Genomic DNA, 193,050 nt, shown 5'->3' on the forward strand with positions numbered 1-193,050 from the left:
ATGACAGCAACGAGTTGGGTGCAAATAATTAAAGCCGTCCTCCTGATGGTAGCAACACTAGTGATTTCAGTGATGGTTCTCTTTAAATTCAACTTTAATATTTTAGGCATGTTCAATGAAATGAAAACGGTTACAGATAATGGTGCTGATTTTCTAAATCCAGGTTTACAGGGGAGAGCACCACTTGATTCGATTTCTTTAATGCTTGCGCTTGTGCTCGGAACAGCAGGTTTACCACATATTCTCATGCGATTCTTTACCGTTCGAGATGCAAAAACAGCTCGTAGTTCTGTTGTAACAGCTACGTGGATTGTTGGTATCTTTTACGTGCTTACTATCTTCTTAGGCTTCGGGGCCGCGGCATTTGTAGGAAGAGATGCTATTGTTGCAGCGAACAGCGCAGGAAACATGGCAGCTCCTCTTCTGGCAGAAGCATTAGGTGGAGAATTGTTTATGTCCTTTGTAGCAGCCGTCGCCTTTGCGACCATACTGGCAGTTGTGGCAGGTCTTGTTCTATCAGGAGCTTCTGCTTTCGCTCATGATATTTTTAATCAAATTATTCGAAAAGGAAAGGCAACGGAAAAGGAACAAGTAATCGCCGCACGATCTGCTTCTGTAGGGGTTGCTGTCTTTTCAATCATTCTTGCATTGTTTGCACAAAATATGAATGTGGCATTTCTCGTTGCATTAGCCTTCTGCGTAGCTGCCAGTGCTAATCTTCCAGTGATTGTTTATACGATTTACTGGAAACGATTCAACACAAGTGGCGCCATTTGGGCGATGGTTTCAGGACTTCTCACAGCCATCATTTTAGTGTCGATCAGCCCGAACGTGTTTGCTGCTGATGGCTCAGCTATAATTATAGGAACACCAATCTTTCCATTAACTAACCCAGCTATTATTTCAGTACCAGCTGGATTCCTTGGAGGCGTTATTGGAACTTTGTTATCAAAACAAAAAGAAGATGCAGGTAAGTACGCTGAAGTGAAGGTAAAAGCAAATACCGGATATCGGGATTCAGCTTCATAAATAAAAGGCCATTGATGAATTCATCAATGGTCTTTTTCTCTATTCCTTCCTCTGATCGCGTAGAAATTCTTTTATAGGGGATTTCCACTCAACCGTCGCTTCCGGATAGCGAGTCCGAATATCCTCTTCAATGTATTGAAAGTCTTCTTTCTTTAAACCTTGTAGAGCGTTAGATTCCTTTGTCCAAATATAGATCGTAATGATATCAAAGGAGGATTTTGTGGTTCCCATATATTTTTCGCCTTCAAACATGACACCTTTGTACGTTAGCGAAAAGTTTTTACGTACATCATTTTGATCATCTAGAAAGAAAAACTGCTGATGTCTATGTGCTTTCTCAAGCTTGCGTAATGGATGAAAAAAGTATTTTACAATACTGTATACGACAATTAAAATGGCTAGTAAAAACATGAGTCTAAAGATTATAACCATCATATGAACTGAGCCTCCTTGGCTTCATCTAAATTATGAATTTACGTTTGTCCTATGCTATGCTATACGAATGAAAGAGTAAAGGGTTGCATCTTTTTTTGAAAAAAATAAAATAAATTTTATAAAGAAGAGAAACCTACTTTTACACATGTATAAACAGTCTAAGGAGGCCATCGCATGCAAGAAGATCAACTGCTGAAAATGTTAAAAGATTTGACTGATGCAAAAGGAATTTCAGGATTTGAGGCAGAAGCACGAAAGGTTATGAATACATATATTGCCCCTTACGCAGATGAAGTGTACACGGACAGACTTGGAAGCTTAGTTGCTAAGAAAACTGGCTCACAAGAAGGACCAAAAATCATGGTAGCAGGTCACTTAGATGAAATTGGTTTTATGGTCACGTCCATTGATAAAAAAGGATTTCTTCGGTTTCAAACCGTTGGAGGCTGGTGGGGACAAGTCATGCTGGCTCAACGAGTGACCGTTGTAACGGAGAATGGTGAAGTACCGGGTATTATCGGTTCAAAACCACCACATATTTTAACACCAGAAGCGAGAAAGAAACCGGTTGAGATCAAGGATATGTTTATTGACATCGGAGCAGAGAGCAAAGAACAAGCCGAAGAATTTGGTGTACGTCCTGGAGACGCTATTGTACCAGTGTGCGAATTTACTGTGATGAAAAATGAAAAGCTTCTTATGGCTAAAGCATGGGATAATCGTATTGGCTGTGCTATTGCTATTGATGTATTGAGACTGTTAAAAGATGTGGATCATCCAAATACGGTTTATGGTGTAGGAACTGTTCAAGAAGAGGTTGGATTAAGAGGAGCCAAAACATCAGCAGCGCTCATTCAGCCTGATATTGGCTTTGGTGTAGACGTAGGTATTGCTGGGGATACGCCAGGGATTTCCGAAAACGAAGCCCTTGCAAAAATGGGTAATGGACCTCAAATTGTTTTATATGATGCATCAATGATTGCGCATAAGGGGTTACGTGACTTTGTTGTAAAAACAGCTGATGAGCACAACATTCCATATCAATTTGAATCCATGGCTGGAGGCGGAACGGACTCAGGTGCGATTCACCTAACAGCTAATGGTGTTCCTTCCCTATCAATTACAGTTGCAACACGTTACATTCATACACATGCAGCCATCTTGCACCGTGATGACTATGAAAATGCTGTAAAGTTGATTGTAGAAGTCATTAAAAAGCTTGATAAAGATACAGTGAGTACCATAACGTATTCGTAATACAAAAAGAAGATCGTTCCACATTACAGGAACGATCTTCATCTCTTTTACTTATTGCAAGCCTTTACTAATCATATCGCATAGTTCATTCTTCTGTTCTTCATTTGCTTCTTTCCAATATACCTCAAACATAACGCCTAGACCTGGTAGCATTTTCTCTTCACCATTTTGAATAGCATCTACAATTGTTGCTTCCACTTCTTGTTCACTGTGACCATGAATGTTGGCCATAATTGCGCCGCGTAGGTTAAAACCCATATAAATCTCTCCTTTTTAAATAAAAATCTGTATACAATGTAGTATGGCTTGTTTAAAGTATAATATGCTGAGGAAAGATGAAGATGGATGAAGTAGTAGAAAGGTGAATGAGATGAAACAAATTGAATCGAGTAAAAATGAACAAATCAAACAATGGAAAAAACTACATAAAAAAAGAGGGAGAGAAAAAGCCAATCAATTCCTAATTGAAGGCTTTCATTTAGTGGAGGAGGCCGTGCGTGCAGGAATCCAGATGATAGCTGTTATTGTAACGGATGAAGAGGTCATCCCGTCCAGTTGGAATATGGATGAGAGAAACATCATCCTGACAAATGACAGCGTCTTAAAGGAACTAAGTGAAACGGATTCCCCACAAGGAATAATTGCCGTCTGTAGGATACCTGTTGAGCAAAAGTTGTCTGCGGAACAAGGACGGTATTTATTAATTGATCGTGTGCAGGACCCTGGTAATATTGGCACATTAATTCGAACAGCCGACGCTGTAGGAGTTAATGGAGTGATTGTTGAGAAAGGATCTGTCGACTTATATAACTCTAAGGTCTTAAGGTCATCTCAAGGTTCTATTTTCCACGTCCCTGTTATTAAGGGTGAGCTTACAAATTGGGTTGATGAGTTAAAAACAGCAGGCGTCCCTGTATTTGGGACATCTCTTCAGAATGCTTCGGTTTATACGGCGATTCAACCATCGGAGAGCTTTGCGCTAATCTTAGGGAATGAAGGAGAAGGTGTTCAACCGGATCTGCTAGACAAAACTGATCAGAATTTGTACATCCCCATTCACGGAAAGGCGGAATCCTTAAATGTAGCGATCGCTGCAGGTATTTTGCTTTATCATTTAAGAACGTAATGCATTTTCTGAGTTGGTGTTGCGATTAAGGTGTGAATTCATTATAATGAATAACAGATTCATACATGAAAAATGCGAAGAAGGAACATAGTAGACCCCTTACCGCCTTTCAGAGAAAGATGTGTATGCTGTGAGCATCTTAAGGAAATGGAGAGGTTGAATTCACTCTGGAGCAGACATTTGCGCACAATTGTTGCGAGGATGTTTCCGGCTTTAAGCCGTTATCCGTTAGAGCGTTTAAAATAGATGGCGACATCTGTTTTTTAAAGTAGGGTGGTACCGCGAGTCTTTCGTCCCTTTTTGGGAGAGAGGCTCTTTTTTTATTTTATAAAGCAGGAGGAATGAACATGAAGGAAACATTAGAAGCGCTTCTTCAGGAGGCACTTGGAAAGATTGAAGCAGCAGAAGATGGTCGAGCACTACAAGAGGTTCGTGTTTCATATTTAGGGAAAAAAGGACCGATCACAGAAGTCTTACGTGGAATGGGCAAGCTTTCTGCTGAAGAACGGCCAAAAGTGGGACAAATGGCTAACGAAGTACGAGATGAAATTAAAACAAAGCTGGATGAAAAGGAACAGGCCCTCGAAGACATTCGGGTTGCAAAGCAATTGGAGGAACAAAAGCTAGATGTGACGATGCCTGGTCGACCAATTGAAAAGGGTACAAAACACCCGCTTCAGGCTGTTGTTGAAGAAGTAGAGGATATCTTTATTGGTCTTGGTTTCTCTGTTGCAGAAGGTCCAGAAGTGGAAACAGACTACTACAACTTTGAAGCATTAAACTTGCCAAAGGACCACCCAGCTCGTGATATGCAGGATTCCTTTTATTTCACAGAGGAGCTATTGCTTCGTACGCAAACCTCACCTGTACAAGCAAGAACGATGGAAGCACATAATGGTGTGGGCCCAGTGAAAGTTATTTGTCCAGGTCGTGTGTTCAGACGTGACAATGATGATGCGACACACTCCCACCAATTTATGCAAATTGAGGGGCTGTACATCGATCATAACGTACGTATGAGTGACCTAAGAGGTGTTCTTGACTCATTCGTAAAGCGTTTCTTTGGAGAGAATCGTGAAATTCGACTTCGTCCAAGCTTTTTCCCATTCACAGAACCTTCTGTTGAGGTTGATGTAACGTGTGCTTTATGTGGAGGAAAAGGATGTCGAGTATGTAAGCAGTCTGGCTGGATAGAAGTACTAGGTGCAGGAATGGTACATCCAAAGGTTTTGGAAATGAGTGGCTTTGATTCAAATGAGTACAGTGGGTTTGCTTTTGGAATGGGTGTAGAGAGACTTGCTATGCTTAAGTACGGTATTGATGATATTCGTCATTTCTATACAAACGACAAACGTTTTCTTGCGCAGTTCAAACGGGTTTAAGGAAGGGGAGAAAAAAATATGCTTGTTTCATATAACTGGTTAAAACAATACGTAGATATCAATGAAATCACTGCAGCAGATATTGCTGAAAAAATGACGCGCGGTGGAGTTGAAATTGATTTTGTTCATCACTTAAATCAAGGTGCATCCTCTGTAGTGGTAGGTTACGTGCAGTCATGTACGCAGCACCCGGATGCCGATAAATTATCCATTTGTCAGGTTGATATTGGAGAAGAAGAAACTGTTCAAATTATTTGTGGAGCTGCAAACATTGCTGAAGGCCAAACGGTTGTTGTAGCTAAGGTTGGAGCACGACTTCCTGGCGATTTGAAAATCAAAAAAGCAAAATTACGCGGAGAGTTATCACAAGGAATGATTTGTTCGCTTCAAGAGCTTGGAATTGATTCGAACGTCATTGCAAAGGATGTAGCAGAAGGCATTTATGTATTTTCTGAAGCGATTGCTCCTGGAACGGACGCTCTTGATGCGTTAAATCTGTCGGACGATGTTCTTGAATTAGACTTAACACCAAATCGTTCTGATTGCTTGCATATGCTTGGCGTAGCTTACGAAGTAGCAGCTCTTTACGGTAAAGAGGTGACTCTCCCTGAAGAGACTGTAGACGTAGATAGCGCGAGCGCAAGTGATCTCATTTCAGTTGAAGTAGAAAACAAAGAGGAAACAAGCTATTACGAAGCAGTTGTGATAAAAGATGTTAAGGTCGGAGCATCCCCCCAATGGCTACAAAATCGATTGATGGCAGCTGGCATTCGTCCGATTAATAACGTTGTAGATGTGACTAATTATGTTCTTTTGGAATATGGTCAACCATTACACGCATTTGATTACGATAAATTAAACTCAAATGAGATCCTGGTTCGCAGAGCAAAAGATGGCGAAGAGCTTGTTACTTTAGATGGACAAACACGTTCGTTAACAGGAGAAAACCTTGTCATCACAGACGGAGAAAAACCTGTAGCATTGGCAGGGGTGATGGGTGGTAAAAGCACTGAAGTGGATCACACGACGACAACCGTGTTACTTGAAGCGGCGGTTTTCCATTCTTCACTTATTCGTCAATCCTCGCGCACGGCAGGAGTTCGCAGTGATTCAAGTGCACGTTTTGAAAAGGGTGTGAATCCTGAGCGCACACCTCATGCTGCCAAACGAGCAGCAAAGCTCATTCATGAGCTTGCATCAGGTTCCATCCTTTCAGATGCAGCGGTTGTTGATACACGTACAATCACAGAACCTAAAATTGAGCTGAATCTGAAAAAAATGAATCAACGACTTGGAATGGATTTAACATGCGAGGAAACAGCAGCAATCTTCAAGCAGCTTTCCTTCCAATTTGAACAAACGAATGAAGGATTCATTCTGACAGCTCCTATGCGACGTCCTGACTTACAAATTCAAGAGGACTTGTACGAGGAAGTAGCTAGAATTTACGGCTACGATAACATTCCGGCCACTCTTCCTGAGGGGACCACTTCTCAAGGCTCGCTCACTCCTTTTCAAGCGAAAAGACGTCGGGTAGCTAGCTATTTTGAAGGTGTTGGACTGAGTCAAGTTTTAACTTACTCACTAACTAGCCCAGCTAAGGCGAATGCTTATAAGCGTGACGACCAGACTCTCATTCAATTATCAATGCCTATGAGTGAAGAGCGTAGCACGATGAGAACAAGCTTACTGCCTCATCTTTATGATGTGTTGTCTTATAACGTGAACCGTAAAAATGCAAACATGCATGTGTATGAAATTGGCTCTATCTTCCGTTCAAATGAAGAAACATTAACTACGCAGCCGTCTGAGCACGAGTACGTAGCTGGTGCCTTAACAGGTGTTTGGCAAGAAAACACATGGCAAGGGGAGAAAAAGGTTGTTGATTTCTTTGTAGTAAAGGGGATCATTGAAGGATTGGTAGCTGAGCTAGGTTTAGAAGAGATCATTAGCTATCAGCCTGCAACACGTCCACATCTGCATCCTGGTCGCACAGCAGAGGTGATCATGGAAGGGACGGTAGTTGGCTACTTAGGACAGCTTCACCCAACGGTACAACGCGATTCAGATTTACGTGAAACGTATGTATTTGAGTTAGATTTACAAGCGTTGCTTCAAACTGAAGTATCACTTATTCAATACAAGCCATTACCTAGATTCCCATCAATTGTGCGTGATATTGCCCTAGTCGTGAATCAAGATCAAACAGCAGCGGAGATTCAGCGTACAATTCAAGGTGCAGGTGGATCCTTACTTACGTCTGTTCAACTGTTTGATCATTACGAAGGTGAGCATTTAGAGGAAGGAAAGAAATCCCTTGCGTTCTCACTAACGTATCTTGATCCTGAGAAAACATTAACAGATGCAGAAGTAGAAGAAGTGCATCAGACCATTCTACAAAAACTTGAATCCGATGCAGGCGCGACACTGCGTCAATAACTAAAATAATTTAAGAAGCAAGGCAAATGATTTTAAGAAAGAATCATTTGCCTTTTCTTTTTTTGTCGAATGAGCGAGTGTTCTCCCGGAGCGGAACTAGTGCTCTTTTAATTTGGAAAAGAGTTTTGTTTGAAAGACTGGTGCAACGTGTTATCATATAAGCTAGGGGTTTTTCTTGACTCAAATTGAGCTGAAGTCGGTTTTTGCGTGATGACTAGGCACAATCAGGTGAACGAGGGGGCTTTTCGGGTGGCGGATCAAAATGACAAAAAACATCGAACAACAGTCTCGATCTATGGTCAACAATATACCATTGTTGGGCAAGAAGAGCCTGCACATGTTAAAGAGGTTGTTCGGTTTGTTGACAAACAAATGAGAGAAATGAAACGAAGAAATCCATATCTAGATACAACTCGCCTCGCCGTGCTCACCGCAGTTAATGCCGTTAGCGAATATAAAAAACTAGAAAAACAACTGTCTATGGAAGATGAAGATAAAAAAGAAAATTAGCAAGACAGGAGAGTCACAATTATGTTAAGTATCATTATTCTATTGATGCTAGTATTTAGCTTTTTTGTGGGAAGAAGAAGAGGATTTATTCTTCAGCTGATCCACTTAACCGGTTTTATTATATCGTTATATGTTGCGTATAGATATTCAGGTAATCTGGCAGACAACATTCAATTCAGGTTATTCATCCCTTTTCCAGAGTTTGATGGAGATGGAATTGGGGGAATGCTGATCCAAGCATTTAATACAGAAGATGTGTATTATCGTGCCATTGCTTTTGCGATTTTGTTCTTTGCAACTCGTCTCATTTTACACATTGTTGGAACAATGCTTGATTTTGTTGCTCACCTACCTATTTTACGTACAGTTAACAAGTTACTTGGAGGCATCCTCTGCATCGTTGAAACCTATTTGATTGTTTTTGTACTTTTATATGTAGCTGCAGTCCTGCAAATAGATGTAGTTCAAGGATTTATGCAAGATTCAATTGTTGCACAGTTTATGTTAAATCACACACCATTTTTATCTGATTGGATCAAGGACCTGTGGATCAGTCAAGATTTTTAGAAGGTTAAAAAAGGCTGGCTCAAGTGAGTCTGCCTTTTTTACCTTTAAATAAAAAGAACTCATTACAAGGATCGGAGTAGGGATATGGACAAAAAGAAAGTGATTCAAATACTGGAATCGATTGCTGTACATCTCGAGATCAAAGGCGAGAATTCCTTTAAGATTTCCGCCTACCGAAAAGCAGCGAAGGCACTAGAATCTGTTGCTTCTACATTAGAAGAAATTGAAAAGCCGGAGAAAATTGATGGTATCGGCAAAGGAACAGCATCTGTCATTGAAGAATTAAAGGAGACAGGCCATTCAAGCTTGCATGAAGAATTACAAGCTTCCATTCCAAGTGGTTTACTACCCATTTTAAAGTTACCTGGGGTAGGCGGGAAAAAGGTTGGTAAGCTTTATCAAGAATTAGGAATTACAGATATGGAATCTTTAAGACAAGCTTGTCTGGACGAAAAACTACGTGGAATGGCTGGGTTTGGTTCCAAAACAGAAGAGAAAATATTAAACGCAATTGAAGCGTTTCAAACTCGTCCTGAACGAGTAGGAATTGCAATCGCACTCAAAGCTGCGACTTTCTTGCTGGATAAACTGGAGCAGATGGATGGGATTATCCGTTATGAGCTGGCTGGTAGCTTAAGAAGAATGGAAGAGACTGTGAAGGATATTGACTTTATCCTGTCCACAGACAATCGTGAAAGAGTGATTGAACAATTACTCGCTATGGAAGGAACTCAGCAAGTGATTGGGGCTGGAGAAACAAAGGTTTCAATTGAAATAGCAATCGAGGAGTTCGTCATTGGCGTTGATTTTAGGTTAGTCGAAGACATTGAATTTGCTTCTGCCCTTCTACATTTTACCGGATCAAAAGAGCACAATGTGAAGCTTAGGCAACTAGCAAAGGAACGAGGAGAGCAAATAAGCGAGTATGGTGTGTTAGATAAAGAATCAGGTGAAACAAAAACCTTTAAGGATGAAGAGGCGTTTTATGCGCATTTCGGATTGGCCTACGTGCCACCTGAGGCGAGGTTAGGGCGGGATGAGCTCGTAAGCGAAGCTGATAAGCAGGAATACGTATCAGAGTCATCGATTATGTCCGATCTTCATATGCACACCGTATGGAGTGATGGCGCTCATTCAATTAGAGAAATGGTTCAAGGCTCAAAAGATCGTGGTTATACACATATTGCGATCACCGATCACTCTAAGTTTTTGCAGGTAGCGAACGGGTTAACGGTTGAAAGACTAAAGAAGCAGCATGAAGAAATCCGCTCTCTGCGTAAAGATGGTGATCTTCACATTTTTACAGGAATTGAGATGGACATTTTACCTGATGGCTCATTAGATTATGAGGATGAAGTTTTAGAAGAAGTTGATTTTGTCATCGCATCGATTCATTCTTCATTTTCGCAAAAAGAAGAAGTCATCATGGAACGATTAAAGAATGCTCTTTTTAACCCTCATGTTGATTTGATTGCACATCCAACTGGTCGAATTATTGAGAGAAGAGAAGGCTATGCTGTGGATGTACCTACGTTAATTAAGTGGGCTGCTGAAAGTGGCACGGCCTTGGAGCTTAATGCGAGTCCTGAACGACTTGATTTATTTGCGCATTGGGTCCGACTTGCTTATGAACAGGGTGTACCGATTTCGATCAATACAGACGCACACCATATGGATCGGTTATCATTTATGAAATACGGTGTTGGAGTAGCTAGAAAAGCTGGAATTCCAGCAGATGCCATTATAAATACATGGTCGTTTGATCGACTACAAACATATCTAAATACTGAGAAATCCAAACGATTGAAACGATAATAAAGGAGTTCAAATATGGAACATGTGATGCGTGTACTAGAATATTCAAAAATGAAAAAACAGCTCCTCGAGCATGTTTCTTGTTCATTAGGTAGAGAAAAAGTAGAAACATTAGTTCCTTCAACGGATTTAGAAGAAATTCAGAAATGGCAGGAAGAAACAGCTGAGGGAGTGGAAGTTCTTAGACTCAAAGGCCATATTCCACTTGGTGGAATAAAAGACGTCAAAGCTGAAGTAAAACGTGCTCAAATTGGTGGAGTGTTGAGTGCGACGGAGCTTGTAGGCATTAGCTCGACACTTTATGGTGGAAGACAAATGAAATCCTTCATTGAGGAAGTAGTGGAAGAAGAGAAAACACATATTCCATTACTCTCTGAATATGCAATCCAGCTTGAGTCTTTACGCGACTTAGAGCGTAGCATTAACCAATGTATTGATGATTATGGACAAGTAATGGATTCTGCAAGTTCAGAGCTTCGTACATTACGCCACCAAGTTCGTAGCTTTGAATCGAATGTACGTTCAAAGCTAGAATCACTGACAAAATCACAATCTACACAAAAGATGCTATCTGATTCAATCATTACGATTCGAAATGATCGATATGTAATCCCTGTGAAGCAGGAGTACCGTGGTTCCTTTGGAGGGATCGTACACGATCAATCCGCTTCAGGAGCAACATTGTTTATCGAGCCGCAAGCTGTAGTTATTTTAAACAACCAATTGCGTGAGGCTCGCGTAAAAGAAGCACAGGAGATTGAACGCATTTTACGAATGCTTTCAGACAGGGTCGCTGAGGATGGTGAAGCGATTTTACTTAACTTAACCATCCTTGCACAATTTGATTTTATTTTTGCCAAAGCGAATCATGCTAAAAAGCTAAAAGCGTCTAAGCCTAGGCTCAATCGTAAAGGCTATACACATTTAAAGGATGCCAGACATCCTTTACTTGATCCAGCTTCTGTAGTGCCGATTTCGCTACAGTTAGGTGGAGACTATCGTTCACTCATTATTACCGGGCCAAACACAGGGGGAAAAACCGTTACGTTAAAAACCGTTGGACTCCTAACCTTAATGGCTCAGTCAGGTTTACAAGTGCCTGCAGAGCATGACTCCGAGCTTGCAGTGTACACATCGATCTTTGCAGACATAGGGGATGAACAATCAATTGAACAAAGCTTAAGTACGTTCTCCTCTCATATGACAAACATCGTACGAATTTTGGATCAAATGAATGCAGACAGCCTCGTTTTAATTGATGAACTAGGGGCGGGAACTGATCCAACGGAAGGAGCAGCACTAGCAATATCCATTCTTGATACAATTTATCGCCGCGGGGCCTGTGTCATGGCAACAACCCACTATAGTGAGTTAAAAGGGTATGCATACAACCGTGAGGGAGCGATCAATGCAAGTGTGGAGTTTGATGTAGAAACACTTCGCCCTACATATCGATTACTCATTGGTGTTCCTGGTCGAAGTAATGCGTTTGCTATCTCCAGAAGACTCGGTTTGAGCGAAGAGATCATTGAAAAAGCAAAAGAACAGATTGATCTGGATTCAACTCAGATGGAAACCGTGATTGCCTCTCTTGAAGAAAGTCAAAAGCGTGTTCAAAAAGAATCAGACGAAGCAACTCAACTTCGAAAGGATTCAGCAAAGCTTCATGCAGAGCTTGAGGAAAAGCTTGCTGAGCTTGAATCGGAGAAAGAACATATTTTAAGGCTAGCTGAAGAGAAAGCTGAAAAAGCGGTGAAGGATGCGACGGAAGAGGCAGAAGTTATTATTGCTGAATTAAGAGACTTACAAAAACAAGGTCTTGCGGTGAAAGAACACCAAATCATTGAAGCAAAAAAACATCTTGATGAAGCGGCACCAAAGCTGACGAGTAAGCAAAAGCGGGTGAAGAAGCTCGCTCAACAAGCAAATCGTAAACCAATTCCTGGTGATGAAGTGAAGGTATTAAGCTTTGGTCAAAAGGGAACTGTTCTTGCTGATCTTGGGAGCGATGAGTATCAAGTTCAAATGGGAATCATGAAGATGAAGGTTGATCTAAAAGACATACTGATTACTGAAAAAGCAAAACCAGTGGAGACAAGACCAATGGCTACACTGAGGAGTACCGGGACCCATGTGAAACCAGAACTTGATTTACGAGGCGAACGGTTTGATGAAGCAATGCACCGGGTTGAAAAGTATATCGATGATGCTCTTCTTGCCGGTTATCATCAAGTATCAATTATTCACGGAAAAGGGACAGGTGCGCTTCGTAAAGGCGTAAAGCAGTTAGTTGATAAACACCCACGAGTGAAAACTGCCAGAGATGCTGATTCAAAAGATGGAGGGCTCGGAAATACCGTAATAGAACTTAAATAAAGAAAGGCTGAAACGATGGAACAGTTAATCATTGAGAACGAATATGTACGCACACTTGCCTTATATAGTGTGAGTATTTTAGCATTAGTTGTATTTTTAGCCATTTTTGAAACGGTTACGTCCTACCGGAACTGGGTAGAAATCAAAAAAGGGAATGTTGCTGTAGCCATGGCGACAAGTGGAAAGATCTTTGGAGTAGCAAACATATTTAGACACTCTATTCAAAACGCTGATTCCCTTTTAATTATGTTAATGTGGGGCGCCATTGGGTTTGTCTTATTATTGCTCAGCTATTTCATCTTTGAATTTTTAATGCCATCATTTAAAGTAGATGAGGAAATTAAAAACGATAACCGAGCGGTAGGCTTAATCTCAATGATTATCTCAATCGGCCTCTCCTACGTAATTGGAGCGGGCATTCATACACGTTAGGATAGGAGAGTGCTATGGAAAAGCTAGCTAAAGTCTTATACGCCTGTTGCGGAGTATTGCTAATCGCCGGGGTCATCTTTTTATGGTTGAATTAGATTCGAAGTTAGTAGGAACTAAAAAAATATAGATAAATAAACGAATGATTCTCATTGTGGAGTCATTCGTTTTTTTTTAGCTAATCAGTGGAAGGAGAACCGAAGACTCCTACGGGAAAGTACGCGGTGAAGACTCAGCAGCGGTGCCCTTCCGCGGAGGAGGCTGAGGCCGTACCCATGGAAAGCGAAGGTTTCTCCTGGAACGGATAGATTGCACTTAATCATAGTTATTAATATAAATCTAGGATCCTTAATTCCTCATCCAAATACTAGACTCAATTGGAAATTAGTTATCTAATTGTGAATCAATATGTGTAAAATCTATATTTTTCTAAAAATATATAGTCAGATAATTTGACCAATTAAATGTATTTAGAATTTAACTAGTATATAACTAACATAGTTACTTTATATGAATTGTTAGGGGGACTTGAGAAAAATGAAAAAGTGGATGGTAAATGGAATGGTCGTAACTAGTTTTGCTGCACTACTTGTCGCTTGTTCGGAGGAAACCGATACTTCACCTGAGGAAAATGGAGGTCAAGCATCAAACTCCGGTAACTCTATCTCTGCTATTCAAGATCGTGGAGAACTTATTATGGGAGCGAATGATCAGCTGCCTGGCTTTGGATACGTTGGTTCAGATGGAGCATATGAAGGTTTTGATATCGAGTTTGGAAAAGTAATGGCTGCTGCAATACTTGGGGATGCAGATGCTGTCGAATTTAGACCTTTGTCTGCTCAAGAGCGTTTCACTGCCTTACAAACAGGTGAAGTAGATATGCTCATTCGCAACACCACACTTACGTTAAACCGTGACGTTGAAATCGGTTTAAATTTCGGGCCAACGACTTTCTATGATGGTCAAGGCATGATGGCTCCTTCTGATAGTGGAATTGAATCACTAGAAGACTTAGCTGGAGCACGAATTGGAGTGGAGCAAGGAACCACAACAGAGCTGAATTTAGCTGACCAAATGAGTAAGCGAGGAATTGATTTTGAATCTGTTACCTTCTCTGATCAAGATAGCTTAATAGCAGCCTACGAATCAGGGACAATCGATGCTTGGACAACGGATCAATCCGGACTCGTTTCGAGACTAGAGACGCTTCAAGATCCATCAGGGCATGTCATTCTAAATGAAGTTCTTTCAAAAGAACCTCTTGGTCCAGCCGTTTTAGATGGAGATGATCAATTCCTAGAAATTATGTTCTGGGCAACAAACGCTACCATTCAAGCTGAAGAATTTGGCATTACATCTGAGAATGTGGACGATTTCTTAGATACAGAAGATCCGGACATTGCTCGTTTCCTAGGTGTTGAAGAAAATTTAGGAGAGCAGCTTGGATTAGAGAACGATTTTGCTTATCAAATTATTAAGCAAGTTGGAAACTATGCGGAAATTTACGATCGAAACTTAGGTGCAGACAGTCCATTTGAACTTGAAAGAGGTCTGAATGCTCTATACACCGATGGCGGGTTATTATACTCTCCACCATTTAGATAATACCCATTTATAGAAGTAGCCTGCTTCGATTGAGAGGCAGGCTATTTTCATCAATTAATAGGTAATCATGAGGAAAGGATGACATCCATTGGCACAGCCATCTACTCAAAAACGTCCACCTTTTTGGCGGAATCAAAAATACTTGAATCTTATATGGCAGCTTCTGTTCTTAGTGTTCATTATTGGAACTATTATCTTCTTAGCAACGAATGCAATGGCTGGCCTTAACCGGGCTGGACTTGGACTTAGCTTTCAATTCCTAACCAATCGCGCTTCTTTTCCGATTGGAGAAACAGTGGTCAGCTTTTCTCCGTCTGATACGTTTGTCCGAGCACTATACGTTGGGTTTCTAAATACATTAAAAGTCTCCATTGTAGGGATTGTACTAACCACGATTGTTGGAGTTCTAGTTGGTATTAGTCGATTATCTAGTAACTGGCTGCTCCGTACACTATCTACATGGTACATAGAGATTTTCAGAAACACACCTGTACTCGTACAAATCTTCTTTTGGTATTTTGCAGTTATGCTAGCCATGCCTAAAATCCAAGATGTGAATGCTAATTACGGCTTTATCATTAGTAACCGAGGATTTGTATTTCCATGGTTTGATGCAAATTCAAGCCTTTGGATTTGGATCGCTTTGCTTCTAGTTCTTCTGATTGCGGCTTTCTTAACATTTAAGTGGAAAAATAAACAACAAATTGAACAGGGAAAAAAGCTTTACCCAAGTATTTGGCTAGTAGGCGTGCTTCTAGTTGGAGTTACTATTGGTTATCTAGTACTTGGAGAGTTTCCTGCTTCATTAAGTTTACCTGAGCATACCGGTACAGGTTCGGTTGGAGGCTATCGTTTTTCTCCAGAATTTGCAGCCATTCTATTTGCTCTAGTCATGTACACGGCAACCTACATTGCTGAGATCGTTAGAGGAGGTATTCTTGCTGTACCTAAAGGTCAAATTGAGGCAGCGGAGGCGCTAGGGCTAAGCTCTTCTAAAATTTTGCGGTTTGTTACATTTCCACAGGCGATCCGCACAATTATCCCACCGGTCACAAGTCAATATCTCGGTTTAGCGAAAAACTCAAGTTTAGCGGTGGCAGTTGGATACCCGGATTTGTTCAGTGTAGGAAGTACTACATTAAATCAAACAGGTAGAGCGATTGAAGTCATAACCATTATGTTACTTGCTTACTTAACAATCAGTGTAGTGACATCTATTATTATGAATATTTATAACAAATACACCGCATTGGTAGAGAGGTGAATGGAATGAATACGGAAAAGCTTCAACAGATGAAGACACCACATACAGCGCCTATGCCTGCGGAAGTAAAACTTGGTCCAGGTGCTTGGCTTAAGAAGAATTTGTTTTATTCATGGTTTAGTTCCATTCTCACCATTACATTACTTGCTCTTGCGGTGTTACTCATAAAAAATATTGCAGGATGGACCTTTTTTACGGCGCGTTGGGAAGTGATCTCTGCTAATTTTAAGCTGTTTATGGTTGGGCAGTATCCAATAGATCAGCTTTGGAGAGTGTGGAGTGCGTTGCTACTCGTTAGCTTATTCATTGGTCTTACATATGGAGCCAGGAGAGGCATATCAACGATTATGTTTTTCTCAGTGACGACTGTTTATCTAGTTTCAATTGCTTTACCGTTTATTTCGGGTTCATCTCGTTTTTGGCTAGTTGGAGCCCTAGTCAGTTTAGGGGTTGGAGTTGGACTCGGAATGGCTGTTCCTACGCTCAAAAAGGTCGTCGGCTATGCCTGGATTTTATGTTTTATTCTGGTTCTATTTTTCATACAAGGCTTTGGCATTTTACCTGAGGTGCGAACAAATACATGGGGAGGCTTAATTCTTACCATGATGCTAGCTACCATTGCCATCGTTTTTTCCTTTCCTATAGGCGTGTTGTTTGCGTTAGGGAGAGCAAGTAAACTTCCCATTGTGCGTACGATTAGTGTCATTTATATCGAAATTATTCGTGGCGTTCCTTTAATCACTATTTTGTTTATGGCTCAAATCATGGTTCCCTTGTTTTTACCTGGGGGCGTAACTGTTGATAATGTGGTGCGGGCAATGGTTGGTCTAGTTATTTTTAACTCAGCCTACATTGCTGAGAATGTAAGAGGGGGTCTTCAATCTGTTCCAAACAGTCAAGTTGAAGCATCCCATGCTCTAGGGCTCAGCACATTTAAAACAACTGTTTTTATCGTTCTTCCACAAGCATTACGTGTGACCATTCCTTCTATGGTGGGGCAGTCAATTTCAATTCTTAAAGATACGACGCTTGTTGCAACAGTAGGCTTGTTAGACATACTTGGGATTGGACGAACGGTTACTTCCAATCCGGAATTTCTAGGAACACAAAAAGAAGTATTTGTCTTTGTTGCAATATTGTTCTGGGTCATTTGCTTCACGATGTCTGTCACTAGTCGCAAACTGGAACGGTCATTAAGTGTTGGGCATAACTAAGAATGGAGGCTAAAAGCATGAGCAAAGAAACGGAAGTATTAGTTGAATTTGATCCGAGTATTCCTTTACATGAAAGAGAAGATATTATTGTGTGTGAGGGTGTAAATAAATGGTATAGTAATGAGCTACATGTGTTAAAAGATGTAGATGTTTCCATCAAACAAGGAGAAATTGTTTGTATTCTTGGTCCGTCTGGTTCCGGTAAATCAACATTTATTCGCACCATTAATGCTCTTGAGAAGATTCAAAAGGGGAACATAACTGTTGATGGTACGGAGCTTTCTGAAGACAATGCAGCAGTAGACGCCATTCGCAAGGAAACAGGTATGGTGTTTCAATCCTTTAATTTGTTCCCTCATCTAACGATATTAAAGAATATTACGTTGTCACCGATTTGGGTTAAAAAGTGGCCAAAGGCAAAGGCAGAGAGTATAGCCCTTGAATTACTTGAGCGAGTTGGAATCCCGGAGCAAGCGAACAAATATCCAGGACAATTATCTGGTGGGCAACAACAACGTGTAGCCATTGCACGGGCACTTGCGATGCGTCCAAAAATTATGTTGTTTGATGAGCCTACGTCTGCGCTTGACCCTGAGATGGTTAAAGAGGTATTAGATGTAATGAAAGAGTTATGTACAACTGGTATGACCATGCTTGTGGTAACCCATGAGATGAGTTTTGCGAGAGAGGTGGCCGATCGAATTATTTTGTTTGATCAAGGTGAGTTAGTTGAGATGGGGACCCCTTCAGAGCTTTTTGACAATCCCAAGCATGAGAGAACAAAAGCCTTTTTATCAAAAATCTTGTAATCACTATTTGATTTTGTAAGCAATTCATTCGCATCCATCATATTTGAGTGCTATAATACATTTGAAACCTAAGTTATAGGATTTAAAGGAGGATTTATCATGGCAATTGTGAATGTAACAGACCAAACGTTTTCTTCTGAAACAAGTAGTGGTGTTGTTCTTGCTGATTTCTGGGCTCCATGGTGTGGACCTTGTAAAATGATTGCACCCGTTCTTGAAGAGCTTGATTCAGAAATGGGCGATAAGATTAAAATTGCAAAGCTGGATGTTGATGAGAATCAAGAAACAGCTGGGAAATACAGTGTAATGAGCATTCCAACACTTCTTGTGTTTAAAGACGGAGAAGTCGTGGACCAAGTGGTTGGTTTCCAACCTAAAGAAGCGCTAGCTGAGCTAGTTAACAAACATCTGTAAGTACCTGTTGCACATGCAGAACCGCTTTCTCTTGCAGAAAGCGGTTTTTCTATGTATTCTTGTAAAACCTATAGAAAAGGGGGGAGTCGAATGAGCCAGCTTAAAGAGAAGCTGACTATACTTCCTAATCAGCCAGGATGTTACTTGATGAAGGATCGACAAGGAACCATCATCTATGTTGGAAAAGCGAAGATACTCCGTAATCGGGTGCGTTCCTATTTTACAGGATCGCATGATGCGAAAACACAACGACTTGTTAGTGAAATTGTAGACTTTGAATATATTGTTACCAGTTCTAACATTGAAGCACTTATCCTTGAAATGAATCTCATTAAAAAACATGACCCAAAATACAATGTCATGCTCAAAGATGATAAAACGTATCCTTACTTAAAAATTACAAACGAAAAACACCCAAGATTACTCACCACTAGACAAGTGAAAAAGGATGGCGGGAAGTACTTTGGCCCTTATCCGAACGCTGGAGCAGCAAACGAAACGAAAAAACTACTCGATCGAATTTATCCACTACGCAAGTGTAGAAATATGCCCGATAGTGTTTGTTTGTACTATCACATTGGTCAATGTCTTGCCCCCTGTGTGTATGAAGTCACAGATGAGCAAAATCAAGAAATGATCCAGGGAATCAGTCGTTTCTTAAAACACGGGCATTCTGAAGTGAAAGAAACATTGACGGAACGAATGATGAAGGCGTCAGAAGAACTTGATTTTGAACGTGCGAAGGAAATCCGCGATACCATCTCACATATGGATGCCATTATTGAAAAGCAGAAGATGACGGTAAATGACCATGTGGATCGAGATGTCTTTGCATTCGCTTATGATAAAGGCTGGATGTGTGTTCAAGTTTTTTTTGTAAGGCAAGGAAAGCTGATTGAACGCGACGTTTCCCTTTTTCCGTTCTATAAGGAAGCCTCTGAAGACTTAATGACGTTTGTTGGTCAATTTTATTTACAGAAGCAGCATATCAAACCTCAAGAAATTCTTGTTCCAAATGAGGTTGATGCGGATCTTATGAATGAACTTCTTGAAGTCAAAGTTCTTGTACCGAAGAGAGGCCCTAAAAAAGACCTATTGGATCTTGCTTCAGAAAATGCACAAGTGGCTTTGAAAGAAAAGTTTTCGTTAATTGAGAAGGACGAAAATCGAACCATCCATGCGATTGAACGATTAGGGAAAGCCATGGATATCGCAACCCCATATCGAATTGAGGCTTTTGATAATTCGAATACACAGGGGACGGACCCTGTATCAACAATGATTACGTTTCTTGATGGAAAGCCTAGTCGGAAGGACTATCGAAAGTACAAAATTAAAACGGTTGAAGGACCGGATGACTATGCGTCCATGCGAGAGGTGGTTCGCAGACGCTATATTAGGCTCTTAAAAGAAGATTTACCACTCCCAGACCTAATTGTGATTGATGGGGGGAGAGGGCAAATCGGTGCAGCACAGGAAGTGATTGAGGACGAGCTTGGGCTCACCATCCCAGTGTGTGGTCTAGCCAAGGATGAAAAACACCGGACTTCACAATTACTCAAAGGTTCTCCACCTGTGGTCATTCCACTTGAGCGCGATAGCCAGGAATTCTATCTTTTACAACGGATTCAAGACGAAGTTCACCGTTTTGCGATTACGTTCCACCGGTCTGTTCGTTCAAAGACATTCTTCCAGTCTGTGTTGGATGATATTCCAGGTGTAGGATCCAAACGAAAACAAACGCTTTTAAAGCACTTTGGATCTGTGAAGAAAATGAAAGATGCAGAGGTTGAGGAGATTGTGAAACAAGGGATTCCTCAATCAGTTGCAGAAGCCATTTTAGGTAAGCTTAACGAAGACTCATAAAAAACGGCGAATGTTCCCACTAAGGGTACATCGCCGTTTTTTCATATGTAGCGTTGTTTTACTAGTCAAGTGGATCGTGGCGATCAATGGTTACTTGGATCTGAACAAGTTGACGTTTTTCTGATAGTACAGCAACAGCTGTTGCCTGCGTCTGTGTTTCAAACTGTTGAGCAAGAAAACCAGCTTCAAGCTGATAGCAACGTTGATCTTTTTTGCCCATCCAAGGTCCAGTTAATTCGAAAGTTTTTTCATATGGCTTTTCTTTTACCAGTGACAGCGTGCCCCACTCTGCCCTTTCAAAAAAGGAGATCAATTCATCAATGTTTTCCAGCGGATAAGATCTTGCTGTTGATTTACCGATCCAGTAAAGTAACGTCTCTTTTTCCGTTCCAAGTAATTCGTGTAATACGTCATTTCGAATAAGGTCATATCCGAAGTTAGACGTTTCTAATTCAACCTTTGGTTCCATATCAAGTTAACACCTCTCTAGATTCTAGTATAAAGCAACCCGGAAAAATTTCTATAGGTAGCAAGGTGAATTTTTTATGTTCATTATTATAACAATGAATCTATTTTTCTTACTTTTTTTATCAACAATTTTAACCTTTACATGTATAAAGGAAATGGTCTTAAGCCGTCAATAGAAGAATATGTTAGAATTTCTTAAGTGTAAATTGTATACGGTTTCTTGACGGGTTTATCTGATCGGAGTACAATTAATTTGTCGGATTTTATTACCTATTAACCTTTGATATTTCAGTAAGCGATGTCAGGAGGATTTGTTTATAAGAAAAATAGAAAAAGAGAACATACGCTGATCGGTAAAATTTTTAGTGGGGGGAACTAGCATGCCTGAAAATCGTGAATATCTGTTTCGAAGACTGCATTCTTTACTAGGTGTAATACCAATAGGAGTATTTTTGATTCAACACTTTGTTGTAAACCATTTTGCTACAAGAGGCGCCGAGTCATTTAACACGGCTGCGCATTTTATGGAAAGCCTTCCTTTCCGTTATGCTCTTGAAATTTTCATTATTTTCATTCCATTGCTTTATCATGCTATTTATGGCGTTTATATAGCGTTTCAAGCAAAAAATAATTCGTTCCAATATAGTTATTTTAGAAACTGGATGTTCCGTATTCAAAGAGTAACAGGAGTTATCCTAGTAATCTTTATTACATGGCACGTATGGGAAACTAGAATCGCAGCAGCACGAGGCGCGACAGTTGATTTTGATATGATGGCGAATATTTTCAGCAATCCATTTATGATTGCGTTTTATATTGTAGGAGTTGTAGCGGCTACATTCCACTTTGCAAATGGTCTTTGGTCATTTGCCGTATCTTGGGGTATTACAGTCACTCCAAAGTCACAGCAAATCTCAACATTTGTAACATTGGGTATCTTTATTGTGATGACAATTGTTGGTCTTCGTGCCATTTTCGCATTTGTCTAAAATGATTGTTTCGAGCGTATATTGAAGGAGTGAGTCAAGTATGAGCAAAGGCAAAATCGTTGTTGTTGGTGGTGGCTTAGCAGGCTTGATGGCCACAATTAAAGCAGCAGAAAAAGGCGTACCTGTAGATTTATTTTCCATTGTACCTGTAAAACGTTCACACTCTGTCTGTGCGCAGGGCGGTATTAATGGAGCTGTTAATACAAAAGGGGAAGGAGATTCTCCTTGGGAACACTTTGATGACTCTATTTATGGTGGAGATTTCTTAGCGAACCAACCGCCCGTTAAAGCGATGACAGAAGCAGCACCTGGAATCATCCACCTTCTTGACCGTATGGGCGTTATGTTTAACCGTACACCAGAAGGATTGCTTGATTTCCGTCGTTTCGGAGGAACTCAGCATCATCGTACAGCATTCGCAGGAGCCACTACTGGTCAGCAGCTTTTATATGCGTTGGACGAGCAGGTTCGTAGACATGAAACGAGTGGTCTCGTTACAAAGTACGAAGGCTGGGAATTCCTATCTGCAATCGTTGATGAAGAAGGCACATGTCGTGGAATTACAGCTCAGGAATTAAGCTCTTCACAGATTGAGAGTTTTCCTGCAGACGCTGTCATTATGGCAACTGGTGGTCCTGGAATTATCTTCGGTAAATCAACAAACTCGGTTATTAACACAGGGTTTGCAGCAGCTAAGCTTTACAAGCAAGGTGTTGACTATGCAAACGGTGAGTTTATTCAAATTCACCCGACAGCGATTCCAGGAGATGATAAGCTTCGCTTGATGAGTGAATCAGCTCGTGGTGAAGGTGGCCGTGTGTGGACATATAAAGATGGTAAGCCATGGTACTTCCTTGAAGAAAAATATCCGGCTTATGGAAACCTTGTTCCTCGTGATATTGCAACACGTGAGATCTTCTCGGTATGTGTGGACGATAAGCTAGGAATTAATGGTGAGAACATGGTTTACCTTGACCTTTCTCATAAAGATCCTAAAGAGCTTGATATCAAGCTTGGTGGAATCATGGAAATCTATGAAAAGTTCATGGGTGATGATCCAAGAAAAGTACCAATGAAAATCTTCCCTGCGGTTCACTATTCTATGGGTGGTATGTGGATCGATTATGACCAAATGACGAATATTCCTGGATTGTTTGCAGCGGGAGAATGTGATTACTCTCAGCATGGTGCAAACAGACTTGGTGCGAACTCGCTTCTATCTGCTATTTACGGAGGAATTGTTGCTGGTCCTAAGGCAGTTGAATATATCAATGGTCTTGAGAAATCAACAGATGCAATGTCTTCTTCGTTATTTAGTGAAGAAGTTCGTAAAGAGCAAGCAGCTTACGATAAGATTCTTACGCTTGATGGAAAAGAAAATGCGTATGTGCTTCATAAAGAGCTTGGAGAATGGATGACTGATAACGTAACCGTTGTTCGTTACAATGATGCGTTACTTAAAACAGACGAGAAAATCCAAGAGCTTATGGAACGCTTTAACAATATTAATATCAACGATACAGCGAAATGGAGCAACCAAGGAGCAGCATTTACAAGACAGCTTGGTTCGATGCTAGATCTCGCTCGAGTCATTACACTTGGAGCTTACAACCGTAATGAAAGCCGTGGAGCTCATTACAAGCCTGATTTCCCTGAACGTAATGATGAAGAGTTCTTGAAAACAACAAGAGCAAGCTATAACGCTGAGAAAAATGCACCTGACTTTGTTTATGAAGATGTAGATACGTCGCTCATTAAACCTCGTAAGCGTGATTACTCTCAGAAAAAACAAGGAGTGGCTAAATCATGAGTGAAAAACTAATTCATTTTAAAGTAACTCGCCAGGATGAGCCAAATGGAGATAGCTATGTAGAAGAATTTCATATTCCTTATCGTGCGAATATGAACGTTATTTCGGCTCTCATGGAGTTTAGAAGAAACCCAGTGAATGCGAAAGGTGAACAAACAACACCGATTGCTTGGGACATGAACTGTCTTGAGGAAGTATGTGGAGCTTGTTCAATGGTTATCAATGGTAAGCCTCGTCAATCATGTACAGCTTTAATTGATAAACTAGAACAGCCAATCCATCTTGAACCAATGAAAACCTTCCCGGTTGTCCGTGATTTAATGGTTGACCGTAGCAGAATGTTTGATTCATTGAAGAAAGTCAAAGCATGGATCCCGATTGATGGAACGTATGATTTAGGTCCAGGTCCAAGAATGGCTGAATCAAAACGTCAATGGGCATATGAATTATCTAAATGTATGACTTGTGGTGTTTGCTTAGAATCATGTCCAAACGTAAATAGTAAAACAGAGTTTATTGGACCAGCTGCTCTTTCACAAGTTCGTCTATTTAATGCTCATCCAACCGGTGAAATGAACAAAGCCGAACGCTTGAATGCACTTATGGGTGAAGGCGGTTTGATGAACTGCGGTAACTCACAAAACTGTGTTCAATCTTGTCCTAAAGGAATTCCTTTAACTACTTCCATTGCGGCCCTAAACCGCTCAACTGCCTTACAATCATTCAAAAACTTCTTTGGTGGTTGATTACAATGAAAAGACTGAAGTCAATGACTCCAGTCTTTTTTTTCGTGCAAGCATTATATTGTTAATTCACCTAATCTAATGAGTTCGATGACCGCTTGAGAGCGCCCCTTTACTCCAAGCTTTTGCATTGTATTAGAAATGTGATTTCGAACAGTTTTTTCACTGATGAATAGGTCTTGAGCAATATCCTTCGTCGTCTTATCTTGAACGAGTAGTTCGAATACCTCACGTTCCCTTTTTGTAAGTAAAGGTTTAGGTCCGAATTCTGCTCCTTTCAATGAGTTCACTCCTTCATGCTCGGGCTAGAGCTACCGGTATTCCGGTAAGGGTTAAGTCATGACAGTATATGAAAAAGGAAAACGATTGGTGCGACACTTTCTGCAAGCATTTTCAGAAAGAATTATGGGGATTTGTGTGTAATTTTATAAACTTTATAAAAATATTAGATTTATTTTACTGTTTTGATATTGCCTAATCTTGGATTCTCACTGATAATAAAACAAATGGAATAATTTTGAACATTTAAGGGGCGAAAGAATTGGGCAAACGAGCTTTGATTGTATCAGGTATTGTCTTAGCAAGTGTACTGGTTGTTGGAGGTACAGGATTTGGTGTTTGGCATTTTACAAATGCGAATGCAGCGAATGCAGAATATGGTGAAGGCGAAATTTTTCCAATGAGAGTTGGAGATTTAGGGATGGGTATGGAAGCCTATCCAATGCAAGCATTCACTGGAAAGATTGAAGCAGAAAAGCAAGAAAAAGTTTTTATGAATCCGGAACTTGGAAAAATTAAAGAAACGTTTGTACAAGAAGGGGACGAGATTCAAGAAGGAGATCCACTTTTTGAATATGAGCCTGTTGAAGTAGAGGATACAAGCCTGGAGATTGAGCAAACACAAATGGAACTGGAAATGGCCTATCTTCAAATCAATCAAACTCAAAAAAAGATTGATAAGTTAACCAAGTCAATCAAGAATGCTGAAAAAGAAGAAAAGGAAATGCTTCAGGAAGAACTTGATCAGGCAAACTATGATCTAAAAGTGATCAACCTAGAAACGGGTCAAACTCAAAAACGTTTAGATGCGCTTAAGAAAACAAGTGAAACAAACGCCAATGTCGTTGTTAGTAAAACAACTGGAATTGTTCAATCGATTAATGCAGATATTGCTGATGGAGCACAAAACGAAGCAGCCAATGCACCGTTTATTCAAATTATAACTAATGGGGATTACTTAATTAAAAGTCAAATTAATGAACTACTAATCGGTACACTAGAAGAAGGATCGGAAGTATTAGTAACGGCAAAAAATGGACAAGAAGGCGAATGGGTTGGAACGGTCACTGAAATCGGAAAACTGCCTGTTTCAAGTGAAGAAGACAGCTATGGTGGCTACTATGAAGAAAGTAATCCACAAACGTCCAAGTATCCGTTCACCGTTGTTTTACCCGAACATGAAGGTCTTGAAATTGGCTATCATGTTAATGTTGAACCAATGATGGGTGATTTCGAAGAAGAGGAAACGGATCAAATTGTTTTAGATTCATTTATTATTTTTGAAGAAGATGGACTTTCTTATGTATGGAAAGTTAGTGAAGAAATGACATGGATGAAGCAAGAGGTTGAAGTTGGCGAAACGAATGAAGAAATGTACACTACAGAAATTATTAGTGGTCTGACAGTTGATGATTACGTCGCTTACCCTGATCCAGCTCCAACTGAAGGAGACGAGGCTGTCTTGTTTGATGAGGAAATGTTCTATGATTAAGCTATCAAAAATCTTTAAGTCTTATAAACTAGGAAAAGACTCTGTTCCAATTTTAAAAGATATTAACTTAACGATTGAAAAAGGTGAGTTTGTAGCCATTATGGGACCATCGGGCTCGGGTAAATCTACGCTTATGAACATCCTTGGGTGCTTAGACAAGCCGACATCTGGTGAGTACAACTTAAACGAAGTGAATATGCTAGCCGGGAAAGATAATTATTTAGCAGAGATTCGAAACCGTTCGATCGGTTTTGTTTTTCAGACATTCCATTTAATGCCACGTCTCACTGCGCAGCAAAATGTTGAGATGCCATTAATTTATAGTGGGGTAAAGAAAAAAGTCCGCCGTGAAAAAGCACTCGATGTGTTGGCCAAAGTCGGATTGTCTGAACGTGCAAGCTTCAAACCTTCAAGTCTTTCCGGTGGACAGAAACAGCGTGTAGCCATTGCGCGTGCACTTGTTAACGAGCCTTCGTTTATTTTAGCGGATGAACCGACTGGAGCACTCGATACAAAAACGAGTGAACAAATTCTTGATCTTTTTACAGAATTGAATAATGAAGGTATTACGATTGTTATGATTACACACGACAAGGAAGTAGCAGATAAAGCCGATCGCACCATCTTTATACGAGATGGGCAGTTGTTTGTAGAAGAGAAAGGAGAGCCTGTTCATGCTTGAGAATATTAAGCTGTCCTTTCAGTCCATTTTTGCTCATAAGATGCGTTCGATTCTGACGATGCTTGGTGTCATCATTGGAATTGCAGCAATCATCGCAATTGTTTCAATGATTCAAGGGCAAAGTGAAATGTTAAAAAGCAGCATCATCGGGATGGGGAACAACACGATCCAAGTGACGTATGAGGATGCGATGATGGGTGGAGAAGAAGATTATTGGGGTGGTGACACCTATATCTCAGCGCCACCTGTCTCCGATGAAACATTAGAAATGATCACATCTGACCCACTTGTGGATACGATCGCCTTGTTTCATAGATCAGGAGTGCAGGCTTATCATCAAATGAATATGTCTTATCCTGAATCAATTGCTGTTGATTCCACGTACTTTGATCTGTTTCCTGTCGATATTCATGAGGGGAGAATGCTCTCAGAAGATGAGCTTAACTCATCCTCTCAACTGGTGATGATTAACGAAGACACTCGAACGGAACTGTTTGAGGGCGCGGAAGCAGTTGGCAAATCAATTGATATTAATGGAATGCCGTTTCGTGTCGTGGGAGTTTTCTCAGACCGAAAAACAGACAGTGATTATTATTACGGAGATTGGTCTGAACCTAAAATTTATCTTTCCAAAGGAATTTGGCCAGTTGTAGAAGGGTATGATGCTCCAACGCAAATTTTGGTTAAAGCGGTTGGACCAGATGCGATCGAAGAGGCAGGTCAATTAACAGCAGGAATGTTAAATGCGGATTTATCAGGAATGGAAACAGCTCAATACCGTATCCCTGATCTTCAAGCCATTACAGCTGACCTCGAAGCTGCAAACCAAGCGTTTGCGTTCCTACTTGGTGGAATTGCGAGTATTTCTTTGTTAGTTGGTGGCATTGGTGTAATGAACATTATGCTTGTTTCTGTCACTGAACGTACAAGAGAAATTGGGATTAAAAAAGCTCTCGGAGCAAAGCGTTACATGATCCTCCTTCAGTTTTTAACGGAGGCCATCGTGCTAACAAGTGTTGGTGGAGCTATTGGTGTGTTACTTGGAATAGGTGGAGCAAAGATTATCTCTAATATCATGGAGATGCCATTCTATATCTCAATCTCAGCCATTGTTGGCGCACTTGTTTTCTCTATGCTGGTAGGAATCATTTTTGGATTATTACCATCAATCAAAGCTTCTAAGCTTCAACCGGTGGATGCATTAAAATACGAATAGGTTTCACTTAACCCATTCCTAAGAAATAATTCAAAGGAATGGGTTTTCACGTATGTTCTTAAAAAAAGGCTGTACACTAAGGACTAAAGATTGATAATTAAATTTTGTGTATGATATACTATTCATGATCTACTGCTACACGTGGCTTCTGTTTTATTTAAATGAATCCTTCTCCTGCAGAAGAGAAGCGAAATACATGTACTTAGGTTATGAATGGGGTATAACTTTTTTTGATCAGACATAAAAGTCTGTTCTATTTTACGGTAATATGCTATTCTTTTTTTTGAACAAAAATAGGTGCTTCATCTGACATTCTGCATATAGTAGCTGAAAGTCTAGAAAGAACCTGCAATCTCAAATTATTTTTAAGAAAAGAGGCTGATTCATTATGGCAGAAAAAACGTATAAGATTACAGCAGAAACAGGAATTCACGCACGTCCAGCAACTCAACTTGTAAACAAAGCTGGTCAATTCTCTTCTGATATCACACTTGATTATAAAGGTAAGTCTGTAAATCTTAAATCCATCATGGGCGTTATGTCTCTTGGTGTAGGCCAAGGCGCAGAAGTAACAATTAAAGCTGAAGGATCTGATGCAGACGAAGCACTTGCTGCAATCGAAGAAATCATCAAAAACGAGTTAGGGGAATAATACATGCCACAAGTAATTTCTGGCATCGCAGCTTCCCATGGCATTGCTATTGCAAAGGCCTATGTGCATGAAGAGCCTGATTTCACAATCAGCTCTTCAGAAGCATCTAATCCGAGTGCTGAGATTGAGCGCTTTGAAAACGCTCTAAGCGTGTCAAAGGAAGAGCTGTCTGCCATTAAAGATAAAACTGAACAAAACCTCGGAGCAGATAAGGCTGAAATTTTTGCTGCCCATCTGTTGGTTCTAAGTGACCCTGAGCTTATTGATTCAGTTAAGGATAAGATTACGAATGAGAAACGTAACGCCGAATTTGCTCTAAATGAAGTAGCAGATCAATTTATTACGATCTTCGAAAATATGGATAATGAATACATGAAAGAACGTGCATCAGATATTCGCGACGTTTCTAGACGAGTGATTGGTCATCTTCTTGGAATTGAAGCTGGATCACTTGCTACAATTAGCGAAGAAACGATTGTTATTGCTGAAGATCTTACTCCTTCAGATACTGCTCAGTTAAACCCGCTATTTATTAAAGGGTTTGCAACAGATATCGGTGGTCGGACCTCGCATTCTGCAATCATGTCTCGTTCACTGGAAATTCCTGCGGTTGTTGGTACAAAGGAAGCCACGAAAACCATTCAAACCGGCGACATCGTAATTGTGGACGGAATTGATGGCGAGGTTGTGATTAACCCATCTGAAGACGTGTTAGCTTCGTTTGAACAAAAGAAAGCTGATTTCATTAAGCAAAAAGAAGAATGGGCTAAGCTTGTAAATGATCAAACAACTACATCAGATGGTGAGCACGTTGAGCTTGCTGCAAACATTGGTACACCTAAAGATCTAGATGGTGTTATTGCTAATGGAGCAGAAGGTATTGGTTTGTACCGTACTGAGTTTCTTTATATGGGTCGAGACAATCTTCCTTCTGAGGAAGAGCAATTCGAAGCGTATAAAGAAGTCGTGGAGCGTATGGAAGGGAAACCAGTAGTTATCCGTACTTTAGATATCGGTGGCGATAAAGAACTTCCATATTTAGATCTTCCAAAAGAAATGAACCCGTTCCTTGGATTCCGTGCGATTAGACTATGTCTAGAGCAACAGGATCTGTTCCGCGTTCAGCTTCGTGCACTTCTTCGTGCAAGTGCGTTTGGAAATCTTAAGATCATGTTCCCAATGATTGCTGTTCTTGAAGAATTACGCCAAGCGAAAGCTTTGCTTAATGAAGAAAAGGACAAGCTTATTGCAGAAGGAATTGACGTTTCTGATTCAATTGAGGTTGGTATTATGGTAGAGATTCCATCTACTGCAGTAGCAGCTCCTCAATTTGCGAAGGAAGTGGATTTCTTTAGTATCGGAACGAATGATTTAATTCAATATACATTCGCAGCTGACCGCATGAATGAACAGGTTTCATACTTGTATCAGCCTTACCATCCTGCGATTCTTCGTTTAGTTGAGATGGTTATTAAAGCCGCTCATAAAGAAGGAAAATGGGTAGGAATGTGTGGAGAAATGGCTGGAGATGAAGTAGCCATTCCACTTCTTCTAGGCTTAGGCTTAGATGAATTTAGCATGAGTGCTACATCGATTCTTCCTGCTAGAAGTCAACTTCTAAAGCTATCTAAAAAAGAATTAGCTGAGTTTGCACAGAAAGCTCTTGAGCTTGATACAGCAGACGAAGTGGCAAAGCTTGTTCGTGAGAATTATATTTCTGAGTAACAGGTTGATAAAACGGACTCCTTTTAGGTGTCCGTTTTATTTGTTTTAAGATCATGGACATTTCAAGTCATTTGTTCACAAGCACTTGAATTCCTATAGGAAAAAAGAGAAAATAAACTAAAGATAAAAGATGGAATGTATAGGAGGTGCGATGAATGACCCATGAGCAAATTGAAGATATTGAACGTTCCTTACGCAGGGTAGCAGACATGGTTAAACAAAAAGGTCGAGTCATTCTTTCACAGTTCCCGATCACTCCCCCCCAATTTGTAGCGCTTCAATGGCTAAAAGAAAAAGGGGATATGACCATTGGTGAGCTCTCTACCAGTATGTACTTAGCTTTCAGCACAACAACTGATCTGATTGATCGGATGGAAAAAAGTGAACTGGTTGCTCGAGTAAAAGATGCAAATGATCGTAGAGTCGTTCGAATTCACCTTCTTGAAAAGGGGAAAACGATTATACACGAGGTGATTGTTAAGCGTCAGGACTATCTGGAGGATATTCTAGCTGATTTCTCCCAGGAACAGGTGGATACGCTTGAGAAGAGCCTGAACTTACTCCAGGATCACATGAAAACAGTTAAAAATAAGAAATCAACCTAAAATGGTTTAGATATAGAAAGAAATTGAGGGAAACATCGTGGATAGACCGATTGGTGTCATTGATTCAGGACTTGGTGGATTAACGGTTGCAAAAGAACTCATGCGACAGTTACCTAAGGAAGAAATTGTGTATGTAGGAGATTCAAAGCGTTGTCCGTACGGTCCCCGTCCTAAGGAAGAAGTGCGTACATATACGTGGCAAATGATACGTTACTTACAAACAAAAAACATAAAGATGCTTGTAATTGCTTGTAACACGGCAGCGGCAGTCGTTTTAGAGGAAGTAAAGAAAACACTTAATATTCCTGTAGTAGGAGTGATCTACCCTGGTGCTTCAAGCGCACTTAAAGCGACTGTAAAGGAGCATGTCGCAGTCATCGGGACGACTGGGACGATTAAGAGTGGTGCCTATTCAAAAGCTCTGACATCCATTAATAGCTCGGTTCAAGTAGAGAGTCTAGCTTGTCCGCCTTTTGTTCCACTTGTTGAACAAGGTATTTTTGGAGGGGAAGAAGCCATTCAAATTGTTGCTGACACATTAGCTCCTTTAACGGGTAAAGGGTTTGATACGCTCATCTTAGGCTGCACTCATTACCCGCTTCTCGCACCACTTATTAAAAGGTGGGCTGGCTCTTCCATTACCTTAATCTCATCAGGTGAAGAGACAGCGAGAGAAGTCAGTGGCCTTCTGTTCCATGGCGACACTGCTTATACTGGAGAGAGAATACCAGCACACACGTTTTATACAACAGGGGAAGAAGCGCTTTTTAAACGATTGGCTAACCAGTGGTTAGAAATAGACGTAGGTAAGGTTGAAACGATTGTAATTGATCAATAAAAGATGCACGTGTTAACGAAGGTCCAATTTGGGTCTTCGTTTTTTTTTTGCCTTAAAAACAGTTTGTCTAAACTTTGCTGGTCTAAATTGAGGATAGGCTCGTATACATGAAAGTACAAACTATCTAGGGAGGGAAACAAATCATGCGAAAGTACTTAAGAACGGGTGCACCACTTATCTTAGCAGCTACACTTGTGACAACCGGGTGTTCAATAGGTTCAAAAGATGTTTCAACGAAAATGGATGAACCACAGGTTAACTACGTGGAAGATACGGACGAAATTGAACTAGATGAGGCAGGAACGGTTGATGAGGTAAGTGATGAAAACTCTCAAGAAGAAGACAACGAGCAAGCAACAGAGTCGGCAGAAACCGTACAGAGGGAATTGTACTTATTGGATGCAAATGGCCTGGTTGTTCCACAAACGTTAACGTTGCCAAAACAAGAGGGAGTGCTGAAGCAATCACTTGAATATTTAGTTGCTGACGGACCAGTTGCTGAGCTACTGCCTAGCGGCTTCCAAGCCGTTCTCCCAGCTGGAACAAGTGTGACCGTGAATTTAAACGAAGAGGACAAAACAGCCGTTGCTGACTTTTCGACAGAATTTGAGGAGTATGAGCCAGCTAAAGAACAACAGATTCTACAAGCAATCACGTGGACGCTCACTCAGTTCGATTCAGTTGATAAAGTGCAAATACGTATTAATGGGTATGACCAAGAAGTCATGCCACATAATAAAACGCCAATCGGGGACGGAGTAAGCCGTTCAGATGGAATTAACCTTGAATCAAATCAAGTGGTTGATCTGGTGAATAGTGAAGAGGTTGTCCTATATTTCATGGGGCATCAGGGAGATTCGCGGTATTATGTTCCTGTCACAAGAAGGGTTGAAGCAGGAGAGGACGCACTCACAACAGCTGTAAATGAGTTAATTGATGGACCGTCTATTGGAACACCACTCGTTTCAGGTATTCAATCAAAAGCGAATCTGTTAGCTGATCCTGAGGTAAAAGACGGTACACTAACGCTAGATTTTAATGAGCATATTTTAGAAAGTAGTGAGAATATGGCTGTTTCGCAAGACGTTTTAAATATGTTGGTTCTCACATTAACCGAACAAAACGGCGTTGATAAAGTGTCCATTGAAGTAAATGGAGAAGCCTCTGTATTAAATCAAGAAGGCGAGCCAGCTGAACCTGTTTCAAGACCAAAGCAAGTTAATGATCACAGTCTATAAAAAATGTTTGCTTTAACCTTTGCGTTTTTTTGGGGAGACTTTATAATAGATAGAGGTAGAGAAGGAGCGGATAGCCCTTCTCTTTTCATTTTTTAATTAGAAAAGGATCGATTCATATGGTACGAATAGATGGTAGACAAACAAATGACTTACGAAATGTAACACTGGACATGCATTTTACAAAACACCCAGAAGGCTCTGTGCTTATTTCAATGGGGGATACGAAGGTGATTTGTAATGCAAGCCTTGAAGACAGAGTTCCTCCATTTCTAAGAGGGAAAGGCAAGGGCTGGATTACAGCAGAGTATGCAATGCTTCCGAGAGCAACGGCAGAACGAACCATTCGTGAGTCCTCTAAAGGAAAAGTAACAGGCCGAACAATGGAAATTCAACGTCTGATTGGTCGCGCATTGCGAACGGTCGTTGACTTAAATAAAATGGGTGAGAAAACCATTTGGATTGACTGTGATGTCATTCAAGCAGATGGAGGCACACGAACAGCAGCCATCACTGGGGCCTTTGTTGCGATGTGTTTAGCCTTTGAAAAAGCGATGCGTGAAGAGCGGATGACCGAGTGGCCGGTGACTGACTTTTTGGCAGCGATCTCAGTCGGAATAGATGAGACCAAACAGGTCCTTTTAGACCTTTGTTATGCGGAGGATTCTACAGCTGATGTGGATATGAACGTTGTCATGACTGGAAGCGGAGCACTTGTTGAAGTTCAAGGTACTGGCGAAGAAGCCGTATTTTCAAGAGCTGAACTGAATGCAATGCTGGATGTAGCTGAAAAGGGAATTCAAGAGCTCGTTAATCTGCAAAAAGAAAAGCTTGGCCAAACGAGTGACCGTATCCAGGATACAAAAGGAGTGGGAGCAGATGGCAACTGAATTAATCATTGCAACAACAAATAAAGGAAAGATCAACGAGTTTAAGCAGCTGCTTGAAGGGGAAGGAACGATTGTAAAATCGTTGCTTGATTACCCAACCATTTCAGATATCCCTGAAACAGGCGTGACCTTTCATGAAAATGCAGCGATCAAAGCAGAAACACTTTGTAGGCTGTTGAATCGAACGGTCATTGCCGATGATTCAGGCTTAGAAATAGATGCAATAAACGGGGAGCCTGGTGTGTATTCTGCAAGATATGCAGGAGAGCAAAAGGACGATCAGGCAAATATCGATAAGGTGCTTCATGAATTACAAGACGTTCCCGAAGGTCAACGAACGGCACGGTTTGTATGTGTCATGGCTGTTGCTCAGCCAGACGAGGAAACGATTTTCTTTAAGGGACAATTTGAAGGAGCGATTGCGACAAGTCGCCAAGGAGAGAATGGCTTTGGATACGATCCGATCTTTTACGTTCCATCACTCGGAAAGACGGCGGCAGAGCTAACATCCGATGAAAAAAATGAACGTAGCCACAGAGGAAAAGCGATACAGGAGCTGCTTAAATACAAAAATTTATTTGACTTGTAAGGGAGTGGTCACACATGAAAGCTTTGATCATAAGTGATAGTCACGGTTGGACAAATGAACTTAAACAACTTCTTGACCGGAAACGACAAGATGTAGATAAGATCTTTCATTGCGGAGATTCGGAGCTTGAGCCAGACAAAGGACCACTTGCTGGAGTGATAGGTGTAAAAGGGAACTGCGATATGGGTCAGCCTTTTCCGGAAGAGTGGATGGAAGAAACAGAATATGGGCGAATGTACTTCACACACGGACACTTGTTTCAAGTAAAAAGTCATCTAAATACGCTTGTGCTCCGAGCAGAAGAAGTAGGAGCTAAAGTTGCCTGCTTCGGCCATACTCACGTAGCTACATGCTTCGAGGAGAAAGGAATTGTTTTTATCAACCCTGGCAGCATTCGCTTACCATCAGGAAGAAGAGACCAAACCTACTGCATCTGTGAATTAACAGAACAAGAAATTAAAGTCACTTACTACACGTACGACGATCAAGAAATGCCAGAGCTTGGTGGGACGTTTAAGCGGTAGTTGGAGAATGAAGAAGGTAGGTAAGAAGTATTAATTTTAGAGTATCGGAATAGCTTTACTCTAACTAGCGTAAGGAGAACCCGAGACTCCTACGGAACAGAACGCGGTGAAGACACTGTAGCGGCGCTTTTCCGCGAAAGGGGCTGAGGCCGTTCTTGTGGGTGCGAGGGTTCTCCTGGAGCGGAAATCTACCTCAAACCCTTCTTCCCTCCACTTTTCGAAATTAAATACTGTTTAATTTCGATGATCTGTTGACATCCATCTTAAAATACGGTATATTTATATTCGTCGCTGATATTACTTTTTAAAAAGCGATCTAAACCATGCGGGTGTAGTTTAGTGGTAAAACCTCAGCCTTCCAAGCTGATGATGTGAGTTCGATTCTCATCACCCGCTTTTCTTTTTTTTGTCCCAGTAGCTCAGCTGGATAGAGCAACGGCCTTCAAGAATATTAGGAGCCTTTACAGGGAAACAAGAACCTGTAAAGTGGACGACACTGTATCGGTGAAGCCTGACCAGCATGTGCTGTTGGTAATACCGAGGAAACTTGTAATCAGATTGATTATACTCAAGCAGAAAGGCTCGTATGAGAGGTATGCTGAGTAGTGTACATATGTGCAATGAGGATCCGTAGAGACTATACGTGTCGCACCTGAAATGGTGAAGATATAGTCCAGACCACAAACAGATCTCTGGTGGCGAAAGTCATAGTGGTAAGCTAAGCCGTCGGTCGGGAGTTCGAATCTCTCCTGGGACGTCAACGAAGATGTATACATAGTTTGTCAAAACGGTCTCAAGCATTTCGGTGCTTGAGGCTGTTTTTCGTTTTAGAAGAAATATAATAAAGTTGCCAATAGACCTTCTATCTCTGAAGCTTCCTCGTTGATTAGTATCTTAAGTTTCCGCGCAAAGTCATCAAGCTGATTCAACTCTGTCAGTGTATAAAAATGTGAATGAAGAGACTCAGGAACCTCTTGTTTATTATCAAGAATGATTTCAAGCGCCACATGACCTCTGTTTGTATGGTTAAAAAATCGAACAGACAGATAATGAGTCGAGTCGTCCGTGTTCGCACCTGATGTCCATCTAAATTCATTTGCTATGTCTGGGCTAAAATGAATGATTCCTTGTCTTAACTCTTGAAGGTCAGCATTTGTTGTATAAATATCTAAAGTCACTTTATTATGGATGGTCATAAACTCTAAAACGACATTCTAAAAGATGAATATCTTCCCAAATCTTTTTAATACGTATACTTGGATCGCTCAATGTTGAAACACCCCAAATTCTCTATTCTCTAGGCTCCTTAGTTTAACATATGGACAAATGAATCAAACAAAAAACGCCATCTGCCATTACGTTTGCAGATAGGCGTTTCTTGTTTGATTAGAGCCAGAAGTGATCGTTTGAAGCCAACTTGGATTTTCACTTGTCACGTTCTCCGGCGTGTAAAAGTATACCGTCCATCCTTTTTTACGAAGTACTCGGCGAATTCGCTCTTGCTTTGCTTCTGAACTCGCTTTGACAAATGCTAGCTTGTAAGGAATTAAAGCGACATTTGTGCGCACACCATAAATGATCTGGTTAGCCGTTGGATAAAAATTGCGTTGATGAAGAAGTTCACACAATTTCTTATCCATTGAATCAGGACACTGTTTCCAATGATCGGTTACGAGGACGAGATGAGTGAGTGGCTTTTTCTTGAACAGAAGAGAGAACAGCTTTAATTCGGACATTTTTTGGAACATGGTTTTCGTTCGTTTCATTTTCATCACCTAAGACTACTATCCCCGTTTTTACGAAAAGTATGACAATATTTTTAGAAATCTTGAAACTTTTTATTGGCAAGGATGTAACCGCATACAATAATTGAATCTATCTAAATTATCTAATTATTTTCATAAAAACGGTTGACCCTCGTTACTAAGAGGCGTATGATAAGTCTCAATAACAAAACACTTTTAACAAACAACGTAAGAAATGCTGACAACGTTTTTAAACTTTACTTTCTAAGTAGAGTTGACGGAAGATTCACACGTGTTTATGCCCATGACAATGTTATATGTGGCCAAATAAACAGATTACACTGATGTGGGAGCGGGTAGCAATGAGAAGTAATATGATCAAAAAAGGAATCGATCGTGCACCTCACAGAAGCTTACTTCGAGCAGCGGGTGTTAGAGAAGAGGATATGGACAAACCGTTTATCGGAGTCTGCAATTCATATATTGATATTATTCCAGGGCATATGCATTTAAACAAATTTGCAGAGGTTGCCAAGGAAGCTATTATTGAAGCGGGTGGAATTCCATTTGAATTTAATACAATTGGTGTAGATGATGGAATTGCCATGGGACATATTGGGATGAGATATTCCTTACCAAGTCGTGAGATTATCTGTGATGCGGCTGAAACGGTAATTAACGCTCACTGGTTTGACGGGGTGTTCTACATTCCAAACTGTGACAAAATTACTCCGGGAATGTTAATGGCTTCGGTTCGAACGAACGTACCGTCTGTCTTCGTATCAGGAGGACCGATGGAAGCCGGTCGTACGAAAGACGGTCAGAGTCTTTCACTCGTTTCAGTGTTTGAAGGAGTCGGCGCCTTTTCTTCTGGAAAAATGACGCGTGAAGAGTTACTTGAAATCGAACAGCAAGCCTGTCCAACATGTGGTTCCTGCTCAGGGATGTTCACAGCAAACTCTATGAACTCACTAATGGAAATGCTAGGACTTGCACTTCCTGGTAACGGAACAATCGTAGCAACGTCCGAAAAGCGTCATCAATTAATCAAGGATGCTGCTAAACATCTTATGAATCTAATTGAAAAAGATATTCGCCCTAGAGACATCGTTACTCAAGAAACGATTGATGATGCATTTGCACTTGATATGGCGATGGGCGGTTCAACAAACACTGTTCTTCATACATTAGCAATCGCACACGAGGCGGAAGTAGAATATGATCTAAACCGAATTAATGAAGTGGCTGAGCGCATTCCTTACTTAAGTAAGATCAGCCCGGCATCTGATTACTCAATGGATGATGTTCATCAAGCTGGTGGCGTGAGCGCCATCATCAAACAACTCTGCGAGATTGAAGGGGCCGTCCATCCGGATCGCATTACGATAACTGGTAAAAGCCTCTATGAAAATGTGAAACACGCAGAAGTAACAAATAAAGATGTCATAAGAGACAAAGATACTGCATATAGTCCAGTGGGTGGATTATCTATCTTGTTTGGTAACCTAGCACCAGACGGAGCTGTTATCAAAGTGGGTGCAGTTGACCCGTCCATTCAAGTGTTTGAAGGTGAAGCGATTGTCTTTGAATCTCAAGAAGAAGCACAAGAGAAAATTAACAAAGGTGAAGTAAAAGAAGGACATGTGGTTGTCATTCGAAGCGAAGGACCTAAGGGTGGACCGGGAATGCCGGAGATGCTCGCACCAACCTCTGCTATTCAAGGCCGAGGACTTGGTACAAAGGTTGCTTTAATTACAGACGGACGATTCTCTGGTGCATCACGAGGGATTTCCATTGGACATATTTCTCCTGAAGCTGCTGAGGGTGGACCGATTGCTTTTGTTGAAAATGGAGATACAATCAAGATCGATCTTCCAAATCGAGGAATTCATTTATTGGTTGATGAAGAAGAGCTAGCTCGCCGCAAGGTTGGCTGGACAGAACCTGAACCAAAAGTGAAAAAAGGCTATCTAGCCCGTTATTCAAAACTAGTAACCTCTGCAAATACTGGCGGAGTCATGAAAATATAATTGTTAAATTGTTGATGAGGAAAGTACGAATATTCTTTCTGCTAAAGAGAGCCGCGTTGCTGAGAAGCGGTGCAGAAGATATTCCGAAACTCACCTCTGAGAGTCTTACTGAACGATCGGCTAAGGGCTGATTTACTAGGTGGACCGGGTGTACCAGCACTCGTTATTAAAACGGACAGAACTCTTTGTCCATGAGACCAAATTGATTTTTGGTGAACTAGGGTGGTACCGTGAAAAGCTAATCTTTTCGCCCCTTCAGCTACAAACGTGGCTTGTTGGGCGCGGAAAGATTTTTTTTATATTCCCATACGCTTTGGACTAAAAAGGAGGAGCAAAGATGTCAACGAAAACAAAAAAACAGGAGCTTGTTGTGAACATTGAGAACAAAGAGGCACCAAAAGTATTATCAGGGTCAGGAATGCTGATCGAAGCACTAGCAAAAGAGAACGTTGAAGTCATCTTTGGCTATCCAGGAGGAGCGATTCTTCCAACCTATGATGAAATCTACAAAACAGGTATTCGTCATATTTTAGCAAGGCACGAACAAGGGGCCATTCATGCTGCAGAGGGATACGCTAGAGTTTCAGGAAAGCCGGGAGTATGTGTTGTAACCTCTGGGCCTGGAGCAACAAATGTCGTGACAGGTATTGCAGATGCCATGATTGATTCTCTTCCACTTATTGTTATAACGGGTCAAGTAGCAAAAACAGTGATTGGAACAGATGCTTTCCAGGAAGCGGATATGCTAGGAATTACGATGCCTATTACAAAGCATAATTTTCAAGTGAGATCCGTTGAAGAGTTTCCGAGAATCATCAAAGAAGCCTTCCATATTGCTACAACAGGACGACCTGGTCCAGTCCTAATTGACCTGCCAAAAGATGTGTCGCAAGATTCTGGGTTGTTTGACTATAGCGAAGATGTTCATCTTCCTGGCTACCAACCAACAATCATCCCAAATCGCCAACAAATCCGTAAGCTTGCGGAAGCTGTTACACAAGCTAAGAAGCCTGTTATCTTAGCTGGAGCAGGGATCCTTCACGCTAAAGCAAGTGAGCAGCTATACGAATACGTGGAACAACAGCAAATACCCGTTGTGAACACACTACTTGGTTTAGGGAACTTCCCGGGTAACCATGAATTGCACTTAGGTATGGCGGGGATGCACGGTACGTATGCTGCGAATATGGCGCTTCATGAAGCCGACTTGTTAATTAATATTGGTGCGCGATTTGATGATCGACTTACTGGAAAATTAGAATTCTTTGCTCCAAACGCGACGATTGCGCACATTGATGTGGATCCAGCAGAGATTGGGAAGAACATTGAAACACAGATTCCGGTTGTAGGAGATGCAAAAGAAGCACTCAAGATGCTAATCGCTGAGCAAGGCGAACAAGCAGATCACGCAGACTGGAAAGCGAGTCTTCAGATTAAGAAAACTGACTTCCCTCTTTGGTATAAGCAAGAGGATGAAACGATTAAACCACAGCATTTGATTGAAAAGATCTATCAAAAAACAAAAGGCGAAGCCATTGTTACAACGGATGTTGGCCAGCATCAAATGTGGTCAGCTCAGTTCTATAAATTTGATAAGCCCAACCGTTGGGTAACATCAGGTGGACTTGGAACAATGGGCTTTGGATTCCCAGCAGCGATTGGTGCACAAATTGCTGAACCGCAATCAACCGTTGTATCCATCATCGGCGACGCTGGATTCCAGATGACATTACAGGAAATGTCCATTTTACAGGAATTGAACCTGCCAGTGAAAATTGTCATTGTTAATAACGCATCGCTTGGGATGGTTCGCCAGTGGCAACAGCTTTTCCACGGAGAGCGTTATTCAAACTCACTTTTCCCGATCCAGCCTGATTTTGTGAAACTTGCTGAGGCATATTCTATTAAAGCGATGAAAGTCGAAGAGTTAAAGGATATGGAGTCAGCGATTGAAGAGATGCTTGCACACGATGGTCCGGTCTTGATGGACTGTAGAGTGGCTCAAGAAGAAAATGTCTATCCAATGATTTGTCCAGGGAAAGGACATCACGAAATGGAGGGGATTAGACCATGAAGCGAACCATTTCTACGCTTGTAAACAATAGCTCAGGTGTTTTAAATCGAATCACCGGATTGTTTGCAAGAAGACACTATAACATTGAGAGTATTACCGTTGGTGTAACGGAAAACCCTTCTGTATCAAGGATGACATTTGTTGTAGTGGTAGACACGATGAATAATATTGAACAGGTATTAAAACAGCTCCATAAACAGGTTGATGTCTTAAAGGTAAAGGACATTACCGATGAGTCAATAATCGCCAGGGAGCTTGCTCTCATTAAAATTGTTGCCTTTCCTGAACAGAGAGGTGAAATTGCTGCTTTGGTGAATACATTTCGTGCTCAGACCATTGATATCGGGCGTGAAAGCATGACGCTGCAAGTGGTTGGTGACCATGAAAAGGTCGAGGCGCTTATCGATCTCCTTCGTCCATATGGGATTAAGGAGCTTGCCAGAACAGGCGAAACGGCACTGAGTCGTAGCTCTAAAAAGGTAATAGCGGATCCAAACAGACTTAGTTTGATTAACTAACAGGAACACGTGACATTCCAAATATATTAAATTATCTATTTAAAAAAGAGGAGAGATTTCTAATGGCAAAAGTATATTACAACGGTGATGTAAATGAAGGACTACTACAAGGAAAAACAGTTGCAATCATTGGATATGGTTCACAAGGTCATGCACATGCATTAAACCTTCGCGAAAGCGGTGTTCAAGTTGTTGTAGGATTGCGCCAAGGTAAATCATGGGATAAAGCAGCAGAGGATGGATTTGATGTTCAAACGGTAAGAGATGCGTCAGCACAAGCTGATCTAATCATGATCCTTCTTCCGGATGAGCACCAACCAACAATCTACAAAAATGAAATCGAGCCAGAGCTAACAGAAGGAAAAGCACTTGTATTTGCTCATGGATTCAACATTCACTTTAACCAAATCGTTCCACCATCTAACGTGGATGTATTCTTAGTTGCTCCAAAGGGTCCAGGACATCTTGTTCGTCGTACATTTGAAGAAGGCGCAGGCGTACCAGGACTTATTGCAGTATTCCAAGATGCAACAGGCCAAGCTAAAGATACGGCACTTGCTTATGCAAAACAAATCGGAGCTGCTCGTGCAGGTGTGCTTGAAACAACATTTAAAGAAGAAACGGAAACGGATCTATTTGGAGAACAAGCCGTATTATGTGGTGGAACAGCTGCCCTTGTAAAAGCTGGTTTTGAAACATTAACAGAAGCTGGATATCAGCCAGAAGTTGCATACTTTGAATGTTTACATGAATTAAAGCTAATCGTTGATCTAATGTATGAAGGTGGACTTGAAACGATGCGCTATTCCATCTCTGACACAGCACAATGGGGAGATTTCCAAGCTGGTCCTCGTATCGTAACAGACGAAACGAAAAAAGCGATGAAAGGTATTCTGTCTGACATCCAAACAGGTAAGTTTGCAAAAGGCTGGATTCTTGAGAACCAAGCAAACCGTCCAGAGTATACAGCAATCAATGAAGCAGAGAAAAATCATCCAATTGAAGTAGTAGGTCGTGAGCTTCGTGAAATGATGCCATTTGTGAAAGGTAAATCAAAAGGAGTGGTGGGCAGTGCGAAAAATTAATGTCTTTGACACAACGTTGCGCGATGGAGAGCAGTCAGCTGGAGTCAGTTTGAATCTAGAAGAAAAGCTTGAAATTGCAAGACAGCTTGAACGCCTTGGAGTGGATATTATGGAGGCTGGATTCCCAGCCTCTTCAAAAGGAGACTTTCAATCCGTTCAACAAATTGCCCGTACCATCAAAAATAGCTCAATCACTGGCTTGGCTCGTGCCGTTCAATCAGATATTGATACTGCATGGGAAGCCTTAAAAGATAGTGCAGAGCCAAGACTTCACGTGTTTATTGCATCTTCTCCAATTCACATGCAATACAAGCTGAATATGACACCTGATCAGTTGGTAGAGCGAGCGGTTCAAAGTGTCAGACATGCCGCATCCAAGTTCCCTCATGTCCAGTTTTCAGCAGAAGATGCTAGTCGCGCGGAGCTTCCTTTCCTAGCTCGATTAGTAGAAGAAGCGATTCAAGCTGGAGCAACGGTTATTAATCTACCAGATACGGTTGGATTTACAACCCCGCATGAAATTGGAAAGATGTTTGCTTATATGAAAGAACATGTTCCAAGTATTGATAAAGTGGTGTTGTCTACACATAACCATAACGATTTAGGTATGGCTGTAGCAAATTCCTTGGCAGCTATTCAAAATGGCGCAGGTCAAGTGGAGTGTACAGTGAATGGAATTGGTGAACGTGCAGGAAATGCCGCACTTGAAGAAATTGCTGTTGCTCTAAATATCCGCAAAGACTACTACAAAGCAGACACTGGCTTAACGTTAAAAGAAATTAAACGCACAAGTTCCCTTGTGAGTAAGTTAGCAAATATGCCGGTTCCAGGAAATAAAGCGGTTGTTGGCGCCAATGCATTTGCTCATGAATCTGGTATCCACCAGGATGGCATGCTGAAAAACAAGGAAACCTACGAAATTATTACTCCAGAGCTAGTTGGTGTTCATGAGAGCTCTATGGTTCTTGGAAAACACTCAGGTAGACATGCATTTAAAGAAAAGCTGACGGAGCTAGGATTTGCAGGCGACGCAACGCAATTTCAACAAATCTTTGATGCATTCAAAGATCTTTGTGATAAGAAGAAAGAAGTAACGGAAGATGATTTGTTTGCATTAATGACTGAAACGATGACAGATGCGATTCAAGAGTCATATGAGCTTCAAACGGTTCAGGTCAATTATGGAACAAACAACATTCCAACAGCAGCCATTACAATGAAGCTACCATCAGGTGAAATGGCTCAAGAGGCTGCAACGGGATCAGGTAGCGTAGAAGCCATTTATAACACACTTGAACGGATTATTGAAGGACCTGTCAGTTTAGAAGACTATCGTATCCAGTCAGTAAATGGTGGCGGCGACGCACTAGCGGAAGTTTATGTACAAGTGAAATACGCAGGGTTTGAGTCATCTGGAAGAGGTACAGCACATGATGTACTGGAAGCTTCGGCTAAAGCTTATATCAATGCTGTAAACCGGACGTTGATCCGTAAAGCCTATGAACAGGAACAAACGAATAAGGTAAATATATAGGAGATTTAAACAATGAAAAAACAGATAACGCTTTTACCTGGAGACGGGATTGGACCTGAGGTTGTAACGGAAGCTGTACGAGTATTAGATAAGGTCGGAAACGTTTTTGGTCATGAATTTACTTATCAAACGGCAGCCATAGGTGGAACGGCAGTTGATCAATTTGAAGATCCCCTGCCACAGCAAACACTTCAGAGTTGTAGAGAAAGTGATGCCATTCTACTTGGTGCTGTTGGTGGACCAAAGTGGGATAGCTATCCAGCTCATCTTCGTCCAGAAAAAGGGCTCTTACGAATTCGCAAGGAGTTAGAGCTATTTTCAAATTTACGTCCAGTCTCGATTTATAATAGCTTGATTTCAGAGTCTACTATTAAAGAAGATGTAGTAAGAGGCATTGATTTACTCATTGTTAGAGAATTAACCGGGGGTCTTTATTTCGGCGAACCGAGCGAGCGCTTGGACGTAAATGGTGAGGAAGCGGCTGTTGACACATTATCTTACAAACGAAGTGAAATTGAACGAATTATCAGGATGGCCTTTGAATTAGCAGAGCTAAGAGGTAAAAAAGTAATGTCTGTAGACAAAGCAAATGTACTCGAATCAAGCCGCCTATGGAGACAAATCGCAAATGAGATCGCTGAAGATTTCCCTGAAGTGACGCTTGAACATATGCTTGTTGATAATGCAGCCATGCAGTTGATTCGTAATCCACGACAATTTGATGTTCTTGTAACGGAGAATTTATTTGGTGATATTCTTAGTGATGAAGCATCTATGATCTCAGGTTCACTTGGCTTACTTCCATCTGCTAGCTTAAGTGCAGAGGGGCCAGGAATTTACGAACCCATTCATGGATCAGCACCAGACATTGCTGGAAAAGGGTTGGCTAATCCATTAGCTACGATTGCATCTGTTGCGATGATGTTGAAATACGCGTTTAAAATGGAGAAAGAAGCAGAAGCAGTGATGTCTGCAATCAATGCAGCGCTTGATTCAGGCGTGCGCACAGCTGACCTAGTATACGGAAATCAAGGGTCTGTGACAACATCAGAGATGACGGATGCTGTTCTAGCTTATATAGGTACCGAACAAACGAACTAATGTCAGATAAAGGAGGAATCGCAGATGGCACCTAAAACAATCATTGAAAAAATCTGGAATGCCCATGAAGTAACCGCAGAAGAGGGGAAACCAAGTCTACTCTATATCGACTTACATCTTGTACATGAAGTAACGTCTCCACAAGCTTTTGAAGGCTTGCGCCTAGCTGGGAGAAAGGTAAGGCGTCCGGATCTCACATTTGCCACGATGGACCACAATGTCCCGACAGTGAACCGTTACGATATTACGGACATGATTGCAAGAAAGCAAATGGATACCCTTGCTGAGAACTGCAACGAATTTGGCATTGAGATTGCTGACTTAAAAAGCCCGGAAAATGGGATTGTCCATGTGATTGGGCCAGAGCTTGGGTTAACTCAGCCTGGGAAAACCATCGTTTGTGGTGATAGTCATACGTCTACACATGGTGCGTTTGGTGCGATTGCATTCGGGATCGGTACTAGTGAAGTCGAACATGTTCTGGCTACTCAATCATTATGGCAATCAAAGCCTAAAACTCTTGAAGTGCGTATAACAGGTCAATTGGGGACAGGAATTTCTGCAAAAGATGTTATTCTTGCGATCATTTCAAAATTTGGTGTGGATGTAGGAACGGGTTCTATTATTGAATTTACCGGAGACGCTATAAGAGGATTAACAATGGAAGAGCGAATGACGATCTGTAATATGTCGATTGAAGCCGGTGCAAAGGCAGGTCTTATTAGCCCGGATCAAGTTACTTTTGACTATCTGGAGGGACGTCAATTCGTTCCAAAAGGTGAGGATTTTGAACTTGTTAAGCATCAGTGGAGCGAGCTTGCCACTGATGAAGGGGCTGTTTATGATCGTACAGTGATTATTGATTCGTCTGAGATTGAACCGATGGTGACATGGGGAACAGATCCCTCGCAAGGCGTACGGATAACGGATGTGGTACCATCACCTGAACATGCTCAGTCTGATTCAGAAAGAAGAGGAATTGAGCAGGCGCTTGAATATATGGATTTAGCTCCTGGAACGCCAATTTCTTCTATTGAAGTACAACATGTGTTCATTGGGTCCTGTACGAATTCCCGCATAAGTGATTTACGAGCAGCAGCCGAGATCATTCAAGGAAGAAAAGTCGCTGAACATGTTCGTGCACTTGTTGTACCGGGATCCCAAAGGGTAAAAAAGCAAGCTGAGAAAGAAGGGCTTGATCAAGTGTTTGTCGAGGCAGGATTTGAATGGCGTGAATCTGGGTGTAGTATGTGCTTAAGTATGAATCCTGACGTCGTTCCAGAAGGCGAACGATGTGCATCGACTTCTAACCGTAACTTTGAAGGTAGACAAGGGAAGGGCTCTAGAACCCATCTGGTAAGTCCTGAAATGGCTGCAGCTACAGCAATTGCTGGTCATTTTGTAGATGTACGAACGTTTAAAACAGAAGAGGTGAAATAAATGGAGCCATTAACAATTCATACAGGTCAAACGGCAGCCCTAAATCGTGTGAATGTAGATACTGATCAAATCATTCCAAAACAGTTTCTGAAGCGGGTAGAACGAACAGGCTTCGGACAGTTTCTCTTTTTTGATTGGCGTTTTCTTTCTGATGGCTCAGATAACCCTGAGTTCGCTTTAAATAAACCAGAGGCAGCAGACGCATCCGTACTTATTGCGGGCAATAATTTTGGCTGTGGTTCCTCTAGAGAACACGCACCATGGGCATTAAATGATTATGGCTTCAAAATCATTATCGCACCTAGCTTTGCCGATATCTTCTATAACAACTGTGTGAAAAATGGAATGCTTCCTATTCGCCTAACTGAACAAGAAGTAAACGACCTTCTCGCTAAGGCAGAAAACGATCTTTATTCCTTGACAATTGACTTAGAAGAGCAAACCGTAAAAGGTGAAGGATTTGAAGCAAGCTTTCAAATAGATCCTTATTGGAAGAAGATGTTGCTAAACGGTTGGGATGAAATCGGATTAACCCTGCTTCATGAAGAGAAGATCAAAGCGTTTGAAGAAGCACGCTAAAGGGTACATTAATACAAGTCGGAGGTATCTTTGTCAAAAGGTATCTCCGTTTTTCTAAAGTGAGCAAGGGTTGCTTTTGCATTTGTAATAGGAAAGGTGAACTGGTACACTTTACCTAACTTTAGACATACGATGAGTCCAATTAGAGCGGGAGCAAAACGAATGACCGACAAATCTCACAAGAACGATCAGAACAATATTATTCTTTATCCTGGATTGGTGCGGAGGCTACTTGAACTAGGCATGGATGCTCTGAAAGCAAAGGATGGAAAGAGAGCACATGAGTATTTTGAACAGGCCGAATCCATTGAACCGGAAAACGCAAAAGTTCGGTTTGGAAAAATGCTCAGTTTAGTAGAGCTTGGTAAGCTAGAAGAAGCAGTAAACTTAACGGATAAGCTTCTTAGAGAGGACAGCGGAGACTATTTTGAAAACTTGCAGGTACATATTTCATTACTCGTTCAGCTTTCTAGATATGAAGAAGTGATTGAGCTGTTAGATGCTGTCTTAGCTGAAAACCGCTTCCCGCATCAACATGCCGAAAGCCTCTACAAGCTTCTCCATTTTAGTAGACAGATGACAGAAAGCTTACCGAGTGTCGAGCAGTCGCTGGTTGAAGAAGAACTAGATGATGAGGTTGAACAAGAAGAGCTAGATAAACTGCAATCGTCGAATCCGGAGCTTGAATGGCAAGCTATACAAAATCTAGGGAAGAAAAAGCAGCGCCAAGCAACAGAAGCTTTTATTACTTACATAGAAGATTCAACCAATGATTGGCTATTACAGAGCTATGCCTTGCAATTTTTAATGGATTGGAATGTTGTTGAAGAGATAACGATAACCAAACTTGGACAAACTCAAGTCGTTGTACCAGACACACTTAAAAATGAAGGAAAGCTGACTCATTTTATTTCAAAAATGAAACAGCTACTAGTAGAGTCTCTTGAGCATGAAGATCCCATTCTTATGGAGATGTCTACACAACTAATGGTCTTACACTCCTTAACTCTTTTTCCGTTTTTACCAGAGGAATCAGAGCAGAGAAGTTATGCGGCCGCGTTCACAATTATTGCCTGCGAGCGAATTGCAAGTGATTATAATGAAATCGAAATCGTGGAGACGTTTAAAACAAATCGTTCAGACGTGCTAAAGAAGATCGAGTTTATCGAAGAATTAGAGGGTCAAGTTTTCAGGCATGGTCTACCTCACTTTCATGAAACGGACAGATAATACATACATAATCAAAAAAAGTTTTTGAGAGCTTTTTGCTAATTCTAGTGCTTCCATTGAAAAGCAAGGGCTTTATGTTATAATAGTGTGGTTGTCAATCATGTATAACGGAAATCAATCGTTTTTAGAACGAAGATATAGTTGGAGGGAACACGAATGAGTGCAAAATGGGAAAAGCAAGAAGGAAATCAAGGAGTTTTAACAGTAGAAGTTGAAGCTGAGAAGGTAACAGAAGCTTTAGATGAAGCGTTTAAAAAAGTATCTAAAAAAGTAAATATCCCTGGATTCCGTAAAGGGAAAGTACCACGTAGTCTTTTTGAAAAGCAGTTTGGTGTAGAGTCTCTTTACCAAGATGCATTAGATCTTCTTCTTCCAGAAGCGTATGCAAGTGCAGTTGATGAAGCTGGAATTACTCCAGTTGATCGTCCTGACATCGACATCGAGAAAATGGAAAAAGGAAGCGAGCTTGTTTTTAAAGCAACAGTAACAGTTAAGCCTGAAGTTGAACTTGGTGACTATAAAGGTCTACAAGTAGAAGCTCAAGAAACAGATGTAACTGAAGAAGACATTGATGCTGAACTTAAACATCTTCAAGGTCATCAAGCTGAGCTTGTTGTAATCGAAGATGGAGCAATTGAAGATGGGGATACAGCTGTTATTGACTTTGAAGGTTTCGCTAATGGTGAAGCATTTGAAGGTGGAACGGCAGAGAACTACTCTCTAGAAGTTGGTTCAAACTCATTTATTCCAGGATTTGAAGAGCAGCTAGTAGGCTTGAAAACTGGAGATGAGAAAGATGTTGAAGTAACATTCCCTGATGAGTACCATGCAGAAGATCTAGCTGGACAACCTGCTACATTCAAAGTGAAAGTACACGAAATTAAGCGTAAAGAGCTTCCTGAGCTTAATGATGAGTTTGCTAAGGATGTAAACGAAAATGTTGAAACTCTAGATGAGCTTAAAAAAGAAGTAAAAGAAAAGCTTGAAAAGCAGAAAAAAGATACAGCAGAAAATGCTACACGTGAAGCTGTAATCGAACAGGCAACTGAAAATGCAACAATTGATATTCCAGAAGCAATGATCACAACTGAAACAGATCGTATGCTTCAAGAATTTGGTCAACGTCTACAAAGCCAAGGTATGGATCTTGAAACGTACTACCAGTTCTCTGGACAAAACGAAGAAGCAATGCGCGAGCAGTTTAAAGAAGATGCTGGTAAACGTGTAAAAGCAAATCTAGTACTTGAAGCGATCTCTATTAAAGAAGAAATTGAAGTATCTGATGAAGATGTTGATAATGAGCTAGAAAAAATGGCTGAAATGTATCAACGTCCTGTTGAAGAGATTCGTACAATTTTCACTGCTCAAGGTGGAGTTGAGAATCTTAAAGCAGATCTTAAGATCCAAAAGGCGATTGATCTTCTTGTAGAAGAAAGCAAAACGGCTTAATGAACACTAGGAAACAAGGTGCGGACTCGGACGCACCTTGTTTTTCTTCTAGGGATTTTAATGTATGATGAGGTCGATTTTTGAACATGCTTAGGAGACTGTAAGAAAAATCTTTTGAAAAAAAGGGTTTTCGAGCAATTATCTTGAATGTATACAGTGTCTTCACATAAACTAACCTATAACAGACATGTATGCATGATACCGTACATAGAAGAGCAAATGAATGTCGCACTACCTAAAGTATGCTACAATAGCTGAAACTCGTAGAAACAGATTGGAATTAGAAGGCTTTTTAGTTGAACTCGGAGGATGAATCGTTTACTTTATAGAGGTGATTTCTTTGGCTGATAAGAGTAGGGAACTTTCATGTTCGTTCTGTAGCAAGACGGAAGCGCAAGTAAGAAAGATAATCGCTGGACCAGGTGTTTACATTTGTGATGAATGTATTGAATTATGTACAGAAATTGTGGAAGAAGAGCTTGGAACAGAAGAAGAAGTAGAATTTCAAGAAATTCCAAAGCCATATGAAATCTGTGAAGTGCTAGATGATTATGTCATTGGTCAAGGGAATGCGAAAAAATCGCTTTCCGTAGCAGTGTACAATCATTATAAGCGTATTAACTCCTTAAGCCGCTCAGAGGAAGTTGAGCTTGCTAAGAGTAATATTTGTATGATTGGGCCTACAGGTAGTGGTAAAACGTTACTTGCTCAAACGTTAGCACGTATTCTAAATGTACCATTTGCAGTAGCTGATGCTACATCACTAACTGAAGCTGGTTATGTTGGGGAAGATGTAGAGAACATCTTACTTAAACTGATTCAAGCAGCAGACTATGATGTTGAAAAAGCGGAAAAAGGAATTATCTACATCGATGAAATTGACAAGGTAGCTCGTAAGTCTGAGAACCCGTCTATTACACGTGATGTATCTGGTGAGGGTGTACAGCAAGCCCTTCTTAAAATTCTTGAAGGAACAACAGCAAGCGTGCCACCTCAAGGCGGACGTAAGCATCCTCATCAAGAATTCATCCAAATTGATACGACAAATGTTTTATTTATTTGTGGTGGAGCATTTGACGGGATCGAGCAAATTATTAAACGCCGTCTTGGTAAAAAGATCATCGGATTTGGATCCGATACAAAACAAGAAGAACTAAAACCAGGTGAATACCTAGCAAAAGTTCTCCCAGAAGATTTATTACGTTTTGGACTTATTCCAGAATTTATCGGTCGCCTACCAGTCATTTCAAGTCTAGAGCCACTTGATTCAAAAGCGCTTGTTGAGATCCTAACTCAACCGAAGAACGCACTAGTGAAACAATACCAAAAGCTTTTAGAGCTTGATGATGTTGAACTTGAATTCACAGAGGCCGCTTTAACTGAGATCGCCAATAAAGCGATTGAACGTAAAACAGGTGCTCGTGGACTTCGTTCCATTATTGAAGGCATCATGCTAGATGTGATGTTTGACCTACCGTCACGTGAAGACATTGTGAAATGTATTATTCACGATAAATGTATAACGGAAGATGCCGCACCAATTCTTAAATCAGATGATGGTACGGAAATTACCATCGATGCGAGAAAACCAAAAGAAAGTGCATAACGTAAAGAGCAGCGAATAGTCGCTGCTCTTTTTTTGTTTGTACTCATTCTTCCAACATTTACTATGCGTTAGACAAATATGCCGTAATGAGTCTACGGCGGTTCGGTCATACTAAACACAGATTAGTGAGTGACAGGAGGAAATGGTGTGAACTGGACAGGTATTGTGTTAATTGTACAATTATTTTTTGGTGTAGTCATTGGCCTTTACTTTTGGAATTTGTTAAAGGGTCAACGCAGTCAGCGAGTCAGTATTGATAAAGAATCAAAAAAAGAGATGGAACAACTAAGAAAAATGCGAGCGATTACGTTAACAGAACCATTGTCTGAAAAAGTCCGTCCAAGCGGATTTGAAGACATTGTTGGTCAAAAAGAGGGAATTCGTGCATTAAAAGCAGCACTGTGTGGTCCAAACCCTCAGCACGTTATTATATATGGTCCACCAGGCGTTGGTAAAACAGCAGCAGCCCGATTGGTACTAAAGGAAGCCAAAACGCATGCAGGCTCTCCTTTTGCTAAGGAAGCTGTTTTTGTAGAACTAGACGGAACAACAGCCAGATTTGATGAACGGGGAATTGCTGATCCACTAATTGGTTCTGTTCACGATCCGATCTATCAAGGAGCCGGTGCTATGGGACAAGCAGGTATTCCGCAACCCAAGCAAGGAGCTGTATCAAAAGCACACGGAGGCGTATTATTTATTGATGAGATTGGGGAGCTTCACTCCATTCAACAAAATAAACTTCTGAAAGTGTTAGAAGATCGCAAGGTTTTTCTAGAAAGCGTCTACTACAATGAAGAGAATGCTAACATACCTAAGCACATCCATGAGATATTCCAAAAGGGATTGCCAGCTGATTTTCGCTTAATTGCAGCAACAACAAGGCAACCGGATGAAATTCCACCAGCTATTCGTTCTCGCTGTATGGAAGTGTTTTTCAGAGCGTTAAAGCCTGAGGAAATAATAAAGATCGCTCAAAATGCCGCGCAAAAAATACAATTTGAACTAGACGAACAAGCAGGGACGAAGATATCAAAATATGCAACAAATGGTCGTGAAACCGTCAATATTATTCAAATTGCCTCAGGACTGGCATTAGCAGAGGGGCGAAAACAAATTCAAGTGAACGACATCGAGTGGGTCCTTCATGCTGGACAAATTACACCGCGTCCAGAAAAACGAATTCACGATGAGCCAGCTATTGGACTTGTGAATGGATTAGCTGTATATGGTCCGAACTTAGGTGCACTCCTTGAAATTGAAGTCAATGTCATTCCTCACATGCAAAAAGGAACCATTAATATTACAGGCATTGCTGAGGAGGAGAGCACTGGAACCCAATCACGTTCAATCCGACGCAAAAGTATGGCCAAAGGTTCCGTTGAGAATGTAGTCACCGTACTACGACGAATGGGAACACCAACTGCTGATTACGATATTCATGTGAACTTTCCAGGTGGGGGTCCAGTGGATGGACCGTCAGCTGGGATTGCAATCGCTTGTGGGATCTATTCAGCGATTCATGAACAACCAATTAGGCATGATCTTGCCATGACAGGAGAGCTTAGCATTCGTGGTCAGGTTAAGCCCATTGGTGGTGTGGTAGCAAAGGTAGAAGCAGCTAAGTTAGCAGGAGCAACCAAAGTCATTATTCCGGTTGAGAATGCCGAGTCCATTCTTCAGGAAATTGATGGAGTAGAGGTCATACCGGTTTCCACATTGGATGATGTGCTTGAACTTGCATTATTACCATCCATTAAGGAAGAAACCATTCCGGCGCAGGCTGCTACTAAAGGATCAATTGCTACGTCTGTATAAATAGACAAAAAAACCTGGATAAGATAGAATTGAGAAAGTGCTTGACTATGCCTAGAAAGCGATTAGTTATGAAAAGAAATGTTGACATAATGTGCGCGTATAACAGCAAGAACGCATAGACTACGATAACAGAACGAGGATTAGGGTCTACTAAGAAACTAATCCTTGTCTGATTTGTCTGGAACAGGAATTCGGAGGTGTTCGCGGATGGTCGAAACAGAAAAGAAACGGCATATTCCGCTTCTGCCTTTACGTGGATTATTGGTTTTTCCAAAGATGGTGTTACATCTTGATGTAGGGAGAACAAAATCTGTAGAGGCTTTGCAGCAAGCGATGGAAGATGACCAGGAAATTTTTCTGTCTACTCAGAAAGAAATTAAGCTTGATCAACCAACAGAAGAAGATATCTACACGGTTGGTACGCTTGCTCGTGTAAACGAAATGACAAAGCTTTCAAATGGAACGGTTCGCATTCATGTAGAAGGTCTCAAGCGAGCGAAGATAGAGCGGTACATTACTAATGAGTCCTATTTACATGTTGAGATTTCAGCTATTCATGAAGAGGACACAGAAGTGACGTCAGAAGTACAAGCGATGATGCGGCACGTCATGTCCATGTTTGAGCAGTTCTCTAAGATTTCAAAGAAGGTGTCTGCTGAAACAGTAGCTACGGTTGCCGATATTACAGAAGCAAGTCGTTTAACGGATGTCATTGCAGCCAACTTGCCACTTAAGCTTCAACAGAAGCAGGAGTTACTTGAAACAAGCTCTATTCACGCACGTCTTGTTAAGCTAATTGACATTTTAAATAACGAGCAAGAGATTCTCGGTCTCGAGAAGAAAATTAGCCAACGTGTTAAGAAGTCGATGGAAAAAACGCAAAAGGAATATTATTTGCGTGAACAGATGAAGGCTATTCAGAAAGAGCTTGGAGACAAAGACGGACGCTCTGGTGAAGTAAGTAGCTTAAGAGAGCAGATTGAAGCTACGGAGATGCCAGCCTCAACAAAAGAGAAAGCATTAAAGGAACTAGATCGCTTTGAAAAGATGCCTGCAAGCTCAGCTGAGAGTTCTGTTTTACGGACCTATTTAGACTGGCTTATCCAACTACCGTGGGTCAATGAAACCGATGATCAGCTTGATGTAAATCATTCAGAACAAGTATTGAATGAGGATCATTATGGACTGGAAAAGGTAAAAGAACGTGTCTTAGAATATTTAGCGGTCAGACAGCTTACTCAAGAGCTGAAAGGTCCAATTCTTTGCTTAACAGGTCCTCCAGGAGTAGGGAAAACCTCTCTTGCTCGTTCCATTGCTCGTTCACTTAATCGAGAATTTGTTCGGATGTCGCTTGGAGGCGTTCGTGATGAAGCCGAAATTCGTGGGCATAGACGCACATATGTAGGGGCGATGCCTGGTCGATTAATTCAAGGGATGAAAAAAGCGGGCACCATCAATCCTGTCTTTTTACTTGATGAGATTGATAAGATGGCTCAAGATTTTAGAGGAGATCCATCTTCTGCGTTGCTTGAGGTCCTAGATCCTGAACAAAACAACACATTTAGTGATCATTACATTGAAGAGCCATATGATTTGTCTAAGGTCATGTTTGTAACAACGGCAAATAATTTAAACACCATTCCTGGACCTTTACTTGACCGGATGGAGATCATTTCAATTGCTGGATATACAGAGCTTGAAAAAATGGAGATTGCTAAAACATATCTGCTTCCAAAACAGATTAAAGAACACGGATTAAATGGTAATAAAATGCGTGTAACAAATGAAGCACTCCAAAAGGTTATCCGTTACTACACACGTGAAGCGGGTGTAAGAAACCTCGAGCGACAAATGGCAACTCTTTGTCGGAAGGCAGCTAAAGTTCTCGTTACCGGGGAAAAGAAACGTGTAAATGTAACCGACAAAGTTGTTGAAGAAATGCTTGGTAAGCCTCGTTTCCGTTATGGGCTTGCAGAAGAAGAAAATCAAATTGGTGCAGCTACTGGACTTGCTTATACATCAGCAGGTGGGGATACATTATCAATTGAGGTATCAGTTGTACCGGGTAAGGGTAAGCTGACGTTAACAGGAAAGCTTGGAGACGTTATGAAAGAGTCGGCTCAAGCGGCATTCAGCTACATTCGTTCTCGCTCTAATGAACTGAAGATTGACTCTTCCTTCCATGAAAATATGGATATCCACATTCACGTGCCAGAAGGAGCCACTCCTAAAGATGGTCCATCTGCTGGAATTACAATGGCTACAGCCTTAATTTCTGCGCTAACAGGTCGTTATGTTAAACGTGAAGTAGGAATGACAGGTGAGATTACGTTAAGAGGTAGAGTTCTGCCTATCGGTGGATTAAAAGAAAAATCAATGAGCGCGCATCGTGCAGGGTTAAAGACCATTATTATTCCGCAAGATAATGAAAAAGACCTGGATGATATTCCAAAGAGTGTACGCGATGAGCTTCAATTTATACTCGTGTCACACCTGGATCAGGTGTTGGAACACGCTTTAGGGGAATGACCATATGAAAATTACAAAGGTTGATCTTAAGTATATTGCTGTGAAACCTGAACAATATCCTAATACCTTTCTGCCGGAGATAGCCTTGGCAGGAAGGTCCAATGTGGGTAAATCATCATTTATTAATAAAATGATCAATCGGAAAAGCCTGGCGAGAACGTCTGGTCAGCCCGGTAAGACTCAAACTCTTAATTTCTATGAAATTAATGAAAAGATTCATTTTGTTGATGTACCAGGGTATGGGTTTGCTAAAGTAGCAAGATCAGTAAGAGATCAATGGGGAAAAATGATTGAGCAGTTTTTTATGGAACGCGAGCAGCTAAAAGCGGTTTTACTGCTTGTCGATTCGAGGCATAAGCCTTCAAAAGAGGACAAGCTCATGTATGATTGGTTGCATCATTTTGATATTCCGGTTATTGTTGTTGCAACAAAGGGTGACAAAATTCCTAAATCAAAATGGCAGAAGCATCTAAAAATTATTACAGACGAACTTGAAATGCGAGAAGAAGACCAACTTTTGCTTTTCTCATCTGAAACAGGGTACGGACGTGAACCTGTCTGGCGTGCCATTCAAAAAATGATTTAACATGTGAAAGAGGCAAATGATTCTTGGAATCATTTGCCTCTTTTTTATTTCTTCTTCTGATAAAGCATAATGAATCCAATGACAATAAGTACGATCGGCCAAAAATAGTCTCCAAATGGCAGAAAGGCTGGGTTTTGCAAATAGGGTTTCCATGGTGAGAGCATAAATAGTGCAAGCAAAAATAACAAAATGCCTGGGATAAGACCTTGATGTCTCGTCCGAGTATAAAGGAATAAAAAGGACATACTGATAATGAGCGGATACATACCCAAATGGCTGGGCCAAAATGAAATGAGCTGCAATCCGTGATAATGAATGGCTAGGCCAATTAAGAGCGCACCTGGAAACGACAAAAACCCGTCATATTTACTTTGAAACAAAAGAGCCAATCCAATGATTAGTAAGATAGAAGGCCAGGTTAGAAGTTGATTTCCTGCTAATTGCGGGAAGGCTTGTAATAAAAAGTAGCTACCAAGTCCGATGAGCAAGACACCGGGCATTATGGATACGGCTTTTCCTTTTCTCAGAATTCATACCTCCGATTTTGTGGTAAGCAGATCATTTGCCGAAATGAGTCAAAAGGCATACCATTAACAGGGTTAGTTTGTTAAACTTGAATTTATGGTAGCACAACATGAGAAAAAGTTCACATAAATTTACGATGAGAATGCTCATTTACATGTTATACTATTGAATGAATGAAACCGAGTACAATGTTAATGGGTAAGCACATAGACCGTAATATTTTTTTAAGGGGTGAGCGACACATGCACATAATACAAGTGGGATTAAATTATAAAACAGCCCCGGTTGAGATGAGAGAAAAAGTTGCATTTCAGGAAACGGAGCTCCCCGCTGCTTTAAAACAATTACGTGTGTCAAAGAGCATACTAGAATGTGTAATCATATCTACCTGTAATCGGACAGAAGTGTACGTCGTTGCCGATCAGCTTCATACGGGTCGTCATTTTACGAAAACATTTCTGTCGGATTGGTTTGATATTTCAAAAGATGAGATTACACCTTATCTTCATATAAAAGAAAACGATGTGGCCATTGAGCACTTAATGCGTGTAACAGCCGGACTTGATTCAATGATTCTAGGAGAAACACAAATTCTAGGACAGGTTAAGTCTCAGTTTCTGCTTGCACAAACCGAACAAGTGACAGGTACCATCTTTAATGAGTTGTTTAAACAAGCAGTGACATTTGCCAAAAAAGCTCATTCTCTAACGGACATTTCACAGCAGGCGGTTTCTGTCAGCTATGCAGGTGTTGAGCTAGGAAAACGTATTTTTGGAAGCTTTGCTAAGAAGAATGTACTTGTGCTAGGAGCGGGAAAAATGAGTGAGCTCACAGCCAAGCATTTGCATTCAAATGGAGCTGCAGAAATTACAGTGATCAACCGTACAGAAGAAAAAGCAAGAGAGCTTGCAAATCGCTTCTCAGGTAAAGCGAGAGCGTTTGATGAGCTTGAAGATGCTTTGATTGATGCGGATGTATTTATTAGTTCAACAGGTTCACGTGATTTTGTAGTAACAAAACAAAACGTAGCGGCCGCTTTGAAAAAAAGAAAAGGGCGCCCGTTATTTATCGTAGATATTGCGGTTCCTCGTGATATTGATCCAGCGATTGGTGAATTCGATGACGTCTATCTATATGATATTGATGATCTTCAAAACATCGTTGAGTCAAATCTAGCTGAAAGAGAAAAAGAAGCCGAAAAGATTGGACTTCTAATTGAAGCGGAGCTTGTTCAATTTAATCAATGGTTAAATACACTGGGTGTGGTTCCAGTGATAACAGCTCTACGTTCTAAGGCTTTAGCTGTACAAGCTGATACAATGGAGAGTATCGAACGTAAGCTTCCTCATCTCTCTGAGCGCGATCGTAAAGTCCTGCGTAAGCATACAAAAAGTATAGTGAATCAGCTGCTAAAGGATCCGATTACTCGTATTAAAGAGCTAGCGGGCGAAGAGGATCCAAACGAGTCACTTGATATGGTGACAAAGATGTTTGCTCTTGAGTTTGAGCTCGCAGAACAAGAGAAGCAGGCGTCCATGCGTGCAGCTGAAGATCAATGGGAACAAAGTAAGCACGTGTCGTTTGCGACGGTTCCTTCTGAAGATAAGGTGGCTGTCCGTTCTTAAGTGAGGAGTTCCTAATATGAATTGGATTTATCCTATTACTGTTATTTTATACAGCTTCAGTGTCCTCGGATACTTTATTGATTTTATTTTTAACAACCGGAAAGTCAACGTTGTGGCTTTCTGGTTGCTTTCAATTGTCTGGAGCTTACAGACAGTTTACTTTGTCCTGAGAGCACTGGAAGTGGGGAGATTTCCAATCGTTACCCCATTTGAAGGGCTCTTTTTTTATGCGTGGAGTGTTGTGACCATTTCATTAGTCATTAACCTACGCTTCAAAGTTGATTTTCTGATCTTTGTGATGAATGTTGTTGGCTTCAGTATGATGACGATGAGTCTGTTTAAGCCACATACGGAAGTTCCAACGTATTTAGCGAGTATGCTGCAATCGGAGCTGCTCGTACTACATATTAGTTTTATTCTGCTTTCATATACAGCCTTTACTTTAAGCTTCTCGTTTTCGATTCTTTATGTTCTTCAGCATCAAATGTTAAAAAAGAAAAAGTGGAGCAACCGTTTAGAGCGCTTTGGACCGTTTCCATTTTTAGAACGCTATTCGTTTTTAACAGCTTCCATCGGTTTTCCGCTTATGCTAATGGGAGTGATCTTTGGCTTTGTTTGGTCCTCCGTTGAATATGGGAGCCTGCCTTGGACGGATGTAAAGACCCTTACGTCCATGCTGACCTTAATCGTTTATGGGGTGTATCTTTACCAGCGTGTGGTAAACTATAGAAGAGGATACCAGACGATTCTGTTAAACATTAGTGCGTTTTTAGTTTTGTTAATCAATTACTTTTTATCAGGTCAATATTCTAATTTTCATATCTGGACTTGATGACAGCGAGAAGAAATGGAGGATGTTATGCGTACGATCGTTTTAGGAACAAGAAGAAGCAACCTAGCATTAACTCAAACAAAGTGGGTCATTGAGCAATTAAAGCAGCTTAACTTGCCTTATCACTTTGAAATAAAAGAAATCGTGACCAAAGGAGATCGGATTCTCGATGTCACCTTATCCAAGGTCGGTGGTAAAGGGTTATTTGTAAAAGAAATTGAACAAGCACTTGAACAGGGTGAAATTGATTTGGCTGTTCACAGTATGAAGGATGTTCCTTCCGTTTTACCTGATGGCTTTACGCTTGGAGCGATTACAACAAGAGAAGACCCACGAGATGCATTAATCTCAGAAGGTCATGTGAAGCTAGCAGACTTACCAAGTGGCTCCATTGTTGGGACAAGCAGCTTAAGACGATCCTCTCAAATTCTTGCGAAGCGACCTGACCTTGAGGTACAGTGGATTCGCGGTAATGTCGAGACTAGATTACGAAAGCTAAAAGAAGAATCATTTAGTGCCATTGTTCTTGCGGCAGCAGGTCTGAACCGACTTGGCTATACAAAAGATTTTGTCACTGAGTATCTAGAACCTGAGGTTTGTGTGCCAGCTGTTGGACAAGGGGCACTTGGGCTTGAGTGTCGTACAAACGATCAGGAGCTCATTGATCTACTTGATAAATTGAATTGTCCAACAACCTCTCAAACCGTCCGAGCGGAGCGTAGCTTTTTGCATACGCTTGAGGGAGGATGCCAGGTTCCAATAGCTGGATATGCTACATTAAAGGATGGCCAGCTTGAGTTAACAGGTTTAGTTGGTTCACCTGATGGTAAAGTCCTTTTACATGAAACAAAGTCCGGAGACTCTCCAGAAGAACTAGGAAAATCTGTTGCGGCTGCGTTATTGGATCAAGGGGCTGACGAAATTTTAGAAAAGGTTAAGCGTGACCTTGATTCCTAATTCATTAAAAGGAGCGCGGGTCCTCATTACTCGTGCTCCAGAGCAAGCAGAGCTTTTTGCTCGGCAAATTGAACAATTAGGTGCAAAAGCACATCAGGTGCCTCTCATTGATGTGCGTCCGTGTTTAGGTCATGAGCAACGCATGCAACTGATCAGTAAACTCCATTCGTTTCAATGGATTGTATTTACAAGTGTAAATGGTGTGAGGTTTTTCTTAGATTCTTTAACAAAGCAAGAACTCATGATCATCCGTCAATCAATGAAGGTGGCATCTGTTGGAACACAAACAACAAAAAAGCTCGAGGACTACGGGATTCATGTGAATCTTATGCCGGCACACTATGAAGCAGGGTCACTTGCAGAGGCACTACTCTCACAAACAAAAACAGGTGATCACATTTTGATACCGAGGGGAAACCTAGCGCGTCCACTTTTAGCGAACAAGCTGTTGGAATCAGCTCGTGTCGTATATGATCTACCGGTTTATGAGACGTTTCAACCAAGCGAAGCCGAGAAACAGCTTGAGGCAATCGCAGCAAACTCGGTTGTGCCTAATTACCTAACATTCACTAGTGCCTCAACCGTTAGGCACTATTGCACTATTAGTAGCCGGTTAGTCAGCGGGACAGGGCACTTATTCCCAGATGCAAAAATCATCTGTATTGGACCAATCACAGCGATTGAGGCGAAAAAGTGTGGGCTTACAGTCTCAGCTGTACCGAGTATTTACACAACAAAAGCCATGATTGAAGAAATGGTTCGTTTAAATAAGGAGTGAAGCAACATGTCAGAATTAACATTTGATCGGCATCGTCGGCTAAGACAATCTTCCTCTATACGGAGAATGATTAGAGAGACCACATTAAGCCACGATGATTTTATCTATCCAATCTTTGTGAAGGAATCAGGAAGTGAAGTAACTGAGGTCGCTTCGATGCCAGGAGTGTTTCAATGGCCACTTCATGAAGTCCTGAGTGAAGTAAAAGAAGTAGTTGAGCTTGGGATTCCGTCCATTATTCTTTTTGGTCTTCCGGCTGAGAAAGACGCTGAAGGAAGTCAGGCTTTTCATGATCATGGGATTGTGCAAGAAGCGACCCGAGTCATTAAAGAGGCGTATCCTGAGTTAACAGTCATTGCTGATACATGTCTGTGTCAATTTACAGATCATGGCCACTGTGGCGTCATCAAAGACGGCGAAATTGATAATGATCCGTCTCTTTCTATTCTTGTACAAACGGCTGTTTCACAAGCAAAAGCAGGAGCTGATATTATTGCTCCGTCTAATATGATGGATGGGTTTGTTACAGCGATTCGCCACGGTTTAGATGAGGCTGGATTTACTCATGTACCGATTATGGCTTATTCCGTAAAATATGCTTCTGCCTTTTATGGACCGTTCCGTGATGCGGCACATGGTGCCCCGTCCTTTGGTGATCGAAAAACGTATCAAATGGATCCTGCTAACCGAGAAGAAGCGATTCGTGAAGCTCAATCAGATTTAGAAGAGGGTGCCGACTTTTTAATTGTAAAGCCAGCTCTTTCTTATCTGGATATTATTCGTGAAGTAAAGGATTACTCTGGTGTTCCTCTTGTTGCGTACAATGTAAGTGGAGAGTATGCGATGGTAAAGGCAGCAGCACTCAACGGCTGGATTAATGAACGTGAAGTGGTGCTGGAGAAACTTCTAAGTATGAAGCGGGCTGGAGCGGATCTTATTTTAACGTATCATGCAAAAGATGCTGTGAAATGGATGAACGAGTCAAACAGATAAAGGAGCGGTCAGGTCATGAACTATTCTAAATCAGAAGCAGCCTTTGAACAGGCAAAGCCACTTATGCCAGGTGGGGTGAATAGCCCAGTGCGTGCGTTTAAGTCAGTGGATATGAGTCCTGTTTATATGGAAAGCGGTAGCGGTTCAAGAATTCGAGATATTGATGGGAATGAGTACATTGACTATGTGCTTTCCTGGGGACCGTTAATCTTAGGTCACGCTGATCCGCAAGTTGTTGAACAAATTAAAAAAACAACGGAAAAAGGGACAAGCTTTGGCGCACCAAATGAGCTAGAAACGAAGCTTGCTCAGCTTGTCATTGATCGTGTTCCATCGATTGAAGTAGTGCGCATGGTGAACTCTGGAACGGAAGCAACGATGAGTGCCCTGCGTTTGGCTAGAGGCTATACAGGACGTTCAAAGATCTTAAAGTTCACAGGCTGCTATCATGGACACGGTGATTCTCTATTAATCAAAGCCGGATCTGGAGTGGCTACATTAGGGCTACCTGATAGTCCTGGTGTTCCTGAATCAGTTGCTAAAAATACACTAACGGTTCCATACAATGATGTTCAAAGTGTTCGTTATGCCTTTAACGAATTTGGAGACGATTTAGCCGCAGTTATTGTAGAGCCTGTTGCTGGAAACATGGGAGTGGTACCTCCTGAACCAGGTTTTCTTGAGACATTACGTGAGTTAACAGAGAACAACGGCACACTGTTAATTTTTGATGAGGTTATGACAGGTTTCAGAGTTGGGTATCATTGTGCACAAGGTACGTTTGGTGTGACACCTGATCTAACGTGCTTAGGAAAGGTAATCGGTGGCGGTTTACCGGTTGGTGCTTTTGGAGGGAAACGTGAAATCATGGAGCAAATTGCTCCAAGCGGTCCCATCTATCAAGCAGGTACTCTTTCTGGAAACCCACTTGCTATGACTGCAGGATACGAAACATTATCCCAACTGTCAGAAGCCGATTACGAAGTGTTCTCAGCAAAAGCGAAACGATTAGAAGAAGGGTTGTCTGAAGCGGCTAAAAAGCACGACATTCCTCATCACATTAATCGTGCAGGTTCAATGATCGGTCTTTTCTTCACCAATGAAAAAGTAGATTGCTTTGAAAAGGCACAGACGTCCGATTTGTCGATCTTCTCTCAATACTTCAAAAACATGCTAGAAGAAGGGATCTCATTGCCTCCTTCTCAATTTGAGGGAATGTTCCTCTCTACAAAGCATACGAATGAAGATATTGAGGCGACTATAGCTGCAGCAGAACGTGCATTTGCAAAAATAACGAAATAAAGAATAGAACCAGATCTCTTTACATACGTGTAGAGAGATCTTTTTTTGTCATAAATCTAATGGTTGGCTCATAGTCTTTTCATGTACGGATTGTATAGTCATGATTGTTTGGAATTGATTTAATAAGGAGGAATTAGAATGACGCAGGAGCATCCCTCAAAATTAACTTTAACGGTAGAAGAATCGGTATGGCTGAATAAAGGACAGGAAATAGAAGAAATTCTCGGTATGTCACTATCACCTGAAATCACAATCAAAGAGAGTGGAAACCAGGTTAGTATTGTCGGTGGGTTACGACTAGTAGGAGAATATTTACTCGCTGATTCAGATCAAGCCACGGAACAAGAAATTGATGATGAGGATGGATATCGTGAGCAAGCCTCGTTTCGTTCAATCGAGGAAGTAAATGTGTCTGAGAATGGGAAGGGTGATTTAAAACACTTTTTTCCAATTGATGTAACCATTCCTTTAGATCGAATCCAGAATTTACAGGACATCTATGTTGAAGTCGAATCGTTTGATTATGATGTACCTGATAAGAGCTGCATTCAGTTAACAGCTGACATATCCATTAGTGGAATGACTACGCAAGACGAGCCTGCTAGACGTGTCGAAGCACAAGAGGCTGTTCAGGAGGATGCAGAAGTAGAACAAGAGGAGCAAGCAGTAGACACATCTTTTGCCTATGAAGCGTATCAATTGCCCACGCCTGCACCTGCGATATCAGAAGAAGAGGAAGTTGACGAAGAAGTCGTTCGTGCTGAGGTAGAAGAAGATATTGAAGTAGAAACAGAAGTGGTTTATGCAGATGACGACGCAACGGTTTCTGAACTCCAGAGAATTACACTTGCACCAAAGCAACCAGAGGTGTATGCGGAAGAAAACAATAGAAATGATGCCTATTATGAAGATCAACAAGACCCCCAATCAGAAGAAGAACAAGCTCAACAACCAGCATATCAAGCAACGGAAGAGCGCGAAGAAAACGCACTTTATCTAACAGGCATGATGGCTAAAAGTGAAGAGCAATTTACAAGAGTAAAAATGTGCATTATTCAAGAAGATGAATCACTTGATACGATTGCAAACCGTTATGATGTATCAACGAGTCAGCTCATTCGTACCAATCGATTGGAAGCGGATCACGTGGAAGCTGGTCAGATTCTCTACATTCCCGTCCAGTCTTAGTTTGAGGGGAGGCGCTTAGATGGATCTGGTCAAGGATCTTCAGAAGCAGTACGGATGGCAGCATGCAAAGATGATAGATGAGGACATTATTGAAACGGACTACGGTCTAAAACGAATGAGACATTGGGATGATCAGAGTCTCTTGAACTGGCATATCAATTGGCGCGATCATTGTTCCCGCGCGCCAATTGTTCTTACTGATCGAATGATTCGGACGAAAGAGAAAGACGCTTATTTTACTTTGGAATCCACTTGGGTTACCGTTCATGATGAAGTAACTGAACCATTTTCATATATAGAAAATGGACAGGTACTTGGCACTCTGATTGGATTGATGATTGATTACGGATTAAAAGCGGAAATGGAGATAAATCGGACAAAGCGGGAAGTGCCTGATCTTTTTACACTCGAGAAAAAGATCTGGCGCTTCCCAGAGTCATTTCAGCCCACCTTGAGAAACATGGTTCATGAAGGCAAGCGACGTCTAAAAAAAGCAAAAGCGATAGAGAACAAGCATTTAGAAGAAGCGCAACGGCCTCTGCTTGATCCTCTTTATCATGCAGGACAAGCGAGGAGCGTTCACGGGATGCTGCATTGGAATGGTAGCACTGAATATCCTGAGGAAGGCTATGCATCGCTTAGTCAATGGTTAAAGAAACAAACGACTGAGCTAGATTCAGAAGGGTTAGCAGGTGTACTGAATCAAATAACTGAAGTGTACCGAGCTTTTCCGGATCATCAAGCACACTTTTTATTAGCAGAGTGTCTAATTCCTTATGAATTAGAAGCGATTAGCCAAATTGATCCGCGAATGGTATCGGAAGAAACTCTCCAATCGATGTTTCTACAATGTAAGCTAGATTGGGATGAGTCAAAACATATCGTTGAAGGAATAGCAGATTGGCTGGATAGGAGGAATCAGTCAAAATGAACCAACAACAATCGTTTTTAGAAGCAATCTTATTCCATTATGATTTATACCCCGAACGCATTGAGTCAGCTTTTGGAAAGGTGAAAAAGCTGGAGTCACAAAGGGGCGTCTTTGCCCTAAAAGAAACCACCTTATCTCAGTCCCAGGCAGATGAACTAGTCCATGCTATGCATCGATTAACAAAGCTCGGCTACAAACAAGCGATCCCTCTCATCCCTACAAAATACGGGGAATATACAATCACAGTTGGAGAGGCCAGCTATTATTTGATGCCATGGGTAGAATCACCTGAGTATACAGCTAGAGAGTCGATGGAAGAAAAAATTATCGACCAAATGGGTGTCATTCATCGGATGACAGTTAAAACACAGGAGCTTTCACTTGAACAGCTTGAGCAATCCTACCAAGAGCTATTGAAACGATGGGAATCGCGACAATTAACCTTTATGCATTTTGCAGATCAAGCTGAGCAAAAAATATACATGTCACCTTTTGAATTAACCTTTCTGACTCATGTTCATCTTCTCGATCAAATGGCAGAAGTGGCTAAGTTTCAATTAAATAACTGGTATGAAGCAGCTAAGGAAAAAGGAAAGTATCGAAGCGTATTAAATCACGGCAGACTTTCTCGTAATCATGCTTTATTCACCCCAGATAACGAACCACTTCTTTTTAATTTTGAACGTGTGAGTCTTGATACACCTGCTAGAGACTTAGCAACGTTTTGCAGATATAGTTTTCCTTATGCGCAGTGGTCCGATGAAGAGGTTCTAAGATGGTTTGCAAGATACGAGCATCACTTGCCTTTATTGGATGAAGAAAAACAACTTTTATGTAGTTATCTTTGCTTTCCAGAACCGGTGGTGTACGCAGTGGATGCGTATCATCGAAAGGAATCAGACTGGAGCGAGCTAGCTCACGTTCAGCGATTAGAGAAGCGTTTACTGTCAATGAGAAAATCTCAGCGGTTAGCCTCTAGACTTTTACCAACGTCAACAGAATCTCACACATAGATCTCTTGCAGAAATAAACTCATTTCCTTATACTGTATTTATTATCATCGATTTGAGATACATTGAGTTGATCTGGTTGATTGGAGGTGCTGAAAATGGAAGATGGGCAGAATAAAGAACATATGCAAGATGCGTCGCTTCTCCACAATATGAAAGAGTATCTTCAATCAAAAGGGTTGTCTGCTAAAACGTGCGACCAGCTGCTTCTTACCTTTAAGGAGCAGCTGGCTTTAGATAAGGATGAAACTAAAATACACGGAGAGTACGATTCTCCAATGGATTTAGAACGCCAAATGGTGATGCTGCAACGTATGACCTGGCGTCACATATTATTGTCCATGGTTGGAAAAGGATTTTTGATTGTTAGTGTCTTTTTCTTATTGCAGGCAGCGGTTCATTTCATGAGCATGGCCAGTTACGGAAATAGTGGAGCCACCTTAACACATGCTTCCGTAGTACCACTTCTTATTTTTGCTGTATTTGGTTATGGCGGATTAGCCATCTTAACATACATTACAATCTATCGCCCCTCCATTGGACGCCCTCTACTTTGGACAATTGTTGGTTGGGTGAGTGTAGCTCTGGGTACAGGATTGTGTATGGCGAGTATGTCCTTGTGGGACGATATCTTAATGTTTCCGATTACAACAACAAATAGTTTAATCTTAGCTGTTGGTTGTTATGCCATGTATAGATGGACAGCTTTGCCTTCAAAAAAGCTTCAACGAAATCGAACAGTAGAATACAATTAGGACGATCAATAAAATAAAATCGATCGTAGTTGGAAAGAGAAGCAATCGTATGGCTTGAAAACAAATGATTGGCAGCAAACATTGATAGCAGATAGCCTTACAGTAAGACCATATGCCCCATTTTTTTGGCGGTGGACAATAGGGAGGTCTCTTATACCCACGACGTAGCAACCCAATCTCCCCTTTCGATAAAACGATTATGTTTACATACTATGCATCTCCATTCATTGTGCAATAACTCGTGATTAGAAGTGCAGAAATTAGGCTATGCTGATATTGACGAAAGACATAGAAACAGGATAGAATAGACTATATTCTAAAATAGACATGCAGAGATCGGGAAGAGTATACGTAACCCCTCACAGAAAGAGAAATCCTTAGGCTGGAAGATTTCTTAGGTAGGTTAAGTAGAAGGTCGCCCGTGAGCAGCCTTGCTGAACGTAAGTAGGTGAGGACGGGTGCTGGCCGTTAACAGATTGAGTGTGCATAAAGTAGAGAAGATCTGCCTTTGTGCAAACAAAGGTGGTACCGCGAACTCTTCGTCCTTTGAGATGAAGGGTTTTTTTGTATGAAAAAAAGGAGGCTTATCACGATGGCAGAACAAAAGAAGGAAATGCCAACAAAGTACAACCCAAAAGAAACCGAAGCAAAATGGTATGACTATTGGGTAAAAGGAAAGTTTTTCGAAGCAACTGGAGATGAAAGCAAGACGCCTTACTCAATCGTGATTCCACCTCCAAATGTAACTGGAAAACTTCACCTTGGTCATGCTTGGGATGCAACATTACAAGATATCCTTGCTCGTACAAAGCGAATGCAAGGCTTTGATACATTATGGTTGCCGGGAATGGACCATGCGGGAATTGCAACACAAGCAAAAGTAGAAGCGAAGCTAAAAGAAGAAGGACTTTCTCGGTATGATTTAGGTAGAGAAGCCTTTGTTGAAAAGTCTTGGGAATGGAAAGAGGAATATGCTCAGTTTATCCGTGATCAGTGGTCGAAAATTGGGATTTCCGTTGACTACTCCCGTGAACGCTTTACGTTGGATGAAGGGTTATCCAAAGCCGTTAACGAGGTATTTGTTAAGCTTTACAATAAAGGTTTAATCTATCGTGGAGAATACATTATTAACTGGGATCCTGCTACAAAAACGGCTTTATCTGATATTGAGGTAATCCACGAAGATGTTACAGGTGCGTTCTATCATATGAATTACCCGTTAACAGATGGCAGTGGATCAATTGAGGTCGCAACAACTAGACCGGAAACGATGCTTGGAGATACGGCCGTAGCTGTTCACCCTAAAGATGAGCGCTATGCACACCTTATTGGCAAGACCGTTACATTACCAATCGTTGGACGCGAGATTCCAATCGTTGCCGATGACTATGTAGATATGGAATTTGGTTCAGGTGCCGTTAAGATTACCCCAGCACATGATCCGAATGACTTCGAGATCGGGAATCGCCATAATCTTGAACGTATCCTTGTGATGAATGAAGACGGATCAATGAACGAAAATGCAGCAACGTATCAAGGGTTAGATCGCTTTGATTGCCGTAAACAAATTGTCTCTGATCTACAAGAACAAGGGATTCTCTTTAAAATTGAAGAACATGTACATTCTGTTGGTCACTCAGAACGAAGCGGTGCCGTTGTAGAGCCTTATTTATCTACTCAATGGTTCGTAAACATGCAACCATTAGCGGATGCAGCAGTTGCTCTTCAGAAGACGGATGACAAAGTAAACTTTGTTCCAGATCGTTTTGAAAAAACCTATCTTCGTTGGATGGATAATATTCGTGACTGGTGTATTTCTCGTCAGCTTTGGTGGGGTCACCGGATTCCAGCTTGGTATCATAATGAAACGGGGGAAATCTATGTTGGCCACGAAGCGCCTGAAGATGCTGAGAATTGGACTCAAGATGAGGATGTTCTTGATACGTGGTTTAGTTCTGCACTATGGCCGTTTTCTACAATGGGCTGGCCTGATGAGGAAGCGATTGACTTTAAACGTTTCTACCCAACCAGTGCGCTCGTAACAGGATACGATATTATCTTTTTCTGGGTCGCTCGTATGATCTTCCAAGGAATTGAATTTACTGGTGAGCGTCCATTTAACGATGTGTTAATCCACGGGTTGATTCGTGCAGAGGATGGCCGTAAGATGAGTAAATCACTTGGTAATGGAGTCGATCCTCATGATGTTATTGACAAATATGGTGCAGATGCCCTGCGTTTCTTCTTAACAACCGGAAGTTCCCCGGGAAATGATTTGCGCTTTTACTGGGAAAAAGTCGAAGCAACATGGAATTTTGGTAATAAGATCTGGAATGCCTCCCGTTTCGCGTTAATGAATATGGAAGATATGGGATATGATGACATCGATCTGAGCGGAGAGAAAACGGTTGCTGATAAATGGATCCTTACTCGACTTCAAGATACGATTAAGGAAGTTACTCGTCTAATTGATAAATATGAGTTTGGTGAAGTAGGAAGATTGTTATACAACTTCATCTGGGATGATCTGTGTGATTGGTACATTGAAATGGCTAAGCTTTCTCTATACGGAGAAGACGAAGCAGCGAAGCAAACCACTCGTTCCGTTCTTGCTTATGTATTAGATCAAACAATGAGAATGTTGCACCCAATTATGCCGTTTATCACGGAAGAAATTTGGCAGCACCTTCCGCACAAAGGTGAATCCATTACGGTTGCTGACTGGCCAATTGTTCATTCGGAATTTATTTATGAGGAATCACTTGAAGATATGAATCAGCTAAAAGAAGTGATTCGTTCGGTTCGTACGATTCGTTCTGAACTAAATGTTCCTATGAGCAAACAAATCGAGTTATTGGTTCGCCCGGCTAACGAGAAGAGTTTGGCTCAATTAGAAAGAGGTCAGGCGTTTATTGAAAAGTTCTGTAACCCAAGTAAGCTTGAGATTTCAACAAGCATTGAAGCACCAGAAAAATCAATGTCACAAGTGTTAAGTGGGGTTGAGCTTTTCTTACCACTTGCTGGTTTATTGAATATTGAAGAAGAAGTAGCTCGTCTTGAAAAAGAGCTAACTCGTTTAACAAAAGAAGTTGAACGTGTAGACAAAAAGCTAAGCAATGAAGGCTTTGTAGCGAAAGCACCAGCAAAAGTAATTGAAGAAGAAAAGAAAAAACAAGCTGACTACTCTGAACAACGTAAAACAGTAGAAGCTCGTATTGCAGAGTTAAAAGCATAAGAGCTTGAGAGGCTGAGACAAACTAAAAAATCAATTAAAAAATGGCGAATGATTCTACGATTGAATCATTCGCCATTCATGTTTTTTGGATTATTTAGTAAGACGAGCGGAAGGAGAACCCGAGACTCCAACGGAACAGAACGCGGTAAAGACACTGTAGCGGCGCTTTTACCGCGGAAGGGGCTGAGGCCGTTCCCGTGGAAAGCGAGGGATTCTCCTGTAGCGGATGAAATGCTGTGTTCGTGTTTTGCCATTCGCATTAATGTTATATCCCAGCCTCTTTCCTACGTTTAGTCAATAGGTTTTAAGAAAATATGTTGAAGATGTTACTGTAAATGTAGGCATAGAAAATAAACCTCATTCTTGTCTATTTTTAAATGAGGTTCCTATGATATACTCTAGTTATTGGTCCATTGAGACCGCGTGCGAGTAATCGTACTTTGTATGGTTCCAGGCCATGGAATACATACACTTTATGAGCTTGTTCATACAAGCGACAACGGCAACCTTGTCCTTCTTGGGGGTAGGTTGCTTTTTTAGTTTGTAATAATAATCGACAATATGGTTAGGAGCTGCTTTCTGTTGGCGAATCATATTCCGAATGATGATGTATAAAATCTTCCTCCCTTTAGGGTTTCCGCGTTCATTGATATGATCCTGTCCATGATATTTACCAGATTGATACCTCCGTATATCAATTCCCACAAAAGCGTTCACTTTTTTGTGATTGGAGAAGCGGGACAGATCACCAAGTTCCCCCATCACAAGAGCTGCACTAATCTCTCCAATACCAGGTACGCTAAGAAATAATTCAAACTCAGGAAGATTTTTGGCTTCCTCGATCAGTTCTTTAGCTACGCGCTCTTTTTCTTCTAAAAGATGAAGAAGCTGACGCGCATAGTACCGTACCTTTTGAGTTTGAACACTTTCTGGAGGGACAGATGGGTAAGAAGAGTGAGCGTAGCTCATAATCTCTACCGCTTTCTGTTTTGCGCGATTCTGTGAAATGTTCTTTGACGTATGAAGGATCAGCTGATTTTTGATTTTGGTTATACTCGAGTCCAAAACAAGATCTGGATGAGGAAAAAGTTCCATCAAACTTAATGCGTAGGGAGTGACTCTACTTGAGAAAAACTGTTCAAGCTCTGGGAAACTCAACTGGAGCGCATTGTGGAGATACATACGCATCCGTTTAATTTCCTCTTCAATCTCTTGATAAAAACGTGAGAAGTCTCTAAGGTTTTGATAGATGGCGGATTGCGTTCGCTTCTCCTCTCTTCTGTGAAGGGAATGAGACTGAGCTAATAAGTGGGCATCGTGTTTGTCGGTTTTCCAACTTCTAAGTGTCCCTAGCTCAAGTTGTTTTTTCGCTTCTAACGGATTCAAGATACAGTAACGTAAGGCATTCCTTTGGCAAAACGACTCCACTGGTTTAGAATAAATCCCTGTGGCTTCAAAGACAACCGTCACACTCCCTGGAAGGGTCTGAATGTGATCGAATAGCTGTTGAAAACCTAGTTGATTATGAGAAATTTCTTCTTCGTACAAACATCTTTGGTCTTGATAAATGACCGAGTAACTTTTCCCCATTGATACATCTAAAGCGACTACAAACTCCATCATTTTTCCTCTTTTCATTTAACATTGAGAGGTCTTCACTTATTCATTCCGATTCTAATTTCCTCTACACGAGCTCAGTGGCCCCAACATACTTAAACCTGATTCAGCAATGAAAGTGAAGAAGCTCGGTTTTTTATACGGATTCTAGATCCCTGAGACTTTGGTCGAGCTTTCTTTCACCTCTCACTATACGCCTAAACGAAAAATAGTGGGTAAGATTCATCCGTCGATGATCTTACCCACTAATCTTAGTATGTTTTTATTTTAGAGGTATGTAGTCCTCCTATGAGGAATAGTCTTCATTAAATACAGAACATGGAGGAGCGTTATGCGTACCATCATTGCTTGGTTGACTCTACTATTGATTGGAACCACTATATTTGTTTATCTTTTAACATCAGTAACAGGAGATATCACAACTTCCTTGCTTATTGGAGTCCTTGTCCATACGTCCATCTTACTGGCCATCAAAGTGGATAAAAGACAAAAAGGTTGATCATCCTAACAAAATGATTATCGAACAATATGTTTCTACCTCTTTAGACATATTGAATTTCGCATCGGTTCCTCGCTATAATATAGACAGTAGACAGGGATACAGAGTGGGAGAGTGAACATGAATACAAGAGAAGAGACCATTAATTGGATTCACAGTCTGTTACCTTTTGGAATTAAACCAGGATTAAAACGAATGGACTGGATGCTGGAGCGATTAGGAAATCCAGAATCTAAATTAAATATGATTCATGTAGCCGGAACAAATGGAAAAGGGTCCACGGTTAGTTTTATGCGTCATATGCTTGAAGCAAACGGGTACCAGGTTGGAACATTTACATCCCCATATATGGAATGCTTTGAAGAACGCATATCGATGAATGGGAATCCAATATCTGAAGATGATTTGATCGCTGCTGCGAATAAAGTTCGACCACTTGTCGAAGAATTGGCGCAAACAGAGCTTGAATCACCAACAGAATTTGAGGTCATCACAGCTATCATGTTTGAGCATTTTGCCAATGAAGCAAAGCCGGACATTGTACTTGTTGAAGTGGGCCTCGGGGGAAGACTTGATTCAACGAATGTGATTAAACCTCTTTTATCAATCATTACATCTATTGGTCATGACCATATGCACATCCTTGGGTCAACGATAGAAGAAATTGCTGCTGAAAAAGCCGGTATCATTAAGAAAGGCATTCCCGTGCTTTCAGCGGTCTCAAACCTAGACGCACTAGCTGTTTTAAAAGAAACGGCCATTGAGCGAGATACATCATTTTTTCAGCTTGGTGAAGACTTTTACAAGATGGAAATCAAGGTTAATCAGAATGGACAAAGCTTTACATTCGATTCACCCCTTGGTAGACTGACTCATTTAAAAACAACAATGAGGGGCGAACATCAGCTTGAAAACGCGAGTGTGGCCCTAATGGCCATGTTTTATCTTAGAGAGCACACCCATTATCACATCTCAGATGAAGCGTGCAAAAAAGGATTAGCTGATACCAATTGGCCAGGCAGATTTGAACAGCTTTCAGACCAACCACTTGTGATCGCCGATGGCGCACATAACGAAGAAGGCATGAAGGCATTAGCCACAACACTAGCAAACCATTATCCAACCTATAACATTCACATGCTAGCAGGAATGACAAAAGAGAAAGACGTCAAAAAACTGCTCGCACCATTTAATCATACGAATATACACATTACATGGACAAGCTTCGACTTCTTTAGAGCAGCCGAACCAAAAGAGTTACTTGAACAGACGCCAGAGGGGATACCGGCTTCGGTGAACGAGGACTGGAAGGATGCGCTGGAAGAGTTGATGAGTAACTGGAGTAAGGATGAGATTATATTACTTACGGGTTCTCTGTATTTTATTTCGGAGGTACGGGGGTATTTGAAGAGTGGAAGTAATATGGGCTTAATAGTTAACCAGTAATATAAAACGCCAAAGACTTTTAGTCTTGGCGTTTTATATTTATTAAGAATACTAATATGATGGAAACGAAGGAAAAGTAATCTTGCTAACTATGTTAGAATCTGTGGCTAGTAGTATATTTCTATCATTGTTATGACCATCAATTCTTGATCCATTTAAATTTCCTGTGTATGTAAGAGTTTGATTTGTCTTGAAGTATCCTCCTTCAATATTCCACTTACTTTCTGGGAAATAAATTGAACCTTGTATAAAGGAGTTTTCATGGATATCTATTTTTACTGCTGAATTGATATGAATATTGTTCTCTACATAAAAATTTTTGCTAGCTATTATAGTATCATTCCTATCTGTTTGAATGGTACCCTTCACATAAATTGAGCTTTTACTTGTTAACTTAGTTGATTGCCCATTTTTAATATTACCTTTCACTACAATATCACCATTACTTGAAATCACTGTATCTTTTTGAACGTTTAGATCTTTGCCTACGTAAAATAGTCCTGCAACATTGTGTTTATAGCTCTGCCCAAAATCTGCATTTCCTTTAATGATAAAATCTTTTTTTATATCTATAGTAGTACCTCCACTGTAAGAAAATGAAATATTTCCATCTACAATTAAGTCTCCTAAAACTTCCATTTTTATTTTTTGAAACAACAATGCATTTCCTTTTATTAATACATCACCTTCTGTTGATAAAATATTATTAGTTGATAAGATCTCCAAGTTGTTCTCTAACTCAATATTACCATTGACATTTAAAATATTGTCATTCTTTAATTTAGCTTCTCCTCCTGATAAATTTCTTCCAACATTAATTGTACTATTATTACTAGAGGTAACATCTAAAGATTTAAAATCTGTTAAGTTATGTGCAACCTTTAAAGAACTACTATTACCTATATTAATATTCTCTTTAATATTGAGGGAACCATTTTTAATAATAAGTTCTCCATGATTAAGTACGTTTAAATTTTTTGTTTTAGGTAATGAAAGGTTTCCATTATTTAGTGTTAGCGTTGCTCTATACTCGAAATTAATAGTTATTGTATAGATTCTAAGGTTACCACCTGTTAAATCAACGCTCTTTTGGTTTTTAAAAGTTAGAACTCCAGTTGAGGTATTACATGACAAATTTCCTGCTTTTTCTGCTTCGCCAATTTGAGGATAACTATCATAAGTGAAAGGTTGACCTGGTAAACATATCACGTCGTAATATAAATCTTCTGTGGGTGCATTTAGTTCTGTTTTGATTTCTGTTCCTCTAGTCGCAAGCACCACAGGCTCCTCTAAATCCTCAATTTCTAACGTAATTCCTTTTCCCTCTTGAATAGTCATTTTCTGAATTCCTTCTATTTGTGTCTGACCATCATTAGAATCAGAATTCAGGAGACCATTTGCTAACTGATATTTACTTGTACGATTATCTGCATCAACAATCTCGAAATTGTTGTTATCTGCACCTTTTTTTATATCTGTCGCCGATTGCACAGCCTTTGTGAGCTCCAACAACCCTACCTGCATATCTTGTCGATCCTGAGATTCTCCTTGGACTTTGCTAGTTAATACGGAGCTTTGCATGAGGGCTGCCATACCAATTCCAAGAACAATAAGGAGTATCGCAACACTAGCTAAAACTTCTATGAGTGTAAGACCTTTTTCATTTTTTAACCGATCTTTTATTCCCATGAGCTCACCTTCAATTCAAGAGGGGATGTTTTTGTCACGTCTAAAGTGACAGTTGTTGTATGTGATTGTTCACCGCTTGCCGTGCTAGTTAATGTGATGTTTTTTTCGGTCATTGAACACTTGAGCACTAGATCATAGCCATTCATCTTTTTAGAAGAAACCTTCTCAGCTGAACAGCTTTTCTTCTGGATATCAATAAGCTCCGCCGGTTTGTGTTCGATCACACTGAGTAATGTTTCAGCACCCGCTTCTGCTGCATACTTCGCCTGGATCGATTCAGTTACCGTTTGGCTTTTGCTAATTTCATTAAAAAGAAAGCCGAGCAAGCCAAGTCCGACTAATGTTCCAACAACGATAATCCCAAGAACCACGGGAAGTGCTGCTCCTTTTTGGTTTTGAATGAAAGGTCTCATCGTGCACTTACCGCCTTTGGAATGTTTAGTTCGGTTTCCAGTAGAACCGGTTCTGGAAGTAGATTTGAGTAATCAACCTTAACCGTTACATGACATAACTGATTCTCTGCTCGGATCGAACGAGTTATGGTGAATCCGTCTTTTGAACTAGTATTCTTCTTGCAGAAATCTGGTGCTTTATTCAAACGCATACCTTCTATTTCAGACTGCGCGACGAGTGTAGCCTCCATCACAATCTGGTTTCGTTCATTTGCTTTTAATCCGTTCATTAGCATCGTTGCAAAACCAATGGCAAAGATTGATAGGATGACCATTGAAGCAAGCAACTCTATTAAAGTTAAACCCTTTTCATTTCGACTCATATCACCGACTCCTGTCGTGAAAAAATATTCCTAATCATATGTATCCAAAACTTTTACTTTATTATACAATAAGTCTGATCTACCTGTATCTAAATAATTATGAAGATCAATAGATAATCTTATTTTATAGTCTAAAAAGGCTGGTGAATGTGTATGGTTTATACACTCTCTTTTTTTATGGGAGCAATTCTTGTTATTAGTTTAGTATTTTTACTTTTAAAAACGCTTCAACTTTCAATGAAATTAAAATTCATGATGATTGGAGCTTCTGTAGGGATCGCTTTGGCGGCATCCGCATCCTATCTATTGTTTCCCTTATCCTTAACGCTGCTTCTATCAATCGTTATGCTGGTTCTGGCTAGTTTGATACTTGCGGCACGTCTTGAGCGAGAACAAGATCAGCCAACGTTCGAATGGGTGTTTCCTCAAAGTGAATCTGCTTTTGCAGAAATAGCGGTAACAGAAGAACTGAACGATGTAGTAACTAAGTCCATTGTTCCAGTTGCAAACGAAGAGGAGTCTGAGCCTGTTCTTATACGAAAACAAGCGTTAACAGAAGTAGAAGTAGATGAATCTGAAGAATTAATGACGGGTCGCCGCAGACGAATTCAAATAGAGGAGTAATGAATAACAGATGAAATCATTTTTAAAAATGGGCCTAGTCGTGTCGCTTATGACTTGTTTGTTCGTAGCAAGCTTGTTTGTTGGTCGGTTTATAGATATGAGAGCTTTGGCAAATGAATATCAAGCGGGAACGAGGATTGCAGGAGTGGAGGTAGGTGGTCTCTCACCAGATGAGGCACAAGTCGAGCTTCTTAAACAAATGGATGAGAGAAGAGCTAGTCAGACGATCTCGTTACATTTGTATGATTCAAAGGTTGTACTCCCTGTTGAAGCACTACAATTACCTGTGTCTGATTTAGCAATAGACATGCCTGAAACTGTGGAAGAGGATGCTACCATTGACATTACGATGTTAACAGAGGCAATTGGCCAGATTGAATCTGCTGAATTACAGGGCTTGGTGGAAATTCCTATGTTAAAGGAAGAGATTGAGCGTCAAGTAAACGAGCAGCAGAATACACCAGTATCTATTCATCTCGCTCCATACATTGATGGGGTAGCGGAAGAGCAAACGGTACTTGCTAATGTGTACAAGCCATATTTGGAATCAACTCTCTTACAGCAATGGGCTAATGCATTAGATGGCTATGTTCTTGAACCAAGACAAACTTTTTCCTTAAAAGACGCACTTTCTGAGATGAACCAGGTAGTGGTTGGCGGAGAAAGCCTTGATTTGTTTGCGTCAGCTGTGTATCAAGTGATGGCAAAATCTAATCTTGAACTAATTGAGCATCACAGTCCAAGCAAGTTGCCCTATGCTACGGATATTGGATTTAGTGCGTCGGTAAATGAAGATCATCGTGATTTGATTTTTTATAATCCAAATTACGCACCATTAGAACTACATACCATCTTCTCAAATGACGGGCTCATTGTTGAGCTTCTAGGAACACCCTATCTACATGAATATGAGCTCGTTATTGAAGATCAAGAAACGATTCAACCTCGGCTTGAGATTCAATACTCAAAGAAGCGTCGAGCTGGAGATTCACAGCTTATTGAAAACGGGAAACAAGGCTTTGCAGCAACATTATATCGCAAGGAAGTTGGAGCCAATCAAGTAGAAGTAGAAACGCTTCTCCTCGCTAGAGACTATGTAGCGGCTAGGCCCGATATCGAAGAGCGAAGTGTGTACGCTGTACCAGAACCTGAACCAGAGCCACTTATAGATCAGGATCTACAACCTGTCATTATTGATTTACCAGAAGGACAAGTCACACCTAATGTGATAGAGAACCCTCAGGAAAGTTCTCCTGATGCGAATAACGCTTTACAGACTCAACCGTCACAAGCAGAAGAACCACAGGAAGATGAGGCTGTAAAAGGTGAATCTGAACCAACTGATGAGGAGCAGAAAGATGAGAGTTAAAAAGAAAATTGGTGACTTATTAGTTGAGGCTGGTTACTTAAGCAGCGATCAGGTTCAATTGGCCCTACAGGAAAAACGCTCAGGCCAACGTCTGGGTGATGCGCTTCTTGAGAGAGATTTAATAACGGAGCATGAACTCATTAAAGCGTTGGAGACTCAGCTAGGAATCAAGCATGTGAACTTATATCGTACAGCCGTCGATACACAAGTGTTAAAACTAATTCCAGAAGAGTTAGCCCGAAAATATACGTTAATTCCAATTGAAAAGCAAGAGGACCTTCTGCAGGTAGCAATGGCTGATCCCCTTGATTATTTCGCCATTGATGACTTGCAAATGATCACTGGGTTCCAAGTGGAGCCTCAGATTGCCGTTCGAGCTGAAGTAATGGAAGCGATCGAACGCTACTATCAAATCAATGATTCGTTAATTGAAGACGCGACAGCAAAAACAGAAACGGTATCTAAAGAAGAGCCTGTTATAGAGGATACGGATGCTCCGATTATCAAATTAGTGGATCAGTTGCTGCAGCATGGATTAAACCAACGTGCCAGTGATATACATATTGACCCGCTAGAAAAAACATTTATGGTGCGTTACCGGATAGATGGCATGCTAAGAACAGAGCGTACGTACTCATCTTCCATTTTAAGTGCGCTAACCGCTCGGATTAAGATTATGGGTGAATTAAATATTACGGAAAACCGGTTGCCACAGGATGGTCGAATTAAAGTGTTAGTTGGCTCAGAGCATGTGGACATGAGAATTTCTACATTACCGACAATCTTTGGTGAAAAAATTGTGATCCGGTTGCTAGCTGGCTTAAGTGAACGCACGGATTTAAGTTCTCTAGGGTTGAATCAAGTTCATGAGAAAATGTTTCGGTTAATGCTCGAGAACCCATCTGGTCTAATTTTATTAACGGGGCCAACGGGTTCTGGAAAAACATCTACGTTATATGCGGGCTTGCATCATTTAAATACGGATCAAGTAAATATTGTGACGGTAGAAGATCCGGTGGAGTACCATATTAACGGCATTAATCAGGTGCAGGTGAACAGCCAGGTTGGACTTACCTTTGCAAAAGGGCTTCGAGCCATTCTACGACAAGATCCAAATATCGTCATGATTGGTGAAATTCGTGATACTGAAACAGCAGAAATTGCAGTTCGTGCTTCTCTGACAGGACATTTGGTTTTAAGTACACTTCATACAAATAGTGCCATTGCAGCGATTCCGCGGTTAACAGAAATGGGGATTGAGCCTTATTTAGTCGCTTCGGGTTTATCAGGTGTAGTTGGTCAACGTCTTGTACGCAGAATTTGTCCTACTTGCAGACAAGCCCATACCCCAAATGAATTGGAACGTGAACAATTTGAGAAGCGTGGTATGACTGTCACTCAGCTTCACCGAGGTGAGGGCTGTAGTCATTGCGGTGACACAGGCTATTCAGGAAGGATCGCTATTCATGAAATGCTAATCATCGATGAAACAATCAGGCAGCTTTTAATGAACAAGGAAACCATTCAAAACATTCACGACTACGCGACAAGTAACGGAATGATTTTCTTATTAGACGATGGGTTATTAAAGGTGAAACAAGGCTTAACAACCTTAGAAGAAGTGCTTCACGTAACACTACATCATTAAGAGGAGGGTAACGAAGTGAAAGAAAAACTTGAAACGTTACTTTCAACTGCTTTTACGAAAGGCGCTTCTGATATTCATTTAACCGTCGGTACAGCACCTATTTTTCGGATAAATGGAGAGCTTGCTCCAGATGGTGAGGAAAAGCTCACTCCAGATGATACGAGACAAATGGCTGAAGCAATCATCCCTCAAGATTTGATGAGTGAATTTGAGAAAAAGGGAGAGCTGGATTTCTCCTTTGGTATTCCTAGAGTGTCTCGGTTTCGAATTAACGCTTATTTTCAACGTTCTTGTATAGGTATGGCTATACGAGTGATTCCAACTACAATTCCTAAGCTGGACGAGCTGAACATGCCGCCAATTTTAAAAGAAATTGTGCAGCAACCTCAAGGGTTAGTTTTAGTGACAGGTCCAACAGGAAGTGGGAAATCAACTACACTTGCAGCCATGATTGATCAAGTGAATCGAACCGAAGCCAAGCACATCATTACACTTGAGGACCCGATTGAATATTTGCATCGTCATCAGATGTCTGTTGTGAATCAACGTGAGGTGGGGTTTGATACAAAGAACTTTGCGAATGGATTAAAGGGATGTTTGAGGCAAGATCCTGATATCATTCTTGTAGGTGAAATGCGCGATCTTGAAACGATTTCAACGGCGATTACTGCTGCAGAGACCGGGCATCTTGTCCTTGGGACATTGCATACAACAGATGCTCCTTCAACCATTGACCGGATCATTGATGTGTTCCCACCAGCGCAGCAGGCTCAGGTTCGTATTCAGCTTGCTTCAGTGTTGCATGCGGTTATATCCCAGCGTTTATTTAGAACAGCAGATCATAAAGGGCGCCGAGCAGCCACTGAGATTTTGATTAATAATTCAGCAGTGAAAAATCTTATTCGAAATGAAAAGATTCATCAGATCCAAAATGTGATTCAAACAAGCAGGGCTGAAGGAATGATGACGATGGATACGTCAATGACAGAGCTTGTAAAGCAAGAAGTGCTAAGCCCTGAGGTTCTATCAATTTATTCAAAGGGGAATGTAAGTTAATGGCGACCTTTTCGTACACTGGAAGAGACCCTTTTGGAAAGCCGGTAAAAGGCAAAACACAAGCAAATGATGAAGCTGCGGCGATCGAGCTTCTTAAAGAAAAACGAATTTCAGTCACAGCCATTGAAGAACTACAGCAAGGCTTGTACCAAGATATTCAAATTCTGAAACCAAAAGTGAAATCAAAGGATTTTGTCTTGTTTCTTAGGCAGTTCTCAACTTTACTTAAAGCGGGTGTCCCCGTTATTGAAACGATACATGTATTAAAAAAGCAAACATCAAGTAAGCCACTACAAGCCGCACTAACACTCGTGGAAGAAGATGTAAGGGCGGGTAAATCATTATCAACAGCTTCAGCCAAACAAGGAGACCTTTTCCCTCCTTTATTTGTGAATATGGTAAAGGCCGGTGAAGCAGGCGGACGATTAGACGATATCCTTGATCGACTAGCAAGCTACTATGAGAAGCAACATCGCTTAAGACAAAAGGTGTTAGCTACATTAACATATCCACTTTTTGTAGGTGTTGTAGCGATAGCTATTATTATCTTTTTACTCGTCTTTGTTGTCCCAACCTTTGCTAGTATGTTTGCAAGCTTTGGCGGTGATCTGCCTGCGATTACTAAATTTGTGATGGCCGCTGGTGACTTTGCGCTCATCTTTTGGTGGACCGTTCCGTTACTTGCAGTACTAGCCGTTTTAGGCTGGAAGGCAGGACGTAGGAATCCAAAAACTCGTATGCTACTTGATACAGTGTTATTGCGCTTACCTGTGTTTGGCGGGTTGCTACAAAAGTCAGAGCTTGCGCGAGTCACACAAACACTCGGCGCCTTATTTCAAAGCTCTGTTCCCGTACTTCAAGCATTAACGATTGTTGAGAAGGTGGCAGAGAACCAAGTTATTGCACAAGTGATAAAGGAAGCAAGAAAATCGCTACAGGCAGGTAATACACTTTCTGCACCACTGGAAGCTCATTGGGCCTTCCCACCTCTTGTGACACAAATGATTAGCGTAGGTGAAAAATCAGGGTCACTTGACGCCATGCTTGAAAAAGCAGCTGAATTCTATGAAGCAGAGGTAGAAGCAGCAACCGATCAAATTAAAGCTTTAATAGAACCAACCATGATCATCCTATTGGCAGGGATAGTAGGAACGATTGTCCTAGCCATTATGGTTCCTATGTTTAAAATATTTACAACTATAGGGTAAAAAAGTACTAGACAAATAGATTGAGATAGGATAATCTAGGATTATCAAATAAACAACAAATACCAACACTTACATACAACTCGGAAAGCGTTGAAAATCTATCTGTATCTGGGCACTTGGATAGATTGGAGCTACTAGTGCAACCGGCCGGCATCGTCTTATTGGACATGCAAGGTCGGTTTTTTGTTGTTTATAAAACAAAACCTAACTAAAGTGGAGGCGGACAAAAATGAAAGCATTACTACAAAAGCATTTGAAAAACCAGAAAGGCCTAACTCTTATTGAGTTACTAGCAGTAGTCGTTATCCTAGGGATCATTGCTGCGATTGCGATTCCGAGTATTGGTGGAATTATCGATAACACAAGAAAAGACGCGCATATTGCGAATGCAGAGCAAATGGTGAATGCAGTGAAAACAGCTAAGGCATCGAACCTTGGAGGTAATTCAAAGACAGAATTTACTTTGAAAGAATTAGTAGACGATAATTTGATTGAAAATCCAGATGCGCCAGGAACAGATGGAAAATACAACGGAACCGCAAGTAAAGTTGTTATTAATGGGTCCAATTATAATGTGACATTAGTATCAGACAAAACAAATATTAACAACAAAACTATTGCAGAATTAAGAGACAAGGGAAGATCATTAGTAAACCTACCAGAAGGACAGTAAATTTTAAGTTTTTATTTAATCTGACGAACGATCCCCGGATCGTTCGTCGTTTACGTTCCGCGTCATCTAGCGTAAGGAGGACCGTAGACTCCTGCGGAAAAACTCGTGTCTGAAGACTCAGGAGTGGTGAACTTCCACGGATGAGGCTGAGGCCGTGTGCGCAGGTGCGGAGAATCCTCCTGGAGCGGCGATATAGCTCAAATTAAATTTCTCTTACCCAATTGAACTTCCAATAAAAAACAGATATTCTTATAGGTACAAGGTTTCATGAAATTAAGACTAATTCTATCAATTGAGGTGAATGCATGATCGATGGCATCGTTGTGGCGTATTTAGCGCTTGTTGGCTTAGTGTTTGGGTCTTTTTATAATGTGGTAGGGCTCCGGGTGCCTGTTGGAGAGTCGGTGGTTACGCCTCGCTCTCATTGCACAAAGTGTGATCGGACGCTTGAAGCGCGTGAGCTGATTCCAGTGCTATCGTTCCTGATACAACGTGGGTCATGCCGGACATGCGATACAAAAATCTCATTTCTATATCCAACTACTGAATTGATTACTGGCTTTTTATTTGCTTTTTCCTTCTATTGGTTTGGTTGGACGGCAGAAACGATTGTGGCTTTGTTTTTTGTTTCAATGCTTGCGATTATCTTTGTTAGTGATATGCGTTATATGTTGATTCCAGATAAGATCTTGCTCTTTTTTGCAGTTCCGCTTGTTGTTGTGCGTTTATTTTTTGCACCGCTTTCGGTGTGGTGGGATCCGTTTGCTGGTGCCGCCATAGGCTTTTCGCTTCTTCTTTTAATAGCAGTTGTCAGTCGAGGTGGAATGGGTGGTGGCGACATTAAATTATTCGCGGTACTTGGGCTTGTTCTTGGCTGGAAGCTGGTTCTTCTTACGTTATTTTTAGCTTCAACGTATGGAGCCATTGTAGGACTTGTTGCAAAACGAATGAACAAGGTTACACGCGGTCAACCCATTCCATTTGGACCGTTTATAGCAGCAGGCGCCATAACGGCTTACTTCTTTGGAATCGACTTAATCCAGTGGTATACCGAACGATTTATGATGTGGTAATCGATTTTGATATTAAATAGATATAGGAGAATCGGGTATGGGGATATTTAGTGGTAGAAAACAACAGAGGCATGCACTTGTGTTTAAGGACCATGTGATTCGTTACGTCGGAAGTAAACGGGCCGATTTAAAAACAATTCAAACGTTTGGAGAGGTATACCTTCCCCCAGGTCTTATTCACCGTGGCAAGATGGTTGATAAAGAAGGCGTTAAACGCATTTTAGAGTCACAGCTGGGTGAGTGGGAATGTAAGAAAAATAGTCTCGTTCAATTGTGTGTTCCTGATAGTCAACTTCTTATCCGCCGCCATGAAGTAGCGGCAACCGTACCCGATGAGGAAATCAAAGGACAGCTATACATAGATGCAGGTGATACGCTTGTTCTGCCTTTTGAAGATCCTTTATTTGATTATCAAAAACTGAGTGAAAATGACGAAACAAAAGAACTGCTTTTATATGTCTCAAAAGAAAAAGTGATGAATGAGTATGTTCAGTTAATCGAGCAAATGGGATGGCAGCCGAATGCTGCAGATTTAACAACAGCCTGTAGCTACCGACTGTTCACTGAACAAGGTCTTTTAGATGATCATCCTGTAACAATTTCGGTTCAATTTGACGTATCTCTTGTAAATATTACGATCCTAGCTAGTGGCAAACCGCTTTTCTCTCGTACTTGGCCTCTATCATACGACGAGGAACGATGGGAGATTCGGAATAATGAGCTTCGATGGATGCTTGATGCGGAAGCTCTTAAAGCAGAGATCCAGACCGTTTTAATAGAGGTGGAAAAGGTCATTAGTTTCTATCAATACTCTGTGTTAAAAGGTGAGATAACGATTGAAAAGATGTTAGTTAGCGGTGACATGGTTGCTATGAATGTGATTGTTGAGGAATGTGCATTGTTCTTTCAGTCCATGAAGGTGATCTCACAGCTTGAATTTACTGACACCTATGTACCAGCAAGGTATTATGATGCACTTGGTTTAATGCTTAGAAAAGAGGTCCGCTAATGCAACAGCCTCAAGAAATTAATCTTTTACCAGAGCGATATAAACGAGATGTGACGCCTATCGTGATGGGGATTGGCACAATCATTCTTATCCTTATTGCCGTGTTTGCTTTTCTTTTCTACTACAGTAAACTCGAACGCGAACGAACAGATGCGGTTAACGAAGTTGCAGAACTTCAACTGCAGAAAGTAGAACTAGAGGCTGAGGCTGGAACGCTTGCGACTGATCTGTCACCTGAACAAGAACTACAGGATGCGATTTCTCAACTTGAAACCTATCGTGTAGAGACCTCTGCTTTTACTGAGGAACTTATTCGACTCCTGCCTGAGCGCGGTTTTTTTGTTCGCTACTTTTACCAACGAGACGGTTTGCTAGAACTTTCGGTCAGCTTTGATCAAATGCAGGAAGCGGCCCAATATTATCACGAACTATCTCAAAGTCCGTACGTTGACGCGGTTCGAATGGGTGAGATTGGTACGGAGGCAGTTGCAGAGCAAACTGGCGAGGAAGAAGAGGCTGGTAGCGACAATGCCCGCATCCTACCTCGTTACGAGGCGACCTACGAGTTAGCCTTAAATTTGCAAGAAGTCAATGAGGGTGAGGAGGTGGAGCAACCGTGAGAATCTATATGACAAAAAGAAGGTGGGTCGTCCTTTCAATCATTATAGGACTCGTTTTTATTGGTTGCTTCTTCAGCTATTGGCAGTTTTTAAAACCAGCCCAAGCGAACCTACTACAAGCTCAAAATGATGTAGCAGTTGCTCAAATCGAGCTTGAAGCAGCTCAAAATCAAGAACTTATCAAAGCAGATGACGTCCCTGTTTTGCCAAGTGCCGTCTTACAACAGAAACTGCCGGTTGTCCCTCTTGAAGACGATGTGATTTTTGCTCTCTCTCAAGCAGAAGCGATTGCTGACGTCCAGATTGAGCAAGTAAGCTATCAAGGAAATCAGAGCTTCCCACAATCCAACAGAGTCATTACGTTTAATGAGGTAGAGGAGTCAACGGACGAAGAAATGACTATTGAGCTTGAACCTGGAGAAGAGGAAGTGGAACCTGAGGTAGCAGAGCCTGTAGTAGACCCTGACCTCATGATAGATTGGACCATTCCTAATGTAGAACCCATTCAAGCATTGGTTCAAGTGCGTACAACGGAATACGAAGGAATTGCTACATTTGTTCAAGAATTAGAACACTATTCACGGATCTTATCTGTTGATTCCATTTCATATGATAGTTTTAAAGAAATGCAGGATGCGGGGATAGAAGAAGAGGTGGAAACGGAGAGTTTTGATTTTTATCTGATGGTGTCTTCCTTTTATTATCCGAGCTTAGAGGAGTCTATGGGACAAACGGCTCCCTACCGTACGTATCCTGATCGTTCTGAGAAAATCAATCCACTATATCCAAGATAATAGGAAAAAGAAGCTTCCAGCTGGAACGCTTCTTTTTTTGGTTCTATGAATCTACTTCCTGTCATATCTATTAGGTAAAGAAAGCAGAAGGAGTTGCTGTGATGGAAGAGAAGAAGAAGTCCATTTCCTTTCAGTTTTCAAAAGACGGGACAAGGACAGATTTAGCGGACAAGCATAAACCCCAACAAAAAAAGAAAAAGCCTGAAACAGAGTGGGTGTTTCCAGAACCAGATCACGTAATGGAAAAGAATCAACTCGCTCCTCCTCCTAAAGAAGAGAACCGTGAGATTTTTCTTTGGGACGAAACGAAGACAGCTGAATCGACAAAAAAGAAACCTACGATAAAAAAACAAAGCTTTACTTCGATTTATCAAAAAGGCAAGGCGCTTCCTTGGGCACTTGTAGCGGCTGTCGCTTCAGCCATACTGATCGGAATAAGCTTAGGGTTTGTAACGCTCACCTTTACAAATGGGGATACCACTAATCATACAGCTGGCGAAGCAGTAGAAGTGTCAACGACTCCAGCTGCACCGGAGAGCGCGTCAGATACTCAACCATCTGAAACGGAATTATATGTGATTCAGGGTGGTGCTTTTTCAACTAGTGAGGCAAGTAAACAAGTATCAGAAACGTTTAAACAGGATGGATACCCGGTAACAATCGAATCTGGAGGAGATACAGAGCTTTTATACATTGCTGCGGCTGGCACAAAGGAAGAAGCCATTCAATTAGTTGATTTGTATAAAGAAGCAGGGCATGATGCATTTGTTAAGAAATATGAAGTTCCCACACCGTCGGGCGAGCAAACAGAGGTCATGAAATGGTTTGATCAAGCGGGAGCCTATTTAGCTGAAGTCGCGGAGGCATCTGCTAAGAATTTAGGAGAAACGCCATTTGAAGAAGCGGAAATGGCAACATTAACACAGCACTTAACACAGCTTGAGAATCAACGTGATGCGATGATGGAATCAGCACCGGATGAAGTAAAGGCTTCTGCACAAACTGTAATGGCCAAGCTTGCTGAATCAAGTCAACTTCTCCAAGCTGAAACAAAAGATAATTGGAAGGTTCAACAGCTCATTTTAGAAGCGATGCCAATTTATAAAAAAAGTTTGGAAGATTTACGTGCAAACGAGTAATTGATTTTTGTCGAAAGAGAAAGAACCTGTTATTCTAGTAGTGTGAACATTTTGAGAAAAAGGACGTGTTGGAATGAGTAAACGAGTCATCACACCTGAAGATCTTCTTCAACTGCGCAGTGTGACGTCACCTGCGCTTTCTTCTAATGGTGAGCAATTGGTCTATGTAGAAACGACCTTACATAATGAGAAAAATTCTTATGCAGCAGAGCTAATGAAAACATCTCTAACTGATCCGCATTCGACTGTACAATTAACGCAAGGTGAACATGTGAATCGGTTGCCGCAATGGTCACCGAAGGAAGAGATTCTTGCATTTATTTCTAACCGTACAGGCACACCACAGTTATTCTTACTAAGTGGCTGGGGCGAGCCAAAGCAGCTCACTGAAGAGAAAAAGGGAGTAACTGATTTTAAGTGGTCTCCTGATGGAACACAGATTGCGTATACGAGTGTTCAGCTTCCGGAAGACGAGAAGGAAGACAAAGAGGACAAGCAGCTTGAACCGTTAGTTGTGAATAAAATGAAATATAAATCGGATGCAAGTGGATTTTGGCAAGGTGAATACACGCATGTGTTTACGGTTGATATTCACTCACATAAGCATTCCCAGTTAACAAGTGGCGAGATGTCCTACACTCTACTTGATTGGATGAGTGATAGCCAGCAAGTTTTGGTTACGACTGTAAATCAAAAGGATACAGACTTTGTTTTTACAAATGACTTACTGATTCTTTCGGTTGAAACAAAGGAACAGGTTCAATTAACAGATCAAACACATGTCATTAGTGAAGCGAGTGTTTCTCCTGATGGAGCTTACATTGCCATGCGTGCTCACGAACGAGCGTATGAGAATGCGACTCACTTTGAGATTTATTTGTTGGAACTTGCAACAACGACATGGACCAAGCTAACAGCAGATTGGGATGTTCAACTAGGACCCGTTGTAGCCGCAGATTTCTTGCAGAACACAGTGGATCCTGGTCTCGTTTGGAGTCAAGATAGCAAGTCAATCTCATTACTTGTTTCTTCAAATGGGAATGTCGACGTGTATCAAGTAAGTGTAGATGGTACAAGAGAAGCTCTTTTAACGGGAGATCAGCATGTGTATGGCTTCGCACTACATCCAGATGGGCAAACGCTGGTAGCAGGAATCAGTACATCTGGTCATCCTGGAGACTTATACCTTACGAAGGTGAAAACAAATGAGGTCACAAGACTTACAACAAGTAATGATTCAGTGCTTGATGAGCTCGAAGTGGTACAAGCAGAGGAAATTCGTTTTGCACATGAGGAAGGTCATGAGCTTCAAGGGTGGTTAATGAAACCAGCTGGCTTTAGTGAAGGGGAATCCTACCCATTAATCGTTGAAATTCATGGAGGTCCACATGCGATGTATGCAAACAGCTACATGCATGAATTTCAAACGTTAACATCCCGCGGATTTGCCGTATTGTATATCAATCCAAGAGGAAGCTTAGGCTATGGTCAGGAATTTGTGAATGCTGTACGCGGAGATTATGGCGGTGGAGATTATCGCGATATTATGGCAGCTGTTGATTACACACTTGAACAGAATCCTTGGATTGATGAGACGCGTCTTGGTGTTACAGGTGGAAGCTATGGTGGCTTTATGACAAACTGGATTGTCGGTCACACGAATCGGTTTAAAGCCGCTGTAACTCAGCGTTCGATCTGTAACTGGACAAGTTTTTACGGTGTAAGTGACATCGGTTATTACTTTACAGAGTGGCAAATCCAAGCGGACTTAAATGAGACTGATAAGCTTTGGAAGCACTCTCCACTGGCTTATGTTAATCAAATTGAGACGCCATTACTCATTTTACATGGTGAAAAAGATTACCGTTGTCCTATTGAGCAAGCTGAGCAACTATACATCGCTCTTAAGCGTCGTGAGAAAACAACAACATTTATTCGCTTTCCGGAGGCCAACCATGAGCTTTCAAGAAGTGGAAAACCTAGTTTACGCTTAAGACGACTAGAAGCCATTGGGCAGTGGTTTGATCAGTATTTATAAGAAAAAAAGGGGAGTCCACAGTGACTCTCTTTTTTCTTTTTGTTTCATTTTTCTGAATATAGATTGTTCATTCAATAAGAGTTTGGTATTCTAATAAGAAGCCTGTACAATATAGGAAAAAAGATTGTAGAGGTGTTCCCTTCATGAAACCACTTATTTTAGCCTCAAGCTCCCCAAGACGTAAAGAATTACTTCAGCAAATAGGTTTTCAATTTAGTATTCGAACAAGTGAAACGGACGAACGACTTGAGCCAGACTGGACGCCACAAGACGCGGTCTTACATCTGTCTAAAAAGAAAGCAGAAGCTGTATTCTCGTTGCATCCAGATGCAGTCGTTATTGGTGCGGATACCATCGTTGTGATTGATGATGTCATCCTTGGAAAGCCCTCAAATCGTCAATCAGCGAAACGCATGCTTTCTCAGTTATCTGGAACCAATCATCAAGTATTAACAGGTGTTACCATTATTTCCGACACACATAACACATCCTTTTTTACTCAAACCGATGTCTATATGTATGATCTAACGGATCAAGAGATTGAACAATACATCGATTCTGGAGAACCTTTTGACAAAGCGGGCTCATACGGAATTCAAGGGCTAGGAGCAATATTAATAAAAGAAATTAAAGGTGATTATTACTCCGTTATGGGACTACCCATTGCCGAAACAGCAAGAAGACTTCAACCTTTCTCCATTTACCCAAAGCTTTAAAGAACGTGAAATGAACACATGTTTCCCCTCAAATCCGTGCATGTTAGAAAGGAGAACGTTAATTGACACTCCTCATTCGAGATGTCCCCGTAACAGAAAGACCCCGTGAACGTTTGCTTCAAGTAGGAGCTAGTGTATTAACAAATCAAGAAATCATCGCCATTTTGCTGCGCACAGGCTCTAAAAAGGATTCTGTCATAGACCTTGCAGGTAAGGTATTGTCAACCTTTGACGGGCTCGATTTATTAAAAGAAGCGACCATCGAGGAGCTTTGTTCAATTGATGGAATTGGATTGGCTAAGGCTGTAGAACTGAGTGCAGCCATGGAGCTTGGTAGACGGATCCATACCTTGCAAACGAAGGAGCGGTATGTGATCCGCTCACCAGAAGATGTCTCTTCTCTTGTGATGGAGGATATGCGCTTTTTAAAGCAGGAGCATTTTGTCTGCTTGTATTTAAATACAAAAAACCAGGTCATTTTTCGCCATACGGTTTTCATAGGTAGCTTAAACGCAAGTATTGTTCATCCAAGAGAGGTATTTAAAGAAGCACTTAGGCGTTCCTCAGCCTCTATCATATGTCTGCATAATCATCCGAGTGGTGATCCAAGCCCTAGCCGGGAAGATATTGATGTGACAAAACGGCTCTACGAAGCTGGGCGCGTATTAGGCATTGAATTACTTGACCACATTATTATAGGAGATCGCACATTTATCAGTTTAAAGGAGCAAGGCCATGTAGGATAAGGGCCGATTGTGTAAAGAGTACAGTAAACAAGTGGGTTGATCCGAGTATAAAGGCTTATATTCTTTCTTGGGGTAAGATTAGGCTATTTTTTTCCTTTGTTATTCGATATAATAAAGGTTATGATTTCGGATCTGTCATGAAGGGAGATACATAGATGTTTGGTGGGTTTTCAAGAGATATTGGAATTGACTTAGGAACAGCGAATACGCTTGTATATACAAAAGGAAAAGGGATCGTTTTGCGAGAGCCATCGGTTGTTGCATTGCGTACAGATACAAATTCAATCGAAGCGGTTGGAAATGATGCAAAGAATATGATTGGACGCACACCAGGAAATATTGTTGCGATTCGTCCGATGAGGGATGGCGTCATTGCTGACTTTGATACAACAGCTACCATGCTTAAATATTTCATTCGTCAAGCACAGAAAAATCGTTCTGTGTTTACTCGTAAGCCATCGGTTATGGTATGTGTACCGAGTGGAATTACTGCAGTTGAAAAGCGTGCAGTGGAAGATGCGACAAAACAAGCTGGTGCAAAGGAAGCTTATACATTAGAAGAGCCGTTTGCTGCTGCAATCGGTGCGGACCTGCCTGTATGGGAACCAACCGGAAGTATGGTGGTTGATATTGGTGGTGGAACAACCGAGGTAGCGATTATTTCCCTTGGTGGAATTGTGACAAGTCAATCCATTCGTGTAGCTGGTGACGAAATGGACGATGCCATCATTCAATACGTGAAAAAAACGTATAGTCTGATGATTGGAGAGCGGACAGCAGAGACCTTAAAGCTTGAGATTGGTTCTGCTAATTCTCCTGAAGAAGCGATTGATATGGACATTCGTGGTCGTGATCTTGTATCAGGCTTACCGAAAACCATTACAGTGACTGGTGAAGAGATTTCAAAAGCATTAGCAGATACGGTTTCAACCATTGTTGAATCTGTGAAAAATACGTTAGAACAATCACCACCAGAGCTTGCGGCAGACATTATGGACCGCGGCATTGTGATGACCGGTGGTGGAGCATTGCTACGTAATTTGGATCGCGTATTAAGCGATGAAACGAATATGCCAGTGATCGTTGCAGAAGATCCACTTGATTGTGTAGCAATTGGAACAGGGCGCGCTTTAGAGAATTTACATTTGTTTCGTTCAAAAGCGGGTATAACGTCTCGTTCTGATCGGAAATCGTAAGTGGGTGATCTAAGTGCCATCTTTTTTTTCAAATAAGAAATTAATTATTTTACTTGTAAGTTTAATTATACTGGTTGCCTTAATTGGCTACTCAACAAGTGGAAGAGAAAATCCAACAGGTCCTGAGCAGCTTGTTCGGGACTCCGTTGGATGGGTTCAAAATCTCTTTTCCACACCAGCACACGCCATTGGTGGATTTATTGAAAATGTTCGTGATATTAAAGATATCTACGAAGAAAATCAATTACTTAAATCAAGGCTAGATGAGTACGCCCAAATTTCTGTTGAGCGTAATCAGCTAGCAAATGAAAACGAAACCTTGCAGGACATGCTTGATTTGCAGGATACGTTAAATGATTATGTGAAACGACCGGCAACGGTTATTCATCGGAATCCGGATCGTTGGACACAATATGTAGGAATTAACTTAGGCTCAGACCATAATATTGCTGCTGACATGGCGGTCGTAGATTCAAACGGAGGACTGGTTGGAAAGGTGAAACAAACATCTAAATTCACCTCCTATGTCCAGCTTCTATCAGATAACGACCCATCTAACCAAGTATCAGCGCAAATTATGGATGGAGAAGACATCCCTGGATATGGCTTTATTGAAGGGTATGATGAAGATCGTAACCTATTAATCTTACGTAAAATTGATGTGGAAGCAGATATCGAACCAGAACAAATTGTCACAACTTCCGGACTTGGGGATGTGTATCCTGCTGGATTGATTCTTGGAGAGATTGAAGAAGTAGAACTTGATGAGTATGGACTTTCTCAAACAGCTTATGTGAAGCCTGAAGCAGACTTCTCTGCGTTTAGTTACTTATATGTAGTAGAACGTGGAACGGAAGCTATGGATCCTTCTTTACTTGAAGAGGAGGAATAAGTGTGAGCCGTTACTACCCTGCAGCCTTATTACTGTTCTTACTTGTTATTGAAGGAACCATCGTACCGAACGCAGTCGCTAATTTCCTGCAGATGGATGCGGTCATGGTTCCCCGCTTTCTAATCGTAGTGATCGTATTTGTAGGTATTTTTATCGGACGTAAAGAAAGTCTGATTCTAGGTTTAATATTCGGGTGTATCTATGATATTGTGTACACAGAATTTTTAGGTATCTATGCATTTGGGCTAGGTTTCATTGGCTATCTCTTTGCATTTTCAACAAAAAGGATTCAAGACAGCATCATTGTTCCGATCGTATTATCATGTGTGGCTATACTCTTTTTTGAATACTATCAATATAGTATTATTCAAATGCTTGGCGTATCAGAATGGTCAGCCGGTCAATTTGCAAAGGATCGCTTGCTGCCAACGCTTCTTTTTAACCTAGCTTTTGCGATCGTAGCCATTATTCCAGTTCGTAAGCTTTGCATGCATGTGAATCACCAAGCAGACCTTCGTCAACGTTAATTCTTATGCCTGAAAAAGAGGACTATTCAGAGACGATGGCGAATGTAGTGAGGGGTTCTAAGCACAATTCGATTAAAACAGTCAAAATCTGAACATCGTTTGCAACGAGAGTGTCTGAGGTGAATAGAAGGTGACGCAAAAAAAACAATTCGTAACGATAAAAGGAACAAAGGATGGTCTTGTCTTTTTATTCGACGAGCATTGTTCCTATGATCGTTTACTTGAAGAATTGAAGGAAAAGCTCAACTCGAATTATTATCAACAAAAAGAAGGTCCAGGTGTCAGTGTACGAGTAGATGTCGGGCGTAGATATTTATCCGACGAGTCAGAAGCAGAACTAAGAAGTGTTATTACGGAAGACCGTGGCTTGACAATTGAAGCCATTGAATCAACCGTCATTTCCATTGAAGAAGCAGAAAGACGGCAACAAGAGAGTCAGTTTTTAACGTTGACGCGTATTGTTCGTTCAGGGCAAGTATTAAAGGTGCGTGGAGATGTGCTTCTCGTTGGTGATATTAATCCAGGTGGAACATTGATGGCAACTGGCAGTATTCATGTTCTCGGAGCGTTAAAGGGCATTGCTCATGCAGGATATGAAGGGAATCGTCAGGCGGTTATTACTGCATCGTTAATGGCACCTGTTCAATTACGGATTGCTTCTGAAATCTACAGCTTTGCTGATATTGACCATGAAGATACATTTATGGAAACCGCGTTTTTAAAGGATGCTACCTCCGAGTTTGTACTTGAACGTGTACAGAGGTTAGCACACATTCGACCAGAGCTTACATCAAATACAAGTCAACTGATCGAGGAGTAAAGGGATCTATAGAGAAAGGGGAATACATGTGGGAGAAGCGATTGTAATTACAAGCGGAAAAGGCGGAGTAGGAAAAACAACCACATCCGCAAACGTTGGGACCGCATTGGCTTTGCAAAATAAAAAAGTCTGTCTGGTGGATACAGATATCGGCTTGCGTAATCTCGATGTTGTAATGGGCCTTGAGAATCGGATTATTTATGATTTAGTTGACGTGGTTGAAGGCCGTTGTCGCTTAAAGCAAGCGTTAATAAAGGATAAACGGTTTGAGTGCTTATTTTTATTACCTGCTGCTCAAACAAAAGATAAAACATCTGTGGATCCAACGCAAATGCAAACGATTATTGAAGAGCTAAAGCAAGAATACGATTATGTCATTATTGATTGTCCTGCAGGGATTGAACAAGGCTTCAAAAATGCAATCTCTGGTGCCGATCGTGCCATTGTTGTTACCACACCTGAACGATCTGCAGTACGTGACGCGGACCGTATTATTGGTTTGCTAGAAAAAGAGGACATTGAGGCGCCTAGACTCGTTGTTAACCGTATTCGTGGGCACATGATGCAAAATGGAGAAATGATGGATGTCGATGAAATTGCAGCGATTCTTGCAATTGAGCTAATTGGCATTGTTGTTGATGACGATGAAGTCATTAAGTACTCGAACAAAGGCGAACCGATTGCATTACATAATGGAAGTAAGGCATCTATTGCTTATCGCAACATTGCTAGACGGATTTTAGGGGAGAATGTTCCACTTCAATCGTTTGATGAGCAAAAAGGGATGCTAGCGAAAATCAAGAACTTCTTTAGAGTTCGATAAAATGATAGGAGGCAAACCCTGCAGTTAATGCAGAGTTTGCCTTTTTTATTGATTGTAAAAGTATCAGTTAATTAGGAATATTTATTATGAATGATTCTTACGTTTAGCTCTATGTCCACCGGGTACACTTCTAGTAACAACAGATATAGGAGTGATAGAGAATGGGTAAAAACATAGCAGTTCTAATTACAGATTATTTTGAGGATGTTGAGTATACAGATCCGGTTAAAGCATATAAAGAAGCTGGTCATTCCATCACAACGATTGAGAACGAGAGTGGTAAGACCGTTACTGGGAAACAAGGAGATGAAAAGGTAACGATCGATAAGGCAATCACTGAAGTAAGTCCTCAAGATTTTGATGCTCTTCTTCTACCAGGAGGCTTCTCACCTGATATCTTACGTGCCGATGAACGGTTTGTTGCTTTTACAAAAGAGTTTGCAGACGCAGGTAAGCCGATCTTCGCCATTTGTCATGGTCCACAATTATTAGTGAATGCAGATGTTCTTAAAGGACGCACGGTGACTGGGTTCACTTCTATTTTAAAAGACCTTGAAAATGCCGGGGCCACTGTTAAAGACGAAGAAGTGGTTGTATGTGGTGGCAATCTCGTAACAAGCCGCACACCTGATGATATTCCAGCGTTCAATCGTGAATCTTTAAAAATCTTAGATGCTTAAATGGCAAATGAAAAGCCAGCAGTTAGGACTGCTGGCTTTTTGTATGTATTTATTTAGAGTCATCGCTTTTACGAGATAAATAAGTAGGACCAATTACCATGCCCTTATCATACTCCTTGCACACATCAAAGATGGTAAGAGCCGCAGTAGAAACGGCAATCATAGCAAGGGTATCAAGAGAGGTTGATGTTTTCGCTTGAACGAAGGATTGTATCGATAATGTATGATTATCCCACGTAAACTCAATTCGAAGAGTATCTGCCGTTTGTGAGTGACAATACGGAATAAATTGTCCTGCATTTTTGGCAGCTAGTGTACCAGCAACCCTGGCAGAATGACAAAGCTCTTCCTCTTGAATTTTTCCTTCCTGGATAAGCGAGTAGATGTGTTTACTACATTCGATGGTAGTATTTGCTATAGCTGTTCGTTCGCTGGCTGATGAGAAGGAACGGGCTAATGAAAAGAAATTTGGTTTGGACGATCGCTTTTGCCTGTTCATTCATTCTCCTCCATTTCAGCTTGTATCCGAACAAACTATACACTGTGTAATCATAATAGAAAACTAGACAAACTGTCAATTAAAGGAGGTCACTTCATCGAAATTCAATCGAACTTTGTAGGTAGATGTATGATCTTGACGGTTTCTTAAACAAGAACCTATGAAACCGATTTAAATAGGAAAGAGACGGAGCTTGAGACATAACTAATAATTCATGAAAAAATGGCGAATGATTCAACTTCGAATCATTCGCCATTCCTGATTTTATTTGAACGAGAGGGAGAACCCGAGACTCCTGCGGAACAAAACGTGGTGAAGACACTGTAGCGGCGCTTTTCCCGCGGAGGGGGCTGAGGCCGTTCTTGTGGGTGCGAGGGATTCTCCTGCAGCGGCTATTGTGCAACGTTTGTGTTTTGCAATCCACATTCATATTATGTCCCAGGCTCGTTCGTATTTTTTAACGATGCTGCTCATACAAATCGGTTTTTGTAACGGACTTAAGCCATGTAATTTCTTCTACCGTCAGCCCAGCCGTTTGCACCGCTTGGATTTGATCGCGTACTTGTTCTGAACTACTTGCTCCTGCAATCACAGAAGCAACCGGTGTGTGTGCTAAGTTATAATGGAAGGCCACATCTATTAGTGAGCGATCGCTTCCAAAGCGCTCCTTAAGCTCATTCTGTAGTGTTTCAAGCTCACTGGTTGTGTAGCTTAAGTATCCCTTATCTGATAAAGACTTGTTTTCATGTAATGGTCGATTACTTAAGATCCCCTTGGCAATGGAACCTCTTGTCACTACACTTACTTGATGCTTAGAGAGCAGATCAAACCACTCTTCAGGTCGACGATCAAGTAAGCTATACTGCATCATGACACTCACTATAGAAGATTTTTTAAGATATTCACGAATGACATTTGGACGAATGGATGAAATTCCGTATTCACGAATAACTCCCTCTTGTTTTAATTCTTCAAACGCTTCAATCGTTTCGTCGATGGGATCATCGATTGTGCCACCATGGAGCTGATACAGATCAATGTAGTCCGTTTGTAGCCGGCTTAAACTATCCTTTACGGCTTGTTGAATATGTTTTTTGGAAGGATCCCACTCCCAACCTTCTTTTCCTTTTTCAAAACGATTTCCACCCTTTGTGGCTAGGATTAAGTCTTTTCGACGAGACTTAATGGCTTTTCCAATGATCTCTTCATTCTCTCCTTGATCATATAGATCAGCGGTATCAATATAATTTACACCCTGGTCAATTGCCTCATCGACAATAGACGTGGCTTTCGCTACATCTGTTCCTAATGACATTCCTCCAAGACCTAGTTCACTTATCGTCAAGTCAGAAGAACCAAGCTGTCTTTTATTCATTGAACTCACTCCTTTTTTAGTATCATCCTCATTCTTTTCCCGATCTTTCTTTTAATCAACCGTCTTCATCTAGAGCGAATGGACATACTCCTGTATCTACAGTCATAAAGTAGAGAACAAGCATATTTGCTAGGATAAGGAGCGTGGCATGGTGTCAAAAGAGCTACAGCACATTCGCAAACGTATGGAGGCAAAACGCAAAGCAAATCGGAACAATCAAAAGGGACCAACCTCTTTTACAAGAATACGACCAAGCGAATCAAAAGTAAAAGAAAGCTTCCCTGTTAAAGCAGAGAATGAACCACCACCACAAAACTCGTTCACGTCAGGTACCTTTGTTTTACGCACCTTTTTTTGTACCTTGGTCTTTGTTGGATTACTCATTATTTATCAGAACGAACAAGCCAGCTTAAACCCAATTAAAAAGGCAGTTAGTCACACATTCGAGCAGGAGTTTCAGTTTGCGGCCATTAGCAATTGGTACGAATCAAATTTTGGACGACCTATTGCACTTTTACCTTCCACTGAACAAGAGCCAACTCAAGTGAAAGAACCACCAGTAAAGGTCACGCCCTATGCAGTACCTGCATCTGGAACTGTTCGTGAAAACTTTGATCAAAACGGTCGTGGGGTAATGATTGAAACGGGAGAGGGGATTGAGGTGCATGCAGCAACAGGAGGCTATGTTACGGATGTCACTGATAAAGAGGACACAGGTAAAACAGTCATACTTCAACATTATGATGGAACCGAATCAACCTATGGAATGTTAAATGAAATTACAGTGAATATTTATGATCACATTCAAGCGGGTAGTCAGTTAGGTACAGTGTCAAACAGTGAAGGAGATAAAGGGATTTATTATTTCGCTCTTAAGAAGGGCGAAGAATATATTAATCCAAACGAAGTGATTTCGTTTGATTAACGTTTGGAGCCTTCTATCGATTGTTCGAATTAACCCTTTTTTTTGGATTGTACTCGCAATCGGGCTTCTTACGGGGTATTTTAGAGAAGCGATCTTACTATTTTTTATCGTCTTTATTCACGAGCTAGGACACGCAGCAGCGGCGGTCCATTTTAAGTGGAAGCTACGCAAGATTGAGCTCCTTCCATTTGGAGGAGTTGCGGAGGTAGAAGAGAGTGGCAACAAACCGATTAAAGAGGAATTGATTGTAATTCTGGCAGGGCCCATTCAGCATCTCTGGATGATTGCCCTCTCCTTTTTACTCGTTCAAACAGGAGGTTGGTCTGCTTACTGGCACGAATTGTTTGTATGGCACAATCTGGTGATACTCTGTTTTAATCTTCTCCCTATCCTTCCTTTGGATGGCGGGAAGCTGGTCCAGCTATGGTTTATGGAACGATGGTCTTACAAAAAAGCACATCTTGCATCAATCATTAGCTCGGTGTCCGTTTTATTCATTGTGGCGATATGCACATTCATTCTTCCATTTCATTTAAACATGGTTCTTGTTTTACTATTTTTGATTATTAACAACTATCTTGAATGGAAACAACGGCATTACCGCTTTATGCGTTTTTTAACAGAGAGAAATCATCTGCCGAATGTTGAGGCCAAACCACTGGGTGTAGCCGTTTCACCAAATCTTTCAGTTCGTGAAGCCGTGCGATTATTAAGACGAGGCTATCGACATGAATTCATTTTTGAAAATCAGAAGCAGCAAGTGTCAGAGTCTCTCGTTTTGCAAGCACTATTTGATCGAAAGCTGACGGAGCCACTACACTCGTTAACGACAGTCCCTCCACGTATAAATTCCATTGAAGTTAAGGTACAATAGGTTTAGATAGGGAATAGAGGGAGTGTCTTCTTAGTGGGTAAGCTAGTCATTAATGCAGCGACACGTGAAAAAAGAGCTGCTGTTATAGAAAATGAGCAAGTTGTCGATTTGATGATCGAGCAGCCACATCAACACCGAATAGTGGGTGCGATCTATAAGGGAAGAGTGGAGAAGGTTCTTCCGGGAATGCAAGCAGCATTTGTGAATATCGGTCGTGAGAAAAATGCGTTCCTATATAGAGATGATCTACTCTCCTTTTATTGTAGTCAGGAGAGTAGTGAAAAAAAGAAGGATAAAAGCATTTCTCATTATGTTCATCAAGGAGAAGAACTAATCGTTCAGGTGACAAAAGAAGAGATTGGGACTAAAGGGTGTCGGGTAACAAATGTCGTAACTGTACCAGGCCACCACTTGGTGTATCTGCCTCATAGTGAGTATATTGCAGTGTCTAAGAAATTTAAGACATCTGAGAGTAGAGAGCAATGGAGATTAAAGGCTGAACAGTGGGTGAGTCATCCAGAGGGTTTAATTCTTCGTACAGCAGCTGAAGCCCAAACGGAATCAGCTCTCGTTGCAGAATTAGAGGAATTACGAAAAGAGTGGCAGCAAGCTGTGCAGAACGCTAAGTCAAAGCGAGTACCTGCACTGATTTTGCCTGCCCCAGGTTTTATAGATCAAACGATAAAGGACTATGCATCAAGCGGTCTGACCGAAATCGTTGTGGATGATGTGGCTGGAAAAAAACGAATTGATCAGTTTTTAGCGTTTATGCAGCTCTCTGTAAAAACAACCTTATATCGTGATCGGCAAAATATCTTTTCTGCATTTGGAATTGATCGGCAGCTCGACCTTGCTACTAGGCGACAAATTTGGTTGAAAAGTGGAGCGTTTTTGGTGTTTGATCAAACAGAAGCAATGACGGTAGTGGATGTGAATACAGGCAAATTCACTGGGAAAACCAAGCTCGAGGATACTGTATTAAAGGTGAATTTGGAAGCAGTAGATGAGATTTGCAGACAAATGCGTCTTCGCGATCTTGGGGGAATCATCCTAATTGATTTTATTGATCTGCGAAACGAGGCACATAAAGCTAAGCTTACCAAGGCACTTGAGGCAACACTAAGAAAAGACCGGACACAAACAAGTGTACGAGGTTTAACAAAGCTGGGTCTTATGGAGGTTACGCGGAAGAGAGTAAAAGAGAGTCTGCAAAAAAGTTTACAAACAGAATGCCCGGTTTGCAGAGGGACAGGCTATCTTCTTTCAATGGAATCATTAGCCTTTAAAATTGAAAGAGAGCTTTGGGAGTATCGTGATCAGGCAGAGGCTGTTGTGATTGAACTTCCGAGGCAGGTTCAACCGATTCTTTTTGGGGAAGGAGACGAACATAAAAACCGTCTTGAGCAAACGCTTGGATTTGAGCTTTTTACTGTGCACCCAAACAATTCTCATTCCCACTCGTATGCGATTCAATATGTAGGAGAAAAAGCTGAAGCAGAGCGCCTCATAAGCACGCATTAAACCTGTTCGGACGTGCGAAATTATATTGACTTCATATTTTTGTTTGTGATATGATGGAACATGTTAGTGATTTGGTTGCACCCAAAGAACTACAACCGCTCGGAACAGGTTTTTAAAAGGGACTTTGTTTCCTTACCTGAAATGGCGAGTCTGAGTATATAAGGAGGTGCAGATATGTACGCAATTATTGAAACAGGTGGAAAACAGTTAAAGGTTCAAGCTGGAGACACAATCTACATCGAAAAGCTTTTTGCTGATGTTGATGAAGTGGTAACGTTTGATAAAGTTCTTTTCGTTAGTGGAGATGAAACAAAAGTTGGAGCTCCATTAGTAGAAGGTGCTACTGTTACTGGTAAAGTTGAAAAACACGGCCGTGACAAAAAAATCATCGTTTACAAAATGAAAGCTAAGAAAAACTACCGTCGTAAGCAAGGTCATCGTCAGCCATACACTAAAGTAGTGATCGACGCTATCAACGTGTAAGGTTTGATATGATTAAAGTTCGTATAAATCGACTTGCAACAGGTCGCATTGCATCTTTTTCAATGTCGGGACATGCTGAATCAGGTCCTTATGGTCATGATTTGGTATGTGCCGGAGCTTCTGCCGTTTCCATTGGCGCAGTAAACGCTGTTCAGGTCTTATGCCAAACAGAGCTTATTGTTGAAATGGAAGACGATGGAGGGTATTTAAGCTGTACAGTGCCAGACTCTTTAACGGAAGCGCAGCATAGAGATGTGCAGCTTCTTCTTGAAGGAATGGTTTTGTCACTTAAATCAATGGAAGAAGAATATGAAGCATTCATATCCATAACAGACAGGAGGTGAATTTTCATGTTGAAAATGAATCTACAATTTTTCGCATCCAAAAAAGGGGTAGGTAGTACAAAGAACGGTCGTGACTCTGAGTCTAAACGTCTTGGTACGAAGCGTGCAGATGGTCAATCTGTAACGGGCGGAAGCATCCTTGTTCGCCAGCGTGGTACTCGTATCTATCCTGGAACGAATGTTGGAAAAGGTGGAGATGACACTCTTTTTGCGAAAGTGGACGGCGTTGTGAAATTCGAACGTGTTGGTCGTGATCGTAAGCAAGTTAGTGTATATCCAGCATCTTAATGATTAAAGCTCTCTCACTCAGGTGATAGAGCTTTTTTTGTTGTGCTTGGGGTATGTACATCACGCTATGTCAAAAGTCTGATAACTTAACATTTTATCGTTACAATTTAGAAATCTATTTTATGAATATGAAAAAAATGGAATTAACCTATTACCATTCGAGTGTTAAAAGAGTATTTTACCAATTTCTCTGTTAAAAGACTTTGATGTGATATAAAATAAAAGGGCATACAATGAGTTGTCAGTCACTTCCGTTTTTCTGGAATCGTCCCTCAATTGTAGCAACAAAGAATGCGGAAAAAGATTGAATAGAAGGAGTCGTGATTTAACATGAAATCAACAGGTATTGTTCGTAAGCTTGACCAACTTGGAAGAATTGTTATACCAAAAGAATTAAGAAATATGCTTGAAATTGAAATCAAGACGCCTCTAGCGATCTTAGTTGATGGGGAGCAAATCATTCTTGAGAAGTATCAGCCGTACCGTGCATGCATGGTGACTGGAGAAAGCTCAGATGACAACATTTCTCTAGCAGATGGCCACATTATTCTTAGTCCAGAAGGCGCTGAGAAAGTGATGAACGAACTACAAAAATATATGGATCAAAAGTAAATCTAGTAGACTGACTTTCAAAAGAAAGTCAGTCTAAAATTAACCTTATCCTTCGTAACACGAAGTAAAGAATGAAATAGAGAGGTGTGGCAGAATGAAAGCCTATATTAACGCAACGGTATGGACAGGATTTGAATACATAGAAGAAGCACAGCTTGTTATAAATGGAGGAAAAATTGAGGCCATTGGTCGTGATGTAACGATACCCTCTGAAGCTGAAATCATTGATCTTTCAGGTAAATATGTAACACCTGGTTTAATAGATGTACATACCCACTTAGGTGTGCATCCTGAAGGACTTGGGATTGAGGGACATGATTTTAATGAAACCTCAGATGCATCTACACCATATGTCCGTTCATTAGACGGAATTAGCCCACAAGATAAAAGTTTTATAGAAGCAAGGAAAAATGGTGTCACAACGGTTCAAATTTTACCTGGTAGCGCAAATGTCATTGGTGGCGAAATCGTTGCCGTTAAAACGATTGGGCATGTGGTAGATGAAATGGTTATAAAGAGTCCATCGGGTATGAAAGCTGCGTTAGGTGAAAACCCTAAAAAAGTTCATGGGTCAAAAGGAAAGTCTGCAGTTACACGTATGGGTGTAGCAGGTCTATTACGAAAAGAATTAATGCGAGCAGAGGATTACCAGAAGTCACTTGAAAATGGTACGGTGACATCACGTGATCTTGGCTTAGAACAACTTGCAAAAGTGATTCGTCGTGAGATTCCACTTAGAGTTCATGCGCACCGTGCGGATGATATTGCAACGGTGCTTCGTATAAAAAATGAATTTAATATAGATGTCACGATTGAGCATTGCACAGAGGGTCATTTAATCGTAGATCACCTTGCAAACAACCCTGTTCCCATTGCAGTAGGACCAACCATGTCAGCAAAATCAAAACAAGAGCTTGCAAACAAAGCGTGGGATACGATGGTTCTGTTTGAAGAACGTAATATTCCGTTTGCTATGACTACTGACCATCCAGTTGTTACGATTGATCATTTATTAACAACAGTAAAAACGGCTGTAAATCATGGATTATCTGAAGAAACGGCCTTAAAGGCAATCACTAGCCAAGCAGCTGTTCACATAGGACTAGCTGATCAGGTCGGTTCACTAAAAGAAGGACTAGATGCTGATCTGGTCATTTGGAACGATTCCCCGTTTCAGCTTATGGCTAAGGTAGAACAAACGTTGATCAATGGAGAAACGGTCTATAATCGCGAAAAGCAATAGGTTTATAATGGATAGTTGAAGGCTATACTAGTAAGGAAAGTTCTTTTGTTTTAACTAGACAAATTGCTTTCCTTTCTTTTTTTTAGTCTCACAATCGGTTATACTAGAATAGAATAAATGGAAAGTTATAAGCAGGGAGGAGCTTACAGGTGGGACACCTGGATTTTTTAAATGATGCTGAAACTGCTGATGTTAAGCGCTTACAAAAAAGAGTGATTGAGGCGAATGATGAGCGATTACGCAAGCGCTCCATTACTCAAATTATTTTAATTATTGAACGAGCTAGGCTTCGAGAACAACATGATCATTGTAAGATATAAGTAAGATATACGAACAATTTAGATAGAACAATGTGCCACCTTTGTTAGGTGGTATTTGTTTTTTTAGGAGGGGAGAACAATCAGTACAAAAAGAAAGCTAACAAACGAATTGATTCAAATATGTAAAAAACGGATGGAACCATACGCGTGTACTGGATTCCTAATGGGAGCAGGTAAAAAAGACGCAGAGATTATGCTTATAGGGGAAGCACCAGGTCGACAAGAAGTTATTGAGAATAGACCCTTTATCGGCAAAGCGGGCCAAGTTATGGATGACTATTTTACCTGGCTAGGTTTAACAAGAGCGGATGTGTACATAACGAGTGTGATACGTAGCCGTCCCTATCAAAAATCAAAACCGGGTTACGATAAACCAATCGAACAGCGTGGGAATCGTACACCGAATCAAGCAGAAATTTTGGCACATGCACCGTTGCTCGACGCACAAATAGAGGATGTAGCTCCTAAGGTGATTGTCACATTAGGAGGAGTCGCTTTTAGAAGGGTGACAGGTATGAAGGAGCGCTTAACGGATATTCATGGAACCCCCTTTCAATCAAAAATCCTTAAGCTAGAATCACTGAACAGCAATCGATACATTCCATCCGATCAAACCTACACCATTTTCCCAACTTTTCACCCAGCCTCTATCTTCTACAATCAAAAGCTAAAGGCTGCAATAGAAGACGATATGCGAAAGTTAAAAGACTACTTAACTATGAGTAAAGTTAAATGAATAAATAAAGGCAAAGGATTCTGTCACAGAATCCTTTGCCTTATGTTCTCTTCTAACAAGTTTAATCATGTCGATAATAAGATAAATCCTCTTGTAGCTGTTGGTTTAATCCAGTTAAACTTTCAGCGGCTTTTGCTACATTTTGAATGGCATTTCCTTGTTCTTCTAACGATGCAGACATTTCCTCAACAGAAGCGGCTGTTTCCTCAGACACACTTGAAGCGTGTTCAATCGCTTCTTGAATCGTATCAGTAGATGTTGTTACATGGGTTAATTCAGATTCTAGTTGTTTTATCGTCGTAGCGATATTAGATATAGCTGTATCAATTTCTATAAATTCATCGGAAGTCTGTTTAACAGCCTTACTAAGCTCAGTAGAATACGTACTTGTTTCTCCCATTAATAATACGGTTTTTTCTGTTTCTTTCTCGATGCTGTCAATCATTTGTTTGATTTCATTCGTACGAATATTTGCTTGTTCCGCGAGCTTTCTCACTTCACTTGCTACAACGGCAAAGCCTCGACCGTGTTCTCCCGCACGAGCAGCTTCAATGCTTGCATTTAAAGCTAATAGATTCGTTTGCTCAGAAATACTTGTGATAACAGCTGTAATACTCGAGATATCTTGTATTTTTAAGTAGAGATTCGTAATGCCGACACTTATACGGTCTGAAGCATCTAAAGAAGCCTGATTCGATGTCTCAAGCGTTGAAATGATTTCTTTCCCTTTTGCTACAGCATGACCTGAACGGTTTGCTGCCTCATTCATTACTTCCTTCTGCTCATTCATGGCAGACACAGACTGAAGCAAGCCGCTAGTTTGTGTTGTTGTTTGCTCTAAGTGTGTTGCTTGTTCTTGAGTTCCTGAGCGGATCTCATCAATTGCTCGTACAATTTCTTCACTACTAGCTGATGTTTCTTCAGAGATGGCAGAAAGATCTGTTGCTTGATCAAGTACACTTGAACCTTTTTCCTGTAAGCTTGAAAGTAAGGTTTTTAATTGCTTAGACATTGAATTAAAGGCGTGGCCTAGCTGACCAATTTCATCAGGTCCTGTAGGTAATTCACTTACTTGAAGATTGCCATCAGAAATCTGATTAGCTACATTGGCTACTTGACCCAATGTACGAACTTTCTTACGTATAACAAAGTAGGTTAGAACAAAAACAACCACTGATATAATGCTGATTACCCAAATCATGAAGACACCAAATGCGTCTACCTCTTCATAAAATTCGCTCGTAGTAGCTGTCATTCCGATGTGCCAATTCCACGGTTCAAAATATGTCATATACGCAATTTTATCAACAATTTCTCCATTTTCCTGAGTCCGTTCATATTCTGTATAACGGTTTTCTGCAGCTTCTTGCGTAGCAGAAGCCACCAGCATTTCTTGAACTTTTGTATCGTTCGGAATTTCTCCGATCGTAGAAGTAGGATGAAGCTGTACAGTGTAATCTTCTAAATAAGCCACCATGTAGCCATCAACCTTGTACGAAACGTTTGCTTGGCTGATATCATAACCAGAATCTGTTTTTGGCCCGGAAATGAGGACTCGAGCACGTTCCTGTGCTTCGTCGAGTGTTAATGTACCCGCTTCCACATCCATTTGTAATGATTCAAGCAATGATAGGGCAGCATCAACTGAATGCTGAATATCTAGCTTGCCTGAGTTTGTTAACTGCTCTTTGGCAAATAAATAACCCATGCCTGCTGTTAATGCAGTAGAAACAATTAAAGAAGCTACAATAAATAGAGTAAGTTTAACTGAGATGCGCTGTAACAATCTTTTTTTCTTTTTCAAGTGTGTATCCCTCCATACTCCATCTATCGTCAGAAAATCTGTCGTTATGAATAGGGTGTGAAATTATATTTTTGAAGCATGGAGGGTGAAAAAAAAAGAAAATCGTCTGGTTAATTAAACGATTTCCTTTTTAATCGCATTTGATAAATCATAGTGTGATAAGTCAATCGAGGACTCTTCATCCATAGCTAATTTAGCTAATTCTGCTCCAACGTACGGTCCCATTGTTAATCCAGATGCACCTAATCCATTCGCTACAAGAACAGAAGGAAGGTTTGGGACTCGTCCGATGACCGGAAGAAAATTAGGGGTGAAAGGCCTAAAGCCAACTTTGACGGTTTGAACAGTTGCGTCTGCAAGACCCGGTGCATTGTGAAGGGCTTTAGTTAATAATTCTGAGACGCCAGCTGCTGTCACACGTGGATCAAATCCAACTTCGTCTTCATGAGTCGCACCAGCAACCACTCGACCATTTGGAAAAGCTAGAAGGTATTGATCTCCTTGTGGCATGATGACAGGCCAATCTTCTGTTGCTTTAGACTCCATATCAAGGTGAAGAATCTGCGCCTTTTGAGCCTTGACCTCAAAGTTTATTCCGAGCGGAGCTAGTAGTTCATCTGCCCAAGCGCCAGCTGTTACGATAAGATGATCGGAATCATAATCTACATCATCAACTTGTACAATAGCCTGATTTTCATGCTTCTGTAAAACGGCATCTCCAAAGACGTATTTTGCTCCGTGTCCTACAGCAGCTCGCACTAATGCATCCTTTAGAGCGCCGCCGTCTACTCGTGCTGCTCCACTTACATGCACACCTTCAACACCCTCTGCTATAGGAGGAAATAGTGCTTGAACCTCTTCAGCTGATAGGCGTGTAATCTCACCTATTTCCGGTGCATCAACCTTTCGCTTTTCAGCTCGCTTAATCAGATCGTCAAGCTTTTTAGAATCGGCGTGTAAGCTAATCGCTCCGACCTCTGCATAACCAGTATTCGATTCTCCGTCTGCTTCTAATTTACGAATCAGAGAAGGGTAGTAGGCGGCTCCTGCCTTCACTAATGAATACCAGGCTTTGTTTCGCCTCTGAGAGATCCACGGGCAAATGATTCCAGCGGCTGCCTGCGTTGCTTGGCCAGGTTCTTCGCGATCGATTATTGTCACATCTGCTCCAAGCCTTGCAAGATGATAGGCTGTCGATGCTCCGAGAATGCCTGCCCCGATAATGACATGTTTTTTCATACAATGTACCCCATTTCTAATCAAACATAAAAAAGGTGAGACTGGCTCACCCTTATTGTTCGCGTAATTCATGTAATTGATCTGCTTTGAAAATTCCTTTCTCTGTTACGATTGCTGTAATTAAGGAATGATCGGTTACATCAAAAGCAGGGTTATAGGTTTTAACATTCTTAGGTGCCATAGGTTCAGTATACCACTTTGATGTAATTTCTTCAGCCGAGCGTTCTTCAATGACAATTTCTTGTCCCGTTTGACACTCAAAATCAATCGTCGAAGTAGGGGCACATACATAAAAAGGAATGCCGTAATGCTTTGCAAGAATGGCAACACCTGATGTTCCAATTTTGTTCGCAGTATCTCCGTTTGCAGCGACTCGGTCGCACCCAACAAGTACAGCTTGAATTTTACCCTCACTCATAACAATTGAAGCCATGTTGTCACAAATAAGCGTGACATCAACATTTGCTTCAGAAAGCTCCCAAGCGGTTAATCTTGCACCTTGAAGCAAAGGACGAGTTTCATCAGCAAATACGTTAAAATCATAACCTTTTTGCTGCCCGAGATAGATCGGAGCCAGTGCGGTACCGTATTTAGCTGTTGCGATTGTTCCAGCATTACAATGAGTTAAAATGCCGAAGCCAGGTTCAAGAAGAGTGAGGGCATATTCACCGATCGCTTCACATACTTGTTCATCCTCTAATTGAATCGCTTTTGCTTCTTCTCGTAATCCGGTAATAACTACTTCAATTCCATTTGAATGATTGAGTAATTGTTCAAATCGAGCTTCCATTCGGTTGAGTGCCCAGAATAAATTCACGGCAGTAGGGCGGGACGAGGTAAGGTACGCTTTACTTTTAAGAAACGTATGTCTTAGCTCATCCATTGTATTTGCGGAACTATGCTTTACTGCTAAGTACACTCCGTATGCGGCTGCAATTCCAATGGCAGGTGCGCCGCGTACTTTTAGTTGAACAATGGCATCCCAAACGTCCTCCGGTTTTCTTAATTCCTCGTATACCTTTTGGCCAGGAAGAAGGGTTTGATCTAATATCACCAAAGCCTCTCCATCATCAGATAGACGAACGGATTGAATGACATCAATAAGCTGTTTCATTTACTATCTCTCCTTACGCATATTCACTAATGACACGAGTGAAATCTTCTCCATGAAAGAAATCCTGTCTATTTAAAATAAACACCTTTGCCGCCTTCAAGCACGCTATCTCAGCAGCTGCTCGTTTGGTCGGATTCGTTATACTTGTAAGGTCTTCAACAGGTGCGAGACCAATGACTCTGCGTGCAAGCTCAAGACCTACAACAGCAGCCGTGTCTGTAAGTAATTCCTCCAAATAATATTCTAAGAACCCAGGGTATTCGGCGACTCGTTCTGTGACTTGATCATAAAAGGCATATGTGAACTTTTCCTTAAATTGATCAATAATTTCTCGAATCGTTGTAAGTACATACGATGTATACGATTCACGTTCAACCGGATCATCAATCGTTTGTTCACCATTAACATAAGCAAAGATTAAATTAGCAATGATATTACCGACGTCGTAGCCAGCTGGTCCATAAAAAGCAAATTCTGCGTCAATCACTTTTGTTTGGTTTTCTGTTACAAAAATCGATCCAGTGTGGAAATCACCATGAATGAGTGACTGAGCTTTCGTTAAAAATTGAAACTTGAGTTTAGCCGTCTCTAACGCTAATTGTTCATCTCCCCAAAATTCTTCTTGAACATAAGGAAGAGTCTCGCTAAATACTTCATTTCGTGGGCAGTCGTAAAATGGTTCTGTATACACTAAATCTTCTGTTATCTCACAGAGCTCAGGGTTAATAAAGGCTTTTACTTGCTCCTTCTTATCTTTATGATTAAGTACAAGATCGGACGTTAAGAGCAATGTTTGAACGAGAAATGTGGAAAGATGATCGCTAAGCAACGGAAACGTTTGTTTATGCAAAAATGCTTTTCTGAGAATGGTGTAATCCGAAAGGTCCTCCATCACGGTACAATTCATAACGGGATCATAATGATAGACCTCTGGTACATATTCGGGAACTAGTTCTCCTTGTATTTTTAGGATATCATGTTCAATTCGATTCCGATCGGGTGACACTTTAAACTCGTCGGAAATTCTGGCAACAGGACCAGCTTGCTTAATGATAACTGATTGAGAGGTTTGTGGATCGACTAATCGAAAGACATAATTTAAGTTCCCGTCACCAATCTCTTCACATGTGATAGTAGAGTCTTCGGGAAAGATTGATAAGGTTTTGGCGTATTCAATGGCTTCTGTTTCTGTCATTGTGAAGTAACGATCAGTAAAGGTTGTCACAGGAATTCCTCCATTTACTTTAATTTATAATAGGTAATGGCAAGGGCGAAAGCGAGTACGGAGCCTTTTACAATGTCCATCGCATAATAAGGAACACTCAACATCACAAGCCCGTTTGCTAACACACCGATTAGAATAGCTCCAATAAAGGTACCTATGGCATTCGGTTTGCCAGCACCAAAGACAGCAAAGCCTATAAAGGCCGCAGCCACAGCGTCCATTAAATACGAGCCACCGGCATTAATTTCTGCGGTCATGACCCTGGAAGCTAAGACGATTCCACCGAGAGCGGCAAAAAAAGCAGAAAGAAGGTAAGCTAACACTTTATATTTATTAACGGCAATTCCTGATAGCCTTGCTGCTTCTTCGTTTCCGCCGATTATATAAAGGCTTCGGCCATGTTTTGTATAAGTTAAAAACAGATGAACAAAAACAACGCAGATTAACATGATGATAATAATGTAGGGTACCTGCCCAATATTTGAAAAGAATGAAGGGATGGAACCTTCTGCGTAACTTCCATCTGACATGATCATGTTTTCAGAGATAGTGGCCCCCCTGGTGTAGGTAAGAGCAACACCTTGAATAATAAACATCGTCGCTAACGTCATGAGCAAGTCCGGAATTTTAATTTTGACAATCATAAATGCATTAAATAATCCAACTACTAAACAAGCAATGATAGCAATACTTACACTTACAAGAGTTGCTTGTGAATACCAAACAAACATAGACATGACAACAGCGTTGGACAATGAAGCGGTGGAACCAACGGATAAATCAAATCCTCCCACTGCCAATGAGATCGTTATACCAATTGCAATGATTGTGACAATGGAGATCGACCTCAGAATGGTGATGACATTACTCGTCTGCAAAAAAGAAGAATTTGCTAGCGAGAAGCCGACAATTAATAAAAGGATAAGGATGATCGTTCCATAGCGATACAAAAATTGAAAGATAGTGAAAGATGAAGAATGGTTCACATCGGGTTCAGACATCTTGATTTCCTCCAGTAGAAAGGTAGAGAAGCTCTTCTTCGCTTGTCTCTGCCGTTCGTAATTCCTTAACAATTTGTCCATCATAGAGAACGTAGATCCGATCTGTCATACCAATCACATCTGCTAATTCACATGAGGCATAGATGACCCCTTTTCCACGCGCAGCAAGCTCATGAATAATAGTAAAAATATCTTTTCTGGCTCCTACATCTACCCCTTTGGTTGGTTCATCAAAGATATACACATCTGCATCAGTGGCTAACCACTTTCCAATTGCGACCTTTTGTTGATTACCACCTGATAAATGCTGGACTAGGGTATCGGCGGTTGGGGTTTTAATACTTAGATCTGAAATGATTTTGGTTGCACTCTTTTTCTGTGTTGATCGATTGAGCCATCCAAGCAGACTACTATGTTTTTTTAGTGTAGAGGCTGTTACATTTGTTTGAATGGATTCTTGAACCATTACACCTTCTTTTCGACGCTCCTCTGGTATAAGTGCCAAGCCAGATTTGACGGCCTGATAAGGAGAATAAAAGGTCACAGTATGGCCTTTAAATGTAAGGGATCCAGACTTGGTCGGGCTTGCCCCAAACAACAGTTTACAAAGCTCTGTTTTGCCTGCACCAACCAATCCCGCAAGGCCAATAATCTCCCCACCTCGAACATGAAGAGAAGCCTGTTGGACCTTGTGGCCATCTGAAAGTGAATCTGCAATGAGTAATGACTCTCCGATTGTGGAAGAACGATCGGGATATTGTTGTCTTAATGGTTCTCCCAACATATCTTCAACTACTTGATTGATGGAAGTGTTTGAAGACAGGTTAGTAGATACATGGCGTCCGTTTTTCATGACTGTAATCGTGTCACATATCTCAAAAAGCTCTGGAAGACGATGAGAGATAAATACAACAGCAACTTGTTTCGCAAGTAATTCGCGTACTATTGTGAAGAGGCGATTTGTCTCAGTTAAACTGAGTGGTGCTGTCGGTTCATCCAAAATGAGCAAGCGACATTCTGACATAACGGCTGCTGCGATTAAAACCATTTGCTTCTCTGCAAGCGAAAGCTCACTTACTAGCTTTTTTGACGAAATGTTAATCCCTAAAGAACGCAAAGAAGTTGACGCTTTTTCGTGGAGTGATTTCCACCGTATGAATGTACGGCTTTTCTTTTTACCATACTCACGCATCAGGATGGTTTCTCCAACCGTCGCATAGGGGACTAAAGCTGTATCCACTTCTTGATGAACAATTTGAATGCCTTGCTGCTGCGCTTCTTTTACTGACCGAATGGAAATATGTTCACCGTCTACTAAAATGGTTCCTGTGTAATGGGGAACGCCACCTGATAAGACATTCATTAACGTTGACTTTCCCGCGCCATTTGCACCAATTAATGCATGCGCAGATCCGCTTTTAATTGTAAATGATGCCGCGTCAAGTGCCCGAACTCCTGGATACGTAACTGAAATGTTGTTCATTTGTAATTCCATAACATCACCTACTGCTTGTTATGTTCTTTTAATGTTTTCATCCAGTCTTCCTCAAAGGCCTCTGATTGACCCCATCCTGGGATGACCTCAGATAAAGAAACCATATTCACACCTGATGCCTCATTTAGCTGATCGCTTGAAATTAGGGAAGCTTCTAAATCATAGAATTGAGGCGTCTCTTCATCAGCCAACTTCTTTGCAAGAAGTCGTAAGTTAATCGTTCCAATTAATTTTGGATCAACAGCAGCCGTGTATTGCCATGTCGTTTGATCCTCTTGCATAATCTGAAGGTCAGCGTTTGATACATCAATACCATAAATGTTAATTTCATCACGACCAGCTTCTTCAAGTGCGCGAGCTGCACCGATAGCAAATGCATCCCATGTTGCAAAAATGGCATCAATTTCACCTTCAGGGTATTTGTTTAAAAGGGCGGCTACAGCATTTTGAGTTTGGGTAGAAGTATCTTCAGAGGCTACGCCAAACCGTTCTAATTCATTGATACCTGGATTCTCAGCAAGCACTTCTTGATAAACCGCATCGCGTCGAACCATTGGTGGGAACCCGTCAACCCATAAATAAAGGATGTTAGCTTCTTCGTTGTAATCCTCCACTAACTGATTTAATGCTAGAGTAGCAAGCTCCTCATCATCCTGAGAAGTAAGTGTGACACCTTCAATAGACTCAAGTTCAGGATTGGAATCAAACGTAACGACTTCAATTCCTTTATCTACTGCTCGTTTTACCGCATCCACTGTTGCAGCATCATCACCGTGGGAGAGAATGAGTCCATCATAATTGGCATCAATGGCTTGCGATATGGCATCATGGTAACTTGCTGTATCACCGTTTGCCATAAATGTATCTACTTCAAAGCCTAAAGCTTTACCTTCTTCTTGAACGCCGGCGAGATATTGTGCCGTATGATCATCGCCTCCAATCTTACGAATGACCTTAACTTTAGCCCCTTTACCTTCAGCGAAACGCTCTGGTACACCTTCCAATTGAACATCAGCTTGAGCTTCTTGGGCAGAGTCATCTCCACACCCAGTTAGTAAAAATAAAGCGGCAGTTGTTGCTCCAATTGTTGTGAATCCAAATGATTTTCTCATCTTCTCATCTCTCCATTTATAAAAAATAAATTAAAAAAGCCTCTTTCATGAAAGAAAGAGGCTTGATCACTAGGATTCAACCTCTTATCTTTCAGACTCAGCATGAGTCTGTTGGATGTAGCACCGTGCCTTAAAACCTTAAAGGTTTTCATTCTCATAAGTGAGAATGAGTAGGTCGGTTGCCGGGCTTCACAGGGCCAATTCCCTCAGCCAGCTCTCGATAAGAGTTACATATTCAATTAATGAAGAAGTTACCTTCATTTTCCCAATCAGAGTAATTGGTTTAAATATTACGAGGAAAGAATTCAGTTGTCAATAGATTCTGATAAAATGATTTTTGCTAATTGACAGAATAGATGTACACTGTCATAATCCTTAGTAGATTTATCAACATTACAAAACAAATAATGATTTTACTCTTATGAAGAGCTGGTGGAGGGAAGATCCCGATGATACCCGGCAACCTGTTTTGACGATTATGTCCATTCAAGGTGCTAATTCTCACAAGATCACTTGGTAGATAAGAGGACAAGATAAACAATGACTACCGTCCTCTTTTTCATTTAAGAGGACGGTTTTGTTTGTATGGAGAGGAGACGATTTATGAGTTTTATAACTGTTACTTACCGAGTATTTGATCAAAAACATGATCTCCATAAAAAGGCAGAGTCCATTGCACTTGGTTTAACGATTGGTTCATGGACGCATTTACCAGCACTTGAAAAAAAGCAGCTACAGGCTCATAAGGGCGAGGTGGTAGAAGTCGTTGAAGAAGAATCAGCCGAACAAACCACTAGATACTTTAAGGATTCACGCACCACGGGGCGCATCAAAATCGCGTATCCATTGGCCAATTTTTCAAACGATCTTCCTGCTATCCTAACAACTGTTTTTGGAAAGCTATCACTTGATGGAGAAATAAAGTTAATTGATATAGAATTTCCGCCAGAGCTAGAGCAATCTTTCCCTGGTCCTGCATTTGGAATTGATGGCGTCAGGGAATTAGTTCGTGTATATGACCGTCCTCTTGTTATGAGTATTTTCAAAGGGATGATCGGCAAGGGTACGCAAGAATTTAGTCAGCAATTATCGGATCAACTTCTAGGTGGGGTTGATTTAGTAAAGGATGATGAGATTTTATTTGAAAATCCATTAACGCCTTTTCATCAAAGAGTGGAGATCGGAAGCAAGATTATACGTCAAATTCATGAAGAGACCGGAGAGAAAAAGCTCTATGCAGTCAATCTAACTGGTCGAACATTTGAACTAAAGGAGAAGGCAAAACAAGCAGTAGAGAATGGAGCTACAGCACTATTATTTAATGTGTTTGCCTACGGGTTAGATGTCTTACAGGCATTAGCAGAAGACGCTGACATACATATCCCAATCATGGCACATCCAGCGGTGTCCGGGGCATATACGGCTTCACCGTTTCATGGCATATCAAACCGTGTGTTGCTAGGAAAGCTATTGCGATTGGCAGGAGCCGATCTAGTGTTGTTCCCATCTCCTTACGGTAGTGTTGCCCTTGATAAGTCAGAAACAGATGCGATTGCACATGCATTGACAGAAGACGGTCAACTTAAAAAGGCATTTCCTGTGCCATCTGCCGGTATCCATCCAGGACTAACTCCAAAGCTGATTCATGACTTTGGTCGTGATTGTGTGATTAATGCGGGGGGCGGAATTCATGGGCACCCAAGTGGCGCGCGATCCGGCGCGAAGGCATTTAGAGATGCGATTGATGGCGTGATTCATACGTCCTTAGCGAATGCAGCAAAGGAATCATCTGAGCTTAACGCAGCGCTTGAATTATGGGGGAGTTAGAAATGAGTGAGGAAATGAGAAAGACACCTATTATTTTTTGTGATTTTGATGGCACAATTACAACAAAAGATAATATTATCGCCATCATGCAATACGTCAATCCTCCTGGGTGGGAGGAAATAAAGGATGACATTCTAGCTGAGCGTGTCTCTATTCGTTCAGGAGTGGGCAAGCTCTTTCAATTGATTCCATCGAGTAAAAAAGAAGAGATTATTGAATTTGTGTTAGAGCAGGCAAATGTACGTGAAGGATTTCAAGAGTTTCTTCAATTTGTAAGAGAGCATCACATTCCGCTGAAAATCGTAAGTGGGGGAATTGACTTTTTTGTAGAGCCTGTTCTTAAGCCTTTTGGAATCACTCATAGCCTGTACTGCAATGGAAGTCGTTTTGATCAACCGACCATTCACATTACGTGGCCTCATCGTTGCGACTCGCTTTGTTCCAATGACTGTGGATGCTGTAAACCAACAATCCTAAGACATTACCCAAGTGAGACATACTACAAAATTGTGATTGGAGATTCCATTACAGATTTGCAGGCAGCAAAAGAAGCGGATGAAGTCTTTGCATGTGGATCATTTTTGTTAGAGAAATGTCGTGAGCTATCTTTAAAGCATTCAGCGTTTACAAGCTTTCATGAAGTGATTCATCATCTCGAAGCAAGGCGGGAGGAGGTCATACGTTGAAAGGAATACAGCTTTCATATGAGTCACAATGGAAAGAGTTAGCGGATATTAAGGATGAATTGGCTGCGCGTGATTGGTTTCCTGGCACCAGTGGAAATCTTTCAATTAAAGTGACAGATTCTCCGCTACAGTTTCTTGTAACAGCTAGTGGTCGAGATAAACGAAAGAGAACCCCAGAGGACTTTTTGCTAGTTGATGAGTTCAGCCAGCCCATAGAGGATCATCAATTAAAACCCTCAGCGGAAACGATTCTTCATCAACGAATCTATGAAAAAACAGATGCAGGATGCTCTCTCCATGTACATACGGTTGCTAATAATGTGGTTTCAGAGCTGTATGCAGATGAGGGAGAAATGACCTTTCGTCAGCAAGAACTAATTAAAGCTTTTAACCTTTGGGAAGAAGATGCAGCTATAACCATTCCAATTGTACCAAATTATGCGGATCTTCCGAGGCTTGCAGAAGCTGTTGCAAATGAAATCAAACCAGGTGTGTTTGGTGTTCTTATCCGAAATCACGGCATTACTGTATGGGGCAAAAATGGTTTTGAAGCCAAGAAGCACCTCGAGGCATTTGAATTTTTGTTTGAGTACCATTTAAGACTAAAACAATTAACCAAATAGGAGGAAGATAACATGGCTGTTATTCATATTCGTCAAACAGGGCAAACGATCAAAGAGGATTCTGAGGTACGTGCTTTCTTAGAAAGCCAGGAAGTGCTATATGAGTATTGGGATCCAACCAAACTTCCTGAACGGTTACAAAATGAATGTCATCTAACAGATACAGATAAGGAAGAAGTACTTTCCACATTTAATGAAGATATTCGTTCGCTTGCAGAGCGTCGTGGGTACAAAAAATGGGATGTGATTGCTTTAAATGAACAAACACCAGATTTGGATGTACTCTTGAAGAAGTTTGAGCAGGTGCATACACATACAGAAGACGAGGTACGCGCAATTACCGCAGGCTCTGGTACATTTGTGATAAAAGGTGCCGAAACAGGTTACTTTGATGTCAATCTTTCACCTGGTGATGTGATTTCTGTTCCTGTAAATATTCCGCACTTCTTTACATTATCAGAGGAACGTCAAGTTGTTGCTGTTCGTTTATTTATCGATCCAGAAGGTTGGGTTGCCCATACATTTGATGATCCAGATTTCAAGAAAGCTCAATAATTAAAGGCTCTTTCCTTTTCACTCATCATCATTCTGGCTATACTAGACGAGTACATGGAATGTATGTTTGAAGATAAGGAGAGATCGTATGTTTAGAACAAAAGCAGATTTTTTAGAAGAATGGACTCGTGAAAAGCAATTAACACTTCAAGTATTAGAATCAGTTACGGATGAGAAATTAGATCAAGCCATTGTTGAGGGTCATAGCTCGCTAGGCTGGCTAGGCTGGCACCTAACAACAACAATTCCGTTTTTTGCTTCCATTGCAGATGTTGCGAATGTAGGAAAACCTTCATCCACAGTTCCAGATGATGCAAAAACAATTGTAAATACGTACAAGGAATATAGTCAAAACCTTTTAGAACAAGTGGAACATACGTGGACAGATGATAGCTTCACTGACATGGTTGATTTCTTTGGATCCGAAAGCCCTAAAGGTGCGGTACTGCGTATGCTTGTAAGCCACCAAGGCCACCACCGCGGACAAATGACGGTTCTATTACGTCAAGCTGGACTAAACGTACCTGGAGTATACGGACCGACGATTGAGCAACAATCTTAATAGCTATACCACAGAAACAAATCCTTTTTAGGGTTTGTTTCTTTTTTATGTTGGTATTGTAAACGCTTATAAATGATTGCGCTTTCTTTCTCTTTACATAATCTTTACATTCAGATCATAACTCCTTAATAGAACAAGCTTATACTTCAGTTGAAAGAGAGGCTAACGCCTAGTAAAACATTTGGAGAGAAAATAGGGAGGTTGTTACATTGAAATTGAAAAAGCTTCTTTTATTCATGATGTTATCTGCACTACTTGTAATTGCTGTTGCATGTGGAAGTGGAGACGATAGCAATGACACAGGAACTGATTCCACAGGTGGATCGGATTCAGAAACTGAAGAAGATGCAGCGGGTGGCGATGCTGAAGGACAATTAGTACTATCAGGTTCAAGTGCTATCCAACCATTAATGGCTGCTGGAGCTGAAGAGTTTATGGGTCTTAACGCTGGTGCTGACATTCAAGTACAGGCTGGTGGATCTGGTCAAGGTCTTAGCCAAGTTGCAGATGGTTCTGTAGACATCGGAAACTCTGATGTATTTGCTGAAGAGAAAGAAGAAATTCCTGCTGATGAATTAGTAGACCACCGTGTCGCTGTAGTAGGAATGGGACCTGCTGTTCACCCTGGAGTAGGCGTTGAAGATGTAACATCTGAAGAGTTGATCGACATTTTTACTGGTGAAGTAACAAACTGGTCTGAGCTTGGTGGAGAAGATGTTGATATTACTCTAGTTAACCGTCCAGATTCTTCTGGTACACGTGCTACATTTGTAAATTACGCTTTAGGTGGTGCTGAGCCAGCTGAAGGAATTACAGAGGATTCTTCTAACACTGTTAAACAAATCATCTCTGAAACAGAAGGTGCAATTGGATACCTTGCCTTCTCTTACTACAACGATGACACTGTTCTTCCATTAAAATTAGATGGCGTAGAGCAAACGGATGAAAATGTAACAACTGGTGAATACCCAGTTTGGGCTTATATGCACTCTTATACAAATGGTGAGCCTGAAGGTCTTGCTAAAACATTCCTTGATTACATGATGAGCGATGATGTTCAACAAGTAATCGTTCCAGAGCTTGGATATATTCCATCTACGGATATGCAAGTTGAGCGTGACGCCGAAGGAAACCAAACAGACGTACAATAAACAACGTAATAGGCTGAGAGAAGACCGAACGTAGGTGTTCTCCAGCCTTTATCTTCTATATCTATCGCAAGGGGGCCATTGTTATGGCGGCACAGCAACAAACTGTCCATGACCGTTTACTAAAGAAAAATAATCGTAACGCTGAAAAAATTGAGCGCAAAGGGAAAATCATTGTTTATGGGTGCGCGACAATTATTATTTTAGCAACTATATCTATTACACTCTTCCTGATGACTAAGGGGCTTCAGGCATTTGTGGTGAATGGAGTAAACCCAATCAGCTTTTTAACGGGCCTTGATTGGAACCCAACCCGAAGTGAAGCAAATGGTGGGCCAGTATATGGTGCACTCCCGTTTATTTTTGGATCATTTGCAGTAACCATCTTATCTGCTTTAGTAGCTGCTCCGCTTGGGGTTGGGGCTGCTATCTACATGATTGAAATTGCACCTTCTTGGGGCAAACGAATTTTACAACCTGTTATTGAATTACTTGTTGGAATACCATCAGTTGTTTATGGATTCATTGGTTTAAGTGTAATTGTACCGTTTGTTAGACAATATGTCGGTGGACAAGGTTTTGGTCTACTTGCCGGTACAATTGTTCTTTCCGTCATGATTCTACCAACTGTAACGAGTATTGCGACTGACGCGCTACGTACCTTACCTAATGGGTTAAGGGAATCATCTCTTGCTCTTGGTGCAACGCGTTGGCAAACCATTCGCAGAGTCCTGTTACCTGCAGCGTGGCCAATGTTACTGACAGCTATCGTTTTAGGTATGGCAAGAGCATTTGGGGAAGCTCTAGCGGTTCAAATGGTGATCGGAAATGCTCGTACCATTGCAGAATCATTAACAGATCCTACAGGTACACTAACAACGATTATTACGTTAAATATGGGACACACAGTTCAAGGAAGTGTTGATAACAATGTCTTGTGGTCACTTGGCTTAATCCTACTTGTGATGTCGTATATCTTTATCATTATTATTCGATTCTTATCATCTAGGAGGTCATTTTAATGAATACAAAAATGACTGATAAGCTTGCGACAGGGTTATTTACAGCGATCGCAGGAATTATTATTGCTATCCTTGCTGGACTATTAGGCTATATCTTTTATAAAGGCTTTGGCGTCATTTCATTTGATTTCTTAACAAATCCACCGAGCTCGTTTCGTGCGGGTGGAGGAATTGGACCACAGCTCTTTAATTCATTTTATATTTTGTTCTTAACAATGGTTTTCACTGTTCCTCTTGGAATTGGTGGAGGAATTTATATGGCTGAGTATGCAAAGCCGGGAAAAATCACAAACTTTATTCGTACATGTATCGAAGTACTTGCATCGTTACCATCTATCGTTGTTGGGATGTTTGGATTATTACTTTTCGTTTCCATCACAGGATGGGGTTATACAATTATCGGTGGAGCTCTTGCTCTAACCGTATTTAACCTTCCTGTCATGGTTCGTGTATGTGAGGATGCGATCACAGGTGTACCACGTGATCAAAAGGAAGCAAGCTTTGCACTAGGAATTACACATTGGGATACAATTCGTACGGTGATTCTACCTGCTGCATTCCCGTCAATCTTAACAGGAGTGATTTTAGCATCAGGTCGTGTGTTCGGTGAAGCAGCTGCATTATTATTTACAGCTGGACTAACAACACCACGGTTAGAGTGGTTAAACCTTAATCCATTTAGTGAAACATCACCATTAAATATTTTTAGACCGGCAGAAACATTAGCAGTTCATATTTGGAAGGTAAATACACAAGGGCTTGTACCAGACATTCGTGAAATTGCAGACGGAGCATCAGCGGTTCTTGTTATCGCCGTTCTTCTGTTTAACCTATTTGCTAGATGGTTTGGTAAAAGACTTCATAAGAAACTAACGGCTTCAAAATAATAAGCTTTAAACTAATAAGGGGAGGCGTTCACATGTCCATTGTAACGGCTGAAAGACAAGAGATGGCGAGTGGAGAAAGCGCTGTGGATACAAATCAAATTTTAACGGTAAAAGATCTGAACATTTATTATGGAAAAAATCATGCGGTTCAACATTTAAATTTAGATATAGACAAACAAGCAGTTACGGCATTAATTGGACCATCTGGATGTGGGAAATCAACGTTTTTACGTAGCATCAACCGCATGAACGACTTGATTCCTATCTCACATAATACGGGAGAAATTGAGTACCAAGGGTTAAATCTTCTTTCTAAAGAAGTGAATGTGGTAGCACTTCGTAAAGAAATTGGCATGGTGTTTCAACGTCCAAATCCGTTTCCAAAGTCCATTCAAGAGAACCTAACGCACGGTTTGCGTTTTCATAATGTACCTCGGAAAGAATGGAAAGAACGAGTAGAGGATTCGTTGAAAAAAGCTGCATTATGGGATGAAGTGAAGGATCGTCTTAAAGAATCAGCTCTTTCATTATCAGGTGGACAGCAACAACGTCTATGTATTGCTCGTACGCTAATGATGAAACCAAACGTATTACTTTTAGATGAACCGGCCTCAGCACTAGATCCGATTGCAACGGCAAAAATTGAAGAATTAATTCTTGAGTTAAAGAAAGATTATACGATCGTTATCGTAACGCACAATATGCAACAGGCATCTCGTATTTCTGATAAAACAGCCTTTTTCTTTAATGGAAAATTAATTGAGTATAACCGTACAGACAAACTATTCTCTAATCCAGATGAGAAGCAGACGGAAGATTATATCTCTGGACGATTTGGATAAGGGGGACGAAATCATGACAATGACAATGGAGAAACAAGCACAGGCATTACAAACGGTGTACAATGTCAAAGATTTTAATTTGTGGTACGGAACAAATCATGCATTAAAAAACGTTTCATTTGATATTAATGAATCAGAGGTTACAGCGATTATTGGACCATCTGGTTGCGGAAAATCAACGTTTATTAAAACGTTAAACCTAATGATCAATATGAATCCGAGTGTAAAGATGTCAGGCGATATCGTATATAAAGGAGATAGCTTGCTGTCCGGAAAACCAGATTTAGTGGATTTACGTAAAAAAGTCGGAATGGTTTTCCAAAAGCCAAATCCATTTCCTAAATCGATCTACGAAAATGTTGCCTATGGACCGCGAGTTCACGGCATTAAGAAAAAACAGGTTCTTGATGAACTCGTTGAACAAAGCTTGAAGGATGCCTTTTTGTGGGATGAAGTAAAGGACCGTCTTCACACAAATGGAATGGGATTATCAGGTGGACAACAACAACGTCTGTGTATCGCACGGGCACTTGCGACAAAACCATCTGTATTATTAATGGATGAGCCAACTTCTGCCCTGGATCCAATTAGTACATCAAAAGTAGAAGAATTAATTGATGAATTACGTAAGAGCTACACGATTGTCATTGTGACACACAATATGCAGCAAGCCGCACGGATATCGGATAAGACAGCCTTTTTCTACATGGGTGAACTAATGGAAATTGGTGATACCAATAAAATCTTTACAAACCCGGATAACAAAAAAACAGAACAGTACATTTCTGGACAGTTCGGATAATTTCAAGCACGTGCCATTGTTTAAGGAGGATGATTATGCTGCGTAGTTCGTTCCATCAGCATTTAGAAAATGTAAAAGATCAGATTTCACATTTAGGCAATGAAGTCTTGACCCAATTTGATCAAGCCATTCATGCATTTGAACATTCAGACCTCGATGTAATAAAGAAGGTTATATCATACGATGAACAAATTAATAAGTACGAGTTAGAAATCAATAATGAAGTCTTTCAATTGATTGCGCGTCAGCAACCCGTCGCAACTGATTTGAGAAGTTTAATCGTCGCTATGAAAATTGCAGGCGACCTTGAACGAGTGGGTGATCTGACAGTGGATATGGCTAAAGTCTCAAAACGAATTGATGCAGAAAGTTATCTGGAGAAAAAGCATGAACTTCTTACAATGGCATTCGATGCAAGAAAAATGCTGGAAGAATCATTGGTTTCATTCCAGACAAAAAATCTAATTGTTGCTCAAAAAATGGCTGCATTTGATGACAAAGTGGACGCCCAGTTTGGCCAGTTTATAAAAGGACTCTTCCAAAATGAAACGAGTGAACACGGGGCTGAACAACTAACACAGCTTGCTTTTATCGCCCGTTACATTGAGCGTATTGCAGATTATGCAACCAATGTTGCAGAGTGGGTTATCTACGAATCAAACGGTGAGCACTTTGATCTGAATTAAGTAGATTCTTATCAAATCATCGAGGCTGGAACAAAACTAAAAATCACTAGAAAATGGCGAATGATTCTACACTCGAATCATTCGCTATTCGTGTTTTTGAAAAAACGAGCGGAAGGAGAACCCGAGACTCCTGCGGAAAAACACGTGTCTGAAGACTCAGCAGTGGTGGTCTTCCACGGATGAGGCTGAAGCCGTGTTTGCGGGTGCGAGGGTTTCTCCTGCAGCGGATTTTTTGCTATATTTTTGTTTTACTCGCTACTTTAATGTTTTGTCCTAGCTTCTTTATATATTTACTTAATCAAGCGAAGTTTCAACTCTAGGTTCTTGGCGCGAAAAGGTATTTTCACTTGTTTTCCAGTCCACATTTTTGCATTAGCTGATCGTTCCCATAATATGTTACACTTTTAACATAATCGCTAACCAACAATCGACGCCAATGTCGATCAATATGCAGGAGGGCACCTTGGACGCGCAAACATTTTTAATCTACTACAAGGTTCATATTGGTAGCTGGATTCTGCTACTGATCTTATTTGGAGTCCTATTTGTTTTATATAAATGGAAGCTTCCATTTGCTAACCGCATTTTACGGTTCATGATTTGGCTTCTATACATCGGTCAGGTGACATCAGGAATTGCCATGATCTATGCGTATCAATTTCCGATACCATATGTCATAAAAGGATTGATCTCACTGATATTAATTTATGCGATGGAAGTGATTCTAAGAAAAACAAAGCGTAATCGAAGCGGAACATCTGCTTATTGGTTTATATGGTTTGTTGCACTTGCAATCGTCTTATTACTTGGATTTAATGTAGGAATGAATACATAATGGAACAGTTAGAGAAGAGGGATTGAATGAACTGGAAAATTAAATCGTTTGAAGAGCTTTCAACTAGTGAGCTATACACCATTCTTCAAGCAAGAGTGGATGTATTTGTCCTTGAGCAGAATTGTGCTTATGAAGAAGTGGACGGGAATGATATGGAAGCGATCCATGTCGCAGGATATGTTGGTGACAAGCTTGCTGCTTATTGTAGACTCTTTATGCCTTCTGCTAAAAGAGAACATGCTTCAATCGGTCGAGTGCTTGTCACAAAAGAGTTCCGTGGTACTTCATGTGGAAAAGAACTGATGACACAAGCAATTCACACACTTGAGGTTGAATACAAACAAAAAAGTATACAGATTCAAGCGCAGTACTATTTAGATCGTTTCTATCGGTCGTTTGGCTTCGAGCCAATCTCAGAGGTGTACCTCTTAGATGAAATTGATCATGTTGATATGGTACGTGTGAAAGGAGAGTAGCTAGATGTCACAAAAAAAAGTATACGGAACAAGCCTAGCTGCAATCGGAAGTGAACAAAGAATCAAACAATACGCCGAGCGAATGAAAAAAGATCGCTCAACGGTTTTATATTTAATGCCCTCTAGTACGTGGCTAAATAAAGCACGGTCTACACATTATCCGTTATCATTTGGCACGTTTGATGATTTGGCGAGTACGATACTTGATTTTCATAACATGGCGTTTCTTTCTTTAACAGAACAAGAAAGAACGCTTTTTTTTCAACGGATTTTAGAGGCGGCTCGTCAGGAGGATGCCAGGTCTCCAAGAGAAAAAGCGCGTGCGTATGCCGATACCTATGGGCAGATTAAAAGACTGGGTCTGTCAATTGATGCATTTAAAGAATCATTTGCTGCATGTATGCCTACGTTTGTATCCTATGAAGCGATGTTAGAAGAATACCATATGATTGATCCGGAACAAAAATTACTATTGGCTTCTCGCTTATTAACGTCAGGGAAGGACATGCCTTTTGAGGTAGTTGTTGAAGGTTTTTATGACTTCTCCCCATTGCAATTTAAACTTCTTGAAGGGTTGTTTCATGCAAATATCCCTGTTTCCATTTATCTACCTAATTTTAAAAAACTTGATATGGTTGAAGAGACGTTAGCTGACCTGCAAACGATTGGTTACGACATCCAATCCTTTAAAGTAGAGGCGATACCGAAAGTGACTTCAACCATTTCGGTCATTAAAGCAACGAGTAATAAGGAACAATGGACAGGATTGACTCAACAGATTCAACAAAGCGCTAGTCAAGCGGGTGTCGTTGTTCGTGCAGAGGAAAGAGATGAGTGGATAAGGGAGGCGAATGAACAACGCTTACCAATTACACAATCAACCATGATTCAGCTCGAACAAACACCTAGCTTTAAGCTGATTCGATATCTATTAGTCCCACCTCAAAACATGACTGAACACGTTGCCCTTTTTACAGAAATCCTTTCCTTTTATCAAATCAAGGGAATTCGATATGTAAAAGCCTTATATAACGTACGGCGTAAGGGGAAAACAGAGATTGATAGAGTTGACAAACTACACGAGCAGATCAATCAACGAAGCTGGAAAGGGAAACAAAGCTTTACAGACTATTTGCAGACCCTTCTTCAAGAAATAGAGACATTTGAACTGACTGGGTGGTTAGAAGAACAGATCCTTTACGAAACAGATGTCACTACACTTACTCAATTAAATAGTGAAAAACAAGCCATCCGAATCATACAAGAAACAGTAGAATGGAAAATTAAAGAGTATCAACAGTACCAACTAGAAGAGATGATTGTTTCATTCGAGTTTTTTCAAGCGTGGATTATTGAAACGTTAGCTACTAAAGAACTCTTCGTACAGGCAGGTCTTAGAAATGGGGTTGAATCCTATACATGGCAGCACCTTTCCCATTTTGAAGGGGAAAGGTTGTTCGTCCCATCTATGGGTGCGGACCATTTTCCAGGTCGGCCACAACTCGCAGGATATCTCCAAGATGCAGACCTGTATACATTAGATATTCCATACGGTAAGCCGACTCAAGCACATTTTAGAAAAAAGCAAGAAGCGTATTTTGAGCAGCTCTTTTATGTCGCAAAGGAGATTGTATTTAGTTATGTTGAAGGAGTTGACCCACATTCCCCACTCTTGCCATCATCCTTTGTGGAACGTTTTGAAATCATAGATTCGTGGTCCTTTGAAAAACGAATGACAAAAAAGGTTGCGAATCATCAGGAAGAACAGAAGGAAATTCAAGCGTATTGGAAAGGTAAACAGTTTGAACTAGCGGATCTACCAGAAGACTTAACTAAGACGAATGAATCGATTCAACGATTAGAATCTGGACTTGAACCAATCTCTATTGAAGCAACCAACCGTTTATCTAAACATTCTACGGTTGGAATTACCGCATTAGAGAGTTATGCACGATGTCCAATCCGATATTCCTTTGAACGACTCCTCGACGTGAATGAACCGAAAACAAAAGCAGTTGGCGTATCCCACATCCTGATCGGTCAGCTTGTTCATTCCATCATTGAATGGTTGTACAAGGAGTTAGATGTAATAGGAATGCCATTTTCTCATTTAAGTGATGAGAAAAAAGAAATGGTCCCGAGCCTATTAAAACAAAAGCTAGAGGAAGACTGGGAAGAAGTTGAACGTGAGAGTCCACATGTTTCAAAGCTAGAGTTAAATCTTTTAAAACAACAATGGTTGGTTAGGTTGCTTGACTGGTGGAAAGCAGAACGAAAACACTTCTGGGATAACGCCAAGCTTGCTAATATGCGGATTACCTCTCTAGAAAAGTCATTACAGCTAGATATGCTAGTAGGGGATCATGAGACGATTCGGTTAAAAGGAAAAATAGATCGAGTGGATCAGCTTGATCAGGAATTTATTATTTATGATTATAAAACAGGTCATGCAAATCTCAAGATGGAGGAGGAAGTAAGAACGGGTCTTAAGCTACAACTTCCTCTATACAGTTTTAGTTTAAGAGAGCAGCTAGAGCGACAATCAACTGAGCGGTATGAAGCGATTGGTGCATCCTATATAAGCTTACGCTCACCCGCCAAACGGGCAAATAATGGGATTTGGAAAGAAAGTGAAGTTGGTAAGGGATCTAGATTTAATGTGAGTGGGCAGTGTAAAAACAAAGAAGAGGAGCTTGGAACATCTCGCTTCCTTGATAAATATGAGTTAGAAAATAAGGTAAAAACACTTTGGCTGGGAATGACGCATGAATTTCCTGTTAAGCCACTTGACTGCAGAGATAGCTGTCCGTACGGGCCAATTTGTCGAGTGACAGATGAACAAAAGGAGGCCCAAATAGAAGGATGAGTATGACATTTAATGACCAGCAATCAGAAGCGATTTTTTCAACAGAACCACTAATCGTCATAGCTGCGGGAGCGGGCTCAGGAAAAACGCGTGTGCTAACAGAGCGGATCATGCATTTATGTGACGTGGGTCACAACGACTCAGATTCACCAATGGGAACCGAGATTGATCAGATCGCGGCCATAACCTTTACAGAAAAAGCAGCACGGGAAATGAAACAGAGGATCCGAGCGAGCTTAGAGCAAAAGGCAATGGAATCTACTAATCCTTCCGAGGAAGAGTATTGGGATCGGCAAAAGATTAAGCTTGAAGGAGCAACCATTTCCACCTTTCATAGCTTCTGTCAAAGATTATTAAAGCAGTATGCGTATCAGGCGGGACTACCAGCTTCATTTCAAGTGCTAGACGAAGTTTCGTCGAGTTTGTTAAAGCAGGAAATTCTAGAGGAATTGTTTGAGACTGTCGAGTTTTTTCAAGAGGCAGAGACTCTTATCCATTTGTTAAGTAAGGATCAATTAAGTGCTTATCTTTTATCAGTTTACGATCAAATTAGAGAACTTGTTCCAGGAGAAAATGTTGTTCAAACATTTGACAGCTCGAGTATCTGGGATAATCAATGGACGGCAGTGAGCAAGGAATGGGAAGAACAGTTAAGAAAATTTGACCAAAAAGGAAAAGAAGCGATTCTATCTTTTCCGGCATCGGGACTGTCGGGCGCTACTCAAACACATGCTGATCGATTAGTCGCATTTTTTGAACAGCCTTTTAATGAGCAAGTGGATCAATACTATGAAGAGCTAGCTTCCTGTATGCCATCACGTGTGAATAATAAATGGCAGGATGACCTGCCAAGCCTGTTTGAGTTGTTTGAACTAGAATGGAAGCCTTTAAAAAAGCAAGGAAAACCAACACTTAATGATTTCCCTCAAGAATCGAAGACAATTCTCACACAGTTTATTCGATTGCTTCAACAATTCGATGAGTTGTATAAGAAGCAAAAGTTGTTTAAAGGAGCATTAGACTTTACAGATTTGCAGCAAAAAACATTAACGTTACTTGAGGATACATCTGTCCAAGAAGCAACTAGACGTGAATATACCCATATCATGGTCGATGAATTTCAAGACACAAATGCCCTTCAGCTAGAAGTATTAAATCGAATTCAACCAAGATATCGATTTATTGTTGGAGATACAAAGCAATCGATCTACCAATTCAGAGGGGCAGATGTTTCCATTATGAATGAGTTGGAATCAGAAGCCGAGTTACAGCCGGAAAGTCGTCAAATCCTTATGAACCGTAACTATCGCACGGTAGAACCGATTGTTGAGGCAGTTAATACGATCTTCCAAAAGGCAATGACTGATTCACAGACATATGCATACCAAACCCTGTATCAGCCTTTATATGCACACAGGGAGTACATGCGTAATGGAGAAGAAGCCGTGGAAGTCATCTCAGGAGAAGAAGAGGAATATGACTTGTTAGCCAATCGAATCCTAAAAATGCAACAGGAACAGAATCACATTGTTCAACGGGAGGATCGCTGGTGCCCTCCGACTTGGCGGGACATGGCTATTTTAATTCCAACTAGGACTCATCTTAAGACGCTTGAGAAATCACTTAAACGAAAACAAATCCCTTACGAAATACAAAGTGGCATTGGATTTTATGAAAGACGTGAGGTTATTGATTTTCTAACACTACTAAGGTGGATGAATGAACCGTTTGAAGACTTTTACTTACTAGCGCTCCTTAGAAGTCCTTTATTTGGCTTAACAATTGACGATTTCTTATCTATTAAAGAATCGTGTGAAGAAGGACAAACGATCGGAGAATATCTCTGCTTTGATGAAAGTCTAGTTCAGTCGCTTCAATCAAATGAGAGACTTGTTCACTCAGTAAGACAGCTACGAAATTGGATGGAGGAATGGATTCCATTCACTCTTCATTCCACAACTGATGGCTTTTATCAGCTTTTTGAACAGAGTGGGTTAAAGAATTCACTGCTGCTTCAAACGGGTGGTCCTCAGCGTGTGAAAAATGTGGAAAAGCTCATTGATGTCTTACATGGTGAGAACGAAACAAGCCTGTCGTCATTGCTTGAGGCCATGGACCTGAGAATTCAGTTAAGTGAAAAAGAAGGGGATTCTAAAATCGAGCGTGCAGAAGGAAATGCGGTCACCATCATGACTGTACACGGTTCAAAAGGTCTTGAATTCCCTATTGTCTTTTTACCTCAGCTGCATCAAAAGCCTCAAGGAGACAAAGGAAAGATTCGATTTCATTCGGAGCTCGGTCTTGTAATGAATCTGGAAGCTGAAGATGGAATACTGGCCACTCCAGCATTTCAACTCGTAAAACAAGAAGGAGATCGTAAAGCTGTTGAAGAAGCAAAGCGTTTGTTTTATGTGGCTGCAACAAGAGCGAAGGACAAGCTAATTCTCATTCATCCCAATACAAAGGCAAATACAGCTTCGTGGCTTTCAATGATTGAGCAAACCGATGATAAGACCTGGTTCACAGAGGAAATGGTCGGAGAGTATGAACCTTGGTCAGAAGAAACAAGCTGGTCCTATACTTCACCAACAGTAAAAGCAGATGTGAAAGAGCCGCTTGTTCCACTCTCTGTAAGCGAAGTAATGAGCTATTACCATCATCCTATTCAATATGTTGAGACTTATTTAAAGAAAGTACACTCAACTCAAGCTAGTCAATATCAGTCAGCTCACGAATCAGGAATTGCTGCAAATCGATTAGGGACATACGTTCACCGGGCAAGTGAGTTAGTTGATCTTGGATGGTCTGAGCGGGAGGCAGTAACGATTACCTTAGAAGAAGCGCGTGGAAAAGCCATCTATCGGAAGGAAATGCTTGAGCTCGTTCAAGCTTATTCAAAGATTAATATTGGTGAAATCCAACGTTTAGAATGGAATTTCTCGATTGAGTTAGAAGGGGCTCTTTTAACAGGTATTATCGATAGGGTTACGATGTTGGATGGAGCTTTATGCTTAGTTGATTTAAAAACGAATGCACTTCAAGAATCAGGTATTGAATTAATTGATTATTATCGTGTTCAATTAATCATGTATAAATGGGCGTATGAACAAATGACAGGACAAGCTGTTGACAGGCTTTATCTCTTAACACTTAGAGACCAAGTGCAACCACTGCATGAAGTGATCACAACTCAAGAAGAAGAGAAAAAACTTCGTTCGGCTATTCGGGATCTTGTAAATTTAAAAACGACCTCAACAACTACTGAAAGCTATCTTCATACAGACCGATATAAGTAAGAGAGGTCATAGGATTGTTTTTTCATCTTACCTTTACACATAGATGAAAAGCAGAATGAAGAGAATGAGGTGGACGTAGTTTTGATGAACTCAGAATACTTGGCTGTGTTTCTTGATGAAAGTCAAGAGCACCTACAGGCAGTGAATGATCATCTATTAAAGCTTGAGAAACAACCTGAAGATGATTCAATTGTCGGTGAAATTTTCCGCTCAGCCCATACGTTAAAAGGAATGTCAGCAACTATGGGTTACGAAGATTTAGCTCACTTAACCCATAACATGGAAAATGTATTGGATTTAATTCGAAATAAGAAGAAACAGGCGACAACAGAGATTATTGACATCATGTTTCAATCTGTTGATTCCCTTGAGAATATGGTAAATGACATAGCAAGTGGTGGAGATGGAAAGCTTGACGTCACAGCTCTTGTCGCAGAACTCGAAGCCATTGAAAAAGGCTCAAGCCAAGCTGTTAAAGAAGCAGCTGCTACAACTGAACAAGTTGATCTGCTTGAAGTATACGATGAATACGAGCGTACCGTGCTTGAAGAATCGTTAGAGCAAGGGTACTCTGTTTATCAAATCAAAGTAGAGCTTGATGAGAAGGCGATGCTAAAGGCAGCCAGAGTATTTATGGTGTTTGATGTTCTTAACCAATTGGGTGATGTCATTAAATCCTCACCAGCAACTGAGCTATTGGAGGAAGAACAATTTGAGCGTGACTTTGTAGTGACAGTTGTCTCAAAAGAGTCAGGTGAAACCATTAAAAACAAAATTCTTGGAATCTCTGAAATCTCAGATGTTGTTGTTCAATCCATGACAAGCTTTGTACATGCTACCCAAGCAGAGGATCAGACATTGCAACCAGTACAAGAAAACCAAAGAAAAAGCAAACAAGAGCCTGAGAAAGTAAAAGAAGCTCAAAAGGCGCCAGAGAACAACAAAACAATTCGAGTAAACATTGATCGTTTAGATGTACTCATGAATCTATTTGAAGAGCTAGTGATTGATCGCGGGAGACTCGAGCAAATCTCTGGAGAGCTTGTAAATGCAGAGCTTACTGAAACGGTAGAAAGAATGACACGGACCACAGGGAATCTTCAAGAAATTATTTTAACGATGAGAATGATGCCGGTTGAAACGGTCTTTAACCGCTTCCCACGAATGATCCGTAACCTATCGAAGGATCTAGGAAAACAAGTTCATCTTGAGATTGTTGGAGCAGAAACAGAACTTGATCGCACAATCATTGATGAAATTGGTGATCCTCTTGTGCATTTACTTCGCAACTCCATTGACCATGGAATTGAAACGCCAGAAGAGCGTATGGCAGTAGGGAAGCCTGCTCAAGGCACGGTTCTCTTAAAGGCGTATCATAGTGGAAACCATGTCTTTATTGAAATCAAAGACGATGGCGCTGGAATTAGCCGAGAAAAGGTTTTAAATAAAGCCTTAAAAAATCAAATCATCACGGAAGATGATGCTGGATCATTAACCGATTCTCAAGTCTTTGGATTACTTTTTGAGCCAGGTTTTAGTACAGCTGAGCAGATAACGGACATTTCGGGACGTGGTGTAGGTCTTGATGTTGTGCGAAACACATTTGAATCATTAGGTGGAGTCGTAACGGTCCAATCTGAGTTAAATAAAGGGTCAACCTTCTTAATCCAACTACCACTTACGTTATCTATTATTGATGTCATGCTTGTCGAAACGGGTGGAGAGAAATATGCAATTCCTCTTACATCCATTGTTGAAACAGCGATCGTAAATAAAGACGAACTATTTAGTGCACATGGACAAAAGGTCATTGATTTCAGAGGAAAAGTGGTACCGCTTGTGTTCTTACGAGATGTGTTTAATACACCAATAACTGAACTTGACGAAGATTTTTATTCCTTGGTTATCATTCAGAAAGGCGAACAAATTGCTGGATTAGTGGTTGATTCCTTAATCGGGCAGCATGATATTGTATTAAAATCGCTCGGTAACTACTTAACAAATGTGTTTGCCATATCTGGAGCAACGATCCTAGGGGATGGTGAAGTAGCTCTTATTGTTGATCCAAACGCGTTAATTAAATAAAAAAAGAGAGGAGTGACGGCTAATGAGTGTTGAAATCATGGAAGAACAGATGAAAGTCATTATCTTTCAGATGCATAAAGAAGAATACGCGATTAAGGTAAGTGAGATTCAATCCATTGAGCGGATGCAATCCTTCACGCGAATCCCGGGTACTGCTCCATTTATTAAAGGAGTCATGAACCTTCGTGGTGTGATTACACCCATCATTGACCTAAGGCAAAAACTTGGACTTGAAGAAAAAGAAGCTGATGAAACAACAAGAATTCTAATCACATCCAATGAAGAGCTTATTCTCGGTTTAATCGTTGATGGTGCAAATGATGTGTTAGACATACCAGTACAAAAAATTGAGCCAACACCTGAAGTCGTTGGAGGCGTTGAAGCTCATTACTTAGATGGTGTCGTAAAGCTCGGAAGTCGCTTGTTCAGCTTAGTTAATTTAGAAAAGGTTATGCAGGATTAAGAAAATGAGGTGAACAAATGGCTACGATTTTAATCGTGGACGATGCAGCATTCATGCGGATGATGATTAAAGACATTCTTGTAAATGCTGGGTTGCAAGTAATTGGGGAAGCAGAAAATGGCTTACAAGCTGTGGAAAAGTATCAAGAACTCAAACCCGACCTCGTTACAATGGATATTACAATGCCAGAGCTTGACGGGATACAGGCATTAAAGAGGATAAGGGAGATTGATCCAGATGCGAATGTCATTATGTGCTCTGCAATGGGTCAGCAAGCACTAGTCCTCGAAGCCATCCAGTCAGGGGCTAAAGACTTTATCGTTAAACCGTTCCAAAAAGAACGAGTGGTGGAAACCATTCATCAACTAACTGATTCAATAAAGTAAGAGGAATTTAACTCTTACTAAAAGCAAATCATATATAAAGCTACATGAGCCGGCTGATTCTAAAAGTAGAGTCAACCGGCTCTCTTTTTATTAACGGTGTTTAGCTAATGAGTGGTGTGTTAAGGTTTTATCGTCGAAAGAAGGGGGTACATATACATCAACAACGAAAAAACTCGAGCAGAATCTAAAGCAAATGGGGGAATTAAAATGAGCAACCAATTCGCAATGGATAATGAGGTTTTAAAGCAGCTTGAAATTATTAAAAAACTGCAAAAGCGCTCCCAGGCTGCCGTTTATTCTCTTTATGCACAGGCAGTCCTAGAATATTCACTCTATTATACAAAAAAAGACCAATTGCTCGAGGCTATTGATGAATCACTTGTATCTAAAGACAAAGAGAGTTTTATGACTTTGACGAATGAATACAAAATTTTAAAAGAAGAGTATAAAAGCGGCAAGACCATTTATGATTATGGTTTTAAGCTGCACTTAACATTTCAATAACTTTAAGTTCCCAATAGGGCTTTGAGTAAAGAGCTACATGAAAACACAAACTAAAGAGAAACGTATATGAAATGTTGAGGTGATCAGAATGTTATGGACTATTTTATTAATCATTTTAGGAGTTTGGTTAGTTGGTGTCATTTTTCGAATTGCAGGAGGCTTCATTCATCTGTTACTCATTGTAGCAGCCATTGTTCTTGTGTATAAGCTTTTTGTAAAGCGAAAATAACAAAGAAAAAGCTGCTGGATTTGAACCAGTCAGCTTTTTTTCTCATTTAATAAAAAATCTTGATACCCATTTAACAAAATGGGCGAGGGATGAATATAAAGGTCGTACATAAAACGTAACGCATCTTCCTGATTTTTCATATTTAATTGTATATAATGGTAAGCAGAATATAGATAATGATCCTGTTTAATCCAGCTTAACAATGTATCAAGTTGAACATTCATAGGACACCCTCCTTTTGTACGGGTTCACCAATAGTATATGTGAAGCTCGGAAGCAGGTTCGTATACGCTTTTGTTTGACCAAATTGATGAATTTAATGGAAAGAAGGAGTCTATATCATGAAGAGCCATTGCCGTACAGAATATGACCCACTAAAAGAAGTGATTTTGTGTCCACCGGCTTTTATGCGTATTAAAGAAGTCATTAATTCCATTCAAGCCCATTATAAGGATACAAATATTGATATCCCTACCGCACTCAAGCAACATCAGACGCTTATTGAAGCATTACGCTCCTTCGGAATTCAAGTTCATGAACTTCGCGCAGATGAACAATTTCCTGAGCAAGTATTCACACGAGATATTGGATTTGTTCTTGATCAAACGATGTATCTTGCTGCGCTAGAAAGACCTATTCGTCAAGGTGAGGAGCAGGTTTTAAAAACGTACCTTGACCAAAAACAGGTTGCTTATGAGTCGGTTACAGAAGGAACGATTGAGGGTGGAGATGTAATTATTGATGGAGATCACGTATATATTGGTGTAAGTAGCCGAACATGTACGGAAGTGATTGAACGGATAAAAGAACAGCACCCAGATAAAATTGTCCAGCCTATACATTTTGATAGCTCCTACTTGCATTTAGACTGTGTATTTAACCCAGTTTCTAATTCTTTGGCACTGATCTATCCTGATGCAATTAAACCGGAGAGTGTGAAGGTATTATCGGAAACCTATTCATTTATTGAGGTTACAAAAGAAGAACAATTTTCACTCGCGGTTAACGTTCTATCAATTGGAGACGGGAAGATAATTGTTCTTCCTGAAAACAAGGATACGAATAAAAAGCTTAAGGAAAAGGGATTTGATCTCTATGAAGTTCCTTTCTCTGAAATCATTAAATCAGGTGGGTCGTTCCGCTGTGTAACGATGCCTTTAATAAGGTCGTAAGGGTGAAAGAAGATAAGGCCGGGACATAACACTGATGAAGTTAGTAAAACATGAACATAGCACGGTATCCGCTACAGGAGAATCCCTCGCACCTGCGGGAACGGCCTCAGCCCCCTCCGCGGGAAAAGCGCCGCTATAGTGTCATCACCGCGTTCTGTTCCGTAGGAGTCTCGGGTTCTCCTTCCGCTTGTTCAAATAAGATCACGAATGGCGAATGATTCTACGATCGAATCACTCGCCATTTTTTTAATTGATTTTAGGTATCTCCCGACCTCTTGTATAATCTCAGCTCTGATTGGACATATAAAAGGTAGACAATGAGGTGAGACAGGTGAACCATGAAGCACTCCAGCACTTACTAGACAAGCGCCAGATGATTCAATCAGAAGAGCAGAAAAAAAAAGAAAAACAGCATAAAAAGGATAAGAAAACAGCTCAAGAACGATTGGATGAGCTTCTGGATTCAGGCAGTTGGACTGAGTATCAGCAATTTACTGCTGGATCAGAACAAGATAAGTCCTATCCAAATGATGGAGTAATCATTGGTGTAGGAACAATACATGGAGTAAAGGTCTGCGTGTATGCTCAAGACTTTACCGTTGCAGGAGGATCTCTTGGTAAAATTCATGCACAAAAAATTGCTTGGATCATGGATCTTGCATATGACATGAACGCTCCTATTATCGGTTTAAATGATTCGGGTGGAGCCAGAATCCAAGAGGGAATTGAGGCACTCTCGGGATATGGAAGTATTTTTTACCGGAATGCTACGTATTCCGGAGTGATTCCTCAGATTTCGTTGATAGTTGGTCCTTGTGCAGGAGGGGCAGTGTATTCACCAGCATTAACTGATTTTATCTTTATGGTTGAAAAAACAAGTCAAATGTTTATTACAGGCCCAAAGGTAGTCCAGGCGGTGACCGGTTCAGCCAGTTGTCCTGAAGAGCTTGGGGGAGCCGCAATGCATGCGACGATAAGTGGGAATGCGCACGTCATTTCACAAACAGAAGAACAGTTATTTCAACAGGTACGAGGTTTGATTTGTGCTTGGAAGACTGTTCATACAAGTGATGTAATTGCACCAAATGTGAAGCAAATGGATCATCTTTTACCAGATGATTCAAAAAAGGGCTACGATAGCAAAAAGGTAATCTGTGGAATAGTAGACGTTGATTCCTTTTATGAAATTCATGAGAAGTTTGCACGGAATATAGTCGTTGGCTTTGCTAAATTAAATGGAGAACCTATAGGTGTTATTGCAACTAACCCTAAAGTGAAGGCAGGGTGCATTGATGTCGACGCCTCAGATAAAGCAGCACGATTTGTGCGATTCTGTGATGCGTTTGGTTATCCCTTACTTGTTTTAGAGGATGTAAGTGGCTTTATGCCGGGCGTTGATCAGGAGCAGGCTGGCTTAATTCGTCATGGGGCAAAGATCATCTACGCCTTTGCCGCAGCAACGGTTCCGAGAATAACGGTTGTTACTCGAAAAGCGTATGGAGGCGCCTTTGTGGCATTAAATAGCAAAGCCATTGGAGCAGACTTTGTTTTTGCCTGGCCGGCTTCGGAGATTTCGGTCATGGGTCCAGAAGGTGCTTCTTCAATCATTTATGCTAAAGAAATTCATGAAAGTGCCAATCCAGAACAAACAAAAAAAGAAAAGATGGACGCGTATCGCAAGCAGTATGCATCAATATACAAAGCAGCTGAGGTTGGACTCATTGATGATATCATCTCTCCTAGTGAGACAAGAGAACGGTTAATCCAGTCATTCGCATTAGTGGTAAATAAAAAAAGAAGTCTGCCTGGACGAAAACATGGGAATATCCCGCTATAATCTTCTCTCTTGTTCCAACCTGTGATAGCATATAAGTTGGTTTAAGTGATTAGGAGAGGAAGAGTTTAGTGGTTGTCTTATCAGAATTAACATTTCAAATCATTTTAGTTGGTATATTGCTATCTCTTATAATAGTAGGAAGTATCTTTTTACCCAAATTTATAAAAAAGAGATCAAAAAAGCATGACCATCTGATTTCAATTTTACTAAGTGCATTCGCTCTTGCTTCGTATATTCAGCTCAATTCGTTAGTCCCTGTGGCTTATGAAGAAGATTACTTTGTAACGGGAACATCCTTAGAGCAAGTGACAGATAAGCAAGCGAGATCTTTATCGGTACCTAGAGCTTTTGTCATTAATGAATATGAACAGCGACCTTTTAAGATTGAGTTATCAAGCGGTGATCATCAATTATTTGTAACGGTTGATACGACAGATTATCAGGCAGTAGTGAATTATGCACGAGAACATGATTCACTGGTTGTTTTTAACCGAGCCATTGATATGCTTGGTTATTATCAAGAGCGATTCACGGATACATATGCTGAATTTGCAGATGAACTTGACGACGAAGAAATCGTGAAAGAACTAGAAGAAGCATTTCCAGAGCACACATTTACACTTACATAATCGTAAGTAAACGAGCTTGGGACATAACTCAAAATAAATGAGAAAAAGGCGAATGATTCAATGAGCGAATCATTCGCTTTTTTGTGTTTTTTGCGAAACAAGCGGAAGGAGAACCTGAGACTCCTACGGAACAGAACGCGGTGAAGACACTGTAGCGTAGCTTTTACCGCGGAAAGGGCTGAGGCCGTTCTTGTGGGTGCGAAGGATTCTCCTGTAGCGGATATATTGCTATGTTCGTGTTTTCGTGAGTCATTTACTGTTATGTCCCACGCTCGTTTTTTCCTGTATTTTTAGGGAATAGCTAGAGAGCTTCAAACATATTTATTGCCGGTCCATAATATTCTATAAAAAACACTTAGGTTCTCATTTCAGTTGTCAGATCAAGAATGATATACTTAAAAAAACGTTGCAGGAAGGAATTTGCCCGATATGGTTCAGTCGAAATTTTTTAGAGTGGGGCTTGGTATTGCTCTTGTTTTAATTATCATTTATCTAGCTTCACTAGTAGATTTCATTTTTCAACCGATTTCTTTATTAATTAGAACCTTGTTTGCACCGATTGCAATAGCAGGTGTGTTCTATTATTTAATGAGGCCACTCGTAAATCTTCTTAGTAAGAAGGTTCCAAGAGGATTGTCCATTTTAATTGTTTTTCTTGCATTAATTGGCCTTGGAACAGGAAGTGTTCTACTCGTAGGTCCGGAAATTCAAAAACAAACTCAAAGTTTTATTGATAATGTTCCAAGCTACATAAATCAAGGGCAGGATATGCTTCTGCAATTACAAGAGAATGAGTACGTTCAACGATTCCAGGAATCAAATGAGAATTCCTTTAATGATCTAGTTGAGCAATTTACGGGTAATTTAGAGGGATACGTCAGTGCAATTGGGTCAAACATCGCTAAGATTGTTGGTGCAATTGCTAATGTGGTTATTGTGTTAGTCATTGTCCCGTTTGTCTTATTCTACCTTCTTAAAGAAGGAGATAAGGCACCTGCTTTTCTTTTGAAATTTATTCCTTCAAAACAACGAGAAGAAGCTAGACGTATCCTTTCAGATATGGATAATGCATTAAGCTCCTATCTTCAAGGACAAATATTAGTGAGTGTATGTGTAGGGGTTCTTTGCTTAATTTTATACTTAAGTATCGGTATAGAATATGCGCTCGTGCTTGCAATTGTCGCTATGCTAACGAATGTGATCCCTTTTATCGGACCGTGGATCGGTACGGCTCCTGCGGTGATCGTTGCGATTTTTGATTCACCATTTATGGTGGTTGCCGTTATTGTTGGGGTACTTATCATTCAACAAATTGAAAGTAATCTAATCTCTCCACAGATTATGGGTCGTCAATTAAATATCCATCCGGTTACGATTATTTTTCTATTACTTGCAGCAAGCCGTTTTGCTGGTCTACTTGGGTTGCTACTCGCCGTTCCGACCTATGCTGTTGGTAAAGTGGTTGTTTCGCATACGTATCGTTTGATTAAGCTAAATAGAAGAAAACCCGTTGATTGACTTGATAGAGGCACTTTCGTACACTATAAAAAAAGAATTTGAGGGTGAGAGTATGTCGTTTGAAGAAGATGGAATTGTACAGATTGACCAAGAAGAGTTACGTGAGCTTATTTTAACTGGCGCAAAGGAACCAATCTTAATTGACGTTCGTGAATTGGATGAATATGAAGAAGGACATATTCCGGGGGTTCCGCTCATTCCAATGAATACAATCCCTAGCTTTGCAGATGATTTTGACCGTACGTCTTCTTATGTGTTTATTTGCAGAAGTGGAAAGCGAAGTCAAAACGTTGCGCGCTATTTAAAAGAGCAAGGGATGTTGAATGTTCGAAACTTTGCTGGCGGTATGCTGTCATGGCAAGGTGAAGTAAAAGAAGGACTCGAATGGATTGTAAAACAAACAGACGAGCTCTACAAAGACCGAAAGTAAGAATTGATGTTTAATTACGAGTCGAATAGGAAAATATATTAAATAAGAAAAGGAAGGGGAGAGTAAGTGATGGGAGTAAAAAAATGGCTTGTCGCTTCAGCTGTAGCAGGAGCAGTAAGTGGAGCGGTCATCTGGTTAAATGATGAGTCACGTCGTAAACAAGTTTCAAAGGTTATGAAAGATTCGTACGCTAAAGTATCTGATAAAATGACACCAGACCAAACCAAAAAGGATGAACAATTAGGGAATCCGGATCCGAAATCAGAGGATAGTAAAATGGTAGGCGAAGGTGCATTGTATAGTGTACAGCGCTACAATGAAGAGCAACAAAAACAACTTAAGTGAGTAAGCGGCAGGTACAAACTTGAAATCAATCAAAAAAGGCAAATGATTCTGCAATTGAATCATTTGCCGTTCGTATTTTTAGTAGACTAGCGAGGGCTTTTAAAAATAGGCGGATGTAACACTGTGTACGTGAGTTTCTTTCTGCTGCTATTTAATGCGATTCGCAGCCCCTGTCATTATCAAAAAGGAGAAATGTGACCATGATTTCAATCGTGAGAGAACAAGTAGATGATATTCCACTCTTGCACGTTGCGGAGGAATCACTTCTTCAGCAGTCAAATCAGCCTGTTGTTTTTTTCTTTCATGGGCTAACAAGTGCTAAAGATCAAAATTTACATATTGCATATCAGCTTGCTCAAAAAGGCTTCCGTGTGATCTTGCCCGATGCTCTACATCACGGAGAAAGAGAAGCAAGTATAACAGGAATGCAACGAACCATTCTTCTTTGGGATATCGTCATGAACTCAATCCAAGAGCTAGATAAATTAAAAGAGCACTTTGTAGCAAAAGGGCTGATTGACCCAAGTCGAATTGGAGTTGCTGGAACATCAATGGGTGGAATTACGACGTACGGCGCATTAAGTCAATATGAGTGGATACACTCGGCTGTGAGCTTAATGGGAAGTGCATATTATGAACACTTTGCAATGATGCAAATTGAACATATGAAGAGTCAAGGATTTCAAGTACCAGAGGTCCAGGTGAATGAAACGTTAGCAAGGCTTAGAACCTTTGATTTATCCACGCAACTTCACACATTAAACGGAAGACCTTTGATGATCTGGCACGGGGAAGCGGACCAGGTTGTTCCTGCTCGTTATTCTACGACATTATATAACGAACTATTTCATAATTATGAGCTTTTTCCAGAACGGCTGGTCCTTTATACAGAAAAAGAAACTGGGCATGCTGTATCTAGAAAGGCTATTTTCCAATTAACAGACTGGTTTACCTCTCACTTATTATAAGGAGAGGTATATGGGTGATAAAACAAGAGGTGTATGAATGATTAAAGAAGTCCAAAAAATGATTATTATTATTATTGGCTCTGCGTTGCTTGCCGCTTCATTAAATTTCTTTTTGATACCTGCAGATGTGTTTGCAAGTGGATTTACAGGTGTATCTCAACTGATTGCATCCCTATTTGATCTTTCAACCGGATTGCTGTTATTCTTATTAAATATTCCGGTTGCCATTTTGGGATGGATGAAGGTAGGGAAAAGCTTTACCATTTATAGTTTTATTAGTGTAGCTATCACCTCTTTCTTTTTAGAAGTTCTACCTGAGTATGCCTTCTCTCAGGATATTCTTTTAAACGCGGTGTTTGGGGGAGTTCTTGGAGCAGTTGGTGCTGGCTTGATGCTACGATGGGGTGCCTCATCTGGTGGCTTGGATATTATTGCCCTTGTCCTTGCTAGGTACAGTGATCGCCCTGTAGGTATTTATTTCTTTGTGTTGAATAGCTTAATTGTTCTGGCGGCAGGTGTCTTATTTGATCCAGAAAAGGCGTTATATACGTTAGTAGCGTTGTATGTTACGTCTAGGGTGATTGATGCGATCCATACTCGATATGTTAAGCTTACAGCAATGATTGTAACCAATCATGCAGAGGAGCTTAGAGCGGCCATTCATGAACGCTTGGTTCGAGGGATCACGAGAGTTCCCGCAAAAGGAGGATATACCTCTGATGACAAAGAAGTATTGTTTATCGTGTTAACTCGTTATGAGCTGTATGACCTTAAGACGATTATTAATGATGTTGATCCCGAAGCATTTACGAATATTGTTGAAACAGCAAGCGTCTACGGATTATTCAATAAACAATAGGGAGTGAACATCATGTTCAAAACACTTACGTCCATACTTGTTTTAGGATTTCTATTATCTTTAACCGCTTGCGGGCAAGAAGCAGAGGCACCTGATGAGAACGAATCAAATCAACAAGGAGTGGAAGAAATGAATGGCTGGCAGCTTGAGGTACAAGCCGTACAAGAAAGTGAGCAGCTGCGTGTGGACATGCTGTTAACGAATAAAACAGACGAAGTGCAAACACTGATCTATCCTAGCTCGCAAACGTATGAGCTTGTTTTAACTGATGAATCGGATGAAGAAGTATATCGATTTTCGGAAGGCATGATGTTTACCATGGCGTTAATCGAAGAGGAGATTGAAACAGGGGGAACACAGAAGTTTCAAGAATCTATTTCTGTAGCTGATCTAGAAGAGGGTCACTATACGTTGTCAGCTGAAATAGTAGGCAAGCCTCAAAACGAAGTTGAACTACCAACGACAACGATTGACGTTGATATTACGAAGTCATAAGAAAAAGCTCTGATTCATGGAATACCCATGAGCCAGAGCTTTTTTTAATCCGTCGTTGATTCAGATTTGATCGCTTTTTGAACGGCCTGTTTAAATGTAGTCCAGGCTTTGCCTTCTTCATCGTCTGTTTGTATCACGTCTGTGGAAATGGGTTCAAGTGATTTTTTCTGGCCATGCCAATACTCTTCAAATAGAGGATCCATCAATTGATTGCTCCTTTAGTCTTTGGTTAAACGAATAAGCTGTAAGACCTCATCATCCGTCATTTCCGTAAATTGTGCGGCCTCTGACGATAAAATCTCATCGGCAAGCGTTTGTTTTGAGACAAGCATTCGATTAATTCGTTCCTCTACCGTACCTGTTGTAATTAGCTTATGCACGGTTACATCAGAGGTTTGACCAATTCGAAACGCACGGTCCGTTGCTTGATTCTCTACTGCGGGATTCCACCAGCGGTCGTAATGAATAACGTGAGTTGCAGCTGTTAAATTTAAGCCAACACCTCCAGCCTTAAGGGAAAGCACAAAGGCTGATGTTTGTTCATTTGTCTGAAAATCAGTAATTAAGGCTTGCCTCATAGCTCGCGTGAGACTTCCATGTAGGAATGGAACCGGATGATTCATGCGCGTTTCCAGCTCCTGTGTAATCAGAGAGCCCATCTCTTTGTATTGAGTAAAGATTAATACTTTTTCTCCACGTGCTTGGATTGAGTCAATGATTCGCAAAAACTCATCCCATTTACCAGACTCATGAGCATCCATATCTCGTGTTTTTAAGAAATGAGCAGGGTGATTACAAATCTGCTTTAACCTCGTTAAACTTCTTAGAATAAGTGAACGACGTTCCATATTGGAAACCTCATGAAGCTGTTTTGACACTTCCTCTACCACGGCTTGATAGTAAGCTGCCTGTTCAAGGGAGAGATGTACGTGATGAAGCTGTTCCTTCTTTTCTGGTAAGTTTAATTGAAGCGTTAGATCATCCTTCTTGCGTCTTAGGATAAATGGACGAATCGTAGCCTGGAGCTGTTCCAGTCGCTCGGAATCTTTTTCTTTCTCAATCTTTTTAATAAATTGATTTGAAAACGCATTGTAGCGTCCGAGAAGTGTTGGATTCGTTACATCCATTAAAGACCAAAGCTCTCTTAAACGGTTTTCAATAGGCGTTCCAGTTAAAGCGATGATGTGGTTTGCCTTAAACTGCTTAATCACTCTTCGCTGTTTTGTATCTACGTTTTTGATGTGTTGTGCTTCATCAAGAATCATTCCATTCCAGTGAATGGTTTGAAATGCTTCTGCGTCTCGCACAGCGAGCTGATAAGATGTTAGCACCAAGTCCCATTGTTCAAGTTCTTCGCTTTCTAGAAGCTGCGTTATTCGCGTTTGCCCATGATGAATGAACACTCTTAAAGATGGGGCAAATTGCTCGGCTTCGTGTGCCCAATTATATAAAAGAGATGTCGGACAGATTAACAGAAAAGGCTCTGAATGATCGGTTTTAGCCTGTTTTTGTGCTTCTTTCACATATAACATATACACTAAGGTTTGAATCGATTTTCCAAGGCCCATATCATCAGCTAAGACGCCTCCAAATCCGGCTCGACGTAAGTGAGTAAGCCAAGAGACTCCCTTATGTTGATATTCTCTTAGCTCCCCAGGAAACGCCTCTGGTAAGGTGATGAGAGGAGGTTCCTCCTGATACACTCTTGTGAGTCGTTCTTTCATCTCTTCCTGCCACTCAATTTCCCATTCAACATCAAGATCCAGTTCGTCCTCACCTACTGCTTCATCAAGTAGAAGGGTATCAAGGTAGGTTGCTTGATGGTCGAGCTTCTCAAGATACGATTCAAGCTTCTTTGCCATAGAAGGGTCCCACGCAACCCATTGACCATTTTGATAAATGAATGGTCTTTTCTCTTCGACAAACTGAGTAAAGTCTTCAGATGAAAGAACCACATCTCCAATGGCAATCGTATACGTAAAATCAGCGACATTCTCCCAATTTAGTAGTGGTTCACTGTAGATATCTTGTTGTTTAGGTGTATCAACAGCTAAGTTTACATTAAAAGAATGCTTCTGTTTTAGCCAATTAGGAACAATTAAGTGCACACCTAATTCTTGAAGAGTGCCATCATATGTTGTGCATAAGAGATAAATGTCATCTGCATCAAGTTGAATGCTTGCATTCGCTAAGCTCATTTGTTCTAGGAAAGGAACGGATTTCGAGATGGCGATTGCATCCATTTTAAGGTGACTAATTGGATTCATTCGCCAAGGATGTTCTCCCTTTTCTAAATCTGTCATTTCAACAATATGTGTAGGGTGTTCGCGATCGCTTAGGCATAGCTTAACTTTCCAGTCTCCAGTCGGTTCAATTGGCTCTTCAATGCGAAGGGCTGTTTGAAAAGGAGTCTGTTTACTTGTCCCAAGTTCCTGTTCAAAACGACCCTTAGGTTGAACAACAGGCGTTTGTTTAATGGCATTGGAAGCAAGTGTCTGCACTAAAGGCCTCCACTTTTCACCAACACTTTCACGCCAGCCTTCAAATGATTCTTGGACATTAGGCTTGTTCATGACCGCTCGAATAAAAGCGTCTGCAATAGTGTGTAACGCTATGGCTAAGCGCTCTTCCTTCTGCCGATCTGTTTCTTCTTCCTTGCTATTTGGCTGTTCCGCATGTAAGCAAAAGCTTACTTTCGGTAATGCAGCAGTCCAAGATTTTAACGGGATATCATTTTCTTTCAGTTTCCACGTGCCGTTCGCTGCGGGCAAAAATTGACCTTTCCCAATTAAGGATTTCACTTCATATGCGAGATCAATCCATACCTTTAAATCGTAACCAAGCTCAACATAGGGTAGGTCAGCCCAGGTTTTTATTAACGGTAACTGAGCAACAAACTCATCTGATGTAAGCTTTATGCCTTCGATGGGAAATGGATAATGCTTTGTTTGCTGGTCTGCTTGATAAACGGTCGCATCTCCAGCTGGTGATTGAACTTGACGGTTTTGCAAAGGTACTTGCAGAACAGCTTGCCCTGTACGCACAAACGTGCCATAAAAGGAATGGGCGTCGTATTGGTAAAGCAATAGTTTTAATTCAAAAGGTGAATAAAGGAAAGGGTACTTGAAGCTATCGACTTGATCAAATCTGGACTTTTTGGTTTGCTCAGCCCAGACAAAAAAATGCGAATTTACCCATCCTCCATGAATAATCATTTTACGCATGAATGACATTCAGCTCCTTGATAAACGCACGATACGTTTTGTACTCCGCTTTGAGTCGCTCTAAATATTCGTAGAAAAGAGCTTCTGATTGATCAAGCTGATACACCTGTAAAAGCTCAGAAACATAAAAAGCTGCTTTCTCATAATGTATTCTAGATTTCTTCTCAGCAAGCCGAACAACAAATTGGTGAAAGACCGGTTTCAGTAGCTCAGGCGTAAAAGTCTTCATCGCCTCAAGCAATGCTTCCTTATCTTCATGTAACCGCGATGGGTTTCGTTCATGCATTAGAAAATACTCAGCTGCTTTATCAAACCGTTGCTGATCATGAAGGAGACGAATATAGACTTGAACGGCTTGAGCTTGATGTAGCTGCGCTTCGAGTCTCGGGAGAAGATAGTCAACAATTTGTTGTTTTTTATCTTTTTTCTCATGTGCTGTCAGTGCAGCAAACCGTTGAAAGCTAGGTGCGAGTAACCAACGATCCCATACGTCCGTTAAAAATACGCCATGTTGATTTAAATGCGAATGACTTCGATCAGCGTAAGCCTGCAACGATCCGTATTTGTTCTTTGTTTTAGTTGGAAAGAGCTGCTTCAACCACTGCAAAATCGTATCCCAGCGTTCACGAGATTCTAAGCATTTAAAATGGATCGTTAACTGCTGCTCCGACCAATTCGTTTTAAAGGAAAGCAATTGATCAAGCGCTTGTTTCTCTTTACCAACAAGCAGGGTAACATAGCTTTTTAATCTTACAGAAGCTGAGGAGCCATTGTGTAATGAGCTAGATATAAGGGTCTGATCTAAATGCTCCAAATGACCTGCTGATAATAAAGGAATACATTGTTCAATGATAGAAGGCCAGGGTGCATGTTCATACTGCTGATCCTGCTCCAATCGAACGACAAGCTGCCTCATAAAGGAACGAACGGCTTGTGAATCTTTATGCTCCACTAACGCTTTATTTATGTCTTCCTCAAGTGATGTATAGAAATGATCAAATCTTCTATGAGATTGATCGTTTGTATTAAACTGAATCGATCGCTGAAACACACCTTCAATATAAAGAAGATGCCCCCATATACCTGATTCACTGTGGTGGGTTTGAAGGATATGCTTGGCCTCTGATGAAAGCAGCTCCAAGTGACTAGCCGTAAAATAACGAGAAGCGGCTAGCTTTTTATAGGTTGAAGCAATTGAAGGCTGGAGCTTGCTTGCTACCTCTTCAGTATTGATATGGATAGGGAATTTCATGCGTATCACCTCATCTATCTTAAAGCATCTCTCTATTGTAACTTTTTCTGAAAGAGAAATAAAGGTAGGGAGGATTTTTGGGTATATGTAAGGAGAGAGTCCGAAAAAATGCAAGCACCAGAATCTGTGCTTGCGAGAAGGTTATAGAAGTTGCTTCACTTGCTCACGTCTGTTAATGAGGCGCTTTAATCTTTGTTTATGGAGCGTAACGTTTTTATCATTTTCTTCTTGAAGTGATTCAAAGAGTTCCATTAATACATAATCAATTTCAAGATTCATCATGTTAAAGATCGTACGAGGATCTAAAGCTTTTCCATCATCCCGATACTGGACCATCGAGCCATTCCGGTTCATCATGACCTTCTCACTCCCATCAATTTCAATCATGGATTCAATGTCCCCAGCTTGGTATGAGGTAATGTACATTGGGCCTTTTCCTGCCCGTTTTACGATGCCATTTCCTTTTTCACATTGTAGTAGCTTCTCAAGAGCTGCAGCGAGGATTTCATCATAGATATTCAGTCTCTCCGCAGATAATGTTAAAAACGAAGCATTACGTACAAATGGAAGCTCATGAATATAATCTTCCATCTCGATCATTAAGAAAATGGTGGTGGTATCGTATCTCCAGAAGAGAGAATAGTGCTGACTCATCATGCGCTTAATAAACTGATGAAGAGCCGTTTTCGTTAGCTCAATGTAGACTTCTGTAAACTCCACATCAAAATACGCGTCTCTCATGAGTGTGTACACCCCTTTTACAAGCGTCAAATACAGTTGTTAAGTTTGCTACATCATATGTAAATCAGGCAAAAAAAAGACGCAAAAAACCCAATTATCGTAAAAATGGGCAGCTTGGATTTATTCTTGGACGGAGTGAAGTTAGAAACAAAAAAACAAGGGCGGGATATAACATGAAAATGTAGCGAGTAAAACACGAATAGAACAAATCATTCGCTACAGGAGAATCCCTCGCTTGTTCATATAAATTCAAAAAGGGCGAATGATTCTGCAATCGAATCATTCGCCCTTTTCAAATTGACTTTTAGTTATGTCCAGCCTCGTTCTCGCATTTACTTAAAACCTAAAGCCGTACCTTTTAGAAATGACATCATAAAATCCAAGTGAGTTATAAAGTGCTTTTGTTGCTTCGTTATTTCTACCGGTTTCCAGTTCAATCCCCTTGATTTTCTTTTGCTCTGCCCAGTAGATGATGCGCAGTAGTAACTTTTTGGCGATTCCTCTGTTTCTAAAGTCCTTTGTGACAAACAGATCATTTAACCAAATATACTGGCCACCCTTACCAAGGCTTAATCCAACATTGAGGAAGGCAGCACCAACGACGCCATTCTGCTCGCTGATTGCAATAAACAAGTGTGCTTTTGAACCAGGCTCAAGCGCTCGGTTGATTGTTTCTTCTAACTCAGGTCGTCCATCCTTTGGACCGATTGATTGCATCTGTTCCATTAAAAGATCAACAATCTGAGTGCGAAGAAGCTGATCTGCATGATTATCTACTTCCACAATTTCAATCATATGAATCCTCCTAAAGTCCGTTACTCTAGTAAATCTTATCATATTTCACTGATTGAAAACCGTGCTGTTTCGTTTTTTGAAGTTATTTAACTGAAAGATTTAATGCTTCTTCCAAGTACTCTGCAATCCCATCTTCTTCGTTTGTTAAGGTAACATGGTTTGCTACAGACTTAAGCTCGGGAATCGCATTACCCATGGCAACACCTTGTCCAGCGAATTCAAGCATTTCTAGATCATTATCTTCATCACCAAAAGCAATAATTCGCTCACGAGGAATACCGTAATAGTCCGAGATTCGTTGTAAGCCAACCGCTTTATTAACACCTGCGCGAATCACTTCGATAATGTTCCAAGGCGCACCCCAGACTCTTTGTTCAATCACTTCTGCATGCGCCTTTTTTAATAAGTCTCTTAGAGAATCTGCTTGATTATCCTGAGGATGAATCAAGACGGAGGTCGGTGCATCTTGAAGAATATTTAGTAGATTACCGTAATCAATAGGGTTCTGCCCCGCTGTAAAGGCTTCTACGAATAATTCATCTTTATACCGTAAGTAAAAGTCGTCCATCACTTCTACCATAATATTACTAACGCGAAATGCCTCACAGGTCTCAATAACGGTTTTAGCTGTTTTTAAGTCTAGGGGACTGTGATAGGAACCAAAGGAAGGGTTATCAGGGTGGTGCACAAACGCACCATTAAAATTAACCATTGGACTCGTTAAACCGAGTTCTCGGTAATAGGCGAGACTAGCTCGTACAGGACGTCCTGTTGAGATTGCAACGATGTGTCCATCTGCCTTTGCTTTTTCAATGGCTTGCTTTGAGCGTGTGGAAATGGTTTTATCATCTGTTAATAGAGTTCCGTCAAGATCAACTGCAATAAGATGTTTCGATGGCATAGGTAAAATCCTTTCTACTACGTAGTCTGCTATTTTTAGTCTTCATACTGTCACGAAATTAACCTGCGGATACGTTTTCATTTGTGGTATAGTAGATGAAGAATCTTGAAAACGAATATCCCGGTAAAGGGGGACGTAACATGGAGTCTTTGTGGACAACGTTTACATTCCGTGCACTTTGGACACCAGAATTAATCGTCGGTATTATCCTTGTTTCTATTGTATATGGTTGGCTAATTAAATATGAACAAAGACATCATCATACTCTTTCAAACACATCACTTCGGCAAAAAATCTATTTTGGTTTAGGGATGCTAGCTCTTTATGGGGGATGGGGGAGTCCATTCTATTTAGCAGGACATATGGTAATGAGCATTCACATGCTGCAGATGGTACTCGCCTACTTTGTCGCTGTTCCGTTCCTGCTTTTAGGATTACCTAAGTGGGTCTATTCACGGGCGGCTGAATGGCTAAAAAATAAAGGGGTTCAACCAATCATTCGTTTTTTTAGTCATCCAATTTTAGCACTTCTATTATTTAATGGCCTGTTTTCATTCTATCATGTCCCTTTTATGTTTGATAGTCTGATGCAATCACCAATGCTACATAGTATATATCAGTATGGATTATTACTCGCTGCAGCGTTAATGTGGTGGCATATGCTTGCTCCGTTGCCGAGTGCTTATCGATTGTCGGATTTAAGAAGAATCGGATACATCTTTGCAAATGGAATTCTAATTACGCCTGCTTGTGCGCTGATTATATTTGCTCCTACTTCGATGTATGCAACGTACACGGATCCTGTTGTTTGGGCAAATGTCATGTCCTATTGTTTACCAGCTGGAACAGAGGTTCCTCTATCCATGTTTAATGGACCGTCGGCGCCTTTGGCTTTTCTGGATACGAGAATGGATCAGCAGCTTGCTGGTGTTCTTATGAAGATTATGCAAGAGGTTGTCTATGGAATCACAATTGGCTATGTGTTTAAGCAGTGGTTACGAAAAGAAAAACAACAGGAAGGTTCTATGACCATAAGCGATATTCCTTCGTTGTAAAAGGTAGGAGAGACAAATTAAATGAAGTACGGATTGCTTGGTTTTTTAGTGCTAATGTTAACAGGATGCAGTTGGGTGTATGAAATAGGTGCCAAAGAAACGAATTCTACTTATGATATTAGTGAAGCTGGAATGGAGGTCACGAACCTTGAGTTTACAAATCAAGAGGGAGAAACGACTCAGGTTTCTGACTTTGAAGGCGATTACTGGCTTGCTAATATGATTTTTACTAATTGCTCAACGGTTTGTCCACTATTATCACCTAACCTACAAAATCTTCAAGCTGCTGCGATTGAAGAGGGACTTCCGGTAAAGGTCATTTCGTTTACAGTTGATCCAAATCAAGACAACCCAGAGCTTCTTAAGCAGTACGGGACAAACCTAGGTGTTGATTTTGAAACATGGACTTTCGCTACAGGCTACGAAGAAGAAGAGATTGTTCAATTTTCATTGGATTCTTTTAAGTCTCGTTTAGAGAAAGCAGAAGATAGTTCAGATATTTTGCATACAACCGCTTTTTTCCTGGTAGATCCTGAGGGCAATATTATTCGTAAGTACGATGGATTGGAAACAGATCAAGAAGAGTACATTGAAGATCTAGCGCAAGCGATCGAAACAAATTAAATATTTATACATCTTTAATGAATATTACACGTCTTTTCTAATGAAAAAAGAGCGTAACCCGATTAATACCAATCGAGTTACGCTCTTTTTCTATCTAGCGTAACAATCTTTTTTGGTCTTTCTTTAAAAATAAAATAAAAATACAGTTGAATTTATTTTTATTCATATTTATAATGAAACACAAGAGAAAATCAGAGAGATATAGAAACGGAGCGGGAGCTAGATGAGAATAGGAATTGTTGGAGCTACAGGCTATGGCGGGGCAGAGCTTCTCCGCTTATTGAAGAACCATCCAAAAGTAAAAGATATTCATCTATATACATCTTCTAAAGACGGCGTACATATTAGTGATTCGTATCCTCATTTAACCGATGTGTACAATTTAACATTAAAAGCATTTGATCCAGACGTAGTGAGTCAAGAAACGGACTTAGTATTCATGGCTACACCACCCGGAGTATCAGCAGAAAGTACGGACCAGGTAGCAAAGAACGGAACAAAAGTCATTGATCTATCAGGTGATCTTAGGTTAGAGGACCCGGCTATTTACGAAAGCTGGTATAAGCGGAAGGCAGCAGATCAAAAAACAATTGATCTAGCAATCTATGGATTAAATGAATGGGCCAAAGAAGAGGTGCAATCAGCTGCTATCATAGCTAATCCTGGTTGTTACCCAACAGCTGCACTACTTGGATTGGCACCACTCGTTCAAAAAGATTTAGTGGTTCATAATTCAATTATTATTGATGCAAAAACAGGTACATCTGGCGCGGGAAGATCAACGTCATCGGCGACACACTTCAGTGAGATGAGTGAGAACTTTAAGATATACCAAGTAAATAGTCACAAGCATACACCGGAGATTGAGCAACAGCTTAAGCGCTGGAATGAGGGTATTGGTGCTATTACATTTCAAACGCACCTTGTACCAATGGTACGAGGTATTATGACAACCATGTATGTACAATTAAATGAATCTTTCAGTCAAGAGCAGTTACATCAATTATACAATGACGTGTATAAAGACTCACCGTTTGTACGAATCCGAAAAGAAAATCACTATCCAGCCACAAGAGAAGTATATGGAAGTAACTATTGTGATATTGGATTATCTTATGATGAACGAACGGGGAGAGCAACGATCGTATCTGTAATTGATAACATGGTCAAGGGTGCAGCAGGTCAAGCGATTCAAAATATGAACGTAATGAACGGTTGGGATGAGACAACAGGGCTTGATGTCGTTCCTGTTTATCCATAAAGGGGAGTAGAAAGATGAGTTTAACCAAACAAACAGACCAAGTGAAACAGATCGAGACAGGGTCCATTCTTACACCAAAAGGCTTTCAGGCAGCAGGCATTCATGCTGGTTTAAAACGGAAGCGCAAAGACCTTGGAGCCATTTTATGTGAGGTGCCAGCTAGTGTTGCGGCTGTTTATACTCTTAATCAAATTCAAGCAGCACCACTTAAAGTGACTCAGGAATCGATCGCGGTAGAAAATAAAATCCAAGCATTAGTTGTGAATAGCGGAAATGCAAATGCATGTACAGGACAACGCGGGCTAAAGGATGCTTATACAATGCGTCATGCTTCAGCACAGCAATTTAACATCCCTGAGCATCTTGTAGCTGTTACTTCGACAGGTGTAATTGGTGAATATTTACCGATTGAAAAGATTACCGATGGAATCAAACAATTAGAGCCTACATCTATTGAAGGTGCGGCACAATCATTTAATGAAGCAATTCTAACAACGGATACAACAACGAAACAAACTTGCTTCCAAACAGTGATTGATGGTCAGACCATTTCTATTGGTGGTGTTGCTAAAGGATCAGGAATGATTCATCCAAACATGGCAACAATGCTTTCTTTTGTTACAACAGATGCTGTGATTGATTCGGTTGAGCTACAAAAAGCATTGTCTAGCATTACGAACCAGACATTTAACCGCATTACAGTAGATGGTGATACATCAACAAATGATATGGCCGTGGTTATGGCTTCAGGACTTGCAGGGAACAATACACTAACGCCAAATCACCCCGATTGGTCCTCCTTTTACGAAGCATTAAAGCTTGCTTGTGAATCTCTTTCAAAGCAAATTGCACGTGACGGTGAAGGAGCAACCAAGCTAATTGAAGTCCAGGTCAACGGTGCCTTAAATGACGAGGAAGCGGGAAAGGTTGCCAAGCAAATTGTTGGCTCAGACCTCGTAAAATCAGCTGTATTCGGTAAGGATGCAAACTGGGGAAGAATCATTTGTGCGATTGGTTACAGTGAATGCAAAATTAACCCTGAAACGATTGATATCGCAATTGGAAGCACAATGACACTCCTGCAAAGCCAGCCACTTGTTTTCTCAGAGGAACAAGCAACTGCTTACATGACAGATGAGGATACGGTTGTTATTAACGTTGATTTACACGTTGGAGAAGGGTTCGGAAAAGCATGGGGCTGTGATCTAACCTATGATTATGTTCGAATAAATGCAGGCTACCGCACATAAATGAGGAGGTGCAATCGATGTCTGGAATTGTTGTTATAAAATGTGGTGGAAGTACGTTAGAGCAATTGTCGGATGACTTCTTTCAAAGCATCTCAAAGCTTAAACAAGAAGGAAAGCATCCTGTTCTTGTTCATGGCGGAGGTCCTGACATTAATCAGATGCTTAAACAGCTTTCAATTGAAAGTGAATTTGTAGATGGACTTAGAAAAACGACCTCAGTCGTTTTGGATACGGTAGAAATGGTCTTATGTGGACGAGTAAATAAACAGCTAGTGAAGCGGACGCAGGAAGGTGAAGGATTAGCGATTGGGTTAGCTGGATGTGATGCGAATCTGTTGATGGTTAAACCAGTGAATGTTGAGAAGCTAGGATATGTCGGTGAGCCAATTGAAGTGAATGCTGATCTTATTCATACATTAATTGATCAACAGTTGATCCCGGTTATTGCTCCTATTGGAGTAGACGAGAACGGCACACATTTTAATGTGAATGCTGACACAGCAGCTGGAGCGATTGCAGAAGCACTTGGAGCAAACGAATTAATCTTTGTGACAGATGTAGATGGCATTTTAAAAGACGGTGCAGCGCTTGCGACAGTCACGGAAGAGGAAGTTCATCAGTTCATTCAAAATGGGGTGATATATGGAGGTATGATTCCAAAGGTTCGTGCAGCTTTGCATAGCTTAAAAGGATCCCTTCCATTTGTGCGAATTGTGAACGGAAAGCACGCTGTCTTTTCTGCTGGAAATGGATTGTCGGGTACAAAAATAGTAAAACAGACTGCACCAACGGTTTCCTAAAAAATAGAGAGAAGGGATCATATGAGTTCATTATTTCCAACTTATCAAAGATGGGATGTCCATGTTAAGTCAGGAAAGGGCACCACATTAGTCGATACAAATGATAAAGAATACCTGGACTTTATCGGCGGAATTGCTGTATGTAATCTTGGTCACTGTCATCCAACGATTGTTGATGCTTTAAAAAAACAAGCTGAGCAGTTATGGCATGTCTCAAATTTGTTTGAGATTGACGGTCAGGAACAAGCAGCTTCAGTCCTAGCGGAAAATAGTGGCGGTGACTATGTATTTTTCTGTAACAGTGGAACAGAGGCTAACGAAGCTGCCATTAAGCTAGCTCGTAAACACACAGGCAAACAACATATTATCAGCTTAAAGAACTCATTCCATGGTCGTACGCTAGGAAGCATGGCCGCAACTGGTCAGGCGAAAATCCATGAAGGATACGGCACGATGTTAGAGAGCTTCAGCTATGCAGATTTGAATGACCTTGAGTCTGTTAAAAGCCTAGTTACGGAAGAAACAGCAGCTGTGATGGTTGAGGTTGTTCAAGGTGAGGGCGGCGTCAGAGTGATGGACGCGACATTTGCAGAGGGTCTTCAAGCCTTATGTAACGAACATTCTCTACTTCTTATTGTAGACGAAGTACAAACTGGTATTGGGCGTACAGGGAAAGCATTTGGCTATGAACATTTTAATCTTTCGCCAGATATTATTACTGTTGCGAAAGGACTTGGAAATGGGTTTCCTGTCGGTGCGTTGATTGGTAAAGCTCACTTAAAATCAGCGTTTCAACCAGGAAGTCACGGTTCAACATTTGGGGGAAATCCACTTGCAATGGCTGTTGTGAATGCGGTACTCACAGAAGTCTTTAATGAGTCTTTCTTAAATGAAGTAGTGAATAAAGGGAAAGCTTTTGAAAACTATTTGAACGAAGCTCTGAACGGATCACCAGTTGTCAAGGAAGTTCGTGGATTAGGACTAATTGCTGGAATAGAGTGTCACGCGCCAGTAGTGGACTACATCACCAAAGCTAGAGAAAAGGGGTTGTTGGTTTTACCAGCTGGACCAAATGTCATTCGCTTGTTGCCACCACTTGTAGCAACTAACGAGGAACTAAAAAAAGCAGCGTTCATTCTTGCAGAAGTCGTTACTAATCAAAAAACCACCGTTTAGTGTGGTTATCATTGAATATTTACACAAAATTTAGATTAAATATACATGTAACAGGGAGGGTATCATGAAAGGCTACGTCGTACTTGAAACAGGGGAAACATTTAGCGGCCAATTATTTGGAGCAGAAGAAGGTAAAGATGTCCACGCAGAGATCGTCTTTTTTACAGGCATGACTGGCTATCAGGAAGTATTAAGTGATCCTTCCTTTAAAGGGCAAATGGTCGTGTTTACGTACCCGTTAATCGGTAATTACGGGATTAATCAATCTGACTTTGAAAGTCTTAAACCGCAAGCTGAGGCCTTACTTATTAGTGAATTAAATGAAACAGGACATCACTATGAGGCCAACCAACCTTTGTCAGATTGTCTTACCCAAGCAAAGATTCCTTATCTAACGGGAGTGGACACACGAGCAATTGTAAAGCGAATCCGAAAAAACGGAGATATGCGTGCAGTTCTAACGACAAATCCTGAAGCAGTTGATTTTAATGCATCGCTTCCACTTGGAGAGCAGGATGTTGTATCAACGGTAGCGGTAAAAGAAAAACAAACCTTTGGTTCTGGAGAACAGCATGTCGTACTTGTTGATTTTGGGTATAAAAAGTCTATTGTTGACGAGCTTGTAGCTAGTGGTAACCAAGTAACGGTTGTCCCTTATCATACATCCTTTGAAGCGATTGACGCATTAAAGCCAGATGGAATTTTACTTTCAAATGGGCCTGGAAATCCAAAGCAATTAACGTCATATATTCCGACAATCCGAAAAATGGCTGAACATTATCCGACGCTCGGTATTTGTTTAGGGCATCAGCTTTTAGCATTAGCTTTTGGTGGGAATACAGAAAAACTAAACTTTGGACATAGAGGGGCCAATCAACCAGTGATTGACCAGAAAACAAATAAAGTGTATATGACTTCTCAAAACCATAGCTATGTGGTGAATGAGACTTCGCTTACACAAACAGAGCTTCAAGCACGATTCTTTAATGTAAATGACGGTTCGATTGAAGGTCTTGAACATAAGTCATTGCCAGTATTATCGGTTCAATTCCATCCAGAAGCGCATCCTGGACCAAGTGACAGTGCAACATTATTTAACGTATTTAAAGAGATGATGAGTCAAGGGAGAGAAAGCTTGTATGTATAAGAAAGGCGATCTGCAGTCGGTATTAGTCATAGGTTCTGGTCCCATCGTTATCGGGCAGGCTGCGGAATTTGATTATGCCGGCACACAAGCGTGTATGGCGCTAAGAGAAGAAGGCATTAAAGTCATTTTAGCGAATAACAACCCGGCAACGGTCATGACAGATGATGCATGTGCGGATGTTGTTTATTTTGAACCACTAACGGTTGAAAGCATTGAAGCAATCATAAAAAAAGAAAAACCAGATGGCTTACTTGCTACACTTGGTGGCCAAACGGGGCTAAACTTAGCACTTGAATTACATGATTCAGGAATTCTTGCTGCAAACGATGTTGAGCTTTTAGGAACGCCAATTGATTCCATTAAAAAGGGAGAGGATCGGGATTTGTTCCGCTCATTAATGAATGAGTTAAACGAACCTGTACCTGAAAGTGAGATTGTCACAACAGCTGAAGAAGCTTTAGCATTTGCGGATAAAGTTGGATATCCGATTATTGTTAGACCTGCTTATACTTTAGGTGGAGCAGGTGGAGGAATTGCTAAAGATCAAGGCGCTCTCGCTCAAATTGTTGAAGGTGGTCTTGACTTAAGTCCAATCAATCAGTGCTTAATTGAGAAGAGTATTGCAGGCTTTAAAGAGATTGAATATGAAGTAATGCGTGATGCGAATGACACATGTATTACTGTATGTAATATGGAGAACATTGATCCTGTTGGTGTGCATACTGGGGATTCGATTGTTGTCGCTCCTTCACAGACATTAACGGATGTTGAGTATCAAATGTTACGCTCTGTATCTGTAAAAATTATCAGAGCACTAGGAATCGTTGGTGGGTGCAACATTCAATTCGCGCTTGATCCGAATAGTAAGCAATACTATTTAATTGAGGTTAACCCACGCGTAAGCCGTTCCTCTGCACTTGCGTCAAAGGCAACAGGTTATCCAATTGCCAGAATGGCTGCCAAACTAAGTATTGGTTACTTGCTTCATGAACTTAAAAACCCAGTAACCGGTCATACGTATGCGAGCTTTGAGCCAGCACTTGATTATGTCGTGGTTAAGTTTCCACGTTGGCCGTTTGATAAGTTCACACAAGCCAATCGTTTGTTAGGTACACAAATGAAGGCAACAGGTGAAGTCATGGCCATCGAGCGCCATTTAGAAGCAGCTTTGCAAAAAGCCATACGCTCTCTTGAGTTAAAAACCTCAGGACTTTCGTTAAATGCCTTAGCGAACTGGACCACTGAGCAGCATTGGCAGGTTGTAAAAGAAGCGGACGACCGTAGATTCTTTTCTATGCTTGAGCTCCTTAGACAAGGTGTAACGGTTGAAGAGATGGCTAGTGCGACAGGCATTAACACATATTTCCTTCAAGCGTATGCCCGTCTAGTGAAAGCGGAAAATGAAATTAAAGAAACGTCGCTTACAAGCGTCTTAAAAGAAGAGCTTTTACAGTACAAGAAGCTAGGCTTTACAGATCCTCATTTAGCAGACAGCTGGCATGTTGAAGAGTCTGAAGTAAGAGAGCTACGTAAAAGCTATGACTTACAGCCTTCTTATAAGATGGTAGACACATGTGCTGGAGAGTTTGCAGCGTCCACCGCTTATTATTATTCAAGCTGGGACGGAGAGAATGAAGCCATTCCTTCCTCAAACAAGAAGATCTTAATTCTAGGTTCTGGTCCTATTCGAATTGGGCAAGGAATTGAGTTTGACTACTGTTCCGTTCATGGTGCATATAGCCTGCGAAAGTTAGGGTACGAAACGATAATCATGAACAACAACCCTGAAACAGTGAGTACGGATTATGTGACTGCAGATCGTCTTTATTTTGAGCCGCTGACGGTTGAAGACGTGCTAGCAGTAGTAGACCATGAAAATGTTGAGGGTGTGATCATTCAGCTTGGGGGTCAAACGGCTATTTCCCTTTTAGAGGGTCTAGAAGCTGCAGGCGTGCACGTCTTCGGAACAAGTTTTGATACAATTGATATGCTTGAAGACCGTGGCCGTTTCTACAGCTTTATGAATGATGTACACGTTCCGCATATTCCAGGGCAAACAGCTGACTCAAAAGAAGACGCTCTAGCGCGTGCCAAAAAGCTAGGCTATCCTTTATTAATTCGTCCATCTTACGTGATTGGCGGACAGGGGATGCTCATATGTACAACAGAAGAAGAACTTAAAGCATATTTGAATAAAGAAGAAACCGTTCTTTATCCTTTACTATTAGACGCATACTATTCTGGAAAAGAACTTGAGGTAGATGTGCTGACAGACGGTTCCGATGTCTATATAGCTGGTATCTTTGAGCATGTTGAAAAAGCAGGTGTACATTCAGGAGACAGTATGGCAGTAACGCCGCCGTTTTCATTATCAGATGAAGTGAAAGCAACGATTTTGGCTTATACGAAACAAATTGCAAATGGGATGAATTTTAAAGGAATCTTTAATGTTCAATTTGTTTTGTACCAAAATCAGTTATACGTAATTGAGATTAATCCACGTGCATCAAGAACGGTTCCTATTTTCAGTAAGGTTACCGGAGTTCAACTCATTGATGGAACGGTCCAGCTGCTTCTAGGCTCAAGTATTAATGAACTAGGATTAACACCTGGATTTGCGCCTGAGCAATCGTTCTTTACAGTCAAAGCACCTGTATTCTCTTACTTAAAATTATCTGGACTCGATCCTTTACTTGAAGCAGAGATGAAATCTACAGGTGAATTAATTAGTATTAGCACATCACTTCCTGAGGCTTACAAAAAAGCTTTTGCTTGGGCTCAAGGACAAAAACCAGCGTTGTATCAGTCAAAAGGCTTGGTCTATGTCGACATTCATTCGGATTATGAAGAACAGTTTGAGACATACCAACAGCTTTTAGAACAGCACGGGTTCACAGTTGTGCGTGATGAGTTTGAGCAGTGGCTTAATCAAAAAGAGGCTATCGCTCTAATCAGTCTTCCGAAACCTGGTTTCAAAGAAGGGAAAGAAGAGCGGATTGCTGCACTTGGAAAACGTCTAACGGTGATTACAGAATTAAATACGCTCGATGTTATGCTTCAAGGACGTACGGCTGATTCAAATACGTTGTTCTCGCTCCAGGAATGGATGCAAAACGATCAAATTCCCGTTTCTTAAAAGGGAGAAGGAGAAAACATGTCACAGACTACTGAAATATCAGCTCACACATTAACAGGCCGTGATTTTCTAACGTTGTTTGATTACACTCCAGATGAGATCAAGCAGTTGCTTCAATCGGCTAAGTCTTTTAAAGAGAACCCCGAGACAAAAAAAGGGGTTCTCGCAGATAAATCACTTGGTATGATCTTTGAGAATTCTTCAACTCGTACACGTGTTTCGTTTGAAGTCGGTTTAACACAAATGGGAGGTCACGCATTGTTTTTAAGTCCGCGTGATCTGCAAATCGGCAGAGGTGAACCAGTAAGGGACACGGCTCAGGTTCTTTCACGTTATCTTGATGCCATTATGATTCGTACGAATTCACATGAGCTTGTTGAAGAATTTGCCCATTATGCTACGGTGCCGGTAATTAATGCATTAACAGATGCGTACCACCCATGTCAAGCTGTGGCAGATCTTCTGACTATTCTTGAGCATAAACAAACGCTTGCAGGGCTTAAGCTTGCTTACTTTGGTGATGGAAACAATGTCGCGCACTCCCTTTTAGTGGCAGGAGCGAAGATGGGAATGCATGTTGTATTAGCTACTCCAGATGAACATAAAGCAGATCAGGAGATAGTGGCAAGAGTACGTGAGATTGCCAAGCAGACTGGTGCGATTATTGAAGAGACAAACGATCCTGCCGCGGCAGCAAAAGAAGCTGATGTGATTTATACCGATGTGTGGGCTAGCATGGGCTTTGAAGCAGAACAAACAACTAGAGAGCAATCACTAGCCAAATACCAGGTGAATGAAGCTCTCCTCACATCAGCGAAAGAGGACTATATGTTCTTACACTGTCTTCCTGCTCACCGCGGAGAAGAAGTAACTTCCGGCGTGATTGATGGAAAGCATTCATTTGTCTATGATCAAGCAGAAAATCGCCTTCATGCACAGCAAGCGATTCTAGCTGCTTTAATTGGTTAAACCTTCTGCATGCATAACGGCTTAAGAAGGGCATACTAACCAAGAGGAGGGGATTCTTTTGGGACAAAGTCGTCAATTTATTGCGGGGCAAAAAGCACCCAATAATGGAATTTATGTTGAAATTGGTGAAACAGGTAGTACCGTTAATGCACCACAATCTGTTCAGTTAAAAGCTGGTGACACCTTTCCAGAATTAACAAACCAGGATCGCAAATGGACGTACAAACGAAAACCATAACCTCTTGTAAAACCCTAGTAAAAGGATCACTCTTTTACTAGGGTTTTTTAGTGGACAAATTCTAATTAATTGGTTTTCTGCATAATGGATAGATAAGAGAAAAAAGGGGGAGAGCTGTCCCTATTTCTTAGATAGGTGGTCCACAATGGTTCACGGATGCATACGCTAACCAGAGCAATAAGTGTCATGATTAGGAGAATGCACGATGGTTGACGTACGATATTTTAAGTGGAAGGGCAAATGGAATGTTAAATTTCTTCCTGAACAGCCGAATGGCTTTGCTGTTTATTTGTTAAGTGGACAAAATGGAACGGTTGAAGAGTCAAGCTGTATTTGGGAGAATCACCCTGAGAAAAGGCAGTTTCTTGATTATTTACTTGCTAGTGGATACACCGTTTTTACATCGGAGTTAGATCCAAAGCAATGGGGAAACGAAGCTGCAAGTACGTATTGCGAACAGCTTGTCCAGCACCTTCTTAAAACAGAGATCTTAAACAAACACATTCACCTGTTAGCTGAAGGAACGGGAGCTATCACTGCTTTAAAATTAGTTTCACGAGGTCGAACGGCTATCCGGTCTATGTTGTTTTTTAACCCTTGTATTTATTTAGAAGCTTATTATGAATTTGAGTGTCAGAACAAGCTGTATTATAAAAAATTAAAGCATGAATTATCTCAAGCGTATGGAGTAAAGCCAGAACGAATTAATCATCAATGGGTTCGTCATATTTCAAACCCACCGCTTCATAAAGTGTGGCCGCCTCTTCTGTTAATTCACCAAGTAAATGAAAGGCGGTACCCTCTCCCTAATCATTCAAGAAAACTAGAGGGAGACCTGTTAAGGCTCAAGCAGTCCGTGCAATTAAAGCTTTTTAGCTCAACAAGACGTTTCGATGCGATTAGTGAACCAACTGTTCAGTTCTTTCAGAAACACGAACGGATTTTATGACCCTCTTTGTTCAACAGAGAGGGTCAAAGCTATTGAAAGGAGAATGTATGTGCGAAAGGCTGTTGTTCTTGGAGGCTTAGGTTTTCTTGGATACCATATTTGTCAGGAGCTTTTAGAGAATAGCGTGGAGGTGGTTTGTGTTGAGAAACAAGATCCACGTGAAAACCTAATGATGGATGAAAAGTTGTTGTACATGGGGCGTAACGCCTCGTTTGAATGGATACAAGGAGATTTGGATCATGAAGACGAAAGGTTGTTTGCATTAATATCAGAAGCAGATACTGTCTATCATATGGCATCGCCTGTTTCCCTTGAAAGCAAATGGCAATTAAAAAATCAAACGGTTCAGCAAGCGACAAAGTGGATTCAAACCATTAGTCAATCAATGAAAAAGGAAGCGATGGTGGTTTTTCCATCCACCGTTGAAGTTTATGGAGACGTTCCAGGTCTTATCACAGAAGAAACGCCGCCACAACCGACTTCACCGTATGGACTCATTAAATATGAGCTCGAGCAAAGCATTATAAAAGAAGCAAATGCACACCAACTGAGATATTTGATTCTTCGATTACCAACGGTGTATGGACCGTGGCAACGAGCTGATATGACATTTGCTCAATTACTAAATCATGAGGACGACATCTATAAAGATCGATCGACATTAGATGCTCTTTATGTGACAGATGTTGCAAAAGGATTTGTTCACGCTGCAATCCAAAGAGATCAATCTGGTGTTTATCATTTAACTTCTGGAAAACGTGACCAATGGTTTATTGGAGCGAGATTACTTGGAGCAAGAGAAGACCTTTTAAAAGAGTCTCAAACAAGGTCCTCACTCTCTCCAAAAAAGGCAGAAGAACAATTACAATTTAGGGCGTCAGTCCCAATTGAAGAGGGAATACGACTACAGGAAGAGCATGTTCAAAGACGGAATAGATTAAGATAGCTTATTTTTTCTGCAGGATTTCAATTCGATTTTGGAAGGGATCAAAAACGTAAAAGCGTTTATAGCCTGGATAACGCGTATCAAATTCTACTTTTACGCCAAACGTTTCGAGGTGCAGGACGATGGCTTCAAGGTCCTCTGTGTAAAACGCAGGATGAGCTTTTTCGGCAGGAACAAACGGTGTTTCAATCCCAATATGTAAAGAAATATCTCCTTGCTCAAACCAACATCCGCCGTTTTTCTTCATTTCAGCAGGCTTTTCCACTTCAGTAAATCCTAGTACCTTTGTGTAAAACGCTCGAGCCTCATCTTCGGATCCAATAGGTGCAGCTAATTGTACGTGGTGAATCTGTTTTAAGAAAGTGCTCATATAAATTCCTCCTTTTTCTTACATTGTACATGTGGAGTATTGCAATTTGAGTAGAATCTTGTCGATAAAGCAAAAAACCTAAAGCATCCGGTTGAAGCCGGCTCTTTAGGTTTTTTATTCTTACTCTTCAGCTTTGAAGAATGAGTTCTCATGGAAGGTAAGCTCTGGATATTTCTCCTGCGCTGTACGCATTTGAAATTCATTTTCAAATAACGCAACAATTCTAGAATCACGATCTGTTACTAAGTTTTTCTGGGCTTTCTTAAATTTCTCAAATGCTTCAACTGGTCCAACAACCCAACGAGCAAAGGTAAATGGAAGACGGTCCAGTTGAATATCTACGTGATATTCGCTTTTTAATCGTTGCTCTAATACTTCAAACTGAAGCACACCAACTACACCAACAATTTGTTGTTCTGCAAAACGATTATACGTCTTAAACAGCTGAATGGCTCCTTCTTCAGTTAACTGATGAATGCCTTTTTCAAAGGATTTATGCTTTAGCGCTTCTTTAACAGAAATGGCACTAAAGTGCTCTGGAGAGAAGTGAGGCATCTCTGCAAATTCAAAAGTATCTCCCTCAACAAGTGTATCTCCAATACGTAGGTTTCCTGGATCAAACAACCCAAGGATATCTCCTGCGTACGCTTCTTCTACAATACTTCTTGATTGAGCAAGTAATTGTGTTGGTTGAGCCAGCTTCATGTTTTTACCGATCCGAACATGCTTAACGGTCATCCCCCGTTCAAACTTTCCGGAAGTGATACGTAAAAATGCAATTCGGTCACGGTGAGCAGGGTTCATATTTGCCTGAATCTTAAAGATGAACCCAGAGAATTTCTCATGCTCAAGTGGATCAATCATACCTTTTGAGCTCTCGCGAGGAACTGGGCTAGGTGCGAGAGTTAACATATGCTCAAGATACGTTTGTACACCAAAGCTTGATACAGCACTTCCGAAGAACATGGGTGTAAGCTCGCCTTTAGCAATAAGCTCGGCATCGTATTCATCACCTGCAACATCTAGAAGCTCAATTTCTTCACGGAATTGGGCAACGAGCTGCTCATCGTTAATTGCCTCATCCAATTTAGGGTCATCTGGCCCTGTTAATTGGATAACATCGATGTCTTTTGGATTCTTAGGGTTATATAACTCTAATTTCTTTTCATGACGGTCATATACTCCAGAGAACGATTGACCCATACCAATTGGCCAACCCATTGGATAGGAACGAATACCAAGTAAGTCCTCAAGCTCTTCCATTAATTCAAATGGATCACGACCTTGACGATCCAATTTATTCATAAATGTAAAGATGGGAATGCCACGCATCCGACATACTTTAAAAAGCTTCTTTGTTTGTGCCTCTACCCCTTTGGCAGCATCAATTAGCATCGTTGCTGAATCGGCAGCTGTTAGCGTCCGATACGTATCTTCACTGAAATCCTGGTGACCAGGGGTATCTAATATATTGACATTATATCCATCATACTCAAACTCAAGCACAGAACTCGTTACTGAGATTCCACGCTGTTTCTCAATCTCCATCCAGTCACTCACTGCATGCTTACTGTTTTTGCGACCTTTTACGGTACCAGCTTCCCTGATGGCTCCACCAAATAACAAGAGTTTCTCTGTTAACGTGGTTTTCCCGGCATCGGGGTGAGAGATGATGGCAAATGTACGTCTTGTTTTCACCGATTCTTTATAATTCATGATCCGTCCTCATTTCTATCAGTTGGGCCTATTTCATTCCTATGCACACTGCCCTCTATTATAGCAATAATTGAGAGTGAATTCATCTGAAGTTTAAGATTCCTCATTTTAGTGAAACTCATCTATAGGCTCTCTCGTATTTAGAAGGGGAGTAGTGAACAAAAAGATTGGAGAGATGAGACATGCACGACTTTATTATTACATTCGAATTCGAGAATTCAAGTTCAAAACAAATTATGATTTCAAAAGAATCCTATCAACAATTAGAAGACGAGATCACTCAGGCCCAAGGAAACTGGTGGACCATTAAAGGAGAAATCGTTAATCTCTCTAAAGTAATGAGCGTTAAAATTGTGGATCTGACTGAGCAACGAGGGTTGAGTTAAGGAAGGTTAATTTAGTTCTAGTTTATTATGAACTACAAAAGACTAATGATTCTAACCGAGTCATTAGTCTTAAAGCTGTAAACTAGCGAAGGGAGAACCGTAGACTCCAACGGATACAGTACGCGGTGAAGACTCTGTAGCGGTGAACTTCCGCGTAAGAGGCTGAGGCCGTACCCGTGGAAAGCGGAGGATTCTCCCGGAGCGGATTTGCTCAAAGAAATGTATTATTACTCTATATAGAAACGACTGACCTTAAAACTTGCGATTCACAAACTCACATAGTATCTTTGTATAGAAAATAATGACCGAGGTGAGGGCATGACGAATCCAGAGCTTAATATGAAATTAATGCAGATTGCAATGAAGCATCTTCCTGAAGGACAAGCGTTTTTCCAAGAAAAAGGAATTGAACTAGGTTTTGAAGATTTACAGCCGATGATGGAGCTTTTTCTAAAAGTGATGACAGAAGCGTATGAGTTAGGAAAAGAAGAAGCAGACAACAACGAATAAATATATGAGACTCGAGCGGTAGACGTTTTGAGTCTTTTTCTATAGAAAGGATGGAGCTTGATGGATAAAGAAGCGAAGTTAAAAGCGCTTGGCGAGGAAATGAAAAAGGGAATAGAACTAATAAGAGATAAGAAAGATAAAGAAGGACTGGAAAAGCTTCAACCATTTGCAGAAATCATGAGAGCTGGAGATGCAAAGCAAATGCGTGTATTTGTATATATCGGATTAGCTCAGCTTAGACTACATGACATTGAAGGATTTCTTCAGACATATGAAGACGTTCAAACGATTACGCCAGCCAATGAAAAAGAAGCCCATTTGAAAAAAGAGATGGAAGAATGGTTTCATCTATTAATGGAACGTATGGCAGGTGACGAATAAAAAAAAGAGGAATCGTATCCTCGGATTATCGATTCACTCTTTATGATCATCTGTCTTTGACTCAGACGACCATTTTTTTAGTTTTTTTGAAAGGTACGATTTAGCAGCTGTTGCAACTGGTGCAAATTGTTCAAGTACGGGGCCAAGTGCTTGCACGAGTTCAATGACTTGTTCAATTTGATTGGCCTCTTGCTTTGTTTCTGTCTCTTTCTTTTCCGCTTTAGGTGGTTCGGGTCTTCGTCCAAACATCATGTTTGAAAAGAAATCACCTTGATTCTCACGTTTGTTGTCTTGTTCACTCACAAAAAATCATCTCCTCCCTTTACTGTATGTATAAAAGAGCCTGATGTGTAGGGGTATTCGCCCCTTTGCATTGAATCTGAGCGCAGGTTCAGTCTAGACAGAAAGCAAAGTTTACAGTAAAATTAGTATCAGGTACTAAGAATTTGTCGAAACATCGAGCGAGCGCTCGTTGTGAGAGGAGAAAGCGACATGACGAATGCGGGAATACTGGGAATGGGTAGTTATATTCCAGAGCAAATTTTTACAAACGCGGATTTTGAGAAAGTTTTAGATACATCTGACGAGTGGATTCGTACAAGAACGGGAATAGAGGAACGTCGATTTGCTGGAGACGATGTAAAAACGTCTGATATGGCATATGAATCAGCTGTTAAGGCATTAGATCAAGCGAATGTGAAGGCTGAAGAGATTGACTTAATTCTAGTCGCAACCGTCACACCGGATATGGCTTTTCCTACAGTATCCACCCTTGTTCAAAAGAGATTAGGTGCAGTAAATGCTTCTGCAATGGACATCAGTGCAGCATGTGCAGGATTTATCTATGGAATTGTCACAGCGCAACAGTTCATTGAGAATGGTGCCTATAAGAATGTTTTAGTAATAGGTGTAGAAAAGCTTTCTACAATTACAGATATGTCCGATCGAAACACAGCTGTTTTGTTTGGTGATGGATCTGGTGCAGCTGTTGTTGGCCCTGTGTCAGAAGGAAAAGGAATTTTATCCTTTGATCTGGGCTCTGATGGCGGAGGCGCAATGCACATTAACAAACAAGGCGAGTTCATGGAAATGAACGGGCGCGAGGTATTTAAATTCGCTGTAAGACAAATGGGTGAGTCTTCTTTAAAAGTAATTGATAAAGCGGGTTTAACAAAGGAAGACGTGGATTACCTTATTCCACACCAAGCAAATATTCGAATTATGGAATCAGCACGTGAAAAATTAGATTTACCAGTTGATAAAATGTCTGTCACTGTTAAAAAATACGGAAATACATCTTCTGCTTCTATTCCAATGGCATTAGTCGATGAATTAGATGAAGGCAAGATTAAAGACGGAGATGTCGTTGTGCTAGTTGGATTTGGTGCAGGTTTAGTCTGGGGCGCTGTGGCGCTTCGCTGGGGTAGATAAGAGCTTACGTAAAGGAGTAGATAGAATGGAAAAGAAAAGAGTAGTTATAACGGGAATGGGAGCTGTCACCCCGCTAGGACTTGATGTAGAGTCAACGTGGAATGGAATCAAAGAAGGTGTTTCAGGAGTAGGTCCCCTGACACGAGTGGACGCAGATGCGTTTCCAATGAAAGTAGCTGCTGAAATTACAGACTTTGACCCAGGTTCATTTATGGACAAGAAAGAAGCAAGAAAAATGGATCGTTTTACTCAATATGCGGTCGCTGCTTCATTAATGGCACTTAAAGATTCAGGTCTTGAAATTAATGAGACCAACGCACCTCGTATTGGTGTTTGGATTGGTTCAGGAATTGGTGGAATGGAAACGTATGAGCAGCAATTCCATAACTTTATTGAAAAGGGTCAACGTCGTGTGAGTCCATTCTTTGTACCGATGTTAATTCCTGATATGGCGTCTGGTCAGGTTTCCATCATAACTGGGGCAAAAGGAGTAAACTCTTGCTCCGTTACAGCCTGTGCAAGTGGAACAAACTCTATCGGAGATGCCTTCAAGGTTATTCAGCGTGGAGATGCGGATGCCATGATTACAGGTGGTGCAGAAGCGCCTATTACAAACATGTCGATTGCTGGATTTTGTTCAGCCAAAGCCGTTACGCATAACGAGGATCCTGCTACGGCTTCAAGACCTTTTGATGCAAACCGTGATGGTTTTGTTATGGGAGAAGGATCAGGGATTCTTATTCTAGAAAGCTTAGAATCTGCCCAAGCACGTGGTGCTCACATTTATGCTGAGATTGTTGGATATGGTGCTTCAGGAGATGCTCATCATATTACTGCTCCGGCTCCGGGTGGAGAAGGTGGAGCACGTGCGATTCAAATGGCATTGGATGATGCGGGTCTTAAGCCTGAAGACATTCAATATGTTAATGCTCACGGAACAAGCACTCCAATGAATGAGAAATTCGAAACGATGGCCATTAAGTCTGTCTTTAAAGAGCATGCCTACAATATGGCAGTGAGCTCAACTAAATCAATGACAGGTCACTTGCTTGGTGCAGCTGGTGCTGTAGAAGCGATCTTCTCAATCAAGGCAATTACAGAGCAGCTATTACCACCAACGATTAACTATGAGACACCAGATCCCGATTGTGATTTGGACTATGTTCCAAATAAAGCTCGAAATGCAGAGGTTGATGCTGTATTAAGTAATTCACTCGGTTTTGGTGGACATAATGCGACATTAATCTTTAAGAAGTATGTTTAAGAAATAGGTATAAGTGAACAAAATATGAATAAAGGGTGTCCTAAAGGACGCTCTTTTTTTAGATTTTCACTCGAACTCTTGTTCTGTTGTAAAAAATATATAAAATATCGAAAAATGGGTTTTCTTTAGAGAACATATAAAGTAAGATGAGGTGTACAAATTGTTATAGTTTGTAACGCAAATGAAATATTTGAGGTAAATACAGGTAATTGAGTTCTGGATTGATGCCTAATTAAAATGTGGAGAAAGAGGTTAGGTCCTCTTTTTTCGAGTAGCGACAATCTGGAATTTAATCAGTTGGAGGAACAGATATGTGCGGATTTATTGGTGAAATGATTACAAGAGGTGCTTCATTTATTCATGAAGATAAATGGTTAGAGGCACTTGAAGCGATTCATCATAGAGGACCAGATTCCACTGGGACATACAAAAATGATTATATATCTTTTGGGTTTAAACGGTTAAGTATCATTGATCTAGAGCATGGAACGCAGCCGTTGTCTTATCAGAATAAATATCACATTATCTTTAACGGTGAGATTTATAATTATAAGGAGCTTCGAGCCAATTTAATTGAAGCAGGATATGAATTTCAAACACATACAGATACAGAAGTCATTGTTGCATTATACGCTCAAAAAGGACAAGACTGTGTGAAAGAACTCAGAGGAATGTTCGGGTTTATGATCTGGGATGATGAGCGCGAAGAATTATTCTGTGCACGTGATGCGTTTGGCATTAAGCCTTTTTATTACATAGAGACAAGTGAAAGACTTATTGCCGCCTCTGAATTAAAAAGTATTCGAATGATTGACCCACAACTCGAGATTTCTACGGAAGGCATACAGCACTATTTAACGTATCAGTACGTTCCTGAGCCAATGAGCTTAGCACCATCCGTTCAAAAGCTTGAGCCAGGACATATGCTGGTGAAGAAAAAGGATCAACCTGCTAAGATTAAAGCCTATTATACAAAAAGCTTTCATCAAGGGAACGAATCGCTGTCAAGCTACGCTAAGCAAACCATTGATGTGTTAAAGGATTCAGTAGCTAAGCATATGCGTAGTGACGTGCCTGTAGGAGCATTCCTTTCAAGTGGGATTGACTCAACTACGATTGTAGCTCTTGCTAAAGAACACAATCCGAACTTAAAAACCTTTACGGTAGGTTTTGACCATGAAGGCTTCAGTGAAGTCGATATTGCAAAAGATTCTGCCGAGAAGTTAGGCGTAGAGAATATTCATAAGCACATTACTCCTGAGGAATTCATCCGTGAACTACCTAAGATCATCTGGCATATGGATGATCCAGTTGCGGACCCAGCAGCCGTGCCTCTCTATTTTGTTGCTAAGGAAGCAAGCAAGCATGTGAAGGTTGTTTTATCAGGTGAAGGCGCAGACGAGCTATTTGGTGGATATAACATCTATCGTGAGCCGCAAGCTCTTCGTTACTTTAATCGTTGGCCAAACCAAATGAAACGTACTATAAATAAAATGGCGCTGGGACTCCCTGAGGGGATGAGAGGTCGTAGCTATTTATTACGAGGAACAACACCAATAGAGGAGCGTTATATTGGGAATGCGAAAATCTTTACAGAACTTGAGAAAGAGCAAATCCTAAGAACGTATCACAATGATTACTCCTTTACTGAGTTAACAAAAGGGCTGTATCAAAAAGCGATTTCCTATACGGATTCAACTAAAATGCAATATATTGATTTGCATACGTGGTTACCAGGAGATATTCTAGTAAAGGCAGACCGAATGACGATGGCTCATTCGCTTGAGTTACGTGTACCATTTTTAGATAAAGAGGTATTTGAGGTTGCAAGTCGTATTCCAGAATCAGCAAAAATTGCAAACGGAACAACAAAGTATGTTCTTCGTGAAGCGATTAAAGGCGTGGTTCCTGATTCGATCTTAAACCGCAAAAAATTAGGATTCCCGGTTCCAATTCGTCATTGGTTAAAAAATGAGCTATACGATTGGGCAAAGGATATTTTAACAATTAACCAAGCAGCAGGGACCATCTTTAATCAAAAAGAAGCTCTCGCTTTACTTGAAGAACATGCAGCAGGAAAGAGAGATAATAGCCGTAAGCTATGGACGATTCTTTGTTTCTTAATCTGGCATTCACTTTATATTCAAAACAGCGGTAGCATTAAGCAGGCTGTCGAAGAAATGTCTCAGCTACAATTGAAAACAAGCTAACCATTAAAGAGTTTGTGGCATAACTAAAAATCAATTAGAAAATGGCGAATGATTCAATTGCAGAATCATTCGCCATTTGTGATTTTTAATGAATCAGCGGAAGGAGAACCCGAGACTCCTACGGAACAGAGCGTGGTGAAGACACTGTAGCGGCGCTTTTACTGCGAAAGGGGCTGAGGCCGTTCTTGTGGGTGCGAGGGATTCTCCTGTAGCGGATATTGTGCTATGTTTGAGTTTTACTCGCTGCACTATTGTTATATCTCGACTTCTTTTTAATTATTGATTTGACGGCTTTTGAGCAAGTTTTTCAATAATGTGGTGTAAGTCATCAGGCTTATGAAATTCGATGGGGGAAACGCCTTTTTCAAATTGAATGGTTTCTGCATCTAAAAGTAACACATAGCGTCCATTTATTTTTCCAAGATGAATGGATTCCCCAAAGTCCGCAAGTAATCCTTTGATTGACGTTTCTCCAACCTTCATCTTAATCTCAGCTTCTGGTGTGTGATCCACAATTTGAGCGGCGGCTTCCATCACTTGATGCGTATCTAAGCGTTCCTGAAGCTCTCGTGTTTCACTTCCTTCCCAAATTTCAAGGTCGTGCTCAAACTTCTGACGTTCTTCGCTTTGTTCCTCATAGGTTTCGTACACGTGCTCCTGAACCATATTCATTACCTGGGTTTTCATGATGACTGGCAAGGATTCACCGTATTCCACATACTTCAAGAAATCTTCAAAGTACCTTGCGTGAGAAGCCTGATGAATCTTCACCTCTGTATGTTCAAGCATGCCTTCTTCAGGCATATACGGATACTGAATAGACTTCATGTTTTTTGTTGTAATGGCATATTCCACTTTTTGAATAAGGGAGGCTTCATCGGCGATTGAAGCAACTTTCGGTTCAAAATCACATTTCATAATAAATACAAACGAATCATCAAAGAATTTTCGTGGTACGGCCGTAGCTACTAAAAAGACTCCGCCACGCACGGCACTCGTATTTAAATAAATGCGTACAAGCTGTTCGCTCACATTCTTAAAGTCTTCTTTTGTCTCAGCGAAGCGTGTTTTATGCAATAATGCATAATTTGGATTTGACTCAAGTGGATGCCCGGGCTCTGTAACAAAGTGACCGATCTTAGTAGGGACTTGTTCGGACTTAGGGTGATGCTCTGCCTTTCGCTTAACAATTTTCTTGAGCTCACCATCCAGAAAATCCTTCATTTCACTATGCTCAAATTCGTGTTTGTCGAGCGTTTTAAAATGCTTAAATCGTTTATCTGCTTGCTCATCTCGACCATCTACCGTAATTAAATAAAATGATAAAAACTGTATTTCAAAATCCATGTGGACGAACTCCTCTAAAGAAAGTTAGGCAATGGTACTAGTATAGGAGAAGCGAGAGAGAGCGTCAATTTCTAATTGTCGTTGTAATGAAGGAGATATAGTCATACAATAAGAGGAAACAAATCATCCAATGAAAGGAATTATTACATGGATAAGGAAAATAAAAAGAGTAGTAGAATAATTTTAATTCACTTCATAAATGTATTCATTGGATTAACTCTTCTAACTAAAGCAAGTATCTTAGGGTTTGGCGGCATGGCGTTTGGAGCTAGCATTATGTATTTCATTGGTATGGCAACTCCTGTTTATGTCTTGATTCTGTTATATATTGTTCAGGTCTATTATTTAAAAAGAGAACGTACAAAACCTGTATTAATAGCCCTGTACTTGGCAGTGCTCCTGTTATTTTATTCGATCTTCTCCTTCTTTTTTATGATTACGAGTATAGAAGTCTATATAGCTCATCTTCTGGATAATATCATTCAATAAGAATGAAAAAAGCTGACTTCAAACTAAGTCAGCGTTTTTTCGTAATAGTCCTTGGCCCACGCGAGTGCCTCTTGTTTGGATGGCAGCTTGTCATCCAATTGAAGACTATATACTTTAGTGAGGATGGAAGAAAAGATTGGTCCAGGATCAAGGCCTAAGTCAGTTACAAGGTCTTTTCCCGCAAGAAGGGGAGGTAAGGACTCACGCTTTTGAATATACGTTACGATCTTCTCTCCATACGCAAAGTCAGGTTTAGTAGCTATGAACAGAAGATCTCTCACCGGTAAATGGTGGAGCTGCTTATGCCATTCGCCTAGCGTTTGATGGTCCATGTCTTTATAGATTCCGGCTTCTCTAACCGTTCGTAACAAGCGTTGATCTTTACTTGTTAACGCATAGAAATCAATGGATTCACCGAAATGTCCATCCCCCTCATAACATAATGCAGCCATAAAAAGAAACGGCTCAGAAAGCCCGTGTTTCATTAGTTGATCTATATGCATCCACTTATTTTCAGTCAATTCGCTCTTAAGAAGAGTAAGCCACACATCAAGCTGATCTAATGTTTGAAAAGAAGTTCGTAATTGATCTTCTTGTTGCATGAGATCAAGCTCATGCATCACTCGGCTTGCTGATAATCCAAGTAAGGAGGATTTTGCTCCTTTTGCAAGTGTTTCCGTCTCAGGGTGAAGCTGATAAGTAAACCGATTGGCAAAACGAACGGCTCGGAAGATTCTCGTTGGATCTTCAATAAAGCTGAGTGAATGAAGAATACGAATATGTCCATTTTTTAAATCACGTTGACCCTGAAAATGATCTAGTAGCTCGCCGAATGTATCAGGGTGAAGACTAATGGCCATGGCATTTATGGTGAAGTCTCGCCTTGATAAATCCTCTCTAATACTTGATGGCGATACCTCGGGTAATAAAGCAGGCTGCTCATAGTGCTCAGAACGTGCAGTGGCAAGATCGACCTTTATTCCTGATGGTGTAGTCCAGGTGGTAGTTCCAAAAGATTGATGTGCCTTTGTACAACCACCATGAGTAGCGACTAGCTTTTCCCCAAATTCAATTGCATTTCCTTCGATGACAATGTCCACATCCTCGTTTGAGCGACCAAGTAACACATCACGCACACCGCCTCCAACTAAGTAGCTTTTATAACCATACTCATTCGCGGACTCACCTACTAGTACAAGTAAATGAAAGATGGTCGGATCAAAATGCTGTGCTAATGCCTCTTTTAAGGTATGAGTGGAGAGCCGCTCAGCTTCTGACTCAAATTGCTTACGTTTTGCTTCATCATGCAAAATAGAAAGGACATCAGACCTGGACACAACGCCTACAACCGTTTCATGATCTAAGATTGGAATACGGCCAATATTATGAGTAATCATCATCTCTTGAATGGTTTCAAGTGGTGCCACAGGACCTAAGGTAAGCACCTCTTTTGTCATGTAAGAGTGAATAGGGGAATGTCCTAGGCCATGTCGTAGAGCTTTATCTAAGTCTCTACGCGAAAGAACCCCCGACAATTGTCCTGTTGAGTTTAAGACTGGCATACCTGTGTGCCCATACCGTATTAAGGCATCGGCCGCTTCGTCTAAGGTGCAGTTTTCTTCAATTGAATGAACGGGAGAACTCATGATCATGCCAGCAGTAATAGCAGGTTGAATGGCTGAAGAAAGCTCAGCTTTTACTTGTTTGAGAACATCATTTAATGCTCCCTTTTTAACTGAGGCCGCAGCTGCTTGAGGATGCCCACCGCCTCCAAACGCTGTCATGATCTTTTTGATATTCACGCGCATGGTTTGACTTCTGCCTGTTATGTAAGTGTTTGCCCCCATTTGCACAACAGATAAAACGGTATCTGCTTTAAGAGAGCTAACTAATCGTTCAGTAATTGGAGCGAGCCCACTAATGAATGACTCGCAAACGGTATTACAAATGGCGATCTGTAATCCATCTTCATCAAGGGTTTCAATAGACTCACTTAATTGTTGATACAAACTCTCCTGTGTATCTGTTAAATGGTCTTCTAGAAATGGCTTCATCACGTCAAGATCCATCCCTTGAGATAGAAGGTATGCACCAGCGTTTAAATCTCGCTCCGTAGTTTGCGCATGTTGAAAGGAACCTGTATCACTATATAATCCAAGTCCTAGTAATAATGCTTCTGAAGGTTTTAATGTGAAGTCCTGTTCTTGAAGTTTCTCTATAAGTAGAGTCACACAAGCGCCAACAGGCTCCTGAACAAGTTGGGTTGGAGTAGGGTCTGGATCAGTATGATGATGGTCATAAATAGTAAACGTTTTAAGCGCTGAAAGCTTTTCTTTAGGGATCCCGCATCGTTTAAATGACGAGGAATCAACAATTACAATGTCCGTGACCTTATCCCAATTGACTTTTTCAATTGCTTCAGCCCTAAATGTATCTCGATATAACGAAAGCACATGTTTCACACTCTCTTGCTGTTGTGAGGGCAGCACAATAGTAGCATCAGGGTACAAAGCTTTAGCAGCAATTAATGATGCCAACCCATCAAAATCTATTTGTAAATGAGAGGCAAGTATTTTCATCTAGTAGAGTCTCCTCATGTCTATAATCTTTCTTTATTGTAGCAAAAGACACAGTCGATCGTCACGACTGTGTCTTAGAAGTTTATCCACGTTTCTCATATATCAGACCTTGTAGTTCAGTAGGGCCTTGTTCATAAGGAGAACTAGATTCCTGAAAGGTAAGTGTGAAGAGTTTATGATAGGTCTGGTACAGCTGGACTTTTACTGTTTGCAATTGATCGATCCATTCATGGTGAGGGTGGGTAGTCTGTCTTTGAAAGGCAAGAGTTAACCCATTAACCGTTATACCCACTTTTGAAAGTGAGTCTGATTGCTCCTTTAGGGAAGCTCGTAATTCACCTTGAAAGGATAACCCCAACTGTTCAAGCTTCTCCATTTGTTTGGCTGTTTCATTCCATGTATCAATAAACTGTTCAAACTGAGCAATCGTTCTCCGCTGCTTGCGAATATGCTTCCACAGAGCCCGTTCTTTTAGATAAAAGGTCTTTAATGTCGTACGGAGTCGGTTGACCCATCCGTTTCGTTCATAATCATATAAATAATTGGCTGATTCATTTGATATTACTTCTGTGACCGGAGCGATGGAGGATACTGGTTCAACGGGTGCTGCCGAATTTGGACGCACAGCATTTTGTAAACGGTGCTGCAGGACACGATGCATCTGTAGGGTTGGTGTTTTGGTTATACGTACCATGGATGGATCCTCCTTTTTCTGTCTTACCTATCCTATTCCCTATGCCTTTCAGCTTAAGCTATGAAAAAAGACCCCTTTTTTTTGGGGTCTTAAGAGTATGACTTATTTAGCGAATACGTGATCACCAATCACAAGCGTCTGCTCACGAGTGGAAACCCACTTACTTGTTGCCGTTGCTGGGTTGTAGAAGTATAAAGAGTTTTGTCCTTGTCCTCTAAATTGAAGAGCTTCTTCTACTGCGCGAATAGATTCACTATCTGCTTTGTTCGAGATTGACCCATCAAGAACTGGTGAAAAGGCATAATGACCTGAAGCGCTTCTCTCATATACGACGTCGTTTACGTTGTCTGGGAATAGATCACTATCCACACGGTTTAATACGACGGTTGCTACAGCTACTTTACCTGCATAAGGCTCACCTTTTGCTTCAGCGTGAACAAGGCGTGCTAACAATTCTTTTTCGTTTGCTGAAACACTAGTAGGAATCGTTAATGACTCACCAGCAACAATGTTATTAGAAGAAAGTTGATTACTTCTTTTAATAGCCGCTGTTGGGATCGCGTACTGATCGCTTATTGATGAAAGGGTTTCTCCCTTTTTAATTGTATGAGTTGATTTTGCATCGGCCATTTGTGTACTAGTTGCAACTAAACCTACTACTAGTAAACTGGCTAATAATTTCTTTTTCAATGAAAATACCTCCTGTGTATAATCTGCCTACTAATCTAACAAACTTTTGGATGTAGATGTGCATGTAAATAAAACCATTTTGAAGCTAAATTGATAGGGTTCCTTGATACTTATGGGTTCATCGCTCTTTTTTACAGTTATGTAACGAAATATTAAAGTTCATTGGATATTTGACATATTTCCTTTTATATGATGGTTGTGACAAGCTTAAATCCTTAGAGAGTCAACGAATTTCGACGATTTATGGAAATCTAGTACTCTTCCTAATGATGAAACTTTTACCATAGATCTAGTAAAAAAAGCTATGCTAAGATGCGAATTGTAGAAACGAAACACAAACTTTCTGAGGAGGAATTCTAAGATGAATTTCAAGAAAATCGTAGTATCATCTGCTGCAGCAGCGGCAATTACAGCAGTAGGTTTTTCAGGACAAGCTGATGCAGCTTCTTCTAATACACACGTAGGAGGACCTTACGTAATCCAATTTGACGCTCAAGATGCACAGCAAGCATTCAATTGCCTTGCAAACTTCCCTGGAGCTGAAAATATTAACTTCGAAAATGGTCAATGGGTTATTGATTTCTTTAATCAATTTGATTTCGAGCAAGCAGCTGAACAACCAGGAGCTGAGGTAGTAGAAGAGCCTGAGCAAGCTGAAGAAGTAGTAGAAGAGGGAGCTGAAGCACCTGCTCCAGTTGAAGAAGACGTACAAGCAGAAGAGGAAGCTCCACAAGAAGAAGCAGCTGATTCTAACGCAGCTGAATTCTCGGCAGAAGAGCAACAAATGCTAGATTCAGTAAACAAAGAGCGCGAAAGTGTTGGACTTTCTCCACTTAAAGCGGATCCAGAGCTTGCAAAAGTAGCACGTGTAAAAGCACAGGATATGATTGATAATAACTACTTTGATCATAACTCTCCAACGTACGGTTCACCATTCCAAATGATGGATCAGTTCGGAATTGAGTATCGTACAGCTGGTGAAAACCTTGCTGGAAACCAAACAGTAGAAGCAGCTCACCAAGCACTAATGAACTCACAAGGTCACCGTGAGAACATTTTAAAAGCTGATTACACAAATGTGGGTATCGGCATTGTTGATGGCGGCCCTTACGGTAAAATGTTCGTTCAAATGTTCAAAGGTTAATTTATAACTAGAGTAAGCTCGTTGCAAATACTAGATTTGCAGCGAGCTTTTTTAATGTGAGCTATTTACATAAGTATCTAATTAGATTATTATTAAATTAGATACTTATCGAAGTAGTGGGAGGTAGCTATGCAATTAAGTCGGATTGTTAACTTTCATAAGGTAATGGGGGACAAAACCCGTATTCAAATTGTTTCTATGTTAAAAAAGGGACCACTCCATGGTCAGGCAATCGCAGGAAAACTTGGACTGAAAGCGCCAACCATATCTCATCACATGGCGAAATTAAAAGAGGTCGATGTAGTCAGGCAGGTTAGGGATAAGAACATGGTGTATTATCATTTGAACGAAAAAACTTTAATGGCCCTTGCATTGGCTATTACAAAGATTGGGGAGAATGAAATGAATCAAGACTTTCATGTAACCGACGATCAAAAAGCTGCTGTGATTAAAAATTTCTTTACCGACAAACATAAGCTTAAAACGTTTCCTGCGCAGCGGAAAAAGAAGCTGATTGTTTTGGAGTATATGCTCCGAGGACTGAAAGAAGGAGAGTCCTATAGTGAAAAAGAAATCAATGAGCACATCCAGCAATATTTTGCTGATTATGCAACCATTCGTCGCGAATGGATCATCTGTCACTTTATGAATCGGAACGAGGCCGTGTATCAGCTGAATCCACGGGAGATGTGGTTGACCTAGGAGCAGGAGATCTAAAGGGAAAAAGCTAGGATCGACGGAGAGAAGCTGGAATTAAAGGTGAGAATTCGGAATCAACGAAGAGAATTCGGAATCAACGAAGAGAATGCAGAATCAACAAAGAGAGCAAGGAATCAACAAAGAGAGCAGAGAATCAACGAAGAGAGCAGAGAATCAACGAAGACAGCAGAGAATCAAAAAAGAGAGCAAAGCCTCCTCCCAGCAAAAAAACGGATCCCATTTCAGGGTCCGTTTTTCTTAGCTCTTTTTCACTTGTACTTGTTCTACCCGGTGACCGTTTCCTTTTGTGAGGATCATATCGGCACGATAGCGAGTCGGCCGAATGTTTTTTTCAAGGTTAACGCCGTTAATCGTTTTCCATATGGATAAGGCAACTTCCTCGGCTTCTGTTTCACTTAAGTGACGATAGCGGTGGAAGAAGGAATTTGGATCTTGGAATGCGGTATGTTGAAGCACTTTAAAGCGATCAATATACCATTTAATAATATTTTCTTCGTCTGCATCTACATAGATGGAGTAGTCGAAGAAGTCTGAGACAAAGACTGGTGAAATGCGCCGGTCTTTTTTGTTTACTTGAAGAACATTGATTCCTTCTACGATTACAACATCAGGTTCATCGATAGGCTGTGATTTTTCACTTAACACATCATACGTAAGATGTGAGTATAGTGGGACCTCAGTGCTTTTGCGACCTGATTTAATATCGGAAAGAAAGCGAACAAGCTTCCGAATGTCATAGCTCTCAGGAAAGCCCTTTCTTTTCATTAATCCACGTTCTTCAAGTACCTTATTTGGGTAAAGGAATCCGTCTGTTGTGACAAGATCAACTTTTGGGCGATTCGGCCAACGACTAATAAGGGCTTGGATTAAGCGTGCGGTTGTACTTTTACCGACAGATACACTGCCTGCAATGCCAATGACAAAAGGCACCTTCTTCGTTTCTCTATGAAAAAAACGGTTTTGATCATTATGCAAATTAACGGCATGTGTTGTATGCATATATAAGAGTTCTGTTAATGGGACATAAATTTGCTCAACTTCGTCGGGCGAAACCGTTTCATTAATTCCTTGAAGTTGTGTTCTTTCCTCATCTGTGAGACTCACAGAGGCTTGATACGCAAGTGAAGACCACTCGCTTCTGCTGAAACTTGTGTACGCATCTGTGGTTGTCGGTATCGTTTTAGTTAACATACGTATCTCCTTTTAGAGAGTTCACCCTCCTGCTTGTAACGCTTTAAGGGATAAAAGAGTATCTGTTAGCAGAGTATCACTTGAAGGGAGGAGAATCAATAGAAGTCGCTTACAAAAACTGAAAAAAAAGAGCAGTGACACTGTTCTTAAAGTGTACCGCTCTTCTAATCAATTATTCATTTTTTGTTTCAAGCAACTTTAGAAGGTCAGCTGGTAGTTCAAAGGTTTGGTCTTTAATCTGAAGCTTATGATTCTCGTCATATACTTTTTTTCGTTTCTTAATGTTATCTATTTCATTGTGGATCCCTTCCATTTTTCGATCGAGTGCTGCTGCTGAATCGGCTGCTTCCTTTAATTCTTGTAACAGGTGCTTAGGCACATCAGATTCATATTTGTAGTAAATTTTGTGCTCAAGGCTTGCCCAGAAATCCATAGCAATTGTACGGATTTGAACCTCCATGCACACGTACTCGGTACGATCGGTCATAAAAACAGGGAGTTCCAGTATTAAATGAAGACTTTGGTACCCGTTATCTTTAGGGTGCTTTATGTAGTCTTTGACTTCGAGCACCCGAATATCACTTTGATTCTGAAGCATTTCAGAAAGAGTATAAATATCTGAAAGAAATGAACATGTTATACGGATGCCAGCAATATCCTTTATATGAGCTTTGATGCTCTCAAGAGAAGGCTGACAGTTCTTACGAAGAACTTTCTTAAAAATACTTTCAGGAGATTTTAGTCTGCATTTTATATGTTCAATTGGGTTGTGCTCGTGAACATACTCAAACTCTTCCTGTAGGATTTTAATCTTTGTATTCATTTCATCTAATGCAAATTTATAAGTCATCATAAATCGTGTGAGTTCTACTTTAAAAGACTGAAGGTTTTTAATATCCAAATTAGCCATTGAAGGTCTCCTTAATTAAAGTCTTGAATCTACTCTTAATTTTGAAAGCAAGCGCATACGAAGTCAAGTTAATCAGTGTGGAACGTTGTCGAGAATTATGAGTTGAGAGGAGGGCACTGGTGTGAGCGTCGTTCGAACGGATAAGTGGATCAAGTATTTTTTGCAAGATGTTCAGATAAGAAGTTCTCAAAAAAACCTATATGAGGCTCAAAAGAAATGGTTTGTAGATCCTTTAACAAAACGGTTTAATGGTGAGGTGACAGAACAGTTTCACCCGTTTTTATTAGAGCAAGGGTTGTTTTTAGCCAATGAGCAAGAGCTTGCGGATCTAGAGACATTAGCTGCCAGACCAATCTGGGAAACCGTTCAGTCACAATTCCTCCATTTGAAAAAGCTCTGGGGAGGACCAGACCTGCCTATCTATCTTCTTCCAGTGAATAAAGGGATTAATGATCCTTCAAAAAAAGCAGGAATAAGTTTTCCGTTTGCTCTTTTTTTATTTGTAGGGACACATTTGAATGATCAAGAGATACAGTCCTTGGTCATCCATGAATATCACCATTCAGTTAGATTGATGCATACGAATGAGACTGAGGACTCCATTACATTACTTGAATCGATGTATATGGAAGGATTAGCTGAACGTGCAGTACTTGAATATGTAGGAAATGAACAGCTTGCTCCATGGACTTCTCTATATGATGACCGATTTGATAAGAAATGGTACAAAAAATGGGTGGCCCCACATCTTGAGCGAAAGGGACGATCTGCGCACAGAAAGTATTTGTATGGAGATGCCAGATTAAAGATTCCACCCTTACTTGGCTATTATGTTGGATATCAGCTGGCTAAGGCATCTCATGACAAACGACCAAACTGGAAAACAACTGACTGGATTGCATTTGTAGGGGCAGACTGTCAGGACTTTCTGAAAGAAGTTTTAAAGAGTATGAGTTTCGTGGAATAAACTGTTTAACCCTTGCCTATACTGTGGGTACTATCGAATATGCTTGCAAGGAGGGTTTAAAATGGTCGTCATGCGTGATGTATGGGTTAACTGGTTTGAAGGGGAAGAGAACGGCTATAATGTGTGTGATTTTGTGGAATGGCGTCCGAGTGATCGGGTAGAAGTGCTTGACCAAGCCATTTTAGTAAAGGTAACCGATTTACTTATGGAATATCTGGAAAATGATTTAGCTGAGTTACCAGAGGCCTTGCTACAGGAAGTCTATCAAAAAAGCTATTTGCGAAAAAACATGTCAAGAATTCAACTTGATTATTGTTTTATCGCCTCAGATGGTAGACGTGTACTTGCTGTTGATACTGCCGGTTTCCAAACACCAATTAGAAAAAGTCGACTAACACCTAGACAGCAACAGCTTGTTTACGAGCATTTAGAAAATGGCGAGTGGAAAGTATTTGAGCTTGAGCATCCACAACTTCAAAAAGACTATCATATTCTTTCTCCATCGCCTGAGGAAATGATTGGACTCACTCGTAAGGAAAGACAATTAAAGCTACTTCTGCACATGGTTTTAGATGAATTACATCGATCTGGTACGGATGCAGAAGTTAGGTACTGGTATACGGAATGGAAGCCAGAAGCATATGAGCAAATTCAATGCTTACAACGTCACGAGGCCTGGGATCACTTTATTGGTGAAGTTCAATTAGGGTGGACAAGTCGTCACGTTGAACTATGTGAAGCCATGATTAAAGGACAACCATTTTTTGAAAAGCTGTGGGAGCAAGAGCATCTTGAAAGTGTGAAATAAGCCATTTACAGTTTACTTACTTGTAAACTTCTACTATACTTAAGGAAAAGATGGTGGAGGCGGTTACATGGTTGGAGAAACGATGGATGGCTTAGCTTATACAGTCATGCAAATATTTACAGTGATTCTATTAGTAGGTACATTAGGCCTATCCTTTTTTGTAGGGAAGGTTTGGAAAAAGAATAACGGATATTAAGCGGGTGCACTTGCATTCGCTTTTTTGTATAAAAAAACAAACGATCCAAAACGAATCGTTTGTCTACCTTTGCTTATCTAGTGCGACGACCAAGTCCCATTGCGCGTTCTGCTTTGTGAAGCATGCGTACGGCTTGAGTGTTTGCTCGAGCAGCACCGTCATCAAGGATGGAATCTAGTTTATCAGAGTGGATGAGTTCATTGTACTTTTCTTGAATTGGTTCAAGTGCATTCACGACAACCTCAGCCACATCCGCTTTAAAGTCTCCGTAGCCCTTCCCATGATATCGCTCTTCAAGAGTAGCGATAGACTCACCTGTAATTGCAGAGTAGATGGTTAACAGATTCGCAACACCTGGTTTTTGTTCTTTATCATAGCGGACCGTTCCCTCTGTATCAGTGACGGCACTTTTGATTTTCTTACGGATGGTTTGGGGTTCATCCAAAATCGAAATGTAACTTTTAGGATTAGGGTTTGATTTACTCATTTTACTAGTCGGATCTGTAAGTGACATAATACGTGCCCCTTCTTTAGGGATTTGTACTTCAGGCACTGTGAAAATATCATTGTATTTCTTATTAAATCGTTCGGCTAAATTTCGAGTTAGCTCTAAGTGTTGTTTTTGGTCTTCTCCAACAGGTACAACATTTGTTCCATAAAGAAGAATGTCTGCTGCCATGAGTGGAGGATAGGTAAGAAGTGAAGCAGATACCGCTTCTTTTCCAGAAGACTTGTCCTTAAATTGAGTCATTCGTTCTAATTCACCAATGTAAGCAACACATTGCATCATCCAACCTAATTGAGCATGAGCAGGAACCTCAGATTGAACAAATAAAACGGCCTTTTCAGGATCAAGACCAACTGCCACGTATAGGGCAGCAAGACTGCGAATGTTCTCGCGTAATTTTAAACGATCCTGAGGTTGAGTGATTGCATGTTGATCTACGATACAAAAGTAACACTGATTGTCTTCCTGCATGTCTACAAAATGCTTCATCGCTCCTAAATAATTTCCTAGTGTAACAGTGCCACTAGGCTGTATTCCAGAAAAAACGGTTTTCATTAATTTCTCCTCCATTACTACGTATGTCTCTTGAGTATCATACCATATCTAATTGTGTACTTTCCTCTATTACAATTGAGTAAGTGATGAATAAAGGGATAGGTTGTCCATATACTTGTATTACATTCTGAAAAAGCTCTAAGGAGGTTGGTCAATATAAAGGCACAACCCTTATTATTACACGCTTCCATTGGATATGGTCATACAAAAACAGCTCATGTTCTTGCAGCTGAAATAAAACGCTCGACACAGTATAAACCTGAAGTAGTAGATCTATTCAGTAGTCTTCCTGTGTGGCAGCAAACAATGATACGGAAAAGCTACTTTACGATCATAGGCAATACCCCTTTTTTATGGGACGTCTGTTATCGGTATACATCCCAAACAAAAAAATCGGATCTATGGTTTGAAAGACTAGCTAGGCCCCTATACGATACATTTAATCAGATCATACTTAAAAGTCATCGTCCTTTTATTCTTTCTACTCATGTTCTCATTACAAGATTGCTTGCTGTTTGGATAAAGAGGTCATCCAAGAACATCCCACTCTACCATATAAATACTGATTTTAAGTTGCACCGTCTCGCTGTCCATCCGCAGGTTTCGGGTTATTTCTTATCTGGATTGGAAGCATTCCCGCCACAGACTGATGTACCTTCAACTTGCTATTATTCATATGGCATTCCTATTGAGCACTCCGAATGTCGCTTACAAAATAAAGATGTGCTGAAGGATCGTTTGGGTTTATCGAGAAATAAGCCGGTTGTCATGGTTGCTGGAGGGGGAGAAGGAATCGCACGGTATGAAGAAATTATCAAGGGATTAAACAGGATTCCGCAGATAACCATACTTTGCTTTACTGGGATCAATCAACGGTTATTACTTAAGGTTAAGCAGCTAGGATTTGAACAAGACATACAAGTGATGCCATTTACTGATAAGTTTTCGATGTATGTACAGGCCTCAGACGTTTTAATTACAAAAGCAGGTGGTCTAACACTTGCACATGCCTTAACAGTAACAACACCAGTGGTTATCTATCAGCCCTTACCTGGTCAAGAAATCGAAAATGCACTCCTTTTAAAAGAAAAAAAGGCTGCAATATTAGCTGAAGATGAATCTCAGCTTTACAAAGCAGTCCATACGGTATTGTTTAATAAAGAAAAACGAAGCTTATATCTTAAACACGCCCAAGCTCTTAGTAAACCACATGCTACAAGTCAGATCATTCAACAAATTATTCTTGAGACTCCTGGGCACGAGCCATTTTTCGCTCCCGCTGACGCATAATCCATAGGAGAATATTTATAAAGGCGATGGGGATAAATAAATAAAGCATTCGCTCCTCTGTTTGGTATGTATAGTACATAAAAGCAATGAGGACAAGAATGGCAATAACCTGACTGATTTGAATTTTAGTCATACGTAATCAACTCCCTTTCATTTTCATTATAACAAGGGTTTGTGTCAGTAAAAAGGAGGAGCCACATGATTAGAAGGACGTTATTTTACTTTTTAACAGCTTTACTCCTTACTACGGTCTATCTTTTTTCACCTCAACAAACGGAGGCAGCCGGGAAACAAACGAATCAAATTGAAACAAAGAGTTTATCTGGGCAAGCTAAAACGTTAGAAGACGTTAAAGGACAAAAAGCAGTCGTTCATTTTTTTGCAACTTGGTGTCAGCCTTGCCAAGAAGAAATGCCTGACATTGTTGCGTTCTCCAAAAAGCTAGAAAAAGAAGGAATTGGGTTTGTGCCAATCCATCTTACAAAAGTAGATCCTGATTTAGAGCAGCTTCTAGCATTCTTAAACCATTATCAAGCTCTTTTTGATCCTTGGCTTGATCAAAATGGAGAATGGATGAATGAATATGGTATTGTTGGAATACCGACCACTGTCTTTTTGGACGAACAAGGAAATGAAGTTCAACGAATTAATGGAATGCTTCCTCCAGAAATTGCTTCAAGATACATTGAGACAAACAAAAAAGGCGATTAATCTTCGCCTTTCTGTTCCTCCTTATTTAGTTCGTCTTCAATCATTTGATCAAGTTTTGCAAGCATGATTCTTGCTTTGTCGTCATCGATGATTCGATAATGATGACCGCCGCTCGGCTCTTCATCTGCTTCATCCGCTAAGTTTACGACCTTTTGTAATGGTTTTAGATGTAGCTCGCCTTTTGGGAGGTATGAATCTGTATGCAACAGGACAGCTAAAGAAATTTCTTTTGCAGCTTTAGGATGCTCTCCAAGTCGAATTAGTAATTTATGAGCGCGTTCTGCGCCTTTTATCGCATGGATATCGTTTTCTTTATATAATGAGTAATCCCATTTGCCGTTTCGATACCAAGTATAATGACCAATATCATGTAAAAGAGCAGCTTTTGCGGCTAAATCAGGATTAACATGGTACTCTTTAGCTAACTTAAAGGCATGGTAGGCACATGCAATGGCGTGGGCCATACCTGATCGCTTCACATATTTTTGTGTGATGGGGTGATCAAAGATTTGGACAAGCGTTACATCTCTCATGTAATCACTCCTTTCAAAGTTCCTTTTAAACTGTTACGATTAGTTTATCTATTATATAAACAGGATGAACCTAGTTGCAACAATAATTCACCCTTTCCATATAATGAAGAACCCTAAGAATTGATCAAGGAGGATGACTAATTGGCGACAACACATGTTTTTTCAAAAGATGAAGAACTCGCAAATGCGATTACTCACGGTATTGGTGCTGTAATTAGTATTGCTTGCTTAACCCTATTAATTGTTTTTGCGAGTTTGTATGGCAACGCGTGGCATATTGTTAGCTTCTCTATCTATGGGACTTCAATGCTCCTATTATATGCATCCTCAACTCTTGTGCATAGCTTTCCGCCCGGGAAAGCGAAGGATCTGTTTGAGATTCTGGACCACTCAGCGATCTATCTTTTTATCGCAGGTACCTATACGCCAATCTTGTTTATTGTTGTGCAAGGAGCGTTAGGCTGGACACTGTTTGGGATTATCTGGGGTATTGCAACACTTGGAATTGTATTCAAGATATTTTTTGTGAAGAAGTTCTTAGTGATCTCGACGATTTTCTATTTGCTGATGGGGTGGATGGCCCTATTTGCAATCAAACCGATCGTCTTAACTTTACCTATCCAAGGAACTCTTTTCCTAATTGGTGGTGGAGTCCTTTATAGCTTAGGTACCATCTTCTATATATGGAGAGGATTTAAATTTCATCATGCGGTTTGGCACTTATTTGTGCTAGGAGGAACGGTGCTTCATTTCTTTCTAGTCATTATGTATATTTTGCCTATTCACTAAGGAGTTTGGTTTAAAACCAGACTCTTTTTTTATTTTAGGCATGTTTTTTTCGTAATCGGGTATTGTAGAGATTAAATACGTAAAATTATCTAGATTTCCTGCAAGGGTAGTCAGTTATTGTCAAAAAACGATATACTCTCCGTGGAGGTTACGTATGTACATATCATTATCGGAATTAGCTGAATACTTAGATCTTCCGCTCGCATACATCAAAGGGCAGGTTGCAGCAGGAAACATCAAAGCAATACATAATGGGGAAGAATACGTTGTTAGCAAAAAACAGTTTGAGTGGTACAAGGAACAGATTGACCTGAAAAGAAAAGCAATGGAACTTGAATTGAACGAACCGATCCCTGAGGATTGGGATGCAAAGGATGAGGATTAATCTAGGAATAAGGAAGGTTGTGGCAAGAATGTGGAAGCAAGCAGTATCCGTTTTTGCAATCGGAATGGCTGTCATGGGAATCACTCACACAGCATATGCTGAAGACGAAGCAGGGGATGGAGCAAAAGAGCTTGCTCATAAAGTAACTGAACTTAAAGCTTACAGCTTGCCTGATCGCTTGGCTCGATTTGTTCATTCTTCAGAACGTCAATTTGAATATCCTGAAGATGGAGTGAAAGGAATTTATGTTACGGGGAATTCTGCTGGTGGAGAACGGTTTAATACGTTAGTAGACATGTTAAATAACACAGAATTAAATTCAATGGTTATTGACATCAAAGAAGATAATGGACATCTTACATATCGCCCGGATGAAGATTCACCTTACTATGACATTGCACATAATTACATAGGTGACCCTGAAAAAATGTTTGACGTACTTGAAGAAAATAATATCTACCCAATCGCACGTGTTGTCGTGTTTAAGGATACGGTGCTGGCAGAAGAAAAACCAGAATGGTCATTTAAAGAAAACGGGAAGGTTTGGAAAAATGGGCGTAACGAGGCGTTTGTGAATCCGTTTCTTGAAGAAGTCTGGGAATACAACGTAGATATTGCTGAAGAAGCGGCAAAAATGGGCTTTCAGGAAATCCAGTTTGACTATGTTCGTTTTCCCGAAGGATTTGAGAATCGTGATGAAGACTTAGAATATAGCACAGGAAAGTATGAGGGGGGCGATGGAGATAATATTCACCGTCGCGTAAATGCTGTGAACGATTTTGTTGCGTATGCGAAAGAAGAGTTGAGCGCATACGATGTGGATGTATCAGTCGATATCTTTGGATATGCAGCGACTGTGGAGTACGCACCAGGAATTGGACAAAGTTTCTTGGGCATTTCTGATAACGTTGATGTTATCTCTTCTATGATTTATCCGAGTCACTGGACTTCTTATTTTGGAATTGATAAACCAGATCTACATCCATATGAGATGACAAAGGAATACGCAAAAGTTGAGAATGAACTACTTTCGGAGCTTGAAGATGGGCCAACATCAAGACCGTGGATTCAAGACTTTACAGCAAGCTATTTACCTGATGGTGATTGGCAGCCATATGGTAAGGAACAAGTGGAAGATCAAATTCGAGGCTTAAAAGAAGAAGGAATTAATGAGTTTCTTCTATGGGATGCTGGGAACACATACACACAAGGTGTAAATTATTCCCCATAAGAAGCTTGAATCAGGTGATTATAAAAGCGAAGAGCCTGAGAAAAAACTAAAAATTAATTTAAGATGGCGAATGATTCTACAATCGAATCATTCGCCATTCGTGTTTTTTTGATTTTTAGTAAGACGAGCGGAAGGAGAACCGGAGACTCCTACGGAACAGAACGCGGTGAAGACACTGTAGCGGCGCATTTCCCGCGAAAGGGGCTGAGGCCGTTCCCGTGGAAAGCGAAGGATTCTCCTGAAGCGGATTTATTGCTATGTTCGTGTTTTGTTATCTACATTGACGTTATGTCCCAGCCTCTTCGTGTTTTACTCGCTACTTTAATGTTATGTCTCAGTCTCATCTTACGTTTATGAAGAAAGAATCACGTTTATTGTTTTTGGAAAAAAGGAATATAGTAATGCCTATACGTTAAAAGTAATGAAGAAGTGAGAAAGGAATGAGTGTACAGTGAGCAGCTGGTATGAAAAACTAAGTAAATACTTTCCGATCGAAGAAATGAAATCAAAAGAACATATGGAGTTACTTTTAAAAGAAAAAGCAGATATTTACCATAAAGACGAAGGTGAAAATCATGTTATTATGTATGTAGAGACAGATGACTTTGTCTTTGTTGATTATCTATTTGTATCTAAGGATGCACGTGGCCAAGGACTCGGCAAGAAATTACTCGACAAGCTTAAGCGTAAGAATAAACCAATTATTTTAGAAGTAGAACCAGTTGATTACGAGGATACAGATACTGTGAAACGGAACCGATTTTATTCAAGAGAAGGGTTTACTCACGCTCAATCTGTAGGTTACCGCAAAAAATCATTAGCAACAAACAAAGTGAACGAGCTTGAAATCTTGTACTGGTCACCGACAGATGAAACAGAGCATAGTATTTATGAGAAAATGAAACATACGTACGAAACCATTCATACGTATAAAGACAAAGATTTGTACGGAGAATCATATGATGCAGTGGATCAAGCTGTTACGTATCAAAAGGAAGACGAGGCAATTAAGTAAAGGCAATTCGGCAAAAGGTGGTGTGCCAATTGAAGAATAAAGAAAAAGCAAAGCATCAGAAGAAAAAGCGAGAAATGCTAAAAGACCTCCTAAAGAAAAACGTTGATAACTGGAAGAAATCCCCGTTAAAACAAACAACTCCTCAATCATATCGTAAAATTATTGCTTAAATGTCTGCCATTATGGTGGACTTTTTTTGAATTGAGTAACAACTTGTAAATTAGTTATGAAACATTTTTGTTTAAAAAGATTTTTAGTATACTATGTTTAAGCCAAAGAAATCCGGGGAATGTACTTCATTAGTTACATATTAAACGATCGACTTTTAATGTAGAAGTTTTGTATAACTTTTTTGTAACTACTATGTACTTTCAACCGTACTTTCTGTATAATAAGTAGTGTGAAACAGACGTTCTCATTTTTAGTCAAAAGATTGATTCCTTGAAGGGAGAGGTTGGTAAGATGGTCACATTGTTAACTTCACCAAGCTGTACATCTTGTCGTAAAGCAAAAGCATGGTTAGAGGAGCATGACATTCCGTTTGAGGAACGTAATATTTTTTCTTCACCGCTTTCAGTGGACGAGGTTAAAGAAGTGATTCGAATGACTGAGGATGGAACAGATGAGATCATTTCAACTCGTTCCAAAGTATTCCAAGAGCTTAATGTTGAGGTCGAAAACCTTTCATTACAAACTCTATTTACGATTATTAGCGAAAATCCAGGACTTTTACGTCGACCAATTATTTTTGATGAGAAACGTCTTCAAGTTGGTTACAACGAGGCTGAGATTCGTCGCTTCTTACCTAGAAAAGTTCGTACTTTCCAATTACAAGAAGCACAGCGACTTGTTAATTAACAATAAACCTTCTACAGTCATGTGTAGAAGGTTTTATTTATAAGCTGGGTTACTTGACAGTATGTATTCTATAAAGGAAAATAAGAAACTACAAAAGGATTATAAGATGAAATGGATTTTAGAAAAATCTGATTTTATCATTCCTTTTTACTTTAAACTATCATAAAATAGAAGAAAGTTACGATCCCTTTTATTGCAGGGTTAACACTATCATGCAAAGGGTAAAGTGTAACTATACCATTCAAGCAGAGATCTAGCTTAGAGTAAATGATCGGAGGAGAGCGATTATGGATATCGAACGCGTGAATGACACAACCATTAAATTTTTTATTACGTATAAAGATATAGAGTCAAGAGGTTTTGAACGAGACGAAATTTGGTACAATCGTGAGCGTGGAGAAGAGCTCTTCTTTGAAATGATGAATGAAGCTAATAATCGTGACGATTTTGAATTAGATGGTCCATTATGGATTCAGGTTCATGCGATGGATCGTGGCCTTGAAATCTTAGTGACAAGAGGACAAGTAACGGACGGCGGTATGAAGCTTGATGTTCCTGACTGGCAGGACAAACATGCTCTTGCTGAAGGAGTAGCATCTGATTCAGATAATGGTTCTGAACTTTTAGATCAAGATGAAAGCATTCACGAGCCGTTAGAGCTTATGATTGGCTTCAGAGACTTTGAGGATCTAATCGATTTAAGTCATAGCTTCTTAGAAGTGGATCTGGACAACAGACTATTCCACTTTGAGGGCCACTATTATTTGCACATTGTATTTGATGATGAGCGGTATACCGAAGACGAACAAGATAATATGCTAAGTCACATCCTGGAATATGGATTTGAATCTGATATTACAGTTCATCGTGTTGGAGAGTACGGAAAGTCGATTATTGATGAAGCTGCTCTAGAAACGTTACGTCAGCAGTTTTCTCAAAGATCATAAATGGGCTAGCACAGGATTGAATTCCTGTGCTTTTTTTAGTGGTTTTGAAAACCCCTGGCTCTGCCGGGGGTTCCATAGAGCTTCTAGCGTGGTCATAAAAAAAGCCTCACGA

The 193,050-nt window shown here is 40.7% G+C and carries 188 protein-coding genes, 1 tRNA gene, 3 riboswitches and 4 other annotated features (1 of these 196 running past the window's edge); of the genes, 150 read left to right on the forward strand and 39 right to left on the reverse strand.

Going from position 1 to position 193,050, the window contains the following annotated elements:
• Nucleotides 1-1,029, forward strand: partial view of a solute symporter family protein gene (locus JNO66_RS15920; protein ID WP_203089710.1) — the 3' portion only. 510 nt of this gene lie to the left of the window's left edge; 1,029 of the gene's 1,539 nt are visible here — the last part of the coding sequence; its start codon lies off the left edge, out of view; the stop codon is at nucleotides 1,027-1,029.
• Between the two features lie 39 nt (nucleotides 1,030-1,068).
• Here the strand turns inward: JNO66_RS15920 and JNO66_RS15925 are convergent, their stop codons facing one another.
• Nucleotides 1,069-1,464: a sigma-w pathway protein ysdB gene (locus JNO66_RS15925; RefSeq protein WP_307730739.1), complete on the reverse strand. Its 396-nt coding sequence runs from the start codon at nucleotides 1,462-1,464 to the stop codon at nucleotides 1,069-1,071.
• Nucleotides 1,465-1,638: 174 nt separating this feature from the next.
• Here JNO66_RS15925 and JNO66_RS15930 point away from each other — a divergent pair, with 174 nt between their 5' ends.
• Complete coding sequence (locus JNO66_RS15930; protein WP_203089712.1) at nucleotides 1,639-2,721, forward strand: M42 family metallopeptidase; 1,083 nt, start codon at nucleotides 1,639-1,641, stop codon at nucleotides 2,719-2,721.
• Between the two features lie 51 nt (nucleotides 2,722-2,772).
• Here JNO66_RS15930 and sspI read toward each other — a convergent pair whose 3' ends face one another.
• A complete protein-coding gene (sspI, locus tag JNO66_RS15935; RefSeq protein ID WP_203089713.1) occupies nucleotides 2,773-2,979 on the reverse strand; it encodes a small acid-soluble spore protein SspI in 207 nt (68 codons plus the stop codon).
• Between the two features lie 112 nt (nucleotides 2,980-3,091).
• Here sspI and JNO66_RS15940 point away from each other — a divergent pair, with 112 nt between their 5' ends.
• From JNO66_RS15940 to uvrC, 14 genes are all read left to right on the forward strand, one after another.
• Complete coding sequence (locus JNO66_RS15940) at nucleotides 3,092-3,847, forward strand: TrmH family RNA methyltransferase (RefSeq protein WP_203089715.1); 756 nt, start codon at nucleotides 3,092-3,094, stop codon at nucleotides 3,845-3,847.
• A 68-nt stretch (nucleotides 3,848-3,915) separates the two neighbouring features.
• Nucleotides 3,916-4,148: a binding site (T-box leader), on the forward strand.
• 46 nt (nucleotides 4,149-4,194) lie between these two features.
• Complete coding sequence (gene pheS, locus JNO66_RS15945) at nucleotides 4,195-5,229, forward strand: phenylalanine--tRNA ligase subunit alpha (protein WP_203089717.1); 1,035 nt, start codon at nucleotides 4,195-4,197, stop codon at nucleotides 5,227-5,229.
• Nucleotides 5,230-5,247: 18 nt separating this feature from the next.
• Nucleotides 5,248-7,668, forward strand: a complete 2,421-nt coding sequence (pheT, locus tag JNO66_RS15950) for a phenylalanine--tRNA ligase subunit beta (protein WP_203089719.1) — start codon at nucleotides 5,248-5,250, stop codon at nucleotides 7,666-7,668.
• Between the two features lie 249 nt (nucleotides 7,669-7,917).
• Entirely contained in the window at nucleotides 7,918-8,178 is a 261-nt protein-coding gene (gene zapA, locus JNO66_RS15955; RefSeq protein WP_273753501.1) for a cell division protein ZapA, read from the forward strand.
• Nucleotides 8,179-8,199: 21 nt separating this feature from the next.
• Nucleotides 8,200-8,745, forward strand: coding sequence for a CvpA family protein (locus JNO66_RS15960; protein ID WP_203089723.1), 546 nt, complete (start codon nucleotides 8,200-8,202; stop codon nucleotides 8,743-8,745).
• An 84-nt stretch (nucleotides 8,746-8,829) separates the two neighbouring features.
• Nucleotides 8,830-10,560, forward strand: a complete 1,731-nt coding sequence (polX, locus tag JNO66_RS15965) for a DNA polymerase/3'-5' exonuclease PolX (protein ID WP_203089726.1) — start codon at nucleotides 8,830-8,832, stop codon at nucleotides 10,558-10,560.
• Nucleotides 10,561-10,575: 15 nt separating this feature from the next.
• Nucleotides 10,576-12,936: an endonuclease MutS2 gene (locus tag JNO66_RS15970; protein ID WP_203089729.1), complete on the forward strand. Its 2,361-nt coding sequence runs from the start codon at nucleotides 10,576-10,578 to the stop codon at nucleotides 12,934-12,936.
• A gap of 15 nt (nucleotides 12,937-12,951) precedes the next feature.
• Nucleotides 12,952-13,368: a DUF350 domain-containing protein gene (locus JNO66_RS15975; RefSeq protein ID WP_203089732.1), complete on the forward strand. Its 417-nt coding sequence runs from the start codon at nucleotides 12,952-12,954 to the stop codon at nucleotides 13,366-13,368.
• A 534-nt stretch (nucleotides 13,369-13,902) separates the two neighbouring features.
• Nucleotides 13,903-14,970 (forward strand): amino acid ABC transporter substrate-binding protein, encoded by a 1,068-nt coding sequence (locus JNO66_RS15980; protein ID WP_203089736.1) that lies wholly within the window; start codon nucleotides 13,903-13,905, stop codon nucleotides 14,968-14,970.
• Nucleotides 14,971-15,058: 88 nt separating this feature from the next.
• Nucleotides 15,059-16,234 carry an amino acid ABC transporter permease gene (locus JNO66_RS15985; protein ID WP_203089739.1) on the forward strand — a complete coding sequence of 392 codons (1,176 nt, stop codon included), beginning with the start codon at nucleotides 15,059-15,061 and terminating at the stop codon, nucleotides 16,232-16,234.
• 5 nt (nucleotides 16,235-16,239) lie between these two features.
• Complete coding sequence (locus tag JNO66_RS15990; protein ID WP_203089742.1) at nucleotides 16,240-17,448, forward strand: amino acid ABC transporter permease; 1,209 nt, start codon at nucleotides 16,240-16,242, stop codon at nucleotides 17,446-17,448.
• 17 nt (nucleotides 17,449-17,465) lie between these two features.
• On the forward strand, nucleotides 17,466-18,257 hold the full coding sequence (locus tag JNO66_RS15995; RefSeq protein ID WP_203089745.1) for an amino acid ABC transporter ATP-binding protein: 792 nt from the start codon (nucleotides 17,466-17,468) through the stop codon (nucleotides 18,255-18,257).
• A gap of 99 nt (nucleotides 18,258-18,356) precedes the next feature.
• Nucleotides 18,357-18,671: a thioredoxin gene (trxA, locus tag JNO66_RS16000; protein ID WP_203089748.1), complete on the forward strand. Its 315-nt coding sequence runs from the start codon at nucleotides 18,357-18,359 to the stop codon at nucleotides 18,669-18,671.
• A gap of 90 nt (nucleotides 18,672-18,761) precedes the next feature.
• Complete coding sequence (gene uvrC / locus JNO66_RS16005) at nucleotides 18,762-20,537, forward strand: excinuclease ABC subunit UvrC (RefSeq protein ID WP_203089751.1); 1,776 nt, start codon at nucleotides 18,762-18,764, stop codon at nucleotides 20,535-20,537.
• A 61-nt stretch (nucleotides 20,538-20,598) separates the two neighbouring features.
• On the opposite strand, the gene JNO66_RS16010 is transcribed toward uvrC, so the two are convergent.
• Nucleotides 20,599-21,006 (reverse strand): YslB family protein, encoded by a 408-nt coding sequence (locus tag JNO66_RS16010; protein ID WP_203089754.1) that lies wholly within the window; start codon nucleotides 21,004-21,006, stop codon nucleotides 20,599-20,601.
• Between the two features lie 379 nt (nucleotides 21,007-21,385).
• On the opposite strand from JNO66_RS16010, the gene JNO66_RS16015 reads away from it, so the two are divergent.
• From JNO66_RS16015 to sdhB, 3 genes are read left to right on the forward strand one after another with little or no spacing between them, the layout of a single operon-like run.
• On the forward strand, nucleotides 21,386-21,994 hold the full coding sequence (locus tag JNO66_RS16015) for a succinate dehydrogenase cytochrome b558 subunit (protein ID WP_203089757.1): 609 nt from the start codon (nucleotides 21,386-21,388) through the stop codon (nucleotides 21,992-21,994).
• 40 nt (nucleotides 21,995-22,034) lie between these two features.
• A complete protein-coding gene (gene sdhA, locus JNO66_RS16020) occupies nucleotides 22,035-23,804 on the forward strand; it encodes a succinate dehydrogenase flavoprotein subunit (RefSeq protein ID WP_203089759.1) in 1,770 nt (589 codons plus the stop codon).
• Nucleotides 23,801-24,550: a succinate dehydrogenase iron-sulfur subunit gene (sdhB, locus tag JNO66_RS16025; protein ID WP_203089762.1), complete on the forward strand. Its 750-nt coding sequence runs from the start codon at nucleotides 23,801-23,803 to the stop codon at nucleotides 24,548-24,550. Before sdhA ends, sdhB begins: the two co-directional genes overlap by 4 nt.
• 53 nt (nucleotides 24,551-24,603) lie before the next feature.
• On the opposite strand, the gene JNO66_RS16030 is transcribed toward sdhB, so the two are convergent.
• Entirely contained in the window at nucleotides 24,604-24,828 is a 225-nt protein-coding gene (locus tag JNO66_RS16030; RefSeq protein WP_143846335.1) for a helix-turn-helix domain-containing protein, read from the reverse strand.
• A gap of 260 nt (nucleotides 24,829-25,088) precedes the next feature.
• On the opposite strand from JNO66_RS16030, the gene JNO66_RS16035 reads away from it, so the two are divergent.
• The 12 genes from JNO66_RS16035 (at nucleotide 25,089) to JNO66_RS16090 (ending at nucleotide 35,670) form a co-directional block, all read left to right on the forward strand.
• Nucleotides 25,089-26,318 carry an efflux RND transporter periplasmic adaptor subunit gene (locus tag JNO66_RS16035; RefSeq protein WP_203089764.1) on the forward strand — a complete coding sequence of 410 codons (1,230 nt, stop codon included), beginning with the start codon at nucleotides 25,089-25,091 and terminating at the stop codon, nucleotides 26,316-26,318.
• A complete protein-coding gene (locus JNO66_RS16040; RefSeq protein WP_203089766.1) occupies nucleotides 26,311-27,000 on the forward strand; it encodes an ABC transporter ATP-binding protein in 690 nt (229 codons plus the stop codon). The genes JNO66_RS16035 and JNO66_RS16040 overlap by 8 nt, the downstream gene beginning before the upstream one ends.
• Nucleotides 26,993-28,216 (forward strand): ABC transporter permease, encoded by a 1,224-nt coding sequence (locus JNO66_RS16045; protein ID WP_203089768.1) that lies wholly within the window; start codon nucleotides 26,993-26,995, stop codon nucleotides 28,214-28,216. The genes JNO66_RS16040 and JNO66_RS16045 overlap by 8 nt, the downstream gene beginning before the upstream one ends.
• A gap of 388 nt (nucleotides 28,217-28,604) precedes the next feature.
• Nucleotides 28,605-28,868 carry a phosphocarrier protein HPr gene (locus JNO66_RS16050; protein WP_203089770.1) on the forward strand — a complete coding sequence of 88 codons (264 nt, stop codon included), beginning with the start codon at nucleotides 28,605-28,607 and terminating at the stop codon, nucleotides 28,866-28,868.
• Between the two features lie 3 nt (nucleotides 28,869-28,871).
• Nucleotides 28,872-30,593: a phosphoenolpyruvate--protein phosphotransferase gene (gene ptsP, locus JNO66_RS16055; RefSeq protein WP_203089772.1), complete on the forward strand. Its 1,722-nt coding sequence runs from the start codon at nucleotides 28,872-28,874 to the stop codon at nucleotides 30,591-30,593.
• A 155-nt stretch (nucleotides 30,594-30,748) separates the two neighbouring features.
• Nucleotides 30,749-31,198 carry a MarR family winged helix-turn-helix transcriptional regulator gene (locus JNO66_RS16060; protein ID WP_203089774.1) on the forward strand — a complete coding sequence of 150 codons (450 nt, stop codon included), beginning with the start codon at nucleotides 30,749-30,751 and terminating at the stop codon, nucleotides 31,196-31,198.
• A gap of 37 nt (nucleotides 31,199-31,235) precedes the next feature.
• Entirely contained in the window at nucleotides 31,236-32,036 is an 801-nt protein-coding gene (racE, locus tag JNO66_RS16065; protein ID WP_203089777.1) for a glutamate racemase, read from the forward strand.
• Between the two features lie 143 nt (nucleotides 32,037-32,179).
• Nucleotides 32,180-33,274: a GerMN domain-containing protein gene (locus JNO66_RS16070; protein WP_203089779.1), complete on the forward strand. Its 1,095-nt coding sequence runs from the start codon at nucleotides 32,180-32,182 to the stop codon at nucleotides 33,272-33,274.
• A 116-nt stretch (nucleotides 33,275-33,390) separates the two neighbouring features.
• Nucleotides 33,391-34,161: a ribonuclease PH gene (rph, locus tag JNO66_RS16075; RefSeq protein WP_203089781.1), complete on the forward strand. Its 771-nt coding sequence runs from the start codon at nucleotides 33,391-33,393 to the stop codon at nucleotides 34,159-34,161.
• Entirely contained in the window at nucleotides 34,151-34,750 is a 600-nt protein-coding gene (locus JNO66_RS16080; protein ID WP_203089782.1) for an XTP/dITP diphosphatase, read from the forward strand. Before rph ends, JNO66_RS16080 begins: the two co-directional genes overlap by 11 nt.
• Nucleotides 34,751-34,764: 14 nt before the next feature.
• A complete protein-coding gene (locus JNO66_RS16085; RefSeq protein WP_203089784.1) occupies nucleotides 34,765-35,274 on the forward strand; it encodes a metallophosphoesterase family protein in 510 nt (169 codons plus the stop codon).
• 325 nt (nucleotides 35,275-35,599) lie between these two features.
• Nucleotides 35,600-35,670 (forward strand) — tRNA-Gly (locus JNO66_RS16090).
• Nucleotides 35,671-36,101: 431 nt separating this feature from the next.
• Here the strand turns inward: JNO66_RS16090 and JNO66_RS16095 are convergent.
• Nucleotides 36,102-36,470 carry a hypothetical protein gene (locus JNO66_RS16095; RefSeq protein ID WP_203089786.1) on the reverse strand — a complete coding sequence of 123 codons (369 nt, stop codon included), beginning with the start codon at nucleotides 36,468-36,470 and terminating at the stop codon, nucleotides 36,102-36,104.
• A 159-nt stretch (nucleotides 36,471-36,629) separates the two neighbouring features.
• Nucleotides 36,630-37,040 (reverse strand): hypothetical protein, encoded by a 411-nt coding sequence (locus tag JNO66_RS16100; protein WP_203089788.1) that lies wholly within the window; start codon nucleotides 37,038-37,040, stop codon nucleotides 36,630-36,632.
• A 341-nt stretch (nucleotides 37,041-37,381) separates the two neighbouring features.
• Between JNO66_RS16100 and ilvD the strand changes: the two genes are divergently transcribed.
• From ilvD to yihA, 14 genes are all read left to right on the forward strand, one after another.
• On the forward strand, nucleotides 37,382-39,049 hold the full coding sequence (ilvD, locus tag JNO66_RS16105; RefSeq protein WP_203089789.1) for a dihydroxy-acid dehydratase: 1,668 nt from the start codon (nucleotides 37,382-37,384) through the stop codon (nucleotides 39,047-39,049).
• A gap of 2 nt (nucleotides 39,050-39,051) precedes the next feature.
• Nucleotides 39,052-39,307, forward strand: a binding site (T-box leader).
• 79 nt (nucleotides 39,308-39,386) lie between these two features.
• Complete coding sequence (ilvB, locus tag JNO66_RS16110; protein WP_203089791.1) at nucleotides 39,387-41,123, forward strand: acetolactate synthase large subunit; 1,737 nt, start codon at nucleotides 39,387-39,389, stop codon at nucleotides 41,121-41,123.
• Nucleotides 41,120-41,641 (forward strand): acetolactate synthase small subunit, encoded by a 522-nt coding sequence (ilvN, locus tag JNO66_RS16115; RefSeq protein WP_203089800.1) that lies wholly within the window; start codon nucleotides 41,120-41,122, stop codon nucleotides 41,639-41,641. The genes ilvB and ilvN overlap by 4 nt, the downstream gene beginning before the upstream one ends.
• 62 nt (nucleotides 41,642-41,703) lie before the next feature.
• Nucleotides 41,704-42,726: a ketol-acid reductoisomerase gene (ilvC, locus tag JNO66_RS16120; RefSeq protein ID WP_203089803.1), complete on the forward strand. Its 1,023-nt coding sequence runs from the start codon at nucleotides 41,704-41,706 to the stop codon at nucleotides 42,724-42,726.
• The gene (locus JNO66_RS16125) at nucleotides 42,713-44,260 is read left to right on the forward strand and encodes a 2-isopropylmalate synthase (protein ID WP_203089806.1); all 1,548 of its coding nucleotides are present in this window, start codon (nucleotides 42,713-42,715) and stop codon (nucleotides 44,258-44,260) included. The genes ilvC and JNO66_RS16125 overlap by 14 nt, the downstream gene beginning before the upstream one ends.
• 12 nt (nucleotides 44,261-44,272) lie before the next feature.
• Entirely contained in the window at nucleotides 44,273-45,361 is a 1,089-nt protein-coding gene (leuB, locus tag JNO66_RS16130; RefSeq protein WP_203089809.1) for a 3-isopropylmalate dehydrogenase, read from the forward strand.
• A 24-nt stretch (nucleotides 45,362-45,385) separates the two neighbouring features.
• Nucleotides 45,386-46,801: a 3-isopropylmalate dehydratase large subunit gene (gene leuC / locus JNO66_RS16135; protein WP_203089812.1), complete on the forward strand. Its 1,416-nt coding sequence runs from the start codon at nucleotides 45,386-45,388 to the stop codon at nucleotides 46,799-46,801.
• The gene (gene leuD / locus JNO66_RS16140; protein WP_203089815.1) at nucleotides 46,802-47,380 is read left to right on the forward strand and encodes a 3-isopropylmalate dehydratase small subunit; all 579 of its coding nucleotides are present in this window, start codon (nucleotides 46,802-46,804) and stop codon (nucleotides 47,378-47,380) included.
• Nucleotides 47,381-47,512: 132 nt separating this feature from the next.
• Entirely contained in the window at nucleotides 47,513-48,610 is a 1,098-nt protein-coding gene (locus tag JNO66_RS16145; protein WP_210340911.1) for a tetratricopeptide repeat protein, read from the forward strand.
• A 156-nt stretch (nucleotides 48,611-48,766) separates the two neighbouring features.
• On the forward strand, nucleotides 48,767-50,059 hold the full coding sequence (gene tig, locus JNO66_RS16150) for a trigger factor (protein ID WP_203089820.1): 1,293 nt from the start codon (nucleotides 48,767-48,769) through the stop codon (nucleotides 50,057-50,059).
• A 331-nt stretch (nucleotides 50,060-50,390) separates the two neighbouring features.
• Entirely contained in the window at nucleotides 50,391-51,665 is a 1,275-nt protein-coding gene (gene clpX / locus JNO66_RS16155) for an ATP-dependent protease ATP-binding subunit ClpX (protein ID WP_203089823.1), read from the forward strand.
• Nucleotides 51,666-51,812: 147 nt separating this feature from the next.
• The gene (lonB, locus tag JNO66_RS16160; protein WP_203089826.1) at nucleotides 51,813-53,483 is read left to right on the forward strand and encodes an ATP-dependent protease LonB; all 1,671 of its coding nucleotides are present in this window, start codon (nucleotides 51,813-51,815) and stop codon (nucleotides 53,481-53,483) included.
• 207 nt (nucleotides 53,484-53,690) lie between these two features.
• On the forward strand, nucleotides 53,691-56,012 hold the full coding sequence (gene lon, locus JNO66_RS16165; RefSeq protein WP_203089829.1) for an endopeptidase La: 2,322 nt from the start codon (nucleotides 53,691-53,693) through the stop codon (nucleotides 56,010-56,012).
• A gap of 4 nt (nucleotides 56,013-56,016) precedes the next feature.
• Nucleotides 56,017-56,598, forward strand: a complete 582-nt coding sequence (yihA, locus tag JNO66_RS16170; protein WP_203089832.1) for a ribosome biogenesis GTP-binding protein YihA/YsxC — start codon at nucleotides 56,017-56,019, stop codon at nucleotides 56,596-56,598.
• 44 nt (nucleotides 56,599-56,642) lie between these two features.
• Here the strand turns inward: yihA and JNO66_RS16175 are convergent, their stop codons facing one another.
• The gene (locus JNO66_RS16175; protein ID WP_203089835.1) at nucleotides 56,643-57,098 is read right to left on the reverse strand and encodes a hypothetical protein; all 456 of its coding nucleotides are present in this window, start codon (nucleotides 57,096-57,098) and stop codon (nucleotides 56,643-56,645) included.
• 267 nt (nucleotides 57,099-57,365) lie between these two features.
• Here JNO66_RS16175 and hemA point away from each other — a divergent pair, with 267 nt between their 5' ends.
• From hemA to JNO66_RS16230, 11 genes are all read left to right on the forward strand, one after another.
• Nucleotides 57,366-58,748 carry a glutamyl-tRNA reductase gene (gene hemA, locus JNO66_RS16180; RefSeq protein ID WP_203089838.1) on the forward strand — a complete coding sequence of 461 codons (1,383 nt, stop codon included), beginning with the start codon at nucleotides 57,366-57,368 and terminating at the stop codon, nucleotides 58,746-58,748.
• A gap of 16 nt (nucleotides 58,749-58,764) precedes the next feature.
• Complete coding sequence (locus JNO66_RS16185; protein ID WP_203089856.1) at nucleotides 58,765-59,580, forward strand: cytochrome C assembly family protein; 816 nt, start codon at nucleotides 58,765-58,767, stop codon at nucleotides 59,578-59,580.
• 27 nt (nucleotides 59,581-59,607) lie between these two features.
• Nucleotides 59,608-60,537: a hydroxymethylbilane synthase gene (hemC, locus tag JNO66_RS16190; protein WP_203089858.1), complete on the forward strand. Its 930-nt coding sequence runs from the start codon at nucleotides 59,608-59,610 to the stop codon at nucleotides 60,535-60,537.
• Nucleotides 60,527-61,315 carry a uroporphyrinogen-III synthase gene (locus JNO66_RS16195; RefSeq protein WP_203089861.1) on the forward strand — a complete coding sequence of 263 codons (789 nt, stop codon included), beginning with the start codon at nucleotides 60,527-60,529 and terminating at the stop codon, nucleotides 61,313-61,315. The genes hemC and JNO66_RS16195 overlap by 11 nt, the downstream gene beginning before the upstream one ends.
• Before the next feature lie 6 nt (nucleotides 61,316-61,321).
• Nucleotides 61,322-62,308 (forward strand): porphobilinogen synthase, encoded by a 987-nt coding sequence (gene hemB, locus JNO66_RS16200; RefSeq protein ID WP_203089863.1) that lies wholly within the window; start codon nucleotides 61,322-61,324, stop codon nucleotides 62,306-62,308.
• A 15-nt stretch (nucleotides 62,309-62,323) separates the two neighbouring features.
• Nucleotides 62,324-63,610, forward strand: coding sequence for a glutamate-1-semialdehyde 2,1-aminomutase (hemL, locus tag JNO66_RS16205; protein ID WP_203089865.1), 1,287 nt, complete (start codon nucleotides 62,324-62,326; stop codon nucleotides 63,608-63,610).
• A gap of 138 nt (nucleotides 63,611-63,748) precedes the next feature.
• Complete coding sequence (spoVID, locus tag JNO66_RS16210; RefSeq protein ID WP_203089868.1) at nucleotides 63,749-64,798, forward strand: stage VI sporulation protein D; 1,050 nt, start codon at nucleotides 63,749-63,751, stop codon at nucleotides 64,796-64,798.
• A 19-nt stretch (nucleotides 64,799-64,817) separates the two neighbouring features.
• The gene (locus JNO66_RS16215; RefSeq protein WP_203089870.1) at nucleotides 64,818-65,729 is read left to right on the forward strand and encodes a hypothetical protein; all 912 of its coding nucleotides are present in this window, start codon (nucleotides 64,818-64,820) and stop codon (nucleotides 65,727-65,729) included.
• Nucleotides 65,726-66,742, forward strand: coding sequence for a spore coat protein YsxE (ysxE, locus tag JNO66_RS16220; protein WP_203089873.1), 1,017 nt, complete (start codon nucleotides 65,726-65,728; stop codon nucleotides 66,740-66,742). Before JNO66_RS16215 ends, ysxE begins: the two co-directional genes overlap by 4 nt.
• A gap of 95 nt (nucleotides 66,743-66,837) precedes the next feature.
• Nucleotides 66,838-67,494: a hypothetical protein gene (locus tag JNO66_RS16225; protein WP_203089876.1), complete on the forward strand. Its 657-nt coding sequence runs from the start codon at nucleotides 66,838-66,840 to the stop codon at nucleotides 67,492-67,494.
• Nucleotides 67,495-67,817: 323 nt separating this feature from the next.
• Nucleotides 67,818-68,044: a binding site (T-box leader), on the forward strand.
• Between the two features lie 42 nt (nucleotides 68,045-68,086).
• The gene (locus tag JNO66_RS16230) at nucleotides 68,087-70,729 is read left to right on the forward strand and encodes a valine--tRNA ligase (RefSeq protein WP_203089888.1); all 2,643 of its coding nucleotides are present in this window, start codon (nucleotides 68,087-68,089) and stop codon (nucleotides 70,727-70,729) included.
• A gap of 402 nt (nucleotides 70,730-71,131) precedes the next feature.
• On the opposite strand, the gene JNO66_RS16235 is transcribed toward JNO66_RS16230, so the two are convergent.
• Entirely contained in the window at nucleotides 71,132-72,367 is a 1,236-nt protein-coding gene (locus tag JNO66_RS16235; RefSeq protein ID WP_246483324.1) for an IS110 family RNA-guided transposase, read from the reverse strand.
• A 310-nt stretch (nucleotides 72,368-72,677) separates the two neighbouring features.
• Between JNO66_RS16235 and JNO66_RS16240 the strand changes: the two genes are divergently transcribed.
• Entirely contained in the window at nucleotides 72,678-72,845 is a 168-nt protein-coding gene (locus tag JNO66_RS16240; RefSeq protein ID WP_203089894.1) for a hypothetical protein, read from the forward strand.
• A gap of 120 nt (nucleotides 72,846-72,965) precedes the next feature.
• Complete coding sequence (locus JNO66_RS16245; protein ID WP_203089896.1) at nucleotides 72,966-74,291, forward strand: bifunctional folylpolyglutamate synthase/dihydrofolate synthase; 1,326 nt, start codon at nucleotides 72,966-72,968, stop codon at nucleotides 74,289-74,291.
• A 51-nt stretch (nucleotides 74,292-74,342) separates the two neighbouring features.
• Here the strand turns inward: JNO66_RS16245 and JNO66_RS16250 are convergent, their stop codons facing one another.
• From JNO66_RS16250 to JNO66_RS16260, 3 genes are read right to left on the reverse strand one after another with little or no spacing between them, the layout of a single operon-like run.
• On the reverse strand, nucleotides 74,343-75,980 hold the full coding sequence (locus tag JNO66_RS16250) for a prepilin-type N-terminal cleavage/methylation domain-containing protein (protein ID WP_203089898.1): 1,638 nt from the start codon (nucleotides 75,978-75,980) through the stop codon (nucleotides 74,343-74,345).
• Entirely contained in the window at nucleotides 75,971-76,393 is a 423-nt protein-coding gene (locus tag JNO66_RS16255) for a hypothetical protein (RefSeq protein WP_203089900.1), read from the reverse strand. Before JNO66_RS16255 ends, JNO66_RS16250 begins: the two co-directional genes overlap by 10 nt.
• Nucleotides 76,390-76,755: a type IV pilus modification PilV family protein gene (locus tag JNO66_RS16260; RefSeq protein ID WP_203089902.1), complete on the reverse strand. Its 366-nt coding sequence runs from the start codon at nucleotides 76,753-76,755 to the stop codon at nucleotides 76,390-76,392. The genes JNO66_RS16255 and JNO66_RS16260 overlap by 4 nt, the downstream gene beginning before the upstream one ends.
• 177 nt (nucleotides 76,756-76,932) lie before the next feature.
• On the opposite strand from JNO66_RS16260, the gene JNO66_RS16265 reads away from it, so the two are divergent.
• The 20 genes from JNO66_RS16265 to JNO66_RS16360 all read left to right on the forward strand — a co-directional run bounded on the left by JNO66_RS16265 (nucleotide 76,933) and on the right by JNO66_RS16360 (nucleotide 96,406).
• Entirely contained in the window at nucleotides 76,933-77,379 is a 447-nt protein-coding gene (locus tag JNO66_RS16265) for a hypothetical protein (protein WP_210340913.1), read from the forward strand.
• Nucleotides 77,380-77,389: 10 nt separating this feature from the next.
• Nucleotides 77,390-78,748 carry a VanW family protein gene (locus JNO66_RS16270; protein ID WP_203089906.1) on the forward strand — a complete coding sequence of 453 codons (1,359 nt, stop codon included), beginning with the start codon at nucleotides 77,390-77,392 and terminating at the stop codon, nucleotides 78,746-78,748.
• Nucleotides 78,738-80,396 carry a GspE/PulE family protein gene (locus JNO66_RS16275; protein WP_203089908.1) on the forward strand — a complete coding sequence of 553 codons (1,659 nt, stop codon included), beginning with the start codon at nucleotides 78,738-78,740 and terminating at the stop codon, nucleotides 80,394-80,396. Before JNO66_RS16270 ends, JNO66_RS16275 begins: the two co-directional genes overlap by 11 nt.
• 15 nt (nucleotides 80,397-80,411) lie before the next feature.
• Nucleotides 80,412-81,452, forward strand: a complete 1,041-nt coding sequence (locus JNO66_RS16280) for a type IV pilus twitching motility protein PilT (RefSeq protein WP_203089911.1) — start codon at nucleotides 80,412-80,414, stop codon at nucleotides 81,450-81,452.
• A complete protein-coding gene (locus tag JNO66_RS16285; RefSeq protein WP_203089914.1) occupies nucleotides 81,452-82,660 on the forward strand; it encodes a type II secretion system F family protein in 1,209 nt (402 codons plus the stop codon). Before JNO66_RS16280 ends, JNO66_RS16285 begins: the two co-directional genes overlap by 1 nt.
• Before the next feature lie 74 nt (nucleotides 82,661-82,734).
• Nucleotides 82,735-82,818: riboswitch (cyclic di-GMP riboswitch) on the forward strand.
• A 71-nt stretch (nucleotides 82,819-82,889) separates the two neighbouring features.
• Nucleotides 82,890-83,333, forward strand: a complete 444-nt coding sequence (locus JNO66_RS16290) for a type II secretion system protein (protein ID WP_203089917.1) — start codon at nucleotides 82,890-82,892, stop codon at nucleotides 83,331-83,333.
• A gap of 305 nt (nucleotides 83,334-83,638) precedes the next feature.
• Entirely contained in the window at nucleotides 83,639-84,406 is a 768-nt protein-coding gene (locus JNO66_RS16295) for a prepilin peptidase (RefSeq protein ID WP_203089920.1), read from the forward strand.
• Nucleotides 84,407-84,443: 37 nt separating this feature from the next.
• The gene (pilM, locus tag JNO66_RS16300) at nucleotides 84,444-85,415 is read left to right on the forward strand and encodes a type IV pilus biogenesis protein PilM (RefSeq protein ID WP_203089923.1); all 972 of its coding nucleotides are present in this window, start codon (nucleotides 84,444-84,446) and stop codon (nucleotides 85,413-85,415) included.
• Nucleotides 85,415-86,035: a hypothetical protein gene (locus JNO66_RS16305; protein ID WP_203089926.1), complete on the forward strand. Its 621-nt coding sequence runs from the start codon at nucleotides 85,415-85,417 to the stop codon at nucleotides 86,033-86,035. The genes pilM and JNO66_RS16305 overlap by 1 nt, the downstream gene beginning before the upstream one ends.
• An 8-nt stretch (nucleotides 86,036-86,043) precedes the next feature.
• Nucleotides 86,044-86,829, forward strand: coding sequence for a hypothetical protein (locus JNO66_RS16310; RefSeq protein ID WP_210340914.1), 786 nt, complete (start codon nucleotides 86,044-86,046; stop codon nucleotides 86,827-86,829).
• A 101-nt stretch (nucleotides 86,830-86,930) separates the two neighbouring features.
• The gene (locus tag JNO66_RS16315; protein ID WP_203089931.1) at nucleotides 86,931-87,968 is read left to right on the forward strand and encodes an SPOR domain-containing protein; all 1,038 of its coding nucleotides are present in this window, start codon (nucleotides 86,931-86,933) and stop codon (nucleotides 87,966-87,968) included.
• A gap of 73 nt (nucleotides 87,969-88,041) precedes the next feature.
• On the forward strand, nucleotides 88,042-90,006 hold the full coding sequence (locus JNO66_RS16320) for an alpha/beta hydrolase family protein (RefSeq protein ID WP_203089934.1): 1,965 nt from the start codon (nucleotides 88,042-88,044) through the stop codon (nucleotides 90,004-90,006).
• A 143-nt stretch (nucleotides 90,007-90,149) separates the two neighbouring features.
• Entirely contained in the window at nucleotides 90,150-90,722 is a 573-nt protein-coding gene (locus tag JNO66_RS16325; protein WP_203089937.1) for a Maf family protein, read from the forward strand.
• A gap of 62 nt (nucleotides 90,723-90,784) precedes the next feature.
• Complete coding sequence (radC, locus tag JNO66_RS16330; protein WP_203089940.1) at nucleotides 90,785-91,468, forward strand: RadC family protein; 684 nt, start codon at nucleotides 90,785-90,787, stop codon at nucleotides 91,466-91,468.
• Nucleotides 91,469-91,623: 155 nt separating this feature from the next.
• The gene (locus tag JNO66_RS16335; RefSeq protein ID WP_203089943.1) at nucleotides 91,624-92,664 is read left to right on the forward strand and encodes a rod shape-determining protein; all 1,041 of its coding nucleotides are present in this window, start codon (nucleotides 91,624-91,626) and stop codon (nucleotides 92,662-92,664) included.
• Between the two features lie 13 nt (nucleotides 92,665-92,677).
• Entirely contained in the window at nucleotides 92,678-93,556 is an 879-nt protein-coding gene (gene mreC, locus JNO66_RS16340; protein ID WP_203089946.1) for a rod shape-determining protein MreC, read from the forward strand.
• Between the two features lie 2 nt (nucleotides 93,557-93,558).
• Nucleotides 93,559-94,083 (forward strand): rod shape-determining protein MreD, encoded by a 525-nt coding sequence (mreD, locus tag JNO66_RS16345; protein ID WP_203089949.1) that lies wholly within the window; start codon nucleotides 93,559-93,561, stop codon nucleotides 94,081-94,083.
• A gap of 130 nt (nucleotides 94,084-94,213) precedes the next feature.
• Nucleotides 94,214-94,903 (forward strand): septum site-determining protein MinC, encoded by a 690-nt coding sequence (minC, locus tag JNO66_RS16350; protein ID WP_203089951.1) that lies wholly within the window; start codon nucleotides 94,214-94,216, stop codon nucleotides 94,901-94,903.
• A gap of 28 nt (nucleotides 94,904-94,931) precedes the next feature.
• Nucleotides 94,932-95,726: a septum site-determining protein MinD gene (minD, locus tag JNO66_RS16355; RefSeq protein WP_203089953.1), complete on the forward strand. Its 795-nt coding sequence runs from the start codon at nucleotides 94,932-94,934 to the stop codon at nucleotides 95,724-95,726.
• Between the two features lie 161 nt (nucleotides 95,727-95,887).
• Nucleotides 95,888-96,406 (forward strand): type 1 glutamine amidotransferase domain-containing protein, encoded by a 519-nt coding sequence (locus JNO66_RS16360; protein ID WP_203089955.1) that lies wholly within the window; start codon nucleotides 95,888-95,890, stop codon nucleotides 96,404-96,406.
• A 49-nt stretch (nucleotides 96,407-96,455) separates the two neighbouring features.
• On the opposite strand, the gene JNO66_RS16365 is transcribed toward JNO66_RS16360, so the two are convergent.
• Together JNO66_RS16365 and JNO66_RS16370 are read right to left on the reverse strand one after the other, a co-directional pair.
• Entirely contained in the window at nucleotides 96,456-96,905 is a 450-nt protein-coding gene (locus JNO66_RS16365) for a cyclic pyranopterin monophosphate synthase MoaC (RefSeq protein ID WP_203089957.1), read from the reverse strand.
• 457 nt (nucleotides 96,906-97,362) lie between these two features.
• Nucleotides 97,363-98,280, reverse strand: coding sequence for an aldo/keto reductase (locus tag JNO66_RS16370; RefSeq protein ID WP_203089959.1), 918 nt, complete (start codon nucleotides 98,278-98,280; stop codon nucleotides 97,363-97,365).
• Nucleotides 98,281-98,431: 151 nt separating this feature from the next.
• On the opposite strand from JNO66_RS16370, the gene JNO66_RS20940 reads away from it, so the two are divergent.
• From JNO66_RS20940 to JNO66_RS16420, 10 genes are all read left to right on the forward strand, one after another.
• Nucleotides 98,432-99,205 carry a peptidoglycan DD-metalloendopeptidase family protein gene (locus tag JNO66_RS20940; protein ID WP_203089961.1) on the forward strand — a complete coding sequence of 258 codons (774 nt, stop codon included), beginning with the start codon at nucleotides 98,432-98,434 and terminating at the stop codon, nucleotides 99,203-99,205.
• A complete protein-coding gene (locus tag JNO66_RS16380) occupies nucleotides 99,198-100,079 on the forward strand; it encodes a M50 family metallopeptidase (RefSeq protein WP_203089963.1) in 882 nt (293 codons plus the stop codon). The genes JNO66_RS20940 and JNO66_RS16380 overlap by 8 nt, the downstream gene beginning before the upstream one ends.
• Nucleotides 100,080-100,112: 33 nt before the next feature.
• Nucleotides 100,113-101,600, forward strand: coding sequence for an Rne/Rng family ribonuclease (locus JNO66_RS16385; protein WP_273753462.1), 1,488 nt, complete (start codon nucleotides 100,113-100,115; stop codon nucleotides 101,598-101,600).
• 83 nt (nucleotides 101,601-101,683) lie between these two features.
• Nucleotides 101,684-101,762 (forward strand) — a sequence feature (ribosomal protein L21 leader region).
• 12 nt (nucleotides 101,763-101,774) lie between these two features.
• On the forward strand, nucleotides 101,775-102,083 hold the full coding sequence (gene rplU / locus JNO66_RS16390) for a 50S ribosomal protein L21 (protein WP_143849098.1): 309 nt from the start codon (nucleotides 101,775-101,777) through the stop codon (nucleotides 102,081-102,083).
• 8 nt (nucleotides 102,084-102,091) lie between these two features.
• Nucleotides 102,092-102,427 (forward strand): ribosomal-processing cysteine protease Prp, encoded by a 336-nt coding sequence (locus JNO66_RS16395; RefSeq protein ID WP_203089965.1) that lies wholly within the window; start codon nucleotides 102,092-102,094, stop codon nucleotides 102,425-102,427.
• A gap of 6 nt (nucleotides 102,428-102,433) precedes the next feature.
• Entirely contained in the window at nucleotides 102,434-102,715 is a 282-nt protein-coding gene (rpmA, locus tag JNO66_RS16400; RefSeq protein ID WP_203089967.1) for a 50S ribosomal protein L27, read from the forward strand.
• A gap of 330 nt (nucleotides 102,716-103,045) precedes the next feature.
• Nucleotides 103,046-103,327 (forward strand): AbrB/MazE/SpoVT family DNA-binding domain-containing protein, encoded by a 282-nt coding sequence (locus tag JNO66_RS16405; RefSeq protein WP_203089970.1) that lies wholly within the window; start codon nucleotides 103,046-103,048, stop codon nucleotides 103,325-103,327.
• A gap of 94 nt (nucleotides 103,328-103,421) precedes the next feature.
• Nucleotides 103,422-104,570, forward strand: coding sequence for an amidohydrolase (locus JNO66_RS16410; RefSeq protein WP_203089972.1), 1,149 nt, complete (start codon nucleotides 103,422-103,424; stop codon nucleotides 104,568-104,570).
• Between the two features lie 149 nt (nucleotides 104,571-104,719).
• Complete coding sequence (locus JNO66_RS16415; protein WP_203089975.1) at nucleotides 104,720-104,890, forward strand: hypothetical protein; 171 nt, start codon at nucleotides 104,720-104,722, stop codon at nucleotides 104,888-104,890.
• Between the two features lie 109 nt (nucleotides 104,891-104,999).
• Nucleotides 105,000-105,626, forward strand: coding sequence for a uracil-DNA glycosylase (locus tag JNO66_RS16420; protein WP_210340915.1), 627 nt, complete (start codon nucleotides 105,000-105,002; stop codon nucleotides 105,624-105,626).
• 61 nt (nucleotides 105,627-105,687) lie between these two features.
• On the opposite strand, the gene JNO66_RS16425 is transcribed toward JNO66_RS16420, so the two are convergent.
• The 7 genes from JNO66_RS16425 to JNO66_RS16455 all read right to left on the reverse strand — a co-directional run bounded on the left by JNO66_RS16425 (nucleotide 105,688) and on the right by JNO66_RS16455 (nucleotide 114,616).
• Nucleotides 105,688-107,430, reverse strand: coding sequence for a methyl-accepting chemotaxis protein (locus tag JNO66_RS16425; RefSeq protein ID WP_203089980.1), 1,743 nt, complete (start codon nucleotides 107,428-107,430; stop codon nucleotides 105,688-105,690).
• Between the two features lie 114 nt (nucleotides 107,431-107,544).
• On the reverse strand, nucleotides 107,545-108,669 hold the full coding sequence (locus JNO66_RS16430; protein WP_203089983.1) for an NAD(P)/FAD-dependent oxidoreductase: 1,125 nt from the start codon (nucleotides 108,667-108,669) through the stop codon (nucleotides 107,545-107,547).
• A gap of 52 nt (nucleotides 108,670-108,721) precedes the next feature.
• The gene (mtnA, locus tag JNO66_RS16435; RefSeq protein ID WP_203089986.1) at nucleotides 108,722-109,783 is read right to left on the reverse strand and encodes an S-methyl-5-thioribose-1-phosphate isomerase; all 1,062 of its coding nucleotides are present in this window, start codon (nucleotides 109,781-109,783) and stop codon (nucleotides 108,722-108,724) included.
• A gap of 13 nt (nucleotides 109,784-109,796) precedes the next feature.
• Nucleotides 109,797-111,008, reverse strand: a complete 1,212-nt coding sequence (gene mtnK, locus JNO66_RS16440) for an S-methyl-5-thioribose kinase (protein WP_203089989.1) — start codon at nucleotides 111,006-111,008, stop codon at nucleotides 109,797-109,799.
• Nucleotides 111,009-111,022: 14 nt separating this feature from the next.
• Nucleotides 111,023-112,009: an ABC transporter permease gene (locus tag JNO66_RS16445; RefSeq protein ID WP_203089993.1), complete on the reverse strand. Its 987-nt coding sequence runs from the start codon at nucleotides 112,007-112,009 to the stop codon at nucleotides 111,023-111,025.
• Complete coding sequence (locus tag JNO66_RS16450; RefSeq protein WP_203089996.1) at nucleotides 112,002-113,504, reverse strand: sugar ABC transporter ATP-binding protein; 1,503 nt, start codon at nucleotides 113,502-113,504, stop codon at nucleotides 112,002-112,004. The genes JNO66_RS16445 and JNO66_RS16450 overlap by 8 nt, the downstream gene beginning before the upstream one ends.
• A gap of 8 nt (nucleotides 113,505-113,512) precedes the next feature.
• Nucleotides 113,513-114,616 carry a sugar ABC transporter substrate-binding protein gene (locus JNO66_RS16455; protein ID WP_203089999.1) on the reverse strand — a complete coding sequence of 368 codons (1,104 nt, stop codon included), beginning with the start codon at nucleotides 114,614-114,616 and terminating at the stop codon, nucleotides 113,513-113,515.
• A gap of 81 nt (nucleotides 114,617-114,697) precedes the next feature.
• Nucleotides 114,698-114,843, reverse strand: a riboswitch (SAM riboswitch).
• A 189-nt stretch (nucleotides 114,844-115,032) separates the two neighbouring features.
• A riboswitch (SAM riboswitch) is annotated at nucleotides 115,033-115,143 on the forward strand.
• A 76-nt stretch (nucleotides 115,144-115,219) separates the two neighbouring features.
• On the opposite strand from JNO66_RS16455, the gene JNO66_RS16460 reads away from it, so the two are divergent.
• From JNO66_RS16460 to JNO66_RS16555, 20 genes are all read left to right on the forward strand, one after another.
• Nucleotides 115,220-116,443 (forward strand): 2,3-diketo-5-methylthiopentyl-1-phosphate enolase, encoded by a 1,224-nt coding sequence (locus tag JNO66_RS16460; RefSeq protein ID WP_203090014.1) that lies wholly within the window; start codon nucleotides 115,220-115,222, stop codon nucleotides 116,441-116,443.
• A 2-nt stretch (nucleotides 116,444-116,445) separates the two neighbouring features.
• The gene (locus tag JNO66_RS16465; RefSeq protein ID WP_246483325.1) at nucleotides 116,446-117,129 is read left to right on the forward strand and encodes a 2-hydroxy-3-keto-5-methylthiopentenyl-1-phosphate phosphatase; all 684 of its coding nucleotides are present in this window, start codon (nucleotides 116,446-116,448) and stop codon (nucleotides 117,127-117,129) included.
• A 5-nt stretch (nucleotides 117,130-117,134) separates the two neighbouring features.
• Nucleotides 117,135-117,752, forward strand: a complete 618-nt coding sequence (locus tag JNO66_RS16470; RefSeq protein WP_203090267.1) for a methylthioribulose 1-phosphate dehydratase — start codon at nucleotides 117,135-117,137, stop codon at nucleotides 117,750-117,752.
• Nucleotides 117,753-117,764: 12 nt separating this feature from the next.
• Nucleotides 117,765-118,307 carry a cupin domain-containing protein gene (locus tag JNO66_RS16475; protein ID WP_203090017.1) on the forward strand — a complete coding sequence of 181 codons (543 nt, stop codon included), beginning with the start codon at nucleotides 117,765-117,767 and terminating at the stop codon, nucleotides 118,305-118,307.
• Nucleotides 118,308-118,395: 88 nt separating this feature from the next.
• Complete coding sequence (locus JNO66_RS16480; RefSeq protein ID WP_203090020.1) at nucleotides 118,396-118,869, forward strand: DinB family protein; 474 nt, start codon at nucleotides 118,396-118,398, stop codon at nucleotides 118,867-118,869.
• Nucleotides 118,870-119,078: 209 nt separating this feature from the next.
• Entirely contained in the window at nucleotides 119,079-120,020 is a 942-nt protein-coding gene (locus JNO66_RS16485) for a phosphate ABC transporter substrate-binding protein (protein WP_203090022.1), read from the forward strand.
• Nucleotides 120,021-120,103: 83 nt separating this feature from the next.
• Nucleotides 120,104-121,039, forward strand: coding sequence for a phosphate ABC transporter permease subunit PstC (pstC, locus tag JNO66_RS16490; protein ID WP_203090024.1), 936 nt, complete (start codon nucleotides 120,104-120,106; stop codon nucleotides 121,037-121,039).
• Nucleotides 121,039-121,926 (forward strand): phosphate ABC transporter permease PstA, encoded by an 888-nt coding sequence (gene pstA / locus JNO66_RS16495; RefSeq protein WP_203090026.1) that lies wholly within the window; start codon nucleotides 121,039-121,041, stop codon nucleotides 121,924-121,926. Before pstC ends, pstA begins: the two co-directional genes overlap by 1 nt.
• Nucleotides 121,927-121,988: 62 nt before the next feature.
• The gene (gene pstB / locus JNO66_RS16500; RefSeq protein ID WP_246483335.1) at nucleotides 121,989-122,768 is read left to right on the forward strand and encodes a phosphate ABC transporter ATP-binding protein PstB; all 780 of its coding nucleotides are present in this window, start codon (nucleotides 121,989-121,991) and stop codon (nucleotides 122,766-122,768) included.
• Between the two features lie 19 nt (nucleotides 122,769-122,787).
• Complete coding sequence (gene pstB, locus JNO66_RS16505) at nucleotides 122,788-123,570, forward strand: phosphate ABC transporter ATP-binding protein PstB (protein ID WP_203090268.1); 783 nt, start codon at nucleotides 122,788-122,790, stop codon at nucleotides 123,568-123,570.
• 35 nt (nucleotides 123,571-123,605) lie between these two features.
• Complete coding sequence (phoU, locus tag JNO66_RS16510) at nucleotides 123,606-124,256, forward strand: phosphate signaling complex protein PhoU (protein ID WP_203090030.1); 651 nt, start codon at nucleotides 123,606-123,608, stop codon at nucleotides 124,254-124,256.
• Between the two features lie 463 nt (nucleotides 124,257-124,719).
• Nucleotides 124,720-125,091: a DUF1516 family protein gene (locus JNO66_RS16515; protein WP_203090032.1), complete on the forward strand. Its 372-nt coding sequence runs from the start codon at nucleotides 124,720-124,722 to the stop codon at nucleotides 125,089-125,091.
• A 26-nt stretch (nucleotides 125,092-125,117) separates the two neighbouring features.
• Nucleotides 125,118-125,567: a GNAT family N-acetyltransferase gene (locus JNO66_RS16520; protein ID WP_203090034.1), complete on the forward strand. Its 450-nt coding sequence runs from the start codon at nucleotides 125,118-125,120 to the stop codon at nucleotides 125,565-125,567.
• A gap of 4 nt (nucleotides 125,568-125,571) precedes the next feature.
• Nucleotides 125,572-128,433, forward strand: coding sequence for a PD-(D/E)XK nuclease family protein (locus tag JNO66_RS16525; protein ID WP_203090037.1), 2,862 nt, complete (start codon nucleotides 125,572-125,574; stop codon nucleotides 128,431-128,433).
• Nucleotides 128,430-131,729 carry a UvrD-helicase domain-containing protein gene (locus JNO66_RS16530; protein ID WP_203090040.1) on the forward strand — a complete coding sequence of 1,100 codons (3,300 nt, stop codon included), beginning with the start codon at nucleotides 128,430-128,432 and terminating at the stop codon, nucleotides 131,727-131,729. The genes JNO66_RS16525 and JNO66_RS16530 overlap by 4 nt, the downstream gene beginning before the upstream one ends.
• Nucleotides 131,730-131,810: 81 nt before the next feature.
• Nucleotides 131,811-133,814, forward strand: coding sequence for a chemotaxis protein CheW (locus tag JNO66_RS16535; RefSeq protein WP_203090043.1), 2,004 nt, complete (start codon nucleotides 131,811-131,813; stop codon nucleotides 133,812-133,814).
• 22 nt (nucleotides 133,815-133,836) lie between these two features.
• Nucleotides 133,837-134,277: a chemotaxis protein CheW gene (locus JNO66_RS16540; RefSeq protein WP_203090046.1), complete on the forward strand. Its 441-nt coding sequence runs from the start codon at nucleotides 133,837-133,839 to the stop codon at nucleotides 134,275-134,277.
• Nucleotides 134,278-134,294: 17 nt separating this feature from the next.
• Nucleotides 134,295-134,663, forward strand: coding sequence for a response regulator (locus JNO66_RS16545; protein ID WP_203090048.1), 369 nt, complete (start codon nucleotides 134,295-134,297; stop codon nucleotides 134,661-134,663).
• A 207-nt stretch (nucleotides 134,664-134,870) separates the two neighbouring features.
• Nucleotides 134,871-135,167 (forward strand): IDEAL domain-containing protein, encoded by a 297-nt coding sequence (locus JNO66_RS16550; RefSeq protein ID WP_203090051.1) that lies wholly within the window; start codon nucleotides 134,871-134,873, stop codon nucleotides 135,165-135,167.
• Nucleotides 135,168-135,255: 88 nt separating this feature from the next.
• Complete coding sequence (locus tag JNO66_RS16555; protein ID WP_203090054.1) at nucleotides 135,256-135,396, forward strand: lmo0937 family membrane protein; 141 nt, start codon at nucleotides 135,256-135,258, stop codon at nucleotides 135,394-135,396.
• Between the two features lie 29 nt (nucleotides 135,397-135,425).
• Here JNO66_RS16555 and JNO66_RS16560 read toward each other — a convergent pair whose 3' ends face one another.
• Entirely contained in the window at nucleotides 135,426-135,620 is a 195-nt protein-coding gene (locus tag JNO66_RS16560) for a hypothetical protein (RefSeq protein WP_203090057.1), read from the reverse strand.
• Nucleotides 135,621-135,737: 117 nt separating this feature from the next.
• On the opposite strand from JNO66_RS16560, the gene JNO66_RS16565 reads away from it, so the two are divergent.
• From JNO66_RS16565 to JNO66_RS16605, 9 genes are all read left to right on the forward strand, one after another.
• On the forward strand, nucleotides 135,738-136,568 hold the full coding sequence (locus JNO66_RS16565) for a dimethylarginine dimethylaminohydrolase family protein (protein WP_203090060.1): 831 nt from the start codon (nucleotides 135,738-135,740) through the stop codon (nucleotides 136,566-136,568).
• 373 nt (nucleotides 136,569-136,941) lie between these two features.
• Nucleotides 136,942-138,405, forward strand: coding sequence for an acyl-CoA carboxylase subunit beta (locus JNO66_RS16570; protein WP_203090269.1), 1,464 nt, complete (start codon nucleotides 136,942-136,944; stop codon nucleotides 138,403-138,405).
• A 68-nt stretch (nucleotides 138,406-138,473) separates the two neighbouring features.
• Nucleotides 138,474-139,034 carry a hypothetical protein gene (locus JNO66_RS16575; RefSeq protein ID WP_203090063.1) on the forward strand — a complete coding sequence of 187 codons (561 nt, stop codon included), beginning with the start codon at nucleotides 138,474-138,476 and terminating at the stop codon, nucleotides 139,032-139,034.
• Nucleotides 139,035-139,463: 429 nt separating this feature from the next.
• Complete coding sequence (locus tag JNO66_RS16580; RefSeq protein WP_203090066.1) at nucleotides 139,464-140,552, forward strand: AI-2E family transporter; 1,089 nt, start codon at nucleotides 139,464-139,466, stop codon at nucleotides 140,550-140,552.
• Nucleotides 140,545-140,982 carry a rhodanese-like domain-containing protein gene (locus tag JNO66_RS16585; protein WP_246483326.1) on the forward strand — a complete coding sequence of 146 codons (438 nt, stop codon included), beginning with the start codon at nucleotides 140,545-140,547 and terminating at the stop codon, nucleotides 140,980-140,982. Before JNO66_RS16580 ends, JNO66_RS16585 begins: the two co-directional genes overlap by 8 nt.
• Nucleotides 140,983-141,051: 69 nt before the next feature.
• Entirely contained in the window at nucleotides 141,052-141,327 is a 276-nt protein-coding gene (locus JNO66_RS16590; RefSeq protein ID WP_203090069.1) for a hypothetical protein, read from the forward strand.
• Nucleotides 141,328-141,527: 200 nt separating this feature from the next.
• On the forward strand, nucleotides 141,528-142,295 hold the full coding sequence (gene yjfP / locus JNO66_RS16595; RefSeq protein ID WP_203090072.1) for an esterase: 768 nt from the start codon (nucleotides 141,528-141,530) through the stop codon (nucleotides 142,293-142,295).
• Nucleotides 142,296-142,332: 37 nt separating this feature from the next.
• On the forward strand, nucleotides 142,333-143,154 hold the full coding sequence (locus JNO66_RS16600; protein WP_203090075.1) for a YitT family protein: 822 nt from the start codon (nucleotides 142,333-142,335) through the stop codon (nucleotides 143,152-143,154).
• A 12-nt stretch (nucleotides 143,155-143,166) separates the two neighbouring features.
• Nucleotides 143,167-143,649 (forward strand): BsuPI-related putative proteinase inhibitor, encoded by a 483-nt coding sequence (locus JNO66_RS16605; protein ID WP_203090078.1) that lies wholly within the window; start codon nucleotides 143,167-143,169, stop codon nucleotides 143,647-143,649.
• 44 nt (nucleotides 143,650-143,693) lie between these two features.
• Here JNO66_RS16605 and JNO66_RS16610 read toward each other — a convergent pair whose 3' ends face one another.
• From JNO66_RS16610 to JNO66_RS16635, 6 genes are all read right to left on the reverse strand, one after another.
• Entirely contained in the window at nucleotides 143,694-143,852 is a 159-nt protein-coding gene (locus JNO66_RS16610) for a hypothetical protein (RefSeq protein WP_203090081.1), read from the reverse strand.
• A gap of 15 nt (nucleotides 143,853-143,867) precedes the next feature.
• Nucleotides 143,868-146,873 carry a DEAD/DEAH box helicase gene (locus tag JNO66_RS16615; RefSeq protein WP_203090085.1) on the reverse strand — a complete coding sequence of 1,002 codons (3,006 nt, stop codon included), beginning with the start codon at nucleotides 146,871-146,873 and terminating at the stop codon, nucleotides 143,868-143,870.
• Nucleotides 146,866-148,125, reverse strand: a complete 1,260-nt coding sequence (locus tag JNO66_RS16620; RefSeq protein ID WP_203090088.1) for a hypothetical protein — start codon at nucleotides 148,123-148,125, stop codon at nucleotides 146,866-146,868. The genes JNO66_RS16615 and JNO66_RS16620 overlap by 8 nt, the downstream gene beginning before the upstream one ends.
• 141 nt (nucleotides 148,126-148,266) lie before the next feature.
• Entirely contained in the window at nucleotides 148,267-148,866 is a 600-nt protein-coding gene (locus tag JNO66_RS16625; protein ID WP_203090091.1) for a hypothetical protein, read from the reverse strand.
• A gap of 336 nt (nucleotides 148,867-149,202) precedes the next feature.
• On the reverse strand, nucleotides 149,203-149,661 hold the full coding sequence (locus JNO66_RS16630) for a GNAT family N-acetyltransferase (RefSeq protein WP_203090093.1): 459 nt from the start codon (nucleotides 149,659-149,661) through the stop codon (nucleotides 149,203-149,205).
• A gap of 82 nt (nucleotides 149,662-149,743) precedes the next feature.
• On the reverse strand, nucleotides 149,744-150,562 hold the full coding sequence (locus tag JNO66_RS16635) for a Cof-type HAD-IIB family hydrolase (RefSeq protein ID WP_203090095.1): 819 nt from the start codon (nucleotides 150,560-150,562) through the stop codon (nucleotides 149,744-149,746).
• 140 nt (nucleotides 150,563-150,702) lie between these two features.
• Here JNO66_RS16635 and ctaG point away from each other — a divergent pair, with 140 nt between their 5' ends.
• From ctaG to JNO66_RS16695, 12 genes are all read left to right on the forward strand, one after another.
• Entirely contained in the window at nucleotides 150,703-151,617 is a 915-nt protein-coding gene (gene ctaG, locus JNO66_RS16640; RefSeq protein WP_203090098.1) for a cytochrome c oxidase assembly factor CtaG, read from the forward strand.
• Between the two features lie 21 nt (nucleotides 151,618-151,638).
• Nucleotides 151,639-152,241 carry an SCO family protein gene (locus JNO66_RS16645; protein ID WP_203090102.1) on the forward strand — a complete coding sequence of 201 codons (603 nt, stop codon included), beginning with the start codon at nucleotides 151,639-151,641 and terminating at the stop codon, nucleotides 152,239-152,241.
• A gap of 223 nt (nucleotides 152,242-152,464) precedes the next feature.
• Entirely contained in the window at nucleotides 152,465-153,502 is a 1,038-nt protein-coding gene (gene argC, locus JNO66_RS16650; protein WP_203090105.1) for an N-acetyl-gamma-glutamyl-phosphate reductase, read from the forward strand.
• 14 nt (nucleotides 153,503-153,516) lie between these two features.
• The gene (gene argJ / locus JNO66_RS16655) at nucleotides 153,517-154,752 is read left to right on the forward strand and encodes a bifunctional glutamate N-acetyltransferase/amino-acid acetyltransferase ArgJ (RefSeq protein WP_203090108.1); all 1,236 of its coding nucleotides are present in this window, start codon (nucleotides 153,517-153,519) and stop codon (nucleotides 154,750-154,752) included.
• A gap of 17 nt (nucleotides 154,753-154,769) precedes the next feature.
• Nucleotides 154,770-155,552 carry an acetylglutamate kinase gene (argB, locus tag JNO66_RS16660; protein ID WP_203090112.1) on the forward strand — a complete coding sequence of 261 codons (783 nt, stop codon included), beginning with the start codon at nucleotides 154,770-154,772 and terminating at the stop codon, nucleotides 155,550-155,552.
• Nucleotides 155,553-155,573: 21 nt separating this feature from the next.
• Nucleotides 155,574-156,728, forward strand: coding sequence for an acetylornithine transaminase (locus tag JNO66_RS16665; RefSeq protein ID WP_203090115.1), 1,155 nt, complete (start codon nucleotides 155,574-155,576; stop codon nucleotides 156,726-156,728).
• 64 nt (nucleotides 156,729-156,792) lie between these two features.
• Entirely contained in the window at nucleotides 156,793-157,875 is a 1,083-nt protein-coding gene (locus tag JNO66_RS16670; RefSeq protein ID WP_203090118.1) for a carbamoyl phosphate synthase small subunit, read from the forward strand.
• Nucleotides 157,868-161,011: a carbamoyl phosphate synthase large subunit gene (locus JNO66_RS16675; RefSeq protein WP_203090121.1), complete on the forward strand. Its 3,144-nt coding sequence runs from the start codon at nucleotides 157,868-157,870 to the stop codon at nucleotides 161,009-161,011. The genes JNO66_RS16670 and JNO66_RS16675 overlap by 8 nt, the downstream gene beginning before the upstream one ends.
• An 18-nt stretch (nucleotides 161,012-161,029) precedes the next feature.
• Nucleotides 161,030-161,980 (forward strand): ornithine carbamoyltransferase, encoded by a 951-nt coding sequence (gene argF, locus JNO66_RS16680; protein ID WP_203090124.1) that lies wholly within the window; start codon nucleotides 161,030-161,032, stop codon nucleotides 161,978-161,980.
• A 52-nt stretch (nucleotides 161,981-162,032) separates the two neighbouring features.
• Nucleotides 162,033-162,218 (forward strand): YjzC family protein, encoded by a 186-nt coding sequence (locus JNO66_RS16685; RefSeq protein WP_203090273.1) that lies wholly within the window; start codon nucleotides 162,033-162,035, stop codon nucleotides 162,216-162,218.
• Between the two features lie 205 nt (nucleotides 162,219-162,423).
• Nucleotides 162,424-163,167, forward strand: coding sequence for a hypothetical protein (locus JNO66_RS16690; RefSeq protein ID WP_203090127.1), 744 nt, complete (start codon nucleotides 162,424-162,426; stop codon nucleotides 163,165-163,167).
• Nucleotides 163,168-163,216: 49 nt separating this feature from the next.
• On the forward strand, nucleotides 163,217-164,113 hold the full coding sequence (locus JNO66_RS16695) for an NAD-dependent epimerase/dehydratase family protein (RefSeq protein ID WP_203090129.1): 897 nt from the start codon (nucleotides 163,217-163,219) through the stop codon (nucleotides 164,111-164,113).
• 1 nt (nucleotide 164,114) lies between these two features.
• Here JNO66_RS16695 and JNO66_RS16700 read toward each other — a convergent pair whose 3' ends face one another.
• Nucleotides 164,115-164,483 (reverse strand): VOC family protein, encoded by a 369-nt coding sequence (locus JNO66_RS16700; RefSeq protein ID WP_203090131.1) that lies wholly within the window; start codon nucleotides 164,481-164,483, stop codon nucleotides 164,115-164,117.
• Nucleotides 164,484-164,603: 120 nt separating this feature from the next.
• Nucleotides 164,604-166,199: a peptide chain release factor 3 gene (locus JNO66_RS16705; RefSeq protein WP_203090133.1), complete on the reverse strand. Its 1,596-nt coding sequence runs from the start codon at nucleotides 166,197-166,199 to the stop codon at nucleotides 164,604-164,606.
• A gap of 182 nt (nucleotides 166,200-166,381) precedes the next feature.
• On the opposite strand from JNO66_RS16705, the gene JNO66_RS16710 reads away from it, so the two are divergent.
• From JNO66_RS16710 to JNO66_RS16720, 3 genes are all read left to right on the forward strand, one after another.
• On the forward strand, nucleotides 166,382-166,585 hold the full coding sequence (locus JNO66_RS16710) for a hypothetical protein (protein WP_203090134.1): 204 nt from the start codon (nucleotides 166,382-166,384) through the stop codon (nucleotides 166,583-166,585).
• Between the two features lie 339 nt (nucleotides 166,586-166,924).
• Nucleotides 166,925-167,095, forward strand: coding sequence for a ComZ family protein (locus JNO66_RS16715; RefSeq protein ID WP_276511930.1), 171 nt, complete (start codon nucleotides 166,925-166,927; stop codon nucleotides 167,093-167,095).
• 60 nt (nucleotides 167,096-167,155) lie between these two features.
• On the forward strand, nucleotides 167,156-167,476 hold the full coding sequence (locus tag JNO66_RS16720) for a hypothetical protein (protein WP_203090138.1): 321 nt from the start codon (nucleotides 167,156-167,158) through the stop codon (nucleotides 167,474-167,476).
• Between the two features lie 33 nt (nucleotides 167,477-167,509).
• On the opposite strand, the gene JNO66_RS16725 is transcribed toward JNO66_RS16720, so the two are convergent.
• A complete protein-coding gene (locus JNO66_RS16725; protein WP_203090140.1) occupies nucleotides 167,510-167,779 on the reverse strand; it encodes a hypothetical protein in 270 nt (89 codons plus the stop codon).
• Between the two features lie 189 nt (nucleotides 167,780-167,968).
• Between JNO66_RS16725 and JNO66_RS16730 the strand changes: the two genes are divergently transcribed.
• The 3 genes from JNO66_RS16730 (at nucleotide 167,969) to asnB (ending at nucleotide 172,381) form a co-directional block, all read left to right on the forward strand.
• On the forward strand, nucleotides 167,969-168,907 hold the full coding sequence (locus JNO66_RS16730; protein ID WP_203090143.1) for a beta-ketoacyl-ACP synthase III: 939 nt from the start codon (nucleotides 167,969-167,971) through the stop codon (nucleotides 168,905-168,907).
• A 25-nt stretch (nucleotides 168,908-168,932) separates the two neighbouring features.
• Nucleotides 168,933-170,171 (forward strand): beta-ketoacyl-ACP synthase II, encoded by a 1,239-nt coding sequence (fabF, locus tag JNO66_RS16735; protein ID WP_203090145.1) that lies wholly within the window; start codon nucleotides 168,933-168,935, stop codon nucleotides 170,169-170,171.
• 311 nt (nucleotides 170,172-170,482) lie between these two features.
• Nucleotides 170,483-172,381, forward strand: coding sequence for an asparagine synthase (glutamine-hydrolyzing) (gene asnB / locus JNO66_RS16740; protein WP_203090148.1), 1,899 nt, complete (start codon nucleotides 170,483-170,485; stop codon nucleotides 172,379-172,381).
• A 276-nt stretch (nucleotides 172,382-172,657) separates the two neighbouring features.
• On the opposite strand, the gene JNO66_RS16745 is transcribed toward asnB, so the two are convergent.
• Nucleotides 172,658-173,728, reverse strand: a complete 1,071-nt coding sequence (locus tag JNO66_RS16745) for a DUF3900 domain-containing protein (protein WP_203090151.1) — start codon at nucleotides 173,726-173,728, stop codon at nucleotides 172,658-172,660.
• 255 nt (nucleotides 173,729-173,983) lie between these two features.
• On the opposite strand from JNO66_RS16745, the gene JNO66_RS16750 reads away from it, so the two are divergent.
• Nucleotides 173,984-174,217 carry a hypothetical protein gene (locus JNO66_RS16750; protein ID WP_203090154.1) on the forward strand — a complete coding sequence of 78 codons (234 nt, stop codon included), beginning with the start codon at nucleotides 173,984-173,986 and terminating at the stop codon, nucleotides 174,215-174,217.
• Between the two features lie 23 nt (nucleotides 174,218-174,240).
• On the opposite strand, the gene JNO66_RS16755 is transcribed toward JNO66_RS16750, so the two are convergent.
• From JNO66_RS16755 to JNO66_RS16765, 3 genes are all read right to left on the reverse strand, one after another.
• Nucleotides 174,241-176,796 carry a CBS domain-containing protein gene (locus JNO66_RS16755; RefSeq protein WP_203090170.1) on the reverse strand — a complete coding sequence of 852 codons (2,556 nt, stop codon included), beginning with the start codon at nucleotides 176,794-176,796 and terminating at the stop codon, nucleotides 174,241-174,243.
• Between the two features lie 82 nt (nucleotides 176,797-176,878).
• Nucleotides 176,879-177,490: a hypothetical protein gene (locus JNO66_RS16760; protein WP_203090173.1), complete on the reverse strand. Its 612-nt coding sequence runs from the start codon at nucleotides 177,488-177,490 to the stop codon at nucleotides 176,879-176,881.
• A 102-nt stretch (nucleotides 177,491-177,592) separates the two neighbouring features.
• The gene (locus tag JNO66_RS16765) at nucleotides 177,593-178,120 is read right to left on the reverse strand and encodes a cell wall hydrolase (RefSeq protein ID WP_203090275.1); all 528 of its coding nucleotides are present in this window, start codon (nucleotides 178,118-178,120) and stop codon (nucleotides 177,593-177,595) included.
• A gap of 421 nt (nucleotides 178,121-178,541) precedes the next feature.
• Between JNO66_RS16765 and JNO66_RS16770 the strand changes: the two genes are divergently transcribed.
• Entirely contained in the window at nucleotides 178,542-179,324 is a 783-nt protein-coding gene (locus tag JNO66_RS16770; RefSeq protein ID WP_203090176.1) for a CAP domain-containing protein, read from the forward strand.
• Nucleotides 179,325-179,453: 129 nt separating this feature from the next.
• On the forward strand, nucleotides 179,454-180,026 hold the full coding sequence (locus JNO66_RS16775) for a DUF2087 domain-containing protein (RefSeq protein ID WP_203090178.1): 573 nt from the start codon (nucleotides 179,454-179,456) through the stop codon (nucleotides 180,024-180,026).
• A 255-nt stretch (nucleotides 180,027-180,281) separates the two neighbouring features.
• Here JNO66_RS16775 and coaA read toward each other — a convergent pair whose 3' ends face one another.
• Both coaA and JNO66_RS16785 read right to left on the reverse strand, forming a co-directional pair.
• A complete protein-coding gene (gene coaA / locus JNO66_RS16780; protein WP_203090180.1) occupies nucleotides 180,282-181,235 on the reverse strand; it encodes a type I pantothenate kinase in 954 nt (317 codons plus the stop codon).
• A gap of 172 nt (nucleotides 181,236-181,407) precedes the next feature.
• Complete coding sequence (locus tag JNO66_RS16785) at nucleotides 181,408-182,145, reverse strand: GTP pyrophosphokinase (RefSeq protein WP_203090183.1); 738 nt, start codon at nucleotides 182,143-182,145, stop codon at nucleotides 181,408-181,410.
• Between the two features lie 121 nt (nucleotides 182,146-182,266).
• Between JNO66_RS16785 and JNO66_RS16790 the strand changes: the two genes are divergently transcribed.
• From JNO66_RS16790 to JNO66_RS20845, 3 genes are all read left to right on the forward strand, one after another.
• Nucleotides 182,267-183,112: a DUF2268 domain-containing putative Zn-dependent protease gene (locus tag JNO66_RS16790; protein WP_203090185.1), complete on the forward strand. Its 846-nt coding sequence runs from the start codon at nucleotides 182,267-182,269 to the stop codon at nucleotides 183,110-183,112.
• 61 nt (nucleotides 183,113-183,173) lie between these two features.
• On the forward strand, nucleotides 183,174-183,920 hold the full coding sequence (locus JNO66_RS16795; protein WP_203090187.1) for a DUF3603 family protein: 747 nt from the start codon (nucleotides 183,174-183,176) through the stop codon (nucleotides 183,918-183,920).
• 67 nt (nucleotides 183,921-183,987) lie between these two features.
• Nucleotides 183,988-184,116 carry a hypothetical protein gene (locus JNO66_RS20845; RefSeq protein WP_273753409.1) on the forward strand — a complete coding sequence of 43 codons (129 nt, stop codon included), beginning with the start codon at nucleotides 183,988-183,990 and terminating at the stop codon, nucleotides 184,114-184,116.
• 73 nt (nucleotides 184,117-184,189) lie between these two features.
• Here the strand turns inward: JNO66_RS20845 and trpS are convergent, their stop codons facing one another.
• Nucleotides 184,190-185,179 (reverse strand): tryptophan--tRNA ligase, encoded by a 990-nt coding sequence (gene trpS, locus JNO66_RS16800; RefSeq protein ID WP_203090189.1) that lies wholly within the window; start codon nucleotides 185,177-185,179, stop codon nucleotides 184,190-184,192.
• Between the two features lie 147 nt (nucleotides 185,180-185,326).
• On the opposite strand from trpS, the gene JNO66_RS16805 reads away from it, so the two are divergent.
• On the forward strand, nucleotides 185,327-186,469 hold the full coding sequence (locus JNO66_RS16805; RefSeq protein ID WP_203090192.1) for an MGDG synthase family glycosyltransferase: 1,143 nt from the start codon (nucleotides 185,327-185,329) through the stop codon (nucleotides 186,467-186,469).
• On the opposite strand, the gene JNO66_RS16810 is transcribed toward JNO66_RS16805, so the two are convergent.
• On the reverse strand, nucleotides 186,417-186,602 hold the full coding sequence (locus JNO66_RS16810) for a hypothetical protein (protein ID WP_203090195.1): 186 nt from the start codon (nucleotides 186,600-186,602) through the stop codon (nucleotides 186,417-186,419). The two genes, JNO66_RS16805 and JNO66_RS16810, sit on opposite strands and share 53 nt — an antisense overlap.
• 65 nt (nucleotides 186,603-186,667) lie before the next feature.
• Between JNO66_RS16810 and JNO66_RS16815 the strand changes: the two genes are divergently transcribed.
• The gene (locus JNO66_RS16815) at nucleotides 186,668-187,180 is read left to right on the forward strand and encodes a TlpA family protein disulfide reductase (RefSeq protein ID WP_203090198.1); all 513 of its coding nucleotides are present in this window, start codon (nucleotides 186,668-186,670) and stop codon (nucleotides 187,178-187,180) included.
• Here the strand turns inward: JNO66_RS16815 and JNO66_RS16820 are convergent.
• Complete coding sequence (locus JNO66_RS16820) at nucleotides 187,177-187,713, reverse strand: HD domain-containing protein (protein WP_203090201.1); 537 nt, start codon at nucleotides 187,711-187,713, stop codon at nucleotides 187,177-187,179. The genes JNO66_RS16815 and JNO66_RS16820 overlap by 4 nt on opposite strands.
• Before the next feature lie 141 nt (nucleotides 187,714-187,854).
• Between JNO66_RS16820 and trhA the strand changes: the two genes are divergently transcribed.
• The 7 genes from trhA to mecA all read left to right on the forward strand — a co-directional run bounded on the left by trhA (nucleotide 187,855) and on the right by mecA (nucleotide 192,938).
• Nucleotides 187,855-188,502, forward strand: a complete 648-nt coding sequence (gene trhA / locus JNO66_RS16825; protein WP_203090206.1) for a PAQR family membrane homeostasis protein TrhA — start codon at nucleotides 187,855-187,857, stop codon at nucleotides 188,500-188,502.
• Between the two features lie 154 nt (nucleotides 188,503-188,656).
• On the forward strand, nucleotides 188,657-188,887 hold the full coding sequence (locus JNO66_RS16830) for a MerR family transcriptional regulator (protein ID WP_203090209.1): 231 nt from the start codon (nucleotides 188,657-188,659) through the stop codon (nucleotides 188,885-188,887).
• 28 nt (nucleotides 188,888-188,915) lie between these two features.
• Nucleotides 188,916-190,118 carry a putative glycoside hydrolase gene (locus JNO66_RS16835; RefSeq protein ID WP_203090277.1) on the forward strand — a complete coding sequence of 401 codons (1,203 nt, stop codon included), beginning with the start codon at nucleotides 188,916-188,918 and terminating at the stop codon, nucleotides 190,116-190,118.
• Between the two features lie 499 nt (nucleotides 190,119-190,617).
• Entirely contained in the window at nucleotides 190,618-191,133 is a 516-nt protein-coding gene (locus JNO66_RS16840) for a GNAT family N-acetyltransferase (protein WP_203090279.1), read from the forward strand.
• Between the two features lie 29 nt (nucleotides 191,134-191,162).
• Nucleotides 191,163-191,303 carry a hypothetical protein gene (locus tag JNO66_RS16845; RefSeq protein WP_203090212.1) on the forward strand — a complete coding sequence of 47 codons (141 nt, stop codon included), beginning with the start codon at nucleotides 191,163-191,165 and terminating at the stop codon, nucleotides 191,301-191,303.
• Between the two features lie 292 nt (nucleotides 191,304-191,595).
• The gene (spxA, locus tag JNO66_RS16850) at nucleotides 191,596-191,991 is read left to right on the forward strand and encodes a transcriptional regulator SpxA (RefSeq protein ID WP_203090215.1); all 396 of its coding nucleotides are present in this window, start codon (nucleotides 191,596-191,598) and stop codon (nucleotides 191,989-191,991) included.
• A gap of 287 nt (nucleotides 191,992-192,278) precedes the next feature.
• Nucleotides 192,279-192,938 carry an adaptor protein MecA gene (mecA, locus tag JNO66_RS16855; RefSeq protein WP_203090217.1) on the forward strand — a complete coding sequence of 220 codons (660 nt, stop codon included), beginning with the start codon at nucleotides 192,279-192,281 and terminating at the stop codon, nucleotides 192,936-192,938.
• Nucleotides 192,939-193,050: the final 112 nt, after the last annotated feature.

Source organism: Alkalicoccobacillus gibsonii (assembly GCF_016798245.1).
Lineage (GTDB): Bacteria > Bacillota > Bacilli > Bacillales > Bacillaceae_D > Alkalicoccobacillus > Alkalicoccobacillus gibsonii.

Coding starts and splice junctions, on each gene's coding strand:
- JNO66_RS15925 (WP_307730739.1), bottom strand. CDS start 1,464: ATGATGGTTATAATCTTTAGACTCATGTTTTTACTAGCCATTTTAATT.
- JNO66_RS15930 (WP_203089712.1), top strand. CDS start 1,639: ATGCAAGAAGATCAACTGCTGAAAATGTTAAAAGATTTGACTGATGCA.
- sspI (WP_203089713.1), bottom strand. CDS start 2,979: ATGGGTTTTAACCTACGCGGCGCAATTATGGCCAACATTCATGGTCAC.
- JNO66_RS15940 (WP_203089715.1), top strand. CDS start 3,092: ATGAAACAAATTGAATCGAGTAAAAATGAACAAATCAAACAATGGAAA.
- pheS (WP_203089717.1), top strand. CDS start 4,195: ATGAAGGAAACATTAGAAGCGCTTCTTCAGGAGGCACTTGGAAAGATT.
- pheT (WP_203089719.1), top strand. CDS start 5,248: ATGCTTGTTTCATATAACTGGTTAAAACAATACGTAGATATCAATGAA.
- JNO66_RS15960 (WP_203089723.1), top strand. CDS start 8,200: ATGTTAAGTATCATTATTCTATTGATGCTAGTATTTAGCTTTTTTGTG.
- polX (WP_203089726.1), top strand. CDS start 8,830: ATGGACAAAAAGAAAGTGATTCAAATACTGGAATCGATTGCTGTACAT.
- JNO66_RS15970 (WP_203089729.1), top strand. CDS start 10,576: ATGGAACATGTGATGCGTGTACTAGAATATTCAAAAATGAAAAAACAG.
- JNO66_RS15975 (WP_203089732.1), top strand. CDS start 12,952: ATGGAACAGTTAATCATTGAGAACGAATATGTACGCACACTTGCCTTA.
- JNO66_RS15980 (WP_203089736.1), top strand. CDS start 13,903: ATGAAAAAGTGGATGGTAAATGGAATGGTCGTAACTAGTTTTGCTGCA.
- JNO66_RS15990 (WP_203089742.1), top strand. CDS start 16,240: ATGAATACGGAAAAGCTTCAACAGATGAAGACACCACATACAGCGCCT.
- JNO66_RS15995 (WP_203089745.1), top strand. CDS start 17,466: ATGAGCAAAGAAACGGAAGTATTAGTTGAATTTGATCCGAGTATTCCT.
- trxA (WP_203089748.1), top strand. CDS start 18,357: ATGGCAATTGTGAATGTAACAGACCAAACGTTTTCTTCTGAAACAAGT.
- uvrC (WP_203089751.1), top strand. CDS start 18,762: ATGAGCCAGCTTAAAGAGAAGCTGACTATACTTCCTAATCAGCCAGGA.
- JNO66_RS16010 (WP_203089754.1), bottom strand. CDS start 21,006: ATGGAACCAAAGGTTGAATTAGAAACGTCTAACTTCGGATATGACCTT.
- JNO66_RS16015 (WP_203089757.1), top strand. CDS start 21,386: ATGCCTGAAAATCGTGAATATCTGTTTCGAAGACTGCATTCTTTACTA.
- sdhA (WP_203089759.1), top strand. CDS start 22,035: ATGAGCAAAGGCAAAATCGTTGTTGTTGGTGGTGGCTTAGCAGGCTTG.
- sdhB (WP_203089762.1), top strand. CDS start 23,801: ATGAGTGAAAAACTAATTCATTTTAAAGTAACTCGCCAGGATGAGCCA.
- JNO66_RS16040 (WP_203089766.1), top strand. CDS start 26,311: ATGATTAAGCTATCAAAAATCTTTAAGTCTTATAAACTAGGAAAAGAC.
- JNO66_RS16045 (WP_203089768.1), top strand. CDS start 26,993: ATGCTTGAGAATATTAAGCTGTCCTTTCAGTCCATTTTTGCTCATAAG.
- JNO66_RS16050 (WP_203089770.1), top strand. CDS start 28,605: ATGGCAGAAAAAACGTATAAGATTACAGCAGAAACAGGAATTCACGCA.
- ptsP (WP_203089772.1), top strand. CDS start 28,872: ATGCCACAAGTAATTTCTGGCATCGCAGCTTCCCATGGCATTGCTATT.
- JNO66_RS16060 (WP_203089774.1), top strand. CDS start 30,749: ATGACCCATGAGCAAATTGAAGATATTGAACGTTCCTTACGCAGGGTA.
- JNO66_RS16070 (WP_203089779.1), top strand. CDS start 32,180: ATGCGAAAGTACTTAAGAACGGGTGCACCACTTATCTTAGCAGCTACA.
- rph (WP_203089781.1), top strand. CDS start 33,391: ATGGTACGAATAGATGGTAGACAAACAAATGACTTACGAAATGTAACA.
- JNO66_RS16080 (WP_203089782.1), top strand. CDS start 34,151: ATGGCAACTGAATTAATCATTGCAACAACAAATAAAGGAAAGATCAAC.
- JNO66_RS16085 (WP_203089784.1), top strand. CDS start 34,765: ATGAAAGCTTTGATCATAAGTGATAGTCACGGTTGGACAAATGAACTT.
- JNO66_RS16095 (WP_203089786.1), bottom strand. CDS start 36,470: ATGACCATCCATAATAAAGTGACTTTAGATATTTATACAACAAATGCT.
- JNO66_RS16100 (WP_203089788.1), bottom strand. CDS start 37,040: ATGAAACGAACGAAAACCATGTTCCAAAAAATGTCCGAATTAAAGCTG.
- ilvD (WP_203089789.1), top strand. CDS start 37,382: ATGAGAAGTAATATGATCAAAAAAGGAATCGATCGTGCACCTCACAGA.
- ilvB (WP_203089791.1), top strand. CDS start 39,387: ATGTCAACGAAAACAAAAAAACAGGAGCTTGTTGTGAACATTGAGAAC.
- ilvN (WP_203089800.1), top strand. CDS start 41,120: ATGAAGCGAACCATTTCTACGCTTGTAAACAATAGCTCAGGTGTTTTA.
- ilvC (WP_203089803.1), top strand. CDS start 41,704: ATGGCAAAAGTATATTACAACGGTGATGTAAATGAAGGACTACTACAA.
- leuB (WP_203089809.1), top strand. CDS start 44,273: ATGAAAAAACAGATAACGCTTTTACCTGGAGACGGGATTGGACCTGAG.
- leuC (WP_203089812.1), top strand. CDS start 45,386: ATGGCACCTAAAACAATCATTGAAAAAATCTGGAATGCCCATGAAGTA.
- leuD (WP_203089815.1), top strand. CDS start 46,802: ATGGAGCCATTAACAATTCATACAGGTCAAACGGCAGCCCTAAATCGT.
- JNO66_RS16145 (WP_210340911.1), top strand. CDS start 47,513: ATGAGTCCAATTAGAGCGGGAGCAAAACGAATGACCGACAAATCTCAC.
- tig (WP_203089820.1), top strand. CDS start 48,767: ATGAGTGCAAAATGGGAAAAGCAAGAAGGAAATCAAGGAGTTTTAACA.
- lon (WP_203089829.1), top strand. CDS start 53,691: ATGGTCGAAACAGAAAAGAAACGGCATATTCCGCTTCTGCCTTTACGT.
- yihA (WP_203089832.1), top strand. CDS start 56,017: ATGAAAATTACAAAGGTTGATCTTAAGTATATTGCTGTGAAACCTGAA.
- JNO66_RS16175 (WP_203089835.1), bottom strand. CDS start 57,098: ATGCCCGGTGTCTTGCTCATCGGACTTGGTAGCTACTTTTTATTACAA.
- hemA (WP_203089838.1), top strand. CDS start 57,366: ATGCACATAATACAAGTGGGATTAAATTATAAAACAGCCCCGGTTGAG.
- JNO66_RS16185 (WP_203089856.1), top strand. CDS start 58,765: ATGAATTGGATTTATCCTATTACTGTTATTTTATACAGCTTCAGTGTC.
- hemC (WP_203089858.1), top strand. CDS start 59,608: ATGCGTACGATCGTTTTAGGAACAAGAAGAAGCAACCTAGCATTAACT.
- hemB (WP_203089863.1), top strand. CDS start 61,322: ATGTCAGAATTAACATTTGATCGGCATCGTCGGCTAAGACAATCTTCC.
- hemL (WP_203089865.1), top strand. CDS start 62,324: ATGAACTATTCTAAATCAGAAGCAGCCTTTGAACAGGCAAAGCCACTT.
- spoVID (WP_203089868.1), top strand. CDS start 63,749: ATGACGCAGGAGCATCCCTCAAAATTAACTTTAACGGTAGAAGAATCG.
- JNO66_RS16215 (WP_203089870.1), top strand. CDS start 64,818: ATGGATCTGGTCAAGGATCTTCAGAAGCAGTACGGATGGCAGCATGCA.
- ysxE (WP_203089873.1), top strand. CDS start 65,726: ATGAACCAACAACAATCGTTTTTAGAAGCAATCTTATTCCATTATGAT.
- JNO66_RS16225 (WP_203089876.1), top strand. CDS start 66,838: ATGGAAGATGGGCAGAATAAAGAACATATGCAAGATGCGTCGCTTCTC.
- JNO66_RS16230 (WP_203089888.1), top strand. CDS start 68,087: ATGGCAGAACAAAAGAAGGAAATGCCAACAAAGTACAACCCAAAAGAA.
- JNO66_RS16235 (WP_246483324.1), bottom strand. CDS start 72,367: ATGAAAAGAGGAAAAATGATGGAGTTTGTAGTCGCTTTAGATGTATCA.
- JNO66_RS16240 (WP_203089894.1), top strand. CDS start 72,678: ATGCGTACCATCATTGCTTGGTTGACTCTACTATTGATTGGAACCACT.
- JNO66_RS16245 (WP_203089896.1), top strand. CDS start 72,966: ATGAATACAAGAGAAGAGACCATTAATTGGATTCACAGTCTGTTACCT.
- JNO66_RS16250 (WP_203089898.1), bottom strand. CDS start 75,980: ATGGGAATAAAAGATCGGTTAAAAAATGAAAAAGGTCTTACACTCATA.
- JNO66_RS16255 (WP_203089900.1), bottom strand. CDS start 76,393: ATGAGACCTTTCATTCAAAACCAAAAAGGAGCAGCACTTCCCGTGGTT.
- JNO66_RS16260 (WP_203089902.1), bottom strand. CDS start 76,755: ATGAGTCGAAATGAAAAGGGTTTAACTTTAATAGAGTTGCTTGCTTCA.
- JNO66_RS16265 (WP_210340913.1), top strand. CDS start 76,933: ATGGGAGCAATTCTTGTTATTAGTTTAGTATTTTTACTTTTAAAAACG.
- JNO66_RS16270 (WP_203089906.1), top strand. CDS start 77,390: ATGAAATCATTTTTAAAAATGGGCCTAGTCGTGTCGCTTATGACTTGT.
- JNO66_RS16275 (WP_203089908.1), top strand. CDS start 78,738: ATGAGAGTTAAAAAGAAAATTGGTGACTTATTAGTTGAGGCTGGTTAC.
- JNO66_RS16285 (WP_203089914.1), top strand. CDS start 81,452: ATGGCGACCTTTTCGTACACTGGAAGAGACCCTTTTGGAAAGCCGGTA.
- JNO66_RS16290 (WP_203089917.1), top strand. CDS start 82,890: ATGAAAGCATTACTACAAAAGCATTTGAAAAACCAGAAAGGCCTAACT.
- JNO66_RS16295 (WP_203089920.1), top strand. CDS start 83,639: ATGATCGATGGCATCGTTGTGGCGTATTTAGCGCTTGTTGGCTTAGTG.
- pilM (WP_203089923.1), top strand. CDS start 84,444: ATGGGGATATTTAGTGGTAGAAAACAACAGAGGCATGCACTTGTGTTT.
- JNO66_RS16305 (WP_203089926.1), top strand. CDS start 85,415: ATGCAACAGCCTCAAGAAATTAATCTTTTACCAGAGCGATATAAACGA.
- JNO66_RS16310 (WP_210340914.1), top strand. CDS start 86,044: ATGACAAAAAGAAGGTGGGTCGTCCTTTCAATCATTATAGGACTCGTT.
- JNO66_RS16315 (WP_203089931.1), top strand. CDS start 86,931: ATGGAAGAGAAGAAGAAGTCCATTTCCTTTCAGTTTTCAAAAGACGGG.
- JNO66_RS16320 (WP_203089934.1), top strand. CDS start 88,042: ATGAGTAAACGAGTCATCACACCTGAAGATCTTCTTCAACTGCGCAGT.
- JNO66_RS16325 (WP_203089937.1), top strand. CDS start 90,150: ATGAAACCACTTATTTTAGCCTCAAGCTCCCCAAGACGTAAAGAATTA.
- JNO66_RS16335 (WP_203089943.1), top strand. CDS start 91,624: ATGTTTGGTGGGTTTTCAAGAGATATTGGAATTGACTTAGGAACAGCG.
- JNO66_RS16360 (WP_203089955.1), top strand. CDS start 95,888: ATGGGTAAAAACATAGCAGTTCTAATTACAGATTATTTTGAGGATGTT.
- JNO66_RS16365 (WP_203089957.1), bottom strand. CDS start 96,905: ATGAACAGGCAAAAGCGATCGTCCAAACCAAATTTCTTTTCATTAGCC.
- JNO66_RS16370 (WP_203089959.1), bottom strand. CDS start 98,280: ATGAATAAAAGACAGCTTGGTTCTTCTGACTTGACGATAAGTGAACTA.
- rplU (WP_143849098.1), top strand. CDS start 101,775: ATGTACGCAATTATTGAAACAGGTGGAAAACAGTTAAAGGTTCAAGCT.
- JNO66_RS16395 (WP_203089965.1), top strand. CDS start 102,092: ATGATTAAAGTTCGTATAAATCGACTTGCAACAGGTCGCATTGCATCT.
- rpmA (WP_203089967.1), top strand. CDS start 102,434: ATGTTGAAAATGAATCTACAATTTTTCGCATCCAAAAAAGGGGTAGGT.
- JNO66_RS16405 (WP_203089970.1), top strand. CDS start 103,046: ATGAAATCAACAGGTATTGTTCGTAAGCTTGACCAACTTGGAAGAATT.
- JNO66_RS16410 (WP_203089972.1), top strand. CDS start 103,422: ATGAAAGCCTATATTAACGCAACGGTATGGACAGGATTTGAATACATA.
- JNO66_RS16430 (WP_203089983.1), bottom strand. CDS start 108,669: ATGAAAAAACATGTCATTATCGGGGCAGGCATTCTCGGAGCATCGACA.
- mtnA (WP_203089986.1), bottom strand. CDS start 109,783: ATGAAACAGCTTATTGATGTCATTCAATCCGTTCGTCTATCTGATGAT.
- JNO66_RS16445 (WP_203089993.1), bottom strand. CDS start 112,009: ATGTCTGAACCCGATGTGAACCATTCTTCATCTTTCACTATCTTTCAA.
- JNO66_RS16450 (WP_203089996.1), bottom strand. CDS start 113,504: ATGGAATTACAAATGAACAACATTTCAGTTACGTATCCAGGAGTTCGG.
- JNO66_RS16455 (WP_203089999.1), bottom strand. CDS start 114,616: ATGAGAAAATCATTTGGATTCACAACAATTGGAGCAACAACTGCCGCT.
- JNO66_RS16460 (WP_203090014.1), top strand. CDS start 115,220: ATGAGTTTTATAACTGTTACTTACCGAGTATTTGATCAAAAACATGAT.
- JNO66_RS16465 (WP_246483325.1), top strand. CDS start 116,446: ATGAGTGAGGAAATGAGAAAGACACCTATTATTTTTTGTGATTTTGAT.
- JNO66_RS16475 (WP_203090017.1), top strand. CDS start 117,765: ATGGCTGTTATTCATATTCGTCAAACAGGGCAAACGATCAAAGAGGAT.
- JNO66_RS16480 (WP_203090020.1), top strand. CDS start 118,396: ATGTTTAGAACAAAAGCAGATTTTTTAGAAGAATGGACTCGTGAAAAG.
- pstC (WP_203090024.1), top strand. CDS start 120,104: ATGGCGGCACAGCAACAAACTGTCCATGACCGTTTACTAAAGAAAAAT.
- pstA (WP_203090026.1), top strand. CDS start 121,039: ATGAATACAAAAATGACTGATAAGCTTGCGACAGGGTTATTTACAGCG.
- pstB (WP_246483335.1), top strand. CDS start 121,989: ATGGCGAGTGGAGAAAGCGCTGTGGATACAAATCAAATTTTAACGGTA.
- pstB (WP_203090268.1), top strand. CDS start 122,788: ATGACAATGGAGAAACAAGCACAGGCATTACAAACGGTGTACAATGTC.
- phoU (WP_203090030.1), top strand. CDS start 123,606: ATGCTGCGTAGTTCGTTCCATCAGCATTTAGAAAATGTAAAAGATCAG.
- JNO66_RS16520 (WP_203090034.1), top strand. CDS start 125,118: ATGAACTGGAAAATTAAATCGTTTGAAGAGCTTTCAACTAGTGAGCTA.
- JNO66_RS16525 (WP_203090037.1), top strand. CDS start 125,572: ATGTCACAAAAAAAAGTATACGGAACAAGCCTAGCTGCAATCGGAAGT.
- JNO66_RS16530 (WP_203090040.1), top strand. CDS start 128,430: ATGAGTATGACATTTAATGACCAGCAATCAGAAGCGATTTTTTCAACA.
- JNO66_RS16540 (WP_203090046.1), top strand. CDS start 133,837: ATGAGTGTTGAAATCATGGAAGAACAGATGAAAGTCATTATCTTTCAG.
- JNO66_RS16545 (WP_203090048.1), top strand. CDS start 134,295: ATGGCTACGATTTTAATCGTGGACGATGCAGCATTCATGCGGATGATG.
- JNO66_RS16550 (WP_203090051.1), top strand. CDS start 134,871: ATGAGCAACCAATTCGCAATGGATAATGAGGTTTTAAAGCAGCTTGAA.
- JNO66_RS16555 (WP_203090054.1), top strand. CDS start 135,256: ATGTTATGGACTATTTTATTAATCATTTTAGGAGTTTGGTTAGTTGGT.
- JNO66_RS16560 (WP_203090057.1), bottom strand. CDS start 135,620: ATGAATGTTCAACTTGATACATTGTTAAGCTGGATTAAACAGGATCAT.
- JNO66_RS16565 (WP_203090060.1), top strand. CDS start 135,738: ATGAAGAGCCATTGCCGTACAGAATATGACCCACTAAAAGAAGTGATT.
- JNO66_RS16570 (WP_203090269.1), top strand. CDS start 136,942: ATGATTCAATCAGAAGAGCAGAAAAAAAAAGAAAAACAGCATAAAAAG.
- JNO66_RS16580 (WP_203090066.1), top strand. CDS start 139,464: ATGGTTCAGTCGAAATTTTTTAGAGTGGGGCTTGGTATTGCTCTTGTT.
- JNO66_RS16590 (WP_203090069.1), top strand. CDS start 141,052: ATGGGAGTAAAAAAATGGCTTGTCGCTTCAGCTGTAGCAGGAGCAGTA.
- yjfP (WP_203090072.1), top strand. CDS start 141,528: ATGATTTCAATCGTGAGAGAACAAGTAGATGATATTCCACTCTTGCAC.
- JNO66_RS16600 (WP_203090075.1), top strand. CDS start 142,333: ATGATTAAAGAAGTCCAAAAAATGATTATTATTATTATTGGCTCTGCG.
- JNO66_RS16605 (WP_203090078.1), top strand. CDS start 143,167: ATGTTCAAAACACTTACGTCCATACTTGTTTTAGGATTTCTATTATCT.
- JNO66_RS16610 (WP_203090081.1), bottom strand. CDS start 143,852: ATGGATCCTCTATTTGAAGAGTATTGGCATGGCCAGAAAAAATCACTT.
- JNO66_RS16615 (WP_203090085.1), bottom strand. CDS start 146,873: ATGCGTAAAATGATTATTCATGGAGGATGGGTAAATTCGCATTTTTTT.
- JNO66_RS16620 (WP_203090088.1), bottom strand. CDS start 148,125: ATGAAATTCCCTATCCATATCAATACTGAAGAGGTAGCAAGCAAGCTC.
- JNO66_RS16625 (WP_203090091.1), bottom strand. CDS start 148,866: ATGAGAGACGCGTATTTTGATGTGGAGTTTACAGAAGTCTACATTGAG.
- JNO66_RS16630 (WP_203090093.1), bottom strand. CDS start 149,661: ATGATTGAAATTGTGGAAGTAGATAATCATGCAGATCAGCTTCTTCGC.
- JNO66_RS16635 (WP_203090095.1), bottom strand. CDS start 150,562: ATGCCATCGAAACATCTTATTGCAGTTGATCTTGACGGAACTCTATTA.
- ctaG (WP_203090098.1), top strand. CDS start 150,703: ATGGAGTCTTTGTGGACAACGTTTACATTCCGTGCACTTTGGACACCA.
- JNO66_RS16645 (WP_203090102.1), top strand. CDS start 151,639: ATGAAGTACGGATTGCTTGGTTTTTTAGTGCTAATGTTAACAGGATGC.
- argC (WP_203090105.1), top strand. CDS start 152,465: ATGAGAATAGGAATTGTTGGAGCTACAGGCTATGGCGGGGCAGAGCTT.
- argJ (WP_203090108.1), top strand. CDS start 153,517: ATGAGTTTAACCAAACAAACAGACCAAGTGAAACAGATCGAGACAGGG.
- argB (WP_203090112.1), top strand. CDS start 154,770: ATGTCTGGAATTGTTGTTATAAAATGTGGTGGAAGTACGTTAGAGCAA.
- JNO66_RS16665 (WP_203090115.1), top strand. CDS start 155,574: ATGAGTTCATTATTTCCAACTTATCAAAGATGGGATGTCCATGTTAAG.
- JNO66_RS16670 (WP_203090118.1), top strand. CDS start 156,793: ATGAAAGGCTACGTCGTACTTGAAACAGGGGAAACATTTAGCGGCCAA.
- JNO66_RS16675 (WP_203090121.1), top strand. CDS start 157,868: ATGTATAAGAAAGGCGATCTGCAGTCGGTATTAGTCATAGGTTCTGGT.
- argF (WP_203090124.1), top strand. CDS start 161,030: ATGTCACAGACTACTGAAATATCAGCTCACACATTAACAGGCCGTGAT.
- JNO66_RS16690 (WP_203090127.1), top strand. CDS start 162,424: ATGGTTGACGTACGATATTTTAAGTGGAAGGGCAAATGGAATGTTAAA.
- JNO66_RS16700 (WP_203090131.1), bottom strand. CDS start 164,483: ATGAGCACTTTCTTAAAACAGATTCACCACGTACAATTAGCTGCACCT.
- JNO66_RS16705 (WP_203090133.1), bottom strand. CDS start 166,199: ATGAATTATAAAGAATCGGTGAAAACAAGACGTACATTTGCCATCATC.
- JNO66_RS16710 (WP_203090134.1), top strand. CDS start 166,382: ATGCACGACTTTATTATTACATTCGAATTCGAGAATTCAAGTTCAAAA.
- JNO66_RS16715 (WP_276511930.1), top strand. CDS start 166,925: ATGAAATTAATGCAGATTGCAATGAAGCATCTTCCTGAAGGACAAGCG.
- JNO66_RS16720 (WP_203090138.1), top strand. CDS start 167,156: ATGGATAAAGAAGCGAAGTTAAAAGCGCTTGGCGAGGAAATGAAAAAG.
- JNO66_RS16730 (WP_203090143.1), top strand. CDS start 167,969: ATGACGAATGCGGGAATACTGGGAATGGGTAGTTATATTCCAGAGCAA.
- fabF (WP_203090145.1), top strand. CDS start 168,933: ATGGAAAAGAAAAGAGTAGTTATAACGGGAATGGGAGCTGTCACCCCG.
- asnB (WP_203090148.1), top strand. CDS start 170,483: ATGTGCGGATTTATTGGTGAAATGATTACAAGAGGTGCTTCATTTATT.
- JNO66_RS16745 (WP_203090151.1), bottom strand. CDS start 173,728: ATGGATTTTGAAATACAGTTTTTATCATTTTATTTAATTACGGTAGAT.
- JNO66_RS16750 (WP_203090154.1), top strand. CDS start 173,984: ATGGCGTTTGGAGCTAGCATTATGTATTTCATTGGTATGGCAACTCCT.
- JNO66_RS16755 (WP_203090170.1), bottom strand. CDS start 176,796: ATGAAAATACTTGCCTCTCATTTACAAATAGATTTTGATGGGTTGGCA.
- JNO66_RS16760 (WP_203090173.1), bottom strand. CDS start 177,490: ATGGTACGTATAACCAAAACACCAACCCTACAGATGCATCGTGTCCTG.
- JNO66_RS16765 (WP_203090275.1), bottom strand. CDS start 178,120: ATGGCCGATGCAAAATCAACTCATACAATTAAAAAGGGAGAAACCCTT.
- JNO66_RS16770 (WP_203090176.1), top strand. CDS start 178,542: ATGAATTTCAAGAAAATCGTAGTATCATCTGCTGCAGCAGCGGCAATT.
- JNO66_RS16775 (WP_203090178.1), top strand. CDS start 179,454: ATGCAATTAAGTCGGATTGTTAACTTTCATAAGGTAATGGGGGACAAA.
- coaA (WP_203090180.1), bottom strand. CDS start 181,235: ATGTTAACTAAAACGATACCGACAACCACAGATGCGTACACAAGTTTC.
- JNO66_RS16785 (WP_203090183.1), bottom strand. CDS start 182,145: ATGGCTAATTTGGATATTAAAAACCTTCAGTCTTTTAAAGTAGAACTC.
- JNO66_RS16795 (WP_203090187.1), top strand. CDS start 183,174: ATGGTCGTCATGCGTGATGTATGGGTTAACTGGTTTGAAGGGGAAGAG.
- JNO66_RS20845 (WP_273753409.1), top strand. CDS start 183,988: ATGGTTGGAGAAACGATGGATGGCTTAGCTTATACAGTCATGCAAATA.
- trpS (WP_203090189.1), bottom strand. CDS start 185,179: ATGAAAACCGTTTTTTCTGGAATACAGCCTAGTGGCACTGTTACACTA.
- JNO66_RS16810 (WP_203090195.1), bottom strand. CDS start 186,602: ATGACTAAAATTCAAATCAGTCAGGTTATTGCCATTCTTGTCCTCATT.
- JNO66_RS16815 (WP_203090198.1), top strand. CDS start 186,668: ATGATTAGAAGGACGTTATTTTACTTTTTAACAGCTTTACTCCTTACT.
- JNO66_RS16820 (WP_203090201.1), bottom strand. CDS start 187,713: ATGAGAGATGTAACGCTTGTCCAAATCTTTGATCACCCCATCACACAA.
- JNO66_RS16830 (WP_203090209.1), top strand. CDS start 188,657: ATGTACATATCATTATCGGAATTAGCTGAATACTTAGATCTTCCGCTC.
- JNO66_RS16835 (WP_203090277.1), top strand. CDS start 188,916: ATGTGGAAGCAAGCAGTATCCGTTTTTGCAATCGGAATGGCTGTCATG.
- JNO66_RS16840 (WP_203090279.1), top strand. CDS start 190,618: ATGAAATCAAAAGAACATATGGAGTTACTTTTAAAAGAAAAAGCAGAT.
- spxA (WP_203090215.1), top strand. CDS start 191,596: ATGGTCACATTGTTAACTTCACCAAGCTGTACATCTTGTCGTAAAGCA.
- mecA (WP_203090217.1), top strand. CDS start 192,279: ATGGATATCGAACGCGTGAATGACACAACCATTAAATTTTTTATTACG.